The organism is Pseudoflavitalea sp. G-6-1-2, assembly GCF_012927185.1.
GTDB lineage: Bacteria > Bacteroidota > Bacteroidia > Chitinophagales > Chitinophagaceae > Pseudobacter.
Genome location: NZ_JABBGB010000002.1, coordinates 1,038,085 through 1,268,770, shown reverse-complemented (window position 1 = coordinate 1,268,770; position 230,686 = coordinate 1,038,085). Strand labels below are relative to the sequence as shown.

General features: G+C 46.0%; 181 protein-coding genes, 6 tRNA genes and 1 other RNA gene (1 of these 188 cut by a window edge). 94 read left to right on the top strand and 94 right to left on the bottom strand.

The annotated features are described in order from the left end of the window. Positions 1-326: 326 nt before the first annotated feature. Entirely contained in the window at positions 327-2,630 is a 2,304-nt protein-coding gene (locus tag HHL16_RS14795; protein ID WP_169425961.1) for a TonB-dependent receptor, read from the top strand. 35 nt (positions 2,631-2,665) lie between these two features. After that, complete coding sequence (locus tag HHL16_RS14790) at positions 2,666-3,259, top strand: hypothetical protein (RefSeq protein WP_169425960.1); 594 nt, start codon at positions 2,666-2,668, stop codon at positions 3,257-3,259. 299 nt (positions 3,260-3,558) lie between these two features. Here the strand turns inward: HHL16_RS14790 and HHL16_RS14785 are convergent, their stop codons facing one another. The 3 genes from HHL16_RS14785 to HHL16_RS14775 all read right to left on the bottom strand — a co-directional run bounded on the left by HHL16_RS14785 (position 3,559) and on the right by HHL16_RS14775 (position 6,501). Continuing rightward, complete coding sequence (locus HHL16_RS14785; RefSeq protein ID WP_169425959.1) at positions 3,559-4,752, bottom strand: hypothetical protein; 1,194 nt, start codon at positions 4,750-4,752, stop codon at positions 3,559-3,561. Positions 4,753-4,812: 60 nt separating this feature from the next. After that, a complete protein-coding gene (locus HHL16_RS14780; RefSeq protein ID WP_169425958.1) occupies positions 4,813-5,658 on the bottom strand; it encodes a GMP synthase in 846 nt (281 codons plus the stop codon). A gap of 174 nt (positions 5,659-5,832) precedes the next feature. Continuing rightward, entirely contained in the window at positions 5,833-6,501 is a 669-nt protein-coding gene (locus tag HHL16_RS14775; protein ID WP_169425957.1) for an SGNH/GDSL hydrolase family protein, read from the bottom strand. 182 nt (positions 6,502-6,683) lie between these two features. On the opposite strand from HHL16_RS14775, the gene HHL16_RS14770 reads away from it, so the two are divergent. Beyond that, the gene (locus tag HHL16_RS14770; protein WP_169425956.1) at positions 6,684-7,994 is read left to right on the top strand and encodes an ectonucleotide pyrophosphatase/phosphodiesterase; all 1,311 of its coding nucleotides are present in this window, start codon (positions 6,684-6,686) and stop codon (positions 7,992-7,994) included. A 79-nt stretch (positions 7,995-8,073) separates the two neighbouring features. Here HHL16_RS14770 and HHL16_RS14765 read toward each other — a convergent pair whose 3' ends face one another. Then, positions 8,074-9,705, bottom strand: a complete 1,632-nt coding sequence (locus HHL16_RS14765; protein ID WP_169425955.1) for an amidohydrolase — start codon at positions 9,703-9,705, stop codon at positions 8,074-8,076. A gap of 122 nt (positions 9,706-9,827) precedes the next feature. On the opposite strand from HHL16_RS14765, the gene HHL16_RS14760 reads away from it, so the two are divergent. Next, positions 9,828-10,856 (top strand): proline iminopeptidase-family hydrolase, encoded by a 1,029-nt coding sequence (locus tag HHL16_RS14760; RefSeq protein ID WP_169425954.1) that lies wholly within the window; start codon positions 9,828-9,830, stop codon positions 10,854-10,856. On the opposite strand, the gene HHL16_RS14755 is transcribed toward HHL16_RS14760, so the two are convergent. Continuing rightward, the gene (locus HHL16_RS14755) at positions 10,842-11,954 is read right to left on the bottom strand and encodes a carboxylate-amine ligase (protein WP_169425953.1); all 1,113 of its coding nucleotides are present in this window, start codon (positions 11,952-11,954) and stop codon (positions 10,842-10,844) included. The genes HHL16_RS14760 and HHL16_RS14755 overlap by 15 nt on opposite strands. A gap of 6 nt (positions 11,955-11,960) precedes the next feature. Beyond that, entirely contained in the window at positions 11,961-12,917 is a 957-nt protein-coding gene (locus HHL16_RS14750) for a hypothetical protein (RefSeq protein WP_169425952.1), read from the bottom strand. Between the two features lie 102 nt (positions 12,918-13,019). On the opposite strand from HHL16_RS14750, the gene HHL16_RS14745 reads away from it, so the two are divergent. Beyond that, on the top strand, positions 13,020-13,835 hold the full coding sequence (locus HHL16_RS14745; protein WP_169425951.1) for an alpha/beta hydrolase-fold protein: 816 nt from the start codon (positions 13,020-13,022) through the stop codon (positions 13,833-13,835). A 140-nt stretch (positions 13,836-13,975) separates the two neighbouring features. On the opposite strand, the gene HHL16_RS14740 is transcribed toward HHL16_RS14745, so the two are convergent. From HHL16_RS14740 to HHL16_RS14725, 4 genes are read right to left on the bottom strand one after another with little or no spacing between them, the layout of a single operon-like run. Next, positions 13,976-17,152: an efflux RND transporter permease subunit gene (locus HHL16_RS14740; protein ID WP_169425950.1), complete on the bottom strand. Its 3,177-nt coding sequence runs from the start codon at positions 17,150-17,152 to the stop codon at positions 13,976-13,978. 36 nt (positions 17,153-17,188) lie between these two features. Continuing rightward, positions 17,189-18,256 carry an efflux RND transporter periplasmic adaptor subunit gene (locus tag HHL16_RS14735; protein WP_169425949.1) on the bottom strand — a complete coding sequence of 356 codons (1,068 nt, stop codon included), beginning with the start codon at positions 18,254-18,256 and terminating at the stop codon, positions 17,189-17,191. 4 nt (positions 18,257-18,260) lie between these two features. Next, on the bottom strand, positions 18,261-19,637 hold the full coding sequence (locus tag HHL16_RS14730; protein ID WP_169425948.1) for a TolC family protein: 1,377 nt from the start codon (positions 19,635-19,637) through the stop codon (positions 18,261-18,263). Positions 19,638-19,674: 37 nt separating this feature from the next. Next, complete coding sequence (locus HHL16_RS14725; protein WP_169425947.1) at positions 19,675-20,313, bottom strand: TetR/AcrR family transcriptional regulator; 639 nt, start codon at positions 20,311-20,313, stop codon at positions 19,675-19,677. 279 nt (positions 20,314-20,592) lie between these two features. Between HHL16_RS14725 and HHL16_RS14720 the strand changes: the two genes are divergently transcribed. After that, complete coding sequence (locus tag HHL16_RS14720; RefSeq protein WP_169425946.1) at positions 20,593-21,195, top strand: TetR/AcrR family transcriptional regulator; 603 nt, start codon at positions 20,593-20,595, stop codon at positions 21,193-21,195. 46 nt (positions 21,196-21,241) lie between these two features. Here the strand turns inward: HHL16_RS14720 and HHL16_RS14715 are convergent, their stop codons facing one another. Together HHL16_RS14715 and HHL16_RS14710 are read right to left on the bottom strand one after the other, a co-directional pair. After that, positions 21,242-22,186 carry a hypothetical protein gene (locus HHL16_RS14715; RefSeq protein ID WP_169425945.1) on the bottom strand — a complete coding sequence of 315 codons (945 nt, stop codon included), beginning with the start codon at positions 22,184-22,186 and terminating at the stop codon, positions 21,242-21,244. Between the two features lie 123 nt (positions 22,187-22,309). Then, positions 22,310-25,606, bottom strand: a complete 3,297-nt coding sequence (locus HHL16_RS14710; protein WP_169425944.1) for a carboxypeptidase regulatory-like domain-containing protein — start codon at positions 25,604-25,606, stop codon at positions 22,310-22,312. A gap of 491 nt (positions 25,607-26,097) precedes the next feature. On the opposite strand from HHL16_RS14710, the gene HHL16_RS14705 reads away from it, so the two are divergent. Next, entirely contained in the window at positions 26,098-27,306 is a 1,209-nt protein-coding gene (locus HHL16_RS14705) for a bifunctional 3,4-dihydroxy-2-butanone-4-phosphate synthase/GTP cyclohydrolase II (RefSeq protein WP_169425943.1), read from the top strand. Between the two features lie 41 nt (positions 27,307-27,347). On the opposite strand, the gene HHL16_RS14700 is transcribed toward HHL16_RS14705, so the two are convergent. After that, complete coding sequence (locus tag HHL16_RS14700) at positions 27,348-32,147, bottom strand: translocation/assembly module TamB domain-containing protein (RefSeq protein ID WP_169425942.1); 4,800 nt, start codon at positions 32,145-32,147, stop codon at positions 27,348-27,350. Positions 32,148-32,324: 177 nt separating this feature from the next. On the opposite strand from HHL16_RS14700, the gene HHL16_RS14695 reads away from it, so the two are divergent. Continuing rightward, entirely contained in the window at positions 32,325-33,422 is a 1,098-nt protein-coding gene (locus tag HHL16_RS14695) for an isoaspartyl peptidase/L-asparaginase (protein WP_169425941.1), read from the top strand. Positions 33,423-33,945: 523 nt separating this feature from the next. On the opposite strand, the gene HHL16_RS14690 is transcribed toward HHL16_RS14695, so the two are convergent. Both HHL16_RS14690 and ggt read right to left on the bottom strand, forming a co-directional pair. Beyond that, positions 33,946-34,497 (bottom strand): DUF1572 family protein, encoded by a 552-nt coding sequence (locus tag HHL16_RS14690; RefSeq protein ID WP_169425940.1) that lies wholly within the window; start codon positions 34,495-34,497, stop codon positions 33,946-33,948. Between the two features lie 62 nt (positions 34,498-34,559). Next, on the bottom strand, positions 34,560-36,152 hold the full coding sequence (gene ggt / locus HHL16_RS14685; RefSeq protein ID WP_240966171.1) for a gamma-glutamyltransferase: 1,593 nt from the start codon (positions 36,150-36,152) through the stop codon (positions 34,560-34,562). A 377-nt stretch (positions 36,153-36,529) separates the two neighbouring features. Here ggt and HHL16_RS14680 point away from each other — a divergent pair, with 377 nt between their 5' ends. Genes HHL16_RS14680 through HHL16_RS14660 form a run of 5 tightly spaced genes read left to right on the top strand, consistent with a single transcriptional unit; the run spans position 36,530 to position 43,692 of the window. Then, on the top strand, positions 36,530-39,064 hold the full coding sequence (locus tag HHL16_RS14680; RefSeq protein WP_169425938.1) for a M14 metallopeptidase family protein: 2,535 nt from the start codon (positions 36,530-36,532) through the stop codon (positions 39,062-39,064). 57 nt (positions 39,065-39,121) lie between these two features. Beyond that, the gene (locus HHL16_RS14675; protein ID WP_169425937.1) at positions 39,122-41,653 is read left to right on the top strand and encodes a PIG-L family deacetylase; all 2,532 of its coding nucleotides are present in this window, start codon (positions 39,122-39,124) and stop codon (positions 41,651-41,653) included. Then, a complete protein-coding gene (locus HHL16_RS14670) occupies positions 41,650-41,814 on the top strand; it encodes a hypothetical protein (protein WP_169425936.1) in 165 nt (54 codons plus the stop codon). The genes HHL16_RS14675 and HHL16_RS14670 overlap by 4 nt, the downstream gene beginning before the upstream one ends. Before the next feature lies 1 nt (position 41,815). After that, positions 41,816-41,953 carry a hypothetical protein gene (locus HHL16_RS14665; RefSeq protein ID WP_169425935.1) on the top strand — a complete coding sequence of 46 codons (138 nt, stop codon included), beginning with the start codon at positions 41,816-41,818 and terminating at the stop codon, positions 41,951-41,953. Then, the gene (locus HHL16_RS14660) at positions 41,950-43,692 is read left to right on the top strand and encodes a sodium:solute symporter (RefSeq protein WP_169425934.1); all 1,743 of its coding nucleotides are present in this window, start codon (positions 41,950-41,952) and stop codon (positions 43,690-43,692) included. Before HHL16_RS14665 ends, HHL16_RS14660 begins: the two co-directional genes overlap by 4 nt. A 41-nt stretch (positions 43,693-43,733) precedes the next feature. Here the strand turns inward: HHL16_RS14660 and HHL16_RS14655 are convergent, their stop codons facing one another. The 10 genes from HHL16_RS14655 to HHL16_RS14610 all read right to left on the bottom strand — a co-directional run bounded on the left by HHL16_RS14655 (position 43,734) and on the right by HHL16_RS14610 (position 56,516). After that, complete coding sequence (locus HHL16_RS14655) at positions 43,734-44,579, bottom strand: DUF2911 domain-containing protein (RefSeq protein WP_169425933.1); 846 nt, start codon at positions 44,577-44,579, stop codon at positions 43,734-43,736. Between the two features lie 61 nt (positions 44,580-44,640). Next, on the bottom strand, positions 44,641-46,119 hold the full coding sequence (locus HHL16_RS14650; RefSeq protein WP_169425932.1) for a hypothetical protein: 1,479 nt from the start codon (positions 46,117-46,119) through the stop codon (positions 44,641-44,643). Positions 46,120-46,134: 15 nt separating this feature from the next. Continuing rightward, positions 46,135-46,725 carry a sigma-70 family RNA polymerase sigma factor gene (locus HHL16_RS14645; protein ID WP_169425931.1) on the bottom strand — a complete coding sequence of 197 codons (591 nt, stop codon included), beginning with the start codon at positions 46,723-46,725 and terminating at the stop codon, positions 46,135-46,137. Positions 46,726-47,040: 315 nt separating this feature from the next. Continuing rightward, entirely contained in the window at positions 47,041-47,769 is a 729-nt protein-coding gene (locus HHL16_RS14640; protein ID WP_169425930.1) for a hypothetical protein, read from the bottom strand. 102 nt (positions 47,770-47,871) lie between these two features. Next, positions 47,872-50,988 carry a CusA/CzcA family heavy metal efflux RND transporter gene (locus HHL16_RS14635; protein WP_169425929.1) on the bottom strand — a complete coding sequence of 1,039 codons (3,117 nt, stop codon included), beginning with the start codon at positions 50,986-50,988 and terminating at the stop codon, positions 47,872-47,874. A gap of 16 nt (positions 50,989-51,004) precedes the next feature. Beyond that, entirely contained in the window at positions 51,005-52,090 is a 1,086-nt protein-coding gene (locus HHL16_RS14630) for an efflux RND transporter periplasmic adaptor subunit (protein ID WP_169425928.1), read from the bottom strand. Between the two features lie 9 nt (positions 52,091-52,099). Then, positions 52,100-53,383 (bottom strand): TolC family protein, encoded by a 1,284-nt coding sequence (locus HHL16_RS14625; protein ID WP_169425927.1) that lies wholly within the window; start codon positions 53,381-53,383, stop codon positions 52,100-52,102. A gap of 75 nt (positions 53,384-53,458) precedes the next feature. After that, a complete protein-coding gene (locus HHL16_RS14620; RefSeq protein WP_169425926.1) occupies positions 53,459-54,817 on the bottom strand; it encodes a HAMP domain-containing sensor histidine kinase in 1,359 nt (452 codons plus the stop codon). 3 nt (positions 54,818-54,820) lie between these two features. After that, positions 54,821-55,510 (bottom strand): response regulator transcription factor, encoded by a 690-nt coding sequence (locus HHL16_RS14615; RefSeq protein WP_169425925.1) that lies wholly within the window; start codon positions 55,508-55,510, stop codon positions 54,821-54,823. A 64-nt stretch (positions 55,511-55,574) separates the two neighbouring features. Beyond that, the gene (locus HHL16_RS14610) at positions 55,575-56,516 is read right to left on the bottom strand and encodes a site-specific tyrosine recombinase (RefSeq protein ID WP_169425924.1); all 942 of its coding nucleotides are present in this window, start codon (positions 56,514-56,516) and stop codon (positions 55,575-55,577) included. A 108-nt stretch (positions 56,517-56,624) separates the two neighbouring features. Between HHL16_RS14610 and HHL16_RS14605 the strand changes: the two genes are divergently transcribed. After that, positions 56,625-57,140 (top strand): YkgJ family cysteine cluster protein, encoded by a 516-nt coding sequence (locus HHL16_RS14605; protein WP_169425923.1) that lies wholly within the window; start codon positions 56,625-56,627, stop codon positions 57,138-57,140. Here HHL16_RS14605 and HHL16_RS14600 read toward each other — a convergent pair whose 3' ends face one another. Next, a complete protein-coding gene (locus tag HHL16_RS14600; RefSeq protein ID WP_169425922.1) occupies positions 57,141-57,497 on the bottom strand; it encodes a YraN family protein in 357 nt (118 codons plus the stop codon). Positions 57,498-57,536: 39 nt separating this feature from the next. On the opposite strand from HHL16_RS14600, the gene manA reads away from it, so the two are divergent. Further along, positions 57,537-58,760, top strand: coding sequence for a mannose-6-phosphate isomerase, class I (gene manA / locus HHL16_RS14595; protein ID WP_169425921.1), 1,224 nt, complete (start codon positions 57,537-57,539; stop codon positions 58,758-58,760). Between the two features lie 72 nt (positions 58,761-58,832). On the opposite strand, the gene HHL16_RS14590 is transcribed toward manA, so the two are convergent. Next, positions 58,833-59,432 (bottom strand): carboxymuconolactone decarboxylase family protein, encoded by a 600-nt coding sequence (locus HHL16_RS14590; RefSeq protein ID WP_169425920.1) that lies wholly within the window; start codon positions 59,430-59,432, stop codon positions 58,833-58,835. Positions 59,433-59,447: 15 nt separating this feature from the next. Continuing rightward, positions 59,448-60,017 (bottom strand): peroxiredoxin, encoded by a 570-nt coding sequence (locus tag HHL16_RS14585; RefSeq protein ID WP_130539356.1) that lies wholly within the window; start codon positions 60,015-60,017, stop codon positions 59,448-59,450. Between the two features lie 205 nt (positions 60,018-60,222). On the opposite strand from HHL16_RS14585, the gene HHL16_RS14580 reads away from it, so the two are divergent. Both HHL16_RS14580 and HHL16_RS14575 read left to right on the top strand, forming a co-directional pair. Beyond that, entirely contained in the window at positions 60,223-60,786 is a 564-nt protein-coding gene (locus tag HHL16_RS14580; protein WP_169425919.1) for a DUF6580 family putative transport protein, read from the top strand. Positions 60,787-61,019: 233 nt separating this feature from the next. Further along, on the top strand, positions 61,020-61,508 hold the full coding sequence (locus HHL16_RS14575) for an ORF6N domain-containing protein (protein ID WP_169425918.1): 489 nt from the start codon (positions 61,020-61,022) through the stop codon (positions 61,506-61,508). Positions 61,509-61,590: 82 nt separating this feature from the next. On the opposite strand, the gene rnhA is transcribed toward HHL16_RS14575, so the two are convergent. After that, entirely contained in the window at positions 61,591-62,058 is a 468-nt protein-coding gene (gene rnhA / locus HHL16_RS14570) for a ribonuclease HI (RefSeq protein ID WP_169425917.1), read from the bottom strand. Between the two features lie 108 nt (positions 62,059-62,166). Further along, complete coding sequence (locus HHL16_RS14565) at positions 62,167-63,798, bottom strand: acyl-CoA carboxylase subunit beta (protein WP_206022426.1); 1,632 nt, start codon at positions 63,796-63,798, stop codon at positions 62,167-62,169. Positions 63,799-63,896: 98 nt separating this feature from the next. Between HHL16_RS14565 and HHL16_RS14560 the strand changes: the two genes are divergently transcribed. After that, positions 63,897-64,997 (top strand): DUF3810 domain-containing protein, encoded by a 1,101-nt coding sequence (locus HHL16_RS14560; protein ID WP_240966169.1) that lies wholly within the window; start codon positions 63,897-63,899, stop codon positions 64,995-64,997. Between the two features lie 5 nt (positions 64,998-65,002). On the opposite strand, the gene dcd is transcribed toward HHL16_RS14560, so the two are convergent. Further along, positions 65,003-65,539 carry a dCTP deaminase gene (dcd, locus tag HHL16_RS14555; RefSeq protein WP_169425915.1) on the bottom strand — a complete coding sequence of 179 codons (537 nt, stop codon included), beginning with the start codon at positions 65,537-65,539 and terminating at the stop codon, positions 65,003-65,005. A gap of 68 nt (positions 65,540-65,607) precedes the next feature. Here dcd and HHL16_RS14550 point away from each other — a divergent pair, with 68 nt between their 5' ends. Beyond that, positions 65,608-66,264, top strand: a complete 657-nt coding sequence (locus HHL16_RS14550) for a 4'-phosphopantetheinyl transferase superfamily protein (RefSeq protein WP_169425914.1) — start codon at positions 65,608-65,610, stop codon at positions 66,262-66,264. Between the two features lie 8 nt (positions 66,265-66,272). On the opposite strand, the gene HHL16_RS14545 is transcribed toward HHL16_RS14550, so the two are convergent. Continuing rightward, positions 66,273-67,580: a DUF2130 domain-containing protein gene (locus HHL16_RS14545; protein WP_169425913.1), complete on the bottom strand. Its 1,308-nt coding sequence runs from the start codon at positions 67,578-67,580 to the stop codon at positions 66,273-66,275. A gap of 235 nt (positions 67,581-67,815) precedes the next feature. Here HHL16_RS14545 and HHL16_RS14540 point away from each other — a divergent pair, with 235 nt between their 5' ends. The 10 genes from HHL16_RS14540 to HHL16_RS14495 all read left to right on the top strand — a co-directional run bounded on the left by HHL16_RS14540 (position 67,816) and on the right by HHL16_RS14495 (position 81,663). Then, positions 67,816-68,361: a tail fiber protein gene (locus tag HHL16_RS14540; RefSeq protein ID WP_169425912.1), complete on the top strand. Its 546-nt coding sequence runs from the start codon at positions 67,816-67,818 to the stop codon at positions 68,359-68,361. 10 nt (positions 68,362-68,371) lie between these two features. Beyond that, positions 68,372-68,920 (top strand): tail fiber protein, encoded by a 549-nt coding sequence (locus HHL16_RS14535; protein ID WP_169425911.1) that lies wholly within the window; start codon positions 68,372-68,374, stop codon positions 68,918-68,920. Positions 68,921-68,951: 31 nt separating this feature from the next. Then, complete coding sequence (locus tag HHL16_RS14530; RefSeq protein WP_169425910.1) at positions 68,952-69,497, top strand: tail fiber protein; 546 nt, start codon at positions 68,952-68,954, stop codon at positions 69,495-69,497. Between the two features lie 5 nt (positions 69,498-69,502). Next, positions 69,503-70,627, top strand: coding sequence for an ABC transporter substrate-binding protein (locus HHL16_RS14525; protein ID WP_169425909.1), 1,125 nt, complete (start codon positions 69,503-69,505; stop codon positions 70,625-70,627). Continuing rightward, positions 70,628-71,629 (top strand): formyltransferase family protein, encoded by a 1,002-nt coding sequence (locus tag HHL16_RS14520; protein ID WP_169425908.1) that lies wholly within the window; start codon positions 70,628-70,630, stop codon positions 71,627-71,629. Positions 71,630-71,639: 10 nt separating this feature from the next. Continuing rightward, complete coding sequence (locus HHL16_RS14515; RefSeq protein WP_169425907.1) at positions 71,640-74,378, top strand: T9SS type A sorting domain-containing protein; 2,739 nt, start codon at positions 71,640-71,642, stop codon at positions 74,376-74,378. 190 nt (positions 74,379-74,568) lie between these two features. Next, complete coding sequence (locus tag HHL16_RS14510; RefSeq protein WP_169425906.1) at positions 74,569-75,162, top strand: RNA polymerase sigma-70 factor; 594 nt, start codon at positions 74,569-74,571, stop codon at positions 75,160-75,162. Between the two features lie 120 nt (positions 75,163-75,282). Continuing rightward, positions 75,283-76,512 carry a FecR family protein gene (locus HHL16_RS14505; RefSeq protein ID WP_169425905.1) on the top strand — a complete coding sequence of 410 codons (1,230 nt, stop codon included), beginning with the start codon at positions 75,283-75,285 and terminating at the stop codon, positions 76,510-76,512. Positions 76,513-76,790: 278 nt separating this feature from the next. Then, positions 76,791-80,255 carry a SusC/RagA family TonB-linked outer membrane protein gene (locus tag HHL16_RS14500; protein WP_169425904.1) on the top strand — a complete coding sequence of 1,155 codons (3,465 nt, stop codon included), beginning with the start codon at positions 76,791-76,793 and terminating at the stop codon, positions 80,253-80,255. A gap of 58 nt (positions 80,256-80,313) precedes the next feature. Next, positions 80,314-81,663: a RagB/SusD family nutrient uptake outer membrane protein gene (locus HHL16_RS14495; RefSeq protein ID WP_169425903.1), complete on the top strand. Its 1,350-nt coding sequence runs from the start codon at positions 80,314-80,316 to the stop codon at positions 81,661-81,663. 680 nt (positions 81,664-82,343) lie between these two features. Here the strand turns inward: HHL16_RS14495 and HHL16_RS14490 are convergent. Both HHL16_RS14490 and HHL16_RS14485 read right to left on the bottom strand, forming a co-directional pair. Beyond that, positions 82,344-82,607 carry a DUF6520 family protein gene (locus HHL16_RS14490; RefSeq protein WP_169425902.1) on the bottom strand — a complete coding sequence of 88 codons (264 nt, stop codon included), beginning with the start codon at positions 82,605-82,607 and terminating at the stop codon, positions 82,344-82,346. A 429-nt stretch (positions 82,608-83,036) separates the two neighbouring features. After that, positions 83,037-83,486 carry a MauE/DoxX family redox-associated membrane protein gene (locus tag HHL16_RS14485; protein ID WP_169425901.1) on the bottom strand — a complete coding sequence of 150 codons (450 nt, stop codon included), beginning with the start codon at positions 83,484-83,486 and terminating at the stop codon, positions 83,037-83,039. 1,083 nt (positions 83,487-84,569) lie between these two features. On the opposite strand from HHL16_RS14485, the gene HHL16_RS14480 reads away from it, so the two are divergent. The 4 genes from HHL16_RS14480 (at position 84,570) to HHL16_RS14465 (ending at position 89,030) form a co-directional block, all read left to right on the top strand. Next, positions 84,570-86,741: a TonB-dependent receptor gene (locus tag HHL16_RS14480; RefSeq protein WP_169425900.1), complete on the top strand. Its 2,172-nt coding sequence runs from the start codon at positions 84,570-84,572 to the stop codon at positions 86,739-86,741. A 17-nt stretch (positions 86,742-86,758) separates the two neighbouring features. After that, entirely contained in the window at positions 86,759-87,403 is a 645-nt protein-coding gene (locus tag HHL16_RS14475) for a hypothetical protein (protein WP_169425899.1), read from the top strand. Between the two features lie 33 nt (positions 87,404-87,436). Next, the gene (locus tag HHL16_RS14470) at positions 87,437-88,255 is read left to right on the top strand and encodes an alpha/beta hydrolase fold domain-containing protein (RefSeq protein WP_169425898.1); all 819 of its coding nucleotides are present in this window, start codon (positions 87,437-87,439) and stop codon (positions 88,253-88,255) included. Positions 88,256-88,349: 94 nt separating this feature from the next. Next, entirely contained in the window at positions 88,350-89,030 is a 681-nt protein-coding gene (locus HHL16_RS14465; protein ID WP_169425897.1) for a hypothetical protein, read from the top strand. 95 nt (positions 89,031-89,125) lie between these two features. Here the strand turns inward: HHL16_RS14465 and HHL16_RS14460 are convergent, their stop codons facing one another. The 3 genes from HHL16_RS14460 to HHL16_RS14450 all read right to left on the bottom strand — a co-directional run bounded on the left by HHL16_RS14460 (position 89,126) and on the right by HHL16_RS14450 (position 91,786). Then, positions 89,126-90,142 (bottom strand): alpha/beta hydrolase, encoded by a 1,017-nt coding sequence (locus HHL16_RS14460; protein ID WP_169425896.1) that lies wholly within the window; start codon positions 90,140-90,142, stop codon positions 89,126-89,128. 178 nt (positions 90,143-90,320) lie between these two features. Beyond that, a tRNA-Leu gene (locus tag HHL16_RS14455) sits at positions 90,321-90,404 on the bottom strand. A 215-nt stretch (positions 90,405-90,619) separates the two neighbouring features. Further along, positions 90,620-91,786: a HAMP domain-containing sensor histidine kinase gene (locus HHL16_RS14450; RefSeq protein ID WP_169425895.1), complete on the bottom strand. Its 1,167-nt coding sequence runs from the start codon at positions 91,784-91,786 to the stop codon at positions 90,620-90,622. Between the two features lie 118 nt (positions 91,787-91,904). Between HHL16_RS14450 and HHL16_RS14445 the strand changes: the two genes are divergently transcribed. From HHL16_RS14445 to HHL16_RS14430, 4 genes are all read left to right on the top strand, one after another. Then, positions 91,905-92,933 carry a glycosyltransferase family 2 protein gene (locus HHL16_RS14445; protein ID WP_169425894.1) on the top strand — a complete coding sequence of 343 codons (1,029 nt, stop codon included), beginning with the start codon at positions 91,905-91,907 and terminating at the stop codon, positions 92,931-92,933. Positions 92,934-92,977: 44 nt separating this feature from the next. After that, positions 92,978-93,184 (top strand): hypothetical protein, encoded by a 207-nt coding sequence (locus HHL16_RS14440; RefSeq protein WP_169425893.1) that lies wholly within the window; start codon positions 92,978-92,980, stop codon positions 93,182-93,184. 127 nt (positions 93,185-93,311) lie between these two features. Further along, a tRNA-Gly gene (locus HHL16_RS14435) sits at positions 93,312-93,384 on the top strand. Positions 93,385-93,451: 67 nt separating this feature from the next. After that, positions 93,452-93,537 (top strand) — tRNA-Leu (locus tag HHL16_RS14430). A gap of 416 nt (positions 93,538-93,953) precedes the next feature. Here the strand turns inward: HHL16_RS14430 and HHL16_RS14425 are convergent. The 7 genes from HHL16_RS14425 to HHL16_RS14395 form a co-directional block, all read right to left on the bottom strand. Then, the gene (locus tag HHL16_RS14425) at positions 93,954-94,289 is read right to left on the bottom strand and encodes a DUF2752 domain-containing protein (protein ID WP_169425892.1); all 336 of its coding nucleotides are present in this window, start codon (positions 94,287-94,289) and stop codon (positions 93,954-93,956) included. A gap of 76 nt (positions 94,290-94,365) precedes the next feature. Further along, positions 94,366-94,827, bottom strand: a complete 462-nt coding sequence (locus HHL16_RS14420; RefSeq protein WP_240966166.1) for a TM2 domain-containing protein — start codon at positions 94,825-94,827, stop codon at positions 94,366-94,368. Between the two features lie 584 nt (positions 94,828-95,411). After that, a complete protein-coding gene (locus HHL16_RS14415) occupies positions 95,412-96,551 on the bottom strand; it encodes an ABC transporter permease (protein WP_169425891.1) in 1,140 nt (379 codons plus the stop codon). 7 nt (positions 96,552-96,558) lie between these two features. Continuing rightward, the gene (locus HHL16_RS14410; protein WP_169425890.1) at positions 96,559-97,746 is read right to left on the bottom strand and encodes an ABC transporter permease; all 1,188 of its coding nucleotides are present in this window, start codon (positions 97,744-97,746) and stop codon (positions 96,559-96,561) included. A 5-nt stretch (positions 97,747-97,751) separates the two neighbouring features. Then, on the bottom strand, positions 97,752-98,714 hold the full coding sequence (locus HHL16_RS14405) for a biotin/lipoyl-binding protein (RefSeq protein WP_169425889.1): 963 nt from the start codon (positions 98,712-98,714) through the stop codon (positions 97,752-97,754). A gap of 13 nt (positions 98,715-98,727) precedes the next feature. Continuing rightward, complete coding sequence (locus HHL16_RS14400) at positions 98,728-100,122, bottom strand: TolC family protein (protein WP_169425888.1); 1,395 nt, start codon at positions 100,120-100,122, stop codon at positions 98,728-98,730. A 407-nt stretch (positions 100,123-100,529) separates the two neighbouring features. Next, on the bottom strand, positions 100,530-101,072 hold the full coding sequence (locus HHL16_RS14395) for a hypothetical protein (protein ID WP_169425887.1): 543 nt from the start codon (positions 101,070-101,072) through the stop codon (positions 100,530-100,532). 187 nt (positions 101,073-101,259) lie between these two features. Here HHL16_RS14395 and HHL16_RS14390 point away from each other — a divergent pair, with 187 nt between their 5' ends. Together HHL16_RS14390 and HHL16_RS14385 are read left to right on the top strand one after the other, a co-directional pair. Next, on the top strand, positions 101,260-101,883 hold the full coding sequence (locus HHL16_RS14390) for a class I SAM-dependent methyltransferase (RefSeq protein ID WP_169425886.1): 624 nt from the start codon (positions 101,260-101,262) through the stop codon (positions 101,881-101,883). An 82-nt stretch (positions 101,884-101,965) separates the two neighbouring features. Beyond that, entirely contained in the window at positions 101,966-103,012 is a 1,047-nt protein-coding gene (locus HHL16_RS14385) for a methylated-DNA--[protein]-cysteine S-methyltransferase (RefSeq protein ID WP_169425885.1), read from the top strand. A gap of 64 nt (positions 103,013-103,076) precedes the next feature. Here the strand turns inward: HHL16_RS14385 and HHL16_RS14380 are convergent, their stop codons facing one another. The 3 genes from HHL16_RS14380 to HHL16_RS14370 form a co-directional block, all read right to left on the bottom strand. Continuing rightward, positions 103,077-103,607: an META domain-containing protein gene (locus HHL16_RS14380; RefSeq protein ID WP_169425884.1), complete on the bottom strand. Its 531-nt coding sequence runs from the start codon at positions 103,605-103,607 to the stop codon at positions 103,077-103,079. A gap of 237 nt (positions 103,608-103,844) precedes the next feature. Continuing rightward, the gene (locus tag HHL16_RS14375) at positions 103,845-104,687 is read right to left on the bottom strand and encodes an OmpA family protein (protein ID WP_169425883.1); all 843 of its coding nucleotides are present in this window, start codon (positions 104,685-104,687) and stop codon (positions 103,845-103,847) included. A 108-nt stretch (positions 104,688-104,795) separates the two neighbouring features. Then, positions 104,796-105,269 (bottom strand): heme-binding domain-containing protein, encoded by a 474-nt coding sequence (locus HHL16_RS14370; protein WP_169425882.1) that lies wholly within the window; start codon positions 105,267-105,269, stop codon positions 104,796-104,798. A gap of 78 nt (positions 105,270-105,347) precedes the next feature. Here HHL16_RS14370 and HHL16_RS14365 point away from each other — a divergent pair, with 78 nt between their 5' ends. Further along, a complete protein-coding gene (locus HHL16_RS14365; RefSeq protein WP_169425881.1) occupies positions 105,348-106,016 on the top strand; it encodes an FAD-binding oxidoreductase in 669 nt (222 codons plus the stop codon). Positions 106,017-106,321: 305 nt separating this feature from the next. Here HHL16_RS14365 and HHL16_RS14360 read toward each other — a convergent pair whose 3' ends face one another. Continuing rightward, positions 106,322-107,680 carry a hypothetical protein gene (locus HHL16_RS14360; RefSeq protein WP_169425880.1) on the bottom strand — a complete coding sequence of 453 codons (1,359 nt, stop codon included), beginning with the start codon at positions 107,678-107,680 and terminating at the stop codon, positions 106,322-106,324. A gap of 96 nt (positions 107,681-107,776) precedes the next feature. Further along, a complete protein-coding gene (locus tag HHL16_RS14355; protein ID WP_169425879.1) occupies positions 107,777-108,604 on the bottom strand; it encodes a hypothetical protein in 828 nt (275 codons plus the stop codon). A gap of 100 nt (positions 108,605-108,704) precedes the next feature. Here HHL16_RS14355 and HHL16_RS14350 point away from each other — a divergent pair, with 100 nt between their 5' ends. Genes HHL16_RS14350 through HHL16_RS14340 form a run of 3 tightly spaced genes read left to right on the top strand, consistent with a single transcriptional unit; the run spans position 108,705 to position 114,368 of the window. After that, the gene (locus tag HHL16_RS14350) at positions 108,705-109,817 is read left to right on the top strand and encodes a DUF3667 domain-containing protein (protein ID WP_169425878.1); all 1,113 of its coding nucleotides are present in this window, start codon (positions 108,705-108,707) and stop codon (positions 109,815-109,817) included. A 13-nt stretch (positions 109,818-109,830) separates the two neighbouring features. Beyond that, positions 109,831-110,613, top strand: a complete 783-nt coding sequence (gene mazG, locus HHL16_RS14345; protein WP_169425877.1) for a nucleoside triphosphate pyrophosphohydrolase — start codon at positions 109,831-109,833, stop codon at positions 110,611-110,613. Continuing rightward, the gene (locus HHL16_RS14340; RefSeq protein ID WP_169425876.1) at positions 110,610-114,368 is read left to right on the top strand and encodes a HAMP domain-containing sensor histidine kinase; all 3,759 of its coding nucleotides are present in this window, start codon (positions 110,610-110,612) and stop codon (positions 114,366-114,368) included. The genes mazG and HHL16_RS14340 overlap by 4 nt, the downstream gene beginning before the upstream one ends. Positions 114,369-114,437: 69 nt before the next feature. On the opposite strand, the gene HHL16_RS14335 is transcribed toward HHL16_RS14340, so the two are convergent. The 5 genes from HHL16_RS14335 to rplU form a co-directional block, all read right to left on the bottom strand. Further along, entirely contained in the window at positions 114,438-116,120 is a 1,683-nt protein-coding gene (locus tag HHL16_RS14335; RefSeq protein WP_169425875.1) for a DNA polymerase/3'-5' exonuclease PolX, read from the bottom strand. After that, the gene (locus HHL16_RS14330; RefSeq protein ID WP_169425874.1) at positions 116,117-116,995 is read right to left on the bottom strand and encodes a type II CAAX endopeptidase family protein; all 879 of its coding nucleotides are present in this window, start codon (positions 116,993-116,995) and stop codon (positions 116,117-116,119) included. The genes HHL16_RS14335 and HHL16_RS14330 overlap by 4 nt, the downstream gene beginning before the upstream one ends. 692 nt (positions 116,996-117,687) lie before the next feature. Further along, entirely contained in the window at positions 117,688-117,873 is a 186-nt protein-coding gene (locus HHL16_RS14325) for a hypothetical protein (RefSeq protein WP_169425873.1), read from the bottom strand. A 128-nt stretch (positions 117,874-118,001) separates the two neighbouring features. Next, on the bottom strand, positions 118,002-118,259 hold the full coding sequence (gene rpmA, locus HHL16_RS14320; protein WP_169425872.1) for a 50S ribosomal protein L27: 258 nt from the start codon (positions 118,257-118,259) through the stop codon (positions 118,002-118,004). 111 nt (positions 118,260-118,370) lie between these two features. Beyond that, positions 118,371-118,673, bottom strand: coding sequence for a 50S ribosomal protein L21 (gene rplU / locus HHL16_RS14315; protein ID WP_169425871.1), 303 nt, complete (start codon positions 118,671-118,673; stop codon positions 118,371-118,373). Positions 118,674-119,075: 402 nt separating this feature from the next. On the opposite strand from rplU, the gene HHL16_RS14310 reads away from it, so the two are divergent. The 5 genes from HHL16_RS14310 (at position 119,076) to HHL16_RS14290 (ending at position 124,516) form a co-directional block, all read left to right on the top strand. Then, on the top strand, positions 119,076-120,506 hold the full coding sequence (locus HHL16_RS14310; protein WP_240966164.1) for a GH3 auxin-responsive promoter family protein: 1,431 nt from the start codon (positions 119,076-119,078) through the stop codon (positions 120,504-120,506). Positions 120,507-120,554: 48 nt separating this feature from the next. Further along, a complete protein-coding gene (locus HHL16_RS14305) occupies positions 120,555-121,724 on the top strand; it encodes a 1-deoxy-D-xylulose-5-phosphate reductoisomerase (RefSeq protein WP_169425869.1) in 1,170 nt (389 codons plus the stop codon). A 225-nt stretch (positions 121,725-121,949) separates the two neighbouring features. Then, on the top strand, positions 121,950-123,242 hold the full coding sequence (gene rseP, locus HHL16_RS14300) for an RIP metalloprotease RseP (RefSeq protein ID WP_240966163.1): 1,293 nt from the start codon (positions 121,950-121,952) through the stop codon (positions 123,240-123,242). Positions 123,243-123,314: 72 nt separating this feature from the next. Then, positions 123,315-123,715: a transfer-messenger RNA gene (gene ssrA / locus HHL16_RS14295) on the top strand. 129 nt (positions 123,716-123,844) lie between these two features. Next, positions 123,845-124,516 (top strand): GNAT family N-acetyltransferase, encoded by a 672-nt coding sequence (locus HHL16_RS14290; protein ID WP_169425867.1) that lies wholly within the window; start codon positions 123,845-123,847, stop codon positions 124,514-124,516. A gap of 195 nt (positions 124,517-124,711) precedes the next feature. Here HHL16_RS14290 and HHL16_RS14285 read toward each other — a convergent pair whose 3' ends face one another. Continuing rightward, the gene (locus tag HHL16_RS14285; RefSeq protein ID WP_169425866.1) at positions 124,712-125,815 is read right to left on the bottom strand and encodes an epoxide hydrolase family protein; all 1,104 of its coding nucleotides are present in this window, start codon (positions 125,813-125,815) and stop codon (positions 124,712-124,714) included. Positions 125,816-126,335: 520 nt separating this feature from the next. Between HHL16_RS14285 and HHL16_RS14280 the strand changes: the two genes are divergently transcribed. Then, positions 126,336-126,860, top strand: coding sequence for an SMI1/KNR4 family protein (locus HHL16_RS14280; RefSeq protein ID WP_169425865.1), 525 nt, complete (start codon positions 126,336-126,338; stop codon positions 126,858-126,860). Here HHL16_RS14280 and HHL16_RS14275 read toward each other — a convergent pair whose 3' ends face one another. The 3 genes from HHL16_RS14275 to HHL16_RS14265 all read right to left on the bottom strand — a co-directional run bounded on the left by HHL16_RS14275 (position 126,861) and on the right by HHL16_RS14265 (position 129,455). After that, on the bottom strand, positions 126,861-127,202 hold the full coding sequence (locus tag HHL16_RS14275; RefSeq protein WP_169425864.1) for a HopJ type III effector protein: 342 nt from the start codon (positions 127,200-127,202) through the stop codon (positions 126,861-126,863). 129 nt (positions 127,203-127,331) lie between these two features. Beyond that, entirely contained in the window at positions 127,332-128,585 is a 1,254-nt protein-coding gene (locus HHL16_RS14270) for a Na+/H+ antiporter (RefSeq protein WP_169425863.1), read from the bottom strand. Positions 128,586-128,690: 105 nt separating this feature from the next. After that, positions 128,691-129,455 carry a MerR family transcriptional regulator gene (locus tag HHL16_RS14265; protein ID WP_169425862.1) on the bottom strand — a complete coding sequence of 255 codons (765 nt, stop codon included), beginning with the start codon at positions 129,453-129,455 and terminating at the stop codon, positions 128,691-128,693. Between the two features lie 111 nt (positions 129,456-129,566). Between HHL16_RS14265 and HHL16_RS14260 the strand changes: the two genes are divergently transcribed. Next, entirely contained in the window at positions 129,567-130,412 is an 846-nt protein-coding gene (locus HHL16_RS14260; RefSeq protein WP_169425861.1) for an isocitrate lyase/phosphoenolpyruvate mutase family protein, read from the top strand. On the opposite strand, the gene HHL16_RS14255 is transcribed toward HHL16_RS14260, so the two are convergent. From HHL16_RS14255 to HHL16_RS14235, 5 genes are all read right to left on the bottom strand, one after another. Beyond that, the gene (locus HHL16_RS14255; protein WP_169425860.1) at positions 130,409-130,906 is read right to left on the bottom strand and encodes an isoprenylcysteine carboxylmethyltransferase family protein; all 498 of its coding nucleotides are present in this window, start codon (positions 130,904-130,906) and stop codon (positions 130,409-130,411) included. The two genes, HHL16_RS14260 and HHL16_RS14255, sit on opposite strands and share 4 nt — an antisense overlap. Positions 130,907-131,115: 209 nt before the next feature. Then, a complete protein-coding gene (locus tag HHL16_RS14250) occupies positions 131,116-132,606 on the bottom strand; it encodes a RagB/SusD family nutrient uptake outer membrane protein (protein ID WP_169425859.1) in 1,491 nt (496 codons plus the stop codon). Positions 132,607-132,625: 19 nt separating this feature from the next. Continuing rightward, positions 132,626-135,757 (bottom strand): SusC/RagA family TonB-linked outer membrane protein, encoded by a 3,132-nt coding sequence (locus tag HHL16_RS14245; protein ID WP_169425858.1) that lies wholly within the window; start codon positions 135,755-135,757, stop codon positions 132,626-132,628. 105 nt (positions 135,758-135,862) lie between these two features. After that, positions 135,863-136,738: an AraC family transcriptional regulator gene (locus tag HHL16_RS14240; protein ID WP_169425857.1), complete on the bottom strand. Its 876-nt coding sequence runs from the start codon at positions 136,736-136,738 to the stop codon at positions 135,863-135,865. Positions 136,739-136,926: 188 nt separating this feature from the next. Further along, positions 136,927-137,742 carry a serine hydrolase gene (locus HHL16_RS14235; protein ID WP_240966157.1) on the bottom strand — a complete coding sequence of 272 codons (816 nt, stop codon included), beginning with the start codon at positions 137,740-137,742 and terminating at the stop codon, positions 136,927-136,929. 256 nt (positions 137,743-137,998) lie between these two features. Between HHL16_RS14235 and HHL16_RS14230 the strand changes: the two genes are divergently transcribed. Continuing rightward, a complete protein-coding gene (locus tag HHL16_RS14230) occupies positions 137,999-141,040 on the top strand; it encodes an ATP-binding protein (protein ID WP_169425855.1) in 3,042 nt (1,013 codons plus the stop codon). Here HHL16_RS14230 and HHL16_RS14225 read toward each other — a convergent pair whose 3' ends face one another. Beyond that, complete coding sequence (locus HHL16_RS14225; protein ID WP_169425854.1) at positions 141,041-141,682, bottom strand: response regulator transcription factor; 642 nt, start codon at positions 141,680-141,682, stop codon at positions 141,041-141,043. It abuts the gene before it with no gap. A 695-nt stretch (positions 141,683-142,377) separates the two neighbouring features. Between HHL16_RS14225 and HHL16_RS14220 the strand changes: the two genes are divergently transcribed. Further along, positions 142,378-143,715, top strand: a complete 1,338-nt coding sequence (locus HHL16_RS14220) for an OmpA family protein (RefSeq protein WP_169425853.1) — start codon at positions 142,378-142,380, stop codon at positions 143,713-143,715. A 483-nt stretch (positions 143,716-144,198) separates the two neighbouring features. Here HHL16_RS14220 and HHL16_RS14215 read toward each other — a convergent pair whose 3' ends face one another. After that, positions 144,199-144,759, bottom strand: coding sequence for a hypothetical protein (locus HHL16_RS14215; RefSeq protein ID WP_169425852.1), 561 nt, complete (start codon positions 144,757-144,759; stop codon positions 144,199-144,201). Positions 144,760-145,869: 1,110 nt separating this feature from the next. On the opposite strand from HHL16_RS14215, the gene HHL16_RS14210 reads away from it, so the two are divergent. The 3 genes from HHL16_RS14210 to HHL16_RS14200 all read left to right on the top strand — a co-directional run bounded on the left by HHL16_RS14210 (position 145,870) and on the right by HHL16_RS14200 (position 150,021). Next, positions 145,870-147,225, top strand: a complete 1,356-nt coding sequence (locus HHL16_RS14210; RefSeq protein ID WP_169425851.1) for a Gfo/Idh/MocA family oxidoreductase — start codon at positions 145,870-145,872, stop codon at positions 147,223-147,225. Positions 147,226-147,242: 17 nt separating this feature from the next. Further along, positions 147,243-148,277 (top strand): PmoA family protein, encoded by a 1,035-nt coding sequence (locus tag HHL16_RS14205; RefSeq protein WP_169425850.1) that lies wholly within the window; start codon positions 147,243-147,245, stop codon positions 148,275-148,277. A gap of 211 nt (positions 148,278-148,488) precedes the next feature. Next, positions 148,489-150,021, top strand: a complete 1,533-nt coding sequence (locus tag HHL16_RS14200) for an MFS transporter (protein WP_169425849.1) — start codon at positions 148,489-148,491, stop codon at positions 150,019-150,021. Positions 150,022-150,067: 46 nt separating this feature from the next. Here HHL16_RS14200 and HHL16_RS14195 read toward each other — a convergent pair whose 3' ends face one another. From HHL16_RS14195 to HHL16_RS25335, 3 genes are all read right to left on the bottom strand, one after another. Further along, the gene (locus HHL16_RS14195) at positions 150,068-150,727 is read right to left on the bottom strand and encodes a ferritin-like domain-containing protein (RefSeq protein ID WP_240966155.1); all 660 of its coding nucleotides are present in this window, start codon (positions 150,725-150,727) and stop codon (positions 150,068-150,070) included. Positions 150,728-150,758: 31 nt separating this feature from the next. Next, positions 150,759-151,694 carry a KGG domain-containing protein gene (locus HHL16_RS14190; RefSeq protein WP_169425848.1) on the bottom strand — a complete coding sequence of 312 codons (936 nt, stop codon included), beginning with the start codon at positions 151,692-151,694 and terminating at the stop codon, positions 150,759-150,761. Between the two features lie 135 nt (positions 151,695-151,829). Beyond that, complete coding sequence (locus HHL16_RS25335; protein ID WP_346766847.1) at positions 151,830-152,162, bottom strand: DUF6766 family protein; 333 nt, start codon at positions 152,160-152,162, stop codon at positions 151,830-151,832. A 32-nt stretch (positions 152,163-152,194) separates the two neighbouring features. On the opposite strand from HHL16_RS25335, the gene HHL16_RS14180 reads away from it, so the two are divergent. The 7 genes from HHL16_RS14180 to katG all read left to right on the top strand — a co-directional run bounded on the left by HHL16_RS14180 (position 152,195) and on the right by katG (position 160,097). After that, positions 152,195-152,548, top strand: a complete 354-nt coding sequence (locus HHL16_RS14180) for a DUF1801 domain-containing protein (protein WP_206022422.1) — start codon at positions 152,195-152,197, stop codon at positions 152,546-152,548. Positions 152,549-152,587: 39 nt separating this feature from the next. Beyond that, positions 152,588-153,406 (top strand): helix-turn-helix domain-containing protein, encoded by an 819-nt coding sequence (locus HHL16_RS14175; RefSeq protein ID WP_169425847.1) that lies wholly within the window; start codon positions 152,588-152,590, stop codon positions 153,404-153,406. Positions 153,407-153,480: 74 nt separating this feature from the next. Beyond that, the gene (locus HHL16_RS14170; RefSeq protein ID WP_169425846.1) at positions 153,481-154,917 is read left to right on the top strand and encodes an alpha/beta fold hydrolase; all 1,437 of its coding nucleotides are present in this window, start codon (positions 153,481-153,483) and stop codon (positions 154,915-154,917) included. Positions 154,918-155,086: 169 nt separating this feature from the next. After that, positions 155,087-155,836 (top strand): SDR family oxidoreductase, encoded by a 750-nt coding sequence (locus HHL16_RS14165; protein ID WP_169425845.1) that lies wholly within the window; start codon positions 155,087-155,089, stop codon positions 155,834-155,836. A gap of 83 nt (positions 155,837-155,919) precedes the next feature. Beyond that, complete coding sequence (locus HHL16_RS14160; protein ID WP_169425844.1) at positions 155,920-156,759, top strand: hypothetical protein; 840 nt, start codon at positions 155,920-155,922, stop codon at positions 156,757-156,759. A gap of 135 nt (positions 156,760-156,894) precedes the next feature. Then, positions 156,895-157,560, top strand: a complete 666-nt coding sequence (locus tag HHL16_RS14155) for a hypothetical protein (protein ID WP_169425843.1) — start codon at positions 156,895-156,897, stop codon at positions 157,558-157,560. A 257-nt stretch (positions 157,561-157,817) separates the two neighbouring features. Then, a complete protein-coding gene (gene katG / locus HHL16_RS14150; protein ID WP_169425842.1) occupies positions 157,818-160,097 on the top strand; it encodes a catalase/peroxidase HPI in 2,280 nt (759 codons plus the stop codon). Positions 160,098-160,155: 58 nt separating this feature from the next. Here katG and HHL16_RS14145 read toward each other — a convergent pair whose 3' ends face one another. Beyond that, positions 160,156-160,701, bottom strand: coding sequence for an N-acetyltransferase (locus HHL16_RS14145; RefSeq protein WP_206022421.1), 546 nt, complete (start codon positions 160,699-160,701; stop codon positions 160,156-160,158). A 229-nt stretch (positions 160,702-160,930) separates the two neighbouring features. Here HHL16_RS14145 and HHL16_RS14140 point away from each other — a divergent pair, with 229 nt between their 5' ends. Together HHL16_RS14140 and HHL16_RS14135 are read left to right on the top strand one after the other, a co-directional pair. After that, positions 160,931-161,392, top strand: a complete 462-nt coding sequence (locus HHL16_RS14140; RefSeq protein WP_169425841.1) for an NIPSNAP family protein — start codon at positions 160,931-160,933, stop codon at positions 161,390-161,392. 13 nt (positions 161,393-161,405) lie between these two features. Then, positions 161,406-162,749, top strand: a complete 1,344-nt coding sequence (locus tag HHL16_RS14135; protein WP_240966151.1) for a glycoside hydrolase — start codon at positions 161,406-161,408, stop codon at positions 162,747-162,749. 136 nt (positions 162,750-162,885) lie between these two features. Here HHL16_RS14135 and HHL16_RS14130 read toward each other — a convergent pair whose 3' ends face one another. Beyond that, entirely contained in the window at positions 162,886-163,266 is a 381-nt protein-coding gene (locus HHL16_RS14130; RefSeq protein WP_169425840.1) for a helix-turn-helix domain-containing protein, read from the bottom strand. Positions 163,267-163,370: 104 nt separating this feature from the next. Here HHL16_RS14130 and HHL16_RS14125 point away from each other — a divergent pair, with 104 nt between their 5' ends. Next, complete coding sequence (locus HHL16_RS14125; protein ID WP_169425839.1) at positions 163,371-164,348, top strand: NmrA/HSCARG family protein; 978 nt, start codon at positions 163,371-163,373, stop codon at positions 164,346-164,348. Positions 164,349-164,668: 320 nt separating this feature from the next. Beyond that, positions 164,669-165,097, top strand: coding sequence for an EthD family reductase (locus HHL16_RS14120; RefSeq protein WP_169425838.1), 429 nt, complete (start codon positions 164,669-164,671; stop codon positions 165,095-165,097). 200 nt (positions 165,098-165,297) lie between these two features. Here HHL16_RS14120 and HHL16_RS14115 read toward each other — a convergent pair. Continuing rightward, positions 165,298-165,370, bottom strand: a tRNA-Lys gene (locus HHL16_RS14115). Positions 165,371-165,529: 159 nt separating this feature from the next. On the opposite strand from HHL16_RS14115, the gene HHL16_RS14110 reads away from it, so the two are divergent. Next, positions 165,530-166,036 (top strand): YdeI/OmpD-associated family protein, encoded by a 507-nt coding sequence (locus HHL16_RS14110; protein WP_169425837.1) that lies wholly within the window; start codon positions 165,530-165,532, stop codon positions 166,034-166,036. Positions 166,037-166,047: 11 nt separating this feature from the next. Here HHL16_RS14110 and HHL16_RS14105 read toward each other — a convergent pair whose 3' ends face one another. Continuing rightward, positions 166,048-167,475, bottom strand: a complete 1,428-nt coding sequence (locus HHL16_RS14105) for an MFS transporter (RefSeq protein ID WP_169425836.1) — start codon at positions 167,473-167,475, stop codon at positions 166,048-166,050. A 198-nt stretch (positions 167,476-167,673) separates the two neighbouring features. On the opposite strand from HHL16_RS14105, the gene HHL16_RS14100 reads away from it, so the two are divergent. Further along, the gene (locus tag HHL16_RS14100) at positions 167,674-168,405 is read left to right on the top strand and encodes a class I SAM-dependent methyltransferase (RefSeq protein WP_169425835.1); all 732 of its coding nucleotides are present in this window, start codon (positions 167,674-167,676) and stop codon (positions 168,403-168,405) included. 73 nt (positions 168,406-168,478) lie between these two features. On the opposite strand, the gene HHL16_RS14095 is transcribed toward HHL16_RS14100, so the two are convergent. Then, positions 168,479-168,552: transfer RNA gene (locus HHL16_RS14095), tRNA-Lys, on the bottom strand. A gap of 270 nt (positions 168,553-168,822) precedes the next feature. On the opposite strand from HHL16_RS14095, the gene HHL16_RS14090 reads away from it, so the two are divergent. The 3 genes from HHL16_RS14090 (at position 168,823) to HHL16_RS14080 (ending at position 170,952) form a co-directional block, all read left to right on the top strand. Then, complete coding sequence (locus tag HHL16_RS14090) at positions 168,823-169,200, top strand: 5-carboxymethyl-2-hydroxymuconate Delta-isomerase (protein WP_169425834.1); 378 nt, start codon at positions 168,823-168,825, stop codon at positions 169,198-169,200. Positions 169,201-169,333: 133 nt separating this feature from the next. Beyond that, positions 169,334-170,455 (top strand): NADH:flavin oxidoreductase, encoded by a 1,122-nt coding sequence (locus HHL16_RS14085; protein WP_169425833.1) that lies wholly within the window; start codon positions 169,334-169,336, stop codon positions 170,453-170,455. Next, the gene (locus HHL16_RS14080) at positions 170,452-170,952 is read left to right on the top strand and encodes a RidA family protein (RefSeq protein ID WP_169425832.1); all 501 of its coding nucleotides are present in this window, start codon (positions 170,452-170,454) and stop codon (positions 170,950-170,952) included. Before HHL16_RS14085 ends, HHL16_RS14080 begins: the two co-directional genes overlap by 4 nt. Before the next feature lie 15 nt (positions 170,953-170,967). On the opposite strand, the gene HHL16_RS14075 is transcribed toward HHL16_RS14080, so the two are convergent. After that, complete coding sequence (locus tag HHL16_RS14075) at positions 170,968-171,318, bottom strand: hypothetical protein (RefSeq protein WP_169425831.1); 351 nt, start codon at positions 171,316-171,318, stop codon at positions 170,968-170,970. A 160-nt stretch (positions 171,319-171,478) separates the two neighbouring features. Between HHL16_RS14075 and HHL16_RS14070 the strand changes: the two genes are divergently transcribed. Further along, positions 171,479-172,216: a hypothetical protein gene (locus HHL16_RS14070; protein ID WP_169425830.1), complete on the top strand. Its 738-nt coding sequence runs from the start codon at positions 171,479-171,481 to the stop codon at positions 172,214-172,216. 75 nt (positions 172,217-172,291) lie between these two features. Here HHL16_RS14070 and HHL16_RS14065 read toward each other — a convergent pair whose 3' ends face one another. Then, on the bottom strand, positions 172,292-173,188 hold the full coding sequence (locus tag HHL16_RS14065) for an NAD(P)H-binding protein (RefSeq protein ID WP_169425829.1): 897 nt from the start codon (positions 173,186-173,188) through the stop codon (positions 172,292-172,294). A 76-nt stretch (positions 173,189-173,264) separates the two neighbouring features. Here HHL16_RS14065 and HHL16_RS14060 point away from each other — a divergent pair, with 76 nt between their 5' ends. Further along, positions 173,265-173,663 carry a helix-turn-helix domain-containing protein gene (locus HHL16_RS14060; RefSeq protein WP_169425828.1) on the top strand — a complete coding sequence of 133 codons (399 nt, stop codon included), beginning with the start codon at positions 173,265-173,267 and terminating at the stop codon, positions 173,661-173,663. A 117-nt stretch (positions 173,664-173,780) separates the two neighbouring features. Here HHL16_RS14060 and HHL16_RS14055 read toward each other — a convergent pair whose 3' ends face one another. Together HHL16_RS14055 and HHL16_RS14050 are read right to left on the bottom strand one after the other, a co-directional pair. Then, complete coding sequence (locus HHL16_RS14055) at positions 173,781-174,230, bottom strand: SRPBCC family protein (protein WP_169425827.1); 450 nt, start codon at positions 174,228-174,230, stop codon at positions 173,781-173,783. 112 nt (positions 174,231-174,342) lie between these two features. Next, positions 174,343-174,708 (bottom strand): helix-turn-helix domain-containing protein, encoded by a 366-nt coding sequence (locus tag HHL16_RS14050; RefSeq protein WP_169425826.1) that lies wholly within the window; start codon positions 174,706-174,708, stop codon positions 174,343-174,345. 239 nt (positions 174,709-174,947) lie between these two features. Here HHL16_RS14050 and HHL16_RS14045 point away from each other — a divergent pair, with 239 nt between their 5' ends. Both HHL16_RS14045 and HHL16_RS14040 read left to right on the top strand, forming a co-directional pair. Next, the gene (locus HHL16_RS14045) at positions 174,948-175,505 is read left to right on the top strand and encodes a DUF2306 domain-containing protein (protein WP_240966149.1); all 558 of its coding nucleotides are present in this window, start codon (positions 174,948-174,950) and stop codon (positions 175,503-175,505) included. A gap of 87 nt (positions 175,506-175,592) precedes the next feature. Further along, positions 175,593-176,033, top strand: coding sequence for an SRPBCC domain-containing protein (locus tag HHL16_RS14040; RefSeq protein ID WP_169425824.1), 441 nt, complete (start codon positions 175,593-175,595; stop codon positions 176,031-176,033). 154 nt (positions 176,034-176,187) lie between these two features. On the opposite strand, the gene HHL16_RS14035 is transcribed toward HHL16_RS14040, so the two are convergent. Next, positions 176,188-177,639 carry an ATP-binding cassette domain-containing protein gene (locus HHL16_RS14035; RefSeq protein ID WP_169425823.1) on the bottom strand — a complete coding sequence of 484 codons (1,452 nt, stop codon included), beginning with the start codon at positions 177,637-177,639 and terminating at the stop codon, positions 176,188-176,190. 121 nt (positions 177,640-177,760) lie between these two features. Next, positions 177,761-178,078 carry a carboxypeptidase-like regulatory domain-containing protein gene (locus HHL16_RS14030; RefSeq protein WP_169425822.1) on the bottom strand — a complete coding sequence of 106 codons (318 nt, stop codon included), beginning with the start codon at positions 178,076-178,078 and terminating at the stop codon, positions 177,761-177,763. Positions 178,079-178,411: 333 nt separating this feature from the next. On the opposite strand from HHL16_RS14030, the gene HHL16_RS14025 reads away from it, so the two are divergent. The 4 genes from HHL16_RS14025 to HHL16_RS14010 all read left to right on the top strand — a co-directional run bounded on the left by HHL16_RS14025 (position 178,412) and on the right by HHL16_RS14010 (position 184,432). Then, positions 178,412-178,819 (top strand): hypothetical protein, encoded by a 408-nt coding sequence (locus tag HHL16_RS14025; protein ID WP_169425821.1) that lies wholly within the window; start codon positions 178,412-178,414, stop codon positions 178,817-178,819. A gap of 301 nt (positions 178,820-179,120) precedes the next feature. After that, a complete protein-coding gene (locus HHL16_RS14020) occupies positions 179,121-181,022 on the top strand; it encodes a DNA topoisomerase IV subunit B (RefSeq protein WP_169425820.1) in 1,902 nt (633 codons plus the stop codon). 17 nt (positions 181,023-181,039) lie between these two features. Beyond that, a complete protein-coding gene (locus HHL16_RS14015) occupies positions 181,040-181,876 on the top strand; it encodes a DUF1835 domain-containing protein (RefSeq protein WP_169425819.1) in 837 nt (278 codons plus the stop codon). 36 nt (positions 181,877-181,912) lie between these two features. Beyond that, complete coding sequence (locus HHL16_RS14010; protein WP_169425818.1) at positions 181,913-184,432, top strand: DNA gyrase/topoisomerase IV subunit A; 2,520 nt, start codon at positions 181,913-181,915, stop codon at positions 184,430-184,432. Positions 184,433-184,483: 51 nt separating this feature from the next. Here HHL16_RS14010 and HHL16_RS14005 read toward each other — a convergent pair whose 3' ends face one another. Further along, positions 184,484-184,654: a phosphatidate cytidylyltransferase gene (locus HHL16_RS14005; protein ID WP_169425817.1), complete on the bottom strand. Its 171-nt coding sequence runs from the start codon at positions 184,652-184,654 to the stop codon at positions 184,484-184,486. A gap of 26 nt (positions 184,655-184,680) precedes the next feature. Here HHL16_RS14005 and HHL16_RS14000 point away from each other — a divergent pair, with 26 nt between their 5' ends. The 5 genes from HHL16_RS14000 (at position 184,681) to HHL16_RS13980 (ending at position 193,058) form a co-directional block, all read left to right on the top strand. After that, complete coding sequence (locus tag HHL16_RS14000; protein ID WP_346766840.1) at positions 184,681-186,009, top strand: PepSY-associated TM helix domain-containing protein; 1,329 nt, start codon at positions 184,681-184,683, stop codon at positions 186,007-186,009. A gap of 149 nt (positions 186,010-186,158) precedes the next feature. After that, positions 186,159-187,412, top strand: a complete 1,254-nt coding sequence (locus tag HHL16_RS13995) for a PQQ-dependent sugar dehydrogenase (protein ID WP_169425815.1) — start codon at positions 186,159-186,161, stop codon at positions 187,410-187,412. An 86-nt stretch (positions 187,413-187,498) separates the two neighbouring features. Beyond that, a tRNA-Val gene (locus HHL16_RS13990) sits at positions 187,499-187,573 on the top strand. A gap of 574 nt (positions 187,574-188,147) precedes the next feature. Further along, the gene (locus tag HHL16_RS13985; RefSeq protein ID WP_169425814.1) at positions 188,148-192,368 is read left to right on the top strand and encodes an MBG domain-containing protein; all 4,221 of its coding nucleotides are present in this window, start codon (positions 188,148-188,150) and stop codon (positions 192,366-192,368) included. 303 nt (positions 192,369-192,671) lie between these two features. After that, positions 192,672-193,058 (top strand): hypothetical protein, encoded by a 387-nt coding sequence (locus tag HHL16_RS13980; RefSeq protein WP_169425813.1) that lies wholly within the window; start codon positions 192,672-192,674, stop codon positions 193,056-193,058. Between the two features lie 129 nt (positions 193,059-193,187). On the opposite strand, the gene HHL16_RS13975 is transcribed toward HHL16_RS13980, so the two are convergent. The 4 genes from HHL16_RS13975 to HHL16_RS13960 all read right to left on the bottom strand — a co-directional run bounded on the left by HHL16_RS13975 (position 193,188) and on the right by HHL16_RS13960 (position 196,808). Continuing rightward, positions 193,188-194,189 carry a tetratricopeptide repeat protein gene (locus HHL16_RS13975; RefSeq protein ID WP_169425812.1) on the bottom strand — a complete coding sequence of 334 codons (1,002 nt, stop codon included), beginning with the start codon at positions 194,187-194,189 and terminating at the stop codon, positions 193,188-193,190. 359 nt (positions 194,190-194,548) lie between these two features. After that, positions 194,549-194,896 (bottom strand): hypothetical protein, encoded by a 348-nt coding sequence (locus HHL16_RS13970; RefSeq protein ID WP_169425811.1) that lies wholly within the window; start codon positions 194,894-194,896, stop codon positions 194,549-194,551. Between the two features lie 366 nt (positions 194,897-195,262). Next, positions 195,263-195,721, bottom strand: a complete 459-nt coding sequence (locus tag HHL16_RS13965; protein ID WP_169425810.1) for an FKBP-type peptidyl-prolyl cis-trans isomerase — start codon at positions 195,719-195,721, stop codon at positions 195,263-195,265. Positions 195,722-195,764: 43 nt separating this feature from the next. Then, a complete protein-coding gene (locus HHL16_RS13960; protein WP_169425809.1) occupies positions 195,765-196,808 on the bottom strand; it encodes a serine hydrolase domain-containing protein in 1,044 nt (347 codons plus the stop codon). Between the two features lie 153 nt (positions 196,809-196,961). On the opposite strand from HHL16_RS13960, the gene HHL16_RS13955 reads away from it, so the two are divergent. Beyond that, the gene (locus HHL16_RS13955; protein WP_169425808.1) at positions 196,962-197,552 is read left to right on the top strand and encodes a DUF937 domain-containing protein; all 591 of its coding nucleotides are present in this window, start codon (positions 196,962-196,964) and stop codon (positions 197,550-197,552) included. 154 nt (positions 197,553-197,706) lie between these two features. Beyond that, the gene (locus HHL16_RS13950; protein WP_169425807.1) at positions 197,707-198,594 is read left to right on the top strand and encodes a bestrophin family ion channel; all 888 of its coding nucleotides are present in this window, start codon (positions 197,707-197,709) and stop codon (positions 198,592-198,594) included. Positions 198,595-198,666: 72 nt separating this feature from the next. Here the strand turns inward: HHL16_RS13950 and HHL16_RS13945 are convergent, their stop codons facing one another. The 9 genes from HHL16_RS13945 to HHL16_RS13905 form a co-directional block, all read right to left on the bottom strand. Next, positions 198,667-199,656: a DUF5007 domain-containing protein gene (locus HHL16_RS13945; protein ID WP_169425806.1), complete on the bottom strand. Its 990-nt coding sequence runs from the start codon at positions 199,654-199,656 to the stop codon at positions 198,667-198,669. A 7-nt stretch (positions 199,657-199,663) separates the two neighbouring features. Beyond that, positions 199,664-200,344 carry a fasciclin domain-containing protein gene (locus HHL16_RS13940; RefSeq protein ID WP_169425805.1) on the bottom strand — a complete coding sequence of 227 codons (681 nt, stop codon included), beginning with the start codon at positions 200,342-200,344 and terminating at the stop codon, positions 199,664-199,666. A gap of 25 nt (positions 200,345-200,369) precedes the next feature. Further along, a complete protein-coding gene (locus HHL16_RS13935; RefSeq protein ID WP_169425804.1) occupies positions 200,370-201,896 on the bottom strand; it encodes a RagB/SusD family nutrient uptake outer membrane protein in 1,527 nt (508 codons plus the stop codon). Positions 201,897-201,914: 18 nt separating this feature from the next. After that, a complete protein-coding gene (locus tag HHL16_RS13930) occupies positions 201,915-205,115 on the bottom strand; it encodes a SusC/RagA family TonB-linked outer membrane protein (RefSeq protein ID WP_169425803.1) in 3,201 nt (1,066 codons plus the stop codon). A 361-nt stretch (positions 205,116-205,476) separates the two neighbouring features. Next, on the bottom strand, positions 205,477-206,274 hold the full coding sequence (locus tag HHL16_RS13925; RefSeq protein WP_169425802.1) for a hypothetical protein: 798 nt from the start codon (positions 206,272-206,274) through the stop codon (positions 205,477-205,479). Positions 206,275-206,280: 6 nt separating this feature from the next. Then, complete coding sequence (locus tag HHL16_RS13920) at positions 206,281-207,069, bottom strand: hypothetical protein (RefSeq protein ID WP_169425801.1); 789 nt, start codon at positions 207,067-207,069, stop codon at positions 206,281-206,283. Positions 207,070-207,092: 23 nt separating this feature from the next. Further along, on the bottom strand, positions 207,093-210,485 hold the full coding sequence (locus tag HHL16_RS13915) for a TonB-dependent receptor (RefSeq protein ID WP_169425800.1): 3,393 nt from the start codon (positions 210,483-210,485) through the stop codon (positions 207,093-207,095). A 192-nt stretch (positions 210,486-210,677) separates the two neighbouring features. Then, complete coding sequence (locus HHL16_RS13910) at positions 210,678-211,646, bottom strand: FecR domain-containing protein (protein WP_169425799.1); 969 nt, start codon at positions 211,644-211,646, stop codon at positions 210,678-210,680. 172 nt (positions 211,647-211,818) lie between these two features. Continuing rightward, a complete protein-coding gene (locus tag HHL16_RS13905) occupies positions 211,819-212,367 on the bottom strand; it encodes an RNA polymerase sigma-70 factor (RefSeq protein ID WP_169425798.1) in 549 nt (182 codons plus the stop codon). Between the two features lie 238 nt (positions 212,368-212,605). On the opposite strand from HHL16_RS13905, the gene HHL16_RS13900 reads away from it, so the two are divergent. After that, positions 212,606-213,601, top strand: a complete 996-nt coding sequence (locus tag HHL16_RS13900; protein ID WP_169425797.1) for an NADP-dependent oxidoreductase — start codon at positions 212,606-212,608, stop codon at positions 213,599-213,601. An 85-nt stretch (positions 213,602-213,686) separates the two neighbouring features. On the opposite strand, the gene HHL16_RS13895 is transcribed toward HHL16_RS13900, so the two are convergent. After that, positions 213,687-214,805, bottom strand: coding sequence for a YARHG domain-containing protein (locus HHL16_RS13895; RefSeq protein WP_169425796.1), 1,119 nt, complete (start codon positions 214,803-214,805; stop codon positions 213,687-213,689). Between the two features lie 187 nt (positions 214,806-214,992). Between HHL16_RS13895 and HHL16_RS13890 the strand changes: the two genes are divergently transcribed. From HHL16_RS13890 to HHL16_RS13860, 7 genes are all read left to right on the top strand, one after another. After that, positions 214,993-215,598, top strand: a complete 606-nt coding sequence (locus HHL16_RS13890) for an RNA polymerase sigma-70 factor (RefSeq protein ID WP_169425795.1) — start codon at positions 214,993-214,995, stop codon at positions 215,596-215,598. Between the two features lie 85 nt (positions 215,599-215,683). Then, on the top strand, positions 215,684-216,865 hold the full coding sequence (locus tag HHL16_RS13885; protein WP_169425794.1) for a FecR family protein: 1,182 nt from the start codon (positions 215,684-215,686) through the stop codon (positions 216,863-216,865). A 49-nt stretch (positions 216,866-216,914) separates the two neighbouring features. Then, entirely contained in the window at positions 216,915-220,289 is a 3,375-nt protein-coding gene (locus tag HHL16_RS13880) for a SusC/RagA family TonB-linked outer membrane protein (protein ID WP_169425793.1), read from the top strand. A gap of 110 nt (positions 220,290-220,399) precedes the next feature. Further along, a complete protein-coding gene (locus tag HHL16_RS13875) occupies positions 220,400-223,504 on the top strand; it encodes a SusC/RagA family TonB-linked outer membrane protein (RefSeq protein ID WP_169425792.1) in 3,105 nt (1,034 codons plus the stop codon). 31 nt (positions 223,505-223,535) lie between these two features. Then, positions 223,536-225,173, top strand: coding sequence for a SusD/RagB family nutrient-binding outer membrane lipoprotein (locus HHL16_RS13870; protein ID WP_169425791.1), 1,638 nt, complete (start codon positions 223,536-223,538; stop codon positions 225,171-225,173). Between the two features lie 162 nt (positions 225,174-225,335). Then, positions 225,336-227,963: a glycosyl hydrolase gene (locus tag HHL16_RS13865; protein ID WP_169425790.1), complete on the top strand. Its 2,628-nt coding sequence runs from the start codon at positions 225,336-225,338 to the stop codon at positions 227,961-227,963. A 108-nt stretch (positions 227,964-228,071) separates the two neighbouring features. After that, positions 228,072-230,686 carry the 5' portion of an FG-GAP-like repeat-containing protein gene (locus HHL16_RS13860; RefSeq protein ID WP_169425789.1) on the top strand. It continues 562 nt past the right edge of the window, so only the first 2,615 of its 3,177 coding nucleotides appear in the window; its start codon is at positions 228,072-228,074; the stop codon falls past the right edge of the window.

Sequence of the window (230,686 nt, the reverse complement as noted above, 5' to 3'; positions counted from 1 at the left end):
GATTCGGGGCATACCGTGTTAATGTATGTTCGGAATTGCTTCGCAAGTGCCCGAATAGATTGGAGGCATGCTGTGTTGCTGAATGTACGGGCTTACTTCGCGAGCGACTGGGCACCCCCGAAGTACAGGGGACTCCCCATGAAATAAGTCTTGTTTTGCATTCATTTCTAACTCATTCAGTTAGCTTTCATTCACCAGACTTTAATCAATCTCTTTCCTTTTCTTACCTAAATATTTTTTGCTCCTTGAACTATTTAATTATATTTATCTAAATAGAAATTTAGACAAGACTAAAAATAAGTTTAAAGGAAACAAGAAGTTTAACCATGAAATATTGCATAAATCTGCTGCTGGGTTGTATTCTGAGTATTCACGCAATGGCTCAACATAGCAGCGTTTCAGGAACAGTAAAAGATAAAACCACCGGCGAACCACTGCCCGGTGCTGTGATCAGTTTCAACGGAAAGAAATCGCTCGCAGGAAATGACGGCAGGTTTCTCATCAATCTGAATTCGCCTGCCAGTTCCCAAACACTCATCATTTCAAGGATCGGATATAAATCTGATACTACCACTTACGAAGGTTCACATATCACCATATTACTCGAAGCAAGTTCTCAAACACTTACCGACGTGGTTGTTACCGGAACCATGAAAGCTGTCTCCAAAACCGCCAGTCCGGTTCCCGTAGAAGTTTACACACCGCAATTCTTCCGCAGAAATCCTACACCCACCATTTTCGATGCACTGCAACAGGTAAATGGGGTGAGACCACAACTCAACTGCAACGTCTGCAATACAGGTGATATCCATATCAACGGACTTGAAGGTCCTTATACGATGGTGCTCATCGATGGCATGCCCATTGTGAGCGCACTTGGCTCTGTTTACGGATTGAGCGGCATTCCCAACTCTCTCGTAGATCGCATCGAAGTGGTGAAAGGCCCTGCATCATCTCTGTATGGCTCCGAAGCCATTGGCGGCCTTATCAACGTGATCACCAAAAATCCATTGAAAGCACCGCTGCTATCTGCCGATGTAATGGCCACTTCCTGGAAAGAATACAATTTCGATCTCGGCCTCAAATACAAACCATGGAAAAAAACAACCGGCCTTCTCGGCGTGAACTACTTCCTTTTCAACAATCGAATCGATAAGAACCACGATCAGTTCACAGATGTAACCCAGCAAAACAGAATTGCCATCTTCAACAAATACAATTTCGAGCGGCAGCAGAACCGGCAGGCCAGCCTTGCGGTGCGCTATGTGTACGAAGACAGATGGGGAGGGGATACCCGCTGGACCAAACCCTTCCGCGGCGGTGATTCGCTCTACGCAGAAAGCATCTATACATCTCGCATAGAACTCATTGGTAACTATCAATTACCAACAACCGAAAAGTTATTATTCTCCGGGTCATTCAATTCTCATATCCAGCGATCTGCCTACGGCAACAATATTTTCAATGCCTCGCAGCAAGTTGCATTCGGGCAGCTCACCTGGGATAAAAGTCTCGGCAGTCACGACCTGCTTGCCGGCGCCGTATTCCGTTACACTGCCTACGACGACAATACCACCGCCACCCGCGATACACTCACAGGCCGCAACAAACCTCAGCACACACCTTTGCCCGGAATATTTTTGCAGGATGAAATCAGCATTGCCGACAAGCAGAAATTACTGCTCGGCGCGCGATGGGATCATCATCCGGTACACGGTCATATCTTCACTCCACGAATCGCATGGAAGTGGAATCCTACCAACGATGATGTGATCAGAATCAATGCCGGTACCGGCTTTCGGGTTGTGAACATCTTCACGGAAGATCATGCCGCCCTCACAGGCGCAAGAGATGTGCTGATCCCCGAAGAACTCGAACCCGAACGCAGTTACAACGTAAACCTCAACTACGTAAAAAAACTCTACACAAAATTTTTCTGGGTCAACTTTGATGCCTCTGCATGGTACACGCATTTCACCAATCGCATCATTCCCGATTACACTACCAACACCGAACAGATCATCTATCGCAATCTTACCGGCTACTCTGTCTCAAAAGGTGTTAGTCTCAACACAGAATTCGGTTTCACCAATGGGCTGAAAGGCCATATAGGCGGCACTTTTCAGGATGTAAGCATCGTAAGCAAGAATGCGGGCATCAAAACCACCAGTCGTCAGATGCTCACAGAAAAGTGGAGCGCCAACTGGTCGCTTTCCTACACATTCAAAAAAGGAGAGTGGACGATCGATTACACCGGCAATATGTACGGTCCGATGGACCTGCCCTTGCTTTCTGAAGAAGATCCGCGCAAACCAACATCCCCCGTGTGGAGCATTCAGAATATTCAGGTCACCAAAAAACTGCCACATAGCATCGAAGTATACTGTGGAATAAAAAATCTGCTTAACTGGACGCCTGCAAAAGGCAATCCATTCATCATCGCACGCTCTCACGATCCCTTCGATAAACTTGTTGCAAAAGATGCCAACGGTGTAATTCAGAAAGTTGGTGTGAATGGTGATCCAAATCCTTACCGTCTCACCTTCGATCCGAACTATGTATTCGCTCCCAATCAGGGTATCAGGGCATTCGTAGGTTTACGGTGGACAATTACGGGTGATAAGTTGTGAATAAGTGATAAACTTGCACAGCAAAATCTAACCCAATGAAAAAAATCTCTACCCTAACGGTAGCCCTTTTGGCTATCGGAACCGCTCATGCGCAATTGAATCTGTTCAAAAAAGATCCTGCGAATCCGGGCTTTTCAAAAGCCGTTGAAGCGATCCTCGGTGACTTCCCTTACAACTACAAACACCTTACCGGAGATCTGGTATTGCAGGAAGGAGAACTGCAGCATTACGCATCCACCGTGAATCTGCCCGGCGCTGAAACCTGCATCATCGCTCATTACAACTCTGGTCTCGATACAACTGCCAGCTGGGCTGCGCTGATGTATCATACCGAAGAATTCGAAGATGCGAGCAAAGAATACCGCCGCCTTTTCAATCAGCTCAACAAATGCAAACTCAAAATGGTAGATGGATCTGCATACTACCTCGAAGGTGATTTCGATGAGCCTGCTACTGAAAAAGATTTCGTGATCAGCGAATTCAAAATCCAGACTGCTGACGAACGGTATAAATTATTCAAAGTGGAACTGGAGATGTTGTATAAGATCGATCACTTTGTGGTGAATATAAATTTCGTTACAAGAAAAAAAGATGCGGATCAGCGGCCGGACTGGTGGAGTGGAAGATAAGGTTTCGTGGCTATCGTGCGCATGGTGTTGTGTTCAGGGGCGCGAAATGTGCCGGGCAGTATTGTGGCTCCGATGATCTTTTGTCAAGTAGGATAGGACAGTAGAATATAGCCGGACTTTTGTGCAACACATTCCAAGGCCCTGAACACAACACCATGCGCACTTCAGCACGCTGCGGGGGCAAGGGGATCGAATGAGGTAAACTTCGAAATAGCTGAGAGTTGGCTTGTTTTTCTGAGAATACCTGCTGAAAACTTGCTTGTTGTTTTCTTTCTGAAATTATTGGGTTGGTGGATTTTCTAACGCTCGAAAAATGATACAGTTCCGCCAACCCATTCTTTGTCTTTGTTGTAGCGTACTCCAATCATCTTGCCCTTGCTGAGGCGGGCGAGATTGATGGCGGGTTGCGGCCTGCTTTCGCCGTCTTCCCAGAGATACATGATGCGGATCTCTACTTTGGCAGGTATGTCTGGTGTGGGAATGATATCGGCATACTTTACTTTCTTCTGCAATATCCAGTTTTCGGGATCTTTTACTGCGTCGATGTCTTCGGGTGTTACATCGATCACTACGCCTTGTCCGGCAAAGGAGAAGAGTGGTTTCAGTACGAAGTCGCCGAGGTTGCCCGGTATTTGTTTCAGTTCGTTGAGGAAATAACTTTCGGGTACGTAGGGATGCTGAATGAAAGGCATCGTGAATTTGCTGATGCGGTAAAACCAGTTGGGGTGTGTGATCCACTCTACATCGAGGTCCTGCGTGATGTCGGGGAATTGACCGAGGGCAGCACGTTGTGCCTGTAAGTCGTCGAAAATTACCCGGTTGTATATGCGAAGTATGCGTGTTTTTTGTCCGTTGAGGATGTAGTAGAGCTCACGGCCTTCCTGAATGAGGTCGGTAATGCAGACTGGCTGAATGCCCAGATAGTCGCGGGTGCAGTAGAAATCAATTCTCGTTTTTTGCTCGTCGGGTTTGATCTCCAGCAGAATTACGTTCTCCGGATTGAGGTCTCCGACAATCACTTCTTTGAGCACCTGTATGTAAGATTCTTTGGTATGTCCGTTGAGGAAAGGAGAGTAGTTCTCTGGCATAACGAAGTTCTTTTTGAAACTATCAGCCATGTATACCTGAAAACCGTAAAGAGATGGAAAGCCCTGCATTTCGATCAGCTGTGGTTCTGCTTCACCTTGGTCGTTGAGACAAACGCCGAAGTCGAAGGCGATCATGTGGGGATGATTAGTTTCGCGGGGAACCCGTTCTGCGTCTGGTATGGCGCGTTCGGTGAGTTCTGTGAATCCTGGTTCCAGCACAACGTCGATAATGCTTTCGCAGGCATCGATCATTTTAGCAGCAAATGTTTTGTCTACAAATACCGGTGTTTCTGCTACGCGGAATTCGATGGCACCCGGATAACCGTTGTCCAGATCCTTCAGAAACTGCTGATAAAGCGCTGGTGTAAACTGCTGATTGTATAACTCACGGAGGCCGGGGACCATAGAAATGATTTTACGGAAAGTTACGGCACACAAAGCAAAATGCAAGTGGGTGCTTCCGTATCAGGCAGTAACGCCTACCAGTTCTTCGGTGGCCAGACTTAAAAAATTGGGCAGTACATGCGCGTAGGTGTAGCGGATCTTGTCGGGATCGTTGAGCTGCTCAATCATGGAGCTCCATTTGGCCTCGCCATGGTTGGCGATCACGGTTTGTTTCTTATCCTCACGCAACAGATACATGGTCATGCCTGCAGCATCAGCTTCAGGATGGAACTGTGTTCCAACCATATATTCGTTGAAGCGGAAAGCCATGATGGCACGTTCGAGCGGAACATGCGGCCTTTCTTTTTCTATGGCGAGTATGGAGGCGCCGAGCTGACGGATACGCTGGTGATTGGGCTGCACCACCTGGTAATCGCGGCTGTCCACCGCATAGAAAGGATCCTGCAGATTGGCGAACAGCGCTTCCTGATGGCCTTCATCCAGCATATGAACAGGAAACACGCCAAAGGCAGTTGACTTCCTGCGTTTTACTTCCGCCACTTCAAAGTAACGGCAGGCCAGCTGAAATGAATGACAGATGAAGAGTACATGCTTCTTAGGAGAATTGCCGGGAAGCTGATTGTATTGCTCCACAGTATGGATCCAATCGAAATATTTGTTTTCCCATTCAGTGCCGGCGCTGTCTACAGGAGAACCGGGACCACCACTGGAAATATACAGGTCGTAACTGAGATCGGGAAGCTGCTGCTTTATGCGCACTTCATATTCGTCCCAAACGAGTTCAAGTTGATGCAGACGGCTGTATTGTTGCAGGATATCGCGGATACAGCGCATCCCTTCATTGGCCTGAGCCTCATAGAGATCAAGTATTGCAATGCGGATTTGTTTGTGATCACTCCTGTACATGGCTGCAAACATACATTTTTTTGAAATTCAGGTAAAGCTGTAATGCCCGTATCGGATAGCCGCAATGGCCGCTTCGGGTTCCTGTCGGCAATTACCGGTACTTCCATAAATAACAAAGCAGGTCCGGGATTGTTGTTGGAACAAAACCCGGCCTGCATGTTAAGTAGTTGTGCCTTATTTAATTAAGTGCTTATACATTTGTTCGGCAACCACCTGATTGCCTGTATCTGTGAGGTGAACGCGGTCTGTTGTGAGGATGCCTTTTTCTTCGTTATTCTTATTATTAATCAAATTATAATCGAGAAAAACCTTCCGCATATCGATGAGTGAACAGTTGTTATTGGCCGCAATCTTTCTAACGATGGCTGCATATTTATTGAGATCCCCATCCTGTTCATTGGTGAAATCGGTCTTCTCTCCGATAGCGCCCGGTGTTACCAGCACCACTTTGATATTTTTCGCCTGCAGCTTTTTGATGATGGCATTGTAGAATTTCTCGAACTTGTCGGGATCGGTACCAGTGCCCGGATTGGTTTTGTGCCAAACATCATTGGTGCCTATGAAAATCACAACTGTATTGGGATTCTTTGCCAGCACATCGTCTTCGAGACGGAGGTAGAGATCGGTTACTTTGTTGCCGCCTATGCCGGCGCCGATCAGTTCATAATTCTTATCGAGACCTTTTGCTTTCAGCATCTCCTGCATGTTGGTGATATAACCTTTAGGTCTTACACCCTGCTGTGTAATGCTGTCTCCAAAAAATACAATGCGTTCCGGTGTCTGAAATGTGGTGAATGACATGAGAATGGTGAGTAAGAGCAAACTGCTCAGTAACTTCTTCATTACGTGGGTTTAAAAAAGATGATTAAATAATCGGTAATCTTTCTTTTCGGAAGGTAATTTACGATAATCCGGTTGGGATGGCAAAGCTGATTATGCAGGGTTAATTTTTAGCTGTTTTAGTGGCAAGCACTCCTGTTTCCCGATCCTTTTTTGAATATTTGCTGATCAATAAAATCAGGAGCATGAGAAATCTTTTAGCCGGAAGTCTGATCGCAATAGGTTTGCTGACATCGGCAGCATCGGTAAATGCACAGGAAAAGAAGTGGAAGCAGGATACAACGCAGCAGATAGAACCGGGTAGGAGCAATGCTGTATCGCAGCAACAAAAGCCTTACGTGATCATGATCTCCGCCGATGGTTTCCGGTACGATTACATGGATAAGTACAATGCCGCCAATCTCAAAAGACTGAGCAGTGGCGGCGTTCGTGCAGAGTCGATGTGGCCGTCGTTCCCTTCGGTTACATTCCCCAATCACTATACGCTGGCAACAGGATTGTATCCCGCACATCACGGATTGGTGGACAATCATTTTATCGATACCGCCCGTCAGCGCCGATACTCCATGAGCATCATCAAAGAAGTGACCGACAGCAGCTGGTATGGCGGCGAACCACTCTGGGTGCTGGCCGAAAAACAGCAGATGCTTTCTGCGAGTTTTTATTGGGTAGGGTCTGAAGCTGCGATCCAGGGCATTCGTCCGAGCTACTGGTATCATTTCGGAAATGATATCACCATCCCCGAACGCATCGCTGCAGTGAAGAACTGGTTAACACTTCCTGAAGAAAAACGTCCGCATATGATCACCTTGTATTTTCCTCAGGTGGATCATGCAGGGCATGAATACGGTCCGGATGATCCTGAAACAGGAAAAGCGGTGCAGCTCATCGACAATGCAGTTGGTCAGTTGCAAAACATGCTCGATTCTCTGAAGCTTCCGGTGAATACGATCTTTGTTTCCGATCACGGAATGACGAAGATCGATACAACTCGAATGCTCAAACTTCCTGCCGTAGACACCACCAACTTTACACTACTTCCTACAGATATGCTGGTGCACATCTATGCGAAAGATGCATCGAAAGTACCTGCATTGTATCGTGAACTGAAAGCCAATGCAGACGGTTACGATGTTTATCTGCTCAATGAAACACCTAAGCGCTGGAACTACAGTACTGCCGACGATCGTTACCATCGTCTTGGTGATATTGTGCTGGTGCCACAGCTTCCACGCGTATTCAAGTTCCGCGACAAAAAAGAAAATCCCGGACGACATGGATTTGATCCCTATCAGTACAAAGAAATGCACGCCACTTTTTTAGCCTGGGGGCCATCGATCAAAACCGGAAAGATCATCCCAACCTTCCAGAATGTAGATGTATACGCGCTTGCAGCAAAATTGCTCGGCCTGAAGATCACCGAACCTACAGACAGCAATAGCAGGTTTCCGAAAAAAGTGATGAGAAAGAAGATCGGGTTCGACTGGAATTTCTAGGATCGTTTCCAACGAAACCGCTTACAATAAAAAACGGCTGCGTCTCTTGATGCAGCCGTTTTTATTGCATGATGAAATGCTATTTGCGATGGAATACTTTCTCTCCGTTGAGATACGTGCGCTGTACATTGATGTGCAGCAATTGTGCTTCTTCCGCTTTCATGAGATCTTTATCGAGCAGGATGAAGTCGGCGAGTTTACCGCGTTCGAGACTCCCTTTCTCCTGTTCTTCAAAGTTCGATTTAGCTGCCCAGATGGTCATGCCACGCAGGGTGGCTTCGCGCGTGAGCGCGTTCTCCGTCTGGTATCCGTTGGCAGGCCATCCTTTGGCATCTTTGCGAACAACTGCGGCATAGAATGTTTTGAACGGTGAAATATCTTCAACGGGGAAGTCGGTGCCAAGTGCAATCCAGCCGTTTTGTTTAAGCAGATCATTGAATGCGTAGGCTCCGCGGATGCGTTCTGGTCCGAGGCGTTGCTCTGCCCAGTACATATCGCTGGTGGCATGTGTTGGCTGAACTGATGGGATGATGCTGTATTTTCCGAAGAGCGCGAAGTCTTCTTTATTCACCACCTGTGCGTGCTCGATGCGCCAGCGGCGATCGTTCTTCTCTTTGAGGTATTTTCCGTAAGTGTGCAGAATAGTTCTGTTGCCCGAATCTCCGATGGCATGTGTGCACATCTGAAATCCTTTTTCGTAGATGATATTGGCAACAGAGTCGAAGTGTGCCGGATCGCTGAGCAAGAATCCATGCGTATGCGGTTTATCTGTGTAAGGCTGCAACAGGCAGGCGCCGCGGGATCCTAGTGCACCATCACCATATACTTTGAAGCCCTGGATATGCAGTCGATCTGTTTTGATCTTTCCTTTGCTGAAGAGATAATCGTAATTGCGTTTGGCATCGCTGAGCAATACGTAAAGCCGCATTTTCAGTTCGCCGCTTTGCTGCAATTTGTAGATGGTTTCTACATCGGTATAATCGAGTCCGCAATCGTCGATGGTGGTGAGGCCCATGGCGAAACAGTTCTGTTGTGCATCGAGCAATCCTTTTTTGCTTTGCTCTTCGGTAGCGCCTGGAATTTTTCTGTTTACCAGATCGATGGCATTGTCGAGCAGAATGCCGGTGAGTTTACCATTGACTACTTCGATACTTCCTCCCGTGATTTTCATGCCGGGCTTTATGCCGGCGAGATCGAGCGCTGCTTTGTTTGCAATAGCGGCATGCCCGTCAACGCGGGCGAGGATCACGGGTCTGTCGGGGAAGAGTTGGTTTAGCTCTTCGTTGTTGGGGAATTCTTTGCTGGTCCAGTCGTTCTGATCCCATCCGCGGCCAATCAGCCAGCCGGTATTGTGCGATTGAGCGAAGGAGGTCAATGTATCGAGAATGGATTTCCAGCTGTCGGTGCCATTGAGATTGGCGGTTTGAAGGCTGAGTCCATATCCATAAAAATGTGCATGCGCATCGATGAAACCGGGGTAGATGAATTGTCCGTTTGCATCGAGCGTGTCTTTGGCTTCATACTTCTTCAGCAAGGCTTCGTTGCTGCCGGTTTCAAGGATCTTACCGTCTTTGATGGCCATGGCTTCGGCAGTGCTGAAGCTGCTGTCTACGGTGTAGATGGTGGCATGATGCACCAGCAGATCGGCCTTTTCTTTCTGAGCCGCACAGCTGGCGAATAGCATTAAGGGCAATGCATAGAGAATTCTCATGATGCGTAATTTTTGTATGATGCAAATATCAGATAAACCGATGGTATGCTGAATGTACTCTTTTTTGAGGGACGGCGAAAGTCCTTGCAATGAATTGAGTAAATTCGACGAAACAAAAACGCATGAGAAACGCTTTCCTGCTCACGATGCTGATGGCATTTACCGGCTGGTTATTGTCCGGTTGCAACGATCAGGCTGCAACATCATCCTCCGATAATTATTTCAATACCGGTGATACAGGTGTACAGGTGGCAGGCATCAGAATGATCCCCATCCAAACACCCAAAGGAACTTTCAAAGTGTGGACGAAACGTTTCGGCAATAACCCGAAAATAAAAGTACTGCTGCTTCACGGCGGACCAGCCATGACACACGAATACATGGAAGCATTCGAAAGTTTCTTCCCCAAAGAAGGAATCGAATTCTACGAATACGATCAGCTGGGATCTTACTACTCCGATCAGCCGACTGACAGCAGTCTCTGGACCATCGATCGTTTTGTAGATGAAGTAGAGCAGGTGCGTACTGCGCTGAAACTCGACAGCAGCAATTTCTTTTTGCTCGGCAACTCATGGGGAGGAATACTGGCGATGGAATATGCACTGAAACATCAGCAGCACCTGAAGGGATTGATCATCTGCAACATGATGGCCAGCTGCCCCGATTACGGAGCCTACGCAAATAATGTGCTCGCCAAACAAATGGACCCCAAAATTCTCGATACCATTCGTCGTCTCGAAGCGGCCAATGATTTCCAGAATCCGAAATACTTCGAATTGCTGATGCCTAATTTCTACAAGCAGCATGTTTGCCGCCTGGAAGAATGGCCGGAACCATTACTGCGTTCATTCAAACATGCTAACAATGCTGTGTATACGCTGATGCAGGGGCCTTCGGAGTTCGGTATCGGCGGGCGTTTAGCCAACTGGGACCGCAAAGCCGATCTTCCGAAGATTATCGTTCCCACACTCACGGTAGGCGCGAAGTTCGATACCATGGATCCCGAACATATGCGCTGGATGAGCACGCAGGTAAAGAACGGGCAATACCTTTTCTGTCCCAACGGAAGCCATCTCAGCATGTGGGACGATCAGCAGGTTTTCATGAACGGCGTTATCAATTTCATCAAAAACACCTCAGCAGCCCACTAGGAACTGGGAGTGGATATGATCCACCACGCTCACCAGATTCTTGGTCTGATCAAAAACGGCCAACTGGCGGTCGGCGCCGGTGCCGTTGTCCATAATCTGGCTCACGTAGTTCACGGCATGGCGGCTTCCCAGCGGATCCACCACATCGTCGATGAAATCGAGCAGCTCATTGAGCAGCACGCGCGTATTCACTTCTTCTTCTTTTCCGAAATCGATGAGACGGCCATCCAGTCCGTACCGGCTGGCCCTCCATTTGTTTTCGTTGATGAGTGAGCGGGAATACTGAATGAAGTTGAGGTTCTGCATGCGCAGTTTGTAGATCTTGGCACATACTCCCTGAAAGAGTGCGGCGATGGCGATGGTTTCGGAAACCGTCATCGGTACATCGCAGATGCGGAACTCTACCGTGTTGAAGAATGGATGCACACGGAGATCCCACCAGATCTTCTTCGCATTGTCGATGCAGTTTGTTTTTACCAGCAGTTTGATGTAGTTGTCGTAATCTTCGATAGTGTCGAAGGTTTCGGGAATGCCGGTTCGTGGGAATTTATCGAAAACCCTTGTGCGGAAACTCTTGTAGCCGGTTTGTCTTCCTTCCCAGAATGGAGAGTTCACGCTCAGCGCGTAAATATGGGGGAGGAAGTAACGGGTTGAGTTGGCAATATGATTGGCCATTTCGCGGCTTTCCATGCCAACGTGCACATGGAGGCCGAATATGAGGTTGCTGCGGGCAGCTTCCTGCAATTCGTTCACCAGCTCGCTGTAGCGCACGTGATCGGTGATCAGCTGACTTTCCCAGTGACTGAAAGGATGTGTGCCTGAGGCGCCGATATGGTATCCGAGATCGCCTGCAATGCCGGCGATGGTTTTGCGGAGTTGTGCTACATCTTTATAGGCTTCATCTACATTGGCGCAGATATCGGTGCCTACTTCCACAACGGCCTGGTGCATTTCGGCCTTCACTTTGTCTTTGATCACCTTCTGGCCTTCTGTTACGATCTTCTGTTCGTGGCTCTTGAGTTCACGTGTTACAGGATCCAGCACCATATATTCTTCTTCGATGCCGAGGGTGAATTGATTGTATGAGATGTTTGACATGCTGTGCTAGTGTGATAATAACTGTTTCGTTATACTGCGTTTCAAATATTCTCCCCAGGTGAGATTGTCTCTTCCGGGTTGATGGCTCAAAGCTCTTTCGATGGCATAAGTGGCGGCGGTTTCCACCACCCAGTTGAAGTTTTCTTCTCCAACACTCGGCCGATCCGCATCCGGAGCCGGATTGCAGAAATCGATGGCATAAGGTATACCGTCTCTTACAGCCAGTTCAACGGTATTGAAATCATATCCGAGGAATTGATTGATGCGAAGCACGATGTCTTCCATCAGCTTTAATCGCTCTGCAGAAGGAGTGAAGTTACTTACATATCTCAAATGATGCGGATTTCTTGGTTCATACGGCATGATGCGTACATATTTGCCGCCAATGCAGTAACAACGGTAATACTCTTCAAAAATTATTTCTTCCTGCAGCAGCATCACCAGTTGTCCGGTTTCGTTGTGCTTGCGGTAAAAATCATCCTTGTCGTGCACCTGATAAACATTCTTCCAGCCCCCGCCCGCAAAGGGTTTCATGTATGCCGGAAAACCTATATAGTCGAAGATGCCCTGCCAGTCCATCGGATAGGCCAGGTTGCTGAAACTCTCGTTGCTGGTATCTGCCGGCAACTCAAATGATGGCAGGATCACTGTTTTGGGAACAGGTACGCCGATTTTTGTAGCCAGACAGTTGTTGAAGAATTTTTCGTCAGCACTCCACCAGAATGGATTGTTGATAACGGCCGTTCCGCAGATGGCGGCATTTTTGAGAAAGGCACGATAGAAGGGAACATCCTGAGAGATGCGATCGATGATAACGGAGTACTCGTCACAATCGCCCTGAATCACTTTATCTATCTGCACCGGCTCGGCAATTACGTCGTTTACCTGCCTCTTGTTTACCTCTTCGATGAATGCCATGGGGAAAGTCCGTTCTTTCCCGAAGAGAATTCCGATCTTTTTCATAAGCGAGCTGGGTTTAATAATGGTTGCAAAAGGCAGAGTGGTAACCAAATTTATCGGAACCGGCCCATAAAAACAAATCGGAATGCGTATTTTTGGCGCGTTATGGATACAGCTATAAGCAATGGGGTAACTGTTGAAACGATTGCACTGCCATCAGATGCCCTGGAAAGAACGGTTAAGCTCAATATTTATCTTCCTCCCGTTACATCGCCGCAAGGCACGGTTCCCGTGCTCTTCCTCAACGATGGACAGGATATGGAAGCAATCGGTCTCGAAACCATCCTCAATAAATTATACGAAGCCAATGTGATCAGGCCCGTTATCATTGTGGCCATTCATTGCGGTGAAGACAGAATCAATGAATACGGCATGATCTCCTCTCCGGATTTCAAAGGCCGTGGTTCAAAAGCTCCACAATACCAGCAATTCATACTCGAAGATCTGCTTCCTTATTGTTGCGGGCACTATCCGATGATGATCCGCGGAGAGAAAGCCTTTGCTGGTTTTTCCCTCGGTGCACTGAGTGCGTTGGATATTGTATGGAACAATCCACGCGTGTTTTCTCTGGCAGGAGTTTTCAGCGGATCGCTGTGGTGGAGAAGCAAAGATAAATCGGATCGCGATTACAATGAGCGCCGCGACAGACTGATGCATCGCCAGATACGCGAAGGGGTGTATCATCCCGGACAGAAATTCTTCTTTGAAGTAGGCGCTCAGGATGAGAAAGAAGACCGCAACAGAAATGGTGTGATCGATACCATCGATGATACGATAGATCTGATGCGTGAGTTGCTGCACAAAGGATATCTCGAAGGAAAGGATATGAAGTACCTGCAATTACCCGATGGAAAGCATGATGTGGAGACATGGGGTAAGGCGATGCCGGCGTTTTTGAAGTGGGCGTATCCAGCTATATGAGTTTCTTTATTACAGGAGGGTAACAGTTACATTAAAGAAAGCATCTTCATAAAAAATGGCCGTTTCCACCCCTGGAAACGGCCTTCAACTATAACCCCTAAACAACAACCGAAATTGATCCTAACGGTTGTACATTCTTCCTACACTACATGCACCGGAGTGAATCCGTCTTCTGTCTCCGTAGCCACATACTCTTCATTCATCAATTCTTCTATAGTGCGTTGTTCTTTTTTCTTCTTCTTCCCTTTATCGATCCAATGATCGAAAATGGCGTAGATCACAGGTACAATAATCAGCGTAAGGAACAATGAACTCACCAATCCTCCGATGATCACCCATGCCAGTCCGTTCTTCCATTCTGCACCGGGGCCGGATGCTATCGCAATCGGCAACATCCCGAACACCATCGCAATCGTAGTCATCAGAATCGGACGCAACCTGGCATGGTTGGCCTGAATCAGTGCATTGAACGTAGTCTCACCTGCCTGCTTGCGATGATTCGCAAAATCCACAATCATGATCGCATTCTTACAAACCAGACCAATCAGCATGATAACGCCTAAGATGGTGAAGATGTTCAAAGAATTATTGGTCAATCCTAATGCAAGCAATGCCCCGATGAACGATAACGGCACAGAAAACAATACCACAAAGGGATACACGAAACTGTCGTACAAAGAAACCATCACCAGATACACCAGCAGTATCGCTGCGAGCAGGGCAATGCCGAGCGTACCGAAACCTTCCGTCTGGTTTTCCATGTCGCCACCCCAAACCCAGTTCACACCAATCGGTTTGGGAAGTTTCTCGAATGCTTTCTGCCATTCAGCTGCCACGGTACCTGTAGGGCGACCAACGGTTTGTCCTTCCACCGTTACTGACGGACTCTTATCTCTACGCTCCAGCTGACTTGGGCCGGATGCTTCTTTCACATCAGCAAACTGAGACAGTTTGATATGTTGTCCTTTATCGTTGGTGAACTCCAGATTCTTTACATCATCGATGCTGCTTCGGTTGAAGCTTCCGTAACGGATATTGATATCGTACTCATATTCACCTGCACGGTACTTGCCATCGGTGTTTCCGTTAAACGCTGTCTGCATGGTGAGACCAACGGTTTGCAATGTAAGTCCGAGTGCAGACATCTTATCTCTGTCTACCTGCACATTGATTTCCGGATTGCCAGATTCAACGGTGAGTTTGATCTCTGTAGCGCCTTTGATCTTCTTCAGTTCGGCCATTGCTGCATTGGCGTACACCATAGCACTGTCGAGATCGGATGCACTCACCACCAATGCCAGCGGCGCTTTATCAGCTGTACCCAACATACCAACAGGCATGGTCTTTACTTTTGCTCCAACGAGTATGGGTTGCAGCTCGCGTTTTATTTTAGCAGCGTAGATGTAAGAATCATCTGCGCGGAATTTCTTATCTACCAGTTTTACATCGATCTCCGATTTGTACGGTGTGCTTTGGCTTGCACCGAGACCTTCACTTGTCTGACCAACAGTAGTGATCAGATCCACTACTTCAGGTTTCTTGCGGAGATATTCTTCGGCGCGTTGCGTCATCAGGTTGGTCTGCTCAACAGCAGCGTCCTTGGGCATTTCGATCTGCACCAGAAACTCGCCACGATCACTCTTTGCAAAGAATTCCGATCCGATGAAACCACCCCCTACCATGTACAGCGATCCTACAAATAGCACCAGTACCAGCGCAAGTGTTACGCGTTTGTGATGAAGGCTCCATTTGAGAATGCCGGTGATCCAGTGCGTGAACTTCGTGAGTCCTGCTTCAAAACGAAGGATGATCTTCCCGAAAATATTCTTGCCGGTGATATGCTCCAGCTTACCGAACCTTGAGCTAAGCCATGGTACGATGGTGAACGAAGAAAGCAGCGAGAGCATGGTTGAAATGATCACCACCACACAGAATTGTTTGATGATATTCGATACCAGCCCGGTACTCAATGCAATCGGAAGGAACACCACTACAATCACCAGTGTGATGGCTGTTACGGTAAATCCGATCTCTTTGGTTCCGTCGATCGAAGCGCGAACGCGGTTCTTGCCCATCTCCATGTGACGATAGATATTCTCCAGTACCACAATGGCGTCATCCACCAGAATACCTACTACGAGAGAAAGACCGAGCAAACTCATCAGGTTGAGCGTATATCCGAAAAGCGCCATTCCAATGAAAGTGGCGATCAGCGATGCAGGGATCGATACCATCACAATAATGGCGTTACGCAAACTGTGGAGGAAGAACAGCATCACAAAAGCCACGAGCAGTACGGCAATCAGGAGGTCATGCACAACAGAGTCCGCTGCTTCGAGCGTGAACACCGAGCTGTCGTTGGCGATGCCGAGTTTCAATCCTACAGAGGCATAATCTTTTTCGAGCTTAGCAATCTGCTTTTGCACTTCTTCACTCACTGCCACGGCATTCGCATCGGATTGTTTGATGATCTGGATGGCGATGGAGTTCTGCTGATTCACACGCGAGATCTTCTTCACTTCTTTCTGTGCATCCTGTACATCTGCTACATCTGAAAGCCTTACCTGTATGCCGTTTGCGGAAGTGAGCACCAGATTGCGGAGTTCATCGACGGTTTTGTATTTGCCGGATAACCTCACCAGAATGCTTTGCTCTCTTGTCTGCACGTTACCGGTAGGGAAATCTAGGTTCGACGACAGTATCATCTGCTGTGCCTGCGGAACAGAGATGCCATATCCTTTCAGTTTGTCTGCATCGAGGCTCACCTGAATTTCTCTTTCAGATCCGCCGATAAGGTTCACCTGCGCTACACCTGTTAGACGGCTGAGAATAGGACTCACCCTTTTATCGATGAGGTCGTAGAATGCTTTCTCTTCCATTTTTGCAGAAGAGGAGAGCGTAACCACAGGGAGATCGTCGAGCGAGAATTTGCTGAGCGAAGGCGGATCAACATCTTTCGGAAGATCTTTGAGGATCTTGTTGATCTTGCGTTGCGCATCGTTCAGCGCGTAATCCGCATCGGCTGTGGGTTGCAGCTGGATGGTAACCAGCGAAACACTCTCCAGCGATTTCGATTCCAGCTTCTTGATATTTTCGAGCGATGCTACCGCATCTTCAATTTTTTTGGTAACGGTGTTCTCTACTTCACCGGGCGATGCACCGGGGTAGGTGGTAACAATGGTAATGGCCTTGGTATCGAACTTGGGAATCAGTTCGTAGCCCAGCATCTTGTAGCTGAACAGACCGCCCAGCGTGAGTATCGTAAAGAGTACTATCACCAGGGATGGCCGTTTTATGGATATTTCTGCGAGTTTCATTCAATCAAATATTTAACTCAAACAATGGGTTAACGGTTATTGCAGTACAGTGATCTTGCTGCCATCGGCAAGGTTGATCTGTCCGCTGATGATCACCTGATCTGCTTCCTGCAGTCCGCTTATCACTTCCACTTTGTCGCCGAATACGCGGCCGGCTGTTACCTTCTTCAGCTTGGCTTCGCCATTGCTTGCTACGAAAACCTCACCGCTGCTAACACTTCCTACGAATGCAGTTCTCGGTACAATGATGGTAGCTGCCTGATCAGGAAAATCAAATACGGCTGTTCCGTACATGCCTGCTTTTAGCTGCTGGCCTGCATTGTTGGTGATGGTGATCTCTACCGGAAAGTTGAGCGATGCATCTGCTTTCGGAGCAATGAAAGTGATATTGCCGGTGAATTCTTTACCGGGATACACACTGGCTCTTACATTCACTTTTTTGCCCAGTTGCAGATTGGCAACCTGTGCTTCGTTTACGGTCACCATCAGCTTGAGCGTGCTCACGTTTACGATATCGAAGAGTTTGGTACCTGCTGCTACCACAGAACCGGGCTCAATGTATTTCGCATTCACAATACCATTGATGCTTGCGCGGATATTGGCATCGCCGAGATTGATGCGTGTTTGTTCGAGACGTGCTTTGGCATTGCTGAGATTCAGCTTCGAATTGTCGAGCTGCTGTTGTGTTACGCCACCTGTTCTAAAGGCGTTGGTGTAACGGTCGTAGTCTGTTAATGCAGTCTGGTAGGCCGCTTCGGCGCTCGCCACATCTACATGCAGTTGCTCGGTGCGGATGGTGGCAAGGGTTTGTCCTTTTGAAACATAACTTCCTTCTTTCACCAATACATTCACTACGCGACCTGCTTTCTCGGCAGAGAAACTCAGTTCCTGCGATGGTGCAAAATTCCCGTTGGCCACCACATCGAGTTCGGGTGTGGATTTGATAACAGCGCTCACCCGCACGGCAACTGTTGCATTGGTCTGTGATACGAGCTGCGTTTTCTCTTCTGACTTCTTCTTGTTCTTGTTCAGCACGCTTGCGATCAGCGCCAGAGAGCCGCCAATAAGCACTACCGCCACAAGGATCTTTACTATCTTTTTCATGTTGTTAGTTTATGAGTGATTTTAAATTTCCCTGCGCTTTGATCAGTTGGATCTCTGCGAGACGGTAATCGAGCAGGGCTGATGAATAGTTGTTTTGTGATGTGGTAAGACTGTTCTCTGCATCGAGCAGATCGGTGAGTGGCGCTAATCCCTGATTGTAATTGTTGCGGGTATTATCGTACACTTCCTGTGCCAGTGCAGTATTTTCTTTCTGATTGTTGAGTGTGATGATGCTGTTGGTGAGCTGCGCTTTTGCATTCTCGTAAGCGAGATCGAGGCCGAGCTCGGTATTGTCCATGTCTTCTTTCAATTTCTTCAGCTCGATGTCTGCCTGACGCACACGGCTTCTGGTAGCAAATCCGTTGAAGATGGGGATCTTCAGGTTCAGGCCGATAGTTGCATAATCGAACCAGTTAACGGCGGGCTTGCTGCCTCCGATGGGGAATTTGCTGCCAACGCCCTGATAGCCGTAACTTCCGGATAAGGAGAGCGTAGGATAATATTCAGCTTTGTAGGCATCTTTCTGAAAATGCAGCAACTCCTGCTGTTTGCGAAGCAGCTGATAGTCGGTAAGATTTTTTACGTCGGGTTTGGAAGAGGCGAGTTGCATCGAAGGTTGGATCTCGTCGAATGTGGCAGAAGGGATATCGAGTGGTGTGGCGATATTCATGCCCATGTAAAACTTCAGTGTATTCTCCTGGATCTGTACGGCATTCAGCAATTGCTGGCGTTGTGCCTGCAGGTTGGAGATGTTCACACGTGTTCTGTCGAGGTCGATCTTTTTGGCCAGTCCGTTTTTGTATTGCCCTTCAATTACATTCTTCACACGGGTGGCAGTAGCGATATTGCTATCGATGATCAGCAGTTTCTGACGCTGCACCAGTACCTGATAATAGTTGCTCGCAACCTGTTCGATGGTTTGCTCATCGGTGAGCCGGGCCATGATCTGGTAATATTGTTGCGTGGTTTTAGCCGCTTTCAGTCCGGTAAAAACCGACTGATCGAAAAGGTTCTGCGATACGGCGATAGCGGCGCTGCTGTTCCATTTCTGACCGAAAGGGATCAGCAGGGTTTTTCCGGGTTGACCAGCCAGATCACCGGGAACGGCCGTCAGCTGCAGAATCGGATTGTAGTTGAGACTACCGTTGCCGGTTACCTGCGGAAGCGCGCGGCTTCTCACTTCCTGAATTTTGTATTCACTGTTCTCTTCGTCCAGTTTCGCTTTTTTGACGTTCGATTTGTGCTCCAGTGCAAATTCCAGAGCATGCTTCAATGTAAAAGGAGAGGGGAGCTGTTGAGCCTGTGTTGCCGGTGCAGTTACCAGCAGTACCAGCGCAATGAGCCAGGGTCTCCTGAAGGCCAGCGTGTGTAAGCGTTTCATGTTTTTGATTGTAGTATGAAAGTGTTAGTGAGGCAGTTTACCTGATGGAAAGCTGCGGCTGTTCTGTATCGTTGGGATTGAATTGACTGATGGCTTCTTCCAGCGCAGGAATAGCAGCAGGTGCTACCACACCATAGAGGAAGAGGTACATAGCCTGACGGAATACTTCATCCTTCGAATAATCATTGGTGAGTTGCGATGCAAATTCAAAATCAGTGGCCACGTGTTGTTGCCAGAGCGCGATGGCCAGCTGCGGATGAAGATTGCCTCTGAAGGTTCCTTCCTGAATGCCCGCTTCCAATACGCGCACGATGCGGGCTCCAAGGCTTTTGTCCATGGTGCGTTGCAGGTCTACATATTGAATGGGGTAATGTCTGCGGAGGTCTGCAAAGAAAATAGGGTTGACCTTCTTGCAATATTTGAGAACGGAAGAAATATAACCGAGGAGTTTTTGTAAGCTGTCGATGGGTTGCTGGTCCACTGCATCCATGGATGCTTCATAATCGTCAGCGAGTCTTTTTGCTACCAGCTCTACCAGTTCCTGGCGCGATACGAAGTAACGGTACAATGTTTTCTTCGACATGCCGAGGCGGGATGCAATATCATCCATGGTAAATGCCTGGACCCCCTGAGCCGTGAACCACTGATAGGTTGTATCCAGAATAAGTTGTTCCATGAACTTTTGACTATTTTAGTTTAAAAGTCAAAAGTAGTAATTGAATTCGACTAATCAACTCAAATAGTCAAATAGTTTGTTAGAGAAAAGTGAAAAGGAGGGTGGATGCGGGTGAAGGAATTCTTCCTTCCCTATCTGATAAATGTCTTACTAATTGATTATCATTAAAATATGGTCAATTCGCAATGGAAACACAGAATATCTTCCAGGTTTCCGTGATCGGATGATACTCTGGATGGAGTTTTCGGTATTTTTGTATAGATACCAATCTGACTAAATATGTCGAATAGTCAAATTACCAAAGATCCCGTCAGGGACGATATTCTGATCAAGGCGAGGGACCTCTTCGGCCATTTTGGTTTTCGCAAAACCACTATGGAAGATATTGCCAAAGCCATTGGCAAAACCAAGAGCGCCCTGTACTATTATTATAAGACGAAGGAGGAAATCTTCGAAGCGGTGGTGTTGCGTGATATCGATCACCAGCGAACGCTTTCCGAAGAGATGATCGCTTCCGTGGATTCTTCGGTTGAGAAGGTCCGTTTATTGTATACCACCATTCTAGGTTCTATCAGAGAGAAGGCTGATAAGTTTTCTATTTTCCGTGCAGACCTTGCCGAAAATCCTTTGTTGCTGGAGAACATTGCGAAGCAGCGCGACAGCTATATCGAAAACATCCTGAAGGAAATTCTCCGTTATGGAATAGGGAGGAAAGAAATAAGACCCATGAGTGAGGATGAAATGATGGTTTGGGCGAAGACCACCAATCTGGCGATGCGCGCGGTCGGCAGCAGAATGTTTCTTGAAGATGATTATGCGTTCATCGAAAAGCATCTTGCTTTTCTGGCAGATACCTTGCTGCATGGAATTACGCAAAAATAAAAATGCCTGCCGCTGAAAAACAGGCACGTGATATTCTTACACTCCTCTACAATTTGAGCGTTTTGGCAATTTTTACGAAATCGTCATACACCTGTAATTCCTTGTCAAAAGCTTTCCCTGTGAAACAAATTGTTTTATTCTTATTGCCGGTGAGCAGTTGATATACTTTCACTTTGATACCAGCTTTAGTGGCATCGTAAGTGATTTCGTAGGCGGGCAGGCCATTGAGTTCGAAGCTTCTTTCTTTTCTGTTGGACATATCGCTTTGCGCACTGCTAAACTTAATGATCATTGAATCGGCAGTGGTCTTCAAATTCGTTACAGCATCCATCTTCTGGATCCTGAGATCTGTATTCATGGGGTCGAAATATGTGTCGCCCTTTCCATCGGGTGAATAATAAAAACTACTATCCGAATAACAGTCGAACCGGAGAGCGGTACCCGTGAGATCGATGGTGAAATCTGCAAATGCGCTGAAGTCTGCTTTGGCGGTAGTATCTACATACATGGAGAGCATGGCGTCGATTATCTTCTTTCTTAGTTTCAGATTACCGGCAGGCATTTGGGCAAATGCCAGTACCATATATTGCTTGTTTCCGAATTTCATATGTATGTATTCCGTCTCCCATGTTTCGCCTTTTCGAATGTGGATGAGGGCTTTGTCGTTCCCGATTTTGAAATCCTTTTCGAGATAGTAAGGAATTTTTTTCGTCTTATTCTTTTCTGCATCTTCCTTCATCATTTCCAGATACTCCTTAAAGTTGAGACGGTCAGTTTCATAGATGTTGATGTATGTCTGCTTATCCTTAAATAACCTTAGCTCTCGTGGATGGCTGGTGAAATCGTCCGGTATTTCCATGAAAATGCGGGTACCGGGTATCTGCTGGTGCTTTGCTGTTTTTTTTATTTTAACCTTATTGGGAACGCCTGAAGAATCACATGAAGCGATCAGTGCTGTAAAGCTGAGAAGCAGTAGGGTGAAAAATTTCATGGGTATGGATTTAGGGCTTCGCTAAACTACTCAAATATTTTTCAGTTCAAAACAGTGCAATAAAAAAGCGCCCCGAATAATCGGGACGCTCTTACTTTTTTGTATTACGCTATTGCTAAACTATTAGTTGAAGATGTAGCGCAGACCGAGCTGAATACCCCAGGTGCTTCCTGTGTTGTAAGCAGGCTGGTAAGCTTTCTTCGGCGCTTCAGGATCGAAAGTGAACAATGGGTTGGCTTGTGAATAAACCAGTTTGCCAGTGTTGTTGCTGCTTGAAGCGATACCAACAATGCCCATATCCTGGAAGGTTCCGAAAGTGTATTGGTAGCGGTAGCCCCAATCTTTGTTCACCAGGTTAAGCAGGTTGATCACATCGATGCTGAATTGAATAGTGTGTTTTTTCTCTCCGGTTTTGAATCGGAAATCCTGCAGAATACGCATATCCAGTGAATGGAACCATGGCAGCAGAGCGCCATATTTTTCCATGGTCTGACCTTTGTGTTTACGCAGGTATTTATCGCTTTCGATGAATTTGAAGAATGCCTCACTTTGCTGTGCAGCACTGTAAGTGTTGCCGTTGCTGTTTTTGAAGCCTTCTACGAATTTGATCTCAGAGGCATCTTTCGGAATGTACAGGATGTCGTTGCTTGCGCCGTCTCCATTGATGTTGGAAGAGTAGCGGAAGCTGTAGCGTTCCTGCGGTGCAGCAGAGTAGAAGAGGCCGATCGTTGTAGCCAATTTCTTCTGACTGCCATATTCAACTCTGTATGAGCCATTGGCTACGATACGGTGAGGAACAGAGAAGTTAGACTGACCCAGTTCAGGAATGTTTGGGTTACGTGCAATGTTGTTGGTAGTCCATCCGGAACCAGACTGATCTGAGCTACCGATTGAAACTTCCTGTGCCAGTGTGTAGGTATAAGCGATACCAGCCTCCCAGTTGTTGGAGAATGATTTCTGAACACCTGCAGTCAGCGCAAGGCTGTAACCTTTATTGGTATTGTCCAGCACCGCCATTTGGTTGATGTCTGTATTCAGGTTCGCTGAATTGTTAACCGGATTGTTGTAGTATGGACGTTTGTCGATACCATTGATCACACCAGACTGATCAGCCAGGTTGGCGTTGCGGAAGAATGGGTTGTTGATGAATTTGGTGTACAGCGCTTCCAGAGTGAAAGTATAGTTGCCACCAAACTTTCTGTCAACCGCCAGGTTGGTTCTCCAAACCTGTGGCATTTTGAAATTCTTGTCGATAGCGCTGAAGCTTGATCCTGACAGAATGCTTGTTCCAACCGGATCAGGATTAGCAGGGATATAGGTAGTTCTGTCTGCGTTGTAATCGTAACCTGCAGGAGTTTTAGTCTGGAAGAGTGCGCGAACGATACCGTTGTCACCTACCTGATTAACCATCCAGATGAAAGGAATACGACCGGTGAACAAGCCTGTTCCACCACGTACAATGGTTTTCTTATCTCCGTCTACATCATACACAAATCCAACACGTGGAGAAACCAGAATTCTGGATTTAGGCCATTTGCTTACGTCGAAGTGCTCGATATTTCCGTCAACATCTTTAAAGCTGCGTGCTTCAAGAGCTGGGTTCTTTGGAGGATCGTAAGGGTAGAATGGTTTATCCAGACGCACACCATAAGTGAGTTTGAATTTGTTTGAAACAGTCCATGCATCCTGCAGATACACGCCGAGCTGAGCAAACTTAGCTTCAGGTACTTTGATACCCAATCTGTTGTTGGGGTCGAAAGCAACTGCAAAGTGAATCGGATCATCACCGGCAATGAACGCATCTACTGAAGAGTAGCGGTAGTAGGCAGGGCCACCGGCACCTGTAAATGAGTTGGCGAACTTCATGTACTCATAGCTAACACCAGCTGTAAGGGTATGTCTTCCCAGATTGATGGTGAGGTTATCAGCAATGTTCAGCGCCTTGTCGGAGATAGAGTTCTTGTAAGAGAACAGATCAGTACCAAATGAAATATACACTTGTGTCTTATCTGATTTGTTCATGATGTCAACGAAAGGCATGTTTGAATTAGGAACACGTTCCAGTTCGTTGTCAGTATAAGAAGCGATCAGTTGGTTAGAGAAGGTGTTGCTGAAATTAGAGTTCAGTTCAGCTACTCCCGACCATACTTTCACATTGTTCTTGAAGTTAGAGCTGTTGAAAGCCATACCGCCGGTTTTACCACCACGACGGCTGTTGTTGATACGATCTGCAGTCAAACCAGTAGTGCTCGCTGCATTGACCTGATCATCATCATTGGTTTCTGACTGCGTATAACGAAGTGTCAGACGATGTCTGCTGCTGATATTCCAGTCCAGACGAGCAAGGAGCTTCTTGTTGTCTGTATCGAAATCATATCCTTCATATTTACCTGGGTTGAACTTGAAGTTGTTAACCAGATAATCCGAAACCAGTTTCAGATCTGATTCCAGCACTGAAGTTGCATTAGGGTTTTTGTCGTCAGCTGATTTCTTTGAAACAAAAGTCTGACCAGGCTGCGTTCTGTTCTCCATTTCGTAGTTCACGAAGAAGAACAATTTGTCTTTGATGATTGGTCCACCTACGCTTGCACCAAAAGTTTTGTTGGAGCGTTTGGGATTATCAACTTTTCTGTCAAGTACTTTCTTGCCGGTAAATTCCTGATTACGGTAGAATCCGTAAACAGTAGCGTACATATTATTGGTACCTCTTCTTGTTACGGCATTGATGCCGCTACCAACGAAACCTGCCTGACGTACATCGAAAGGAGCGATGTTCACCTGAACCTGATCGATGGCATCGATAGAGATGGCAGATACTGCACCACCGGGGATCATGCCATCACCACCTCTTCCGAAGTTGTTGTTGAACAGTGAACCGTCGATAGTGAGGTTATTATACCTGTTGTTCATACCGGCAAAGCTATTGCCGTTAGACTGGGGAGTAATACGTGTAAGGTTAGCAAGGCTACGTGTTACGTTTGGCAGGTTTTGGATCAGCCTGTTGCTGATATTGGTGCTGGCGCCGGTTTTTTCAGTTGCACCTCTGCGGGCAGCTGTTACCGTTACCACCTGCAGTTCTGAATTGGACGGCAGCAGTGTTGTCTGCAGGTCATATCTCTCACCGAGGGGAATATTGATGTCTTCTTTAGTGTAATCGGAAAAACCGATGTAAGATACTTTTACAGAATAAGGGCCGCCGGGGGGGATGTTGTTGATGTCGAATACACCACCATTTCTGGTAGATACATTGAAAGATGCTCCGGTTGGTATGTGCTTCAGGGTAATGGTAGCACCTACCAGGGCTTCGCCTTTGTCGTTTTTCACAACTCCGGACATACTGCTGGTAGTAACCTGGGCCAGACCTTCAAAGCCCAAACCTACCAGAAGCAGGGTTAACAATAACAGAGTAGTTCTTCTCATATTAAGACGTGTTTATTAATTGGGTGCAAAGAAACAATCACTGCTTAACCTCATCGGCAAGCGTTATATTATGTTTAAATTAATTCCGACTCTTAACTGCATGATTATCTAGTGGAAATTTGCTACCAACCCGCCGCGAAGGGCATTTGCTTTTTGGTTGGCCTTAACCATTTTCAATGATTCTAAGGTTTCTGGATAAGGATCCGGGGTCTTTTCGGCGACAAAAGTAAAAGAAAAAATTATCAAGTGTTAAAAAGCCATTAACACATTATGCACACCCCTCTGCGGTTACGAAAAACTACCCAAACACCATTAAATACAAGTACTTATACAATCCCCGCACTGGCTTATCCGTAATAAAAGACAGGCAATCATGGCAATTTGCTGCCTCCATCCAACCATTGCGGTCAACGATTTATCCTTATCAGCGCATCCTGCGAACCTTCTTCTGTGTAGGATGTTTTATTAGTAACTTTGCAAAAATTTAGGGTATGCTTGATTCTATTGAAAGTGCCATAGAAGATATAAAGAACGGTAAACTGGTAGTTGTAGTGGACGATGAAGATCGTGAGAATGAAGGCGACTTTATCACGGCTGCTCACAATATCACCCCCGAACTCATCAATTTCATGGCCACTCACGGCCGTGGTCTCATCTGCGCACCCCTCGACGAAGAGCGTTGCGATGAGCTGGAACTGGGTCTGATGGTGAACAACAATACCGCCTTGCACGAAACAGCTTTCACCGTATCGGTAGACCTGCTTGGCGACGGATGTACCACCGGTATCTCCGCACACGACAGGGCCAAAACCTTTCAGTCGCTGGTGAATCCAAAAACCAAACCTTCCGATCTCGCCCGTCCCGGACATATCTTCCCGCTCCGTTCCAAAAAAGGCGGTGTGCTCAGAAGAGCCGGCCATACAGAAGCTACCACCGATCTTACCCGTCTCGCCGGATTCCCTCCACCTTATGGCGGAGCGCTCGTTGAGATCTGTAACGAAGATGGTTCCATGGCCCGACTCCCCGAACTGATGGAGATCGCTAAAAAATTCAATCTCAAAATCATCTCCATAAAAGACCTGATCGAGTATCGCCTCAAAACCGATTCGCTGATCGAAGAAGTGGTGCGTGTAGACATGCCTACCAAATATGGTCATTTCAAACTGGTGGCGTATCGCGACAAAAGCAGCAATGCCGAGCACCTGGCCCTCATCAAGGGAACATGGGAGAAAGACGAACCCGTGCTGGTGCGTGTGCACTCATCCTGCTTTACCGGCGATATCCTCGGATCGTTCCGTTGCGATTGCGGCGAACAACTGCATGTTGCCATGTCGATGGTAGAGAAAGAAGGAAAAGGTGCCATCCTCTACATGAACCAGGAGGGCAGAGGCATCGGTCTGATGAATAAACTCAAAGCCTACAAGTTGCAGGAAAACGGCATGGACACCGTTGAAGCCAATCTCCACCTCGGTTTCCCGATGGACAAACGCGATTACGGCATCGGTGCACAAATGCTTCGCTCACTCGGCATCACCAAGCTGAAACTGATGAGCAACAACCCACGCAAACGCGCAGGACTGCTGGGTTATGGCCTCGAAGTAGTAGAAGCTGTACCCATCGAAGTTGAGCCTAACGTGCACAACGAAAAATACCTGCAAACAAAACGGGATAAACTCGGACATGAAATCTTGAAAGGATAACATCCTCCCATATACTTCAACAAGTAATTGCCGCGCCGGTGCTAATTAGCTCCGGCGCTGTCTTTTTGGGGAGGAACTACCGGAGGCGCAGCCGCTGCCTTTGGTTTCTTTTTCCGCTCACCTCTGAAGAGTTCATCGATCTTGTCGAAGTCGCGGCGGTAACTGATGCTCGCACCCGAACGGTTCTGCCTTGCACCTACGCCCGAACCAGTTAGATAATTATAGGAATCGCGGTAGAAGAAAGTGAGCACCAGTTTTCCATCCTGCCTGATCTTCCACTCTGCAGTGATATCAGGAAGGAACTGCAGGTTCTTAGTGGCCTGCGCCTGCTCACTGCTCAATCCGAAATCGAGGGCGCTGCCAAATGTAAAGGTGAGCCGCTCATTAAGGAAGCTCTTACCGATATTGAGGTTGAGATTACTTCGGTCGTAGTTGATGCGGTTCCGGTCCGAACCATCCACCAGATTGTACCCGCTGTACAACTGGGCATTGAAGTTTACCTTGATGCTCTTATCGTTGAATATCTTCTGGAAGATATTGGAGCTCCATTTGCTGAGTGCTCCAGACACCATTCCGGAGATGCTTCCGATCACCACACCTTCAAACGCGATATTGCCCAACCCGCTCTGGCTGCCGGTTTGCAGGGGGCCGAAGCTGTTGAACACAATGAGGAAAGCTACCTGTTTGTTCAATTCGTTCTCGTCGTTCTGTATGCGCTGCAGAATGGCCAGTGCATCCGGATCGTTCTTCAGCGCGCTTCCCTGCGGCAGCTCGATGGTGAATTTGATCTTCGGACGCATGAGCTTCTCCGTGAGGTTGGCCACCACTATCACTTCGCCACGATATTTCTTCACGGCGTTGTTCACGCCCGTGCTTCCCTGTGCCAGCGAAAACTGATCGAGACCGAGATCGCTGAAACGCACGTTCTCCGCATGATACTCCGCATCGATCTTGCAATCCGCATCATAGGGATCGCCCTTCCATTGAATATAGTTGCCCACACCTTCGCGCAGTTTGAATGGTTTGCGCAGGAAGCTCTGGAAACTGAAATTGTAATTTCCTCTGTCGATATCGAAGCGGCCAAGGATGGTGAAATCGCCACTGGTACCCGCCTTTATTTTCAGGTTGCCATGTCCGTTAGCCTGGATGATATCGCCGGTAAGCTCATCCATTATCACGTACATATTGGCCAGGTTATTGGCGGTGATATCGAGCGATACCGTGAGGTTACTCTCCTGAAACTGTTTCTCCGGCTGCATTTCACGACCGTAGACTTTCCATACGATGAAGTCTGCCTGTCCGCTTTCGCGTGAGGATGTAGAACGGATATACACTTTGGAACTGTCAGCGGGTTCGCCTTTGATGTCCATTTTCATATCAGCCAGCGGGCCCTTCAGCGTCATATTCGCTTTGGCGAATACGTTCCCGAAATAAGCGTCTTTACCGGTGCCGTTGGTGTTGAGTACCTGCAGCTTATTGGTGTTCATCCCGAAATCGAATTCGAGATTGTCCCATGCCTGGTGTTTGAGTATGCCTTTGGTGATATGGCCTGTATTGCCGTATTCGTCTTTGATGGGGAATGCGCCGAAGTCAACAAATCCATCTCTGAAATCGAAAGTGGCCTGCGGAATTTTGTACAGCACGTTGGTGTACTTCACGCGCAGCTGTCCTTCTTTCAGCGTTACCGTACCAGTATATTTCAGGTTGTCGGGAGCGCCGGAGATGCGCAGATCGCCGGTGGCATATCCGTTGAGATCGGTGAATACGCCATCGAGGTATTGCTGCAGCAACCTGATACGCATATCATTGAACTCGCCGGTTATATCCAGCGGTAAGCTGTTGACGGTATCGATGGTGTTGTAGCTTCCGGCGATATCGAAATTGTAATGCGGGTTCTTGCTCAGCGCACCGAAGTTTACGGTTCCTGTACGCGAGCTGTAATTGCCTTTCAGCGCCACTCTTCCGATGCTGTCGTCGTCGAGCCTGAATTGTTCGGCTTCGCCCGACATATCTGCCTGGAACTTTTTGAATGGATCTGATATGTCGACCGTTCCGGTGAACAATCCTTCAATTCTGTTCTTCTTCACAAAGTAGGGTGTGAAGTCGCCGATATTGATGCGTTTCATTTCCACCCTTACATCATTGGTGTTGCCTATATCGGAAGGGTGGGTGGTTACCAGTATTTCCTGATCGCCGCTGTAGATGCGTACGCCGTCGGCAGATACAAGATCCTCACTGAACACCAGCTCTCCGTCTTTTTCGATGAGCCAGTTCTTTCCATTCACATCGAAATTGCTTTTGTCGAAGAGTATGCGCACACCGCGAGGCATGGTCTGCACTTTGGCGGCAATACTGGCTGCATTGATGGTTTGGCTGGCGCTGGTTTTCACCATCACATGCGATAAGTCGTTGGACGAACTCATGCGGATGGTGGTTCCCGGAAAGTGAAGGCTGTCGTTCACATACACATCGGCGATGCTGCTTTCGAGTGAAAGGCTGTCCATATTCCCGATGCCTTTCAAACTCACATTGTACACGGTGAGATTCTTATAATTGAACTGCGGCACTTCGGCATTGAGATCGAGCAGGTTCTCTTTACTGTTGATGCGCCCCGCAATGGTACTGAAGTTGAAGCCGCCCAGATTCTTATCTACGAAGTCGAGATAGTCCTCCACTTTCTTAGTGGTGATCACAAAACTGAAGTTCTCGTTCTTCAGTGTCTGTGCCGGCTTGATATAACTGGGATAATATTTATTGAGGAAACTCTGAAAGGCAGCAGGCAGCTCCATGATGGAGAAATCGCCCACCAGCGCTGCATCGAACTCATTGCTGAGTACGGTGATCACTTTGTTGTTGCCCATCACTTTCGATTCCACACTCAGCGAATCGAAGGAGATCCTTCTTCCGTTCTTGAATACTGAAGCATCGTAAATGCGTGCTGTTCCTAAGAAGTTATCGATATTGTTTCCGGTGAAATCGAATTTGAATTTGCCGTATCCATCGATGCTGTCTTTGGTGAGCTTGAGGTTCTTCAGACTCGCCTTAGAAATGTCTGCATCGAAATTGAATTCAGGCACAGCCTTGCTGAAGTCTACCAGACCATTCAGTTTGGCAGTTAGATTCGAGTCGGCTACATTCAGTTCTCCGTTGAAGAGGCGTTTGGCTACGGTTCCTTTTACTATGATATCGTGATAGACATATCCGTATGCATCGAATGATGCTATGTTGCCGTCGAGTTTGGCGTTGAGGTTGCCGGTGCGAAGGCCCTGTCCGTTTACCTTCCCCTTGAAGCTGATCTTCCCGATCTGCGGCACATTGATGAATTCTCCGAGCTGGAAATTGCTGGTGTTGAGGTTCCCTACATAACTGGTATGGCCTTTATCCGGGAACTTCATATTTACGTCACTCACAATTGTACCGAGATTGGTTTCGATGGTTCCGTAGGTTACGAAGTCTTTTACGAATCCCGTGAAGTTGCCCCGGAAGCGCAGGAACTCGATGCGATCGAGCCTTGGTTGCGTAATTGTTCGCAGTTGGGGTATGATGGCTATCGCATCTTTGTAAGTGGTTCTGAAATCGGTGGCTTCAAAGTCGATGAAGGTCTTATCTATATCGGGCAGTCCTTTAAGACTGATATTTCCGTTGAGGTAAGCGTTTTGTCCTGCTTCGATGGTGATCTTTCTGGCCACCAGGTTTTCAATAGGGCCTTTGATCTTCCCATTGATGCGCACTTTCTTTTTCCATTCTTTCAGCTCCGGAGCGAAGTAAGCGATATCGTCACTTTCGAGATACGCTTCATCGAAGTCGCCTTCCATGCGCACTTTGGAGATGAAGTCGCTCATATCGTCGAAAGTGTTGTAACGCATGGCGAAGTAGCGGTGGAGGTGACTGCGGTTGGTCTCCAGATCCAGATTATTGAACTCCATGGCTTCGGGATGAGCCTTGAAGTTGGCTTTGAGATGTTTCACTACCAGTCCGCTTCTTTCTTTGGTGCTGAGGTTCATCACGGCAGTAATGGAATCCTGCTGAAAGCGCACGTTCTTGAAATTGGCTTCGATATCGCTGAACTGAATATGCGCGCCATCGAAATAATCGTAGGGCTTACGCTCCGTATTCACATCACTTTTGAAAGTGCCGTTATTGAGATTCAGTTGAGCAATGCGTATATCCCAGTTGCCGGCATTCCAGCGGAGCTTATTGGGATCATTCACTATAATGGTGTCCACACTTTTGGGACGAAGTGAGTCCGGGCGGTTGCCAACATAATTGTAAATGGCGAAGAGTGGTTTATCGATATTCACGCTTCTCAGCCAGAGTTGTTTTTTGGCGAGGCTCACCATTTCGGCATCTATATCGAGGCTGCTGAAGCGGATCAGCTGATCTTCACCACGCCATGCATCGCGCTGATTGAGCATTACATTATCGAGATCGATCTTTTTGAGATCGAGATTGATGCCGCTCTTTTTGGAACTCGTATCTGCCGGACCTGAAAAATATTCGAGAATGAACCGGTAGTTCCAGATGGAGTCCGTTCGGTTGAGATTGATCTCTGCATCCTGGAGGCCGAGGTATTTGAGTTCGATCTTGTCTTTGAAGAAGAACCAGTCGGTGATATTTACTTTGAGTGCACCGGCATAAAGGAGGGTATCGTTCTTTCTGTCTTTGATCAGCGTTTGTTCGAGGCTCATCTTATTGAACAACGCAAAATCTACATGCTTGATGGAAACGGTGGTCTTGAGATCTTTCGATAATCTGGCGGTTGCCTGTTGTACCAGCCAGTTTTGAACCGGCGTAGTTTGCAATGCAAGCCATGCCAGTATGATCAGTGCGATCAGGACCAATAATATGGTCCGGGATATTTTCCAAAACTTTCTCAGGTTCTGAGTATTGGGTGCAAAATTAGGTGTTCGGGGTGTTTGTGCAAATTCAATACCAATGAATCCGTCAAAATACCTTGCGAACGGTACCACAACCCCTCAAAAAACATATATTGCAGTAGCAGCCTAAACGATACACGTATGAGAAAACTGATACCTTTTTTTCTGGCGCTTGTTTTTAACAGCGCCTTAGCACAGGCACAATCCTTGTCGCAGTCACTCGAAAATGCCCGGATGAAACAACAACCTGCCTCCAACGCTCCCCGCACGGCAATCAAACCAGTACTGGTGATCCATGGCGGAGCCGGCACCATCCTCAAAAAGAATATGTCTCCCGAAAAGGAGCGCGCATACATGGAAGCTCTTAAAGCCGCACTGGAAAAGGGTTACAGCATCCTGAAAAATGGCGGTTCCTCGCTGGATGCAGTAGAGGCGGCCGTAAATGTAATGGAAGATGATCCGCTCTTCAATGCCGGAAAGGGTGCCGTATTCACCCACGAAGGAAAGAATGAGCTCGATGCCAGCATCATGAATGGCCGCACCCTCGCTGCCGGAGCTGTAGCCGGAGTAACCACCATCCGCAATCCCATCACGGCCGCCCGTGCCGTAATGGAAAAGAGTTCTCACGTAATGATGACCGGCAGAGGCGCCGAAGAATTCGCCAAACAGCAAGGTCTCACCATCGTAGATCCTTCCTATTTCTACACCGAAGACAGATGGCAGGGGCTGCAACGCGTGAAAAAGCAAGATTCCATGAAGACCGAACTCGATCACGGCAACAAGCCCACGTCCGGACTTCGTCAACCCGAAAACCGCGACTCCAAATACGGAACCGTTGGTGCCGTAGCGCTCGATGCCCAGGGCAATCTCGCCGCTGCCACCAGCACCGGAGGCATGACCAACAAAAGATTCGGCAGAGTAGGGGACTCACCCATCATCGGTGCCGGAACCTATGCCGATAACAACACCTGCGCCGTAAGCTGTACTGGCTGGGGCGAATATTTCATTCTTCTGGTAATGGCCAAAACCGTTAGCGACATGATGGAGTTCGGCCACTTCAGTCTCGAAAAAGCCACCAACGAAATGGTGATGAAGCGTCTCGGTGCTCTCGGCGGTGATGGCGGACTGATCGCCGTCGACAAAGACGGCCACATCGCCATGCCCTTCAATACCGAAGGCATGTACCGCGGCTATATAGACAAAGACGGAAAAGTTACCATCAAGATCTACAAAGACTAATGCCACAAGCTGCAAATGCAGCGACCGGTTTACCATAATCAAAGGCCAGCTGAAAGTTATTAGCTGGCCTTTGCTATTATTTTATATAAAAAAGTGTGTGCTTATTTTATTACCGCACGGCCGCGGGATATCCCGAAAACATGGTTGACAAATGTGCCGGGCAGTATTGAATCTCCGATGATCAGCAATCAAGTAGGATTGAACAATAGAATAAGGCCAAACTTTCGTGCAACACATTTGAAGACCAGTTTACGGGATATCCGCAACCGTGCTGCCTGCTAAGTAAGACAATTTCCATACTCATGTATTTGCTTTTGAACATCTACCCATTCAGCGATATGCATCAAAGGGCTATGTAACGCGGCCTTTGAAATATAAGCGAAGAAGCTGAAATACATCCTACAGTCCCATCTTTCCTCAAAGTTGCTTAATGGATATTCTCCCGCGGCGGTTTATTTCATCGCCCGCGTTCCATAGCCCTTTGAGAAATCAGATCAAAACTAAACCCAATAAGTGAGCGTTTCTATTTCATCAGCTTAGCCGGATCTTTCACACCGTCCGAATTATTATACGCCTGCGACTGTCCTTTTTCGATCGACAAACTCTTCCACGCATCGCCTTTGATAATCTTTCCGATGTACATTATCTGTCCCACATGGCTCGGATAATGCGCCAGCTGACGCAGTATCGCATCCGTTACCGTCAACGGTTCTTTGCGGATATAGATGGTAGTGAGCAGGTCTTCTTCTTTCAGACTTTGCAATGTATCGAGCAGGCATTTCCATCCATCCTCCCACATCTGAATCAATTGCTCGCGGGTATGATTGTGAATCTCAAACTCTTCATCGCGCTGGCGCCATTCTTTCTCTCCGTCTTCCGTAAGCAGGTTGGTCCAGCGGCTGCGCATATTGCCATTCAAATGCTGAATGATAGTAGCAATGCTGTTGCTCACTTCATTAGGTCTGAAATGGAAATCCGCTTCGCCCAGCTGATCGAAGGTTTTATCTCCCAGCTGTTTGTAAGATTTGTATCTTCTGATGGCCGACTGCAAAAACTCGTTGCCTAATGTATTCATGATCGTGGCTATTTAGAAAATAAAGGTACTTAATGCAGTAATGCCTGCATGTTAAAAGCGGCTTAGAATCCGGCAGCGGCATCATCTCCGCGATGATCGCCCACGGCTTCGATGCTGCCATTTGCATTGATGCGGATCACTTCGGTTCTTCCGATCTGTCCACGCTCCGTTACTTTGTAACCCATCTTTTTCAACTGCTGGCGCACTGCTTCGGGGAAACTTTTTTCAACAAAGATTTCATCGGGCAACCACTGGTGATGGAATTTCGGTTTGTTCACAGCATCATCAGCAGAGAGATTGAATTCGAGAATATTCATCAGTGTCTGAAATACCGAAGTAGTGATGGTAGTACCTCCGGGAGTTCCGATTACGAGGAAGGGTTTGTTGTTTTGCAGAACAATGGTGGGCGTCATGGAACTGAGCATCCTTTTGTTGGGAGCGATGGCGTTGGCATCGGCGCCCACTGCGCCGTACATATTGGGCACTCCGGGCTTTACACTGAAGTCGTCCATTTCGTTGTTGAGGATAAACCCTGCTCCGGTTACCGCAGTGCTGCTGCCATAACCTCCGTTGAGGGTGGTGGTAACGGCTACTGCATTGCCTGCATTATCGTATACGCTGAGGTGCGTGGTTTCTTCGCTTTCGGGAATGAGGCCTGCCCCAATAGCTGTGCTGGTGCCGGCTTTGGAAGGATCGTAATCTTTCATGCGCTCTTTGATATATGCCTCGCTGGTGAGAGTGCGAACAGGCACTTTGTAGAAGTCGGCATCACCGAGAAATTTAGCACGGTCGGCATAAGCACGGCGCTCCACTTCCGTCATCAGTTGAACAGAGGCAGTGGTCTGGAAGCCCATCTGCTGAATGTTTTTGTCCTCCACCATCTTCATCATCTGTGGCAGCAATATGCCACCACTGGAGGGGAGAGGCATGGTGAGAATAGTGTAGCCTTTGTATGGGAAGGATACTATTTCACGTTCGCTGGCTTCGTAGTTTTTGAGATCTTCATAACTGATGATGCCTTTGCCGCGGTTCATTTCTTCCACTATGAGTTTTGCAGTGACGCCTTCATAGAATCCTTTGCGGCCTTCATCGCGGATGCGTTTGAGGGTATTGGCCAGATCGGTCTGAATGAGCGTATCGCCTGCTTTCCAGGGCTGACTTCTTACAAAAACCGGAGCGGTGGAATTGTATTGAAGGAACTCTTCTTTGTGTGAATTGAGTGCACGGGCTTCGGCAGCTGTAATTGCAAATCCTTTTTCTGCCAGTTCGATGGCGGGTTGCACCAGCTCTCCGAATGGAAGCTTCGCGTATTTGGCTGAAGTGATCAGTCCGGCTACAGTACCCGGCACACCTGCTGCCAGATGGCCGTTCTGACTGAGCTTTGTCTGTGCATTCCCATTGGCATCGAGATACATATCGCGTGATGCCTTACCCGGCGCTTTCTCTCTGTAATCGATGGCGAGGTTTTTGCCATCGGCAAGATGCCCCACCAGAAAGCCACCTCCGCCAATATTTCCGGCGGCAGGATATACAACCGCCAGTGCCAGCTGAGTGGCAATTGCCGCATCAACCGCATTGCCGCCCTTCTTCAAAACAGCTATACCCACTTCACTCGCCAACGGATGTGCACTTACTACTGCACCATTCCTGCACAATACTTTTTTTTGTATGCTGTACGAATAGGGGTTAAGGGCAACTGAACTGTTTTTCTTACTTACCGAGCACGCGAAAAGCAATGCTGAGACTGAAAAGCAGCAAATTATCCGACGTATCATAATTATCAATTATTTGAATATGTGTAAACACTTACATAAATATTGAACCTCTACTAAAATTATGTAAGATTCACCTCAAATGGCGATTGATAACGTGGAAAATTAATTTTCTTTTCATACTTTCATTGCACACTAGTAATTCCTGGTTAGACACCAAAGAACTACGAACACATGAGAAAAAGAATATCCCCGCCATGAGCGGGGATGTTCTTTTTCAGGAAGTTATTTTATATTCACATCCTTATTTTGATGTCAATATGAAGAAGATCTACGTTACCTGGCTGCTGCTGCTCATTTCCACGATGCTCTTCGCCCAGGTTCAATCCCCTGAACAGTTCCTTGGTTACAAAATCGGTAGCCGTTACACTCCCCACTTCAATGTTGTGAATTACTGCAAGTACCTCGGTACAGCCGCACCCAATATGGTGAAGGTAGAGCAGTATGGAACCACCAATGAAGGCAGGCCCTTGCTGCTGGTGTTTGTAGCTTCTCCCGAAAATGCACAACGCCTCGATGCTATCAGATTGAACAACCTGAGACTGGCAGGCGCTACCAGGGACAAAGCTGCATCTGATGAAAATGCACCCGCTATCGTATGGCTCAGCTATAATGTGCATGGCAACGAAACTTCTTCTTCCGAAGCAGCGATGCTCACCCTCTTCGAACTGGTGAACCCTGCCAACAGCAAAACAAAAGAATACCTGAAAAATACAGTGGTGGTGGTTGATCCCTGCATGAACCCGGATGGCCGTGACCGTTATGTGAACTGGTTCAACAGCGTAGTAGGCAAAAATGCCAATCCCGTGAACTTCACCCGCGAGCACAGTGAGCCATGGCCCGGCGGCAGACCCAATCATTACTACTTCGATCTCAACCGCGACTGGGCCTGGCAAACGCAGGTGGAATCGCAGCAGCGCATGGCCCGCTACAACCAGTGGCTGCCGCAGGTGCATGTAGACTTCCACGAACAGGGCGTGAATGAACCTTACTATTTCGCTCCCGCTGCCGAACCATTTCACGAAGTGATCACTCCATGGCAGCGCGATTTTCAGGTGATGATCGGAAGAAGCAACGCCAAATATTTCGATCAGAACGGATGGCTCTTCTTCACCAAAGAAAGATTCGATCTCTTCTATCCAAGTTACGGTGATACCTATCCTATTTATAAAGGAGCCATCGGCATGACCTACGAACAAGGAGGCCATAGCCGCGGAGGCGCTGCCGTGATCAATGAAGATGGCGATACGCTTACATTGTACGATCGACTGATACACCACTTCACCACCGGCATGAGCACCATCGAAACCAGTGCCTCCAATGCATCGAGACTGGTGAAGGAATTCAAAAAATATTACGACAAAGCCCGCACCGCACCTCCCGGCGAATTCAAAGCATGGCTGATAAAAGCCGATGGGGGCGATCGCTTAAAAAGACTCACACAACTGCTCGACAAGAACAATATCGAATACAGTTATCTCAGCAGCGGTTCTGCAAACGGACTCAACTATTTCACCAACAAAAACGAATCGGTGAAAATAACTCCGGGTGATGTGGTGATCAATGCCGGACAAACCAATGCCAACCTGCTGAAAGTATTGTTCGAGAGAACATCCAAATTATCAGATTCTGCAACTTACGATATCACTGCATGGAGCATGCCTTATGCATACGGCCTCACTACTTATGGGCTAAATGCCACGCTGGGCGGCGGTTCTGCTGAACCACCTGTTCCACTGAAAACAACCGTAGCTCCGGGTTCAACCATCACAGCTTATGCCATTAAATGGACCGGCCTCGGAAGTGTTCGTTTCCTTGCGGAGCTGATCAAAAGGAAAGTGAAAGTGCGTTACGCAGAGCAACCATTTGTTACCGGTGGTGAACAATTCGAAAAAGGAACACTCATTGTTACCAAAACCAGCAATACCAATGTGCAGGCGCCGCTGGAATCCATCATTCAGGAAGTATCGAAAACAACTGGTGAAGCTTATTATCCGGTTGCTTCAGGATATGTAGACAGAGGTTACGATTTCGGATCAGACAAAGTACGCATCATCCGCGCGCCGCGCGTAACGCTTCTCGCAGGCGATGGCATATCATCACTCGGTATGGGCGAAGTATGGCATTACTTCGATCACGTGATCAACTATCCACTCAATGTGGTTTGGATCAAAGACTTTGGCAAAGATGTACTGAAAGAAACCGATGTACTCATCATGCCCGATGGCAACTACCGCAGCTTCGATAAGAACATGCACGATGCCCTCAAAGACTGGGTAAGCAATGGTGGACGCATCGTAGCAATTGAAGGAGGTGTAGGTACACTCGCCCGCAACGAGTGGGGCATCAAACTCAAAGAAAGCGACGATAAGAAAGATGATAAGAAGGAGGATAAGAAAGACGATTACACTTTGCTGCGCAAATACGAGAACCGCGAACGCGACTATCTGCCCAGCTTCATCCCCGGCGCCATTTACAAGGTAGATCTTGACAATTCACATCCGCTGGCTTTCGGTTACGACAGCACTTACTATACGCTCAAACAAGACGATAATATTTATGATTTCTTTAAGGAGGGTATGGGCTGGAATGTAGGAGTGATCAAAAAGAGCAGTCAGATATCCGGCTTCGTTGGCTCCAAACTCAAAGACAGACTGAAAGACGGCCTTCTCTTCGGTGTACAGAATCAGGGCGATGGTACCATTGTTTACTTTACCGATAACCCTGTTTTCCGCAGTTTCTGGGAAAATGGAAAGCTCCTTTTTGCCAATGCTGTATTTATGGTAGGTCAATAAGGGCTGGCCCTATATCTTTGGCCGGTTATTATTCCTATTCCAAAATCTATTAACTGAATGAGATCATTTAGACCCCTTCAGCTGATCCTCGGTTGCATTGCATTCACTCAGGTGTCTACGTCTGTGGCGCAGACACCAGCTTCTTACAGCAGTTCGGATCTTTACCAGCAGGTGAAGAAACTCAAAGTACTGGGCTCCGTGTTGTACATGGCAGCACACCCCGACGATGAGAATACCCGATTGCTCGCCTGGCTCTCCAAAGACAGATTGTATCGAACTGGTTATCTCTCGCTCACGCGTGGTGATGGTGGACAAAACCTCATCGGAGACGAGCAGGGCATCGAGCTTGGCATGATCCGCACACAGGAGCTGCTGGCCGCCCGCCGCATCGACGGTGCAGAACAGTTCTTCAGTCGCGCTTACGACTTTGGTTTCAGCAAACGTACTGAAGAAGCGCTCTCTACCTGGAATCAGGAAAAGATACTCGCAGACGCCGTTTGGGTGATCCGCAAGTTCCAACCGGATGTGATCATCACACGTTTCCCGCCCGATAGCAGGGCAGGGCACGGGCATCACTCCGCATCTGCTGTGATCGCTCAACTCGCATTCGAAGCAGCAGCAGATCCCAATCGTTTCCCCGAACAATTCACTCATGGCGTAAAACCCTGGAAAGTGAAACGCGTTCTCTGGAATACTTTCAGCTTTGGTTCTGTGAACACTACCAGCGACGATCAGTTGAAGATCGACGTAGGTGTGTACAATGCCGCACTGGGACAGGGTTACGGAGAGATCTCCGCCGAAAGCCGCAGCCAGCATAAGAGTCAGGGCTTCGGCGTACCCGCCGGAAGAGGTTCATCCCTCGAATATTTCCAGCTCCTGAAAGGAGACGCAGCTAAAAGCGATATCCTCGACGATGTGAACACCAGCTGGAACAGGATCCCCGGTGCGGAATCCATCGCCTCCAAAATCGACGCTATTCTCAGCAATTATAAACTCGATCAGCCTTCGGCAATTGTTCCGCAATTGGTTGCGCTCTACAAAGACATAGCTGCATTGCCCGATCATTACTGGAAAACAAAGAAGCTGCAGGAACTGCAGGATCTCATCGCCAACTGCAGCGGGCTCTGGCTCGAAGCCACTGCAAATACAGAGTTTGCGGTACAGGGAGATTCCATCAGACTGAACTTCTTTGCCAATAACAGGCTCGGCACCAACAGTACGCTCAACAATATTAAAGTAGATGTGATCGATGCCGAACTGAATCAGCCACTCGAAAAGAACCGCAATTTCACACTCAATAAACCACTCTACGTTTTTGCTACCAAGCCATTGTCTCAACCATACTGGCTGGAGAAACAAATGAACACCGGTTCTTTTGAAGTTGCTGATCAGAAACTGATCGGCCGTCCGGAAAGTCTGCCTGCTTATGCGGTAGATTTCGATATCACTATCGAAGGACAGCGGTTCACATTCACCCGCCCTGTGATGTACAAATTCACTGATCCTGTGAAAGGAGAATTGTATCGTCCACTGGTGATTGTTCCGCCTGCTACGCTCACTACTGGTCCGGATATATTCGTATTCCACAAAGGCCAGAAAGAGTCCGCGCAGCTCAGCGTGAAAGTTACTGCCAATAAGGATTTGCAGAAATACAGAGCCAATGTGATGCTCGACGCCGGCAAACGTCAGGAAACAAAAGATACAGGGTTTACCATGGCGAAAGGTATGAGCAGAAATTACGAGTTCACCATCTCCAATGAGCATCTATATGATGCAAAGAAAGGGAAGACCGACTATGCGCAGGTATTCGTAGAACTGAAGAACGGAAAAGAAGAACAACCAGCCTGGCTGAATCTCATCAGCATCAACTACGATCATATTCCTCCGATCCATTACTACATGCAGGATAAAGCGAAGCTTCTCGATCTGGACCTCAAAACCGTAGGTCATAAGATTGGGTATATCGATGGTGCCGGCGACAAAGTAGCATTCACGCTCGGGCAAATGGGTTACGAAGTAACCATCCTCAAAGAAAACGATCTCACATCCGCCAACCTGAAACAATTCGATGCGGTGATAACAGGAGTTCGCGCTTACAATGTGCACGACTTCCTCAAAACCAAATACGATGCGCTGATGGAGTATGTGAAAAATGGCGGGAACCTCATTGTACAATACAATACCAACAATAACCTGAGCAGTGCACGTGGTTCAGGCATCGGGCCTTATGGGTTCAATATTTCGCGCAACCGCGTTACCGATGAAAATGCAAAAGTGAACTTTCTGCTTCCATCGCATCCGGTACTGAATTATCCGAACAAGATCACTGAAAAGGATTTTGAAGGATGGGTACAGGAGCGGGGCATCTATTTTGCAGAGCAGACGGATGCTGCTTATCAGACTCCGCTGTCTATGGCAGATCCGGATGAGCCAGATCAGAAAGGAAGTCTTATCATTGCAGATTATGGCAAAGGAAAGTTTGTGTATACCGGGCTGGTATTCTTCCGTGAACTGCCCGCAGGTGTACCAGGCGCTTACCGGATCATTGCCAATATCATCGCACTGAATAAAAGCAACACAAAGAAATGAGTCAGACCACATCAGGTATAGACAAGAGCAGGGTTTTATTTATCATCGCAATGATCGTGGGCTTCCTTATCGGGAAGATGATCAAGAAAGTGGGAGTGGGCTTGCTGATCGGACTGATCCTGGGTCTCATACTGATGATGGCATTCTCTAAAAAAAGATAGTATGCAACAGCACAGTCAAAACCGTGAGCAGGAAAAAGTACCGCTATTCCCTAAGTGGAGTTACTGGTACTGGCTGGTGATCGGATTTCTGGGTCTGCTGATTGTGTTGTTTTATTTCTTTACCAAACATTTCGCATGAATTTTTCCGGCCTGGACTGGATGGTACTGGTGACCACACTGGTGTGCATCATCCTTTACGGCATTTACAAAGGGCGCAGCTCAAAGAAAAATCTCGAAGGTTATTTTCTGAGCGACCGTCAGATGCCATGGTGGGTGGTGCTGCTCAGCATCATGGGCACACAGGCAAGTGCTGTTACTTTTTTATCTGCACCCGGACAGGCATTTACAGATGGAATGCGGTTTGTTCAGTACTACTTCGGTCTGCCGATTGCCATGGTGATCATCGCATTTGCCTTTGTTCCTGTATTCAGGCGAATGAAGATCTTCACGGCTTACGAATACCTCGAACAACGTTTCGATATCAAAACAAGATTGCTTACCAGTTTTCTCTTCATGCTCTCGCGTGGACTGAGCACGGGCATCAGCATTCTTGCTCCATCTCTTGTGTTGCATAGCATGATGGGATGGGATATCACCATTACCAATCTTGTAATGGGTGGCGTACTGATGATCTACACCGCAACCGGTGGCGCCAAGGCCGTAGGTTACACGCAGCAATTGCAGTTCGTGATCATCTACATCGCCATGTTCGTAGCAGCATGGTGGGCAGTAAAAAGTTTACCCGAAGGCGTTGGATTTACAGACGCACTCCATATCGGCGGCAAAGCCGGAAAGCTCAATGTATTCACTACAGGTGTAACCGAAAATGGCTTCGACTGGAAAGATCGCTTCAATATCTGGAGCGGCATTTTCGGCGGATTATTCCTTGCACTCAGTTATTTCGGAACCGATCAAAGTCAGGTAGGACGCTATCTTACAGCCCGCACCGAAGGTGAAAGCAAACTCGGCCTGCTGATGAACGGACTGGCAAAAGTGCCACTGCAGTTCTTTATTCTGCTGATTGGCGTACTGGTATTCTCCTTCTATCAGTTCTATAAAGCGCCTGCTTTCTTCAATCTGGCGCTGGAAGAAAAAGTAAAGAGCAGCGAACATTCGCCTGCATACACAGAAGCAGTTGCGAAGTATGATGTAATACAGGAAGAAAAAAGACAAACAGCCATCTCACTGGCGCAGGCACTGCACAATGATGATGAGGCAACTATCGATAAACTGCGAACAACCATCAAAGAGCAGGAGACCGCCAGCAATCAGTCGAGAGAAGCCATCAAGGAAATTGTAAAGAAGGCCGTGCCTGGTGCAGACAGCAACGACACCAATTATGTGTTCCTTCGTTTCGTAGGAGATTTTTTTCCGAAAGGATTGGTGGGATTGATCATTGCCATCATCTTCCTCGCTGCATGGGGCAGTGTGGCAGCAGCCCTCAATTCTCTGGCTTCCTGCACCATGGTGGATTTTCATAAACGGCTTTCCAAAAAAGAACTGAGTGCCGAAAAAGAATACAAATGGAGCAGGTACTATACGCTGCTCTGGGGAGTGTTCTGCATTATCGTAGCACAGTTTGCATATAGTCTCGGCAACAGTCTTATCGAGGCTGTGAATATAATCGGCAGCTGGTTCTATGGCGCCATTCTCGGCATCTTCCTCGTTGCTTTCTATCTCAAAAAAGTGAAAGGGTCGGCAGTGTTCTATGCAGCCCTGCTTACAGAACTGATTGTAATTATCATCTACAAACTGGATATGTTCTCCTGGCTTTGGCTGAACGTAATCGGAGCCGTGCTGGTAGTGGTTTTGAGCCTGGTGATTCAAATGATATTGCCGCGTAAGAACGGAGAACAAAAAGAAAAGGCTTTATCATAACGATAAAGCCTTTTCAGTATTTGAGGAAAACTGTAATCTGATTATTTACCAGCCAGTGTCTTCAGCAGTTTCTCGTTCAGTGCAACATAGTCAGGGTTTTTAGCTTCCTGAGCCAGTTTCATTGATTGAGTAGCTGAAGCGATCGCTTCTTTTTTCAATCCCAGTTTAGCTTCTGCATTGGCTTTTTGGTGCCATACCCAGAAGAAATTAGGATTGAGTTCAGTTGCTTTGGTAAGCCACTCACGCGCCTGCTTGATGTCTTTACCAGTTTCCATGTAGTACATGGCAGCATTGAAGTAAGGAGGTTTCTCAGACTTCATAGCTTCGCTGATCTGTGCCATTACTTTACCATCGATGTCGGTTTTGATGGGGAGAGCAACAGCTGTTTTGTCCCACATGATCCAGAGATTGCACTCTGTGCCTTTGATCTCATCGAATTGCATGAGGAAGGTCTCCACTTTGTAAGGGAGTGCGATGGTTTTTACGTTCACGCGAACCACATCCTGATCTTCTTTGTAGGCAGATGGAGAAGTTACATCCAGTTGTTTGGTGATGATAACTGTCCATGAACCCTGAGCAGGGATGGTAAGCAGACCGTATTTTCCGGCAGGGATAGTTTTTCCGCCGATAATTACGTCATCGCTGAAATTGAGTGTAGTGGCTCCATTTGCACCGGTACGCCATACTTTGTTGAAAGGCACCAGGTCACCAAAGATCTTACGTCCTTTAGTGCTGGGGCGGGAGTAGCTGAGTTCAACGTTTCCCAGTCCGAATTCCTGCTTAATGGTCTGGCCGGTAGAAGGAGCGGGAACTTTCAAGCCCTGAGCCTGGAGAGCGCCACAAGTTAATGTGATGCTGCAGGCAATCGCGATTGCTGTTTTGATCATTGCAAACAAGTTTAATGCTCACAAAGGTAGAAGTTACAATCATTATTCCTTCTCATTCATCCTAAAAATGTACGGTTACGGTAGCAGTGGCTTTCCGGCCTTTGCTGATCTTCCAGCCGGGACCGTCTTTGATGAGGCGGATGGCTTCGTTGTCTGCCGCTTCGGTGAGCGAGCGGAGAATGGTGAATTCAGAGAGTTCGCCCTTGCGGTTTACGGAGAACGAAACAAGCACATCGCCGCTGGTTGAGCCTGCAACTGATTTTCTTACGTTATCCTGCAGATATTTATTGTAGGTGATCCAGCCATAAGCCGGTTCTGCATTTTGTTTGATAATTGAACTGGCTTCGGAAGCCACTTTCCGGATCTTGCTGCTTCTTCTGCGTGCCATCCCCGTTACTACCACTTCGTTGAGGTCGATATTCTGAGATTGCAGCTGCAGCATATTCGACTGGCTGTTCTTAGCCAGGTCGAAATTTTTAGTGCTGTATCCCACAGCACCTACTGATACTTTCAATGCAGTATCGAGTTCATTGGTAGGTATAGTGAAATATCCATCTTTGTCGGTGAGATAAGATGATATCTGCGATGGCTGATTCTGGAAAATAGCCGAAGGCGACTGCTGCGCCTGAAGATAGGCGTTAGCGATCGGTTGATTGAACTGATCGAACACGCGGCCACGGATAACGTTCTGCAGCTTTGCTTTTTCTTTAGGATTCACATTAGTGGTAACAAGGCCTTTGGCATGTCCCTGTAAGGCGCCCTGTATCACTTCCGTTTCCGTGATGCGATTGAGTGTATCTGAAAAATTCAGTTCTAATTTTTTGTTGAGTATCTGATTGGTGAGTGCCAGTTTATTTTCCGGCGCCGCTACGATGGCGGGCATATTGGAATCTGGCTTAATGGGCTCTGCTGTTACTGCCTGATCGCTGAAAGTACTAAAGGTGTAGGCTCTTGCTGTCTCAGCAGCCGGTAGCTTGCGGGCTACAGCTTTATTCGCTGAATGCGGGAGTGCGTCTTTCACGATCTGCGATTCCTCTGTGCGTGCGAGCTGTTGCTTGTCGATGCCCGCATCAGCAGTTTTTAAATCTGAAGGCAATTCATTGTTCTGTGCGGGTTGTGTTGCCTGTGGTGCGGGAACAACTGTATCGGGAGCAGCTTCTTTTTGTTTAACTGCCAATGTTTTTTCACTGGAGCCATCACCCTCTGGTTTGAAGAAGCTATTCCACACAAAGAGTCCGCCGGCAATTATCACTACAGCAGCGGCGGCCATTCTCCACCACACCATCTTTCTCACTTTTCCTCCTTCCGGATGTATTCGTGCTTCCACTGCCTGGCCGATCTCCTGCAGTTTGGTCTGAATGATGGCTTCGCCATGCGACTGTATGGTTGCTTCCATTCCTTCAATTGCATCTGAGAGGAAGGGATCATCCAATGCGGCCAGCTCCATGGCGTGCATTTCTGCTGCTGACATGGAGCCATTCAGATATCGCCGGATATCTGCTGCTGTGTAATGGGTGATATGTTGTGATTGATCATTCATGGTGAATGCTCATTGCTAAAATTCCGGTGTTTGAATGGCGGCCTGTTTTTCCATGCATAGTTTCAGATTTCGTCTTCCGTTCTGAATATGGCTTCTTACCTTATTCCAATCTATACCGGTTTCGGCTGATATTTCTTTATAACATTTGTTTTGCAGATAGAACAGTTCAACGGTGGTTTTCTGCTCTCCGGAAAGCGTCTGCAGGCAGTTTTCGAGCCTTTGCAGATTCTCCTCTTTTTGCAATACGCCATTCAGATGCGTTTCGTTTTCCGATTGCATAATCTCTGGGTTAAATTCTGTGGTCCGGAAATTACGGGGAGAGCGGAGTTGCATCAGGCAGTAGTTCTTGGCCAGCGTGTAGATCCAGCTTTTAACATTTTCTACCTGATGATGGCTGAGTTTTTTGCCTAATTCTTCAAAGAGCTGCATTACAGCATCTTTGGCGGTTTCGGGGTCTTTGAGGTATTTCAGGCACACACCATACATCATATCCATGTACCGTTGAAACAGCTGGCCCAAAAGTTCCATATTGCCGGTTTCGCGGTACAGGTCGGCCAGCTCTTTGTCTGACTGCTGGTGATCTTGTATGTTTTTCAGAAATCCCACCGGTTGTAAAAGTAGCTATTTTTTATGGGTTGCGGTAGTGGCCGGACGATGAAATAATGGCGCAGTTACTGCCCTGAACCCCTGAAAGCGAGTGAAGTAGGTATCATCCTGTTAAATGCGGTTCATACAGAATTCGACGAACGACTGGGGTTCAGATCTGCACTGGCTGCAATCGGGCACGGCAATAGGCGCAAAAGTGCTGCAGAAGGGATGCAGAAGTGCTCTGGAAGGGCTGCCTTTCCGTTTAAAAGCGCTGAATTACTGCTGAAAAAGCGCTGTGAAAGCGCTGTCGCATGTAAGTAGAACGCATTTCGGCTACAGAGTGCCTCCTTCCGGCCAGTTGCTCCAATGGGTATTGGGAGAGGTTTTTGGTTTGAAGATGCTCAGATCGCCGGTTTCGAGCGCATCGGCCAGCATTACGAAGGTTTCATTCTTGCCCGGACGTTCTTCATTTGCCAGATCGGGATGATGCCATTCTTCGAGGCGCAGAAATAATGGAAGATCCTGCGGAACGCGCTCTTTCAGTTCTGTACTGGTTGCGAAGAAATCATTGCGATGCTCAGGTTCCAGCCCGCGAAGCAATTCCCAGATGGTGACCCTGCCTGCTCCTTCGGATCTGATGCCCTGCGCGGCATAGAACTGCGGATCGGAACTGATGCTGATCTCACGATCGCGGAGCAGCATGGAGTTTACATATGGGTTCAGAAACTCTTCTGCATTGGTGTCGAAAGTAGGTCCCGATGTACTGTCGGCCGTGAAGTTGAGAAAGTTGTTGTTATTGAGCCCCGGCTTATACGTAAGCTCATTGCCATAAACGTACAGGCAATTGTTGATGCCGTTATGTCCACCACCGCGATAATTGAAACCAACCGTTTCTATGATGATCATCCATCTGCTTTCGTCACGGTACGCCGATAACCGGTTGGTAACCGGGTATACATAGGCGTTATCCAGCATGGGGAATTCGAAATTTGCTGCACTCTGATCCAGTTGTTCAAGGATATCCTTTGCTGTATAGGCTTCTCTGCTATTGTTGTGGGACATTGCTCAATGCTTTTTCGTTTCGCAATGTACTGTTTTGCTTTTGTAGAATTTCACAATGTCCCACCGATCCGGAGAAATATTTTTTGTTGTTAGCACATCAAGCTATGCAGTGGCTTTAATGGTTTTTCGGTAAGCCCAGTACACCACTACGGGAAATACGAAGAGCTTGAAAATGGTATCTGTAATGAGCCCACCGATCACTACGCGCGCGAGTGGTCTCGCAGTTTCCGATCCGATGCCGGTGCTGATAGCCGCAGGCAAAAGGCCGATAGCCGCCATCAGTGCCGTCATCAAAACCGGACGTATCCTCGATTCCACGCCTTTTGTGATGGCCGACACCAGATCCTGCTCTGTTGCCACTTTCATGATGCGCATATTCGATTTGAATGTAGACAACAATATCACACCATTCTGAATGCATATGCCGAACAGGGCAATGAAACCAATACCTGCAGAGATACTGAAGTTGATGCCTGTGAACAGCATCGCGAATATTCCACCCGTGATGGCGAACAACACCGTATGCAGCACCAGCGCCGAATCTTTGATGTTGCCAAAGAGAATGAATAGTATGAAGAAGATCAGCAGCAGACTGATCGGCACCACTTTGGTTAAACGATCTGTAGCGCGTTGCTGGTTCTCGAAATCACCCGACCATTGCAATGTGTATCCATCTGGAATACTAACTGCCGCACCTACTTTCTGCTGCGCTTCTGCAATGGTGCTTCCCATATCGCGCCCGCGAACAGAAAATTTGATGGCGCCGTATCGGGTGTGATCATCACGGTAAATGATGCTTGGCCCTGTGATGCGTTTGATGTCTGCAATCTCCTTGATGGGAATTTTTGTTCCGCGGATAGTAGGCACCAGCAGGTTGCCGATCTGCTGCTCACTCTGCCGGAAATCTTCGGGATAGCGGATCCGCAGATCGAAGATCTTTTCTCCTTCATAAATGCTGGTGGCGGCTTTCCCGCCGATAGCCATTTCAATCACGGCATTCGCATTGTCTGTTGTGATGCCATAGAGCGCCATCTTCTGCTGGTTGAGATTGATCTGCAATTCGGGCTGGCCGAGATTCCGGAGGATCGCCAGATCTTCAATTCCCTGCACTGTTTTCAGTACATTGAATATGGAGTCTTCCGTTTTTTCTATCACCTGGTAATTGTTGCCATACATCTTTACTACCAGCGATCCTTTTACACCAGACACTGCTTCTTCCACATTGTCCATGATAGGTTGTGAGAAGTTCAGACTGATGCCCGGAATCACCTCCAGCTTCTGATTCATCGCCTCTATAAGCTGTTCACGCGTGAGTTTGGATTTCCATTCCTTCTGCGGATAAATATCAATATGACACTCTACGTTGTAAAAACCTGTTGCGTCGGTGCCGTCGTTGGGCCTTCCCGTCTGGCTCATCACCTGACGCACTTCGGGGAATTGCAGAAACACTTTGCGCATCTGATTGGCCACTTTCACCGACTGATCGAGCGAAGTAGACAATGGCCCGGTTGCACGTACATAAATGCTGCCTTCGTTCAGTTGCGGTAAAAATTCGGTGCCTACAAATTTGAAGCTCAGAAATCCTCCAACAAGAATCACAATGGCTATGCTGAAACTCACGAGCTTTCTCCTGAACGATGCTCGGAATATCCGCATCACATTCCGGTTGAGGAATTCGAGGAAGAAGTTGTGTTTCTCTTTCACATTCTTTTTCAGCAGCACACTGCTCAGTACCGGTACGAGCGTGAAAGTGAGAATGAGCGCACCAAGCAGCGCAAAACCAAGTGTCCAGGCGAGGGGAGAGAACATCTTGCCTTCCACTTTCTCGAACGTGAATATGGGCAGCAGCCCTGCAATGATGATGAGCTTGGCGAAGAAAATGCTCTTGCCGCTTTCCATGCATGCTTTGCGGATGAGACCAAGTTTGCTCTGTCGGTTGAACTTGTCCATGCCCACGAGATGCGCGCGTTTGTCGAGCATCACAAATATCCCTTCCACAATCACCACAGCTCCGTCGATGATGATGCCGAAATCTACGGCACCCATCGACAACAGATTTGCCGACATGCCTTTCAGCTTCAGGCAAACAAATGCAAACAGCAATGCCAGCGGAATCACTATGGATACGATCAGCGTAGTTCGCCAGTCGGCCATGAAAATGAATACCACTACCGTTACGAGAATGATGCCTTCCATCATGTTGTGCAACACGGTGCCGGTGGCGAAGTCTACAAGGTTCTGACGGTTGTAGAACGGCTTGATCTGCACATCGGCAGGCAATACATTCTTATTGAGATGATCGATCTTCTTTTGCAGCGCCTCTATCACTTCTGTGGCATTCTCTCCTTTGCGCATTACTACAATTCCCTGCACCACATCCGGATCTTTATCGCGCCCTACCTGCCCAAGTCTCGGCAACGAAGAAACGGTAACATCGGCTACATGGCTCACCAGTACCGGCGTTCCGTTGATATTGTCTACGATGATATTTCTGATCTCATCCACATCGTTCAGAATACCGATGCCGCGTACCACATAGGCTTGCCCGTTTTCCACGATGATGTCTCCACCCACATTGATATTGCTTCTCGATACAGCGCTGTACAGCTCTACCGGCGTGATGCCATATTGCGCAGCTTTGCCGGGATCCACCGTTATCTCATAGGTTTTCACCTCACCTCCGAAACTCACAATGTCTGCCACGCCGGGCACAGCGAGGATATTCTTTTCGATGGTCCAGTCCTGAATGGTCTTGAGATCGCGCACAGATTTGGTGCTGCTTTCGAGCGTGTAACGATAGATCTCGCCGGTTGGCCCATAGGGCGGTTGTATGTCCGGATCTACACCCTCCGGCAATCTGGCCTTGCCGATATTGTTGTTCACCTGCACGCGCGCGAAGGCATCATCTACATTGTCTTCGAAAATGATCTTCACCACAGACAGTCCAAAGAGGGATGATGAACGGATAGCAGTTTTCTTCTGCGCCGTATTCATCGCAATCTCCAGCGGACGCGTTACAAAACGTTCTACTTCTTCGGCACTTCGTCCTGGCCATTGTGTGATCACCGTTACGGATGTATTGGTCACGTCCGGAAACGCTTCGATGCCGATACTCTTGAAGCTGAGGTATCCTGCAATGGCCAACAGACCTGCTGCAAAAAAGATGAAAAATTTATTCCTGAGAGAGAAGCTTACCACTCTCCTGATGAGTTTATTCATGGAACGGCATTAAAGGTTATTGTTTGAGGGCCTCGTAGAAATACAGCTGCCTGCTGGAAACCACTACCTCATTGTCTTGCAGGCCATTGCTGATATAGGCGCGGCCTCCCATTTTCTCTGCTACTTCTACCTCCTGAATGCGTGGTTTGTTGCCCTCTTTCACTATCACATAGTAGCGGTCGTTGTCGAAGATCAGGGCTTTGGATGCGATGCTTACACGACTGTTCTGCTGCACTACTTTTACTTTTCCCGACACGAACATTTCTGGTTTCAGCAACAGATCGGGGTTATGGATATTGATGCGTGCACGCATGGTCTTGGTCTCCGGATCGAGCACCTGATAGATCTTTTCAATGCTGCCGGAGAAAATTTTTCCGGGATAGGAGAGGGAAGTAAGATGAACACTGTCTCCCTGATGAATGAAAGAAATGTCGGACTCATAGATATTCACCATGGCCCAAACCTTGCTGATATCCGCCACCACAAAAACCGGGTCGGCATTATCCGGACGCAGATGCGAGTGATCAGTAACTTTCTTTTCAATCACAAATCCGTTGATGGGAGTAGTGATGCGATAGCCTGCCTGGCGATTGCCGCCATTCAGCTGCAATACTTTTTCCGATTTATGCACTTCGCTGCTGGCACGTTTGAATTCACTCTCTGCTTCCTCCACATCGCGCGCAGATGCCAGGCCGCTGGCATAGAGATCTTTCTTAACGGAAAGGTTGCGTTTTGCATTGGCCATGCTGGCTTCTGCGGAAGAAAGCTCGTTGCTGAAAGTGGCCATCTCGCTGCTTTCCAGCTCTGCCAGTACCTGTCCGGCTTTCACATACCAGCCTGAGTGTACGTTGATCTTTTTTACAATCCCACTCACCATCGGATAGATCCTGATCTGGCTATCTTCATCGGGAACTATTTTTCCCGTCACAAGAATTTCATCTTTCACTGAATGGGTGGAGGCTGTATCGGTATTTACTTTGCTGAGCACTTCTTCCATTTCCTTCACAGGATCTTTTGCAGGAGCGGGTTCTGGTTTTTGTGAACAGGCTGCCAGTAGCAAACCCAGCAGGCACAAGTAGAGTATGTAATGTTTGTTTGGCATCGTAAGAGTTTACAGGTGAATAAGCTGGATTCCGCTCACGTAGTTGATGTTCTCCAGTGCGCGGTAGCGGTTGTATCTGATCTGATTGAGGTTGATGATGGTTTCTTTGTACGAATCGTAGAAGTCGATGAATTCGAGCAGACTGATATTTCGTCTTACAAAATTCTTCTGCACTTCTTCTATGAGGTGTTTGAACTGTGCATCGAATTCATGATCGATCCCATCGTACAGAGATTCGGCCTGAAAGGCGTCGGTGTATCGTAACATCACTTCGTGCGCGAGTGCATTTTCGTTATCGAGCAATTGTATTTTGCTTTGCTCAACACGGCTTGCAGCCTGCTTTACATTGCCCTGATTGCGGTTGAAAATGGCAAGCGGAAGCCCCACTTTCAGGCCGGTGTAATCGCGCGTAAAACTTCCCTGTTTGTCGTAGGTGAGGCCAACAGTAAGGTCGGGAACGGCTAATGCCTTTTGCAGTTTCTGATTCAGCTCCTGCGTACGTACGTTCTCTTTGGCAGCCAGCAGATCGTGACGGTTTGTTTTGGCTGAATCGAGCAACTGCTCATAAGTGAGTTGCTGCAATGGATGAAAGGTGAATGCGGGTTCTGTCCATTCAGGCAGTATCGGTGTGGCGGGATCGATGCGGGTAAGTTGTTTCAGTTCCGTACTAACCGTATTGATCTCCTGCTGCAATTCTTTTTTGGTGGCCTGCAAACTGTACAGCAAAGATTGAATGCGCAGCAGTTCTTTCTGCGCGATATTTCCCTTTGCCAGCTGCTCCTTAAAACCAGTAACGATGCGGTTCAGCGACAATATCTGCGCATCGTACAAACCCATGGAACGCTGCAGGAAATTGAGGTGATAGAAATTGTCGCGAAGTGTGAAAGTGAGGGTACGGATCAAATCGTAGAATTCGTGCTCGCTCAATTTAACCTGACTTTCCGCAACTTTCACTGCCTTGTTCCTTTTGCCTGCGAGCATAATTACCTGCGATAACTCTGCTGCATTGGTTCCTGACTTTGAGAGATCGAAGAATCTTTTGTTGTCGGGATTGTACAACACATTCTCGAAGCTGAGCTCCGGGTTGTTGTACAGTCCGGCAGTGATCACTTCCGTTTTTGCAATATCAATGTTGTATCGCGCGGCCAGCAGAGTAAGATTGCTGTCGATAAAACGTTGCTCCGCCAGTTGCAGGCTGAGATGAAGTGTGTCTGTTCGCAGTTGCGCCTGCGCGATACCCGTAGCGGTGATCAGCAAAGCCAATGCGAGAAAATATCGTTTCAATTGTTGCATCCGGTCTGTTTTTATTCCGGATGCAAAATTTGAAAACGATCATTAGACGATCCTTACAGGAAGATTAGAGCGGGATTAGAAAGGCGTATTTATCGGTAAATTAATGTGAAAACATGCGCCTTTGGGTGTTAGCGCAACTGCCTGAACTGTACCCTTGTGCATCTGAATGATCTTCTGCGTAATGCTCAGCCCTACGCCACTTCCGGGGAACTGTCTGGCATTGTTGCCACGCACAAATGGCTGAAAAAGACTTTCTGCTTCTGATGCCTCGAAGCCAATGCCGGAATCTGAAATGCTGATCTGAAACATATTTCCGTTGGTGATGAGATCGATGCCAACAGTTTGATTATTGGAGTACTTGAAAGCGTTTCTGATCACGTTGTTGATGGCAGTTTCGAGCAGTACGCGATTGCCCGTGATCCATGGCGCTACCTGTACATCCGCCTTGAATTGGAATTTGTATTCCGGTCCTTTATCGAACCAGAACTGCATGATGTCGGTGATCAGCTCGTAAACATCCACTGCTTCGAAATGCTGCAAAGGTTTTGCCGCATCGTAGTTGCTGAGTTCGAAGAGCCTGTTGATGATAACGGTGAGCTTTTCCGATTCAGCCAGCACGGAGCGCATGGTGCTGATATATTCTTCCTGCGAGCGGGGCTTGTTCAGCATCACTTCGAGTTCTCCGATAATGCTGGTGAGAGGTGTTCTCAATTCATGCGAAGCATTGCTCACAAAAGAACGCTGCAGATCGAAAGCATGTTCGAGGTGTTCGAGCAGGGTATTGAAATTATTGGCCAGTTCGTTGATCTCGTCTTTATTGTCGGGAACAATCACCCGTTCATTGAGGTTGCCCGAACGGATCTGCCGGATGGTGTTGTTGATATGAATGATCGGCTTCAAAGCCTTGCCGGCAAAGCGTTTGCTGAAGATGAACAATACAAGCAATCCGAAGAAGTAGGTGATGCAGAGCATCGCCAGCAGGTTGTTTATATGTTGCCTGCCTGTTACGTTCTTAGCGGTTACGATGATCACGAAATTACCCTGGTTATCGTTGTAGGCAATCCCCGCGGCCGGCAGATCGCCCAGCATGAAGAATTGCTGACTGTTGTTCCGCACTTTTTCGATAATGCCCGGATCTATTGCGATGGTAGAATCGTTGGTGAAGCTCTGGGTATTCTGTTCGTTGAAGATAAGTGAACGCTCATCGGTGAGGCTCTGCATGTATTTCTGCTGAATTTCGAGAAAGCTTTTTTTGGTGAGCTCGTCTTTTTCGAGGAATACCTGTGCAGTGATGAGGGCCCTGTCGCGCAGGCGATGGAAGAATACCTGCTTTACGTAATCCGCAAACAGCCCGTAAATCAGCACCATCACCAGCAGCATGATGCCTGCGGTGAGCAGCGTGAATTCCATCGAGAGCCTGTTGCGGATCTTCATTATTTAGTCTTGTTTGGATGGTTTCAGTACATAACCCATGCCGGTGAGGGTATGAATGAGTTTGTCGCCGTGGAAAGGTTTTTCGATTTTGTTCCGGAGATAATTTACGTACACATCTACCACATTGGCGTTCGATTGCCGGTCGATACCCCACACTGCATCGGAGATGAAAGCGCGGCTCAGTACTTTGTTGGGATGGCGCATGAAGAGCTCCAGCAGTTTGTATTCGCGGGCGGTGAGCACAATCTGAATGCCGCTGCGGCTGGCGCTTTTGGCGGCTGTATCGAGTATGAGATCCTGGAACTGCAGGCGTTCCTGCCCGATCATATCCTGATGATGTCTGCGATGCAGTGCCTGAATGCGGGCCAGCAGTTCCTTGAAATGAAAAGGCTTGCGCAGATAATCGTCGGCGCCATGATCGAGGCCTGTTACAATATCATCGGTTGTCTGCAAAGCAGAGAGCATCAGCACGGGCGTCCATACCTGGTTCTGACGAAGCCGGCGGCAGATCTCGCGTCCATTGATGCCGGGCAACAGAATGTCGAGTATGATGCAGTCGAAATCCTTTTCCAGAGCGGTTTGCAGGCCGCGCTCTCCATCGTTTTCCACTTCCACGGTGAACTGCTGTTCTTCGAGCCCTTTTTTGATGAAGCTCGCTACTTTCTGCTCGTCTTCAATGATCAGAATGGTCATAGGCGCGCGTTTTGTGATGCGGGCAAAGATGAAAAAAAATTACGGTGAAAGATGTAAGGGCGTGTTAAAACCTTCGGTGGAATGCCGGATGAAACTGCTCCAGTGTCTTCTGCAGAAAGGTTTTATCGAGGTGCGTATAGATCTCGGTGGTAGTGATGCTTACATGGCCCAGCATCTCCTGAACAGCACGCAGATTGGCGCCATGCTCTACCAGATGCGTTGCAAATGAATGCCTGAATGTGTGTGGCGAAATGTTCTTTCGGATGCCCGCTTTTTCCGCAAGGTCTTTGATGATGAGGAATATCATTACCCTGCTGAGTGATTTGCCGCGGCGATTGAGAAAAAGATGATCCTCATAACCCCTCACTGCTTTTTGCAGGTTGCGGTAGTTCTGGCGATAAACGGTGATGTTGTCGATGGCCACTGTGCCGATTGGCACCAGTCTTTCTTTATTGCCTTTTCCCACTACGCGGATAAATCGTTCATCGAGATAAAGCTGCGAGATCTTCAGCTCTGTAATCTCGCTTACGCGCAGCCCCGAACTGTACAGGGTTTCGAGGATGGCTTTGTTGCGATGGCCTTCGGGTTTGCTGAGATCTATCTGATTGATGATGGACTCGATTTCCTTTGCAGACAATACTTCGGGCAGATACCTGGGCAGGCTCGGCGTTTCGAGCAGTACTGTAGGATCGTTGTCAAGTATTCTTTCTATGGTACAGTACTTGAAAAATGAGCGAAGACCCGATACGATGCGCGATTGCGAAGAAGGAGCGAGGTCGGTGATGGCTGCGAGAAAGTCCCTGATATCGTTGAGGGTGATCTCCGAAAGCTTTTTGCGTACCTGATCGGCATCTGCATGAACCCTTGTATTGCCGGTACCTGTTTTGGGATTGAAGTATTCATCGAGCATGGTGATATCATGCAGGTAGGCGTCCACCGAATTCTCCGAAAGGTTGCGCTCCAGTTGAAGGTAGTCTTTAAAGCCTTTTATCTCTATCTCCCACATCTGTACAAAGAATGATTGAAAATGCTGATATAAACAAACTATCTGTTATATTCGCTCATCAAATGTACCGATAAGGTATTTACAACAATAAAATTCCTTAATTCACAGATGGAACAGTTCAATCTGCGTTCGTTCAAAAAGAAGATGGTTCTCAATCGTCCCGCTTTCAGAAGGTTTTTAAGCCGTATTGAAAAAAATAAGCAACGCGGTCTGGACAAGATCATGCAGCAGGAAGATGTGGAAGTGTGGAAAGAAACAGATTGCCTGGCCTGTGCCAATTGTTGTAAAACCATGAGCCCAACTTTCACAACAGAAGATGTAAAGCGCATCTCAAAGCATGTGGGCATGTCGCAGGAGAAATTCCGTGAGAAGTATCTCTATCTCGATCGTGCAGATAAAGACTGGATGAACAAATCACAGCCCTGTCAGTTCCTCAATCTGAAAGACAACAAGTGCAGCATCTATGAAGTGCGTCCGCTCGACTGCGCTACATTCCCGCATCATAATAAAACAAAACCGCTGGATTATATTCACGTGTACAAGCAGAACGTGGAGTATTGTCCTGCTACCTACAAGCTGGTAGAACGTATGATGATTCGTCTCGAAGGCGAGGCTCCTAAATGATCAGCAATAAATATCTTCAATCAGCAGAAATTCAGGCGCGGCATTCTTTGAAATGCTGATGCTGAGAATATCGTACTGGATGCGTTTCCAGCGGGTATCGGTTTGCTGATACCGGTCGGCGCATTTCATCATGTTTTCCATTTTCTTCTTTGAAACCGCTTCTTCGGGGTAACCGAACTGATGGCTGGTTCTGGTTTTCACTTCGATGAAGTGAAGCATTTCTTCTTTTGATGCAATCACATCGATTTCGTAACGGCGGTATTTCCAGTTGCGGTGGAGTATGCTAAAACCGTTTAGCTGAAGCCATTCCGCAGCGATGGCTTCTCCATAGTGTCCTGTTAAATTGTGTTCAGCCATGCGATGCTTTTAGTATTATTGTAGCCGAAAAAAAGGCATATGCACAATAATACTAAAATATTCAGGCTCGAAGGCAGGGTTCAGCATTACGCATGGGGAGGCAATCAGTACATTCCTGCATTATTATCGGTTACCAACTCCGATAATCAGCCATTTGCAGAATACTGGATGGGTGCGCACGATAACGTACCGTCTTATGTAATTACAGCAAATGGGAAAGTGGCGTTGAACGAATTTGTAGCAGCACAACCCGAAGTAATATTGGGAAAGAAAGTAAAAGACGCATTCGGCAGATTGCCTTATCTGTTCAAAGTGCTCGATGTGAAAGATATGCTGAGCATTCAGGTGCATCCCACCAAAGCAGCGGCAGCAGCGGAGTTTGCAGCGGAGAATAAAAAAGGCACAGCGCTCAATGCTCCCAACCGCAATTATAAAGACGATAACCATAAGCCGGAACTGATGCTGGCGCTCTCTGATTTCTGGTTGCTGCATGGATTTAAACCGGCAGACCAGCTGAAAGCTACATTGCAGCAGGTTCCTGAGCTGAACTTTCTGTTGCCTATCTTTGAGAAGGATGGATATGCTGGTGTGTACAAAACCGTAATGACCATGCCTCAGCAAGAAGTGAATGCATCGCTTCAGCCCTTGCTCGACCGCATCATTCCCCAATACCAGCAGAATGCATTGGAGAAAACGGATGCAGCATTCTGGGCAGCGAGAGCAGCGCTAACCTACAACGAAGCGGGTAAAATAGACCGAGGCATATTCTCCGTGTATCTTTTCAATCTCGTGCATATAGAACCAGATTTTGCCATCTACCAGGATGCAGGAGTACCGCATGCTTACCTCGAAGGGCAAAACATGGAGATCATGGCCAATTCCGATAACGTACTGCGCGGAGGCCTCACCAATAAACACGTAGATGTAGATGAGCTGATGAAGCATGTAAAATTCGAAGCGGTGGAACCAAACGTATTTGCAGGCTCGCTGGACGAAGCCTATGCAGAATCGCGCTTTATCACACCTGCACCTGATTTTGAACTGCGGCAGATATGGTTGCCCGAAGGAGAGAAAACAACGGTGCCTGTTTCAACAGCAGACATATTCATAGTGCTGGGAGGCAAAGCATCTTTCAAAAGCGGATCAGACAAGCTCGAACTGAAGAGGGGAGAAGTGTTGCTGGCCATAGCCGGAGCATCAGTAGAAATAGAAGCATTGGGCGATGAAGTAACCGTATTCAGGGCTACATCTGGCATGCAATAACTGCCTAAGCATAAAAAAATAAACGGGGCTGCGTTGTAAAAAACACAGCCCCGTTTTGTATCTGGGGAACATTTACGCTAAGATGGTGATCAATCCTTTGATCACTGCGCCCAGCTTTACAGCTTCCAGCACTTTGGCTTCGCTGCTGCCATGCTGCAGTACGGATTGTTCATGCGATGTTACGCACATCTCGCATCCATTTACAGAAGAAATCACCAGACTCGCCAGTTCAAAGAATTCCTTGCCGAGCACGGGATTCATCATAATGCTCATCTTGATGCCGGCAGGAGTGGCGGTGTAATATTCTTTCTGCATAAAATGGCGGAACCTGTAGAATACGTTGTTGGTAGCCATCAGTGAGGTGCAGGCGATCATTTCAGCGATCTCGGCTTCAGTAGCTCCGGCTTCAACGGCCAATGCAGTGAAGGCTTCCTGTAAAAATACCACACGTTCATTCACGGCTATGCCCAGTGCCAGCAACACTGCCTCTTTGCGGCTCAGGTGCTGATTATTGCTGAGCACATTGCTGGTGTTGATTTTGAGATCTTTGATGTATCTCGCATTTACGTTCAGCAATGCCTGTGCATTGGCAGAAGGAACATAGTTGGGTATGTTCAGTTCCGCCAGGAGGTTCACAAAAGTTTCGTTCTGAATAGTTGCTTCAACACTCATGGTTACTCGTTTAGATTAGTTCATGTTCAGCTGAGTGGTAAGTGTTTCCTGACCCTTGTTCCAGTTACATGGGCAGAGCTCATCTGTTTGGAGAGCGTCCAGTACGCGTAGAACTTCCTGTACGTTGCGGCCTACATTGAGGTCGTATACGCTCACCCAGCGAACGATGCCTTGTGGATCGATGATGAAGGTAGCGCGGTAAGCGATCTTCTCTTCGTTGTCGAGGATACCGAGTTCCTCAGCAAGTGATTTTGAAGTATCAGCGAGCATAGGGAATTTCAGGTCTTTCAGGTCTGCGTGATCTTTTCTCCATGCGAGGTGAACGAATTCAGAATCGGTAGATGCTCCGATCAGAACAGTGTCGCGATCAGAGAAATCGGATGCTTTCTTGTTGAATTCAGCGATCTCTGTAGGGCATACGAAAGTGAAATCTTTTGGCCACCAGAACATCACCATCCACTGACCCTGGCTGCTTGCATGGTCTTGTGTGAGGTCTGCAAACTCTTTTCCTTTCTCTGTTGATACAACTGCTTTCTTCTTAAATGCAGGGAACTGGCTCCCAATAGACAAAATTCTGTTGGACATATATTGTTGTTTAAATAAATTAACGTGATTCAGTGAATTCTCTCAGGTGGGCAATCGTAAGGTGGCGCAAAAGTAAGGGTGTAACAGATAGATAATCATAAACATTATCTATTGATCGATAGGTTTTATCTATAAATCGGGCCGAATCTGCATACGGCGCCAATAAACCGAAAAAATTGTACTTTTGAGGCCTATTACTTCTATTATGAAACTGAATCACAAACTGATCTGGACGCTGATACTGATGGTAATCGTTGGAGCTGTATACCGCGTAATACCAGACAGACCTATGGGATTTGCTCCCCAGCTTGCCATAGCACTCTTTGCAGGTGCCATGATCAAAGACAAAAAACTGGCTTTCCTGTTCCCTGTGCTATCCATGCTGATATCCGATCTGCTCTACGAAGTACTGTATGTATATGATCTGAGCCCATACGGAGGTTTCTACAGAGGCATGTGGATCAACTATGTGCTGTTCACATCTGTAACCTTGTTCGGCCTAATGATCAGAAAGATAAACGTGAAGAATGTACTGTTCGCCTCACTGGCAGCACCTACTTATTTCTTCCTGGTATCGAATTTCCTTACATGGGCGGGTGTAGGCTCTTACGTTGAGTATCCTGCAACATGGGAAGGACTGATGGCTTCTTACACAGCTGGTATTCCTTTCTACAAAGGAAGCCTGATGGCCACTGTAGCATTCAGCGCCCTGTTCTTCGGAACCTGGTACATGCTCAATAAAAAAGAACTGAAAGAAGCTACCGCTTAATTCAAAATAGTGTAATTGAAAATATGCAGGCCGCTACGGATCTCCGTAGCGGCTTTTCTTTTGATACTTATCCGTTGTGCGTCACCGTTAGGGTGTTAGATTTTCGTATTGGCCTTTTCGTTATATTTGAGATCCCCACTTCAGCAGGGTTTCTTTGTGTCTCCCGCTCTGAATCAGCAGTTGCTTCTATGGCAGCGAACTCTTCTTAACTCATAAATAATCAAAAGCATTCCATGGAAATTATGCAGAACATTCCTGCCCGTATCTATGAGATCAGGGGCGAAAGGGTGATGATAGACAGAGATCTGGCTATACTTTATGAAACAGAATCCAGAATGCTCAATCAGGCAGTAAAACGGAACCTGAAGCGGTTTCCCCCAGATTTTATGTTTCAACTCACTAAAGATGAAGTAGATGCATTGAGGTTTCAAATTGAAACCTCAAACAAACTTCAACCCGAAGCTTTGAGATCACAATTTGTGATCTCAAAAGGAGGTAACCGCTATCTGCCATATGCCTTCACCGAACAAGGCGTAGCCATGCTCAGCGGTATCCTTAATTCAGACAAAGCCATCAACATGAATATTGCCATCATGCGTGCCTTTGTGGAAGTGCGGAAATTGATGGCCACCAGAAATGAATTGAGCTTTCAACTGGAAGAACTTCGCAGTCGCATTGGCGATCACGATCTCCAGTTGAATCAGATTTACGAAGCGATGTAAAATCTGCTGGATAAGAACTCAGAAAAAAACAATTGGGAGAACAGAGAACGGATAGGTTACAAAAAATAATCCCCGTGAGTAATTAGTTTTCGCCACTCTCAAACCCATTGTCAGGAGGGAGGTTCTTCTGATCTGCTGCCGATGTAGCCAGTTCATCGCAACGATTATTGTATGGATTGTCTGCGTGGCCCTTTACCCAAACGAACTTAACCTGATGTTGTTTAGCGAGGGCATCGTATTTCAGCCAGAGATCTTTATTCTTTTTGCCTCCTTTGAAGTTGGTGGCGATCCAGTTGCGGAGCCAGCCTTCTTTCACGGCTTTTACTACGTACTGGCTGTCGGAATAGACCGTGATGCTCAGCCCGGGTCTGTTGAGTGCCTGCAAGGCAGCAATCACTGCCATCAGTTCCATGCGGTTATTGGTGGTTTTGCGGAATCCGCCGGAGAGCTCTTTTGCCTTTCCTCCCCACATCAGAATTGCACCATACCCACCGGGACCGGGATTGCCACGGGATGAGCCATCAGTATAAACGATCAGTTCTTGCGCCATAATGTATGTTCCGACATTCTTTTTACCGCCTGAAAAGCGCAGCGGATAAGCATAGCTGTTTAACCGCTGCTACCTTTCGGGATTTTCAAATGGCGGCAAATGTAATCATTAAACCTGTATCACTCCGGTTCGGAATGGTTCTATATGAGGATTATGATTCGCGGCGGCAATGCCTTCGGAAATTATTTTTCTTGTATCGATCGGATCGATCACATCATCTACCAGCAGTCTTGCTGCTGCATAGGTTGGTGTGCTTTGCTCTTCGATATCGGCGCGGATCTTATCCAGCAGCTCTTTTTCTTCCTGCGGCGTAAATTCCTTGCCTTTCGATTTGAGACTGTTGATGCGGCTCTGCAATACGGTCTTAGCCGCCTGCTCTCCACCCATTACAGCAATGCGCGCATTGGGCCATGCATAGATGAATCGCGGATCATAGGCCTTTCCGCACATGGCGTAATTGCCTGCACCGTACGAATTGCCTACGTATATGGTGATCTTTGGAACAACGGAATTGGCTACGGCATTCACCATTTTCGCACCGTCTTTGATGATGCCTGCATGCTCGCTGCGGCTGCCTACCATAAAGCCGGTTACATCCTGCAGAAACACCAGCGGTATTTTTTTCTGGTTGCAGTTCATTACAAAGCGGGCTACCTTATCGGCACTGTCGTTGTAGATAACGCCACCCATCTGAATCTCACCTTTGGCGGTCTTCACCACTTTGCGCTGATTGGCTACGATACCAACAGCCCATCCTTCAACACGCGCATAACCGCAAAGGATAGTTTTACCGTAATCTGCTTTATACTGTTCAAACGATGAATTGTCTACAATCCTTTCGATGATGTCTGCCATATCATACGGTTTGGTAGCATCGGAAGGCATCAGACCATATAATTCTTTCGGATCTTTTGTTGGAGGAGCTGGTGCAATACGGTCGAACCCTGCTTTTTCGCCATGTCCCAGTTTGCTCATGAGGCTTCTGATATAATCGAGACAGGCTTCTTCCGATTCGAAGCGGTAATCCGCATTGCCACTGATGGCGGTATGCGTTACCGATCCGCCGAGTGTGAGGATGTCTACATCTTCTCCGATGGCGGCTTTTACGAGATATGGTCCGGCAAGTGCAATGGAAGAGTTGTTGTCTACCATCAGAATTTCGTCGCTCATGAGTGGCAGATAAGCGCCGCCAGCTACGCAGGAGCCCATCACGGCCGCAATCTGTGTGATGCCCATGGCACTCATCTTCGCATTGTTGCGGAATATGCGGCCGAAATGTTCTTTGTCGGGAAAAATATCTTTCTGCAAGGGAAGGTAAACTCCGGCACTGTCTACCAGGTAAATGATGGGAAGATTGTTCTCCATCGAAATCTCCTGCATGCGCAGATTCTTCTTGCCGGTGATAGGAAACCAGGCGCCGGCTTTCACTGTCTGGTCATTGGCAACGATCACGCACTGGCGACCGCTTACATAACCCACACCAGCAACCGTTCCGCCCGAAGGGCATCCCCCTTCATCTTTATACATCTCCCATCCGCAGAATGCGCCGATCTCTACAAATGGCGTGTCTTTGTCGCGAAGGTATTCGATCCTTTCGCGGGCGGTAAGCTTTTTCTTTTCATGCTGCTTTTCAATGGCTTTTTTCCCTCCGCCCAGGGATACCTGTTCCCAGCGTTGCCGCAGCTGACTCACGGCCAGCTTCATGGCATCTTCGTTTTTATTAAATTCCAGGTTTATCATAATTGACAATCGTTATAGACGAGGATAATATATTAGTGCAAAATAAGCCTTATTACTGATAGCCGGAATACCGTTTTACCGTACAATTTTCTGGCATTTTGTTCCTATTTTTATTGGGTATGCTGAGCAAGAATAAATGGTTGACCGGATTTATCGTACTGGCAGTGGGTATCAGGATCTTCTCCCTGTTTCCGGAAGCAGTTGAACGTTATTACTCCAATGGCATTTACCCCGTTACTGCCGGGCTGCAACGCATTTTATTCGGGTGGATACCTTTCAGCATTGGTGATATCTACTATGCAGTACTCATTCTGCTGCTGCTTAACAAATTGATCATACTGGTAAAAAAGCTCCGACGCAAACAGGCAGACAAACAATACTGGCTACGCGGTGGCAAACAATTCGTTTGGGTAGTTGTGCTGGTGTATGTTGGGTTCAATGGGTTGTGGGGCCTCAATTACAACCGTACCGGCATTGCAGAGCAACTGGGATTGAAAGTAGAAAAATATTCGAAGGATGATCTGGTGGCCGTAATGGAAACCATCCGAGAAAGACTGCAGCAAACAGACAGTGCTGCTATGCTAACCCGGCAGGACATACGAAAAAAGCGCTGGCTGTTCAGTCAGGCAAAGCAGAGTTATGATAGTCTCGCCATACATCAGCCGGAATTGAATTACTCTTTCAGATCTGTAAAACCTTCGCTCTACAGTTATCTGGGAAACTATCTCGGTTTTACGGGTTACTACAATCCATTTTCAGGAGAAGCGCAGGTGAACACAACGGTGCCATTATTTATTCAGCCTTTCACAACCTGTCATGAGATAGGTCACCAGTTGGGATATGCGAAGGAGAACGAAGCAAATTTTGCAGGATATCTCGCTGCGAAATCATCGGGCGATGCGGCTTTCAGGTACTCGGTGTATTTCGATCTCTATACGTACTCCTGGTACTATCTCTACAATATCGATTCGTCGATGGCGCGCGATTTCAGCAAACAGCTGCCACAGCAGGTAAAAGATGATTTCAAAGAAATGAAAGAGTTCAACCTCAGGCACGGCAATCCGGTGGAGCAGGTAATAGATAAATTGTATGGAGAATACCTGAAAGCCAATCAGCAGCCCTCAGGTAAACTGGCCTACAATGAAGTGATCGCCTGGTTGGTGGCGTACTACAAAAAGAATGGAAAAGAAGCGATTTAGAAAGATCAGAATTTGTTCTTCCACATCATGCTCTCTACAGGGCGGTCTGGCTGACCACTGTATTTGGCATTCTTCTTCTGGTTGTATGAGATCTCAATTTCTCCTTCAACAGGGAAATAGATGAGCTGACCGATAGGCATTCCCTTGTATATTTTCACGGGTTGCTTAACGGAGATTTCGAGCGTCCAGTTTCCGCAGAAACCAACATCTCCCTTACCTGCAGTGGCGTGTATATCGATACCCAGTCTACCTGTGGAAGATTTTCCTTCAAGAAAGGGAACATGCGCATGCGTTTCTGTGTATTCGGCAGTAACACCGAGGTAGAATACATGCGGATACAAAACAAATCCGTCTTCGGGGATCTCGAAAACCTCTATCTCATTGTGCTTTTTGGCATCGAGAATATGATCTTTGTAAGTAGCCAGGTATTTGCCGAGGTGAACATCATAAGAGTTGCTGCCCAGGCACTGCCTGTTATAAGGTTCGATCTTAATAGTGCCTTTTTCGATTTCCTCCAGTATTCTCTTATCCGACAGGATCATATTGGTATTTGTTTTGATGAATCAGCAAATAAATCTTATATCTGCAATCTAAATTCTTAATTCTTACTGTGGGTCTGTTTTATCAACATAATATCAACGGGGGCACAAAAGTAGCAATTTGGCGCATTGAAGAGGATGAAAGTTTTTTTCTCAACAAAGTGCCGCTGAAAAGCAATGTTTCCCATCCCTATAAGCGTCTCCAGCACCTCGCCGGGCGTTACCTGCTTCCGGAACTGTACACCGATTTTCCGCTCGAAGAGATACAGATTGCCGATACACGCAAGCCATTTCTTCAGAATGAGCAATACCATTTCTCCATCTCGCATTGCGGCAATTACGCTGCAGCTATCGTAAGCGGCGAAGAGCGGGTGGGGGTGGACATAGAGCTGGTTACCCCCCGCATGTACACCATCATGCATAAGTTCCTCCATGAGTCGGAGCAGGATTATCTGGCCGAATGGGAATACATGAGCAAAGTGCATCTGGAACTCCTCACCATATTATGGAGTGCCAAAGAAGCCATCTATAAATGGTATGGCCTCGGCCAGCTGAGTTTTCGGGATGATATGCGCCTCTGCGGCCCGGTTGTATTCGGCAGCAGTGACTGGATCACTCTTCCTTTTGAATTCAGGAAGCATGAACCCGTAAAGCTTACCGTTCACGCACGGATCTTCGATCCGTTGGTGATGGCTTACGTTACTTCCGATGCTGCATTGAAAGTGTAATTGCTGATTTACTCTGCTGTTTCTTCTTCTTCCACATCATCGAGCAGGTTTATCTGAATGTCTTCGCTGCCGGCAATGCCTTCGATAGACCCTTTGATGCCATTGGCATTGATCAGCACTTTTTCCAGTTGCTTTTCGCGGGCTTTCCAGAGTTTTTCCATGGCATCGCGTTCGCGCTGGATGCTCATTTTCATGGAGAAGAATCCTTCACGTATAGCTTTCCATTGTTCGCCGAACTCATGGCTGGTGAGATAGTCGTAGAGCAGGTGCATCTTGTCGCCCCGGTTCTGTTGCGATTTAACCATGGCGAAGAGTTTGAGGATGCCGTCGCGGAGCACCTGTGCCAATGCTGTTACCTCTGAATAGGAACAAACCCAGATGCCGTCTATTTGTCCGAATACATCCATCTGATCTGGCTTTGCCTGTGTTACGAGTACGGCTACATCTGCTGTGGTGGAGCGCATATCGGCTTTGAGTTTTTCGATCCAGGCCTTATCGAAGTGTTTGGTGCGTTTGCTTTCGTAGATGATCTTTCCGCATTCCTGTCCGAAGCTGTTGCGAACGGTCTGCATGCAGTCTGCTCCCCGGATGCCTTTGCCTACTTCGCTGATGATGTCGAAGGGGAAAGTGGCGCGAAGTTGTTCTTCCAGCGCCAGTTCCAGCACTTCGCCCTGTAATTGCATGGAGCCCTGTTCGGCTTTGCGTCTCATTTCGTCGGCCAGTTTCTTCTGGTCTTCGAGTTGCTTTTCGAGTTCTTTCAGTTTGAGCTGGAATTCGGACTCCTTGTTGGCGGTGCGGGCTTCTTCTATTTTGCGGATGTCTTCTGTGAGCTGGGTTTTGGCTTCCATCAGCTGACGCTGGAGGGTGAGTTCCAGTTCTGCTTCCTTGTTTTTCAGCTCCTGTTCCTGTTTGAGAAAGTTGATCTCGCGGTCGCGGGCGGCTTTTAGTTTTTCTTCGTTGTCTTTATTGTTTGCTTCGAGGAGCCTGAGTTTGTGTTCGAAGTCGGCGCTGATATTTTTGCGGAGATCCTGTTCGATGGCTTGCTGTATCTGCTTCTTCTGCGATTCAAAACCTTGCTGTATCTGTAGTTTCTCTGCTTCAAAGATTCTGGCAATCTCCTGTTCGCGCAACTGAGACTGCTGTTGCAGCTCTTTTTCTTTGCGTGCAAATTCACTTTTTTCCTTCGCGACTTCTTCGTCTTTCTTTTTCTTGTAATCCATCATCTGCTCTCTCAGTTCTTTCTTCACATCTTCAGACAATGCTTCTGAAATTGCGAACTCATGCGAGCAGGCAGGGCACTTGATCTCTGCAGCCATCAAACCAAAATTTATGCAAGTTTACAAAGAACCCTCCGTTTGAAAATAAAAGGGTATAAACACTGTGTGGAAACATCGGATATTTTAATTACTTTTAATTCGTTAAGTTTACAAGATTCCCGAACTCCTAATTTCTCTTCCCCGATTTAGCATTATTTAGTCCCTGTTAAGCACCATGCGATAAGTACTTCATCCGTACCTGTCAACCTTATTGTTTAATTAAACCCTCCACATTATGGACGGAGTATTAGCAGTAATAACCTGCTTTGCGGCTAACTATGCTCCAAAGTATTTTGCATTATGCAATGGGCAGATATTGTCTATTGCCCAAAATCAGGCATTGTTCTCGCTGCTTGGTACAACCTACGGGGGCAATGGCACTACAACATTTGCCTTGCCCGATCTTCGGGGGCGTGCGCCGATAGGAACCGGGCAGGGACCAGGGCTTTCAAACATCAACCTTGGCGAGGTCGGAGGTAGTACCACTACCACACTCACCATAAACAATCTGCCTCAGCATGCACACCTCAATGGCACTGTTTCCGTAAGTTATGAATGTGATTCAACGCCTGCATCGGAGCCGCTGCCCGATGGATTTTACATCGCAGGCTTCAACAATTCTTTCGCAGCAAACGGAGTGGCAGGCAATTTTTTGCAGACACCGGCTTATACAGGCGTGATCGCCAATGCAGGAAATAATCAGCCTGTTTCCATTATGCCTCCTTATCTGGCCATCAATTACATTATCTGCCTCAGCGGCATTTATCCTTCAAGGAATTAAATCAACGAATATGTTTACTCAACCTTACATAGGATTTGTAACGGTGTTTGCAGGCAATTTCGCCCCTGTAGGATGGATGTTCTGCAACGGCGCCTTACTTGCCATATCGGAGTATGATGTGCTGTACAATCTCATCGGCACTACTTACGGAGGCGATGGCGTAAATACGTTTGCACTTCCGAATCTGCAAAGCAGAATAGCGATCCATGCAGGAACTTCGGGTGGCAATACGTATGTAATCGGACAAACATCCGGTACCGAAACCACCACAGTTACCGTAAATCAGATGCCTGCGCATAATCACAGTGTAACGGGCATCACAGGAGCACCACTGGTTGCCACCAGTGCAGGCAATCTCAATACGCCCAATGGCAATGTGCCAGCAATAGCATCACAAAATGTATTCAATGCATCGGCCGACGGACTGGGACTGGCACCTACAACGGGTACCGGCAGTACAAGCCCGGCGGGCAGCAATATTCCCATGGAGATCTTGCCGCCCTACCTCGCCATGAATTACATCATTGCTGTATTCGGCATTTATCCGCCACCAAACTGATAAATTTTCTTCACCCCAGAAACAATTCAATATGGATGGAGTAATTGCATATGTAACACCTTTCGCAGGAAATTTCGCACCCCGCAACTGGGCCATCTGTGCAGGACAATTAATGCCCATCGCCCAGAATACTGCACTCTTCTCATTGCTGGGAACTAATTATGGAGGAAACGGACAAACTACATTTGCCCTTCCTGATCTTCAGGGCAGAGCAATTATCGGCGCAGGGCAGGGGCCCGGACTTTCACAATACGACGTAGGGCAACAAGGGGGAACGGAAACCGTAACCATGCTTACGACCAATATGCCTGCGCATACGCATCAGGTAAGTATTGGCATAACGCCCGGCTGTGCGAGTTCCAACGGAAATTCAAACAACCCCAAGAATAATGTGTATGCACCGCTGAGCAGCGGCGGCAATGCATTCGGAAGCGCCCCCAATTCAAGAATGAAACCATATAATGTAACTGTCAATACCGGGTTCACCGGCAACACACAGCCATTCAGCAACCGCAGTCCATACCTTGGTATGACCATGGTGATCTGTTTGTTTGGAGTATTCCCTGCAAGACCATAACCAATATGAATAAAACTATAGGAATATTATTGCCGCGCTCCGGCGAGTATCCTGCAATGGGTTTCGATATTCTGGCAGGATTGAAAGCAGGTCTGGCAGCTGCCGGCCTCAATGCTTACAACCTTGAAACAGCCAACATAGGATTCGGCGAAGACCCCGCAGTGAACTATGCATGCGCAGAAAAAATACTTCTTCAGCACGATGTGCAGGCCATCATCTGCTACAGCAATTTCTTCAATGCAGAACCGCTCTATGCGCTGGCCACTGCTACCGGCAAGCCATTCATCTTTCTCGATGCCGGCATGCAACTGATGACGGCTCCCAAAAACGACTATTGTTTTCATATTTCCCTGCAGGGTGTTCATGCCTGCTCCATCGCAGGCGCAAGAGCTGCAACCGGTAACAGACGCGTATTGATGGCAACCTCATTTTATGACGGCGGATACCGTGGTCCATGGGGTTACCATGTAAGCATTGAAGAAGCAGGCGGAAGCATCTGCGGCAATTATGTAAGCACCTACAAAAAAGCAGATTTTACTATTCAACCGTATATGGAATTGCTGCAGCAGACAAGTCCGGAAGGAATTGCTGCCTGCTTCAGTTCTTACCTCGCGGAATTATTTTTCGATGCACTTAAACAGGCAGGCGAGAAGGCCACTTCCATTCCATTTTATTGTTCACCCTTCATGGCCGAGGAGGCGTTGTTGGGAAAATGCACTTTTCCGGGAGGGACATTCCATGCATTTGTACCCTGGTATTCGTCCATTGAAAACGAGCAGCAGCAAGCGTTTGCAGCTGCCATAAAAAATGGGGCGGATAAGAATCCGAACCTGTTTTCATTGCTGGGGTGGGAAGCTGCTACCGTATTGCAGCAACTGAACCAGGAAGGAAGGGCATCGTTGAGCGGCTTCAGTTATCAGAGTCCGAGAGGAGCAGTAACCATACATGCCGATACTAACCACACGTATGCACCGGTATATTATGGAATGATCGTTCCCGACCAGCATGGCAAATGCAGCTGGCAATATCACGAAACCATTCCGATCGATTCAACTATGCATCTACGTTATCTCATTGCCGGAGAAGATCATATGATCACCGGCTGGAAGAATAATTATTTCTGCATCTGAATGAACATCAGGGTAGCCATATTGTGCAACGACCGTCTCTGTCTTCCTGCGGTTGGCTGGTTGCTTGGATCTGGCATCACAGCAGCAGTAGCCATGCCTGCGGGCATGCACGAAACACAGATGATGGTGCAGCAGCAGTGCCGTCAGTTCAATATTCCTTTCCGCTTTTTTGAAAAAGAAATGCTGGAAGAAGCACTGGGTGCATGGCTGAATCAGTATCAGCCTGATGTGGTGCTGGTGAAAACTTTTCCATGGCGCATCCCTGCCTCATTGCTACATATCCCGAAACATGGGTTTATCAATTTCCATTATGCACCGCTGCCTGCATTCCGCGGACCGAATCCTTTGTTCTGGATGTTGCGCCGGCAGGAAAAAACTGGCGGTGTAACAGTGCATGTAATGGATAAACTGTTCGATCATGGTCCGGTTTTATTGCAACAATCCATCCCCATATCTCCCGATCTTACCTATGGCTGGTTCTGCACCCAGCTTGCATATTCGGGCCTTCAGCTAACCTGGAATCTTTTAAAAGGACTGCAGGAAGGTACACTCCATCCTATACCTCAGGATAATTCGCTGATAGCGTGGTATCCGAGGCCAACCGCTGCCGATGTGCAGATCCTTTGGAACAGCATGACGGCTGCGGAGATCCGCGCATTGACGCTGGCCTGCAATCCCTGGAACAAAGGCGCAGCCACCAGCTGGAATAACTGGATGTTCGGCGTAACAGATGCAACTGTGTTAGATGCATCTGTTCACTCAAACGAACAACCGAAAATGCCCGGCACTGTTCTCGCTTCCGGTGAACAAACCGGTTTGCTGGTTTCCTGCCTGCATGGCGAAGTACTCAGAATAAATATCGTTTACTGCGAAGAAGGTTTCTTTCCCGGATTTCGCCTGCATTCGTTCGGCATCAGGCCGGGATGCGTATTGGGCAGTCACCCCTTTCTACAAACAAACTCCCCCTCCAACCCGCCATCAGTTAATCAACATTCATCATAAAAAAAGTGCAATGAAAAACCATTTACCTATTAAGTCACTTGCCCGTAAAACATTGCTGGCCGCGATGTGTATGGTAGCAACAGTGATGAGTTCCTATGCTCAGAAATGGACAAACGTAGCCGTTATCGGGCAGGGGGGAGGAAGTGAATTTGGCCGCGGATCCTGCACAGATGCCAGCGGCAACGTATATACGATCGGTACTTATTCTGCTGCTGGTACCGACTTCGATGGTAGCGGCGCTGTGAGCACGCTGCCACTGGCAGGTGTTACAGATGTATTTATCACCAAATACAATTCCAGCGGTGCTTTTCAATGGGCCGCCACATGCGGGGGGCCAAGTCAGGATCAGGGTTTCGGCATAACAACTGACGGTACCAATGTTTTTATAACCGGCAGATATGCCGGTACAGGTGTGTTCGGTGCAACCAGTTTGCCCACCACCGGAGGAACGGATATTTTCATTGCCAGCCTGAATGCCGGAACCGGTGCATTTCAGTGGGCGAAGAATTTCGGATCAACCTCCTCGGATGTTGGTCAGGCGCTTTGTCTCGATGGCGGGAATGGTTTGTATTTCTCCGGCACTTTCAATACATCCATGACTTTCGGAACTTTTCCCTTGAGTGCGCAGGGCGGATCCGGCAACGATATGGTAATTGCCAAACTCGATAAAAACAACGGGAATGTTACGTGGGCAGTGAGTGGCGGATCGAGCGGCAATTTCGATAATGGCGGAGGTTCATCCATCTGTTATCATCCCGGTCTTAATGAAGTGATTGTTACCGGAGCATACTTCGGCGCCAATGCAGTATACGGAGGATTCAATCTCTCCAATTCAGGCGGTAACGAAATGGTATTGCTGGAAGTGAATGCGTCTACCGGCGCATTTTTGCAGGCATACGGATTCGGAGGAAGTAGTGGCGCAGATGATGAAATGCTCGGTGTTTGTTATGATCCGGTAACGCAGGATGTTTTTGCAACGGGTTACTTCGAGGGTAATATCACTTTCCCCGGAAATGCGCAACTGACGGGCTCCGGAGGCAATGACCTGTTTGTGCTCAGGTATGCACCTGCAACCAATACTTTTGTTTGGTCAGTCAATGGAGGCAGCACGGATGCAGACAGGGGGAATGCTATTTGCAGCAATAATGCCGGCTCAGTGTATGTGGCAGGATATTACAGTGGCGCACTCAGTTTTGGTTCAGTAAATCTGCCGGCAACAGTTGCGGCAGGTATTCTGGTAGGTGGATTGTCGGTGACGGATGGTACCAGGCAATGGGCTATCAGTGCTGATGGAAATGATCCGTTGCGAACTGATCAGGCTTATAGCATATCCACCGGAGGACCGGCCGGAAAAATTGCTGTATGCGGTCAATTTGGTGGCTCCTCCAATTTTGGATCCATACCCGGCACCTCGGCGGGTAATGTAGATATTTTTATTGCACAGCTGGCTGCGGGATTGGTTGTAACAGCAAGCGCCACAGATCCTTCCTGTGATAACGGATGTAATGGAACGGCTACTGCTGCTGTATCAGGCGGCGTTCCTCCATATAACTATTCATGGTCGCCAAGTGGAGGTGCAGCTGCTACGGCAACGGGTTTATGTCCTGGTAATTACACGGTAACAGTAACCGATGCTGTATCACAGTCTGTAATGAAGTCTGCCACCGTCAATCCACCTGTTGTGAGCATCGCCAATGAGGATGCAGCCAATACAGGCGTGAACATCTCCGCAACCAATACCATCATTGCAAGCGCAAGCTGTAAACTGATAGCCAAAGTGGTGCCCAACGGAGCAAATCCGATCAGTGGCAATACGGTGGCGTTTGTGAAAGTGGCGCTGACAGTACCGGTATTCCCGGCTGTAAACGGAAAACCATATGTACAGCGTCACTTCCAGATCACACCATCAACCGGGGCTGCAACTGCTACCGGAAGAGTAACGCTCTACTTCAAACAAAGTGAGTTCGATGCCTTCAATGCACATGCAGGAGCTACACTGAAACTGCCAATGAACAGTGGTGATGCAGGCGGAAAAGCAAATGTGCGCATCGGCAAGTATCCTGGCTCATCCAGCGATGGAAGCGGATTACCGGGAACTTATACTGGTGCGGCTACCGTAATCGACCCGAATGATGCGGATATCGTTTTCAATCTCACTGAAAACCGCTGGGAGATCAGTTTCGATGCAGTCGGATTCAGCGGATTTGTGTTGCAGACTGCTATTACGGTGCTTCCGGTAACCTGGTTGAATGTAACAGCGCTTACAGATCCACAGGGAAGGGCTCAGATCAGATGGGAAGTGGAAGAATCGAATGTGGCCGCTTATGTGGTAGAAAGATCATCCAACGGATCAACATTTGCTGCGGCAAATACGCAGGCATCGAAAGGTGATGGAAGAAATAATTACACCTTCACGGAAGCAGCTGCAGTAACCGGAAGAACTTACTATCGTATACGCCAGACCGATAAGGATGGAAGAACCACCTTTAGTCAGGTACTGATAGTGAACAATGTTCAGGGGGGTACCGTTACCGCCTATCCGAACCCAACAGACGGAAACATTACACTGAACATCACAGACAGAAGCCTGATGAATACGGTGGCGAAGCTGTACAACAGCGATGGACGCGAGTTACAGCAGATCTATATCAGTCAGACCGCTACCACGGTTTCACTCGCCCGATATGTAAAAGGAGCTTACCTGATACGGCTATCGAACGGGGAAACCATCAGAATAATCAGGAAATAACCTAAAAAGAATGATGCAAAGTCGCGGTATTGTTTTACATTCAATACCGCGACTTTTTTATTTTATAAATGTTTCCATTTATAACTGCGGTTTATACAATTCTGATATGAATAAAAAAGGATATTTTTATAGCTCCTTTAGCCTCATCCTTGTTGATTATTAACCTAAATTTTTATTTCATCCTTTCTCAATGGAAAACCTTTTAAATGAGCAGGTGATATTGAACCGGGTGGCGGCAGATGACAGGGATGCGTTCAGACAGGTGTACAACCATTACTACGGCGCTGTGCAGCAGTACGTTCTGCTGTTCTCGTTCGACTCTTCCAAACTGGATGAATTAACTCAGGATGTTTTTGTAAGGATCTGGGAAAAGCGTCATAAGCTTACGAATGTTGAATCTTTTCAGAATTATCTCTTCAAGATCACCAAGAATCAGGTATTGAACTATATCCGCGGATGCAGGGTGCAGCAGCGGATCAAGGAAGCGCAGCAGCTTACAGACGAACCGTTTACCGAAGATACCGATCATAAGCTGGTGCTGAACCAGTATTACCAGATGGCGGCCGAAGCGATCGAACAATTGCCTGCCGGTCGTAAACAGGTATTGAAAATGAGTATCGACGAGGGCCTCACCCTCGATGAAATAGCCGAAAAGCTCGGCATCTCCAAGTCGGGCGTAAAAAATCAACTTTATGCGGGCATCGCACACGTAAGGCAATACCTTGAGCGGAATGCCGGCATCACTACTTTATTATATGTATTCCTTTCCCTCTTAGATCAGTAAATATTTTTATTATTTAAAAGTGAGGCTGGGACTGAGTTTCAGGTTTTTCTCAAAAAAATCTCAAAAAAAATCAGTGTCGGAGGTGTCCTTTCTTTCCGGGCGTGTGTCTTTATATATGTTATGAATATCCAGGAGGCACGGACATTTGTTGCCAGGTTTGTTCAAGGCAAATACACGCAGGAAGAGCATGAATCTTTTCTGCAGTGGGTGAATGGGGCCCCTATGGATCATATCGAAGCAATTGCCGGCGAGTTTGAAACACTTCAGCAACAGGCTGTTATTTCCGGGAAGCCGTCCTCTAATTGGATTGGTCAGCTGGAAAGTCGTCTGGATGCAATAAGTGGTGGAGCAGTGATTCCGATGCGCCCCCGCAGAAATCTGGTAAAAGTGATCAGCTGGGCTGCAGCCGCAGTGCTTGTAATCGGCACAGGAGCATATTTTCTGATGAACAAAAAAGCTGCCCAACAGCAGCAGATAATTGCAGAAACAGATAAAGCGATACTCCCCGGTACAGACAAAGCCGAACTGATTCTGGCAGATGGATCCACTGTACAGCTGAATGAAGCTGCCAATGGAATACTCACAGAACAGGGCAACTCAACCATTAAGAAAGTAAATGACCGTGTTCTTGTTTACGAGTCAAAAGCCGCAGGCGGGAACGGAACGGAAGTATACAATACCATTAAAACTCCCCGTGGCGGACAGTATCAGCTGATACTGCCCGATCAGACCAAGGTTTGGCTCAATGCGGGATCATCCATTCGTTTCCCGGTAGCCTTCAACGGCAGGGAAAGAAGGGTAGCGATCAACGGTGAAGTATACTTTGAAGTGGCTAAGAATCCCAGTCAGCCATTCAAAGCAGTGATAGCCGCTGACCTTACACCCGAAGGAGTCAGCAAAGGGATCGGAGAGGTAGAAGTGGTAGGAACACATTTTAATATCATGGCTTATTCCAATGAGCCGGCCATTCAGACCACCTTGCTGAAAGGATCCGTAAAAGTTGTCAGCGGAAATCTTTCCAAAGTGCTGAAACCCGGTCAACAGGCGAAGATCATCAATTTCGCGGTAGCCAATGATAAGCTCACTGTGCAGGATATACCCGCAGCAGAAGAGCTGGTTTCATGGAAAGACGGATTTTTCCCCGGTACAAGCGCTGATGTACTCATGCGTCAGATCGCCAGATGGTACGATGTAGGGCTGGAGTTCCAGGGAAGCATTCCCGAAATGAAATTCGAGGGTAAGTTGCCCCGTGAAGCCGGAATAGAAGATGTACTCAAAATTTTAAACGCAAACGGAATACATACATACTTAGATAAACCTAATAGGAAAATAGTTGTAAAACAGTTATAATCAAGCACTTGAGCATCACGTTTGATTCATTGTTTCTGTAAAACCTGATTTTCCATTAATCATTAAGCCCATCCTAGTGCTGCTTTTTTCGGAAAATAAGAAGCGGCGGAAGCTACTTACTGCGACCTTAGGCTATATTTGCTGAAAGGTTCGCAGTTTGTAGCTTTTATACTATCTGAAGGAAAACGTAGAATTGCAATGGAGCGGTCTTTTCTGCGTAGTAGTGTAAAATCAATATTCCTTTCATTCAGTTACACTAAAAGTAACCTTCTATCAGGATGTGGAAAACCTTTAAGACAACTGCATTATTACTGATCGTTTGCTTGCTCATCAGCCTACATACGTATGCGCAGATCACGCTATCGTATAACAATGCTCCCGCCAGGGAAGTAATTGAATCTGTAAAAAATCAGACAAAGTATAATTTCTTCTATCAGACCAATACGTTTCTGGAAACTGATCGGATAACCATCTATGTTCAGAATGCCTCCATTCAGGAAGTGCTGAATATCTTCAAAGCACAATTACCCATTACATATGAGTTCGCCAGCAATATGGTAACCATAGTGCGGGACAATCCTAAGCCTGCACCGAAGCCAGCGCCACCTCCGGTTGTACATATCCGTGGAACAGTAATGAACGAACAGGATGATCCGTTGAACGGCGCCACGGTATATCTGAAAGGAGCACCCGGCAGCAGGGGCGTAGCAACGAATATCCAGGGAACCTTCGATCTGCAGGTACAACGATTGAAGAAAGGAGATACAATTGTTATTTCAAATGTTGGATATGATCCGCAAGAGATAGCAGTGGAAGAAGGAGTGAAGGTTGTGGTGAAGTTGGTAGGCAGACCGAATGAGTTGAATGATGTTTCGATAACGTCGGGGATAGATAAGCAGGTGGCAAGGCGCACAACGGGTGCGTATAATGTGATAGATAATAAAACGTATAACAGGAATTTTGCCTCTGCAAGTATTGTAGAAAGATTGGATGGAATTACCAGTGGATTATTGCTTAACAAGAATATTACTCCTGGTTTGAATCAATCTGAAATAAGTATCCGGGGAAGGTCAACGATTTTTTCTAATGCAGATCCCTTAATCATTATTGATAATTTTCCTTACAATGGAACATTGAGTAGCATAAACCCAAATGATATAGAAAAGATTACTGTTCTGAAAGATCCTGCGGTGGCGGCAATATGGGGTGCGCTTTCTGGAAATGGTGTAATTGTAATTACTACGAAAAAGGGTAAGTATAATCAACCATTGAAGGTATCATTTACTAGCTCGATGACTGTAGTTGAGAAGCCAGATTTGTTCTATATTCCCTATATGAACGCCGAATCAAGAGTTGAGTTAGAACAAATTCTTTTTTCGAGAGGTTTTTATGGAGGGATTGAATTGGGATCATCAAAAGCAGCAGCCCCGCCAGTTGTTGAACTATTGATCAAGAGAAAGAAAGGACTTATAAGTGAAGATGAGTTAAACCAGAAGCTTGAACAACTCCGCAGAAACGATCAGAGAAGTGATATTGACAGGTTATTGTTAAACAGTAGCTTTCTGCAACAATATAGTCTTAACCTAAGAGGTGGTACTAAAATAAACCACTATTATCTGTCATTAGGGTACGACAAACAAAATGTAGATATTACAGCTCCCAATTCAGAGAGGTTTACAATCAATGGTAGCAATACATTACTGTTACTAAAGAAGAAATTAGAACTTACCACGGGGATAATGGTTACCTCAACTAAGCAAATGAATAACCGGCAATGGTTCCTGGGAATTAATAATCCATATGTAAGTCTGGTTGATGAGAATGGTAATGCGGCGGTTGTTCCTAGTGATGTAAGACAGGTTATAAAAGATACTGCTGGGAAAGGCAGCCTGCTTGATTGGAATCTGCGACCGCTGGAGGAGGCCAAAATTCGAAATGGCAGTATAAAAACTGAAGGGTATAAGTTCGATTTCAGTATAAAGCATAAAATACTAAAAGGATGGGATGTTATATTGTCCTATCAGTATTATCATGAATTGGGTAAGAATAGGGAATATAATAGTCCAACTTCTTATTATACAAGGAATCTAATCAATAGTTTTACTCAAAGAGTTTCTGACAATAAGATTAGTCGAATTATTCCACTTGGTGGTATTCTTGATAATATTGACGTTACCAGAAATAATCATTACGGCAGAGCCCAGACCGAATATAAGTTTGCAAAAGGAGATCACGAGTTTTCAGCACTTGGAGGAACAGAGATCCGTAGTATACGAAGCGATTTTAGTTCAAAAAGACTGTACGGCTTGGATGATGATCATCCCATGGGGCAGGAGGTTGATTACCTCTCTAATTACAGTTATTATTATGACCCAAATTCATTTGTAAGAATTCCTAATCCGTTTGTTCGTCCTTTTGTCAGAACAACAGCCAATTTCTTTTCTGTTTATTCAAACGCGTTATATTCTTACAAAGGCCGCTACAATTTATCGATTAATATTAGAAAGGATGAGTCAAATATTTTTGGAGTCAAAGCCAATCAAAAAGGAGTTCCTCTTTGGGCGGCAGGCGTAAGCTGGATAATAAGTAAAGAAAATTTCTATACTTCAGAAGCTATTCCATATTTGAAAGTTCGATTTACTAATGGATATAGCGGAAATGTTGGCAGGGATGTTTCAGCTTACACAACGGCTTTTATTGATGGATTGAATTTCTTCAACAATGTAACTGCATCAATTTCAAATCCACCTAATCCGTCATTAAGGTGGGAGAGAGTGCATATGATAAATCTAGGATTGGATTTTTCTATCAAAAATGATTGCCTCTCAGGAAGCTTTGATTATTACTTCAGAAAAGCAAAGGATCTGATAGGAGTGACACCTGTTGATCCTACAACGGGTGTTGAAACTTTCAAAGGTAATACAAGTTCTATGAAGGGGCAAGGTTTTGAACTTACCTTGAATTCAAAGGTTACTGGTGGGATAGTAAAATGGCATACCAATTTCCTTGCAAGTTATTCTCTGGATAAGGTAGATGAGTATAAAGATGTAAAAGGTGGAATTGGTAGCTATCTGAACAAATTTTCATTGACTCCCTTAGCCGGTAAGCCGCTATATTCTATACTCGCTTTACAATGGGGTGGTCTGGATCCGCAGAATGGAAGCCCTATTGGTTATCTGAATGGCCACCCAAGTACCGATTATCCGCAAATTGTAAACTCTACTAATTTTGATGATATTATTTATAAAGGATCTGCAGTGCCAACGCATTATGGCAATTGGATAAATACATTTTCCTATAAAGAATTTGAATTGTCTTTTAACATTAGCTGGAAACTCGGATATTATTTTAGAAGATCATCCATCAACTATATAGAATTGATTGCAGGCATTTCACCTGGTCATCCAGATTTTGCAAATAGATGGCGCAAACCAGGTGATGAGCTAATCACTGATGTTCCTTCTTTTGTTTATCCACCAGATAACAATAGAGATGCATTTTATAACATGTCAACAATCTTGGTTGAGAAAGGCGATCATGTTAGATTAAAAGATATCAGGTGCTCCTATATCTTAGCTAAAAGCAAATACAAGAAAACTCCTTTTCAACAGGCTGAGATCTACGCCTATGTTAATAATGTAGGTATTTTATGGAAAGCAAATAAATATGGTCTAGATCCCGATTACCTGGACACATATCCGGCAAAGAGAAGTTATTCAATTGGTATAAAGTTGGATTTTTAACTTTCAAAACAGTATAATAATGAATTTACTCCTCCGATGTTCTAATATACTGTGTCTGTTGACCGCTCTACTTGGTGCCAGCTGCGGTGCAAAAAAAGATTTTTTAGATGAAAAACCAAGCTCAGATGTTTTTCTTCCAAAATCAAAAGTTGAGTTACAGTCCTTAATGGATAAGTCCTTTTTTCTTAATGTTATGCCAGAGTTAGGCACCCTATCAGCTGATGAATATTATTTTGAACCAGGGTATTGGGAAACTCTGGATTCTAAGGAAAGGAATTCTTATATATGGGCCAAGGATATTTTTCAAGGTCAGCCGAATATTGGTGATTGGAATATGCCTTACAAGCAAGTATTGCAATGTAATGTTGTTTTAGATGCTTTAGAAAAAAATACTATTGAGGACGCAACAGAAGTTGAACTTAATTATTTAAAGGGGGCTGCATTTTTTGTGCGGGGTTTAGCGTTTTATAATGTGGCTGTATTATTTTCCGACATTTTTGACGACCCATCTGCCTCTGCAAAGCCAGGTATACCTATACGTCTAAGGCCTGAAGTGGATGAACAATCACATCGCTCCAATTTGGGTGACACCTACAAACAAATTTTTTCTGATTTACAGCAGGCTTCTTTATTATTACCAGATACTATTCCTGTTAAAGCTAGAAACAGACCTAGTAAACCCGCAATTTTTGCAGTACTGGCGCGTATACATTTAAGTAATCGTTCGTATGAAATTGCGCATCAGTATGCCGATAGTTGCTTGAAATATTACAATAAACTGATCGACTATAATAAGGTTGATAAGAACGCTTTTTATCCATTCAAAGCTCAAAATGACGAATCAATCTATTTTGCAACCATGCCTGTTGAATCAAAGGTTCTGAATGGAATTCTTCAGCCATTGACAGTAGTTGATTCTAATCTCTATAATTCTTATGATGTAAATGATTTGCGAAAGAATATTTTCTTTTTGATGAATGGGGCTAATCACCCCAACTTCAAAGGAGGATATTCTGGTAGTGCTTTTTCATATGCTGGAGTAGCTACTGATGAAGTTGTATTAATAAAAGCCGAGTGCTTAGCAAGAGAGAGGAAAACCGAAGATGCTATTGATATGCTGAATCTCTTATTAAAAAATCGCATTGATAAGAATAAGTTCAAACCTTTGCAAGCAAACACGCCAGAAGATGCTTTACAGCTGATATTGAATGAAAGAAAAAAGGAATTGGTGATGCGCGGTCTTCGTTGGACTGATCTTAAGCGTTACAATAAGGAAAATAGAAATTCAGTTCTTACACGAAAGCTAAATGGGCTTACATATTATTTAGCACCTAATGATTCCAAATATTTATTACCGATCCCACCTGATGTTATTGCTCTTAGTGGAATCCCTCAGAATGAACGTTAAAGCTGTTTGATAAATTCTATGGAATTTGTTGTTCACCTTATACAAAATGCAAGTCCCCCCGAAGAAGCGGGGGGACTGTACTAATCAAATACCATTAACCATTAAACCTTATCCTATGAAAACATGAATTTAGGATATTTTGCCATAACCTAAAAAAAATTGTAATGGCAGATATTTTAATATTGGTTGTTCATGAAGAGAACGTTTAGTTTCCCGGACAGGCAGGAAAAAATTGTCCCTCCTTACATGTGAAGAAATAGTCTGTACCTTGGATTCGATAATAGGTGCAGGTAGTAAAAGGTGAATAAAGGCAAATGTAGTCTTCGCCTAGTGTTCCGGCAGGGATAAAGTAATACCCCCAGGGTGTGTTCATTTTGTAATACTGGGTTTCTTGCATACAAAATGGGTCAGAAACCTTGGCAAATGAAGCCGAAACAGAAATAATGATTGTGACAATCATTAAGACCGATTTCAATTTTTTCATTTTGAGATAAAGTTATTGATGAGGCGCCAAGGTACTTATTTTGAGTGCGAAGTGTTCCTTGTTTGATGTGGCAATCTATTGACATTGGGGATTGCTATCGAATATTTTATATTTGGAGTAAAGAAAATGCCACTTTCGTTAAGTTGAAGTGGCATTCTAAAGGCTGAAAGTATTAATAAGATATGAAAGGTTGAAATTAGCGTGTGGGGTTGATAGGTGCATAATGCCCTGTTCTGCACATTGTATACACGAACGGAGCAGTCATAATATATGAACATGCACTCGTGGGTTGGGAAATACAATACCAGTTTACTCCAAATATTCCAGCATATTTATACACGCCATTGTCTAAATAATATTGAGCTTGATCATAGCAATCAAATTTCTTCTTCGCTGCAAAAGCCCCACTCACCGCTGCTATCACAACGATAACCATAAGTATCACTTTCATTTTTTTCATAAAATTGTTTTTGAGTGTTAAAAAGAGTTTTGTCTGCTCGTATCTCATAAAATGCAAGGCAGCAGACATTTGCCATGCAGGTACCTGGCCAGGTTATCTTAACTGCACGCAAAGCAAGGCCTTTCCTTACCTTGCGGCAGGACTAAGCAATTGATTATCTGCCTTCACCCCAACTGTCGTTTCCGACAATTCCTGAAGACCAATAATTTTCCCGTAAAGTTTTTTGTAATAATGTGTGAAGTGATTAGGTCGTAACCAGTTCCCAAGATGTAATCAGAAGCCATGCTTAACCAGAGATTATGTTAGTAGAACACCTCCATGAAATGATCAGGAGGAAATGAATTAGATTTCAAGGAACCAAGGATTTTGTGAAGGTTGGTTTGCTACAACAACCAATAGAAGTGTAATGAAAATTCAAATGGGAAATGATTAGTTAACCACCATTTGCGCATTCACTGTTGTATCAGGAATACGTCTTTTCATCATCAGGATGGCAATGACATTGAGAATAATGAAGAAGAGGTTGAACATGAGATGTTGTGGCCAGGTAAAAGAACTGATCACCCCGCCACAAGAGCATGGTACTCTTGCAAGCATATTCAGAATAATCATTACAATATATACTGTGAAAATTGATAACAATATTAGTGAGGCCCATAAAGCTTTGAGCCTTGTTCTTTCAAACAGAAGTCCGGCAACAATCAGTAATTGTGCGCCTGGAACTGCATACACCAGAATGGGTTTGCTCCATTGAAAGATCGGTTGATTGTAAATATTTCCGTGGAAGTATTTGTAGGCCAACAATTGTGTCAGTCCTGTGTAGAGAAATAACAATATCAGCAGGGATATTATACCTTCCAAAGCAATTTTCCTTTTCATAAACTGGCGAATATCTTTTTCTGGTTGAATAATTTGGGCGCCTCGCCTGTTTCAACATACACAATTCAAATACATGGAATGTGTACAGGACTTATCGGCATATTCAAACTGCCCAGAGTCAGGTATTCCCAATTTTGTACTTTTTGGAGAGTACTCCTAAGAGATTGATTATCCCAGAGATAGAATAAGGGTGGAAAATGCTGAGCCTTTAGCTAACCATAATAACCTGTAACCTTCCTAAGTGTTTTCACTTAGCGTTGAAAAATTACCCTAATTTATTTTTTTAACTATCCGAAATGGAAAATAATATAGAAAAGTTGATTGGAATCAAGAAAATAGCGATGGTTAAACATTTTTTCCGGAATCTGATTTTGTCCTTTTTAGTGGCATCGGGGCAATTACGGATGTAAATTTGATCCGGAATAATGGAAGTTTTCTTCTTCGCAGGTTTTATGAGAAATTGATGCTTCTGAGGTCGGATAATTATCCTCGTTAGACGACTGAAATTGTTACCCGACAAACAGCTCCCCCGAATTTATCCTGAGAATGCGATGTTATCTTTTTGATAACTATTCTCCTGTTTCCCATGCAAAAGAGAAATCCAAAATACATTTTTGCAAAAGCAGACTCAACCCATAACCATGCTTTTCTTACCGGTCATAATCTGAAATGCTACCTTAAAGAATTAATACTGCAATATAGTTTGTATTGCAAACTAAAGTTTATATTTGCTCCTGATAAGTCAATTGTTGGCCAAGAGTAGAGCCATCAGAAATTTTACAGAGGATAAAACTGTGGAATACGAGAAGTTTAGGAGTTGATGGCAATGTGAGCAGTTTTGTGAATTTGAAGTTGATCAAACTCCTGACCATGTTCCGGTAATTTGAAATCGATGCATTACGGAATTGCTGGAATGAGTAAGTACGAGGCAGGTATGACCTATGTCTTTCCTGCTATAGGAAGTTTCAAAACATTGCAGGTTATTGCAGAATCTCAAATACCAGTAACTTCTCATAAAAGCAATCCGTTCACTATAGACAGCAGAACTCACAAGTTCTGTTTTTTTTGAAAATAAGGTTTATAATGCAAACTAAATTAGCGAAACAAAGTATAATTGCGGCGATATTCCTGCTGTTGTTTATGAGCCTCCGGGCGCAGGCACAAAACACTATCAAAGGAAGAGTGCTCGACGAAAAGAAACGCCCTGTTCTGTATGCTTCAGTCTCTCTGAAATCATCCACCGACGGCAGCCTTACCGACAGCCTCGGCCGCTTTTCTTTTACTACCAATGCCAGCGGCAATCTGGTTTTGATAGTATCCGCTGTCGGTTTTCAGGAGCTGCAGCATCCTCTTGAGATCACATCTCAAACACCCGATCTTCAACTCATTCTCAAAACCAATGCAAAACAGCTCGGAGAAGTGGTTGTTACTGCAGGTACCATCGATGCTACTGATGATAGAATTCTTACTATTATCAAACCTGTTGATATTCTCAGTAATGCCAGTTCACAAGGAGACATTGTTGGCGCTATTCAGAACCTGCCCGGCGTTCAGCGCAACGGCGGCGATGAGACAGGTTTGTTCGTGCGCGGAGGAGACGCTTCAGAAACCGTAATGATCATCGACGGAACAACTGTTCAGAATGCTTTCTTCAGTGCTGTGCCAGGCATCGGACAGCGAAGCCGTTTCAATCCTTTTCAGATAAAAGGTACTTCATTCAGCTCCGGAGGATATTCTGCAAAATACGGCCAGGCACTTTCTTCTGTGTTAAGTCTTCAAACTACCGATCTGCCTCAGCATTCAACCATTTCAGCCGGACTCAACCTCTCCGGCGCCATGGTCATTGGCGCTGAAAAAATGGAAAACAATGCTATCGAATACGCCGCTAATTACACCAACTTCGGCGCTTATTACGGCCTCGCCAAAACCAATTATGAGTTCTTCAGAAAACCTGTATCGGGTGGAGGTTCTCTTCGCTGGATTTCCAAAGATTCCAAAGGTGGCATCTTCAAAACCAGTATCAGCTTCAATTCCAGCGGTAGTGGCACTTTCATTTCCAATCCGAATGCCCCTGGCTCAATCATTTCGTTCGATCTGAAAAATGAAAACACCAATGTGAACAGCTCTTACAGAACCAGGCTTTCAGACAAATGGAAATTGCTGCTGGCTGCCGGCATCAGCAGCAATCACGATAATATCCTTTGGTCCGATACTGCATTCACCCGTTCTGACAGGCGCTCGCAACTCCGTACCGAATTCACCTTCTCTTCAAAGCTGTTAAAATTCACTGCAGGTGCAGAGTTGCAACACTTCAGTTTTGAGCAGCAATTCGATTCGATTAAAGGAAAGTTCGACGAAACAATGGCTGCTGCTTTTGGCGAAGCTGAATTCAGGATAACGCGGAACATCGCTCTGAAACCCGGACTGAGAGCTGAATACAGCGATCTGCTCCGGAAAGGAAATATAGCGCCAAGGTTTGCCCTGGCGCTGAAAGCCGGACCGTTCAGTCAGTTCGGACTGGCAACCGGATTATTCTATCAGTCTGCCCCCAATCTCTATTTGTTGAATGGATTGCGCCCGGGATATCAGCATGCCATTCATTATCTCGCCAACTACGAATGGATTCAAAACAACCGCTCATTCAGGCTGGAAGCCTATTACAAAGATTATGCAAACCTCGTGAGAGAACAGGGCGTTCCTTATCTTCCCAGACCCTTCAGAACCGAACTTGGGAGTGTAGACAACAGTGGATCGGGCTATGCCAAAGGATTCGACATATTCTGGCGGGATAAAGCCTCCATCAAAAATATCGATTACTGGATCACTTACAGCTTTATCGATACACGCAGACTTTACCAGAATTATTCAGCAAAGGCAAGTCCTGATTTCATCTCAGAAAATAATCTCAACGTCATCGTAAAATACTATTCCGAAAAACTGCATACCGCTTTGTCGGCGGGATACAATTATTCCAGTGGAAGACCCTACTACAATCCAATGGCATCGGGGTTTCTGGCTGATAAAGCGCCTGCTTATCATAACCTCTCGTTCAAAGCAAGCTACCTTACAAATATCAGAAGAGTTTTTGCTGCCTTCTATGTGAACTTCGACAATCTCACCAATCAAAAGAATGTATTGGGATATCGGTATTCGAATGATGGTCAGTTGAGAACACCGGTTTTACCTCCACAATATTTCGCCGTTTTTTTCGGCGTGCATCTTTCTATCTCTCAATTCAAAAAAGACGATTTATAAAAACAAAAATTGATGTTATGAAAAAGATCATCCGGGCAGCCAGTGTATTGTTGGTCTTAGCCCTCCTTTCATTTCAACTGTCGGCCCAGCAATTGGAATCTGGTCTGAGTGAAGCCTGGAAAGCCTTGCAGGAAGCCGGCGACATGCCCGCACTCATGAATGCAGGCAACAAATTCAATCTCATCGCTGCAAAATGGCCCGAAGACCGTAATGCGAATTACTATGCTGCTTATGCGAGGATCCAGATTGCTGCCAAAGAAACTGATGCAAAAAGAAAAGATCAGTTGTTGGATGAAGCCGACAAATATGTTGCAGTGATGAATTCTATCGATGCTGCAAACGATGAAAGCCTTGTTCTTACTGCCTATGCTGCATTCGCGCGTTTTCAGGTAGACCCTGCCAATCGCTGGAGAAAATATCTGGAGATCATGAACGAAAATCTCGAAAAAGCGAAGAAGGCCAACGCCGATAATCCAAGGATCTACTACCTCGAAGGAATTCCGGTTTTCAACAAACCAGTGCTGTATGGCGGTGGTAAGAAAAAAGCGAAACCATATTTCGAGAAAGCAAAAACACTTTTTGCCAAACAAACCGCTGGCTCCATCCTGAAACCCTACTGGGGTGAAAAGGAGAACGAAGAGTATCTGGTGAAATGTGATTGATTACTCAGCTGCCATTTCAAATAAACGAATCAAATGGATAATTTTTTGACTGAAATAAAGCACTTCAGAGAATTCTACAACGGACTGGGAAAATGTTATGATGCAGACTATTCCGTAACTGTACAGCAGGAAACCATCAATGGAGTCAGCTGTTACTGGTTTCTGCCTCAATTGCTGCTTGATGAGGATATTGTGATCTCTCTGCATGGCGGATCGTATGCAATGGGATCTATCCATTCTCACAAAGCAATGCTCACGCATTTTGCTTCGAAGCTGAACAGAAAAATATTGTATATAGATTATGCGCTGGCACCGGAACTTCCTTATCCTGCAGGAGTAAATGATTTTCTGGCAGTGTACCAATTCATCATTTCCCATTCTCCGAAAACGAATATGTGGCTGCTGGCAGACAGTGCAGGTGGTGGTATTTTATTGAGTGGACTTCATCGGCTGCAAATGCTTGGATTATCCGAACCGGCAGGAGTTGTTATGATCTCACCGTGGATCGACCTTCGTTGCATAAATGAATCTTACGATGAAAGGAAGGAGCTAGATCCGATCCTTTCCCGCGAAGAACTGCTCAGGTTTGCCGGATACTATGCAGGAGAAGCAGGGGAGGATGCAGATCCTTCTACATTGAATTTTACTCATTTCCCCAAAGCCCTGATCATGACCGGTACGAGGGAAGTGTTATATGATGATGCCGGAAATTTCTATGAAAAACTGCTGCAAATGGGCGCTGACGCCACTTTCGCAGCTTTTGAATCACAGACGCATGTATGGCCGTTAACCAATATTCAGTCTGATGCTGCACAGCAGATGCTGGATATGATCTGTGATTTCATGAATTAATCACCGGCCTTTTTAGTGGCAAGCCGCTCCCCGAGAGCGGCTTTTTTTATTCTCCGGAGGATCGTTTTGTTTTCTGGATACTGTAATTTGTATTATGCAAACCAACCGAATTTATTTCCGGAACAATCCCTGGCCAGATGGGCATGCTTTGAACAAGTTTACATGGAGTGGCAGACTTGATCCCGAAGATGGCCTGTACTTTGATTTCTATCTCAAAACAGACAACTACAATGCTGGCGAAACCAGCAATGAAGAAGAGGAGGACGAAGTTCTTTCCGACTGGGAATCCAAAATAGTCTGGAATAACTATCATGCCTGTACGATAGCTTCAAAAGAAAAGGGACAACCGGGAATATTGGTGGCACAACGCGGCAGTAAGTTTTCCTTCTCTGAATTTCAGTCGCAAACATTCACTGCAGACCCACTTCCAGTGATGGAGGATTTTGAATTGGATGATCTGGCTTTCGGCATTTATCTGTTAGGGCATGATGCTTCTGCTGATCATTATATTGCAATCGAAAGGCAAGAAAATAATTTGTTCAGCATTCACTGGACCGGAAAGATCGCGCTCTTCTATGCGGGAGAGGATAGCTTCGATCATGCATTTGAAACGCAGATCACTGACGTTGCATTTGATGGCATTCATTATCCTCAATCCTTTTCACATGAAGAGGCGATGCGTTTGCTGTCTGATGTAATGGTGGATGCTGATATGTTTCGTTTTGAGGACCTGAATCCCAAAAGCTTCAAACGCGAATACAAACTTGTGCTGTAGCGGGCAGAATAATGGAAATACAATCTTAAATAGAAAGGTCTGCAAATCTATCAACTTGCAGACCTTCTTAATATCGCTGAAACTCTTTCTGTATCTTACTTTCCGGCATTCATTTTGTCTAAAATTCCGATGATTGCATTTTGAAAATTTTCAGGCTCATCTTTATGTATCTGATGTCCGGATTTTTCAAACAAGATCAAGTCTTTCTTTGGCGCTTTTACTTTTTCGAAGTAGGCTTTTGTAATGCTGGTAGATGTTTGAATATCGTTTTTCCCAACGAAAAAATATACCGGGCACTTAACCTTCTTTAGTGTTTTGGGTAAATCAATTGCCATTACTTCATTCCAGGCAGGTGACCGGGTTTTTGACCATTCGAGAAATCCTTTTTTGAAATCATCGGTTGTTACAAACTTTTTCCCTTCGGTATAGAAAAGCCATTTTCTTAGATAGAACAGGTCTTCGTCAACTTTAAAAGGAATGTTTACCATCGCCAGTTCTTTACTGGCAACAGAATCTGCTTTAAAATGAATCTTCAATGTGTCGAGCAATTCTTTTTCACTCGCCAATTGACTGATAACGGGGTTTGCAGCAAAATATGCGTGTAATAATTCCGGATGATTTCTTACGATATAAAAACCCAGAGCATTTCCCCATGAGCTGCCGAGCAGGTATATTTTGGGTTGCTTCAATTCTTTTATCAGAAAGTTGATCACTTCGTAAGTGTCCCTGCCCATTAAGTCAACGGAAGGAGTAACCGGCGATGGATTTAGTTGAAGGGTTTTTCCTGCGTCTCTTTGATCCCATTGAACAATGGTGAATCTGGTTTTTAGAATGTTTGTGAAGTTATCTGCATTTTTCATCATTGAACTTCCCGGGCCTCCGGATAAAAAGAGCAATACAGGTTTATTGGAGTCGTCTGTTTTGATTTCTATTACTTGTTTGATTCCGCCAATTTCAATTGTCAGCAGCGAATCGATCTTTGTTGCAGGTAATTGCCCCGAAGGTTTTGATGGGGTAAGCGTGTCGCTGTTTGCCTGCAATGACGTCTGAGAGAAGCACAGGATGGACAACAGTAACAGAATGATAAAATTCTTTGTGATCACAATTCTCATGTTTTGGTTTTGTTCAATATTCAGAAGAGGAATATTGAAAAGGGGTTATGATAAAGCTGGCTTCCTTATGGAATCTTCAAGCCAGGGAAAGTAAGGTACGTTGAAACCACAGCATTCAATGCAGCATCACAAAAGAAAAAGGTCTGTAAATCTTTCGACTTACAGACCTTTTTGAAAGTGCCCAGGACAAGATTCGAACTTGCACGTCCTTTCGAACACCACCACCTCAAAGTGGCTTGTCTACCAGTTTCAACACCTGGGCGCCAATCCCGTAGGGGTTGCAAATGTAAAACACTTTTTCTAAAAAACTAAAATCTTTGAAGAAAAACGTAAAAACTTTATTCAGAATCTTTTAGAGATGAACGCTCTCTGGTTTTCCTGATCCGCTGCAAGCTTGTTTAGGCCTGAGTTTGAGGCGCATGAGCTGGTTTGAGTGCTATTGAAATTTATCTGAAAAAAAATCAGAAATATTGTTGTCTAAGCAGGTATGTTTCTGTTTTTCAGTACAATTCTGAAGGTAGTACCCTTTCCTGGCTCAGAATGTTTTACGAAAAGTTCTCCGCGATGATATTGTTCAATGATTCTCTTGCTCAGGCTTAGTCCAAGACCCCAACCACGTTTCTTGGTGGTGAATCCGGGTTTGAACACTTTCGACAGATATTGGCTGCTGATGCCTTTGCCTGTATCGGAAACATCGATAAAGATTTCATCGGGTTGCTGCTGAATATTGATGCTGATCTGTCCTTTTCCTTCCATTGCATCCAGTGCATTCTTGAGCAGGTTTTCAATCACCCAGTCGAACAGGGGAGGAGATATGAGTGCCGGGATATGCTTTTCGTCGTTTGTTTCGAGCGCGAACTGCACTTTGCCGGTGGCGCGTTTGCGGATGTATTCAATCATGCTGTCTACCTGCGCTATCAGATCGTGTTCTTCGAGTTTTGGTGCGCTGCCTATTTTGCTGAAGCGGTCCGAAACGAGTTTGAGTCTGTCGATATCTTTTGCGAGTTCCTGAACAATTTTGTCGTTTGCTTTTTCCTCGCGCAGCATTTCCACCCAGCCCTGCAATGAGGTGAGGGGAGTTCCCAGCTGATGTGCGGTTTCCTTGGCCATGCCCGCCCAGACCTGATTCTGTGAGCTTTTGAAACTGGTGGTGAGTGCGGTAAGTGTTATGATGATGAAGAGGCTTACAATCAGCAACTGCACCAGCGGATAGTATCTGATCTGATTGAGCAGTGAAGTATGTCCATAATAATAGTGATTCACGCGATTGCTGTCGATCGGGTCGGTCCAGATAATGGCTTCATTCTGACTTTTGAACTCCTGCAGCCTTTTATTCAGGTAACTGCTGTCTGAGGCAATGGAGGCGGAATCGAGGTTTACATATTGAGTGATCACGTCTTTTTCATCCGTTTCGATTATGGGGATGGTTTTGTTTTCGGTGATGATCATTCCGGCGAGCTGATCGCTGATGCCGGAAGTATCTTTCATCAGCAGTTTTCCTGCTTCCACCCATAGCTCTACTTTGGATCTTTCTTCGCGTGAAATTTTCCTGGCGAGGAACTGCGAATAAAAGATGGTGCCGCTGACGATGGCAATTGCAATAATGGCGAGACCTGTTCTCCAGTTGAAAAGCGGCTGAATCATGCAACTAATATACGTAAAGTTAAATTGCAGAGCGGCCCTCATGGCCGGTTTGAACGAATCCCTAAAATAACGTTCCTTTGCATCCGTTATTACAGCTATCAACCCAGTCAACAAATCAATGAAGCAACCACTGGTATCTATTGTTATTCTCAACTGGAATGGCCGCCGCTTTCTGGAGCAGTTTCTGCCTTCGGTAATGGCTACTACCTATAATAATAAAGAAGTGGTGGTGGTAGACAATGCTTCAACAGATGATTCTGTGGACTTTCTCAAAAAGGAATATCCTGCCGTTAAGATAGTGGTGAATGCAGCAAACTACGGATTTACCAAAGGGTATAATGAAGGGTTGAAGCATGTAACGGCAGATTATTATGTGCTGCTCAATTCCGATGTGGAGGTAGATAAGGGTTGGGTGGAACCGATCATCAGTTTGATGGAAGCCGATAAAACCATTGGAGCCTGTCAGCCCAAGTTATTGCAACATGCAGATCATAATCTTTTTGAATATGCCGGAGCAGCAGGTGGCTGGATAGATTATCTCGGTTATCCCTTTGCGAGAGGAAGGGTTTTTGATTATTGTGAGAAGGACGAAGGGCAGTACGATCAGCCTATGCCGATATTCTGGGCAAGCGGAGCTGCTATGTTCATCAGACCTGAATTGTTCCATCGCCTCGGCGGATTCGATGAATTTTTCTTTGCTCATCAGGAAGAGATCGATCTCTGCTGGAGAATACAGCTTGCGGGATATCAGGTGTATGCCTGTCCTCAATCGGTAGTGTATCATGTAGGAGGAGGAACGCTTCCTAAGGGCAATGCAAGAAAAGTATTTCTGAATTTCCGCAATAATCTGATAATGATGGCCAAGAATCTTCCCCTGGGATCGGCCATCTGGAAGATCTTTTACCGTTTCTGGCTCGATGCAATCTCAGCAGTGAAGTCGTTGCTTGCAGGAGAGGGTACTTATTTTATTGCTGTGGTGAAAGCACACTTTGCATTCCTTTATTGGCTGCTGATACATAAAAAAACAAAGAGAGAAGGGGTGGATAAGCGTCGGAAGCTGAATGGATTTTTTCATAAAAGCGTGGTCTGGAGCTACTTTGTGCGAGGTAAAAAAACTTTTGTAGAAATTGTTGGTGCAAAATGCTGATTTTTAAGTTCTGAATTATTACTTTTGCATCGCAATTCACTCATATGGAGCAACATCTGGAAAAAGATTATCGCGACAAAGACTTTAAACGCAACTGGGTTAATTCCTCTGTGTTTTTATTTTATCTGCAGGTTTTTTGTGTAATGGCATTTGTACTGGGCGGTTGCTACAGTTTGTACAAACATCGTTATAAAGGAAAGCCTGAGGTGACGATCCAACCCAGCACTTTGTACACTCCTGAGTACAAATAAAAAAAAGGAGAAAAAAAAGGGAGAAAAATTTTGACCGAATAAAAAAATCCCTATCTTTGCACTCCCAATAACGATTGATACTCAGTTCTTTATAAAATATTCGCTGCTAATTTAACAGCAGCAAAATGCGGAAGTAGCTCAGCTGGTAGAGCATCACCTTGCCAAGGTGAGGGTCGCGGGTTCGAATCTCGTCTTCCGCTCTAAAGAATTCCATTCTACTGAAAATGTGGGATGGAATTTTTTGTTTAGATTCACTTTGGATCTGACACCCCGGTGGCGGAATCGGTAGACGCGAAGGACTTAAAATCCTTTTCCCAGCAATGGGAGTGCAGGTTCAATTCCTGTCCGGGGTACTTGAAAATCAAATAGTTAGAATGGCTGCCAATCGGCGGCCATTTCTATTTTGGGCCATTTTAGCCATATTTTCAAACAATTTTCAAACAAACCGCCTGAAATGGGCGTCCAAATTGAAGTATGGAGAATGGAAGTAGATGATCAAAATGTTTGATCAGACCAGGGTTGCAACCATAGTCTTATTCACTGGCCTGTCTGCTCCAGTGTCATTTCTTTTTCCCGGTTGGGACATATGTAATTTCTTAAAACTTCAGCCCAGGGAGGATTGCTGCTTAATCAGCATAGAAGATGTGCTGATAGCTTACACTGAAATGCATTGAAAATCGTAGAGCAGCATTCAATGCAGCAGCCGTTATCAATAGAAGGGAAGTGCGCTAAAACTTATTAAGACAATGGAAGCAGGCATCTTTTCGCACTAGTGTTGTACTACAGTGGCTGCCTGTAGATCTTTTCTCATCTTCAAAAACTTCCTGTACTCTTTTATACCCCAGCCAATCCAGAATATCCCCAAAACAGGAAGCGCAATAAAGCATCCCATATTATAAGCAAATGCTTCTTCAAACTCCAGATGTATCAGGTGCATGCAGGCTCTTGTTAATCCGCATCCATGACATTCCACATCGAATAGCAGTCTCGAAAAGCAAACTGTTTTTCCGTTATCAAAAAAATCGGCAGGAAGAATAAGGAGAACAACCGGCAGTAACACAATTATCGCCAGTTTAGTAATAGTGTAGTAATAACGGAATTTCATAAAAAGCGGGAGAGGTTAATTCTTTAAAAAGCAAGGAGGGCGTACCATTAGACACGCCCTCCTTTTGGCAACCAGATTACAAAGTAGTTTCGTAGTCTTCGTTTTTCGGTTGGAGGTCGCCGGTAATGATGCGGATCAGATCGATCAGCGCCCAGATACCGCAACCACCCAGGGTAAGCAATTGAACAACACCCTGCCAGGTGTAACCCAGGTAAAATCTGTGAATTCCCAATCCACCTAATAAGGCGCAGAGAATCAAAGCAATCACCTGGCTTTTACCAGCACCTTGAAAAGGAGCATCGGTTTTAGAGGTGATCTTCTTGCCAAATAATTTAAGGCCGATTCTTTCTTTCAAAGTCAGCTTAGCACCTTTTGCTTCAGTAGCAATAGTCTTAAGCTCTTTGTAAGAAATTGTACCATCAGCAGAGGCTGTTTTCAGCGCTGCCATAGCTTTTTCCAGGTTCTCGGGCTTAATGGGTTCTGGTTTGCTAACAGGCATTGCTGCAGTCAGCAAAACAACAAACAAAGCAGATAACATCAGCAACGATGCATTCTTTACTCGTTTCATGCAAAAATGGGTTGGGGTTAATTCGAAAGCTTACTCTTTAGGATTTTCAGCATCCTCCGCCTGACTTTTGTGGATTTCGGCGTTATCCGTTGATTGAAAAATTGAAAATCATTTGCGCCTGATAAGCCCACGCAATGGACACAAGTCTTAACTAACACAGGGATGTATAACAGGAGGGAATTAATCGGTATAGGGTGATACCGTTATGTAAGCGAGTATAGTTATTTCATTTATAAGATTTAGGTTAAAGCGGGCTGGCTTTAAGAAAATTTACGGGTTAAATATAATATAAAAACATGAAGCTCCTAAAACTGTCCAATTTATTTTGATGAGTTCTAACGGACGAAAGTCCGTTTTTATTATACCAAACCGGGCTGAAAAATGGAAGCCAGAGCGTAGAAAATGGAGACTGATTCAATATTTCAATGGTCTGAAAAGCACATCCAAACTGACATACATCAATTGTATAAAAGCTATTTACACTTTATGATTTTTACAAAAATTACCCAGTTGCCGGGAGGCTGTTCATGAGTTTTTCAATGTGTGCCGACTTTCTATTTGTAGAACCTGCGGAGATTGAATCTATCACCTGTATGCCACCAGAGCATTGCGCAGGCGATCAGAAAATAAACCAGCAGTTGTATCAGTTGTATGTTCAGATAATCTTTGATATCGGTCAATGTCCCATGCTCTATCAGCAGTATGCGCAATCCGTTTACAAAAGGCATGAAGGGGAAAATAAAACTGAACAGCTGCGCTGCCCATCCTCCCTGTTCAAATGGCCAGCTGAACCCGGACGAAATGTAAACAGGCATCGACAATATTATCAGAAACTGCAACGATTTCAACTGCGACTTAAAAAGCAGGCCAGCACTCATTCCTATGAATGCATTCGAGGCGATGAAAATGAAACTCACCAGCAATACAGGGAACAATGTACCCGGAAATGGCTGCTTGAACACCTTGAAATAAATTCCAAAAATACCCAACAGCAATGCTGATAGCAACAAATAGGGAAGCAGTTTTCCAAACATCGTCAACAATACGGAATGGCCGCCTCTTTCGTACACTGTACGGAGTGTTTTGTTCTGCTGTTCCGCGGAAAAGCTCAATGCCAGTACAACCATTACTACCGACTGAAGAATAATAGCGAGATAAGAAGGCCATATGAAATAGAAATAATTCGATCCCGGATTGTATACTTTGAACAAATTCAGATGAAAAGCTTCGTTCTTCTTTCCCGACATCCTTGTTTTGATCACATTCAGCGTACCTGCTGCAGTCATTACTGCACGGGCCACATAGTTGGATGGAATCAGGTTCGAATTGTTGATGTATGTGTTGAGTTCCGGATAATCGCCACGCATTAACGACGCTTCGAACCGGTAAGGAATATTCACCACTGCATAGGCTCCCTGATTGAGAAAGTAGGATTCAGTTCCGTCCTTCTGATACCTCACTACCTTCAGTTCGAGCATATCCGTTTCGCTCAGCATGTCTATCAGTTTGGCGCTGGTGGGTGAGTTGTCGTTATCGACGATCACTATCGGAAGATCGGTGAGCTTTCCTTTATCGTACACATAACCGAAGAGAAATCCATACAGTACCGGCGCGCCGAGATACAGCATCAGCATTATTCTGTCTGCGAAGAACAGTTTGAATTCCCTTTTTACTATCGACAAAAAATTTCTCATAGTTCAATTATGCGGGCGCCGTAGCCGGCAGGTTGTTGCTTTCTGATTTCAATACTTTCCTGATCCTGAAAAACAATAAGAGCCAGGTGAGAAAAAGGAATACTGCAATTAAGATGAGCATATGTTTCAGTTGCGGCCAAACATCCATCCAGTCTGCATTCTGAAAGAGCGTCATGCGCATCAGTTGCAGGTAGGGGGTAAGCGGAATGGCCATGCTGATGGTTTGCAATACCGAGGGTACCTGCGGCCAGGTGAATCCCGAAATGGTGAATGCCGGCGATGCTATCGACATCAGTAATTCCGATGCTTTCAGTGGCGAAGGGAATACCACGCTGTACAAGGTGCCCAGCAGGGAAGATCCGATTACCAGCAATACCTGTGCTGCCAGCAATACTCCGGGATGCCAGGGCATCGGCACTTTGAAGTAAATGCTCAGCAGATAAAATACGCCGATGTTCATCATGCCCAGTACTGAATAGGGGAGTATCTTGGCGAGGATCAATACCAATGGAGAACGGCTGTAAGACAATAATCCATCTTTACTGAACGTGCCATTGGCGATCTCCTGCGAAAAGCTCACCCCCAATGCAAGCAATAGCAATTGCTGAATGATGCTGAAAATAAGTCCTGGCCAGAGAAAATACAGATAGTTGCCAGCTGGATTGTATTCGTAAAAAACATTGTGTTTGAAAGATTCGTATTGTTTGGAAGCAATGGAAGCGGGCATGCCTCTTTTCTGATAGGAAGAAATAAGTATGCCTGCATTCATGGTGCCTGCAACAACCGATACTGCTGTACCTGCTGAACCTGCAGTGAGTGTGTTGCTCATGTTGAGGTAGCAATTTATTTCGGGCATGCGTTGCGCAAGCAGATTGGCTTCGAAGCGATCGGGTATCACAATTACGGCCACAGCGCGGTACGTGAGCATCATTTGCTGCACATCACCCAGTTCGAAATCCTGATGCACTATTTTCAGTTGCTGGTGATCTTCGATCATAGTGCCGAATTTGTCGCTGGCTGGTGTTTGATCGTTATCGATCAGCACAACAGGCAGGTCGGTCACTTTTCCTTTTTTGTATACGTTGCCCAATACAAAGGCAAGTACAAATGGCATGAAAAGAAATGCCACTACAAACACTTTGTTGCTCCAGAAGAGCCGCAGCTCCCTCGTGATTAATCGTCCGAAATTCCTCATACTTTTTATGGCTTGTCGAGCGATACTGTGGCATTGAATAAAAGTGCTTCTGCTGTGGCGGAGTTGTCCGGAACTATTTTCAGTTCGTACACTGCGTCGTCGATGGAGTAATCGGGATATGCTGTGGTGATGTCGGCATAACGTGGCATCTGTTTGATGGTTACGATCTTTCCTTTAAGATCTGTTTTGTTGTAGGGAACCCGCACTGTTACTGCATCTCCGGCCTTGTACGACTGGATCTTGCTTTCCGGAACAGTGAATCTGAACCAGGTGCTCGCGGGAAGATATCCATTGAAGATGGGATAACCTGCTGTGGCCAGTTCTCCTTCTTTCAATGCAATGGTTTCGAGTGTTGCGTAGTTGGTGGCAAGGATGTATCGTTCAGAGTAGGCCACTTCTGCTTCCTGCAAAACACCTTTGGCTTGCGCCTGCTGGCCAGCGGCTGCTTCTCTGGTTTCGATGCGCGGACCTTTTTCCGCTTCGTTGAGTTCGGCTGTAACAGCATCGAGCTGGGCTTTTGCGCCCTGGTATTTTGCGAATGCTTCGTCGTAAGCCTGTGGCGCCATCATGCTGTCGTTGAACATCGCTTTTGCACGATCGAAAGATTTCTGTGCAAAATTGAACTGCTCTTTTGTTGCACGATACTTCGCCTGTATCTGTTTCATCTGATTAGGTGTTGCTCCGTTATGTGCCATCTGCCGTTGTGCTGTTGCAGCTTCCACCACACCTTTGGCCTGCGCTATCTTGGCACTCACTTCGGGTACATCCAGCATGGCCAGTGTGTCGCCGGGTTTTACGGTGGCACCTTCCTGCACATAGAGTTTCAGAATGCGGCCCGTTACCTTTGGAACGAAACTGATGGTTTCGCGCTTCACCTTTCCCAGCATCTTTGGTACTTTTTCTTCTTTGCAGCTTGCTATCAGTATAACAGGAGCTGTCAGTATTGTTACGATGGATCGCAATTTCATATCGGGTAATATTTTAAGGAATAGCTTGAATAGTGAGGTTTCCGGTAGCCATCATCAGTGCGAAGGCTGCGCGCCGCTGATCGAATATGCTTTGCGCAACACCGAGTGCAGCCGCTACGTAATCGTTCTCTGCATCGATGAGCTGCAGGGTTTTTATCAGTCCTGTTCTGTATTCTTTGGTAGCCTGTGTAAGTGCGTTCTGCGCTGTTTGCTGCTGTGCCTGTTTCAGTGCGATCTGCCCTTGTGCAATGGTGTAATCGCTTTTGCATTTCGCAAGATTGAGCCCCAGCTTTTCTGTGGCATCCTGTTTTTCGTTCTCTGTTTTTTTGAGGTCGATCTTTGCTGCTTTCACGGCTTCGCTTCCTTCGTGCCCGTCGAACAGATCCCATTTCAGCCCAACTCCGATATTGAACATGGGAATGATGTTGAGGTTGGGAAGATTGGCCCGCAACTTCGGGCTGTTCACGCCGGTAAGCAATGGGCGTGAACTGTTGATGCGGCCTGCCAGCAATCCGATATAACCTACCGATGCTGCGGCCTGTATCTTAGGTACAAACCATGTTTTCTCTGCATTGATCTTGTATTGGCTTGCTGCGAGTTTGGCGTCGAGGGCTTTGAGCTCAGCACGGTTTGTGATGCTTCCGGCCTCTGTTGAAACTGCTACCAGCTCCATGCTGGCATCTATCTGTCTGAGACGTTCTTTATCGATATGAGTGTACATGGCGAGTTGCTCTATCACCAGTTCCTGTTTGCCTTCGTACTCCTGGATCTTTGCTGCGAGTTGCGCCTGCGCCACTTCTATCTTCTGGTGTTCGTATTTGGTGATGAGCCCGTAGGTGAAAGCTTTGTCGGCAGTTCGCTTGTTTTCTGCGAGGCGTTTTTCGCTTTCATCCAGCACTTTTCTTACCTGCTTCAACAGTGCCAGCTGATCATAGGCGGTGATCACATTGCTGATGATCTGCTGGCGATCGCTTTCCATAATTATCTGCTGCGCCGACGATTTGGATGCAAGCGCCCGTTTCAGCTGCGGCACTTTGCCTCCGGAGTAAAGCAGCATCGATGCGCCTACATCCGCCGTGAGCAGGTTGCCGCTGGTGGTGAAGCGGTTGCTCCCGGTTTTGATATCTATGTTCAATTGCGGAATGTTGATGAGATCTCTGCTTTTGACGCCAAAGGAAGAAAGTATGAAGGCGTCTTTCACTGTGAGATCGACATGCGGCAGGTAAACATTTTTCAGTTTTTCCTGATCGAGTGCCGTGAGCTCAACATCAAGCTGTTTGTTGGCGAGTATATGATCGTTGCGGATAGCGCTGTCTGCCAGTTCACGAAGCGAAGGCGCACCGGTTTGTGCGGCCGTTCGTCCGGCAATCAGCACCATGAAAATAAGACATGCGTTGGTATACTTCATTTCATCAATGATTCTGATAGTTAGTGATAGCATGTAAGGGTTGAGGCTACGCCGGATACAACAATCGGGCGAAAGACTGATATCGACTGACAAATTACCTGTTGTGGATTGGCGGATTGTTGCATAGTCCGGATTTTCGATTAATAAGATTCCTCGCTAATATTTAACAACCTCAGGTAAACCAAATATATAAAAAAAACAGGTTATTTTCTGTCTGTTTGAAGGTAGGCCGGTAATTTGTATAGCAGGCATGAATATACGTACCGATACCGGACAATTCCACGAAAAACGTTTACCGGTACCTCCCGGCATCTGAAAGTTCGGTTAAAACAAAAGCGCCCCGTAACCGGAGCGCTTTCTGTAAGCAGCACTTTGTCGTGAATACTTTTTTGTCTCAGGCGCGGGCATTACAATTTGCTGAACCGGGTTGTATGCATGTAATCGTCATCAGCTCTTGTGGGATCGTCCTTTTTATACAGATAGATCTTTCCATCGAGGTTCATCACTTTGTAAAAAAATTGTTCTGTCCCGTTTGGTGAAGGATAGAGCTCATCTGCATTGAGGTTTCTCTTGGTTCCGTTCTTCTGATAAAATCCACCGGTAGTATGAAAGCTGATCTGCTTTTTGGTTACATCAATTTCGTAAGTGCCTTCGTGGTAAATATTGTATTTGTCAGTTTCTGATCCGATGTAGTAGAAAACGGAGCCGGTTCCATTGGCATTGAGTGAGAATTTCTGCGCCATTCCGATAGCCGGACCCTGATAGACGCCTGTATTGGGATCGAAGAGACCCGTGCTTCCTCCGTCGGCCCAGATCCAGTTGCCCTGCAGTTCCGCAGGTACTTCGGTACGGGGAGCTGTTGAATTGTTCTGTTGCTGACTTTTGCTCTTTTTGCAACTTGTTAATGCGATTGCTGTCATGGCTATTGCAGCAAATAAATACTTTGTCATGCGAAAAATTTTATTTGTTGAAGATTCTGACGCAAAGCTATTTTGACTAACCGCAGGCAAATAGTGAATGCTGTATGAACCGTTGATGGAGATGCATGGAATGCACAGGCGGCATACCGGAAAGAAATCACTGATTTGTAACTAAAGTCACCGCACCGATCCCCCTGAATGCTGTAACTTGCCAGCCATGAACAACGATCAGAGAGTACAGCACTGGCAACGAATCTACACCGAGAAACAGCCTGAAGAAGTAAGCTGGACGCAGATCCGGCCGGATACTTCCATCAACTCCATCGAATGGTTCGGTGTTCCTAAAGATGCTGCCATCATCGATATTGGCGGAGGAGATAGCAGGCTGGTTGATTTTCTGTTGCAACTCGGTTACACCAATCTCACCGTACTGGATATTTCTGCGGCGGCACTGGATCGCGCGAAAGCAAGGCTGGGAGAGGATACTGCCAAAGTGAAATGGATCGTTTCTGATATTCTCGATTTCTCACCAACAGAACAATATGCCGTGTGGCACGACAGAGCCGCTTTTCATTTCCTCACAGAGCCCATGGGTATTCAGCGGTACGCCGCCCTCGTAAAGCAAGCTGTGAATGGCTATCTGATCATCGGAACCTTTTCTGAAAATGGTCCGTTGAAATGCAGTGGACTGCCCATTTCGCAATACAGCGAATCGACCATGACGCATGTATTTGAAGCCGGGTTTACGAAGATGAAATGTTTTACGGAAGATCATACCACACCTTTCAATACCACGCAGAATTTTCTGTTCTGCAGTTTTAAATCGAAGGAGCCGGAGTAACGAATGCAGCCGGAAAAATACTTGTAAAGTTTCCGGTTGTGACCGCATAGCAGCCATTCTACCTTTGAAAAAATGAAGCAAGATGCTAACGAAAGAAAGAATGTACAAGGCTATAGTTGAGAAGGATGCTGAGTTTGAAGGGCATTTCATCACCGCCGTGAAAACCACGGGCATTTTCTGCCGGCCTACCTGCACTGCCCGGAAGCCTAAGATCGAGAATGTAGAATTTCTTTCAGATACGGCGGAAGCCATCCGCAAAGGGTATCGTCCGTGCAAGGTTTGTCAACCCCTCGATCTGCCGGGTGAAACGCCTGCACCCATCAAAGCTATCATTGAAGAGCTGCATGGCAATCCATCACTCAAACTCAAAGACTGGGATCTGGTACAACGTGGCATCGAGCCCAATACTATCCGCAGATGGTTTCTGAAAAATCATGGCATCACTTTTCATGCGTATCAGCGGATGTTCAGGCTCAATGCGGCTTTCAAAAGAATTCAGAATGGAGAGCCTGTAACCTCGGTTGCGTATGAGGCAGGATATGAATCGCTCAGTGGTTTTGGTGATTCTTTCAAATCGGTATTTGGTGTATCGCCCAATAACAGCAAGAACAAGCAGGTGGTGAATATCACGCGGATCGAAACGCCACTGGGCAGCATGTTTGCCTGTGCTTCGGAACAGGGCATCTGTCTGCTGGAATTCACTGACCGTAAAATGCTGGAGACGGAACTGAAAGCGATTGCAAGATTGCTGAATGCGAATATCATTCAGGGAGCCAATGTGCATTTCGATCAGTTGCGAAGTGAGCTGGAAGAATATTTTTCCGGAAAGCGAACGCAGTTCACTGTTCCGTTGCATGCGCCGGGTACGGCGTTTCAGCAATCGGTGTGGGACGAACTGATCACTATTCCTTTTGGTACCACGAGGTCGTACAAGCAGCAGGCCATTCATCTCAACAGGCCGGAGGCGATCCGGGCGGTGGCTGGTGCAAATGGCATGAACAGAATTTCGATTCTCATTCCCTGTCACAGGGTAATTGGTGAAGACGGACATCTTACCGGTTACGGCGGAGGGATCTACCGCAAGAAATGGTTACTCGATTTTGAGAAAGCCAATCAGCAGCAGCCATAACATCCTCCCAAAAAAAATCCCTGGGATGATGCCACCCCAGGGAATACTGCAAAAATAAAATCACTTATTTGGTTTCTGAAGGAGCTGCAGACGCAACAAGTCTCGCCAGAGGGGCCATTTTGGCTTTGTTGAGGCTCAGTGTGTCGCCATTCAGCGTGTAGTTGTCTGCTTCGAGCAGCGCCTTGGTGAACTGGTTTTCTGTTTCCAGTGCAGGGCAGGCCATCTGCGTAGAGATCAGGTTGGTGATAGCAATGCCATTGCCATCTTTCAGTTGGTATTCGGCGCCGAAGCCGTTGCAACCGCCGTTTCCTGCAACTTGTTTGCCATCTTCTTTGAAGGTTACGTGTGATTCTTTGAAGAAGGTAGAATCTTTCACCACAGGTTTACCATAGATCTCGATCAGTTTGTAATACTTTCCTGCAATGGCAGCTTTGCCTGCAGTTGAATCAAGTGGAGCGCTGGTTGGCGCGGCAGATGGAGCATTGTTGGTTGCTGAATCGCCTGTTGGTGTTGGGTTAGAATTGTCTGCTGAATTGCAGGCTACAAATCCGATGATGCACAGAGATGATAAAACCGGGAAAAGAAGGCTTCTCATGATACTAATTTTTATGATTACGAAAATAGGTGCAGGCAAGGGTCAATTACACAATATGTTCGTTTCGGTTCTCAGAGCTGAAAGTAGCGAAGCTATCGGTTGCGGGCAAAGGTATGGGTTTTGCCCAATTCTTTGTGAGGCCTTTTGATTCGCTCGCAGGAGCTGTTCCGGAATGATTGTTTTTCGTGTATTGCTGCATGTTGCCCTATTGATTGCTTCCGACAACGGATCGTTGCATCACTTCAATACAATTTCAACACGGCGGTTCTTCGATTTGCCTTCTTCAGATTTATTGCTTGCCACCGGGCTCAATGAACCTACTCCCTGTGCTGTTACCTGAGCCTTGTTCACCGCATATTTGGTGGTGAGCTCATTGGCTACCGAAGCTGCGCGCTCTTTGCTCAGTGCGAGGTTGTGATCGAAGCTGCCTGTATTGTCTGTATGGCCAACTATGAACACGTTTACCGGGTTTGCTTTGAGGTATCCTGCAATGGCTTTGAGTGTTTCTGCCGATTCTGGTTTGATGGTGGCTTTGTCCGTATCGAAATAGATGCCGTAGAAGAGCACTTTGCCTTCTGCATCGAGGCTGTTTTTGATATCGTCGATGGTCATCACCACATCCTGTTTCATGGCCTGCTCTTTCACGCTGGTGATGGTGTAATTGCCGATGCCATCCGCTGTAACCAGTATCCAGTAAGTGTTTCCGCCTTGCTTCAGTTTGAAATAAACTTTGTCTTTGTAGAAGTCGTCGTAATAAACCTGTTCGCCTCCTTTCTGTTTTACGGCGTTCTTGAAATTATTCAGAATCTGAAGGTTGCCGGGCTTGGCATCCCATGTGCCCAGCCATTTGAAAGTCATTTTTTCAAGGGCACCTTCCTTGTCTTCGTACCTTACTTTGTCTGCTTTGGTTTTGTCGGCAAAGATCACTTTGAGCTGATCGAATTCTTTCTGCTCAACAGAATATTTGTCTACTTCGTAATTGGGAAGGGTGGTGAACAGGGAATGACTGGTTACCGAATTTTGCGCATTCAGTTTGCACAGGAATAGGGTAAGCAGAAACAGGAGAAGGCTTTGTTTCATGTTGGCTTGTTTAATGGTTTGATTCAATATACCGGAGGGTGTCCGGTGATTTTTAGGCAGTTCTTACCACATTGAATGTACTGGGGACAAAAATTGTTGTTTAAACATTTACTTTAATGCCGGCAGGGTAGTATCCTTTCTTATTTCGGTACGTACGGCGGTAACCCAGCTGGCGAGTAGTTTTTTATCTGCCTCACTGAGTTTGGCTTCGGCATGCATGCTGGTGTAGGAGGGCAGGGGCATTTCGTGTTTTTCGATGCTTTCGGTCACTTCTTCGAGTTTATGATCCTGCCTTTTGTAAGAGTAGGCGGTGAAATTGGAGAAGTTGAGGTGGCGCTTGCCATCTTTGATATGATCGTTCAGCCACCAGGTGAGGGGCTGGATATTGCTGTACCATGGATAGTTGGTGTTATTGGAATGGCAGTCGTTGCAACTCCGCTTGAGTACTGCGGCTACCTCTGCCGGAACGGTGTACTTGTTAGCAATATCCGTAGGGGAAACTGTTGTAGAAATATTTTTTTCGGGGCGGATGAACTGAATGGCAATCAGCGCAATCAGCAGTAACAGCAACAGCTTTCTCATTTGCAGATTTTGTTTTACAATATAACCAATATTGTGGGTGATGGAATCAAAAAAATCAGTAGCTTGCTACTAGTCTCTATGGAAAAGCATATCGTTGAGATATTGTCCATCAAAGAGGTGACCCATGATGTGAAGAGCTTCCGTTTCAGGAAACCACAGGGTTACCGCTTCAATCCGGGGCAGGCCACAGAAGTATCTGTGAACAAGCCGGGATGGGAGGATGAGCGGCGGCCATTCACCTTCACTTCGCTGAATGATGAGCCAACACTTGAATTCACCATCAAGCGGTATTCCGATCACAAAGGGGTTACAGATAAGATTCATCAGCTGGTACCCGGCGATCAACTGATCATCCGGGATGTGTGGGGAGCAATCGAGTACAACGGACCAGGGTATTTCATTGCAGGAGGAGCAGGCATCACGCCATTCATCGCTATTCTGCGGCAACTGAAACGGGATGGACAAACAGCAGGCAATGTGTTGTTCTTTTCCAACAAAACGGCTTTCGATGTGATTCTTGAAAAAGAATTGTACGATATTCTGGGAAGTGATGCCCATTTTATTCTGACCAAGAACGATACGCCGGGATATGAGCATGGCTACATCAACAAAGCTTTTCTCGATTCCAATGCTACGAATCTCAGCAAACGTTTTTATGTTTGCGGTCCGGATAAAATGATCAAAGATGTAACTGGCGCACTGGAGCAAATGGGTGTTGAGCCCGATGCTGTAGTGTTTGAAAAATAAAAAGCCGCTCTTTCTTGAGCGGCTTTTGCCTTTATGGAAGTTTTCTTAGCTATACTCTCCAACCCGCAGGCAGCTCCGCCCACTCATGGTTAGAATGAATCAGGTTAAATAATCAGTTTTTTACGAATGCTGTGAAGAATGATAGTACATTCTTCCGAAGGGGTGTTCGACTGGAACTTACAGGCAGTTAAATAACATACAGGATAACCAAGGTAGTCAGGTTTTTTCAGTTCCGGTAGCGCCGGCACCGGCATTTTAGTGAATGATGCGTTAAATCAAATTGCCTGCCTTTCGGAGCGCAGCCATCACAGGAACATCAGTCGCCTGTACCGGTTCCGGTCTTTGTGGATCATATAACCCAGCGTCCATTCGAACATATCTGCCGAGCCTCCGTGGGCTTTTACGGTAATGCCCACCAGATAATGCTTTGCAATCCTTGTTCTGATCCCCACCCGCAGGTAGTATTTCTGGTTTTCGTCGTTGAACGGGTTTCTCTTGAGATAGAACCCGATGCCCATGGGCACGTAGAGATTGGAACGTAGTATCCAGTCCCAGTTAACGGTCAGACCCATACTGAACTGTTTGCTGAAATCCGATTTGCCTGGGGTGCTGTCGCGCTGCTCGCCTCCGGCGGCATAAAAGAGATCGGCCCCGATGCCCGCCCTGTACTTGTAATTGAACTGATACATGGCCTGTGCCGAGAACGTGCTTTTCACATACCTGGTTCCTCCGATCATATATTGTTTTTCTCCTGCCGCCAGCAACAGATTGCCCACAAAGAATGGCTTGAAGGGAGCGATGGAATCCTGCGTGGTTCTGATCTGCACTTTATTTACCCGATACGCTACGGATATGGTTACCGGCAACATATTGATACCCGCATTGGGCAGCGTGAATGAGCTGTTGGAAAAATGCCGGAAGCCAGCGGCACCAATTATTATCCAGTTCCTGCTCAGCATGTAACTCGCATTTGCGAACATCGCCACATAGCAGTTATTGCGCGATCCGATATACTTGTTGTTGGGATTGTTCTCTTCGTCGAATGGGTTAAATCCGAACGAAATGCCGAATGCTCCATAATAACCAAACCGCCAGCGGCTCTGCTGATTGTAGCTCCTGAATGGAATATTGAACCATCCGTAGAGTCCCATCGGCTTGCCGAAATTCTTGTTGTGGAAATTGGAGTAGTAAAATCCAAGTCCCAGCATCTGGTGCCTGTACAGTTGCGAATAAGTATCCGGTGAGGGTATCTGCCAGCCAACACGGAGATTGAAGGCATCGTACACAGAGCTGTCTATGAGCGCCTTTCCGGTGGAAGTTCCATTGCTGAGCACATAGGCAATCTCAGGACTGAAAATCAGCCAAAGTGCCTTTCTGCTGTGAATAATGGAATCCTCTGCTGCATTTGCCGAATCGCCGGGCAGTATGGGGATGCGATGCAAAGGAACCGTAGAATCGGTTGATGTATTCTTTGAATTCGCTTGTCCCAACCGGTATCTGGCAACAGTGGCAGAGAAGTCTCTTTCAATTGAGCGTTGATCCGGTGACGTAAGTTCCGGGCTGATAAGATTAAGTGATGGCTTCGCTGTCTGGGCCGGCAATGAAATTCCGGTAAGGCAGCACAATGCAATTGCAAGCAGTGTTTTGAACGAATTGACAATCATCCGGCATCGATTTGGTTAACCTGTAAAATGCAGTTCCTGGCCAGGAGTTCTCCGGTGATCAGGGGTTGGGCATTCAGAAGCTAAACCATGGTGATGCTACTTGTACTGATACTCGATCTTACCGATCAGTACTTTTGTTTTGGAGAAACATTCGTCTTTTATCTTCAGTCCTTTTTCGTTGTAGGTGTAATACCATTTCTGGTAGTCGCCGGTGCCTTCGGTGGTTACCAGCATGCTGGATACGCGGCCCTGTGCATCGTATTCGAAGATGTAATCGGGCAGCAGGCGTCTGGCTTTTTCGTTGTAACGCACAATATCTGTGAGTCGGTGCTGATCATCGTAATAATAGTAAACAGCGGGCAGTTCCTTTCCGTTGCTGATGCTTTTTTCTTCTGCAATATTGCCCTGTTCGTCTGTTACGAAGCTGACATAGGTAGTGTCTTTCCCGTTTTTGATCTTCAGCATTTTTTCGGGGCGGTTATTGTTCCAGATAAAGATATGCTGCTCTTCCATGGAAAATCCGCCTGCGGATGTGCTCACGCTGATCAGTCTGCTCAGTTTGCCCGCCGGGTTGTAATAATATTTCACCTGCGATTTGTTGCCGTCGGTGGTATCAGTGGTGCTGATCAGGTTTCCTTTTGCATCGAAATCAGAACTGCTCTGGGTATTGCCGTTGAGCGTGGTTTTGGTGGTGGTAACAATGCTGCTGCCATTGCCGAAAACCGATTGCTCGCTGCTGAATCCATCGATCGGCTGGCCGTTTCCATCCAAACTTACGAACTGCACATGATTAATTTTCTGCTGTACCAGCAGCTTCCTGCGGTTCATGGTTTCGCCGGTTACAATGATGTCATTGTAGAAATACTGGCTGAAACCCGTGTGGATACTGAAGATTCCCAAAACGATCAGAATGAGTGCTTTCATATACGGTTATTAACGCAGGCTGACCCGGTTATGGTGCAGTTGTGCAAAATTTTCTGTAAAATAGTGTGTTTCCTTATTTTTAGCCAAAAATAACCCACAAGTGTCCCACGCCAAAGAACGTCACGAGAAAATCTGCCTTAACTGTAACGCTGACCTTATCGGGAGATTCTGCCAGAACTGCGGGCAGGAAAACATCGAGCCACACGAAACGGTATTTAGTCTGGTGCATCACTTTTTTGCCGATATTACGCATTTCGACGGCAAATTCTTCAGCACACTCAAATACCTGATCATTAAGCCTGGTTTTCTGTCCAAAGAATATATTTCAGGAAGGAGAGCACGCTACCTGCATCCCATCAGGATGTACGTATTCACTTCCGCACTGTTCTTTCTGGTATTCTTTTCCATTGTAAACCTTGAGAAAAACAATAAAAAGGATAACAAGATCACGGAGGTGATGAATGTTACCCAGCAAAGGATCTGGGAAGAATCCAAAGAACAGATTCTGAAAAACAGAAAACTGGATGCTGCGGATTCAGCGGAAGTGGAAGCTGCCTACAACGCCATCATGCGGGTACAGAGGATCGTAAAAGATTCAACCAAAACAAAAGAAAAGAAACACGGACTGGAAATTGAAGACGATGATGGCTGGGGATTTTTCAGCGACAGGTACTTTGCCAGCAGAGCAGTCTACGATTCCGTGCAGGCCAGTCTTCCGGCCAATGAAAGAGATGGCTGGATGGCAAGGCAGGTGGCATACCGCAATATCCATATTCACGAAAAATTTGCCGATAAGAAAGAATTCTGGATTGCTGTGATCAACAAGTTCATCCACACACTTCCTTATCTGCTCTTCGTTTCATTGCCGCTCTATGCGCTGTTTCTGAAACTGCTTTATATCAGAAGAAAGAATTTTCTGTATGTAGATCACGCGATGTTTCTGATTCATTTGTACATCTTTACCTTTATTTTCATTCTGGTGGCGATAGGATTGAATGAATTGTCCGACCTGAAGTATCTGGATTGGCTGGAAACCGTGGTAGGGCTGCTTTTCCTCGCAGGCTTCTACTACGCTTACAAAGCGATGCGGGTATTTTACGGACAGGGTCGGTTAAAGACCATTTTGAAATTCCTGACACTGAATTTGCTTTGCATCATATCACTGGCGTTCTTATTTGCCATATTTTTATTCTTTGCAATTTTCCGCATTTAATTAATTGTACGATATGGAAAACTCACCTGTTGCCAATGCATTTATGAGGCTGGTGCGCATAATGGATGATCTGAGAGAAAAATGTCCCTGGGACAGGAAACAAACGGAGCAAACCCTTCGTCAACTCACCATCGAAGAAACTTACGAACTGGCCGATGCCATCACCGACAAAGACTGGAAGGGTATCAAAGAAGAGATCGGCGATCTGATGCTGCACATGATCTTCTATGCGAAGATCGGCGCCGAGCAGAACCAGTTCACACTCGAAGAGGCGCTCAACAGCATCAGCGAAAAACTGATCCACCGCCATCCGCATATTTACGGAGACATCACTGTGAAAGACGAAGAAGAAGTGAAGCAGAACTGGGAGAAGCTGAAGCTGAAAGAAGGCAAGAAATCTGTATTCAGCGGCGTGCCTGCTGCATTGCCAGCGTTGGTGAAAGCCATCCGCATTCAGGAAAAAGCCAAACAGGTAGGCTTCGAATGGGATACCAGAGAACAGGTCTGGGAAAAGGTGGAAGAAGAAACCAATGAGCTGAAAGAAGCCATCGGTCTGAATGATCATGCAAAGATGGAGGAGGAATTTGGCGATCTGATGTTCAGTCTGGTCAATTATGCACGGTTTTTGCAGCTCGATGCCGAAAATGCGCTTGAAAAGACCAATAAGAAATTCATATCGCGTTTTACCAGAATGGAAGCAGTAGCCATGGAACAAGGCAAAAGCCTGAATGATATGACACTGGCCGAAATGGATGCCATCTGGGATCACATTAAAAAACAAAACCGCGGCATTTGAAGCATCTGGTAAAACAATGGCTGATTAAGAATGTCTATTTGCTGTTGGCTATTGCATTGTTTGCTGTTGCCTTCATTCTCAATAAATATGTGATCGATACCACGGCCGCACAATATTATGCGCGCGCCATCGAAAAGCGGATAATCGAAAAGGAGCGCGATTTCATGAAGCTCTCCTACAACAGTACGTTGATCAATTCGCTTGCATCAGGCCGTTATTCCGAATCAACATTGCAGGAAGTGCTGGACTCCAAAAGAGGTTATGGCATCTTCATGTTCCGCCGCCCGGCATACAGCCAACCTATTCTCGAATTCTGGAATTCGCAGGTGGCAACGCCTCCGGCCATTCCGCAACATAAGGATACCACGCAGGTGCTTCGCCTCAATAACGGGGTGTATATCCATCATGTTCATTTGGTGAAACTGGAAAACGGACAGGCATGGTCTATTGAAGCGCTGATACCTATCCTGTCGAATTACTTCGTGGAAATCGAAAATCTGCCGCGTGAGTTTGTAGGAGTGCCCGATGCCGGCAGGCGTGTGGACTTCTCCACTTCCGTAACCGATTTCCCTGTTCGTGATGCAGACGGCGATATTCTCTTCTACCTGAAACGAACCAGCGATCAGCAACAGCAACACAGTATCTGGACCATCATACTGGTGGTGGTAGGAGTGGTGCTGTTATTCTTCTATCTGCATCAGGTGGCAGACCGAATCCGCGAACATTACGGACTTTGGTATGGCGTACTCTTTCTGGCCGGCACCATCGTACTGCTGCGCCTGGGTACTTACTATTTTCCCGGAGTGCTCGATCTGCGGCAGTTTGAGCTATTCGATCCATCGATCTACGGATCGAGTTTCGTGCTTAGTTCACTCGGCGATCTGCTGCTCAATTCGCTGCTCTTTACCTGGATAATCATGTTCATCAACCGAAGGTTCGATGTATCGCAGATAAGAGCTTATCAGGAATCCTGGAAGAACTGGCTGCTGCTCTGCCTCGTATTGGCCGGACAGGTGATCTTCACTTTCACAATCGCGGGCATTATCCAGAGCCTGATTGCAGATGCGCAGATATCATTCAACGTTACCAATTTCTTCAGCCTTACTCAATACAGTTTCATCGGCTTTATAATTCTGGCCACACTGGCACTGAGTTATTTCTTTTTGTCGCAGATACTGCTTACGCTCGCTGGCATACTGGTGGGCGACAGAAACTATATCACTTTCATCATCACCGGATTTATCGGCCTGTTGCTGCTCTCTTTCAATCGCAACAACAATATGGTTGAACTGAATCTTTTTGTATTGCCCTGGCTGGTGGTGTTTGTGTGGCTGATGCAACTGAATATTTTCTCCGGTCTCAATCTCAGACTGAATATTTCGGAAGTGCTTTTCTGGCTGGCGATCTTTTCTGCCAGCATCACGGCCGTGATTGTTTATGAGAACAGAAAGATTGAATTCGATCAGCGACAGCGATTTGCGGAGCGGCTGATTTCGCAGGCAGATCCATCGAGTGAACGATTGCTGAGCATCGCCATGGCCTATCTCGATAACAATTTCCTGGCGCCGAACTTCCGGCGCTTCGAAGATCAGCAGACCAATGCCATGCTGAAAGACAGTATCGTAAAAACCAATTTCACAGCTTATCTCAACAAGTACGATACCAAGGTATTTACATTCAACGCACTCACGGAACCGCTGTACAATTCCGATGCGGGATCTTTCGATACACTCAATACCATTTTCAAAAACCAGGGAAAGTCTACGAGCATTCCTGATCTGCATTATTTCGAGCGTTCGTTCGATAAGTTCTCCTACATCTTCCGGAAAGAGGTGGTGGATGCGAATGACAGCACTGTCGGGTATTTCTTTGTGCTCTCCGATCCCAAGCGATACAAATCCGATGCATTGATTCCTGAGCTGTTCAAGCAAACGCGGGAGTTGCTGCCGGAGTACAGCAATCTGTATTCTTATGCGATCTACGACAGCCTGCGGCTGATCAGTCATTATAACGATTATGCATTCCCTACACAGCTGTCTTCGCGCGATATTCCGCGGGAAGAATACAAAGTGATCAGTCGGGGGGATTATGAAGAACTTTGGTTTCATAACCGCCCCGATAAAGTGGTGGTGATAGCTGTGCGCAACAGCTCTTTCATGGAAGCGATCACTTTGTTCGCTTACCTGTTCAGTACCTTCCTGTTTCTGCTGGCGGTGTACCGGATCACGAGCATACTGATCAGGAGCCGGCTGCAATGGTCGGAATTGCGGAAGTCGTGGGAGCTGAGTATCCGTTCGCAGATACACAGCACCATCATCAGTGTGAGCCTGCTTTCTTTTGTGGTGATCGGTATTGCAACCATTTTGTATTTCGTTAACCGTTATCACAGAAATAATCAGGACAGGCTTACGCGGGCCATACAGATCATGGGCAATGAGGTGAAGAAGAAGATCATCAACCACAGCGTGTTCAATGATGGGGTGATGCTCTATGAGCCGGGATTCAACGATGAAATGAAAGACCTCATGTCTGAGATCTCCGAAATTCATGGTACGGACGTGAATCTCTACGATACGCTCGGCGATCTTAAAGTGAGTTCCAATGCGGATATCTACTATCGGGGAGTATTGAGTGAGAAGATGAATCCGCTGGCATTCTTCCGGCTGCACACATTGCATCAGGTGCAGACAGTAACGGATGAGCAGGTGGGCAAGATCAATTATCTCAGCATCTACAGCCCGGTACGCGATGAGAATGGTAATGCGGTGGCTTATCTCAATATTCCATCGTACAGTACGCAGGGTGAACTGAAGCAGGAGATCTCCAACTTCCTTGTGACCATCATTACACTGAATGCATTCATCTTTCTGATAGCAGGTGCGATAGCGGTATTCATCACAAACCGCATCACATCGAGCTTTACCATCATTACACAAAAGATGCGCGACATCAATCTCCGCCAGGTGAATCAGGAGATCGAGTGGAAGCGCAATGATGAGATAGGCGTACTGGTGAAGGAGTACAACAAAATGGTGCAGAAACTCGAAGAGGGTGCCGATACACTTGCCAAGAGCGAACGCGAAGGCGCCTGGAGGCAGATGGCACGTCAGGTTGCGCATGAGATCAAGAATCCGCTCACGCCGATGAAGCTGAGCATTCAGTATCTGCAGAAAGCCATCGACAATAATTCTCCCGATGTAAAAACCATGACGGCCAATGTGGCCCGTACACTGGTTGAGCAGATAGATCACCTTTCAAAGATCGCTTCGGACTTTTCTCAGTTCGCCAATATCGGCAATCCGCGGAATGAAGTGTTCGATCTGCATGAGTTGCTGTATTCGCTTTCTTCTTTGTATCAGGCAACAGAAAACCTCGATTTCAGCTGGGATCAGGTGCCGGCGAAAGTGATGGTGTTCGCAGACAAAACGCAGTTGAACCGGCTCTTCACCAATCTGATGCAGAACGCGCTGGAAGCGAGTGCAGACAGGGAGTTGCGCGTGATACGAATGGATGAGAGACTGGAAGACGATCATATCATCATCAGTGTAAAAGACAATGGAGAGGGCATACCTGAACAAACAAGATCGAAGATCTTCACACCAAACTTCACTACAAAATCATCCGGCACGGGGCTTGGACTGGCCATGAGCAAGGGCATTGTGGAACAGGCTCGCGGCGATATCTGGTTTACGACAGTGGAAGGCGAGGGGACAGTTTTCTGTGTGAAGCTGCCGCTGCTGCGTACTGCTGACTAATGGCCGCAAAAAAAATGCAACCAGCATTATTGACTGGTTGCATGTAAGTGTTACCTCAAAAATTTATTGCTATAAGTTGAATTTCTTCCTGCGGTCTGCGAGATACTGCTCCAGTTCTGCGCGTGAGAAGCTGCTCAGGTTCATTGCTTTTATGAGCCCGCCTTTCTGTGCGGCGAGTACGCCGTATCTGCAATCGGCATAACCTTCGATAGTGTGTGCGTCCGGATCTACGGAGAGCAGCACGTTTGCCTTCATGGCGGCATCGATGTAACGCCAGTCGATATCGAGGCGGCGTGGGTGCGCATTGATCTCTATCACCACCTGATGCGCTGCACATGCATCGATTATCTGCTGATGATCTACCGGGTAACCGGGGCGGCTGAGCAGCAGTCTTCCCGTCATATGTCCGAGAATAGTGGTGTAAGGATTTTTGATGGCGTTGAGCAATCGCATCATGGCTTTCTCTTCCGTCATTTTGAGATTGGAGTGAACGGATGCGATCACGAGATCGAATGTGGCCAGCACATCGTCGGTGTAATCGAGCGAACCATCGTTGAGGATATCGCACTCGATGCTCTTGAATATTTTGAATGGCGCGAGTTTGGCATTCAGTTCATCGATCTCACGGTGTTGTTCGCGGATGCGTTCTTCATTGAGACCATTGGCGTAGAAGGCGCTTTTGCTGTGATCGCTGATCACAAGGTATTCATGGCCGAGTGCAATGCAGGCTTTCGCCATTTCTTCGAGCGAGTTGGAACCGTCGCTCCATTTGCTGTGGCTGTGAATGATGCCTTTGATATCACCGGGCTGAATGAGTTCTGCAGAGACCGTCGATTGCAATATGGCCGCTGATTCGCGGAGTGCAGGCTCGATGAAAGGCAGGTCCACTCCTTCGAATATCGCTTCTTCGGATTCGAAAGGATATGTTGCGTTTTCCAATACACCGGGAATCGCCTGCCATGCCTGACTGAATTCTTCACTGCTGCTGGTGCTGAACAATGTGCTGTAGAAATTTTCCGATTCTGCGAGATAGAATTTTAAGGGCACATTCTCCGCTCCTTTTACGATCAGTGTATTATCTGTACTTTCTGACGTAGAAAAGTTATTAGCCTCGAAAAACGGCTGTAATGCGCTGTGGCTGGCAGTGGTTACCCAGGCAAGCTCATCGATGATCTCCAGTTGACGGCGGAATGATCCTGTATGCGCAAACTGCTCGTCCGGAAACTGTTTGGTAAGTGTTTGCTGAATGCTCAGTGCATATGCTTCGATCTCTCCGAAAAGATGGCTGCCCTGATTGCGGAAATAAAACTCGATGGCATCCTGTACATTCTTCTGCGTTTTCTCACCGAAGCCTTTGTAGAGTGTAAGTCTGTTTTCGTTGCAGGCGTAAAGCAACTCACCAAGTGTTTCAACGCCCATCTCTTTCCATACGGTAGAAATCTTTTTAGGACCGAGACCTTTGATGTTCAGCATTTCGATAACACCCGGAGGGGTTTTGCCGACGATCTCCTGCAATGCAGCAAGGCTGCCGGTTTGCAGGATCTCTATGATCTTCTTCGCTGCAGAATCTCCGATACCCTTGATGCTACTGAGTTTGTCGGCGGGTACATCTGCCAGTTGCTGCGGCAGTTTTTCGATAGTGAATGCAGCGGAAGAGTAGCTTTTCGATTTGAAGCTGTTCTCGCCATGAATGTCCATGATTTTGGAAAGCAGCGAGAACTGATCGGCAATGAAATAGTTATCGATTGTCATGATGCAGCAAAAATAGGCAGTTCTTTTCTTTTCAACCAGCATATCACAGCAACGATTACAGTAATGGCTGGAAGAATAGCGCCGAATTCATCGATGTAATATTTTGTGTCGCCGGTATCGACAGTCAACGGTGTGAAAATCCACTGAATGAAAAGATTGTGGCTGGCGTGCAACAGGGCGCCAGTCCATAAACTGCCCGACTTCATTCTGAACCAGGTGAAAATAAAACAGCTGGCGAAGATCATTACAGTGAAGCAGGTGAGCGAGTACCAGGCCGGTGCGCCATTGTTGTAATTGGCGAAGATCATCAGCGGGTAGTGGTAAAGCGACCATACTACACCCATGATCAAAGAGGTAGTGGTATAGGAACTGATCTTTGCGAGTTGCGGTGTGAGAAATCCTCTCCAGCCGATCTCTTCACCGAGCGCGGAAGATAATGATCTGGCCATACCGAATGCACCGAGCAACACTAAGTATAAAAAAATTACGAGCCCGTCGGGTAAGTTGTGCCAGCCGAAGCCTTTCGCGATTTTGTCAACGGTTTCTTTGTTGTAGAATCCGCCCTTGCCGCTGATCCAGATGATGAGATAAGCCACCAGTGCATAGAGAAAGGGCAGGAGGTACGACCACCAGAGATATTTTTTCGGTCCCCATTTCCAACCGAGCGTGGAGAGTTTTATTTTCAGCAACCAGCAGGTGAGGATGGCGGCGAGGGCGGGGCACCACATGATCATCAGCGTGTAAGTTACGCCGGGAGCACCGGAAGCCATGTTGCCGGTTTGGGCTATCAGATAATAAATGGGAGTACAAAGTAATGCGGTGAAGAACAGGTAAACGGCAATGTTTTTCCTTACCTGGCTTTTTGTTTCGCTCATATGGATAAGATTTTGGTGTACTGAATTTACAGGCAATAAGTCTGAAAGGCAAACCGCTGAAATAAACCATGAAAAAAATGGGCGTTCAGGAATAAAAAACTGCTTCCGGAGGGGTGAAAAAGTATATTTTGGACCAGAAGGGCAGAGTTGGGACCGGAGAAAACCGGCGTTTGTATGGAGCAGTTGTTCATCTGATATCCTGTATCAGTTACTTACGTATGATGTTTTGATGCGAGCGCTTTTGCATGTTTTGATCCGGAGTTTTTTGCAGTTGCTGGTTGATTAATTCTGCCGGAATTTCACCCTCTGGACCTGTATGCATCTTTTTTACGAACTGCATATGCGCGGCATAAACAGGGAGGAGGGTGATGAATTATTTTTTATCGCACTCCTGAGGCTTTGCAGGTTTCTGATCTGAAGAACCGAATGTACAATCGCCTGTCTTTTAGATGTTCGCGAATAAACCTGTAAGCTGAGGTGATATTGTTGAAATTGTTGCCGGTGAATTCGATAAAAACGCTGAAACCCTTATCTGGTAAGGGTTTGGTGGTATTGAAGTTGCGAATGAGTCAATTGAAAGGAGAAGTGTGGATCGATGATTGACCGCATGGGCGATCAACGTTCTCTGGAGTAGGGGCATAAAAAAAGTCCTGGTAAAACCAGGACTTGATATTTTCTGTGTTCCAAAGAAACTACTTAGCAGCTTTCTTTGCAGCTTTCTTAGCGGCTTTTTTAGGAGCAGCTTTTTTAGCGGCTTTTTTAGGAGCGGCTTTCTTTGCAGCTTTTTTAGGAGCAGCTTTCTTTGCAGCTTTTTTAGGAGCAGCTTTTTTAGCGGCTTTCTTTGGAGCGGCTTTTTTTGCAGCTTTTTTAGTTGCCATGTTTTGTGAATTTAACGGTTAGTAAATAGAAACTTTCGAAGGTAAAAGTATAAACTAATTTCAAACCGCCAAAAAAAATTTCACAAAATGTCAGAAGAACCTAATGACACCATGGCGTGTTCAGCGAATTAAGACATTGGAACTACGCTAACGATAGTCTTGTCTTCTTTCGTTTTTCTGAACTCAACAACACCATCAGCCAGTGCAAACAGGGTGAAGTCTTTTCCTACACCGATGTTTTTTCCGGGGTGATATTGTGTACCACGCTGACGAACGATAATGTTACCGGAGATAGCAGGCTGACCACCGAAGATCTTAACGCCAAGGCGTTTGCTTTGTGAGTCACGACCGTTCTTTACGCTACCTTCCCCTTTCTTATGTGCCATGATAAAGAGTTTGAGAATTTGTAATTGTTGAATTGAATGGGATCACAGTCAGCCGATAGGATAAATCATTTTCAGATCATACCCCTTCACGCATCACTGCCCGTTCAATGCTTATGCGATTTCAGTTACTTTGATCTTGGTATACTGAGTGCGGTGACCGTGCTTCTTGCGGAAGCCTTTCCTTCTCTTCATTTTGAAGGCAATCACTTTATCACCCTGTACCTGACCCAGGATCTCGGCTTTTACGGTAGCCTTTACATCACCGCCCACGGATAATTTTCCATCGGTATCTGTCAGCAATACTTCTCCAAAAGATACGTTGTCTCCGGCTGCACCTTCAACACGTGGAACGTACAAAGTCTGGTCCTTTTGAACTCTGAATTGCTGTCCTGCTATTTTAACTACTGCGAACATAAATTTCCAAAAATTAGGAGTGCAAAGGTAAGGGATTGCAACTGATTGTAATTGATTTAACCAGAGTTTTTTAAAAATAAAACGGGCCTGATTGTTAATAAACATACAATAATCTGATTATCAGGCCCGTTTCAGTATAGTTTTGATTCCGGTTTTTGGGAGGAGAAAAAAAGGGACGGCCATTGCAATCGCCGCATTTCAAAGATGTTCGGCGTACACATAAAGTTGCATCAACACCTTTTCTTCCCCCTCTTAAATTGATCCAAACCATTCAAATCTTACCTTGGTTCGTTTCATGAATTGACGTAGGTTTGTTATTTAAGTTTCAAAGGGACTATGCAGATCAAATCTTTACTGGCAAAACCGTTTGCCCACTACATATATAAAGGAGTCAGGAAGGGAATGAATACCGCAGTGGAAGATCAGGAAAATATCCTGAAAGAACTGCTCAAAACCGCTAAGGTCACCGAATTTGGAAAAGACCATAACCTTCAGCAGGTTTCCCTTTACGAAGAATTCATTCAGGCAGTTCCCATCCGCGACTACGAACAGTATAAACCTTATATCGAAAAGATCAAGGAAGGCAAACACAATGTGCTCTGGAAAGGCAAGCCCATCTATCTTGCCAAAACCTCCGGAACCACCAGCGGTGTAAAGTATATCCCCATTTCCAAAGAATCTATTTCCAATCATATCAATACCGCGCGGAATGCACTGCTCTGCTATGTGGCAGAAAGCGGCAATACCCGCTTCACCAACGGTAAAATGATCTTCCTCAGCGGCTCTCCCGAACTCGAAAGAGTAGGAGGCATCCCCACAGGAAGGCTCAGCGGTATCGTTAATCACCATATCCCCAGCTACCTCCGCAGAAACCAGCTGCCCAGCTACGAAACCAATTGTATCGAAGACTGGGAAACCAAGCTCGATAAAATCGTAGAGGAAACCATCAAACAGGATATGACGCTCATCAGCGGCATCCCGCCATGGATGCAGATGTACTTCGATCGCCTGCAGGAAAAAACCGGCGGCAAAAAAATCAAGGACATCTTCCCCAACTTCTCCGTACTCGTGCATGGAGGTGTGAACTTCGAACCCTATCGCCAGAAATTATTCGAAACCATCGGGCATAAGATCGCTTCTGTTGAAACATTCCCGGCTTCTGAAGGCTTTTTTGCATTTCAGGACAGCCAGGATGCAGAAGGATTGCTGCTCAACACCAATAGTGGTATCTTTTTTGAGTTCATTCCCGCAGGCGAGATCTTCTCCGGCAATCCCACCAGGCTCAGCCTGAAAGATGTGAAAGTAGGAGAGAACTATGCGCTGATCGTTAACAGCAACGCAGGCCTCTGGGGATACAATATCGGAGATACCGTGAAGTTCGTTTCCACCAACCCTTATCGCATAGTGGTTACCGGAAGAACCAAACATTTCATTTCCGCCTTCGGCGAACACGTTATCGGTGAAGAAGTGGAATACAGCCTCATCAAGGCTGCCGAAGAAGAAGGTGTGCACATCACCGAGTTCACTGTAGCTCCTTTTGTGCATCAGGGGAAAGGGAAATCTTATCACGAATGGTTCATCGAATTCGAGAACCGTCCGGCCGATATCAGCAGATTTGCAGACAGGGTAGACAACTACCTTCGCCAGAAGAATATTTACTACAATGATCTGATCACCGGCAATATTCTGTTGCCACTGCATATTCGTTCTGTGAAGAAGAATGGTTTTATCGATTACATGAAGTCGATCGGTAAGCTGGGAGGACAGAACAAAGTACCCCGATTAAGCAACGACCGTAAGCTCGCGACTGCCCTCGAACCTTATATTGAATAGCCAGGGCTTCCAATATTTTATTCAGACGACTATTACTATTTAAAACGCATGCAGAACAGTTCTCCTCAGAAACGTATTGCTTTATTCGGATCAACAGGTTCCATCGGAACGCAGGCACTGGAAGTAATTGCTTCTAACCCTGATAAGTTCTCGGCGGAAGTGCTCACTGCGCACAGCAACGATGAATTGCTGATAAAACAGGCGCTGCAGTTCCAGCCTAATATTGTTGTTATTGGCGACGATAAAAAATATGCGCGTGTAAAAGCTGCACTCGCATCTACAGATATAAAAGTATTTGCCGGAGAGCAGGCGCTAGAAGAAGTAGCAGCCATGGATTGCTACGATATGATGCTGGCGGCCATTGTAGGTTTCGCCGGCCTTCGTCCTACCCTCAAAGCGCTCGAAAACAGCAAGGCAGTAGCCCTTGCCAATAAAGAAACGCTGGTAGTGGCGGGAGACATTGTGATGCAGAAAGCAGTGGAGTATCGTGCCCCCGTGATCCCTGTGGATTCTGAGCACTCCGCCATCTTCCAATGCCTCGTGGGAGAAACCCGCAACCGCATCGAGAAGATCGTACTCACGGCTTCCGGCGGTCCATTCCTCGGTAAGAAACCTAACTATCTGGTGAATGTAAAGCGCGACCATGCGCTGCAGCATCCCAACTGGAATATGGGCGCCAAGATCACCATCGATTCTGCCACCCTCATGAACAAGGGACTGGAAATGATCGAAGCGAAATGGCTTTTCAATCTTCGTCCGGATCAGATCGAAGTACTGGTGCATCCGCAGAGCATCATCCACAGCATGGTGCAGTTCGAAGATGGAAGCATCAAAGCGCAGATGGGCCTGCCCGATATGAAACTGCCCATTCAGTACGCGATGGCTTTCCCGCACAGGATCGCCAATAATTTCCCGCGTTACGATTTCCGCAAACCATCGCAGCTCACATTCGAGGAGCCGGATGTAAAAACATTCCGCAATCTCACCCTCGCAACGGATGCACTCTTCAAGGGAGGCAATCTGCCCTGCATTCTGAATGCGGCCAATGAGATCGCTGTGTACGCTTTCCTTCGCAACCGCATCGGTTTTCTCGACATGACTGATCTTATCGAGAAAACAATGGAAGCCGTTCCCTTCATCGAACATCCAACGCTGGAGGAATATTTTGACAGCGATGCAGAGGCGCGTAATTTCGCGGCTTCAACAATTAAGCTTTGATTTTCAGGCTGTGAGTAAATGGGGGCGGTTTAGTTTCCGTTAATTTTGCGATTTGGCAAACCGATCGTACCGATTAATAAATGATTTCCCCATATTTAATCGTACATTGAAAACCTGTGAATCACAACCATCAAAAATTTACAACAGGATTCAGAATTTATGATAACATTGTTAGCAATTGATTGGGCAACGGTAGGAATTAAGGCGGTACAGTTATTATTGTGTTTGTCCATCCTCGTAGTGCTGCATGAAATGGGCCACTTCCTTCCGGCCAAATGGTTTAAATGTCGTGTTGAGAAATTCTACCTCTTCTTCGATCCCTGGTTTTCCATCGTTAAAAAGAAAATAGGAGATACCGTGTACGGAATCGGCTGGCTGCCACTCGGCGGTTATGTGAAAATTTCCGGCATGATCGACGAAAGCATGGACAAGGAGACGATGAAACAACCTCCTCAGCCATGGGAATTCCGCAGCAAACCAGCCTGGCAGCGCCTTATCATCATGATTGGCGGTGTTACCGTAAACGTGATCCTCGGATTTCTCCTCTTCTCCATGATCCTCTTCGTTTGGGGAGAAAGAAGACTGCCCGTTCAGAATCTGAAATACGGCATTGCAGTAAACCCGATCTCAGAAAAAGCAGGCCTCAAAAATGGCGACAATATCGTTAGCGTGGATGGCCGCCCGATAGAAGATTATTTCACGCTCACCAAGAATATCATTATCGATGAAGGCAAAACCGTTCAGGTGATGCGCGATGGCCAGCAAGTGGATATCGCTCTCCCCAAAGGAACGATCCGCAGCCTCATCAAAGGGAAAGCACAGTTCGTTGATCCCCGCGTATTGACCATTGTAGACACTGTTTACAAAGACAAAGCGAACTTTACGCAGGATAGCCTCGTTAAAGGCGACCGCATCGTTTCCATCAACGAAACACCTGTTACTTTCTTCGACGAATACCTGAAAGAAAGACTGAAATATAAGAATCAGGAAATAGCCCTGAACGTTCTTCGTGGTTCCGATACCGTACAGATCAAAGCAAAAGTAGACAGCAATGGTTCTGTTGGATTTCTGGTAGATGCATATACGCTCGCGGGCGCTTACGATCAGAAATACGGATTCTTCGCCTGTATCCCTGCCGGCGTTCGCAAAGGATGGGAAACGATGGTGATGAACGTTAAGAACTTCAAACTCCTCTTTACTTCCGACGAAGTGAAAGCGAAAGAATCGCTCGGCAGCTTCATCAGCATCGGCAATATGTTTGGCGACCGCTGGGACTGGGAACGCTTCTGGACGATGACTGCATTGCTCAGCATGGTACTGGCATTCATGAACATCCTGCCGATCCCTGCACTCGATGGCGGACACGTAATGTTCACGCTCTATGAAATGATCACCGGAAGAAAACCGGGCGAGAAGTTCCTGGAGTATGCACAAATGGTGGGTATGGTGTTGCTGCTGGCATTGATGGCATATGCATTCGGACTGGATATCTGGCGGAACGTATTCAATAAGGGATAGTTGCTGCAGTTTTGGCAGCTATTCCAATTAGCATTAAATTTGCAGATTCAATTATATTCAATCCTTGCAAAAGGGGCTGTATTGGTTTCGACAGCGTAGATCTTTGAAGGTGTAAGCATGCAGTGCGTTGGATAATTAGCACTTTAATCTGAATATTCAAACTTTTATATGGCAATACTCAGTATGCCATGGCCGCTTAATCAGTGATTAAGTAGTCATTAGGGCCGCGTCCGAAAGGGGCTCCTTCGGGACCCGAGCAGGTTGTTCTGTTACCACGCTCCGCCGCCGACTAACAAACTAAAACAGGATGCTTCTGCAGGGTGTTGTGACTGCAGATTAAGACTATCGCAACTAAGGAGCAGATTGGTTTGCCGGTTTCCTGCCTGTTCCCGACAATTAATAATTGGATAAGCATGTAGAAAGCTTTTGGAGGATATGTTTGGACGCGGGTTCGAGTCCCGCCAGCTCCACGAAAAAAGGGACCCATTGGGTCCCTTTTTTATTTTCTATAATACCGCACTTTATTTCATATTGTAAATTAATTAACTTCGTCAGCCCCAAGTCAATTGTCATTGTTTGATAATAAAAATAATAATTGCCATATGGAAGACGATTTCTTATCTCTTAATCTGGAGTACAAGTTCTCCTCATTTCTGGGTAGTCGCGGTGTAGATGACTGTATTAAAGAATTTAAAGCCGTTTTATATTCAGGTCCATTCGCAGAGAATTCCGAAAATGAATATGTCGGAGAGATGATATTTAAGATTCTCTGTCTCGATCAAGCTAAGGACGAAGGCATGGATCTTTATGAGTTATTTGATAATGATGAATATACTTTTCGACATGCTCAGAGTTACTATAATTTCAGTAAGAGGAATTTTGCTACTCCACTTTTGAAAGCATATCCTGAACTCGAATGGGATGGAGGAAAAATTTGCATCATCGAAACTATTGCCATTATTCCTAAATACAGAGGGAAGGGCATTGGATCAAAAGCATTTAAGGATTTGGTCTGGAATTTTGGAGATAATTGCTCGCTGTTTATGCTGCAACCATATCCTCTTCAATTTGAGCTTGAAGAGAATAGACGAGAGTTTAAGCAAAAATTGGATCTGGAAAACTTTGAGAAAAACGAAAAAAAAGCTACTGCTTCCTTAACCAAATATTACCATAGTTGGGGTTTTGAGAAGATTAAGGGATTGAGCGATTTGCTTTTTTATTGTTCGCTGTATAAAAATGATACGTTTGATAGCATTGATATGGATGATTATTAATTTTTTATGATAGAGATTGTTTTCTCGCCATAGGTGTGAAAAGCGCATCTAAATTTCATCAACACTTCTACATTAAAGTCAGCAAAAGATAAATAATTAAGAAAAGCAAATGAATCTGGAAGATACAAATTATGAATGGGGCTCACATGATGATTGAGCTCTTTCATAATTTGTATCTTAATTTATAGTGATAAATTACTTTGCTAAGCTTTTAAAAAACGCATCCACTTCTCCCGCCCACAGCTCCGGTGCTTCCAGCGCAGCAAAATGCCCGCCTTTCTCCATCTGCGTAAACCTTTTCAGATTCACTCTTCTTTCTGCCCATTCTTTGGGTGTAGGTGCATCTCCCGGAAATATCGCCACTCCCGTAGGGGTACTCACTTTTTTAGAAGATGCCAGTTGCACTGAATAATCCACCACATAAGTTCTCATCGAAGAATTGATCGTCTGCGTTATCCAGTAGATCATAATATTCGTCAGCAATTCATCATTGGTGAATTTGCTTTCTATGCTGCTGCCCGGTGTGCTCCATGTATTGAACTTCTCGATGATCCACGAAGCAAGCCCAACAGGCGAATCGTTCAGGCCATAGGCCTGCGTTTGCGGCTTGGTAGCATGCAGCATCGCATATGCACCTTCCTGATACCACCATCTCTGAATGAATTGTCCGAATTCCTGTTCTGCTTTCGACATGGTACTCCAGTCCTCTGTTCCGTTCGGATAGCCAACATCAGAAAGATGGATCGCCGCCACATTATCCGGATAAAGATTCGCGATGGATTTCGCTATGCCTTGTCCAACGTCCCCACCTGCAATGAGGTAATTGTTGTAGCCGAGCACATCGTGCATCAGTGTAGCGAACACTTTTGCCGATCCATCATCATTCATCGCCGTGTGGCTGGAGAATCCGAATCCGGGAATACTCGGTATGATCAGATCATACTCATTCGTGAGATAAGGGATCACTTTATGAAAGCGGTAAAAGTTATCCGGCCATCCATGGATCAGCAGCAATGGTCTTGCATGGGCATTCTTGCTTTTGATATGGATGAAATGAATGGTGTTGCCATCGATCTCCGTGGTGAACTGGGGGAGTTTATTGAGAGCAGCTTCCTGCTTGCGCCAGTCGTATCCATTCTGCCAGTAGGCAACCAGTTTTTGCAAAAACACAGGATCTGTGCCGTATTTCCAGCCAATATTTTCAGGTGCATCAGGCCAGCGGGTTTGCTTCAGGCGGTTTTGAAGATCGTCCAGCACTGATTGTTTTACATCGATCTTGAAAGGCTTTACTGTTGACATATGGTTGGTTTTTGAAGATTGCGCATTTGCTGCAAAGGATAAAACGATGATAGTCAAAAGCAGAATGGTCTGTCTCATGGTTTTGATTGTTTGATAAAACAAAATTGCATACAGATAGTGACAGCAGTATGTCAGCAGCAAAACAACTGCCACTAAAAAATATTCCTGACAATGAAAAGCAAGCGGGATGGAGATATTGGTGCTTCTACGGAAACGGTTCCGGTGGTCCTGGGGGGCAGGAAGGGGATAAAACCCTGTCGCATTGGAGTAAAAAAGATACATATTATTTCCCTTTTGGAAAGTCGGCGCGGAAGATTTTTCAGAAGATAATCTGGTGTTCAGACTTCAGTGGCGGCGCCTCCTTTTTCCGGATCTCAGCTTGCAATAAGCGCGGGACTGAGACTTGTAGACGGATTGTAGTCGGTACAATGTATTCCTGTAGACGCTCTGTATTACCGCCAATTTGGAGGGCATATGTTTACACTTCATCTTTGCCGGACACTCTAACAGCAAACAATCGATGAATTTGATTTTCCACAACTTCGACTTCAGCCAATTCTGGGATGATATCGATTATTACAAAGAAGAATACACCGGGACATATCCTGATGATAAAATGATCGCTGAAGCGGAACAGGAACTGGGCTTTAAATTGCCTGCTTCCTATATCGAGTTGATCAGAAACCGAAATGGCGGAGCTCCTGTCAACAAATGTCATTTCAGCGCAGCGCCAACTTCATGGTCGGGCGACCATGTTGCAATCACTGGTATATTCGGGATCGATCCTGAGAAAGATTCCTCTGTGTATGAAAATGAATTCTGGATCGAAGAATGGGGCTACCCTGCAGATGGAATTTATATCTGCGACTGCCCGTCTGCAGGCCATGATATGATATTGCTCGACTATTCGCAATGCGGTCCACAGGGCGAGCCGATGGTAGTACACGTTGATCAGGAGAACGATTACCAAAAAACATTTCTCGCCCCAAACTTCGAATCTTTCATTCGGGGTCTAAAGCATGAAGACTTTTTCCACGAAGACTGATCACTTCGCCTGCAAGGCCTCGCCTTCGAACTGAATGCCACTCCATCCATGCTTCATGAACTGCCGGATGTTCTGATGATCCGCAGCATCAGGCGTATTCAGCACAGACTGGTAATGCTCTGCAAAAAGCGACAGTGTTTCCGCCTCTGATAATTTGTTCAGTTGTGCAAACGCAAATACGCGCGCGCTTCCCTGATTCTGAGATGCTTCATTGAACGTATCTCCGTTTTTGAAAGCTGTAGGCTGATGCTGATAATGCGTATCGATAAATTCAATCACTTCTTTGAAGGGAATGGCCTGTTCCTTTGTTTTTCCAAGCAGTATGCTGAGTTGTTCTTTCATGCAAAATCCTCTGTGGTTGGGAATGAAGTAATGCTTCAAAAATAAGGAATTAACAGCGAGCCCAATCCACCTGCTTATTTGATTTCACTCAGCACTTTCTTTGCATTTTCGTTATTCGGATGAATTTTTTCATGCTGCCGGCTTCCCGAACTTCTTCACTATCCATGGCAATGTTAATCCCTGACCGATCAGTGAAATGATCACCACCGCAATGGAGAGAAATATGATTTCGTTGCGCATAGGAAACGGCTCTCCGTTCTTCAGTGTAGCGGGTATACCGAGTGCGATGGCCAGCGAAACGATGCCCCGCATACCACTCCAGGTAATAATGAGACTTGTACGCGAATCGAACAGCGCATCTTCACTGATCCGCCTCCGGTGTTTGCCCTGAAATGCCCGTTGCAGATTGAATTGCTGCAGATACACTCTCATCATTCTGATACCAAGCGCAACCAGTGTAATGATCACTGCATACCCGATGTACAGCCAGAAATGATCTGGATGCATATTCCTTACCACCTGCGGAAACTGCAATCCTATCAGCAGAAAGATCAATCCATTCAGCAGGAAGATGATCACATCCCAGAAGTTCCGCGACTGCTCTCTGATTTTGGTAGGGAATTTCTCTCTGCTCAGCCTTGCCATGCTCAGGCCTAGTATCACCACTGCAATTACGCCCGATACATGAAAATGTTCCGCAATCAGATATGTTACAAACGGCATCAGCAACATGAGGCTGATCACTACCATATTATTTGTTCTGAAGAACCGCAATGCGAATGCCAGCAGTTTTGCCATCACTACTCCCGTTAGAAAACCTCCGCCGAGCACCAGCAGAAACTGCAGGGATGCCTGCCACCACACGAATGCGATGCCTGTAACAGCGGCAATGGCAAACCGGTAAGCGATCAGTGCAGATGCATCGTTCACCAGACTTTCCCCTTCGAGGATGGTGATGGTTTTGTGCGGAAGCCCCAGACCTTTTGTGAGGCCGATGGCAGCTACGGCATCGGTTGCTGAAAGGATGGCGCCTAACACAAAAGACAATGGCCAGCTCATGCCCGGAATCATGAAATGTACAATCACTGCAATGCCTCCGGTGGTGATGAACACCAAACCAATGGCAAGCGTACCAATTGTATTTAAGTTTACCCTGAAATCTTTGAAAGAAATATTGAAGGCTGCATCGTACAGCAGGGGAGGAAGAAATAACAACATCACAATTTCCGGGTTCAGTTCTATTGCCGGCATTTCGGGCGCGAAGCCGATCGACAATCCTGCTACCAGCAGCAGCACCGGAACCGGAAGTTTCAATTTTTCTGCAATGCCCGATACGCCGATCATCAGGGCAAGGATCAACAGTATGATGCTGTAGTTTTCCATCCGGATTATTTGATTGGTTATGGCCTCTTCCTATAAAAATAGCAAGAAAATCAAAACCGGCATGTAAAGAAGAAGGGCCGGCTGAATGGCCAGCCCCCTGGTCTTCTATTTTTTCGATGCGAGATAATAAGATGTTGCTTCGCGTATGAAGGCGGCCTGCTCTGCATCCGGCAGAATATAGTCTGTTGTATCTGCATTAGTTGCTTTGTACAACTGTCCCAGATTTCTGAGATACTCCATTTTTTCTGACGATACCTTACCGCCGGTAAGCTGATGGACCAGCTGCATTCTTTTGGCGATATGCTGCTGCACCGTTTTGTCAGCTGCTCCTTTGGGTATGAGTACAGTGAGTTGCGCACAGATATCGTTCAACTCGTTTGCGATAGAATGCATCTCTTCTTTACTGAACGATTTGATGGTTGCTTCTGTTTCTGCAATCAATTCCTGTCCCCATTTGCTGATGGCTTCTTTTCTGTAGGCAGCCATCTTTTCATTGGGCATGCCTTCGTATAAATCTTCTGCCTGTAACATAGAATGTTGTTTTAGTGTTGCCAATGTTTTTTCTATGGTACCAACCAATGTGTTTATTCTTTCCTTCTTAGCCAACAGCGCAACTTTATGTCCTTCGAGGGCCTGCTCCAGATCAAATGCAGGATCGTCGAGTATGGTCATGATATCTTTCAGTGGAAAATCGAGTTCCCTGTAAAAGAGTATCTGCTGCAATCGCAGCAACTCTTTGTTGCCGTACAGCCTGTACCTGGCCTCGGTACGTATGGAAGGTTTCAGTAATCCCATTTTATCGTACAGATGTAAGGTGCGCACCGTTACTCCTGCAAGCCTGGCGAGTTTCTTTACAGAATAATTGTCCATCGTTTGGGTTTAACCTGTTGCAGCAAATATAGGGTATCACCTAAGGGGAGAGTCAAGAGAAATTGTCGATATTTTTTATACCCGCCATAAAAAAATGCAGAACTTTAATGCATGCAAACCAATCATTCCACCCAGAAACAGAAAGGAGAGGCACTTAAAGCACTCCATGAGCGCGATGGCATTTTGATTGTTCCCAACCCATGGGATGCAGGATCGGCTAAAATGCTGACTGCAATGGGCTTTGAAGCGTTGGCTACCAGCAGTGGAGGACTTGCTTTCTCACTCGGCAAACCCGATGCAAGAGCAGCCGTTACGCGCGATGAAACCCTCAACAATATTGTGGGTATCGTTGCAGCAACACATCTTCCCGTAACGGCAGATCTTGAAAACGGATTTGGTGATGAACCCGAAGATTGTGCAGAAACCATTCAGCTGGCTGCATCACTCGGCCTCGCCGGTGGTTCCATCGAAGATGCAACCGGCAATCCTCAATCACCGTTCTATTCATTTGAACATGCTGTTGAACGTGTTCGCGCTGCCGCAGAAACTGCACGCAGTCTGCCGTTTCAATTTTCACTTACTGCACGCGCTGAAAACTTTTTGCATGGCAACCCTGATCTTGCTGATACCATCAAAAGGCTGGAAGCATTTGCAGAAGCAGGAGCCGATGTGCTCTTTGCACCCGGATTGAGATCCAAAGATGATATCATTGCAGTAGTGAAAGCTGTTGCTCCCAAACCAGTGAATGTACTTGTAGCCGGACCATTAACCGGCATAACGGTAAAAGAACTGGAAGATCTCGGTGTAAAAAGAATCAGTGTCGGCGCTTCATTGGCCCGTGCTGCATACACCAGTTTCATCCATGCTGCGGAAGAGATCAGGCATCAGGGAACTTTCAAATATGTTGATGCTGCAAAAACGTTCAAAGAGTTCAACGATATGATGAGCAGGCCTTAGAGCCAGCGTCTCACTTTTTTGCAATACTGGGCGTAACTGTCTCCGAAATCTTTCAGCAGTCTCGGTTCTTCATAAAAAACGATGAAGAGGTTGAAGCCTGTGAAGATGGCCGTGGTGTAAATGATCAGTCCGCTTACCGGTGCTATCATACATTCGCCTGTCAGCATCAGCATTACTCCAATGTACATGGGGTTGCGTGAGTATTTGTACAATCCTGCGATCACCAGTTTTTTGGTGGGATCAACAGGGGAGAGGGTGCCTCTTCCATCTACAGCAAAGCGGATGATGCAATGCACAGTAACCACTATGCCTGCGAGCAACAGCAATAATCCTGCGAGCTGAACTGCATTGAAAGAAGAAAGCTGAATTGTTGAAGTGTGATGCCCGGCGATCCACCAAGGAATTATGCCGGCTACCATGCCCGGCTGCAATACGGTGAAGAACAGGCTGCGCCAGAATAGGAAGTGTGGCGGCTTTTGATGTAATGTATTCATGATGTTGATTTAGTACTGTGAAAAATACTTTCATCATACAATCATTGTTTTTTACCTGAATACGGGATATAAAAGTACCAAGAAGTTTTGGAGCTGAACGCAATTGCGGCGCCGCTTGTGTAAATACGGAAACGATGGCTGGCAATGCAGTTTCGGCATAAAAAAAGCCGGTGATAATCACCGGCTTTGCTGTTTGTGTTTGAATTGTTTTAAGGATTCTGATTTTCAGGATTGATGTTCGGATTGGCATCGATCTCTGAAAGAGGTATCTGAAACAACCATCTTGCATCATCTGCAGGGATGTTCAACGGATATGGGTGATTACCATCGCGTACCAGCGGGCGTTGATAACGCTTGAGGTCGAAGTAGTAAGTTCCCAATTCGCCATAGAGTTCTTTTCTGCGTTCGAGCAGGATAGCGTTGATCACCGCATCTTTCGGAGCCAATGCCATTTTGGTTGCACTGGGATCGCGGAGGTGCTGCAACGTATAGAGCAGATCGATCGCTTCCTGCAGTTTGTTCTGCTGTGCAAGTCCTTCTGCTTCGATCAATAGCATTTCTGCAGAACGCATGAGAATGATATCGCCCGTGATAGAGCCCTGTACTCTGGTTCTGTATTTTCTTGTCTGGTATTGCAATGCAGGGTTGCTGCTCGCTGGTACCGGAATCAGCAGATTCTTTCTGGTGTCCGTGGCAGAATAGAGATCAGCAAAACTTTTGTTCACTGCAATATTCTTGTAATATCCACCCTGTGTATCCATGAAGCTGTACTGAGAATAGTACGAAAGTGTCTGATCTTCGGGTACAGGCAATCCCCAGATCCATTCGCCATTGCCTGCATCATTAAATCCGCCTGCATAGTCGGCATTGCTCATCAATGGATAGGCTGCGCGTGCGGCAGCTGCATTGTCGATAGCTTTCTGCCAGAGAGCAGCATCGCTCATGGCCAGTTCCTGATACACTTCGGCAAGAATGCCCTGTGCCACATTCTTATTGATGCGGAAAACGCCGATTCTGTCTTCTGATAATGTACTCACTGCTGCATTGAGATCTTCGAGTATCAACTTGTACACGTCTTTCAGAGATGACCTTGGGTTGCCTTTGCTGGCATTGGTTGCAGGCTCCAGATAAATGGGAACACCAGGTGCATCGGGGTTTTTGGCATAAGTGTACTGGTACACTCTTGCCAGCCAGAAATAGGCATAAGCACGGTTGGCTTTTGCTTCAGCTATGAACTGATCTTTTTCTGCCTGTCCCATCGAAGTGATGCCCGGTACATTTTTGATGATGGCATTGGAGTTGTTGATCACTTTGTAGAACACATCCCATATCTGATTGGTGCGTGAACCTGTTTGAATGCGGCCGTTGCCGTTCTCTTCCCATGCACCTTCTGTACGCCACCAGGTATTGTAGGCATCGAAGAGATCATTGCCCTTCACTTCGAAGAAGAACATGATGGTCTGCAATCCGCGACAGGTAAGGTTGGTGCTGCCGGGATTACCGCCATAACCACGGTAATTCTCCGAACGGTAGATCCAGTAGATTCCGTTCAACGCATTTTCTGCTCCGGCTTTTGAAGAGAAAATGATATTGTCTGAAAGGTCGCCGTTTTCGGGCGACAGATCGAGAAATGCTTTTTTGCAGGATGTAAGGCCACTGACAATCGCGGCTATCATCACTATCCATTTATATTTTTTCATAATAGCTTCTTTTTTCAGTTTACAATCCAACATTTAATCCAATGGCCAGTACCTTGTTAGTAGTGGTGTTGTTGAATCTTGTTTGCGCACCGATGCCAGCTTCAGGGTCAGTGCCTTTAGGACCACCAAAGAAGGTCAATGGGTTTTGAAGATCGATGAATACGCGGGCATTGCTGAGATGCACTTTGCTGAGCAGTTGCTCAGGCACACGATATCCCAGTGTGATGTTGCGTATGCGCATGAAAGACGCGTTGTACAGGAATCTTGTAGAAGCCGCAGTAGCGTTGATGGCTGCAGTGGTGAGCTTAGGTGTTTTACCATCTCCGGGGTTTGACGGGCTCTGCCATCTGCCGCGGATATCGATGCTCGAATTGGAACCCAGTGAGCCGGTATTGAATGCTCCTAACAGTCCTGCATAGTCGCCATCATACATTTTTCCTCCAATGCCGAATGATGCAAGGATGGTAAGATCGAAATTCCTGTAACGAAGATTGTTGGTGATACCACCTGTATAATCCGAAAGCTGATGACCAATATAATAACGGGTAGCCTGGTTGTAGTTCTTGGTGCTGATTCTTTTACCTGCATTTGCCGGATCATCGCGATACCACATTGGCAAACCATCTGCAGGATCAACACCGATATACTCCTGAATATACCAGTCGAACAGGCTGCCGCCCTTACGCTGATTGGATCCCGGAGCTGGTTTGGTGATCTCGTTCTTCAGTTTGGTGATGTTGATGCTGGTTCTCCATTCGAAATCTTTAGAGCGGAAGTTAACGGAGTTCAGCTCGATCTCGATACCTGAGTTTTTGATCTCTCCGGTGTTGTCATAAACATTGTTCACACCTGTTGATCCGGGAAGAGGACGTTCCGCCAGCAGATCGTGCGATGTTCTGGTGAAATACACGAGCGAACCCGATAATCTGTTGTTGAAGAAACCGAATTCCAGACCGAGATCCCATTGTTTCTGTTTCTCCCAGGTAAGATCGCCATTGGCAACGGTGTTGATGATTACACCACTGTTCGATCCCATGTTGGCTCCGGCAGAATAGGTGCCGAGATACAGAAAGTTGCCCGGTAAGAACTGGTTACCCTGAATACCATAACTGGCTTTCAGTTTCAGTTCGCTCAGCCAGGAGATATTCTGGAGGAATTTCTCTTTATCGATATTCCATGCAGTTCCTACTGCATACAGTGTTTGCCATCTCGAACTGTCTGCAAAACGTGAAGCGCCGTCTCTGCGGAGTGATACGCTCAAACGGTATTTGTCGTTCAGGTTGTAGTTCATTCTGGCGAAATAACCCACGTTTCTGTTACGATCCACAGAGCCGTTGGCAGATGGCGTGGTTCCATAATCAGGTTGAATAGGCCTGTCGAAAGTGAAACCTGTTTTCTGTGCAGAAGTGAACTCCTGCCTGAATCTCATAGACTCCATACCTACTACCATATTCAGGTTATGGATGCCTCCGAAAGTTTTATCGAATGTGAAAGTATTGGTGAATGTTTGTGCGTACCTCAATGTTACTCCGCGATAAGCTAAACCGCCGAAGGTTGTACCATCTCCATAGAAAGGATTCCAGAACTGATTTTCATCGATCTGATTATGTTCGAGTGAATACTGACTTTTGAAAGTAAGGTATTTCAGCACATCCAGTTCGGCATACACGATACCGGAACCCGTCAGAAATTCATTGGTGGTAGGATTGATGGTAGTGGTACCTGCGGGATTCTGTCCGAGATTGTATGGGCGGTTTTGTGCAGTTGGACGAAGTTCGCCCAGCACAGTGCTGTTGTTGCCGTAATCATACAATCTTTTGCCTGCTGCATCTGTAAGGTATTCTCCCGTAGTTGGATTGCGCAGGTAGATGGGGAAAATAGGTCCGATGCTTCTTGCAAAACCAAGCAGGTTCGAAGCTGCCTGTGATCCCTGCTGGGGATAGTTTTGATTGGAGTAGGCCAGGCTCACGTTAATGCCGGTACGGAACCACTTCACGGGAGTGATATCAACCTTTGCTCTGCCGGTGTACCTTTTGTAATCCGATTCGATCACCACCCCCTGATCGTGAATATAACCACCACCCATGTAATAGCGGATGGTATTGGAAGGATCGGCGCCAGATACGTTGAGGTTGAAATCATTTCTGATACCTGTTCTTGTCATTTCGTCCATCCAGTTATCATTCCACAGTTTTTTGGCGTTTGGATCGATCTTGCCGTTGGTTCCTACAGGCTGTGCAACTCCATACGGGTTGTACACCAGTTTCGGAACAAGGCGTTTGCTGGCATACGCTTCTGCATTGGGAACGCTGTATTGCGTGAGCAGTGCAGGATTGGCGAGCGCATCGTTGCGAAGGGCTTCCCAGTTGAGTTCCATCCACTCATCCATTCCTACTTTTTCATATTCTTTTACTGCTCTTGAAGAAAAGCCGCTGATGCCTGCGAAGTTCACCCTTGTTTTGCCTTTACCTCTTTTGGTAACGATGTTGATTACGCCACCACTGGCCATCGCACCGAAGATGGATGTGGCAGAAGCGTCTTTCAAAACTGTAATTGTTTCAATATCCGACGGGTTGATTGTATTGAGACTTCCTCTGTATACAACACCATCCAGTACAATCAGCGGATCGTTACTGGCAAGGCTCGAACCGATACCGCGGATGCGGATGGTAGGGCTTTGTCCTGGTTGACCTGTGGAGGTAACACTCAATACTCCACTGGCATTACCCTGCAATACGCCGGTAACAGTAGTTACCTGCAGGTCTTTGATCTGCTCGTTGGTGATGGTTGCAGCCGATCCGGTAAAAGCTTTCTTCCTGGTAACACCATAACCGGTTACAACTACTTCTTCCAGCTCTCTGGAAGATTCTTTCAAACTGATGTGGTAATCGTTGCTGGCTGTGAGAGTAAACTGATTCTGCGCATAACCTACGCTGCTGATCAATAATGTTTTTGCACCGGGTGAGAGATTGAGCGTGAATTTACCCTCTTCGTTCGTTCGGGTACTTTGGTTGGTTTCTTTTACAGTTACAGTGGCGCTGGAGACGGGATCTCCTTTACTGTTGGTGATTACGCCCGTAACAATGCGATCCTGCGCCCATGTTTGTATTGCAACAACCATGAGCAGCATTATCAATAGTGCGTGCCTCATAAAGCTTGTTTTGGTTTAGACTCCTAAAATAAATCAACCAAAAACTAATTCAAGCGCTGAGACAACAATCGTATGCGATCAGACAATTATTGCATGTTCGCTTACTCATTTCCGTTTGTAATCTGTGATGTAATTGGTAGGCGTCATGCCTGTAACTTTCTTAAATACTCTGTTGAAAGTGATGGTGTTATTGAATCCTATGGAATAGGCTATGGTAGATATGGAGTCGAATTCACCACTGATGATGCGCTTGCAGGCTTCGTTGATTCTTATCTCATTCAAAAAACTCATATATGTTTTGCGCGTATGCTTCTTGAAATACTTGCAGAATGCATGTGGCGTGATGTGCGCCACTTCCGATACTTTCTTCAGCGAGATCTCTTCTGCATAATGTTCTATCGTGTATTGATAAACATCGTTCATTCTGATGCCTTCAGAATCTGTGAATGCATATTTAAAGAATCCATTCGAAAGCGACTTCCAGTTCTTCACATCGTTAGCGAAGAAGTTCATGAGCCGGAAGAATTCAAACAGCCTGTCTACCCGTTCTGCACGGTTCACTCTTCTGATCAGTCTTGCAGCTGATGCGCAATACTGCTCCGGCAACTGAAAACCATTGGCCGTGCTTTGCATGAATTTGCGGATGCTTTCCAGTTCGTGCATCTGAAGAATGCAGTTGAGTAGTGAATCCTGATTGAAATAGATATGTATGGCATGGATGCTTTCTTCCTTCGGATCGTCGAAATAACTGGGGTCGGCTCTGAAAATATGTGGCTGATTGGCGCCGAGTACATATACTTCGCCGGGCTTGAAGGGCTGTGTATAGTTGCCGGCAATGAACGTACCTTCCCCTCTGATGATAAGGGTTATCTGGGCTTCTGTGTGTCGGTGATAATAGTTATAGAAATAAGGAAGGATGTCTTCCTGAACCGCTACAGAGCCTTTTTGAGCAATCGGAACAGTGAATTGAAGCACTTTCATTAAACCAATATTACCGATTTTAACCGCCTTGTGGAAGTATCAGGACAATTTTTGTATACTATTCGCTAACCACAGTTAGAGCTTTGATATAATTTTTTTACGCAATCGGTTGCGTTGTAAAAAATGTTCATATGAGGCTGTAAGCCGCGCGGGGTGCGGTATTGAGCGTAGGTAATACAATCAACGTGTCAGGGATGGGCCGTTACATGGCTGTACACCGCTGCTGAAATGCGGGAGAGCAATTGCTTCCCCTGTTCACTGTCGGGGAGATCTCTGGACAACAGAATAAGCACATATTGTTTTCCATTGGGCAGCATCACAATACCTCCATCGTGTTCCACTCCGTTAATGTTACCTGTCTTATGTGCCACTTTCACCTCTTTAGGCAACTGTGCGGGAAGAACGGAATTGAAATGCTGATCGAGCAAAATCTCTATCATTTGATTGGAAGCTTCGCGGCTAACCAGTTTGCCTTCGGCCATCCTGGTGAAGATCAGCAACAGATCAGCTGCTGTGGTGGTATTGTTCAGTCCCTGCTGATAGGCTTTATTGTCTTCCACTCCTCTGAGTACGTGGATGTCCATGGCGCCGATCTCGCGCATCGTTTGCATTACATTGGTTGCGCCCGCCAGTTCGATCACCATATTGGTAGCAAGATTGCTGCTTTTGATGATCATATCTCTAACCAGCTGCCGGAGGGGCAGGGGCTTGCCGATGTTGTTGTAAATGTCTTTGTCGCTGTCGTCTGTGGAATCGAGCTGATAAGGGCTTCCGTCTACGATGCTTTTGAATTGGTTCTTCACCGTAAAGCTGTCGTTCAGCGAAAAGCGGCCGGCAGCTGCCTGTTTGAAAACCTCGATCATTACCGGCGTTTTCATAGTGCTGGCTGCATGAAACGATTCGTCTGCATGGATGAATAATTCTTCTCCTGATGAGAGATCCCTGAATGCAACGGCATAATGTCCGGGCTGATTGCTCAGTATCGTTTCTATGGATTTTTTCAAAGCAGCAGGTTGTGCAGAACTGAATTGCGTTATCAGCAAAAATAGAATAAGTTGTGTAATGCGGGTCATTCTGGCGGGTTTACATATTGATTAATTGAATATAATAAATTTTGAGGATGAAGGAGCAGATTATTGTATGTTTGCGCGCAACTAAACCGCATCCTACACAGTTTTTCAGAACTGGTTACAGCAATAGCAACGATCCTTCAAATTCACCATTGCAATCTTCCCGACTTATCCCGGGCTCTGACCTATTATGAAAATATCTGTACTCACCTTCATTTCCATACTGCTGCTTCCTTTTTTGTTGCCTGCGCAGGACTCGCTGCAATACAATATCAGGCATTACACCGATGAAAATGGTCTCCCTCAGAATAGTGTAAAGTCCATCGCTCACGACAGAAGTGGTTTTCTCTGGATGTCCACCGAAAACGGATTGGTGCGATTCGACGGACTGAACTTCCGCACTTTCAACAAAAACAGGCTCGCACTGAAAAGCAGTCGCATCACCTGGCTCTTTCCCGATCTCGTTGCCAATGGCCTGTATGCCATGAACGAGAATAACGAAACCATCTACATGCAGGATGGAAGGGCCAGCAAATACGATGGGGAACCGCCCTCGAATATTGTGGTAACCAAAATGCTGACGTATTACGATGAATACCAGGCCACCGGTTTGCCCAATCTCTATGCCGAAGTTATTACAACCAAACGTTATCATGTTTCAGCAACTCCTGCTGAGCAATTCTGGATCGATAATGCTTCCGTAAAATTCTTCCGCAACAAAAAAGAGCAATACACCATTCCTTTCTTATCAGAAGATTTCTGGCATTTCTTTCTGGCCGGCAACCGCCTCTATCACCTACACAACAGAGAGCTGACGCTCTTCGAAAACGGAAAAGCCATTAACGCCGGAACATTGCAGGGGGATATCATTTCATCAAAATATCCGGTAAAAATCTACTGGAACCAAAGCGCCAATCAGCTTTTCCTTGCGTCAGGCAATGCGCTTTTTCTGGTAAAACCCGGCATAAATAATGGCCTTACCACTCAGCTGCTGCTGAACGATTTCAATTTTGAAGAGAACAGCATTCTTGCAGTGTATTACGATGAAAAATTCCGACGCCTCTTCATGGGAAGTCATACCAGAGGTTTGTTTGTGCTAACGCGTAAACCTTTCTTCACGCTCAGAGCAGGTTTCAGTAAAAAGGATGAAGTATACTATTCGCAGGCGCCTTTTTCCGATAACAGTGTTATTACGCCACAGGGTATTGTGCTTGGACTGAACCGAAAGGCTGCCATACTTCCCGAAATCAATAAAAGGAGCATCAATGATAATTTCGGGATGGTCGTCGACAGGAATAAGAATATCTGGGTAAAAGGCAGAGAGAAACTCTGGCAATTTGATGCTGCCGGAAAGAAGCTGCTCAGAGAAATGAATTTCGACAGTTATATTCTCATGATGCTGGAAGGGAAGAGTGGTGAGTTGATAATAGGCTTGCGCAATAATTCGGTGGTTAGCCTGAAAAGCACTCCTGGCGCAGATCCTGTGCCAGTAAAGTCTACCGTTCAAAATGTTCTTTATCTGCAGGAAGAAGGAGACGACAAGTTATGGATGGCAACGGAACATGGGCTTTATTGCTGCAACAGAAGAACCGGACAACTCGATTCCATCCCGGAACTATCAGGGAAGTATATCCGCAGTTTATATGTGCGTCAACCCGGAGAACTCTGGATTACCACCAATGAGGATGGCTTTTTTCTGTACGATGGAAGCAAGCTCACCAGGTTTCCGCAAGACAGATTCAATTTCCTTGCATCCACCCATTGCATTGTGGAAGATGATAACGGCTTTTTCTGGATCACCACCAATAAAGGACTTTTTCTGATGCAACGCAAAGACCTGCTCGAATATGCAGCAGGCAGACAATCCGATGCCTACTATCTTTACTTCGATAAATACTCCGGTTTCAATACGAATGAGTTCAATGGGGGATGCCAGCCCTGCGGGCTGAAACTCGGTAACGGCCTGCTTTCTTTTCCTTCCCTGAACGGACTGGTGCAAACCTGGTCTGGTAAACTTATTCCCGAAGTGCCGGAAAAAGATCTGTTCATCGACAGGGTAGAGATCGATGGAAAAGAGATCGAACCATCGGATACCATTTCGCTCGATAAACATTTCGATTTCTTCAAACTTTATGTAACTACTCCATATTTCGGCAACCCACAGAATACGCAACTGTATTTCTCACTGATGAAAGATCATCACGAAGCTGCATGGATTGCTGTAGATAACGATCGGAGCATTAAACTTTCTTCACTCACATCGGGTACGTATCAGATCCGCATACGCAAGAGCAATGGTTTTGGTGCGCAGAACCGCCGCGTAAGAGTGGTAACCCTTATAGTGCCGCTGCAGTTCTACGAAACCACCTGGTTTAAAATACTCACAGGGTTATTGGTAGTGGCGGGCTTTTTCCTCTACATGCGCATCAAGCTCGGATACATCAAAAGAAAGAATGCACAGCTCGAAGAAAAGATCGATGAAAGAACCCAGGCATTGCAAACAACCCTGAACGAGTTGCAGCAATCGGAAGAAAGCCTTCGCAAACAAACAAGAATACAGCACCGGCTGATCACTGCCATTTCGCATGATATCAAAACACCGCTGAAGTTTCTGACCGATATTGCGAGGAGGGCTTACCAGAGCAAACCCGAAGAACTGGGAGCAGACGAACTCAGGCGAAGTGCCCATCTCATCTACGACTCAGGGCATAGGATGTATCATCTTACAGACAACCTGCTGCAATTTATCCGTCTCAATTCTGAAGACAGAAAATTCAATTTCGATACCATCAGCCTTTACGATCTGGTACAGTCGAAGTTGCAGTTGTTCAGGGAGATCGCTGCCGATCAGTCTACCTCCATCGAAAACAGGATAGTGGCGCCATTCAGCATGATGAACAACCATCATCTGCTGGGGATTGTACTCCACAATCTCATCGACAATGCAGTGAAGGCTACTTACAATGGCAGCATCCGGATCGACGCAGAGCGCGATGAGCAGGAGATCATCATCCGCGTAGAAGATACCGGCTTCGGAATGAATGATGAGATGAAGCAATGGTGTAATGATGAATCAACGATAAAAGGCAATGCCAGCGCTGGTTCTACCGGGTTCGGACTGATCATCGTAAAAGATCTCGTAGAGCTGATGCATGGCATTATCAGAGTCAGCAGTCAGGAGAATAAAGGCACGCTGATCGAACTGCATTTTCCGGACCTGGAGCAGCTTTGATCATAAAGCCTTGCCGCTGTAGAGCCTTACTTTCTCAGCCAGATCGATCACATTGGCCACATCGAGCTTATCGAATATTCTTGCTTTATACGTGCTCACGGTAGATATCTGCAGGCTCAATAATGTACCAATATCGGCCACACTCGACCCTTTAATGAGCAGTTGCATTACTTCCATCTCACGGTTGGAGAGGGTCTGCAGCGGATTGCGTGAAATATCCGATTTGGTATTGAGGCCGTTCAACAGGTGTTGGCGGATTGTGGAGCTGAGGTATTTTTCGTTGTTCAGAATGGTGCGTATGGCGGTTTTCAGCTCTTCTTCCGGAGAATGTTTTACGAGATAACCATCCACACCTGCCTGAAGATAGCGCAGTGCAAACAACTGTTCGTCATAACCGGAGAAGATCAGAATCCTTATCTGAGGCTGATGAAGTCGCACCACATCTACCATCTGAAGATTATTGCCACCTGGAATATTGATGTCGAGGATCAGCAGATCGAATCGCTGCTGGTTGAGTAGTTTAAGAACCTGGTTGAAGTTCTCTGCTTCGGATACCTGAACGGTGGGTATCAGATCTTTGATGATCAGGGTGGTTCCATAACGCACGATCGCGTGATCATCCGCAATCAGGATGTTCGGCATAGGTGATGTTTCAATGGTTTCAATTCTTGAGCTGGGAGTGTTGCCAAACACGGTTACCCGTTATAACCAGGTGTTATCGCGCAGCAAGATACAACATTATTGCATCTCCCTGCTTTACCATCATATCGAAGTTTTACTACAATGCAATTCAAGAGTCACTACAAATACATAGGAAATGTTAAAATACCTTTGTTGAAGAAACACAACAAGTTCTATTGTTTCTTTCAAACCGGCCATTGATACTGAAGAGGGCCGCCACGGTTAAAAATGATCTCTGCAAGTAGCTTCACTTCCGGCATTTCTGCCAGAAACTTTACAATTAAATAATTATCGCGCTCCTTACCAACCCTATAAAAAGCCTTTATGCACCTGCATAAAATGTATCCATTATCATTTCGAAAGACAAATGCTTGCCTGGTAGCATCTCTATGCCACCCGGTTCTTTTCACACGGTTTTTTTGAAAAATACAGCACAGTATACTCAGCGTTTCTTAGCTCTGGGTTACCTGATGAAAAAAAGGTTCCGGCTTCCCGGAGCCTTTTTTTCATTGATAAATTACGTAGAAATATTACTACGATGCACTCGTAAAACGCTTACCTGCTACGTGTTTCGCTTCCGGTAATTTTGCCGCGTCAACATTTACACGGTTTTCAAACCAACGAAGCCGCTTGCCCGAATAAAACCTATAAAGCAAATGATAAGAAGATTACTTCCATTCACAGCACTCGCTGTGTTATGCGCTAATGTTTCAACAGCACAGGACAGACTCCCGAAGAAAAAAGGATCCCTGATCGGTTTCAGCGTAAACGCTACTGATTTCGCTACTCCCAATGAAATCAAAGCCACTTCTTTCAAAGATGTCTGGAAGAAAGGGGACTGGTATAAGTTCGGGAAAAAAGATCTCGGCTTCTCCCTCATGTACTGGAAAGGCATCACCAATAAGATCGACTTCTCCGGTCGTTACAATGGTGTTTTTACCGAATACTCTAAAAACGGAAGCAAGAATACGTACTCCAACGAGTTCGAAGCATCACTGCATGCACGCCCCCTCAACGATAACTACACTGTAGTGCCTTTCCTTACCGCCGGTATGGGTGTTGGGAATTATGGCAATCGCTGGAGCCCTTATGCTCCGCTTGGTCTGGGCGCTCAGGTGAACCTCGGTGGCATCACTTACCTGTTTGTGCAGGCTAACTACCGCCTTGCACTCAATCAGAAGAAACATGATGATAATCTCTTCTGGTCTGTTGGATTCACTGAAAATATCAGCAAACCTAAAAAGACTGAACCCGTTAAGACTGTTCCCATCCCAGTGGTGGAAGCTCCCAAAGATACCGATGGCGATGGCGTTGCAGATAAAGATGATGCATGTCCCGATCAGAAAGGTCTGGCTCAATTCAATGGCTGTCCGGATACAGACGGAGACGGTGTTGCCGACAAAGACGACAAATGTCCAAACGTTGCAGGCCTCGCGCGCTACAATGGTTGCCCCATCCCCGATACCGATGGTGATGGTGTAAATGATGAAGAAGACAAATGCCCCAGCGTTGCAGGTGTTGCACGTTACAACGGATGTCCCATCCCCGATACTGATGGTGATGGCGTAAACGACGAAGAAGATAAATGCCCCAATCTGCCTGGCGTAAAAGAAAACAATGGTTGCCCTGTTGTGAAAGAAGAAGTAGTGAAGAGAGTGAACGTAGCAGCCGGAAATATTTTCTTCAGCACCGGCACTGCCAAACTGCTGGCCAAATCCAACAAAGGCCTCGATCAGGTAGCTGCTGAAATGAAGAAAGATGCCGATCTCAAACTGAGCATCGAAGGGCATACCGACAATACCGGTTCTCCAAAAGTAAACCAGCCATTGAGTGAGAAACGTGCACAGGCTGTACTGGCTTACCTGAAGAGCAAAGGTGTGGAAGAAAACAGAATCACTGCCACCGGCTTTGGTTCAGACAAACCGGTTGCCGACAATAAAACTGCCAAAGGCAGAACGCTCAACAGACGCGTAGAACTTAAACTGAATTATTAAGATAGTTCTTGGATCATGGTTCAAAAACGGATGCTGTTCAGAGGTACAAAGAACAGTCATCCAAGGGTTTCTTGTAAAGGTTCCATTCTTCTCCTGGCTCCGTTTCTACGGGGCTCAGGAAAGAGTGGTTTATAGCCGAACCAACTCCAGTTATATTTTTTCTGAGTGATCCTTCACTGATTTATGATGATGTGTTTTAGACGTGCTGCTCCAACGGGCAGCATTTTTTATGCGTTCATGATGCAATTTGGCCTGTTTGCCATTGTGCATCGGGTATTGGTGTACTATCCCGGAGAAAAATCAGGAATGGATATTAATTTTAAGTAAACCGCGCTGATAAAGCTGTTGGTTTTTTCTCATGTACAGTTTGACCGGATTTTCTGCAATGAAGTCTATCTGGATGTACGGCGCAGAAAACTGGTGTGACAACCCCGTTTAAGTCACTAAAGGAAATGTATCTACATTTCCTTTTTTTATGGTCAATCATCCGCTGTAATAATTCGCAGACAGTTTGCGGAATAACTGCAACAGCACATCCTTCGAACTTCCGTCTTCTTTTGCATGATGCATCGCAAGGTATTCATGAATGGCTTTTACATCTGCTGTTATATAATTGAGCTGTTCGGTAAGCCGGCTGGTATGTTGCTTGATAAATTCGTTCTGCTCAGATTGAATGCGCAGTGCCAGTTGCATATCCTTTATGATGGTGGACATCGACTGGCTGTCGAGATGATTGTCGGAATGCAGCAGCTTTCCAACATAATAATGAGTGTCGTTCTCCTGAACGGCAGGTGAGGAGTTCATTTCAAAACCTATCTTTTCGAAGAAAGCATGGATGGACAGGATCGAGTGCCTTTTCGGTTGTGTTTTTCCTGCAAACCAGCTGTATACTTTCGACTGACTGATTTTTTCCGATTTGCAGAATGCTGGAACACCCATTTCCTGCTGATTCAATGCTCTGGCCAGTTCTCTAACCTCCGGCAGAATTTCTTTTTCAGGTTGGTCGGCGATTTTGATTTCGCGGAAAATCTTGATTCGGGTCAATTTTTATGCTTTTTCTATTGATGAATTCGGGATATGCGGAACATTGGTTGGATATTTAAGCCCTTCCTCAAACTACTCAGGAAGCGATCGTTTCCCATTTTGTAGTTTGACTGTAAGCTTCCAGTTCGATTTTCAATCATCAACTAATGATCCGTTCCCATTTTTGCCGCAAACTGCCAGCGTAAAGGAATCGCTGCACAGCTGATGCTGCATTTTCATTAAATTGAGCGGACCCAGAAAAATCTTTCTGCTCCGCAGCTAAAAAAATTAAACCCCGGAATGTAGATACAATCCGGAGTATGGGGAAAAGTTACATTACCATCCAAGGTAATCGGAAGCGATCTGGCGTCTAATCATTTCGCTCCGACTCGTGTAACACTCATCGGAGGTGCTTACCATCCGTAACCGGATGATCAGGTACCTCCGCCATTCTCCCCTGCAATTAATCACCATTCTGAAGTAACGATCCTGTTTATCCATGATCGTATTTTTTAGGGTCATGAATAGGACACTTCATAGCGGGCCATTGCTAGCGCGCATACCAACTATAATGGTACACTGCATGAGCGCGCACTTGCAGTCTTGTTAAGAACTACATCATATCCGCCACTTTGCAGCAGACATAATTATAAACAGTCACCAGGGAAAATGTCCCTGCTGATAAGTAAAAAAATTTGCATTATCTCAATGGTCAGATAATGCAGTCGCTGACATTTGAATCATTAGGATGCGCTTCGGTTGAATAGAATTGCTTCAATGAGAACCATAGGACAGAAGATAGAAGGTTTAATGGTGTTGTATCAAGAAACAGATAGGTGTGAATGCCATGTCTTAGAAGTGTTGTGCCCCCACGGACCGGTAACAATCCGAAGATACAAAATGGAATTATGACTGCTTTCAACTTCTTCGCTTTTTTTTGACGCGGATCAATACACCGCTAAAACACCCTCCAACACACAGGTTTATTCCGCTTTTTTCAGTAATTTATCCATCATTCTTTTTTTCATTTTCACGGTATCAGCCCATTACTGCCAAAATACCGGATGGGTAAGATAATATCGCTGAACTACCCTACAATCTCCATCGATACATTCACAGAAATTGCCCAATATGGAAAAGTCACGCCGAGCCTTTATCAGAAACACCGCACTGGCCGGTGCCGGTGTACTCGCCACACAAACCGGAATATCCGCATTGCACTATCGTCGTATCCTCGGTGCCAACGATCGTGTTCGTGTAGGCGTTGTAGGATTCTCCGACAGGCATAAGCAATCACATATGCCCTGCTTTCTCAATCATCATAAAGAACTCAACTTCGAAGTAGTGGCCGTCTCCGATATCTGGAACAAAAGACGCGAAGAAGGTGCCGCCGCATGGAAAGAAAAAATGATGCGCGATGTGATCGCCTGCCGCAACAACGAAGAAATGTACGGTAAGAAATTGGTGGATGCCGTATTCATCAGCACCGCCGACTTTCAACATGCACTTCATACCATCGAAGCAGTACGTGCAGGATGCGATGCTTACGTAGAAAAGCCTTTCGCAGAAACTATGGAAGACAATCGTGCCGCACTCAAAGCCGTAAAAGAAACTGGAAAGATCGTACAGATAGGATCACAACGCAGAAGCGGAACCAATTACCATGCTGCCAATGAATTCATCCGCAGCGGTAAACTCGGCCCCATCACCATGGTGGAACTCTCCTGGAATGTAAACCAGCCCGGCCGCTGGAGAAGGCCCGCTCTGCTCAATCAGATCACAGAAGCCGATACCGACTGGAAACGCTTTCTCATGAACCGCCCATACGAATCGTTCGATCCCCGGAAATACCTGGAGTATCGTTTGTTCTGGCCTTATTCGTCCGGACTTCCCGGTCAGTGGATGAGCCATCAGATAGATACCGTTCACTGGTTCTCCGGATTGCCTTATCCGCGCAGTGTGGTAGCCAACGGTGGCATCTATCAATGGAAAGATGGAAGAAAGAACTGGGATACCATCATGGCTGTATTCGATTATGGTCCGCTCAACGATCTCAGCACTGGCTTTCAGGTTACTTTCGGATCGAGGATGCACAATGGCGATGAGCGCCCGGCAGAGATCTACTATTCCAATGGCGGAGAACTGAACCTCAATACCAACAAGGTTTCTCCGAAAGGCGGCCTCACGCAGAATCATGCTGCTGCCATGAAAATGAATGCCAATCTGTTGCCGGAACAAAGTCTTTCTGCAGCAACATCAGTGGTGGCTTCTGCCAATACCGGAGGCGATGTGCTAACGAGTAATCATATACGAAACTGGATGGAATGCATCCGAAGCAGACAGCAACCCAATGCGCCGGTTGATGCAGGTTACAGCCATTCCATAGCTACCATCATGACAACCGCTGCCGCACACACCGGCGAAAAAGCCATCTTCGATGCTGCTACGCAGGAAGTGATGGCCGGAGGAAAAGTATTCAAATACTGATGCCGTAAACCTATTGTATGAAAAAGATTGCTGTTGCCGTAACAAGTGCACTGATAATGCTGAATATGCAAGCCCATGCTCAGCAGCCCGTGAAGCTTATTAAACGAACAAATCAGAACAAGATCGATATTCTCATTGGAGGGAAATTCTTCACCTCTTTTCTCTATCCCGATACACTGGAAAAACCTGTGCTCTTTCCGGTGCATGCTGCGAATGGAACCATGGTCACCAGAGGGTTTCCCATCATTCCCCAACCGGGCGATCCTACAGATCATCCGCATCATCTGGGTATCTGGTTCAATTTTGAAAATGTAAACGGACTGGATTTCTGGAATAATTCCTACGCCATCGCCGCAGCAAAAAAATCGCATTACGGCTGGATCAGAACCACCGGTACGCCAGTTACAAAAAACGGACAGACCGGTACATTGCAATACCAGGCCAACTGGACCAATCAGCAAAAGGATGTTCTGCTGAAAGAAGCCACCACACTGCGTTTCAGTGGAACAGAAGATGTACGCATCATCGACCGGGAAACTGAACTCACCGCTGTTACCGATGTGAACTTCAAAGATGCGAAAGACGGCATGCTCGGATTCCGTATGGCACATGCCCTGCAGATCCCCGAACTGAAAGACAAAGAGTACAAAGACGATAAAGGAATTGTTACCACCATCAAAGGAAAAACAGACAGCATCGCCAACGGCAATTACCTTACCAGCGAAGGCAAACAAGGCAACGATGCGTGGGGCACAAGAGGCAGCTGGTGCAAGCTCTACGGGAAAATGGGCAACGATTCAGTAACAGTATTGATAATGGATCATCCGGAAAATATCAACTATCCCACCTGGTGGCATGCGCGCGGATATGGACTGTTCGCAGCCAATCCCATCGGAGGATCGATCTTCACAAAAGGGCAGATCACAACCGATAAAACCCTCAAACCCGGGGAGCAACTGCGTTTCCGCTACCGCATCATTGTACAAAACGGGAAAGAAACACTCAGTACGCAAGCCATCGAAAAGCTGGCAAAAGAGTTCACCCGTCAATAACAGGAGATTGTAATAAGCATAGATGTTTTGGTTTTTCAGCCGTTCAGGAATGTTGACTGAGCGGCTGTTTGTTTTTCATTTCTCAATTCCGGAAAATCAGGAAAGCTGCCATGAAATTATTCGATGGCAGATGAACTAAGCCCGCTATCTTTCTGTTCGGTTACGAAAGGCACGATGATTGATATTGTTCAGGGAATCGCATACAACGCATATGAAGCTGAATCCTGCATCTAATCTGAGTGAAGCAGAAATCAAGACCGGACTTAAATATGTTATCGGAGACGGACTGGCTACGGAAGCGATGACAACCCTTACCGGCGGCGCGTTTCTGGTAGCTTTTGCGCTGCTGTTGGGCGCTACTAACTTCGAGATCGGATTGATGGCTGCTCTTCCCACACTCACCAATGTTTTTCAGCTGGCAAGCATCTGGCTGGTGAGGCGATACAACAACAGGAGAGCCATCAGTGTGATCTGTTCTTTGCTGGCAAGAGTTCCCCTCATCATTATCGGAATACTTCCGCTGGTGGCAGGCATCACTACCATCCAACCCGTAATTTTCTTTCTCTTTTTTTATTACCTCTTTGCATCTATTGCGGGTCCCAGCTGGAATGCATGGATGAAGGATCTCGTGCCCGAACAATTGCTGGGAACCTATTTCGCCAAACGCGCACGCAACATGCAATTGCTGAATGTGCTGCTCAGTATTTCGCTGGCATTTTTTATCGATCATATCAAAGATCATTTTGCATCTTATGAATTAATGGTGTATGCCGTAATGTTTGTTGTTGCAGGCTCTGTCGGCGTGATAGGTGCGCTTGTGCTTTCAAAAGCACCTGAGCCGCAATCGACGCTTACCAACGAAAATATTTTCCGGCTGCTGGCCCGTCCTCTGAAAGACGCCAATTTCAGAAGCCTGCTGGTGTTCAACTCCGCCTGGCTTTTCGCCTTCAATCTTGCAACGCCTTTCTTCAATGTGTTTATGATGAAAACACTGGGGCTGAGTTTGAGTTACATTATTGGGCTTACCATTCTCAGTCAGCTGGCGAGCATTTCCACCGTTCGCATGTGGGGCACTTTCTCAGACCGGTACAGCAATAAATCGGTGCTGGCCATTTGCACGCCACTGTACATTTTTGTGCTGATCGCCTGGTGTTTTGCGGGCATTTACTCCCGTTTCCTTCCCAATATCATTTTACTGGCCGTGATTTTTATAGTGAGCGGCATTGCTACGGCGGGCATCAATCTTTCACTGATCAACATAGGACTGAAACTGGCAAGCCGCAACGAATCGATTGTTTACTTATCTGCGAAGAATATCATCACATCGGTTTTTGCATCTGTTGCTCCGCTGGTGGGTGGATTGCTGGCGGATTATTTTACACAGCGCAGGTTGCTGATCAATATCGAATATACCGGACCAAAACTGAACAAGGTATTGCATCTTGTATCGTTGCACGAATGGAATTTCCTTTTCCTCATAGGAGCTGCACTGGCATTCATCTCCCTCGAATTTCTGGGACAGGTGAAAGAAACAGGAGAGGTGGAAAAAGATGAAGTGATCCGTGTGATGCGAAGCAGCATCAGAAACAACCTGAAAGATTATTTTCTCATTGGTCAGCTGATAGGTTTGCAGGAGCAGCTTTGGGGAATATTCAGAAGAACGCTTCATCCCGAAAAGAAGAGCAAAAAGAAAGATGCTGATGCTGAACCCGTTCAAAAAGATGATCCGGAAGATCAATTGTAATACAATCGATTTCTTCCGGACCAATATTAGTGAAATACCTGGAAAATCAGAATGCATTGCTTATCGCCTGCATTTCTTCTTTCTTCCAGGAGTAGCCCCCTTCCTGTTCTGCATTCACATTGATGAAAGACTCTGCAATATCTGTAAGTAACAGATCTGTGCCTTCTTCCTCATTGAGCGTTTTTTCCAGAATTTCGGCAGCGCGGTCCAGGTCCATTGTTATGGCTAACTGTACCAGGCCGCCATAGGTGGCAATTTCATAGTGTTCCACTTTCTGGGCGGCAATGATCAGTGCTGCATCTCTGGTAAGCGTACCTTCGGTTGTTTCGTTAATGATGGTATCAGCTTCTTTCAACAGACCATCCATGGCTTCGCATTTCTTAGCCTCCGGTTTCTTACCGATGAGTTTGAACACTTTCTCCAGACGGGTTACATGACGCTCGGTCTGCCGGCGATGTTTTTCAAATGCATCTTCCAGCTCTTCCGTACTGCAGGCGTTCTTCAGCTTTTCCAATCCTTTCAGCAGCGCCTGTTCTGCGTAATACATATCCTTCAGCTGATCTGTGAAGAATCGTTGCAGATAGGAGGGCTGTGATTGCTGTTGTTGTTGCTGTTGTTGCTGTGCAGTGGATGAAGTGCTGTCTTCCGCATGCATGGTACCGGCAGATGTTTTTCCTGGTTTACTTCCCCTGGTAGCTGTTTTCATACCTGAAGTTTATTTGATGGAAGGATTTGAATCAGCGTGCGCTGCTCTTTCTTCTTGATGTAGAGCTGCCGGATGTTTTTCTGCGGCCTCCGGAGCTATTGCTTCTGCTGCCTGTTGAATTGGTTCTGGTAGAACCGGTATTGCGGCTGCGCGATGTGGTTGATGAAGATCCGCCACGATTGCCGCCGGAAGAACGTCTGCCATTTGATGAACCATTGGATGAACTGCGGGAAGATGAACTGCGGAATGTGCCGTCGGAATTTCTGCGTTGTGAATTGTTGCCACGGCCTCCTGAACGATTGCTGCTTCCTGAACGGTTACCGTTTTGTGAACGGCTTCCACCTTGTGAGCGACCTTCATTTTGCGAACGGCTTCCATTCTGTGAACGATAATTGCTGCCGGAGCGACCATTGCTTTCCGAACGGCTATAACCTTCTGATCGACTACGCGAGCGAGTTCCGCGGCGATCATCATCCTGATTGCTTCTTCTGCCATTGCTGCGATGAGAGTTGCGGCCGCCTTTTGCTGCAATACTACGCACACGTTCTCTGCTCATGCCACCAAAGCCCTGACGACTGCGGCGGCTGCGACCCTGGTATGATCCGCGGTCTTCCTCATCGTCCTCATCCTCGTCTTCGTCATAATCGTCTTCCTCTTCGTCCTCATCGTAATAGCTCATATGCCTGTGGCCGTAGTCGTCTTCTTCGTCATCATCATCGTCGTATTCATCATCATACTCATCTTCTTCGTCTTCCTGTCCGTACCTGCCGTAAATTTGTCCTCTGTTGTTGTCGTCTTCATCTTCCTCATCGTCATAATCTTCATCATACTCGTCTTCGATGTCGATGTCCTCATCATAATCTTCGTAGCGTCCGCGGTTGCCTTGTTGATACCCTTGTTCAGATCCGCGTCCATAACCGGAGCGGCTGCTGGAACCTTGTCTTCGGTTGTCTCTCCTTGTTGCCATAATTGTAAAGTTTATAGTGTAAGTAAAAAAGCATGCGTTTTGTACTATTGCTTCAAAGCTTGTGCCTGGGGAGTTTGTGGAATGATGCAATGGCATTGCAGTAAATGAGGCGGTTGTTATGCAGTGTTGGTAGAACTATTTACTCATGGCGGTGGATGAAACTCGTCCCCCTTCCTTCGATTGGGGAGAGCCGAGAAAGAGCAGAAAAGCGAGCCCCGCTACCTGCCAGATCAATTGCAGAAATTCCGATTGCCAGTTCTCCATGGTATCGCGCATCATCAGAATAAGGTAATCGTTTACCACTATGGGCTGATGGTGTGCCTGCTGCTCTGAAACAAAGGCAAGCCATCCGAATATCCAATGAAGCGCGAGGGAGAATAAAAAGAAAAGAAGTTTTGAACTACCGGAGGTATGGTCATGGGAAGAAAATTTACATAGAGAGCCACATAAATCCTGTGCCAGTTCCAATGCCTTTTTCCGCAAAGCAGTATATTCACAGTATGACCGGAAATGCAATGGACGATTACTTTCTGAATCAGGAAGAACCTGCAAAGAGCTGCCTTCTGGCGCTGCGCAGCATTATTCTGCAACAGCACGTATCTGTTACTGCCATATGGAGTTATGGTATGCCCACCTATTGTTTCAAAGGCAAACGTTTTTGTTATCTCTGGGTGCATAAAAAACTGAAGCAGCCTTATATCGGCATCATCGATGGCAATAAAATGGAGCACCCTGCCTTGCTGCAGGAGAGCCGGTCGCGCATGAAAATACTCCTCATCGATCCGGAGAAAGACCTCCCGGTGAAGACCATCAATGCAATTCTGAAGAAAGCGATCAGTTTACTTCCTCAATAATTATGATTGCACGAAGCGCCGGCTTATCTTTAAGAACCCATGACCGAGATCTATCATGATATCCGAAAATTGTACCTGTTCCGGAGACCTTCCGATGAACTTGCCGGGTTGATAGAGTTTTTCTCTGAAACCTCGCAGGATTCCATGTTCAGGCATATCGGTACGGAAGTGTTCACTGTAAAACTCTTCCCCAGTTTTACGCCCACCATCTGGATCAATCTCGGAACTCCTTACTTATTGCAGAATGGCAATGAGCATTATGAAATACCATCCAACGGAGACATCATTCTGCTTCGCAATGAAATAGTAGAGAGAACAAATCTGCCTACCGATAATATCTTCACCATAAAATTCAATCCCGGTGGGTTCGAATCTGTTTTCGGTATCAGTCAGTCCCTGATTGGCAGCCATGTGCTGCCTGTTACCCATTTCATTCCTGCTCCGCTGATCAAAAAGCTGAAACGCAGTGCAGGTCTCGATGACAGAATAAGATTGCTGGAGCAGTACTTTGTAGATAAGATGGAAGCACAGCGATCCGGAAATCATCAATTGAAGTATGTGACTGAAGCCATCAGAATTGTTGAATCAGGCAATTGGTCTGCCGGTAATGCCGGTTTGGCAAAGCAGCTCTGCATTACCGAAAAATCGCTCTACAGGTATTTCAACGATGCAGTAGGGGTGAACCCGAAAACTTACTTCAGTTTTGCCAGAGCGAGAACTGCGCTCACTTCATGGGTGAAGGATCCGTCTGGTTTTGAAGCCACTGAATTCGGCTATTACGATCGCAGCCATTTTTATAAAGATGTGCGGAGGCTTACCGGATCAAAGCTGAATAGCGGCGTTGAACATGCTACATGAGCCAATTCATTTTGTCCGATTTTTACTTTTTGATTGCCGTACCGCCGGCTATTTTCGTATAAAATTATTGAGTCATGAAAATGGTATTGCTGACAGCCATCATTGCTTTTATAACGCAGCAGTCGATCTCACAATCCTATACAGCGAGAATAGAACCAGGCCCGTGTAAGATCAGTGCAGATTCAGGACTCATCACGCGATGTGGTTATCTGGTGGTGCCTGAGAACAGAGAGAAACCAAATGGAAAGCAGATCAAAATTGCTTTTCTGTTTGTACGGAAACCAACTGCCGATCCGGTGAGGAATGTTACGCTGATGTCTACTGGCGGCCCAGGATACAGCACTATCAATAACTTCAAACATATACCCGCCAATTCGGGATTTACAAAATATGGCGGCTTTATTTTCTTCGATCAGCGGGGCACAAAGAACTCCATTCCCTGTTTGGATTGTGAAGAAGTAACGCCTGCCATACTCCGCGCATACAAAGAACATTTGCCGATAGACAGCATGCGCATCGATGCACTCACCAAATGCAGAAAGCGGCTTGTTGCGAAGGGAATTGATTTATCATCCTACAATACAAAAGAAAGCGCTGCGGATATCAACGATCTGCGGATCGCGCTGGGACTGGATTCCCTGACCCTCGTAGGAATGTCGTACAGCGGAGGACTTATGATGACGGTAGCGAAAAATCATCCTGAAGCTGTGAAGATGCTGATACTGAATTCACCGCTTCCGCAGAATACGAACTACGAAGAGCATGGACTGAATACCATGAATACTGCGCTCGATAAAGTATTCAGCAATTGCGAAATTGATTCTGTAGCAAGTTCTGCATACAATGGACTTCGCGAAAAATTCCACAGGTATTTTTCGGACATTACCGGGAAGGAGTTTAGTATGAAGTATCAGCATGCGAACGATGCGGGCTTCACTGTGCATTATTCCAAACAGGAGTTGCTGGATGCCATCATCAACCGACTCGATGCAAGGCAGGTAAAAGATTTGCCGGCTGTTATGCTTCAAATCATCAATGGCAACCACCAGCGATACGTACAGGAAACAATCGATGAATTATACGAAGGGGACAGAGGGCTGAGTTATGGAATGCGATTGTCTGTTTACTGTGCCGGACAGATAGCTTATTCCAACCGGGCATTGGTGAAACAGCAGAGCCGGGTTCTTCCCTGGTTTGCAGGGTATGCTTTCAATAATGTAGATCATCCGATATGTGATTGCTGGAAAGTGAAGCCGGAAGCGGCTTCCGCCAAATTGCCGCTGATCTCCCAAATACCTGCATTGATAGTTGCAGGAGAGATCGATCCCATGTGTCCGCCTTTCTATAACCGGTTGATTCAACAGACCATGCCGAATGCGCAGAGCCTGATCTTCAGGAACCGGGGCCATGTGCCGGGAGTAAGATCCGGCGATACCGATTTTCTGGATATGTTTCTCACCAATCCGTACAAGAAACTTGTATCCACCGATAAGAATGTAACAGTTGAATGATTCAGACCAGCAACAAAAATAATTTGGTTTGTACTGCAAACTAGGTTTACTTTGTTGATGAGAAAATGCAGACACGCAAGTGTCTTTTCTTTTGCATATTTGGTTTGTAATGCAAACCAGATGTGCAGGCAGTAAAGCTTTCATTCATCAACGCACTAAAAATTTGCATATGTCCAATAAAGTAATGCTCATCACAGGTGGTACATCCGGATTAGGTGCCGCCGCAGCCCGTTCATTTGCTGCTGATGGCTACCAGGTAGTATTCTGCGGCAGACGTTCAGCAGAAGGCAAAGCCATTGAAACCAGCATCAGAGAAGCGGGTGGCGAGGCCTTGTACGTGCAGGCCGACGTAACGCAGGAAGATCAGATGGAATTATTGGTTCAGCAAACCATCGAACGATATGGCAGGCTCGATGCTGCTTTCAATAATGCAGGAGCCAATTTATATTTCGGTCCGCTCGAGAAAATGAGCAGTGCTCAGTTCATGGACAATATTCAGCTGAACCTCACCGGTGTATTCAATGCAATGAAGTATCAGATTCTTGCGATGCAGCAGAACGGAGGCAGCATCATCAATACCGCCAGTACAGCAGGTGTAAAAGGAGTAGGGCAGGGCATTGCAGCGTACGTGGCAGCTAAACATGGAGTGGTAGGTTTAACCAAAGCCGCTGCACTGGAGCAGGCTCGAAACGGCATCAGGGTAAATGCGCTTATCATCAGCGCCATGGCCACGGAACAATGGCTGGAGAAGATCGATAAAACGCCCGGTCTTTACGAAAAGATCGCTGCCGGCATGCCCATGGGAAAGGTATCCCGGGTGGAAGATATTCTGCCTGCTGTGGCCTTTCTCGCATCTGATGGAGCTCGTTTCATAACAGGTGCAGCCATTCCGGTGGACGGTGGTGTTACTGCCGGATAATGTTTTGGTAACAATCAGACTTATCCACTTTTACGGTGATTAACTACCAATGGGTTAAATTTGCGTACCAAAAATCAACACCCATGAACAGGAAGGTTATGAACCTAACCCTGATCACACTGCTCAGTGCATCTCCGGTTTTGCTGAATGCACAAACAGTTGGTCAGGTTGAAAACACAGCAGAGAAGGTTAGCAACACTATCGGAAAAGTAGGAGGCCTCTTCAAAAAGAAGGATAAAAAAGCGACTGATTCTGCTGCTCCGAAAGCCGGTACCGGCAATGCTCCCGCAGCTTCCGGCTCCGCTAAACTTACCATCCGTACTGTAAATGATTTTGCAGCGGGCGACTCCATCCTTTTTGCAGATAACTTCAGCAATACACCTGTCGGCAAGTTTCCTGCACAATGGAAAACCAATACCAGCGGGCAGGTAGTGTCACTGGATGAGATCCCCGGCAAATGGTTCGCTCTCTCTTCCGATGGCATGTACATCCCGAAAATTAAAGGTGGAATGCCAAAAGATTTCACCATCGAGTTCGACCTCATCATTGCCAATAACACCAGCAGCAATCACCAGTTTCACCTTGATTTTGAAGATGCCCTCAACGGAAACTTCGATATGTATCCCGGCAATCCATACGTGCAGGTGAGAGTATATGGCGGTGGTTCTGTGTATGTGGATAGCAAAGCGCAGAATCTCAGCAGCAATGTCAGCAGCAGCACATTCAATGAAGGAGGAAAAATAAATCATATCGCTATACGCAAGCGTGGTGAGCGTTTGGAGATGTTCATCGGCGACGAAAAAACGCTCGATATCAATAAGGCATTTGAAGCAAAGCGCACTTACAGCACTTTCAAGTTCTATGCAGATTTCAGTAATCCGGCAAATTACCTGGTGTCGAATTTTAAGATGACAGTATTGTAATTCAATGTTTTTATTATATGTCTGAGAAAGCAGGGGATAGTGATTCCCTGCTTTCTCTCTTTTGGCCAAATGAAAAACCTTATCGAAATTGTATGGACTCAGCCCGTTTGCTGAATCTGAGAAAAAAACAAACCTATGCGTATCCGATTATTGAATTCTGGCATACTATTCATGCTGTTCGCTTTTGCTGTCTGCATTTCCTGCAATAACCAGCAGTCCGATAAGCAAACAATATTTGCAAACAATGGATATTTCAATGTTGCATTAATCGATACTCAGCTCAATAAATCAACGGACGATGCTGAACGGGTGTATTCATCAGGCGCTCCCTTCGTTTATTTTCATGCAACACAGTCGCTCGACACAGTTCGCACGGCTTTTGTTTTCTACAACACCAACGACAGTACAGCATCGGTTCGGTGGTACAGATTTTTAAACGGTAAATGGATGTTGAAAGACAGCATCTCCAACCTGCCTGGCGGAAGCAGACCTGTTAATGCTGTATTCCAGGATTTCAATTTCGATGGGCAGCGCGATATTTACCTGCAGGAAGCCATGGTAAGCGAAAACGGATTAGGATACGGGCTGTTGTTCACCATCGATCCGAAAACAAAACAATTAACAGAGCAGCCTGTTTTTCGCGACATGGGCGATATGAGCGCCGATGCAGCTACCAAATCCATCATTTCAATTACACTGAAAGCGCTTGGGCATGACCTGCCTCCAGCCAAATGCACTGTAATCAGTCAATGGGAAAACGGACAGTTGAAAACTACTTCCAGACTCTGCGACAGCGATTAACAACCGCAAAGAATTAATGCATAAAAATGAGATTCTGCCTATATTTGAATGAGCAGGATCAACTGCTGATTGCCCTTCTCCCATCCGTATCGGACAAGCCATTTTCATAGCCTGTCCGAAAAATTCCCTGATAGGTTTTAGCTATTGAATTATAGAATTAATCGATAACGGTTATCGTTCCGAAGTCATAATTTTATTCCTCTGCAAGCATCGGCATTGCAGGCAATCATATCATTCAGTACCATAAACTCATACAAATGGAAAAAGAATCTCAGGACATCAGTAAATGCCCGTTTCATAATGGAAGTATGAAAAATACTGCAGGCGGTGGCGGAACCAGAAACCGCGACTGGTGGCCAAAACAACTGAAGCTGAACATCCTTCGTCAGTATTCTTCTCTCACCAATCCGATGGATAAAAACTTCAACTATGCCGAAGAGTTCAAGAGCCTCGACCTGGAGGCCGTGAAGAAAGATCTCCATGCACTTATGACCGATTCGCAAAGCTGGTGGCCGGCAGATTTTGGTCACTATGGACCACTGTTTGTACGCATGGCCTGGCATAGCGCCGGTACCTATCGCGTATTCGATGGCCGTGGTGGTGGCGGCTCAGGTCAGCAAAGATTTGCTCCGCTCAACAGCTGGCCCGATAACGTGAGTCTCGATAAGGCCCGCAGATTGCTGTGGCCTATCAAACAAAAATATGGTCGTAAGCTCTCCTGGGCGGACCTGCTGATATTAACCGGTAATGTAGCGCTGGAATCCATGGGCTTCAAAACCTTTGGCTTTGCCGGTGGACGTGAAGATGTATGGGAAGCCGATGAATCAGTTTACTGGGGTTCCGAAACCACCTGGCTTGGTGGCGATGTTCGCTATGCACACGGATCGCAGGGGGTAGTTGAAAATCATGGAGTGCTGGTCTCCGATGAAAAAGCAGACGGAGATGTGCATTCGCGCAATCTCGAAAAACCACTCGGGGCTGTTCAGATGGGACTGATCTATGTGAACCCCGAAGGTCCGGATGGAAATCCTGATCCCATTGCAGCTGCTAAAGATATCCGCGATACATTCGGCCGCATGGCAATGAACGATGAAGAAACTGTGGCACTGATCGCAGGTGGACATAGCTTCGGAAAAGCCCACGGCGCTGCACCTGCAACACACGTAGGGAAAGAACCTGAGGCTTCCGATCTGTCGTCGCAAGGCCTCGGATGGAGTAACAGCTTTGGCTCCGGAAAAGGTGGTGATACTATCACCAGCGGACTCGAAGTTACCTGGACAACCACTCCAACAAAATGGAGCAACAACTTCTTCGAGAACCTCTTTGCATTTGAGTGGGAGTTAACTAAAAGTCCGGCAGGAGCGCATCAGTGGGTTGCTAAGAATGCGGAAGCTATCATCCCCGATGCATTTGATCCGGCGAAGAAGCATCTGCCTACCATGCTTACCACCGATCTCTCACTGAGACTGGATCCCATCTACGAAAAAATATCAAGACGTTTTCTGGAAAACCCCGATGAGTTTGCAGATGCTTTTGCGCGCGCATGGTTTAAGCTCACGCATCGCGATATGGGACCTCGTGCCCGTTATCTCGGAAACGAAATTCCTGCTGAAGTACTGATCTGGCAGGATCCGATCCCTGAAGTGGATCATGCACTCATCGATGAAACAGATATAGAAGCACTGAAAAAAACAATACTCTTAACCGGACTGAGCGTATCGGAACTTGTTTCCACAGCATGGGCATCGGCAAGTACATTCCGTGGATCGGACAAACGTGGCGGCGCCAATGGTGCACGCATTCGTCTGGCTCCTCAGAAATACTGGGCGGTGAATAATGCCAGCCAATTGCAGAAAGTGTTGTCTGTTCTGGAGAACATTCAGAAAGAGTTCAATGGCGTTCAGAGTACCGGAAAGAAAGTTTCTATCGCCGATCTGATTGTACTGGCCGGAGCTGCAGGCATTGAGAAGGCTGCGAAAGATGCAGGTACAACCATCACCGTTCCATTTGCACCTGGTCGCATGGATGCTTCGCAAGATCAAACGGATGTTGAATCTGTGGGTTATCTGGAGCCGCTGGCCGATGGATTCCGCAACTATCGCAGAGCAAATCTCCCGGTGAGCACAGAAGAACTGTTGATTGATAAGGCACAGCTGCTCACGCTTACAGCGCCAGAATTGACAGTGCTCGTAGGTGGTATGCGAGTGCTGAATACGAATTTTGATGGATCAAAACATGGAGTGTTCACATCCCGCCCTGGTCAGCTGACCAACGATTTCTTTGTGAACCTGCTCGACATGAACATCGCATGGAAAGCAGCGAATGATAACAGAGAAGTTTATCAGGGATACGACCGTAACACCGGTGATGCAAAATTCACAGGCACCCGCGCTGATCTCGTATTCGGATCAAATGCCGAACTCAGAGCAGTGGCAGAAGTATACGGAAGTAAAGATGCACAACAGAAGTTTGTACAGGATTTTGTAGCTGCATGGAATAAGGTAATGAACCTCGATCGTTTCGATCTGCACAGATAATAAAGTGTAATCAAAAATCCGCTTCCGCCTGAATCTGGGCCGGAAGCGGATTTCTTTTTTATACAACCTCTTCAAAGAATTCTTTCGGATATTCTACCAATCCTTTCGTGTAGTCGAAAGTGTCTGCGTCGAGAATTTTGATAAGACAGTTTTCGTCCGGCGCTTCAAATGGAAGCTCTATGTCGAACCGGCTTACCGGTACATACCCAAATCTTGGGTAGTAGTCTGCATGTCCGAGCAGTATCACAGAACTGTATCCCAGGTCTTTTGCTGTGCGATGAGCGTGTTCGATCAGCGCAGCGCCGATGCCTCTGTTCTGAAACTCAGGATGAACAGCAACAGGCGCCAGGGCCAGCGATACGGAACGCTGCGCATAGTTCACTATCTCTATTTTGGTGAGCAGAATATGTCCGGCTATCTGATCGTTCACTTCGGCAACCAGCGATAGTTCCGGAATGAAAGCTGCCGAATGGCGCAGCCTTTCCACCAGATATTGTTCTTTATGATCCGAATACTGTACATTACTGAAAGCGTCTTTGATCAGTTTGAATACAGCTTTATGGTCAGAGCGTACCTCTTTGCGGATATTAATTGAATAATGCATTGCAATAAAATGTGTAACTGAAATTGGGAATTCGATAAAAAGATGAACGCCAGGTCTGAGAGTATCGACCTGATTGAGACAGCCCTGAAGCAGGGCTTTATGCTATCTCAGCAATGATGAGTATATGGGAGATGTTTTCCACGGGGCAAAGATAACGATTTCTGATCTTTTTTACGAAGTGCATAAAATTTGACGGCTGATTTGTATCTTTTAACCATCAAAACTGTACATGAAATCTACTGATAACCACACTGCATCCCTGATCCGCAGAATTCTCCCAAAGCTAGTGCTGCTGCTGCTTTTGGCCGGATTGCAAAAGGGTTTTTCGCAATCCGCGAAAGATACTTCAAAGATCCAGCAGCTCCGCATCTATGAAATATTTGAGCATAACAAAGCTGCTTTTCACGAAAGGTTCGGGAAGCATGCACACCGGATCATGAAAAAATATGGCTTCCACATCATTTCGTTCTGGGAAGCAAAGGATAGCGCCAAAACTGAATTTGTTTACCTGCTCGAATGGCCCGATGTTAAAACGCTGAAAGAAAGCTGGGCGAAGTTCATGGCCGATGAAGAATGGAAGGAGATCAAAAGGCAGACTGCGAAGTTGCATGGACAGATGGTGGGAGATATTCAGGACCGGATACTTACGCCATTGCCTTATTCGCCGGTGAAATCATTTGAAGATAAATAGACCTTATTTTACTATGCTGCAAAAGACGAAGGTTTCCATCACACTTTATCTGATGGCAATTATTACTGTATTGCTGATGATACTTACCCTGTTGTTTTTTAAGTATTCCACCAACGAAGTAGCAACATCGGGAAATTCAAAAACTATCATTACACTGAATGGACCATGGAAATTCAAAACAGGGGATGATCGGCAATGGGCGCAACCAAATTTCAATGATTTGGAGTGGGAGACCGTCGATCTTACCGCACCTCCGGGAGCGCATGATGGTGATGTAGGTCTTTCAGGTTATGTTCCGGGATGGACCGCCCGCGGATATTCAACCTATTCCGGATATGCGTGGTACCGCATGACAGTTTCAGTGGAAAGTGTAGCTGATCTGCACCTCGCGCTGGCTGGGCCACCAGCAGTCGATGATGCCTATCAGTTATTCATCGATGGCGCCTTGGCTGGCAGTGCAGGAGATTTCTCCGGTGCAGTGCCGGTTACTTACAGCATACAACCACGTATGTTCCTGTTACCGGATTCTGTAAAAAAAGATAAACAGGTTACCATTGCGTTCCGCGTTTGGATGAGTGCTGCTACATTAACGCAGGGCGCTGACCTCGGAGGAATTCACATCGCACCTGATCTGGGAGACAAGAACAGCATCGAGCGCCGATATCAATTCCAATGGAACCAAAGCATCAAAGGATATATTGTTGAAATAGTGGAGCCGGTTATTTTTCTGTTGCTGGCAATTTCCATTGTAGTGTTGTTTAGAAATATGCAGCCACGCCGTTCTCCTAAATGGTTTGTTGTGGCGTTGGTGCTGCTGGCCTTAGTTCGCGCCAATCAGGCAATTTACTTTTGGTGGCAAATAGAAAGCACACATCAATACGATATTGTCACTACTGTTTTGCTGCGGCCTTTGATATTGGGAGCCTGGCTTAGGGCATGGTATGCATGGTTCGACCTGCAAATAAAATGGATGCCGCGCGTTATTGATAGACTTACAATAGTTTACATCGGCGCACAGTTATTGGGACTGCCGTGGATGCCGGATACGATCGATCATGTGCTGTTTCAGAATATTGCTGATGCAACACGTTTCGCGTTTGTAGCATTGTTGTTGTTGATCGTCTGGAAAGGAATGCGGAAAAAGAAAGAGTGGCTCACGCTGCTGGCAATATTGCTCGTTTCAATTGGATTGTTTTCGCAGGAGTTTGCATTGCTGCACCTTATTCCCGGCATCTATTTCCCATATGGAGTAGGAGTGTCGAGAACGCAATATGTGTATGCAGGTTTTGTATTGGTGATGTACGTAGTGCTGATTCAAAAGAACAGAGAAAGTCAACCGGTAGCAGTTGCGGCTTGAGATACCCGCGATGATCTGTTGTTGAAAATAAATATAGAAGAGCTGTACAGTTCGCTGTCGTAGCGGGTTGTACAGCTCTTTGATTTTTACTTGTGATAGATTGCAGTGAAGGGAGCGTATTTCAGTTAGAGCACTGTTAACTTTCCTGAAGTGTAAGAAACTCGCCTTTTTCTTCCACAGCCTGATTGCCCCATGCTGTCATCGCTTCCAGAACAGGAACGAATGTTTTGCCGAAATCAGTAAGGCTATAGATAACTTTTATCGGAGGTTTCTTGCCATGTACTTTTCTCGAAACGAGGCCATCTTTTTCCAGTTGCTTCAATTGCAGACTCAACGTCATTTCAGTAACGGTAGGCATTTCTTTGCGAAGTTCATTGTATCTTTTGGCCTCTTCTTTCAGGTGATATAAAATAACCGCTTTCCATTTTCCTCCTACCAGATCCATTGTTAAACTTACTGTGCAGGGATAATATTTGCCGTTCATTTTTATGCGATCACCGATGCATTCTGTCTTCATACCGTAACTTTTTTCGACCTATCGGTTTTGATAGTTATTGTAAATGTAGCTCACTAAAAATAGTTTTGCAACTATAATCATTATAGTACAATAACTCTTTAACAATGATTAACAAATCAACGATAAACAGCGAAGCAATTCAGGAGGAAAGACCACTTATTACAATCGTGGGTGTATTAGGAAAACAGGGACTTAGCGCCGCCCGCACATTATTGCAATCGGGGAAGTTTCGGGTGCGTGGAATTACACGCCGCATAGATTCTCCCGAAGCAGTATTGTTGTCTCAACAGGGCGCTGAGCTGGTAAGTATACCACTCGACTTGGGGCACAAAGAAGCATTTGTGAAAGCATTCCGTGGTTCCGATGGCGTTTTTCTGATGACGCCTAACATCGCTCCACCAGCTACACACGAGTATGCGTTGGGTAAAGAATTGGCAGATGCTGCGGTAGAAGCTCAGGTGCCGCATGTTGTATTCAGCAGTCTGGAAAATGTAGATAAACTTACAGGCGGCAAAAAGTTCGCTCCGCATTTTACAGATAAGGGTAATGTGGAGGCATATATCCGAACCCTTCCAATCAAAAGTTCGTTTATCATCATGGCTTTCTTTTACACAAACCTGATGGAGTTTTACACGCCCATTGCAGATGGCGATACACTTGTGTTCCCTATCTATTTGCCTAAAGATTTTCGTGCTCCTTTTGTAGATCCGTTAACTGCAACCGGACCGGCGGTACTGGAAATATTTTCTAATCCTGATCAGTATGCGGGACAATCACTTCCTGTAATTGGCGATATCATCTCTCCACAGGAAATGGTAGAAACTTTTGTAAAAGTAACAGGAAAGAAAGCAGTGTACAGCTCTGCGTATTCACGCGAGGAATTGCTTAGTCACTTCCCTGCATTTGGAGCAAACGAAACATTGGTGCAGGAGCTTACAGGTATGGTGGAGTATGCTGTGGAGTATGGATATTACCAGCAAGATCGCGACCTCACCTGGAGCAGAAGGATAAATCCTGAAAGTCTGAACTGGGAACAGTTTCTGCGCAGCACGGGATGGGAAGGGCAGAAGCAATCCTATTAATAATGATGATTAAATAGTTTGATCACGATAACAAACGTAACCCGCTACCGTAGCGGGTTTTGTTTGTTGTCGTGATTGTGGCGTTCTCAAATTTTGTTTTGGAAAACAGTTGTTGAATTTATGCTTTGCTATTGTAATTACATTTGTTAGTCATGATGAAAAATTCTAATTGTTCAATCATTCTTTTCATGTGGATTGAATGTACTATAGCAGAAGAATTTTCTTATTAATCGCTAAATTGCGGAAGCGTAGATGAGTTAGTGAAATGAAATAAGCAGCCTTCCTGAAAATAGACCTGATAACTTAAAAACAAATGAATCATGAAGTTTAAACTGGTATTATCGTTTTTGCTCCTGACCACTTTTTTTGCAGCACATAGTCAGGAAAAGCGATCCGGGAAATCTATAAAAAAAGAAATTACTATGACTGAAAAAGGCTTATTTAAAGTAACCGTTATGTATCCTTATTCTGAAGGTAAAACCTTCAATATGGAGTATTATGAAGCTAAACACATGCCCTGGGTGGCAGGTCTTTTAGGATCGAATCTGGTTAAGTATACAATTGAAAAAGGGCTTTCAGGTGGTGCTCCCGATCAGCCATTGCCTTTTATGGCTATCGGCATATTTTATATTAAAAACTTAGATGAGTATCGGGTGGCTCTTGCTCCTCATTTAGATGAGATCCGTGCAGATTTTGTAAACTACACCAATGTAATTCCTTCTCTTTTTGTGAGTGAGATTGTAAAATAAGGCAGGATATTTTCGGGATAGTTCTCATGAGGTTTATGATATGAGTTCAGCTAAATCCCGACAAAAAAAGACAAAACCTTCGACTGATGCAGGTTTTGTCTTTTCCATAACATCAATCAATAGAGTTACTTCTGAACCCGACTAAAAACTCGACTAAAAAAGCAAAACCTGCGACTAGCGCAGGTTTTTGAATTTTTCTGTGATCCCGCTGGGACTCGAACCCAGGACCCATACATTAAAAGTGTATTGCTCTACCAACTGAGCTACGGAATCTGACCGCTGATTGCTTCGTTTGAATTAATCAGGGTGCAAATGTAAGGTTCCTGACAAAACGATGCAAAACTTATTGCAAATATTTTTTCTCTTTCTATATTTTTTTCATTTCGTATCAGAGATTTGATGCTTTATTTTCGCATTATCCATCCCCCAGCAATGAATACAAGTAAGGAAATAAGCTTCAAGGGCAAGATCGAAATCATTGGCATCAACCCCTATGTAAAGGTGCCGGAGAAGGTGCTGCAGCAAATTTTCAGACAGTCAGGGAAAGAAACAAGTCCTATCAGGATAATGGGCACCGTTAACGGAAATCCTTACAAACAGGGGCTGGTACTGTATCGCAACCTATGGCGACTGTACATCAATACCACCATGCTCAAAAAATCACCTGAGCGTATAGGCGAAGTGATAGAGATCACTATTCAGTTCGATCCCGAGGCCAAGCCCACTCACGATTGTCCGGAATTCACCAAAGCGCTCAAGGCTAATAAAAAAGCCAGTGAGGTTTTTGATTCGCTGAACAAATCCACTCAACAGGAGATCGTTCGTTACCTCACAAAACTGAAGACCCAAGAAAGCCTCGATAAGAATATCCCCAGAGCTATCGACTTCCTGCTTGGTAAAGTTCGTTTTGTTGGCAGACAATTGCCGCCGGTTGACTAGTGCCGGCATCCTCATTCAAACGAAATAACTTCTGTTGATCTATTCTGTTCGGTACTTGCCGGAAGCAACCGAAGCATCAAAACAACAATCAACAGGCAGATGAGACTTACTCCCAAACCCTTATCCAGCGCGTGTTTGTACTCCTGTTTCGTGTATTCTCCGATTGCATCGTAAAATACTCCTCCGATAATACTGATGCCAAGCGCAGACGCTATCTGCTGAAAGGTGGAAAAAATGCCAGCCGATATTCCCGCATAGCGGCCGGGAATGCTGTCCAGCACTATGTTCAGTAAAAATGGAAGTACCAATCCATTTCCCAGTCCATATACCCCGATGAGCAGCATGTTCAGCAAAGGCTGACTTTCTCCGGAAAACAATTGCATCTGAAGTATAAAACTGATGAAGATGATCAGCAATCCGGCAAGCAATACTTTCTTCCCAAACAATGGAAGCAGTTTGGATGCAATGGCAGAAGAGACCATGAACAACAATGCATGGGGGATGAAATAAAGTCCGCATTCGAGTGCAGAAATGCCTGCACCGCTTTGCAGATAAACTGCCATCATCAACAGGTAAGCAGTATGAAACATGAAATGAAAAAGCACGGCCAGCAACCCCAGCAGAAATTCCTTCCTCCTGAAAAGGGCAGTATTCATCAGCGGCTGTTTGTTCTTTGCTGTTTTTCTTTTTTGATTGAAGAAGAAGTACACAATTATTATTCCGCCTGCTGCCAAAAGCACGATACTCCAGATTGGCCAACCATATTCCCGTCCTTCGGTGATGGCGTAGATAAAGCTGCCGAGACCAGCCATCAGCAATACTGCTCCTGAGTAGTCGAACTGAATATCGCGGATCGTTTTTGTTTCTGGCAGCAGTGTGCGAATAGCCCAGAGGGAGAGAATGCCTGCCGGCACATTGATGAAGAATATAAGTCTCCACCCTGGAATGGCAGTGTTGGTTTCTGCAAGATATCCACCCAATATCTGTCCGATAATGGCTGCAATGCTCAATGTAATGCCATACCATCCGATTGCTTTTGCGCGAAGCTTCGACTCCGGAAACAATTCCTGAATCAGTGCAATGGATTGTGTAACCATGAAAGCGGAACTCACTCCCTGCAGAAACCTCGCGATATTCAATTGCAGCATAGTTTGTGCGAAGCCGCAAATGCAGGAAGTGATGGTGAAAGCGAGCATCCCCATGAAGAACACTTTTTTTCTGCCGAGAAAATCTCCAGCTCTTGCTCCGATGATGAGAAAACAGGCGCTGCCAAGAAGATATCCTGCGATTACGAGTTGCATTTCGGCCTGTGTGCCTCCGAGCGTGGATTTAATGGTAGGGATCGCAATATTGATAATGAAAATATCGATCACATAGAGCAACGGTGCAGTAAGGATCACAAGCAGCATCAGCCACCTGGAATGTTGTTTGCCAGACATAATTGTTCGGTAATTTAGTTTGATGGATTTGCTGCAGCGTTATTGAGCCATCAAAATTAGAAGGAGCTTGCCGGGCAGACAACCGGAAAATGTACAAGTATTTCCCGCGCAGTTAAAGTTGTTGCAGGACGGACATAAAAGCAGATGTCGTAAATTCGGGATGCAGTCATTTGCTGCTTTCTTACAAAATTGTACTCCATGAAAGAAAATAAATACGATGATCCGAAATTCTTTGATCAGTACAGTCAGATGAACCGGTCTGTGTATGGACTCGAAGCTGCCGGCGAATGGCATACGCTGAGAACTATGCTGCCGGAACTTGCCGGCAAAACTATTCTCGACCTGGGTTGTGGATTTGGCTGGCATTGCAGGTATGCCATTGAGCAGGGAGCAAAGATTGTAAAGGGGATCGATATTTCCAGGAAAATGCTGGAACGCGCAGCGGCTATCAATCAGCTTGAAGGAATCGAATACATCCAAAAACCGATTGAGGAAGTTACATGGCCCGATAACAGCTTCGATATAGTGCTCAGTTCGCTGGCATTTCATTATCTCGCTTCCTTTGATGCTATCTGTAACAGCGTTTACGACTGGCTAAGGCCGGGAGGTTGTTTGGTGTTTTCCGTAGAACATCCTGTTTTTACGGCTTCGCCGAAGCAGGATTGGATCTATTCCGAAAAAGGAGAGATTCAGCACTGGCCCGTTGATCAGTATTTCATGGAAGGGCGCAGGGAAGTGGTTTTCCTTGGAGAAAAAATTGCCAAGTATCATCGTACGTTAAGCACCTATCTGAATGCATTGCTGAAGCAGGGTTTTATCATCAAAGAAGTGAATGAACCTACTCCGGAAGAAAAGTTGCTGGATACAGTTGCCGGAATGAAAGATGAATTGCGGAGGCCAATGATGTTGCTGATCCGGGCAGAGAAATAGCAACTATTAATTCAGATCAGCTTTGGGATATGACAAAATAAAAACAGGCTCGCATTTGCGAACCTGTTTTATGTGACCCCCCTGGGGCTCGAACCCAGGACCTACTGATTAAGAGTCAGTAGCTCTAACCAACTGAGCTAGGGAGTCGAACAAGGGTGCAAAAATAAACAATAGAATAATATCTTCCCAGTTTTTTAAGAAGTTTTTAAGAAGCAGGACAGGACGCTGTTTCCAAAGCCTTATCCGCAACACCCTGACAATCCGCAAAGCCCCAACCACTTCGGCCCTTTATGTTGAGCATTTCGCACCATCCATTGAATTCCTTACCCTGCTCTGATGTTATTTTTCTACATTGAACCTGATTTTTGAATCACTCAATGCACTTGTCTTTCATCCATAACTTTTAATCGCAATTATATGCCTCACTTTGTAATAGAATGTTCCGGCAATGTTTTGGCTATGCAGCCGGCAGAACTTATTATGAATACCGTTTACACTGCCGCAGACTCCTCCGGACTATTTGCACCTAACGATATTAAAGTCCGAATCAGAAGTTATGATCAATATAAACTGGGAGAAGGGAAAGATAGTTTTCTTCACATTTATGCGAGTGTGATGGAAGGAAGAACCACTGAACAAAAAGCAGCGCTTACACGAAGTATCATACAATCCCTGGCGCCGTTGTTCGATGATATTTCATTTCTATCCATCAGTATCAGTGATTTTGAAGAAGCTACCTATTGCAATAAATCATTGATAGAACCACGTAATACAACCAGAAACAGACATTTCTGAAATTACTGAGTATGGTTTAGCGCGCTTCGTAAATGCCCGCTCAAAATATTAAACTAGTTTAATCCTCTTTCTTAAATTAGTTAAACTCACACCAGCTGCCTCTGGAATAGTTTTGTGTTCATAACAAATAAATATGAGCATAACAAAACACCCCATATTCCAGCCATTGCAAAGGCAGGAACTCTCACTGAAAAACAGATTGGTAATAGCGCCCATGTCGCGGGTAAGCGCAGGCGCTGATGGATCAGCTACCGCCGAGATGGCAGAATACTATGCAGCCTTTGCAAAAGGCGGTTTCAGTATGGTTATCACTGAAGGGAATTATACTGATGAAGCTGCCAGTAAAGGTTACCCTAATCAACCCGGACTCACTTCTCCCTTACATGCATTGGCCTGGAAACCGGTCGTGGACCAGGTTAAATCACACGGAGCATTGATCATCGCACAATTGATGCATGCCGGAGCGTTGTCGCAATATTCCGATGATACAAAAGCTCCTTCTGCTGTGCAGCCTGTTGGTGTGAAGATGGCTCAGTACGGAGGTACGGGCGGTTATCCTTTCCCGAAAGCCATGAGCCTGGATGATATCGATATCGTTAAGAACGGTTTTGTTAAAGCTGCAAGATTTGCATTGCAGGCGGGGTTCGATGGAGTTGAATTGCATATGGCCAACGGCTACCTGCTCGATCAGTTTCTTACACCAGAATTGAATGTACGTGAAGATCTCTACGGAGGCAGTACCAGCAATCGTTTCCGCATCGCTGCTGAAATTATTCAATCTATCAGAGAATTTGTACCTCCGCATTTTCTTGTAGGCATACGCCTCTCGGAAGGAAAAGTGAATGATCTCAAATACCGTTGGAAAGAGGGCGAAGCCATGGCTGTCGAGGTATTGGAAGAAGTAAGAAAAGCAGCACCCGACTTCATTCATATTGCTGTTCAAAGCGGAGAGTGGGAGAGGGATAGCTTTTACAGCAGCGGCACTTCTTATTCAGCGCTGGCGAAACAGATCACGGGCAAAGTGGTTATCGCCAATGGCGGCATGCATCAGTTGACAAGAGCTTCAACGGCTATCGAAGACGCGCATGCTGATCTGCTCGCCATAGGAAAAGCTGCGCTCGCCGATCCTGCCTGGCCTTTGCATACATTGAACGGCGCTCAGGCGCGTGCCTTCCATCCCGATATGCTCTGGCCCGAAGCCACTATTCAACACACCAATAAAATTATCAAATCACAACAATTAAGTATCGCATGAAAGCGCTCTTTGTAATACTTGTCAGTTTATTCAGTATTCACGCGTTTGCGCAATCAAAGAATGCCAAACCGGCATCGCAAAACAGCAAAGTGAAAATAACTCAGATAAAAATCAATCCGGATCCTTACCAGCCTTTTCGTTTGGCACAGGGTTATCGTGTGGGCAATCTCTTGTTCATATCCGGACAAACAGCTGTTGACGATAGTGCCCAGTTGATTGGAATCGGGGACTTCGACAAGCAGGCAGCCAAAGCATTTGAAAACCTTGAGAAAGTGCTGAAAGCCGGTGGCTCGGGTCTTAAGAATGTTGTAAAGGTTACCATCATGCTAAAAGATATGGGCAACTTCAAAAAGATCGTTGAGTTGAGGGGAAAATATTTTAAAGCGCCTTATCCTGCAGATACCATATTGGAGGTGTCGAGCCTTTTTTCTCCGGATGCGCTGATCGAAATCGAAGCGGTGGCAGTAACAGATGAAGCAGCTGAATGGCAGCAGTAAAATAGAAATGATTGGTTAAGCAATCAAACTAACTGATGTCAGTGAAATCCCATCGAGCAGCGCAGAATCATCCTGCCGCACAAATCCTCTGCTTTCAAAAAGTTCAATTACCGGATTATCTACGTATTCGGTTATCCAAACATTGTCGTATGATTTGCAAACTGTAAGGCATTTCTCCAGCAATGTTTCTTTAACAGCAGGATCAGAAATTTTTTTCAATCCCCCGAAGTCCACAATGCGCACGGCCCGTTTGCCTTCCAGCAAATGCGGCCTGTTGCCTTTGGAGGTGATGCAGGCATATCCTGCTGGCTCACCGTACTGGAAGAACAATACCTGATGCCTGCATTGAAAGCAGCAGCTTCCCATATCACCAGTTTTGATTCCATTCAGCCACCACATCGATCAGGATCAGCCAAAGATTATTACAGATGCTGTAAAAGAAATGATCGCTTTTTTGCGGTCAACCAATCATAGCCAGTAACTTTGCCCCGAAAATCTCTGTTAAACACGTTAAACCAAAACTATTATGCAAAGTGCTGACGCATCTCTGAAACGTAAGTTCAATTTCTTACTCTACTATACAATCATCAGCTCTTCTCTTTTTCTGTTCTTCATGCTCTCTTCTTTCAACGAAAAAGACAAAACCCTTAAACTGGACGAAATCACCGTAAAGAAAATGAGCCTCATCGGTGAAGATGGAAGCCTGCGAATGGTTATCAGCAACGAAACCAGACAACACCCCGGAAGAATGAAGGGCATCGATCTCCCTAAACGTGAAAGACCTTCAGGCATCATATTCTTCAATAATCAGGGAGATGAATGCGGAGGGATCATTGCCAAAGTAACCCCCGAAAAGAATGCTACCAATTCCGGTATGTCGTTTACCATGGATAATTATCACGACGATCAGGTGATTCAGATCTTAAACGACGAAACCTACGAAAACGGCAAAGCTGAAATTCAAAGGGGCTTATTCATCAATGAATTTCCGCTGGGCACTGATGTAATTTCGCGAGTAGCGAAATTTGAGGAGATCGAAAAAATAAAAGACCCGAAAGAGAAGAAGGAAAAGATGGATGAGCTTCGCGAGAAAGAAGGCTCCAAACGCAGATTGTTCGTAGGAAGAAAGAGCAATAACGATACAGGCATCTTCCTGTACGATTCCAAAGGAAAACCTAAGATGAAGATCTACGTAGATAAAGACGGAAGCGCAAAAATAGAAGTGATCGACGCCGAAGGAAAAGCGAAGAATATTGTTCAGTAGCTCAAATTAGCGAATTGAAAAAGGGAAAGTCTTTACAGGCTTTCCCTTTTTGTTTGAGACTAATAGCAAGGGGTATTAATTACTGTACTGATAAGCCATTGCGAACTCTTTGGAGAAATCCTGCAAAGTAGTGCCGCCGGCATAGCGGGATTTGCTCAGGTTGTAATCTTCCATAAAACTTCCATCGCGTAAAGCCTGTCCGATTTCTACCATATACACTTTGGCCATTTGTTCCGAAAACCCGTTCTGGGTGAGGGCTCCGGTGAGTTGTTCGTCGGAGAACTCCATCCAGTTGACGCCGGATTTGCCGGCTGCATCCGCTAATGCCTGCGTTACTTCAAACCCATTTTTTTCGTCACTCACAATGTATTGAACCTGCTTTCCCGAAAACAGCAATTCATGGATTGCCTTGAAAGCCGCGTCTGCAATGTCTTTGGGGTGGGTGAGGGGCAGGTTCACGGTACCGCTGAAATTGTTTCCCAGCATGTTCTGGTATTTGATCATAGGTATGGCTCCGTAGAAATTGGTGAGGAACATGCCGGGACGCAGATGCAGTACGTTCACATCCTGCAGTTCGTTCAGCTTTTGTTCAACGAAATAATTGGAGCCTGTTGGACCGAGTCCATTTTCAAGATGTGCTCCGATACTGCTGAGGTTCACAGTGAACTTCACACCTGTTTCTTTGATGGCATTGGCGTATTGTTCGCCCACCGTTCTGATATACTGCTTCAGATCTGTTGAGGCAAAATTGGGTGGTATCATCAGGTAAACGGCGTCGCTTCCTGCAAAGGATTCTTTAACGAAGGCATAATCTTCTACTGAACCAACCAGCGGAGTGGCATTCAGCTCACTGATTTCTTTGGCTCTTTCGGCGTTGGAAGTGATCACTTTTACTTCATGTCCGTGCGCTGCGAGTTTCTCAATAAGAATGCGGCTGATATTTCCCAATGATCCTGTTACTGTTACTTTCATCTTTTTTGTTTTTAATGATGATGCAAAGCTATATTTGTACTTACTTTTAGACAAGTACTTACCCCATAGTAAGCATATGACAGCAGTAAAACAATCATCGGTAATTCAGGAGAATAAGAGCAATGCATTTGCCGCATGCCCTGTAACGTTTGTAATGGAAAGGATTGGCGGATATTGGAAGCCAATCATACTATTCAATTTATTGTCGGGAACCAAACGATACAACGAGCTGAAGAAATCAATACCAGCCATCACAGAGAAAGTTTTGATACAGCAGTTGAAGCAATTGGAAACTGATGGGCTGATCATCAGAAAATCAAAACCTGTGGTTCCTCCTTACGTAACATACCAGCTTTCGCGTCAGGGGAAAGAACTGAGGCCGGTATTGCATGCGATGGCGCTCTGGGCTGTGGGCAATGGAGGGAAACAATCCAGACAGTTTTCGAAGCAGATGGAAGACTTTCCTGTGGAATAAACTTTTGTCTGCAACAACAGATCCGAAAAAAGGCAAAGCCGCATACATCTCAATGTTTATGCGGCTTTGCTATTTATTATCGTGTATTGCTGTTAGGTCTGTTGGGCTGGAATAATTTTATGCATCGGGGATTTCAGGTTCTACCAGTCTGGTCATTTTTTCAAGTGATTCCTGCCAGCCTAAATAACACATTTCAACCGGTATCATTTCCGGTATTCCTTCCTGCGTAATTTTTATTTCGGTACCAGCAATGGTTTTGCGAAGCGATACGGAAGTGGTCATTTCTCCGGGCAGATTGGGATCATCGAACTTATCGGTGTATTTCAGAAACTCATTCGGTTTGATCTCTACATAAGTTCCGCCGAATGAATGGCTGTTGCCGGTAGAGAAATTCTGAAACGACATCTTGTGCACGCCGCCCGGCTTTACATTCATTTCATGAACAGTGCAGAGGAAACCATAAGGTGGAAGCCATGATGCGATGGCTGCAGGTTCAGTAAAAGCACGGAACAGTTTTTCCGGGCTTGTCTTGATTACTCTGTGCAGAGAAACAGTATGAGTTGCCATAAGATTTGTTTTGTTTAATGATTAAGATCAACACTACAAAGATGGGAAGAACATACCATTCAGACAGAGGCTGTATCCGGCAATTCAAGGGGCTTTTTGCGGCTTTTGCTAACTATTCAGCCCCTTGCAGTTCGGTGCTCTTTTCTTTGATCAATTGTGCATTCTGCATGCCCCACTGGTCGATCTGCGACAAAATGGGCAGCAATGATTCTCCCAAACCGGTGAGGCGGTATTCCGATTTTTTGGGGAATACATCTTCCTCCGCATACTTGTCTACAACGCCGTAGGCCAGCAGCTCCGCCAATTGCATTTCTATCACGCGGGTGGATGCTTCCTGTACACTTCGTGCAATTTCACTGGGACGGGTGATGCCTTTGTTGATCGCATCGAGTATGCAGCATTTCCATTTTCCTCCCAATACTTTCATGGCCAGGTATAAGCCACAATCCTGATCTTCTTCGATTTTTCTGATATACATATGCGAAGGTTAATTGTTAAACTAGTTTAATTTCCTCAATTGTCCCATACCGAATCTTTTATCGGTTATTGTCTGCCTGCCTGCTCCTGCGGAAATTTGTGATTCAATAACAACAAATCACCACAAAGGATCAGATCATGCAAAAAGAATTGAAAATTAAAGGGCAATTTAAGATTAACTGGACGGATATTTTCCCTTTATTGATATGGATAGGGGTGTTTTTCATGACCTGGCTGTTTATGCACGCTGCTGATCATTATCTGGCCATGACACCGGAAGCATTGGGCAGATATTTTCCAAAGAGATATTTTCTGATAGCCCATATAACGGCAGGGGGCGGATCGCTGCTCTCCGGTATCATTCAGTTCTGGCCTAAGCTGCGGAATTTCAGCTGGAAACTGCATCGTGCAATAGGATACCTGTATCTGCTGGCAGTGCTCACCAGCAGTGTGAGTGCGCTGGTGCTGGCAAGTACCACATCCTACGAAGTAAGCTGGGGTTATGCCTTTACATTGCAGGTTTGGGCCAGTGTATGGATCAGTGCCACATTCATTGCATTCTACACCGCTGTTAAAAAGCAATTCAAACTGCATAAAGAATGGATGATCAGAAGTTATATTGTTACAGTAGCATTTCTGTTATCGGGCTTTGCCTACAAGATCCCTTACATTCAAAGTCTCGGCAGCTTTACAGAAGTTACAGTGCCGCTGTTCTGGATGGGATGGGCCATTCCGCTCTATACTTACGAGATCATCCGAAGCAGAGGCAGCAAAGCGAAAGCAGGCAGCAGGAGTTGAAGTCCAAATCTGCCAGTGTGAAAGTCCAATCCACACCATGTAGAAGCCATATTATGTTGATAGCTTTAATACACAAAATCATCGTATATGGCCAGTAAAGATTTTACTTACACAATAACAACCGACCGCAGCCCGGAAGAAGTATTCAAGGCTGTTCTGAATGTACGCAACTGGTGGGTGGGATATTACAACGAAGTGATCAAAGGCGGTACAGAAAAGCTCGATGATGAGTTCACCTTCCTTGCCGGAGATGGCGTTCATTACAGCAGGCAACGACTGGTAGAAGTGATTCCGAATAAAAAAGTGATCTGGCTGATCACAGACAGCAAGCTCAGTTTTATCGAGAAGACCGATGAGTGGGTTGGCTCTAAAGTGATCTTCGATATCTCCGAAAAAGCCGGGAAAACAAAACTGGTATTTACGCACGAAGGACTCACCCCCGAAGTGGAATGTTATGATAGCTGTGCACCTGCCTGGACAACCTATTTGCAGAATAAGTTAACTCCGCTGATCAATGCAGTAAGCTGATATAAGTTGTTTTTGTTGACTATCGAGAATGTTAAGAACGATGCCAGGGGTATGTTCGATGAAAGCCTGAAACAGCTTAACAGCAATGGCTTTGCAGCTCAGCTTGATCTAATCAGAACTGCTGCGGTCTAGCCGGTGAAACGGATGGCCGCGCTCAGCTGTTAGAAATAGTAGCTACTCCTTTCTGCAAATACAAATGTTTATCGATGCATTCGGGCCACTCGCTCTGGTAGTGGCTTACATAGATCAGTGTTGTGCCCGATCTGCTGCATACTTCGTCTACCAGTTGCCTGAAACGCGCAATAGTGGCCTCATCCAGCCCCTGACATGGTTCGTCGAGAATTAACAGTGGTGGGTTTTTGATCAATGCGCGTGCAAGCAGTGCGAGCCTTTGTTCTCCGGCAGAAAGCATGGTCAGCAGGCGATGTGCTTTTTTATCCAGCTCAAATAATTTCAGCCATTGTATCACCAGTTCTTCTGTGGCTGCATCCAGTTGCCTGAATAATCCAATGGTATCGAAGAGTCCACTGGCTACCGTTTGAAAAGTAGTGGCAGCTGCATCGAAATGAAGATGCAGTTCCGGTGATACATATCCAATCTTCTTCTTGATATCCCAGATGCTTTCACCGCTGCCTCTTCGTTTGTCGAAGAGATAGATTTCGTTTGCATAGGCTTTGGGATTATCGCCCGTGATAAGACTGAGCAGGGTTGATTTGCCTGCACCGTTTGGTCCGGCTACACTCCAGTGTTCTCCATGTTTCACTTCCCAGTTGATATGCTGCAATATGTTTTTGCTTTCGTAGTTCACCTGTACATTCACCATTCTTATGGCGTAGGTGAATTCCGCTGTTACAGGAACAATCAGTTGCTGCAATAATTCAGGAGAGAAACTCGCTACCTGTTTTTTCTCCGGTGCAGTATATTCGTTTTTGAGATCAACCGAAACGAGACTGCCTTTTTCAAGAGTAGCTACGTGCGTGATGCAATCCGGAATTTCGTGTGGAGTACTGATCAGCAGAAAGGGGAGACCCTGTTTGCTTAACTGATCAAGAATAGTATTGAGGATGCTGCGGCCTGTTGTATCGAGCCCCAGATAAGGATGATCGAGGATCAGGAATTTTGGTTTCTGCAACAGCGCTTTCGCCAGTTGCAGCCGTTTGTTTTCGCCATTGCTGAGTTGAATCAGCGGCTCGTCGAGCACATGCTCCAGTTGAAGCAGCTGAATGAGGGCAGCAACATCAGGGTGGGAGAGATCTTCTCCTATTGCGTCAGCGGCACGCATGGTGTCTTCTGCATCGAAGGAATTGTAGCGTTGCTGATAATAAAGATTGCTGGTATTGTTGAGTGCTTTGAATTTATGCTGTTGCTCCACCAGTACCACGTACCTGTGTGCGGTTTCCGGGTTTCCGAAAGAAGCGCTGATGGTTCCGCTGTAAAAATGTTGCCCGGCAATGGTGCGGGCGAGTACAGTTTTGCCACTGCCCGAATCGCCGGTAAGCATGTACTGCTCTCCGTTATGAATGCTTAAATTTATGTTATGCAGTATAGGTTGTGCGCCCAGTTTTACGGAAACATTCTCCAGTGTTAGGATCGGGGTTTGCGGCATGGCCATGATAATTTTGTAAAAAGAAGCAGCAATCTACAAATCATTGACATGCATAAAAAAAGAAAAACAGCGCCAGGCACTGTTTTCCTTTTTGCAAAGAGGAAAATCTTCAGGGATCCGCTTATTGCTCTAATTTGATTTCGCCGATATCAGTAGGCTGTCCGTCAGCAACTGTTACACCATCCTTCGCTGCGTTCTTGTAAGGAGGTTTTGCTTCAACGATCACTCTGTAAGTACCGGCTTTCGCACCAGACAATTCAAATGCTCCTTTATCAACGGGAGCTTTCAGGGTATCTGTTCCAGATAAGGCCCATACACGTACTGCTGCATCTGCAGGAGCAACTGTTCCTTTGATTGATCCTGTTTGGATGCCTTTGAATGCAAATAATCCAACGGTAGCAATTCCAACAGCTACCAAGCTTACCTTGATACTTTTCATAAATGATAAATTATAGGTTAATAAAAATGGTTGCCAGATCTTTTACACGGTTCACTCTCTTTCTGAGCAGGTTGGGCGGTTATGGTTTGGAAAAAATCAACTACTGTGCCATAATCCGATGAGTATGCCGGAAAACGGCTGGCACAATTATTTATAAGCACCGTTTTTTTCAAAATAATTTTCGTTGAGCAACAAAATCCACAGCGTTTCCGGAATATGGACCAAATTTTTTTTCTTAACCTATCCTTTAGCCTTTGGTCACATTGGGGTAATACTGGCATCGCAACTTTGCATCGTGATCAAAAACAAATCACATTATCAAAAACCTGGATTATGAAAACCTCAAAATGGTTGTACAACCTTCTCCTGATCAGTTCATTGTTATTTGCGTCGAATGGATTTGCAGCTGCCCAGCCAATGGCTCAGGCTACCGCAACTACTGATCCCGTTGCTCCCATGATTGAAGTGACATTTAACGGCACCGAAGGAAATTACCTGATCTTCACCGTTAAAACAGCCACGCCCTCAAAATCTTTCCTTACCATCAGAACAGATGCTGGTACGGATATCCATCGCGAAGCAAATGCTGAAGGTGCAAGCCTCCGCCGCTTCAAAATCGAGAAAGGAGAATTGAGAACCGTGCAGTTCATCCTTGCCATTAACAGAAAACAGTACGCGCGCACTTTCAAAGTGAACACTTCCTACACTGAGCAAACAGATGTGGAAGAAGCAAACCGCTAGTTCATCCCAATTGTGCAGCAACATCGCGTCAACCACCAACTAACTCCAGATTTCAACGGATAATTTGTTTGCGAAACGGCCGGCAAAGCCTCCTCCGGAATTCAAATCCCCGGAAAGAAGGCTTACCGGCCATTCTTTTTTCAGTTACCACACCGGCAAGCTGTTTTTTCCACACACCTTAATATCTCACGCAAATCCCTTCTGCGTCCCTTTTGCTATATTTGCCCGTTCTACAGCAGCCGTCTTACATTGTAACAGATTTATTTTAATATATAAGTAGCTTACGAACAGGAATTAAACTATGGCAAAAGAAAAAGAAACCACCAATCAGTTCGAGTATACCGAAGACTCGATAAGAAGCCTGGACTGGCGGGAACATATCCGCCTCCGCCCCGGTATGTATATCGGTAAGCTGGGTGACGGTTCCAGTCCCGACGATGGGATCTACGTATTGCTCAAAGAAGTGATCGACAACTGTATCGATGAACATACCATGGGTTATGGCAAACAGGTAGAGATCACCATCGAAGGCAAAAACGTTACCGTTCGCGACTATGGCCGCGGTATCCCCCTCGGAAAAGTGGTTGATGTAGTGAGTAAGATCAATACCGGAGCCAAATACGATAGCAAAGCCTTCCAGAAATCTGTCGGTCTCAACGGAGTGGGTACCAAGGCAGTGAATGCCCTCAGTACCTATTTCAAAGTAACCGCTTTCCGCGACGGAAAAGAAAAAACCGCCGAATTCGAGAAAGGCGTTCTCATCAAAGAACATAGGGAAGCGAAAACAGACGCACCAAACGGCACCGAGATTTTCTTTACGCCCGATGATACCGTTTTCAAGAACTTTCACTTCCTCCATGAATACCTCGACGGTCAGTTGTGGAACTACTGTTACCTCAACGCCGGCCTGGCCATGATCCTCAACGGAAAGAAATATGTGAGCAAGAATGGCCTGCTCGATCTGCTTCAGCGCAAAACCAACGAAGATGAGATCCGTTACCCCGTGATCCACCTCAAAGGAGAAGACATCGAAGTAGCCATCACACACGAGAATCAGTACGGCGAAGAATACTATTCATTCGTAAACGGACAATACACCACACAGGGCGGTACGCACCTCGCTGCTTTCCGCGAAGCCTTTGTGAAAACCATCCGTGAGTTCTATAAAAAAGATTACGATGCGGCAGATATCCGCGGAAGCATCTGCGCCGCCATCTCCGTGAGAGTGCAGGAGCCCGTGTTCGAAAGCCAGACAAAAACCAAACTCGGTTCGCAGGTGGTTTATGAGGATGGTCCTACGATGAAGAACTTCGTGAACGACTTCCTCTCCAAAGAACTCGACAACTTCCTGCACCGCAATCCCACTACTGCCGAAGCGCTGAAAAAACGCATCGAGCAGAGTGAGCGCGAGCGCAAGGAACTGGCAGGTATCAAGAAGCTGGCCAACGAGCGCGCCAAGAAAGCCAACCTGCACAACAAAAAACTGCGCGACTGCCGCTACCACTACAACGATGAGCCGACCGGTAAAGACAAGGCTGCCATCCTTGCAAAACAGTCAGAAAGCACCATCTTCATTACCGAAGGCGACTCTGCCAGTGGAAGCATCACCAAGAGCCGCAGCGTAGAATCGCAGGCCGTATTCAGTCTTCGCGGTAAGCCGCTGAACTGCTTCGGCCTCACCAAAAAAGTAGTATACGAAAACGAAGAATTCAACCTGCTGCAACACGCATTGAATATCGAGGAAGGATATGAAGGACTTCGTTACAACAATATCGTTATCGCAACGGATGCCGACGTGGATGGCATGCACATCCGTCTGCTGATGATGACCTTCTTCCTCCAGTTCTTCCCCGATCTGGTGAAGAACCAGCACGTGTACATTCTCGAAACGCCGCTCTTCCGCGTTCGCGATAAGAAAGAAACTTTCTATTGCTACGACGAAGCAGAGAAGCAGAAAGCGATCAAAAAACTCGGTGGAAAACCTGAGATCACGCGCTTCAAAGGACTCGGTGAGATCTCTCCCGAAGAGTTCGGCAGGTTTATTGGCCCTGAAATGCGCAAGCAGCCGGTGATCATCGAACAGGGCGAACACGTGCAGCAATTGCTGGAATATTACATGGGTAAGAACACGCAGGAACGTCAGGAATTCATCATCGGCAACCTTCGTGTAGAACTCGATCTGGCTGACGAAACAGCTTCTTAACGCAAACAACAATCATTATGATCCATATCGTATTCAATGCAGCAGATATAGATGTACTGAAGAAAGCCATCGAGCTGGATGAATCCCTGCAGGGAGAAGTAGTGCAGATCAAGGACGATTACGCAGTGGGACCCATCGAAAACATCTATGTGGGAGAAGGCATCGAAGCACGCAGGCAATGGTGGAGAGATGTGCTGGCCGGCGGCGACTACGATGGCAGTGTAGACAATGGCGAGGTAGACGATTACAAAACCGTTGCTGAGCTTGTAGGTACCATGCGCCGTAATCCCGATGAGATCATCTGGGTGTGGGCTGCACAGAACAAACATGATGTAAGCGGCTACTACTGGCTGCTCAACTATATGGCGGAGTTTCAGGGAAGGGTATTTATCCTTTATCTGAACAACCTGCCTTTCATCAATGAGAAAGGATTGATCTTCTATCCTGAATGGTTACACGTAATTCCTCCGAAGGAATTTCTGAAAGCCAAGAAACTGGCGCGTCCCATTACACTCAGCGAGTTCGAAGTAGATCCCGATGAATGGAAGAAACTGATGCAGGAAAATAAAGGCGTTCGCATACTCGAAGGAGGCAAAAAACTCGGCCATCATGGGTATGATTACTACGATGCCGATCTGAAGAAATTCATCGGATCAGACTGGCAGAAAGCCAGCAAGATCATCAATCAGTTCCTCAGCAAGAACAAGCAGACTACCGGAGATGCTTACCTGCTCTGGCGTCTGAAACAGCTCGTTGCATCGGGAGAGTACGATATTCAGGGCGAACCCAAAGGCATGAAAGAATTTGAAGTGAAAGGAAAATCTGCCGCAACGGCCGCCACAGAAGAACAGTAAACAATAACAAACAATACCTCAGGCTGAAAGAATCTTATGGCTAAATTGAAAATTTCAGAACAGGCTTTGGAGAGCAATTCGGGCGTATCGGGACAATACAAAACCTGGTTTCTCGATTATGCTTCGTACGTGATACTGGAGCGTGCAGTACCTGCAGTTGAAGACGGATTGAAACCCGTTCAGCGACGCATTCTGCATGCCATGAAAGAAATGGATGATGGCAGGTTCAACAAAGTGGCCAATATCATCGGTCAGGCTATGCAGTATCACCCGCACGGTGATGCAAGCATCGGCGATGCACTGGTGAACATGGGACAGAAAGACCTGCTGATAGATACCCAGGGTAACTGGGGTGATATCCGTACCGGCGACGATGCGGCTGCACCACGTTACATCGAGGCGCGTCTCAGCAAGTTCGCGCTGGACGTGGCTTTCAATAACAAAACTACCGACTGGGCACTCAGCTACGACGGCCGCAAGAACGAGCCCGTTACGCTTCCCATGAAGTTTCCGCTGCTGCTGGCACAGGGCGCTGAAGGCATCGCGGTTGGTCTTGCAACAAAGATCCTCCCGCACAACTTCAACGAACTGCTCGATGCAGCCATCAAATACCTCCGCGGAAAGAAATTCGAGATCTATCCCGATTTTCTTACCGGTGGAATGATCGATGTAACCAATTACAACGAAGGTAAACGCGGTGGCAAAGTGCGTGTGCGTGCGAACATCGAAGAGTTCGACAAAAAAACGCTGCTCATCAAGAATGTTCCTTACGGTGTAACAACCAGTTCGCTGATCGACAGTATCATCAAAGCCAATGATCAGGGCAAGATCAAGATCAAGAAAGTAACCGACAATACCGCGGCAGATGTAGAGATCCAGGTAGACCTGGCTCCGGGCATTTCTCCCGATATCACCATCGATGCACTCTATGCATTCACTGATTGTGAAGTGAGCATTTCGCCAAACGCCTGCGTGATTGTGGACAATAAACCGGTTTTCCTCGGCGTGAGCGACCTGCTGCGCGTTTCCGTGGACAAAACCAGCAACCTGCTGAAACGCGAGCTGGAAATAAAGCTGGCCGAGCTTCAGGAGAAATGGCACTATACTTCACTCGAAAAGATTTTCTTCGAAGAGAAGATCTACAAAGAGCTGGAGAAGCGCCACGAAACTTGGGATAAAGTGCTCGATGCCATCGACAAGGCCTTCAATCCCTTTAAGCCTCAACTGAAACGCGACATCACGCGTGAAGATCTGGTGAAGCTCACGGAGAAGCCTGTACGCCGCATCTACAAACTCGATATCGACGACCTGATCAATCAGATCAAAGCCCTCGAAAAAGAGATCAAACAAGTGAAGCACGACCTCAACAACCTGGTTGATTTCGCAGTTGCTTACTACGAGCGTCTCAAAGAGAAATACGGCAAAACACGTCAGCGCAATACCGAAATCAAACTGTTCGATACCATTCAGGCAAAACACGTGGCCATCGCCAATGCCAAGCTCTACGTGAACCGTGCAGACGGTTTCGTGGGAACGAGTTTGAAGAAAGATGAATTTGTGGCCGACTGTTCAGACCTCGATGATGTGATTGTGTTCACGCGCGCAGGAAAGATGAAGATCGTGAAAGTGAGCGACAAAACATTCATCGGCAAAGACATCATCCATATCGCCATCTTCCAGAAGAACGATGAACGCACTACCTACAATATGATCTATGTAGACGGTAAGAGCGGCATCAGCTTCGCGAAGCGATTCAATGTAACCGGCATCACGCGTGAGAAAGAATACGATCTCACCAAGGGAGCAGAGCGCAGCAAAGTGCACTACTTCACTGCCAACCCGAACGGAGAAGCAGAGTCGGTGAAAGTGATTCTGAGTCCCAATGCAGCCGCACGTATCAAAGAGTTCGATTTCTATTTTGAAGAGCTGGAGATCAAAGGACGGAGCAGCATGGGTAATCAGGTTACCAAATATCCGATCAAGAATGTGAAGTTCAAAGAAGCCGGCAAGTCTACGCTCGGTCTCCGCAAACTCTGGTTCGACGATACTTTCGGCCGCCTCAACATCGAAGAGAAAGGCGAATACCTCGGAAGTTTCCAGACAGAGGACAAACTGCTGGTGTTCTATCACGATGGTACTTACGAGATCAGGGATCAGGAACTGACGCAGCGTTTCGATGCAGAGAATATTACCGTGATCGAGAAATTCGCTCCTGAGAAAATCATTACGGCCATTTATCTCGATAACGATAAGCAACAATTCAATGTAAAGCGATTCCGTATCGAGACAACCACTGTGAACAGCAAATTCACCATGATCAAGGAAGGAGAGGGCAACTACCTCGAAGCCGTGACCACACATCCTGAACCGATCGTACTGATCAAGCAGGGACGTGGCACACAGCAGCGTACTTCCAAGATCAAGATCCACGATTTTGTGGAAGTGATGGGTTGGAAAGCGGTCGGCAACAAACTTGCAGACTTCTCAAAGAGCACCGAATTCGAGTGGGTAATGAAAGTGAAAAAAGAAGAGAACGATCAGCCCGAACTGTTTTAGTTCGGTTGTACAAATAGACCGATGCCCCGGAGGATAACCTTCGGGGCATTTTTATTTTTTCATCACACGCGCGATGATCACAATGATGAGGATCACTACGGCTGCAACGGCAAGGATGCCCGTCCATACTCCGGCTTTGAAGATCCCGCCAATCACTTCACAGGAACTGAACAGCATACTCAATACCATCAAGGCTGATATTTGCGGCAGTCTGATTTTCATAGTTTTTTTAAATATGCTTTACAATTTTGCTGCCAGCAGGGGAAAGCTGCATTTTGGGAAAGGGTGGCACAAAAAATAGTCCCAGGGAGATTGGCTATCAGCATTTTTCCGCATCGCGTAACCATATTTTCCTTTCTCATTTACGACGGAAAGCCTGCATCAATGATTTTTGCAGCAAATCTCAGTGTACTCTGGCAACAAAGCTCAAAAACATCGTTCGTTTCTGTCATCTCTGGCTCGGTCTGGTTACCGGGCTCATCGTTTTTATCATGGGCGTTACGGGCGCTATTTATTGTTTTCAGCCAGAGCTGAGCAGGCTTACGCAATCGGAGCTTTCCGTTGAAGCAAGAGCGCAATCCTTTCTTCCCATATCCCAACTCAAATCCATTGCAGAAAAACAATTACCGGGGAAGAAGCCCAGCCGCATTCTGCTGAAAGGAAAAGAGTCTGCTGCCATTGTGCAGTTCTTCAACAAGAAAAAAGGCTACAATTATTCTGTGTTCCTCGATCCCTACACCGGCGCAGTGCTGAAAACAAGGGATATGAACAGCGAATTCTTCCGTTTCATACTCAATGGTCATATGTATCTGTGGTTGCCTCCTGATATCGGTAAGCCGATCACGGGCACATCCACACTGATCTTTTTCGTAATGGTGGTAAGTGGCATCATTCTCTGGTGGCCTGCCAGTAAAGCGAGAAGAAAGAGCAGTTACAAAGTGAAGTGGAATGCTTCCGGCAAAAGACTGAACTACGATCTGCATAATGTATTCGGGTTCTATGCCAGCTGGGTGCTGATATTCGTGATCATCACCGGACTTTTCTGGAGTTTTGAATGGGTAGGCAAATCAGAATTCTTTCTGCTGAGTGGCGGAAAAAGCAGGCCTAAAAATCCAGCTCCACTCTCAGTGAAATTGGCAACAAGCGACAGCACACCTGCACTCGACAGGATCTTCAATAAGGTAACGGCGGCTTATCCGCTTGCTGCCGGTTATCAGATCGGAATGCCTCAAACCGATTCAGCTGCAATACTGGTTCGCGCCTATCCGGATAAGAATACTTTCTATCGCATGGATAATCTGTATTTCGATCAGTACAGTGCCAACGAAATTCCAGTGCATTATTACGGAAAATATGCTGATGCATCAGCAGCTGAAAAGGCCATCCGCATGAACTACGATATCCATGTAGGCGCCATTGCAGGCTTGCCGGGCAGGATCGGAATGTTCTTTGTTTCACTCATCGCAGCTTCGCTGCCGGTTACCGGCTTCCTGATCTGGTGGGGAAAGAAGAAGAAAAAAGCTGCGAAAAAACCTGCATCATTGCCTCGCAGAGCTGCTGTTCCGGAGCTGGCCTGATTTTTTTATCTCCAATTTATTAGTGATTTCCTGTATGCCTCACCATTCCCGGTGACTGCCTGTTATTTCACCCGATCCGTCGAAATACAAGGGAGGCATATGCTTTGAATGTTTTAACTTAGGTTCTATTCAAGACTAAAAAAATGGCTATGTTCAGAAATATCCTGCATATCATTTGCGGCATCAGTATCATTACGGTTGCCTGCAATAACGGAACGCCCACCAGCGAAACAAAGAAAGAATCACCTGTATCGAACCAACCAGACACAACTGGTGCACCGGTTGAAAAAGATACACCCAATACAAATTATAAACCTGCTTTTGCAGGACAAACCCGCATCGCAGGCGTACACACAACTACGCCATACGAAGGCAAAGTGCTCAGCTCCGGCCTCATGAATCCATGGGGCATTGTTCAACTGCCCGACGGCAATTTTCTTATCACGGAAAAAGGCGGCACCATGCGCATCGCAGATGCAAATGGCCAACTTAGTGACAAGATCACAGGGCTGCCTGCAGTAAATTCAGACGGACAGGGTGGTCTGCTCGGTCTTACACTGGATCCGGATTTCAGCAAAAACAAAATGGTGTACTGGGTATTCTCCGAAAAACTGAAAGAAGGAAATCTTACGGCAGTGGCCAAAGGCACGCTGTCTGCGGATAACAAAAAGATAGAGAATGCAACTGTGATCTATCATGCAACGCCTGCCCATAACAGCACATTGCATTATGGCGGCCGTATCCTTTTCGATAAGAGTGGATACATGGTTGTGAGCACAGGCGAACGTTCCGATATTGAAACGAGGCCGCTGGCACAGAGTCTGCAGGCTGCGCTGGGCAAGATCGTTCGCATCACAAAAGAAGGTAAGCCGGCTCCAGGCAATCCATTTGCCAATGATAAAAATGCAAGACCCGAAATCTGGTCTTATGGTCACCGGAATGTACAGGGACTTGCCTGGCATCCAGAAACAGGTGATTTGTGGGAAACAGAATTTGGTCCACGCGGAGGTGATGAAGTGAATAGGGTAGAACCAGGAAAGAATTACGGATGGCCTACCATTACTTACGGTATCGAGTATTCGGGAGAGAAGATTGGTGATGCTATTCAGCAGAAGGCCGGACTGGAGCAACCGGTGTATTACTGGGATCCTGTGGTATCGCCCAGCGGCATTGTGTTCTATACAGGCAATGAGATCCCTGAATGGAAGAATAATCTTTTTATTTGCGCACTCAATACACCTCACATTGCGAGACTGGTGATCACCAATAACAAAGTAACAGGAGAAGAACGTTTACTGGCTGCAGATAAAGAACGGTTCAGAGACATCACCAATGGAAAGGACGGTGCATTGTATGCAGTAACCGACAGTGGAAAATTGTATCGAATAGGAAAGAAGAAATAGGGTTAAAAAATATTTTTAAAAAAAGGTCGGCTACTTTGATGAAAAGTCGACCTCTTTATTTACTTTCGCACTCCCAACGACAAAAAGGGAGTTTAGCTCAGCTGGTTCAGAGCATCTGCCTTACAAGCAGAGGGTCGGCGGTTCGAACCCGTCAACTCCCACAAATAAAAAAAGGAAGTACTCAAAGTGCTTCCTTTTTTATTTGGCGAAATACCACGCCCGGCACCAATAATGCCTGAACGATCATATTATCGGAACTGGTGCGAACTACTCCATTTTATAAGTGAATGAAGAAAACTTGATCCGGATATTCTATCTCAGTTAAGTATCACCGGTATCGGATATGCGAATCTCTATTGTCGAACTCCTTCATCGCAGATTTGTCAAATATCAACAAATAGCGTTGACCTCTGGTACAGTTGAAGGAGAAATCAAAGAATAAGGAAAAGGATTTGTAATCAGCGTTTGCTTAACTTATTTTTATCGCATAGATACCCCCCTTGACCCCTACATTACAACTTATGAATAGGATTTTGTACTCACTTTTTTGCAGCTGCTTTGTTTTCCAGATATCAGACTATTTGCCCGGAACCCATATTTCCCCCAATACTTTACTACTCTCATTACTGTGAGCCCTGCATTTGCCGGGCGTATGGTAAACGCCTGCTAATAGTTTACTGGCTACTGCCAGTAACGATTAATATTAATTTATTCCCTACTAAGAACTTTTCTGCAATGAGACGATATATACACTTAAGCTTTATCTGTGCACTTACCATTATCAGCAGCGTTATACAGGCGCAGGATGCCAATGGTATTCTTTATGTAAAAAAAGGTGGGGCAGGTACGCTCTCCGGCAACAACTGGGCTAATGCCATTGCCGAACTGGGTACTGCTTTACAAAATGCGAGAACATTGAATGGAGCCACACCTGGCACTGTAAAAGAAATATGGGTGGCCGCTGGTACCTATGTCCCTACTACCAAAATAGGGGGCAGCTCTTCCGTCGACAATTTCAAGTCGTTTATCCTGGTGCCTGATGTAAAATTATACGGCCACTTTGCCGGCACGGAAAGCAGCATCGCAGCAAGAGATCTTACCTCTTCCAATGCTACTGTTTTAAGTGGAAATCTTGGTAGTTATAATTATGTATACCACGTTCTGTTCGGAAATAGATCGCTTGGTAGCGATCCGTTGGTAGTGGATGGTTTTACTGTTCAGGAAGGCTCCTCCAGTGGAACTACTTTAGTTGTTGATCAGGGTGACAATGTAAGTAGCGTGCATGGAGGCGGTATATATTTATTAAATGGCGCTTCGGTTAAGTTTAACAACATGGTGGTTGTAAACAACTACGCCAGTAGTTATGGCGGAGGCGTAGCGGCAATGTTCAGTAGCAATGTATCATTTCAAAATTCGTACATCGCCAGTAATGCGTCCGGTCAATTTGGAGGCGGAATAGGAGTATACGGTAATGATACAGTTACTTTAACCAATAGTACTATTCAGCAATGCGCTTCAAGCTATGGAGGGGGTGTTTATCTTAATCAGGGTAGTCCGCTTATCATAACCAATTCATTGATTCAGAATAATACAGCATACAGCTATGGTGGTGGTGTTTTTTCACAAACCGGTAGTCCTGTTACTGCCAATGGCGTACAGATAAAAGGCAATTCAGGAGGAAATAGCGGTGGCGGCATTTACGTACAGTATAGCACCGGAACTAACGTATTTAATAATGTATTGATATCCGGGAATTATGCCGGAAGCAACGGTGCTGGTATCTTTATCGCCAATGACGTTGGTCAGTTAACGAACACTACTATTGTGGGTAATTCGTCTGTTTCAGGTGGCGCTATCTATAATAGCAGTGCAGGTCTTACTATCAATAACAGCGTCATCTATAACAATCGGTCAGGGATTGCCAATATTGGCAGTGCTACCATTAAATACAGCCTGGTGCAGGGCGTGGCGGCAGACGCCAATGCGCACAATTTATCGGGTAATGATGATCCTTCTTTTACTCTTCCTGTTGACTATAATAATGGAGCAAATGCCGATGGTAATTATACACTGCAAAGTGGAAGCATATTAAAAAACGCAGGCAGCAATGCTTTGTATCCAGGGTTAAGTGCTTCCAGTACCGATCTGGCGGGTAGTGCACGCGTTTCAAACTATGCGAATGGAGGCACTATTGATATCGGTGCTTACGAATTGCAGCAAACTGCACAGTCTATTAGTGTCAGCAATATTTCCAAAACTTACGGCGTTGCCGATTTTGCACCGGGCTTTAGCGCTACTTCCGGTCTAACGGTAAGCTACACTTCGGCTGATAACAGCATTGCGGAAGCTTACCAGGATGCGAGTGATGGGAATAGATGGAAAGTGACTATTAAAAAGGCCGGTACTGTGCAAATAACTGCCTCACAGGCCGGTAATGCCAATTATGCTGATGCATCTGCAGCTTTTACCCTAACTATAGCTAAAGCTACTTTAATTATCAAGGCTAAAGATAGTACCCGGTTTTATGATGGTTCGGTTTTCTATGGTGGCAATGGTGTAACCTACACTGGGTTTGTGAATAATGAAGATTCAACAACAGCTTTAACTGGTACACTAACCTATGGTGGTGTTTCACAAGGTGCGGTAAATGCTGGTGTTTATTCTATTACCCCCGGTGGATTAGTTGCTGATAACTACAATATCAATTATCTGCAAGGTCCTTTAACTATTAAAAAAGCTCCCCTCACCATCACTGCCCGTGATTCCACTAAAGTATATAACGGTACAGCATTCAGCGGTGGCAATGGATTAAAGTATCTCGGTTTTGTAAATAATGAAGATTCTGCACAGGCATTAACCGGCGCTGTAACCTATAGCGGTACTTCGCAGGGGGCTAAAAATGCAGGTACGTATGTGATTATTCCCGGCGGCCTCACTGCTGCCAACTATACCATTACTTACGTGAGCGGTACTTTAACTACCGGCATGGCTGCCTTAACAATTACTGCAAAAGACTGGGCTAAGGTGTACAATGGTGCAGCATTCAACGGTGGTAATGGCCTTTCTTACAGCGGTTTTGTAAATAACGAAGATTCAACAGCAGCGTTAACAGGTGTTGTAACCTATAGCGGCACCTCACAAGGCGCCGTACATACAGGCAACTATGCCATAACTCCCGGTGGACTTTTGGCCACCAATTATACCATCACCTATGTTAGTGGCAGGCTTACCATTAACAAGGCAACTTTATCAATTGCTGCGGATGCGCAAACCAAAGTAGTTGGTTCAGCCGATCCGGCGCTCACTTATACTGCTGCTGGTTTTGCTGTCGGCGACAACATCAGCCTCATCACCGGCGCTTTAACCCGCGATGCCGGGGAAGGCGCAGGCGTTTATGCCATTACACAAGGTACATTGTTGGCCAATGCAGACTACACCATTACTTATTCGGGTAATAACCTTACCATTACAAAAGCAACTAATACTATAACGTTCACCACTCAAACAGCCGGTGCCACCATTTCCAAAGTATACGGAAGCGCCGGTTTTGACGCCAGTGCAACTGCCACCTCTGGCCTCACTGTTACCTACAGCAGCAATAATACGGCTGTAGCTACAATAACCGGCAGCGGACAGGTTCAAATTGTGGGTGCAGGTACTGCGAGTATCACCGCATCGCAGGCAGGCAGCGCCAACTACAATGCCGCTACTGATGTTAGCCTTATGTTGGAGGTGACACCTGCTTCACTGACCATTACTGCCAATGGCTTCAGCAAAACCTATAATGCACAAGCCTATAGCGGTGGCAACGGAATTGACTTCAGTGGCTTTGTGAATAATGAAACTGCTGCTGTATTAAAAGGTACGTTATCGTACAGCGGTACTTCACAGGGCGCTAAGGCAGCAGGCAGTTACGTTATTACTCCGGGCGGATATACTTCAGCTAATTACAGCATTACTTATGTAAACGGTACTCTTACCATTGCTCCTGCTGTACTGATCATTCAGGCCAATGCACAAACAAAAGTGTATGGCACTTCCGACCCGGCGCTTAACTTTTTAGCTACAGGTTTTGTGGGCAGTGATAACACCAGTATGCTTACAGGTACGCTTAACAGAGATGCGGGTGAGAACGCAGGCGATTATGCCATCCGTCAAAATACACTGAGTGCAGGCGGTAACTATATCATTTCTTTTACAGGCAATACATTTACGATTACCAAAGCTTCACAAAACATTACCTGGGTGCAGAACCTTACCACCGGTTGTAATGGTGAAGCTGCCATTACGTTGACCGCTACCAGTAACAGCGGATTGGCTACCACGTACTCCGTTGACAATACTGCCATTGCTACAGTGAGCGGATCAGTGCTTACGCCGGTTAGCCCGGGAAGCACCGTCGTTACTGCAACACAGGCAGGCGATGTCAATCACTTTGCAGCCACCGCTGTTACCAATACGTTTAATTACATATTGCCATCGATGGTGCGTCAACATTGGAGCGATGTTCTTTTCTTCGACAATACCGGCGGAACCTATGTACAATGGCAATGGTATAAGAACAACACCGCAGTTGCAGGTGCTAACAAAGCTTATTACAGCGAATCAGCAGCACTTAACGGAATCTATTATGCTATAGTCACAGACCGGAACGGTAAACAGGTGCAAACCTGTCCGCTTACCTTAACCGGCAGTAACACTGTTGCAGGCGGTATCAAAGCATACCCCAACCCGGCCAGCCCGGCAGGCATAGTTACCATTACCTGTAACTATACCATTACTGAGTTGCAGGGTGCCCGATTGATTCTGTCTACTGTTGGCGGCACCACATTACAGCAGTTAACATCAGTGCAAACAAGCAACCGGTTAACAATGCCAGTACAAAGCGGCATTTACATTGTTACGCTCTTACTGGACAACGGGAAAAAAGCCACGGTAAACTTATTGGTTAAATAAAACATTCAGGAGGTTCATCAATTCTCGGGAGATTCCATACAGATTAGAAGCCCCGCATCGCGGGGCTTTCTTTTTATCTTATCGTATTTCTCTCCCTTATCGAATCCGGAAACATTCTTGTATGAGAATGCGGGCAGGCAAGTGTTGGACTTCATTATTGCTTTCTATGAAAATGGCATATCTACTATCTCTGTTTAGCACGGGAATGTTCCAGGATGATATTAAGAAAACTTTACAGCGGCTATTTTTATTTTGAAATCGAATTCTTTTTAATGTTGTAATACATTAAAATCTCTTCTTTTCATGAAAAAATATCTACTTGCTTTTGTAATGACTATTTCATTTGCGGGTTTGGTAAATGCCCAGGATAAAACAGACAGTACTAAACAATTCCTGCAAATCACCACTGTTGAATCAGTGATCGGTGGTGGCATAGGTCGCTCAAAGCTTATCATTACCAATCCCGATGCTTCACAGGAAGAAGCAGACCTGGAGAACCTGTTCAGTATGGTGGGTATTAATTTTAAGAATATTAAGTCAAACGAACTGAAGATCACTCAAACCTTAAAAAATTATACTGATAAGGGTTGGAAGCTGGAACAGGTAATTCCTTTATCACTTAGCCCTGGTCAGGGTTCAAATGGTATATTCATGACAAGATACCTGTTCTCGAAGACCGGTCAAAAATAATGATACAGCCATTCAAAAAAGAAGCTCCGCAATTTGCGGGGCTTCTTTTTTGTGCCTACCGGGCAGTGAAATCATTTTAAAAAACTGTGATTGAAATAGTGGATCATTGGGGCTGATGTAATATTCTTGTCAGAATTTCTTTCGCTTTTTATTCAGTTTCTCTATGTATTCAGCAGCATCGACATTGCCTGCTTTTTCAGCTTTTCTGTACCATTCCAAAGCTGTCTCATTATTTTGGGCAACACCTTCTCCTTCTTCGTACATCCAGCCAATATTGCTCATCGAATTTGAATTGCCAAGGGCCGCTGCTTTTGAATACCATTTCATTGCTTCTGCATGATCTGTATCAACGCCTTTCCCATGCTCATAAAGCCAACCGATATTGTTCATGGCATCTGAGTAACCTTTATCAGCTGCCAGATGGTACCATTCCATCGCTTTTTTATAATTGGTGTCTACTCCTCTGCCACATTCGATCATGTAACCTATATTGAAATACGCTTCAGGAACAGCCTCCTTTGCTGCTTCTTCATACCATTTCATTGCCTGGGCATAATCAACCTTTACACCTTCGCCGTATTCATACATCCATCCAATATTATTCTTGGCTAATGCATGTCCCTTTCTGGCTGCTCTTTTGTACCATCCCATGGCCTTCTGATAATCCTGATCTACACCTTCTCCATTTTCATACATCCATCCCATATTATTGATGGCAGCGGTATTGCCTGCTTCAACCGCTTTCTTATACCAGCTCACGGCTTTTACATTATCTTCCGGAACGCCTTCTGCTTTGTCGTACATCCAGCCAATATTGCACAGCGCTGCATCGCTTCCGGCTTCGCCGCCTTTCTGGAACCATTTCATTGCTGTTTGATAATCGAGGGTAGTGCCTTCTCCCTGCTGATACATTCTGCCTACCATATTCATGGCCTCTGCATTGCCATTATTTGCTGCCTTTTGGAAGAGTTTGAACGCATCGGCAAATTCATTTTTGTTGTAGTGTTCGAAAGCGAGATTGTAAGTCTCGTTTGAATTTTCCTGTATAAGATTACAGGACGATAAAAACAAGGTTGTACCTGCGATGGCAAGTATGATGTACTGAAAGCAGTTCACTGATAATTTTTTCATATACTTTTCTTCAGATTGTGCAATCACGGATCAGTCACACTATTCCTAAAGCAAAGAACAATATTTTCCGTGAGTTTGCAAGATGCATTTCTGATGACCATAAATGTTGTACAATCAGCCACTCACTGCCGAAGGAGAAGAGGAAATGAAAAAGCTTACCAGGCAACTGATCAACGAAGCGATCAGGCTAAGAGGTACTTATTATCTGCCGTATCGAGTAAATGCAACAATGGAACAAATGCGCTCCGTCTATCCAATGACGGATAGTTTTTGGGAGTTAAAGAGGAAGTATGATCCAAATGAACTTTTTCAAAATCAGTTCTATACAATGTATAAATAATAGCAAAAAAACACATTAGCTACTCCGAATGGATACTCCATTCAATACTGTGTTGCACTTTTTCCTGTGCTGTATTCTTCGCTTCTTCAAGTGTGATACCTCCATAGGAAATAGAACCATTTATGGGAAAAAAGTTGTTCCCATGCCAGGCTATCAGATACTGCTCTCCCTGATCGTTCAAGGCTGGTTCCTCTTCTTTTTCCAATAGGCCATCTGCTTTTGCTATTTCAAAATAATGATCATAGTTTATCGCAAATATTTGCACAGGCATTTGAGTAAGATTGTCATAAAGCCACTTTCCTGCTATGATAAGTCTTGCCCGACTGTCTCCATCATTTTCTATGTGTTCTTTCTTAAAGGAAGTCATGTACTTCTATATTTAGAATAGTTATCCTGTGTGTTTTGGTAGGAAAAGGATTTGTTCAAAGCCTATCTTATTTCCTTTGGAATTCCCTCCAATCTCAAGGTCAACGGGATAATTTGAGTTTATGTATTCAATCCAGCGTTTACAGTCTTGATGTGGAACGTTCCTAATAAATATATTCCGCAGAGAAGGGTATGTATGTTCTTGCCCATAAATTTGTTATTGAGATGGCAGGCTATCAGGCCTTAAAAGTAACTGAATCTGTTACTGAAGATAATATTTCCCTCTGATCTGATTAATTGCCAATAAAAAAGGAAGCACAATTTGTACTTCCTTTTTATTGGCCGAAGCCATCAGGTCTTTATTCGTTTATCTAACTTCCAGTAACTCCACATCGAATACCAATACAGAATTGCCGGGAATGCCATTATAGTCGTCACATTCATACCCCAGGTAAGGTGGGATGATCAGTTTTATTTTTCCTCCCTGCTTGATAAGCGGGATACCTATCTGCCAACCCTTAATCACTCTATTCAGTGGAAAGCTGGCTACGTTAGCATCGAAAGATTTGTTGTCGGTGAATTTGCCGTTATAGTTCGCTTTTACTGTTGAGCTGGCGGTAGGTGTTGCGCCTGTTCCCGGATCGATGATCTGGTAATACAGTCCGCTGGCGTGTTTGGTAGCATTGATACCGTTATCGGCGATATATTTCACCATTTTGGCATCATCTTCTGCAGGCGTGGTGCATCCGCCTTTTTTGTCCTTACTGCTGCACCCCGTAAGAGCCAGGGCCATTACCATACTGAAAGCAAGAGTAAATAAACGCATGTATGTTATTAGTTTAAGGAACAAATATAAGGAGTTGGTTATTTTACTTTGCTTTTACTTTTCTTAAAATGGCAGCGGCCATTTCGTTCAGCTTCCTGCCTGCCGATTCGTTGGTCTGATTGGTCAGTAATACAATGCCTAACTGATAATCCGGATAAAAAATAAGAAAGGTTCTGAAACCGCTGGTTCCTCCATCTGCCCGGTAGTAATAATCCCAGTTCCATGTTTTGCCGTAGGTCCATTGAAAACAGGCGGCGCCTTCATCGATATTGCCATAAAGGATGCGATGGGATAGTTTTACTGCTGCATCATTTTCACTCAACTGGTATTGCATGTATTTCAACATATCCGGAAGAGTTGATCTGATGGCTCCGGCCGCCGGATAAGCAGTATCGATGGGCGTGGACTCAGTGCCTGCAGCCGTATACCCGCTGAGCATATTTTTACTGCCGCTGATTGCCGTGCCAACGGATGTGGCGTTCATCTGTAATTTCGCCGTGATGTTTTTCAATAGCTGCCCATAATTGCGGGAGTAAACATTTCGCAGCATATATCCCAGCAATTGGTAACCCAGGTTGGAGTAATGATAATTGAAAGGATGCAAAGTATCTGGCCTCAGTGCTTTCAGTTGCTGAAGAAAAGATGAGTCATTCAGTTGCCCGTCTTCAGTTCTCACAAAGGATGCGGGCAGTTGACTGGTATGTGCCAACAGATAACTGAGTTTCACAGGATCTCCATTCGGGTATTGCAAATGAGGGTAGGTGCCCGGCAGGTATTTCCGGATATCATCGTTCAGCTTCATTTTCCCTTCTGTGATTGCCTGGGCCACCAGCAATCCCGTAAAAGTTTTGGTGATGGATCCCATTTCATAGGAGCTTTCATTAGTGGGTTTTTGCTTTTTGCCTTTACTGATTGTACCGAAATGCCAGGTATAACTTTGGCCCTTCAGTATTATGCCCACCGACAGGGCTGTTCTTGATGAATCTTGCAGATAATGATCCGCAGCATCCTGTACAATATTGTCCAGTTGCTGAGATTCGGCATACATGCAGGAGCAGAGTAAAATGGACAGTAGTAGAATTTTCATAATGGAGGTTTTAACTACAAGCCTTCTTTAAGGTCGTGAGGTTTGGAGAAATGTTCCATTATTGCGCTCGTTACTCAAAATTAATCTGCTGAACAAGGTTTCTCTACATCGTTGCTTTATCAGAAACCGTACATTTACCAAAACGCCAACTATATGATAGAGCAATTAATGTCAATGGTGAAGCAATCTTCACAGGAAGTTGTAGAACAAAACCCTGATATTCCCAACGAGCAGAATGAAACCGTAAGCAATATCGCCAGTGAATCAATTATCGGTTCTATTCAGAACATGATCGGCAATGGCGGCGCTTCCGATCTTATGAGCATGTTTTCGGGAGGCGGGGCAGATGAAAATCATCCTGTAATGCAGACTGTAAACTCCGATCTTACCGGCAATCTGGCAAACAAGCTGGGTATCAGTGGGGCACAGGCGAGTGGTATCGCAAGTTCAATTCTTCCTATGATCATCAGCAAACTTTTCAATAAGTCTGGCAGCGGCGGCGGAGGTTTTGATCTCTCTTCCCTGATCGGCAGCTTTACCGGCGGACAGGGTGGCGGTGGATTCGATCTCAGCAACATCACATCCATGCTGGGTGGTGGTGCGCTCGATATCAATAAAGACGGCAAAACAGACCTCAAAGACCTCACCGATGCAATCGGTGGCGGCAAGTCTGATGATGCGAAAAAAGACACAGATGGCGGCGGCGGTATTCTGGATAACCTTTCCGGTTTATTCGGCAAATAACCTCCTCTCAGAAATATTCCTGGAAAGCCCCGCAACTGCGGGGTTTTCTTTTTCAGAGATGCCCCTCAAAGCCGCATCGTATAATAAGTATTCATAAATTTATAATGTGTTTGCGCGTACTGGTGTGAGTGGGTAAAGTCAAAAATACTTAGCTATGCTCCTTAAGAAAAGGATTTCGCTCGGTTACTTTCTCAACCTGATAAAATGGGATGCGCTGGCCATTGTTTGTTATGCCACTGTAATGGGTTTGTTTGATCACCTGCCTGTTCTGAAAAGCATCGATATTCCTTTGGGACATGCTGCATTGGTGGGCACACTGGTTTCCCTGTTGCTGGCCTTCAGAACAGCCCAGTCTTACGAACGATGGTGGGAGGCAAGGATCATCTGGGGCGCCATTGTCAACGACAGCAGAACGCTTATCAGGCAGCTGCTCGAATTCATTCCCAACGATCCTCAAAAGGCAGGCATCATCAAAAGCTTCGCCATCAGGCAATCCGCCTGGTGCTTTGCGCTTACACACTCATTGAGGAGAACTGAACCGTCGCAGAAACTGAAAGATTACTGTACCGAACACCACCTTCAAAGCGAGAACCTGCCAAATCTGTTGCTCACCAAACATGCAGAAGAACTGGCACAGGTATCGGACCAGTATCAGCTGAACGCCAATAAACAAATTCAGATCGATGCCACATTGCAACGACTTACCGATTCGATGGGCCGGTGCGAAAGAATCAAGAACACTGTATTCCCGTGGTCTTACAGCCTGCTGATCCATTTTCTGATCTATGTGTTTATGACCATTCTTCCATTTGGTCTCGAACGAAACAATAAAGTGCTGGAAGTATTTATCGTTACCGTGGTGCCGCTGTTGTTCATCGCTATAGAACGCACTGCTATTCTGATGCAGGATCCATTTGAGAACACACCTACGGATACACCGATGACTACACTGTCCGAAACCATCGAACGAAATTTGGCTGAAATGGCAGGTATGGGAACCATTTCAAAACCGCCCGCTCCGGAAACTTATTATGTGATGTAACTCAACCCAACAGAAAGGCAAAAGGGCTGAATCAAAGTTCAGCCCTTCTCTATTTTTACATTCTATTATTTTCTACCCTCCTTTTCTGGTTACGTAAGGTATTTTTACTGTTACTTCGTATGTTCCTGTCTGTAATACCCTGATCGCAAATCTCGGATTGACACTGTAGATGCTGGCAGGAGTTGTGGTAATGCCGGGATCAATTGTTACAAATTTGCTGGGGATACGATAATACATCAGGTAACCATAACCCGGAAATTCAAGCATCGGGAATGGAGTCAGTTCAAAATCACACACCATGGTGGTATCCGTGTATTGAACCGGATGAAATTTAGCATAGGTCTCAAATGTAGGCCTGTCGCCCCTTTTGATCAACTCGCCTGCTTTAGGATTGAAGGGAGTTCCTGTTTTATCTGTGATCTTCAACCTCACCTGATAACCATCATTGTTTAGCTTTTTGAAAGTGATGGTGGGTACACCTATGTCACCGCTGATAGTACTGTTATCCTGAAACCAGGCGGTACCACCTGAATTTTCAACTTTGAATGGAATGTCCTGGATCTGTATTGTTGAAATATCCTTGAATATCCTTTGGCCACTTCCATTATTCAATTGAATGTCGAAAGTGTAATTTCCGTTTGGAATATCGATGGTTCCCGTATTGAACATCAATTGTCCGGATTTTTCAATCATCTTCACAGGAGCAAGGCTCTCTGTTTTTCTTTTCTTATTCAGCAGCTCAACGGTGGTGTCGGTATTCGGATCGAACAAGGCTGTAAAGACAGTTACATCATGTTTATCTGTGAAGAAGCTCACTGGTTTGCCGGTAGCCAGATCGCGCACTTCCAGCAGTTTTACACTGATGGGGTAGCTGGATCCATCCACTTCAAAACCTCTGGCATCAGTACTGAAATTTGTGCCTTTCGGCACACGGATGGTATCACTCACATACCGTACCTGAGAGCTGATATAACCTACAGGGACTTTTTTGCAGGCAATGAAAACCAGTAGTGCTGCAACTACTACTGCGATGAGATGCCTGATATTGATTGTAGTGTTCATACAAGTATTATTTAGGTTCTTTCGCAAAAGTGAAAATATGGTTGTTGGCCAATACGTGTAACATGCCATTATTGGTAATGATGCCAGACGTTTGCGAGACTATTCTCAGATCTTTCTCTTCGTCCGGAACATCGATATTGTCAACCGGATCAACCGCGCCAATCACTTTCGAGAAATAAATGTATTGCGGAGTGATGGTGAGGCCGCCGGTAGTGTAGGTATTGCTTGGATCGTCACGAAGTGAAATATGGCGCTGCTCGCCATCTTTTGATGCATACATCTTCCCATCTTTATTGAGGTTGTCCCTCGCAATTTTCTCCTGGAATATATAAGCACGCAGTGAATCCTTCAGGGGGCCAAAGTCGAGGTCACTAAAATTGACGATCAGGTTCTCATCATTCTCTTCGAGTCTTTTTCTTTCCTGTACAACTTTTTTCACGTAATTATTGATGGCGTAATCGGTAGGAGCGAAGAAGGTATTGTTGGCTGCATTTACTTCATCCTTCAATCCTGTTTTGTCGATCAGCAGTACCAGTGTATCGAACAGCGCATTTGTTTTCAGGTATTCGTATGTGCTGCCATTGAATTTGGGATCATGCAGACTGCCGCCTTTCAGATAGTCTTTTTTGCAGGATGCAAATGAGGCAACCAGCAATAGGAGCAATGAATATTTTATGATTGGTTTCATGTTTGTCAGTTTTTTTGTTGAGCAATCAGATTCTGCCATTCCAGTAGGGTGTTTGTTTCATCAGCAGATTGTCTTTAAAAAGAATGCGGGGAATGGGCCAGTAATTCATGCCAAATTTTGGATTTCCTGGTGTTACCGATCCATTGAATGTTGGATTGAAATCTTCAATGGTTCCTGTACGCAGCTCATCCCAGAATGCATGCCCCTCTGCAAATAACTCGCGATGGCGTTCATAGATGAGGTAACGGAAGAAATTTTCACCTGTCAATGTGGGATCGGCCTCCTTGAGATGTGCGCGGCTGCGTATCTGATTCACCAGCATTCTTGCGTCTCCTTCTCTGGAAGTTTTGTACAACGCTTCGGCACGCAGCAGCATAATGTCTGAGAGGCGGAAGATGAGGATATTGTTGGAGAACCATGCGTCTTTCTGAACATCTCCATCTTTGTAGATCACGTTGGAGTACTTCTTCAGCATCAGCAGTTCTTTGTCTGAAGGATCCTGATAGAACCAGATGGATTTGCGGAGATCGCCGGAATCTTTGTACAGTTTTTTGCTTGTGGCTTCAAGTACCAGCCAGGGAACATCATCCGCTTTTTTTGCTTTTCTGAAACTCACGTAAGGGTCGAAGAGCGTTTTGTATCCGAGGCTCCATTTGTAATCGCCGGGTGTTTCCATATCCTGCCCTTCGTTCTGGTCGTAGTTTACACTGATCTCGAAGATTGCCTCCGTTGATCTGCCGATACTCATCTTTTGGTATTGCAGGGAGTCTGTGATGAAGGTGAGACCAAACTTTGCGGGATTGGCTACAATATCCCGTGTAGCTTCCTCGCATTTTACATAATCTTTCATCCATGCATAGATATGCGCTTTCAAAGCGAGTGCAGATGCGCGTGTTGCTCTTACTCCGCGATCATTGGCTGAAATGGGTTGTTCAGGTAAAATGGGTATTGCTTTATCGAGATCATCGAGGCATTGCTTCAGTACGATGGCTTGTTTTTCGCGGCCATAGTTCTTTGCTTCTGCAACGTCCTCCACGGGATCAAGCACCAGCGGCACATCGCCCCACACACGTGAAATAAAGAAGTAGATGAAGGAGCGGAGATAATATGATTCGCCCAGATAATAACCTTTGTAGCCGGGCTTGAAACTGTTATCGGGAATACCGGGGATTTTTGCAACCAGCAGATTAGTTTGTGCGATGGCTTTGTAGAACATACTCCAGTCCTGCAATTGCTCCAAACCGCCATAGTAAGATCCATCGAGTGAGCCATCGCGGAGTTGGTGAATGGCATAGTCAGAGTAGTAGGTGATCCGGAAAGTATTGGCGGGTACATCGCCATATACATAGTACCGGTTTCTGTCTAATAATGCTTCGCGGAGGAGAGAATAACCTCCCATCAGTCCGGCCCGCGCATCGCGTTCATTCTGCCAGAACTTGTTGCTGGAAGGGTTTTCCTTCGATTCAAGTTCCAGTACTTTTTTACAGGCAGTACTGCTTAGCAGCATGCAGCCCAGTAAAACAGCTGACAAGAAATATGTTAGATTTTTCATTTCGTAGTGTTTTAGTTGTTAGAGCCCAAGATCAATACCGAATGTGAATTTTTTAGGGATCGGATATCCATCTCCGGTATAAACGCCATATGCATTCACTGCTTCTGCATCGGGAATGCTGGAACGCTGGAATGTAACCAGGTTGTCCACCATTCCATAAATGCGGAGGCGCTTCAGTTTCAGTCTGCTCAATAATCTTGGATGGAAAGTATAACCAACTGTGATGTTCTTCACGCGCAGGTAGCTGCCATCTTCAATATACATGGTGGTTTTATCGAAGAACCGATAAGGTGCCCGTTGATTATTTACGAGTGTAAAAGTTGGAAAGTCCGCTTTGTCTCCGGGTTTTTTCCAGTAGTTGAGTTTGTCTATATCCATCATGGCGCGGTATGCCAGCTGGTTCTCTCCCTGATCGCCTGATTCTTCAAAGAGATAATGCAGGCGGCGGTTAAGGTAGCTGTTCATGATGTCCCTTCCGAATGTGAAGTTGAGGAATACACCGAGTGAGAAACCTTTCCAGGTAAAGGTATTCATTATCCCTCCGTAGTATTTAGGATTGGGATCGCCACCGATGATGTAATCCATCGGTTCCCTGATTTCGAAGTTACCATCCTGATCGATCAGTATGGGGTCGCCTGGATGCAGGTCCCAGCCTGCGATTCCGGTGAGTCTCTTCCCTGTGAGCAGGTTAAATGGTATATCGGATTCCTGTGAATAAATGCCTGCGTATTTGAACACATAGTATTGATTGGCGGGCAATCCTACAGAGAGCAGGTAGTCTTCTCCGAATACCGCCGAATTGGTGTTGAAGATGATATTTCTGCCTCCATTAGGCAGCGCAGTGATCACGTTTTTGTTGAACGAAAAAGTGACATCGGTGTACCACTGAAGGGCGCTTTTGGAAGGCAGGTTTCTGGTGTTCAGCGTAAGCTCGATGCCGGAGTTGCGAAGTCCGATTGCATTGGTCATCGCCTGTGTGTATCCGCTTGCAACAGGCAGCAGATAATTGAAGAAGCCTTTGCTGGTGCTGCGATTGTAAGCATCTGCGATGATCCTTATCCTTCCATCGAAAAACCCGGCTTCAATACCGATATTGCCTTGTTTGGATTCTTCCCACGACAAACTTTTCTGTGCGATACCTTCTTTGTAATCCGGTGTAATTACTGGAACGCCATTATACGAAGTTGCATCGTCGTTGCCATCGAAACGGGCTTTGTTAACGATGTAATTGTTATAGCCGAGGTAGTTTCTTTCCGGCTGAGTACCGGTAACACCATAGCTGCCTCTGAGTTTCAGGAAACTGAGCCATGGAAATCTGTTCTGCATAAATGGTTCATCGGAGATGATCCATCCTGCGGAAACAGAAGGGAAGAAGCCCCAGCGATTCTCTTTTCCGAATTTGGAAGATGCATCGAAGTTGGCTACGGCAGAAAGCAGGTAGCGGCCTTTGAAATCGTAATTGACGCGGCTAAAGATGCTCTGGAGGCCGGTTTCCTGAATGGCAGATTGAGTACGTGAATAGTTCTTGTTGGCCACTATAACCCGCCATACATAATCATTGGGAATCAGGTCTGCTTCGCCAAACACAGATTTGTATTGAGTGTACTCCACGTTCTGCCCTGCAATAACATTGAGGCGATGTTCCCCGAAATTCTGTGTAAAATCGAGGGTGTTGAACATGGTGATGTATTCTCTCTTCGATGAGAAGGACGATGCGATACCCATCTCATTGTCTCTCACCACTGATGGCTGATAATAGTCGCGGTTCGCATTGGTGGTTTCGTAATTCAGTGTGGTATTGAAATGCAGGTTCTTCAGGATGTCTACAATAAATGCAGTGCTCACCTGAAGAGAGTTGTCTATGTTTTTGTCGGTGCGGTTATTGTTGCCTAAGAGATAATCTCTGCTGTTGTCTGTGAGTGCAAAGAAGGAAGAAGGCATCTGATAAGTATCGAAGGCAAAGAATCCTCCTGTGCGTTCATTGGTGCTTCGTGGCCTGTCCTGACGTGCGATTCGGATGCGCGTCATGTTTTGCAGCCAGGGCGTAACTTTTGCACCAATGGTTGCGAGAACGCTGTATCGTTTGTAGCCGGTATTTCTAACGATGCCGTCTTCTTTGTAATGGCCAAGACTGAGTCTGTAATTGATGGCTTCGTTGGATCCGGAGATAGACAGATCGAAGTTGCTTACGATGCCTTGTTTGTAAAACATATTCTGCCAGTCGGTAGCATTGTTGAATGCAGGGTTCAGACTGTCTGTGAGCATCATGGGAAGTGATTCGTTATCATCGTATTTGTTGTACAATTGAATAACGGCCATTTTCATCCGGCGTTCTTCTGCGCCGGCCATGGTTTCCATCAATTCGGGTTTTTGAGTAATGCCGGTGTAGGCATTGAAGTTGATCTCCGGCTTTCCGGTTTTTGCGCGTTTTGTTTTGATGATGATCACACCATTCGAGCCGCGGCTTCCATAGATAGCGGCTGCGGAAGCATCTTTTAAGATATCGATTGACTCAATATCATTGGGGTTGATACCCGCTATCTGATTGGTTTGTGTGCTGTTGTTGTCGTACGCGCCAAAGTCGGTAACGGAAAGTGGAATGCCATCCACCACATACAGCGGCGTACTGAGCGCTCTTGCTTCATCGTATCCGCGCATAACGGACGTATTGCCGCGAACAACGAGTGTGTTGCGGATGCCGGGCTCTCCCGAAGAGTTCTGTACGTTTACGCCACTGACACGTCCCTGCAAAAGCATGTCTACGCTGGGAGCGGGAAGGTTGGCAATCACTTCTCCTTTTACGGTAGCGATGGCTGCCGAACTTTTGCGGCGCGATACTTCCTGATAACCGATCACCACCACATCGGTGAGGGATTTTTTGTCGGATTCCATAGTGACTATCACCGATGTTTTGCCGGCAAAATTTACTTCCTGTGTTACATAACCTACGGTAGAAAATACAAGCATTTTTGAATTCCCTTTCAGTACAAGCGTGAACATTCCGGTGTGGTCGGTAGTGGTGCCATTTGATTTTACTCCTTTCTCCAGTACAGAAACATTGGGGATAGGAGTTCCCAATGAATCTTTTACCATACCCGAAATTTTTTGCTGAGTGGCTGGCTGTGGCTCCTGTGCAATTAGAGGTGGGGAGAAAAGCAGCAGCAATAGCGTGAGTGAGTGCAAAGCATAGAATGCCCTACAGCAGTTTTTTAAACTCATGTGAATTAAGTTTTGGTTGATGAATGTGTTGCCGTTAGTTGCAAAACCGTTATAGCACAAGAAAAAATACGACAAATCCAATTGTTTAAGAAATGTTAAAGCCGGTGAGTAACATTGCACCACCGTTTTCTCAATAATCAAACGGTTGCGCAAGTTTTGCACATTTGAAGGAATATTCCGGTTCGACGCGGGTGCGGTTATATACGCAAGCGATTTGGGTTGATAACCTAACGAACAGTTGTAGATTTTGCTCAACGGGTGATAATCATGTACAGATAATATTGGGGCTGATCTTCGTTCATCAAAACAAAAAAAGCGGAGAACAATTGTCCTCCGCTTTTTTTGAACATCTATTATTAATCTACCACAATCTGTCAGGAGAGAAGAACATGCGAACTCTGCCCAATTGCTCACCGGGTACGATGAAGTAGGGGAGCACCAATCCTTTTTCACCTGCAAGCGGCAAGCTCATTCCACCAGCATCCATCTTACTGAGGTTGGCATCGTCGTTGAATGCCCACTGATCGGTTGTGCCTGTTTTGGTAAAAAGAATTTTTGAAACATTCAGCAGATCTCTTTGGTCGAAACCCGCAGCCGATACATAGTTCACGAATACCCATTTGTTTGGCTGAACGTTCCTGGCTAAATATTCTCTGTACTCCGTTTCACTGTTCGCGTCTTTGCGATAGAAGATAATGTCTACCGCTGCATCCTGTCCGGGTGTGTGAATGTAAAATCCGATTTTGTTGGTTGATGCATCAGCAGCAGGAGGATTGAGTGGCAGCTCCTTGCCATCGATCAATACAAAATTGAAAAATGCTTTTGTTCCTGCTTCCGGCAAGGGTTTGCTGAAGACAACCTTATTGGTGGTTGTATCTGTGAGCGTCAAAGTCTGATTCTTACTGCCAGACAGGAAAGAATGGGTAAAGTTCAGCTCAAGGATTGAATTGGCTTTGGTCAGGTATTTCCCATACGCTACCTCCTTGTCCAGAGCAGTAGTGTCGATAGCTGCCTGTAATACACCCTCTGATCCATTGTAGCCTGTAACCAGTACATGGATTGCTTTTTCGTAGTTGGTGTCTTTTTTATTGCAGGCTGTAAGCATTGATGAGAGCAATGCAATGCTGAACAGTCGTTGTATGATTTGTTTCGTTTTCATTTTGTTTTATAATTCCAGGTTCTTGAAAAAACGCATACTGTTTCCTACCGGAGCTTCGCTGAAAATGTAGATGGTGCTCGAAGCTGCATTTGCTGCTGGTTTGGGCGCGGTAGAAGAAGATACATGCCAGGTATACTCGGTGCCTTCTGTGTAAAATTGATTGGTGCCCGCTTTGCAGATATAGGCCAGGAAGAGAAGTGGGGTTGGTTGCCCGTTGTATGTCTGCCCTGTTAACGAAAAAGGAGTAAGACTGATGGTTTGAGAAAACTCATAAGGCTTCACATTCTTAATTCTGGTGATCTCTTCAAATACTTTGGGTATGAAATAAAACTTCCCCAGTACAATGTCTACCGGCTCTGTGTATTTGGTTACGGTAGGCATGAACATATAAGAGATCTTCAGCTTGCCATCTTCCTTTGCTTCTTTCGCTGGCATGTCTGCTACAATCCCGTTCATGTAAAAGAAACTGATCTTAGTGAGATCGTCTGTTGATTTCAGCTCTCTGTCCAGCACAGATTTTCCGCTTTCTTTTTCTGTGATGCTGAGTTTTACACTTGTTTTGCCGGGGGGGAATGTATAGGCCTCACTCAGATCGAAAGAGCCTGTAGTGAGTGGTGATACGAATTTGAAAGTATCTACTGTTACCAGCAGTTGCGACCCACTGCCATTATAGCCCTGGATGTTGATGGGAAGCATCTTGTTCTTGTACAGAAAATCGTTTGATGTCTTTTTGCAGGCAACCGAAGCCAGCAGCAGCAAGGCTATCGGAAGTGCAAATATTTTATTGAGTGTCATTGTGCTGATTTGTTTGATTGAATTTAGAACGACCATGCTACGGAGATGCTGAACGATGCACCTACTTTGCGGATGAAGGTATCCTTGTCGCCGGTACGGGTCTTTGTTTTTCCGTCGGCTGATAATTCGAATTCACCTTTTTCGTATTTCTGTGAGAAGCCTGGTTTCCACTCGTATACTTCGCTCCAATCGGTAACAGGGATTTCTGAATCACCGAGACCTTTCCATCTGTCCTGATACTTGTAGGTTGTGTAGTTGTTAATGTAGAAACGATATGGATCATTGAGGAGGTTGCTCATGTTCAGTCTTACAGTGAGTTTCTTGTCTTTCAGGAAAGCGTAGCTCAGCTGCGCATCGAGCTGATTGCGTGGACGCTCATATTCCACGATGTTCGGAGACATGCCGGTGGCGAATGTTTTGTACCCCATGTAATTGAAGGCGATATTGGCGCCGAAACGACTGCCATCATATTGCAGTCCCAGGTTGTAGAGAACCGGTACCTGTCCGTAAAGAGGTCTGTTTTCTTTGAGCTGCTTTCTGGTGCGGTATACGTACAGTCTTCCGTATTTATCATCCCCCATCGATTTGCCCACATACTGGCTTGCCTGTACGCTCGATTGTTGCAATGTGAGGTTTCCGTTGAAATAAATATTGTCCAGGAATTTCCATTCGGGTTTTATAAATCCGAGGCTTTTGCGGAGATCGAACTCCCATCCCTGAACCTTTGCCCAGTCTGAGTTCTGAGTAACAACGTAGATGCGGCCTGTGGCATCTGGCATGTTTCTGTAGATCTCAACAGGTTTGTCGAAATATTTGTAGAAGTAACCTGCAGAAATCACTTCACCGGGTTTGGGATACCATTCGAGGCGGAAATCGTAGTGATCGATCACGGTAGATAAAACACCTTCGTTCATACGATAAGCTCCGATACCCGGATCATAACGGATCATGCGCGAGTTCTCGATCAGTGCCGGCCTTACTACCGATTGTGAATAAGCTGCGCGGATATTGAAGTTTTTAAGCGGAGTAATGGTAAGGCTTGCTGAAGGCAGGTAACGCCATGTTTTTTCTTCGCTTTCAGGGCTGGCATTTGCTGTTACGATCCTGCCTGTTTCCGGATCTACAAATCTTTCCTTTTTGCTGCGCTCGATCATCTGGTTGATCACAAGATCATTGGCTCCGCTCTTCAGTCTTTCGTATTTGTAATATTCGGCACGCACTCCCCAAACCAGTCGAAGCCATTTGGTGAATCTGTTGTCGAGCATTCCGTATACTGCCTGATTGGTGTTCTTGCCATCATATCCATTCATGGAGAATTCCGCAGGGAAATAGAACAGATCTTTCAGCGGATCTTTGAAATCGAGAAACTTATTCCATTGCTGCACCGGTACAAACGGATAGATCGATCCGGTGGGTTGAAGTGTTCCGATGGGGAGGATGGTCCAGTCGTACACACCATGACGAACGAGGTACTGGTAACCTGCTTTGATCACCTGCTTTTGTCCCAGCAGATTCAGATTGTAACTGACCGAAGCTTCAGCGCTTTTGTTGGTTTCTTTATAGTAGTACTGTGCTCTGTTGAATGTGCCTGTGCCCGGTTGCGTAGCGCCACTTGGCATTACATTGTACAGTATTTCGTTCAGCGTTTTGCTTGGTCCGAGCCATGCTTCCACTGCATCTTTTTCGAGGTTCTCCAGTTTGTTGCGGGATACATTCCATTCGAAACGAAGCGCTCCGAATGTATGCTCGCCATTGATGCGGTTCTGCAACAGATCTATGAATTTTGGACGATCATATTCGCGGATCGCGGGCAGTGAGCCAAAACCAATTTCGTTGCCAAATCCAATGATGCGCGAAAACTGATTGTTGAATACTCTCGAATAGAAATTGCGTACTGTGATCTTGTGATTTTTGGCACTCCATCCCATGTTGAACAATGCACCCCAGCTGGTGCTGAAGTTGTATTGCTTTGCTGCAGCGCCGTCAATTGGTTCTTCTGTAATTGCGTCGTACGCTGCCTTTCCGGGTTTTTCCCAGTTGCCGCGTTCGAAGATCGGAATATCGTCGATGGATTGTTCGTTGCGGTAGCTGATAGATCCTACAAAACCGAAGCGGCTTTCTTTTATCTGGTAGGTGCGGCCAAGGCTGAACTGATAATTTTGTCCGGGTGCAGTGGTGTATCTGCGTGTTCCCATTCTTTCGAGACCTCCGATCTTTTTGTTCTGCGCTGCAATCATTTCGGGAGTGATGAGCGTTGTGCCTGGGTCCGGAACTGCATTGGGTTTTTGCGGATTGTAGTTTCTTCCGTTGAAGAGCAGCAGGTCTTTCGGAAAGTGATCTCTGATGCCATCGTCAAATCCGAGGTAGTCGTTTTTCCCACGGCCATAACCCAGGAAATCTTTACCGGTGCTGCCATCTACGTATTTTGTTCCGAACCCGAATGTGGTGAAATTCTGGCTGGGTATGGCGAATGTATTCACTTGTACAAGCCCTCCGCCGAAGCCAAAACTCATATCGGGAGTGGATGTTTTTGATACCACCACATTATCGATGAGGTTGCTGGGAATGATATCGAATTCGAAGTCGCGCACCTGCACATCTGTGCTGGGGAGGATGGCGCCATCCATCATGGCAACATTGTATCGTTCTGCAATGCCGCGCACTACCACTCTGCGGTTATCGTTGGTGCTCACGCCCGAAATGCGCTTCAGCGTTTCGCCCACATTCTTGTCGGGGAGCGCTGAAATCTGCTGGCGCGTGATGCCGTTGATGATGCCGGCCTCGTTCTTCTGGCGAACATAGAGTGCATTGATGCTTTCTTTTCTCGCAGATGATTTTACTACCACTCCCGTGAGTGTATTCTTTTCTCTTTTGAGTGTTACGGTCAGATCAAAATTCTGATCATCCTTTACTTCAATATCTGTGATTTGTTTGGTGCCGTAACCTACGTAAGAGATCTCGGCCTGATACGTTCCTTTTGGCATGGGAATGCTGAAAGACCCGTCTGGTCCGCTGTTGAAGCCCCTTGAACCGATGCGGATGGTTACTTCAGATAAGGGATCTCCGGTTTCTTCGTCGATCACTTTTCCGATGATGCGGCCTGGATCTTTCTGGGGAGCTGCTGGTTTTGTTTCCGTAACGGCAGATTTTGTTACTGCGATCATCGAGCCGATTGTTCTGAACTGAACTGCATATCGTTTGCTCAGATCTTTCAGTACATCTTCTGCTGGTTTGTTGTCGGCAGAGACTGAAACCGGACTGATATTCCCAACTTCAGGAGCATACGAAAAATGAAGTGTGCTCAGCTCTTCGATCTTGCCGAGAACGGCTTTGAGCGATTGTGCGTTTACATGAAGGGTAATCTTTGTTGCCTTCGCATCCTGCGCAATGGCTGCTGCCGGGAGAATCGCCAGCATTATCAGCGCCAGCAAAATACAGCTGATACGGTTCGGGTAAAGAAATAGTAATCCCTTTTTACTATTTTCAGTAAAATTGTACATTGCTTTTAATAGTCTTGTTTGATGATAAATTTTTAGAGGCTGTTAATAGGGCGGGAGTACCCCACGTACTTCCGCTTTTCTTTTTAGCTCATATATCGGTTTTAGAGATTACCTGATCCATATTTCATTACCTTGTCTGCGATATTGGATGCCACTGGTGATAGACATTACGGTGAGTACATTGTTCAACTGTTCATGTCTTTGTTTCAGTGTGATCTTTTTATTGCGCAGCGCCGGGTTTTCAAAATGAATGTTCACGCCGTATGCGCGTTCGAGCGCATGGCAGACGCTTTCGAGCGTTTCTTCGTCAAATACCATCCAGCCTGTGCTCCAGGCATTGATATCGTTGATGGCAATTGTTCTCTTTTCAAACCCGCCATTCTGTTTGTGCCAGCTGATCAAATTGCCGGGTGAAATTACCTGCTGTTGACCGGAAGCCATCACGGCTACTTTGCCGGTTGCAACTGCTACATCGATCTCACTGTCGTTTTGGTATGAGCGAACGTTGAATGATGTTCCCAGTACCTGCACGGTTAGATCTGAGGAGTGAATGCTGAATGGCAATTCCGCATTGGGCGCTACATCGAAGAACGCTTCGCCTTCGAGATAAACTTCCCGGTTCTTTGATGCATACGACGATCTGTAACTCAGTTTGCTGTTACTGTTCAGCCAGATCTTTGTGCCGTCTGGCAGGATGAGGTTCTTTTGTTGTTTGGCTTCGGTACTGATGGCTGCCAGCGTTTCTGTTGCGGGTTTATTGCCCTGCCGCAGCAGCAGCCAGCCTGCTGCTGCGATAATGATCACAGATGCTGCAGCTATGCGTTGCATATTGCGCTTAGCCATTGAAACCACGCGTGGTGAGCGATGGTCGATGGTCTCATTGATCTTTGAAAAAAGTGATGATGATTTTTCTTCGGATAAAGGTTCTTGATTGTCGGAGTGGACGTCCATTGCTGTCAGGTCGAGCGCCGCTTTCCATTCTTCTTCATGCCTGCCTCCGGCCAGTACCTTTTCTACCTGCTGCAACTCTTGTGGTGTGCAGCGGTTTTCGAGGTATCTGACCAGGAGGTCCACCATTTCTTTTTGTTGTGGAGTCTGCATTTTTTATTGCTGTAGTGTTTGAGCTTTCCATATATACCAACAGAAGATCACTTACATCTACTCCATTTCAAAAAATATTCAGGAATTGTTTTTGGGTCACGCAAATGCGCGCAGATACTGCGTTACAGAGAATAATGAAGGTGGATGATTAAAGTAACATCAACAATGAACTGAGGCTTCCTCTCACGAATTTGAGTGCCTTTACTATCTGATTGTTCACTGTGCTTTCGCTGATGCGGAGATGAGTGGCCACCTGCATGTACGACAATTCCTCTTCCTTGCAGAGCTGGAAAATATGCCTGCGTTGCGGTGGAAGCTGTTCGATGGCATCTGCAAGCCTGGCGCGGGTTTCCCTGTACTGGTAGCTGTGTTCGGTGGTGTTGGATGCCTGCTCCGCATGTTTCATCATTTCGGCAATGATGGCTTTTTCGCGGTGGTTGCGTTTGATGAAATTCAGCAAATGATTTTTCGCTATCTCAAACAGAAATGGTTGCAACGGACGATCGGCATCGATGAGATGGGATTTGTCCCAGAGCTTTACAAATACATCATGACAAACGTCTTCGGCCAGTTCCGGCGACTTCACCATTTTTAAGATAAACCGGTAAAGGGCGGGATGACTGATCGTATAGATTTCTTCAAATGCAGACCTGTCTTGTTGTTGCAGGCGCATCAGTAAAGATTTGTCTATGATCATTGCTGAGGGATTTGTACTTGGGACGCGGCGAAATTAGAGTTGTAATATTAAGTGAACGTTAAGGATTGATTATTCATAAAAAGGTGTTGATCAGAAAATTTATTCATGCTCCAAGAAAGATATTACTGTTCGAACAATTCATTATGCACTGCTGTTCTTTTGTTTACCACTGCAAATGCTGTGGAATCGATTGTGCAGGCACAGTTGATCAATCATTCAATAATTAATAGCATATAGTATGACCGTTAAACAAATAGTATTGGCTTCAAGGCCCGATGGAGCGCCGGGTCTTCAGCAATTCCGTACAGAAGAAATCGAACTTCCTGCATTGAAAGAAGGCGAAGTATTGCTCAGGCCGCTGTATGTTTCAGTAGATCCCTATATGCGCGGAAGAATGCGCGATGTTGAATCTTACATTCCTCCTTTTCAGGTAGATAAGCCGCTGGAAGGTGGTGTAGTGGCTATTGTAGAAGAAAGCAGATTCGCTGCGCTCAAACCCGGTGACAAAGTTTCCGGCATGTTGCCATGGGCAACGAAATTTATCGCAGAAGGAAGCAAGCTGCAACCCATTGGAGATGTTGATGTGCCGGATAGTTATAATCTGGGCATTCTCGGTACCACAGGGTACACTGCCTATTTTGGTGTGGTGGATATTCTCAAACCGCAGCCCGGACAAACAATAGTGATCTCCGGAGCCGCAGGTGCAGTGGGCGTTATAGCCGGACAAATAGCGAAGCTCCACGGAGCACGCATCATCGGCATTGCAGGCTCCGATGAGAAAAACGAGTTGCTTAAAAAAGAATTCGGTTTCGATGAAGTGATCAATTACAACACAGAGGATATTCCCGCAGCTCTTGCAAGAACCTGTCCTGATGGGATCGATGGTTACCTGGATAACGTGGGAGGCGATATCACCGATGCCGTAGTGGCACGAATGAATATGCAGGGAAAGATTGCCCTGATCGGACAAATAGCCTTGTATAACGCAAAAGAAGAACCGAAAGGGCCGCGCATTCTGTATCCGATTCTGATGAAAGGATTACTCGTTCAGGGCTTCCTGATCAGGCAGCATTATTCCCGCTGGCCGGAGGCAAGGCAGGCCATTGCAAAAATGATCAGCGAAGGAAAATTAAAAAGTAAGGAAACCATCGTTGAAGGTTTTGATGAACTGCCCAATGCATTCCTCGGTTTGTTCAAAGGAAGCAATATCGGAAAGATGATAGTGAAGATCTGATAAAACAATCGCTCATAAAAATAAAGAAGCCTTGCATTGCAGGGCTTCTTCTGTTAACGGAATATTCTTTCTGAATGCACATCTATTAAAGAGTGGACAGCCATTTCTTTTCTTCAGCGGTCAGGTTTTCCAACACCGGCTGATATTGTTCATTTTTTCTGTACCATGGCTGCTTCTCGAAATAGCTTTGCAGTTCGGGCGCTTTGAATATGTACCCTCTTCTTGCAAAGGGAAGATTTTTGAGTATTCTTCTGGAAAGCTCGTCCGCAGGCCTTTTTACAGCATCCTGACTTTCGATGGGATAGGGGAGCCCATCCCGTTTAGAATCGAAAAGATCATCTCCGTTGTTCCATCTGTAGTAATAACCATTATGCTCAACCAGAAGCAATTCTCCGGTAGGTTTGAAATTTTTCTTACTGAAACTAATGGAGCCTTTCTCGATAAAGAATCTGGAAACCGAGTAGTATTTACGATTCTCTCCTTCGCTTTCTACGCGTTCCTGAATGGCTTTTACGTTGCCTTTTAATTCCCACTCATTATACCTCCTGAAAAATGAATTGCTGATATTCAGATCCTGAAAGTCTCCCATATCGATATTCAGTGTAAAATCGTCTATCTGCCTGTTAGCCCATCTCCCAGCCGCAGAAAGTATATAGTTGAGATAATAGTTATCAGTGATGGAGCTCGATAATTCAACGATGTAAGTGTGAACAAGTGTATTCAATCCTTCTTTGAATGCGGCCTTGAAATGGTATACGTAGAAGAATTCGGGATAGTCTGTTTCTTCGGCCATCGCCTGTGCCTGAGCAAGTGTAAGGGATTTGAATTTCCCGTTTTTGTAATACAGGCTATCTTTTACATAAGCCAATTTGTAGGGAATTTCCAGCCCGTTAAGGTTGACGGTGAATTTGCTGATATACGGATGATGTCCGTTCACAGGTGATGGGTCTACATCTCCCGACGGTGTATATGCTTCAAACCCAACTATCAGCTCTTTGCCTTTTCCGGGATTGAAGAATTCATAATTCACTGTGATGGTTGCAAACCGCTCATTGATTCGTTTGATGGTGAGTATTTCCTTCTTCACACTGATATCGGTTTCATATACCGGAATCAGCTGATTACCATTTACGCGATAAGCGCCATCATTTGAAAAACAGGGGAGCGAAGCGAGCAGAAATAGAAAAACGATAAGAGATTTCATGGTCAGGGTTTAAAAGAGAATTGGGGTGTTCAAAATTACAATCGCTCCCGGATTATCCAAGCAGGTATTGACAGTTACTGCCTTATCTCAGTTTTTCTGCCCGAAATAAAAAAAAGCGCTTATTTTAGATTGCTTGTAACACAACCGATTATTAACCCGAAACCTTGCATGCAGCAAAAGCTGGTGAATGCATATTAGTCAACCATATCCCGACAAAGAACTACTGCTGCTGATTGCCGATGGCGATGAACTGGCCTTCAGGCAACTCTTTGAAAGTTATCTTCCAAAGCTGTATCCGCTCATCTTCAAGATCGTAAAGCAGGAAGCAGTGGCTGAAGATATCTTTCAGGAAACCTTTTTGCGGCTCTGGATCTATCGCAATAAACTGCCTGAGATAGAAAATCCCAGGGCATGGATATTCAGAATTGCCTATCATCAGGCATTCACCTGGTTGCGCAAAGATGCCATGCGGCATAAGACCACACAGGCTTTCGGGGAATCAGCTGCTGCAGCCATCAACGCGCAGGAAACAGAACAGGTGCTGAGTTTCAGAAAACTGGAAAGTCTGGTGAAGGAAGCGATCCGCAAAATGCCCGCTCAACAACGGCGGGTGTACCTGCTGAGCAGGGAACGTGGACTGAAAACCGATGAGATCGCCCGCGAAATGAACCTGTCTGTACAATCCGTCAAAAATACAATGGTAAGAGCCCTCAAAACAATCGAAGGGTATCTGAACAATGCCGGTGTGAAGCCCAAGCTGATACTGGCGCTGATGGCATTGCTGGCACAATAATAAATTTCCGGCAGCATAGGTACCAGTGCTGTTCCGGTTAGTCAGTTGTAATTTACGCAGGTACCGAAAACTCAATAGCATCATTTTGAACAAGGAAGAACGCATATCATTATTGCTGAAGAAGATGGATGAGCAGACCATTTCCGAGGCAGAACTGGAAGAGCTTACCGCCGTTCTGGGCGAAAGCGATGCCGCGGAAACGCTGATCACCAGCCAGCTGCAATCCGGCAGTGCGGATACCCCATTGCCTTCGCAGCAGCGTCAGCAGCAGATGATGGCGGAGATACTGTCGGCCGACAGATTACCTGAAGACCAAACCACTGCCACACGCGGAACGCTGATAAGCCTTTACAAAAAGATAGCCGTTGCGGCCGCCATTCTGATAATTGCAGGGGTAAGTTTCTGGCTTATGCGGAAATCCACTTCCTCTAAAAATACTACCGATATCGTTTCCGTTCAGCAACACGATAAAGAACCCGGTACCGACATCGCCACACTTACATTGGCTGATGGTACGGTGATTCCGCTCGACAGCGCCACCCAGGGCAAGATTGCATTGCAGGGAAAAACTGCCGTAACCTGCCTCAATCGCGGTGAGCTGAAATACAGCAGTGCCGGGCAGTCCGACACCGGTACTTATTTCAACACTGTTCGCGTTCCCAGAGGAGGTACCTATGTGCTGGTGCTGGCCGATGGCACGAGAGTTTGGCTCAATGCTGCTTCCTCATTGAAATATCCGGCAGACTTTACCGGCAACTTCAGAGAGGTGGAACTCACGGGCGAAGGATATTTTGAGGTCACCGAAAATGCAGCCAAACCTTTTATGGTACAATCCGGCAATCTGAAAATACAGGTGCTGGGTACAAGTTTCAATCTGAACACCTACGAAGAGGAGGCAGTCGCAAAAGCAAGCCTCATCGACGGTTCCGTGAAAGTGATTACCGGAACCGGGTCTGCCATTCTGAAACCCGGACAGCAGGCCAGCATTTCCAGATCCACTCAGAATATCTCCGTTGGCAACTTCGATACCGAAGAAGTGATCGCCTGGAAAAACGGATTCTTCCAGTTCAATAAAATTGATGAATCTTACCTGCGCCAGCTCTCCCGTTGGTACGACGTTGATCTTCAGTTCGAAGCTCCGGTGAAATCCAATGAGTTCAATGGCAGAATCACCCGCCAGACAAAACTCAGCAGCATTGTGGACGCCTTTAATATCAGCGGAATCCCATGCAGGATAGAGAAAAATAAATTGGTTATCTTACCTTAGTATCCGAACTTTTTTTCACCGGTTCATTTTTCAGTCAACTGCTTGCTGCATGCGATTTGCTGTTCCATTACTGCTGCTGATAGTATTTGTGTTTGTATGCCCCTCCTTAAAAGCGCAAAGGGTAAGTATTGCCCATTCCAATATATCGCTCAGAAAAGTATTCAATGCCGTTCAGCAACAGACCGGTTTTTCCATTCTCTACGATAACCGCCTCATCAAACGTGCGCCGGATATCAGCATCAGCATGCACGATGCAGACCTGAAAGAAGTGCTCGACTTCTGTCTCAAAGGCCTTCCGCTTACCTATGTGATCACCGACAAAATAATAGTGATCAAAGAAAAAGAACCCGAACCGGAGCAGCCTGAAAACAATTGCACCATCAAAGGATTTGTGTACGACGAAGATGGCCATCCGCTGGAAGGCGCATCGGTACTGATAAAACAAGGAAAGAAAGGAGTTGCTTCCGGCGTCGGTGGCAGTTTTGAAATAGACAGGATGGGTTGCGGAGAAGTAACCGTGGTGGCATCTGTTGTAGGATATGTTGCCGAAGAAAAGAAATTCAATGCAGCAACTGCCGGTAGTGAATTGATCTTCCGGTTGCAAAAAAACAGTAACAATCTCTCCGAGATCACCATCACTGCTCTTGGTATCAGCCGCAAGGCGAGATCACTTACCTACAGCACGCAATCTATCGGCAGGCAGGAGCTCAACACTGTAAAAAATACCAATGTCGTTAACAGTCTCAATGGTAAAGTGGCTGGAGTGCAGATCAACCGTACATCAGGCGGAGTAGGCGGTTCTGTACGTGTGGTGATCCGCGGCGATAAATCAACCCGCAACAGTCAACCGCTCTATGTGATCGATGGCATGCCGATCATCAATCCCATCGGTGGACCCGATGCCGGGTTGTACAATGCCGGTCCGGATGCAGGCGACATCATCAGTACCGTAAACCCCGATGATATTGAAAGTGTGAATGTGCTGAAAGGCGCTTCAGCTTCAGCGCTGTACGGAAGTCAGGGCAGCAACGGCGTTATTCTCATTACCACCAGAAAGGGCAAGAACGGCACCAGCCGCGTTGATTTTTCGAGCAATGCGAGTGTAGATCAGGTGTCGGTTTTGCCTAAGCTTCAGTACGATTATGCGCAGTCTACTCCTGCAACTGCCACCAGTCCGGGCAGTGAAGACAGCTGGGGTGCAAAAACAGCTACACAGCCCGGCCGCAATTATCTGAAAGATTTTTTTCAGACGGGTTTTACCTTCATCAACAGCGTTGGCATTACTTCGGGCAATGAGCGGTCTTCCAATTATTTTTCTTATTCGAATACGGAGAATAAAGGCATTCTGCCAACCAGTACATTCCGCCAGCATACACTAAGTTTCAGGCAAACCAGCAAACTGATTGGCGATAAACTTACAGTTGAAGCCAGTGCCCTCGGTTCACTTCAGCGGGCGCATAACAGACTTACGCCGGGTGTGTACTTCAATCCGTTGACGGGTCTCTATCTTTTCCCACGCGGACTCGATTTCGATAGCTACAAAAACTTTGAATATTTTTCTCCATCCCGCTACCTGAATGCGCAGCGCTGGTGGAATATCGATCACGATAAAGACCTGGTGAATGGTGGATGGGGTGGACAGGATTACCAGCAGAATCCTTACTGGGTGCTGCAAAGAAATCCGGTGGACAATCACAATCAGAATGTATACGCATCAGCTGCTTTGAAATATCAGGCCAATAGCTGGCTCTCGGTGCAGGCCAGAGGAAATCTCAACAACTTTATCGTGGAGTATGAGCGACATCTCTTTGCCACAACGCAGGCCACATTGAGCAGCCCGAACGGCATGCTCCGGAAAGTGCGCGCAGAGAATACTACCTATTACGGAGACATGATATTGCTTGGCGAAAGAGCGCTGAATAAAGATCTCACCGCAGGTTTCACGGCGGGTGCATCGATACAGCATCAGACAGGTAAATCCAGTTTCATCAACGGTTCTCCTTCTGTTGCCAATGTGTTTCTCGAATCGGCCATCGATCGCAATAACAGTGCATTCGATATCCGGAATGGAGCGGTGAGCAGACAGATACAATCCCTGTTTGCGAACGTTCAGCTGAACTATAAGAACAAGCTCTTCCTCGATCTCGCAGATCGCAACGACTGGTCGTCTACACTAGCTTTTACGCCCACTAAGCGAAAAGGATACAATTATTATTCTATAGGTGCAGGAGCGGTTTTGAGTGAACTGATAGAACTGCCTTCGCTGATCAGCTTTGCCAAACTGCGCGCATCGTATGCCATTGTAGGAAATGATATTGCGCCATTCAGTACCAAACCGCTGAACATCTTCGGCAATGGAGGAACGGTGATTCCGCCAACCAGTTCCACCATCACTATTCCGGGATACTACCTCAAACCGGAAAAGAACAGGTCCATCGAGTTGGGCGCACAGATAATGCTGCGCGACGGATGGATGAGTTTCGATTTCACCTGGTACAAGTCGAATATCATCAATCAGTATTTCAAAAGGGTAACAGTGCCGCCGGGGCTTGGAACCGGAGGGTATGCCGATATCAATGCAGGCAATATCCAGAATACAGGCTTTGAAGCGATCATGAACTGGAAACCCTTCAGCAGCAAGCGTTTCAGCTGGCAAACCACTTTCAATGTTTCTTCCAATCAAAATAAAATAGTAGAACTCTTCAACACGGGGTTTATCTCTTCTCCTGAGGATCAGTATTATATTTTGTATCAGGGAACAGACAACTTCGAGGGAGTACTGAAAAAAGGCGGCGCCTACGGCGATCTCTATGGAAGAAAGCTGCGACGCGACGAAAAAGGATCTGTTGTGGTGAATCCGGTTAACGGCGTGCCCTACACAGTGGACAATGCTTATCTCGGCAATCCCAATCCTAAACTGATTGTGGGCTGGAAGAACGTTTTTACCATGAAACGTTTTACTTTCAGCTTTCTCATCGACGGAAAATTCGGGGGCAAAGTGCTGAGTAAAACCGAAGGTTATCTCGATCAGATGGGCGTGAGCGAAAAGTCCGCTGCCAATAACCGGATGGTGATGCTGAACGATCTCGTAGACATCAATGGTGCACCTTACACAAACCCCGTGGATGCAAAAACTTTCTATCAGACAATCGGTGGCAAAGGGCCGGTTGATGAAATGTATCTGCACGATGCTACTGCCGTCCGCCTACGGGAGTGCTACTTCGCCTATGCAATTTCTCCTGACAATAAACTGCTTAAAGAACTGTCGTTCGGAGTCACCGGCAGCAATCTTCTTTTCTTTTATCTCAAAGCGCCTTACGACCCGGAACAGGTGGCTGGTGTTAACCCCAACGGAGTAGGGGTGGATACCTTCGGCATGCCTGCTTTCCGGAGTATCGGGCTGTTTTTCAAGTGTTCGTTCTGATGCTGTAAAAAAATATTTTAAGCGGGATAGGTACCAACCTGTCTGGCATGAGTCTTTTCAGTTGCCTGATTATTAACCAACACGTAATAACTGTTTAAAGACGATTGCTTATGACAAAACTATTACTGACTGTTCTTTGTGCATTTGCCAGTCTATGCGCTGCAGCACAGGGACGGACCCTCAAAGGCAGGGTTCTCAACAACGAAGGAAAGGGGATTCCTGCGGCCAGCGTTAAGATCAACAACGCTACCGGAGGCACATCAACCGACAATGATGGCCGGTTCTCTCTCCCGGTTCAGGATGGCAAGGTATCCATTACCGTTAGTGCCATCGGTTATACTCCACAAACTATTGAAGTATCGGCTACTGAAACATCCGTGGATGTGGCGCTGGTAACCGATCCCAGAAGTCTGGATGCCGTTGTGGTAACAGCGTTGGGTATCGGCAGAAAGCAGCGTACTCTTACGTACAGCACGCAAAGCGTGAACACGCAGGAGCTCACTACCGTAAAGAACACCAACGTAGTGAACAGCCTGGCCGGTAAGATCGCAGGTGTGCAGGTGAACCGCACATCAGGCGGCCCCGGTGGTTCCGTTCGTGTGGTGATCCGTGGTGATAAATCTACCCGCAACAGCCAGCCCCTCTATGTGATAGATGGTATGCCTATTCTGAATCCCATCGGTGGACCAGATCCCGGACTGTACAACAATATGCCCGATCCCGGTGATATCATGAGCTCGCTCAACCCCGAAGATATCGAGAGCATCAACGTACTGAAAGGTGCCTCCGCATCTGCGTTGTACGGAAGCCAGGGCAGTAACGGTGTGGTACTGATCACCACCAAAAAAGGAAAATCAGGAACCAGCAAAGTAGATTTCAGCAGCAGCGTAACGATGGATCGTGCATCCATTCTTCCGAAGCTGCAGACTGAATATCTTCAGAAGACTCCGGGAACGGATGTTACCACTGGTTCTGAATCGAGCTGGGGTGCCAAAGGCGATTCAAAACTGAGCAAAGATTATGTGAAAGACTTCTTTCAAACAGGGGTTACTTACATCAACAGCATCAGCCTTACTTCCGGCAACGAGCGTTCTTCCAACTATCTTTCTTATTCGAATACAACCAACAAAGGCATTCTGCCAACGAGCACATTTGGTCAGCATACACTGAGTTTCCGCCAGACCAACAAACTGCTGAACGATAAGCTTATACTCGAAGCTACCTTCCTCGGAAGCATTCAGAAAGCACATAACAGACTGAACCCAGGGGTGTATTTCAATCCGCTCACCGGTCTCTATCTGATTCCGCGCGGACAGGATTACAACTCTTTCAAGAACTTTGAATATTTCTCCGACAGCCGTTACCTGATGGCACAGCGCTGGTGGAATATCAACTGGGAAAAACAGCAATCCACCGGTGCAGATGCATGGGCCGGACAGGATTACCAGCAGAACCCTTTCTGGGTGTTGCACCGCAATCCGGTTGACAACAAAATTCAGAATGTGTATGCATCTCTTTCACTCAAGTATCTGCTGAACAGCTGGCTCAGCATTCAGGCAAGAGGGAACTACAGCAAGTTCCTCACGGATTACGAACGTGATATTTACGCTACAACGCAGGCTACGCTTGCGTATCCGAATGGTACACTCAGAACCAGAAGAGGAACCAATACAGCGCTCTATGGCGATGTGTTGTTACTCGGTGAAAGAAAAGTATCTCAGGATCTGAACATCGGTTTCACGCTGGGTACCTCCATTCAGGATCAGCGCGACCGCGTGCTCGAAATAAACGGTACACCTTCTGTGCCCAATGTATTTCTTGAATCAGCGCTCGATCGGACTCATACTTCTTTCAACATCCTGAATACGCCTGCTATCAGCCGTCAGGTACAGTCGATCTTCGGAAGTGTGCAGTTGAACTGGCAGAATAAATTCTTCCTCGATCTGAGTGATCGTAACGACTGGTCTTCAACACTCGCATTCACCTCGGCAAAGAAAAAAGGATACAACTATTATTCAGTAGGTGCAGGCGCTGTGCTGAGTGAGATCTTCAACATGCCTGCTTCGGTGAACTTCGCCAAAGTGCGCGCTTCATATGCTGTAGTGGGTAACGATATCGGAGCATTCTTTACGCAGCCGCTGTATACTTTCCAGAATGGCGGAACATCCGTTCCTCCTGTAAGTATTCCTTCTGCAAACCCAGCACTTGAACTGAAACCAGAGAAGAACAAATCGCTGGAGATTGGAACCCAGTGGAGTTTCCTCGATAACAAACTCTCCTTCGATTTCACCTGGTATCGTTCCAGAGTGTACAATCAGTTCTTCACTGCTGTATCTATTCCAGGCGAGGCGAACTCTGCTGTGGATGTGAATGCAGGCCTCATCCAGAATACCGGTTTTGAAGTTTCTGTTACTGCCAAACCTGTGAGCACCAGGGATTTCAGCTGGACAACCACCATCAATGCATCAGCCAACAAAAACAAAATTGTTGAAGTATTGCCATCGCTGGTGAAAGATGCAGCAACTGCCAAATACGGTATGCAATTCAGCGGCGGATACACCAAACTTAAACAAGGCGGCTCTTTCGGAGACCTGTATGGTCGTACTTTCAGAACCGACGGAAACGGTAATGTGGTGTACGACAAGGCAACAGGTTTACCTGATTACGCTATCGATAGCCTCATTGGAAATCCTGCCCCCAAATTCATGCTGGGATGGAGTAATAGTATTAACTTCAAAAACTTTACACTCAGTTTCCTGATCGACGGAAAATTCGGTGGAAAAGTGCTGAGCATCACAGAAGGTTATCTCGATCAGATGGGTGTTAGCCAACGCACAGCTGATGTAAGAAATGCAGGAGGCAAAGTGAAAGTAAGTGGGGTGGATCAGGAAGGAAAACCTTTCAGTGCAGATGTGGATGCTGAAAAGTACTACACATCCATTGGTGGCAAAACACCTGCCGGCGCTGCCTATTCTTACAGTGCAACAGCTATTCGCATGCGCGAGATCTCTATTTCTTACAAACTGCCTATTAAAGGAAATGTGATAAAAGATATGAGGGTTGGATTGATTGGCAATAACCTGTTCTTCTTCAAGCGCGACGCACCATTCGATCCTGAACAGGTGGCTGGTGTAAATGCAGGCGGTACAGGTATCGATGCATTTGGTTTCCCTGCTACCCGCAGCTTTGGTATCAACCTCAAATGCACCTTCTAACCCCATTCTGAAACATTACAATTGAAGCAAGATGAAAATCAATCATAAAAAATCGATCATTGCGCTTAGCTGCCTGGTGATGCTGGGCACAGGGTGCACCAAAAGATTCGATACCATCAATACCAATCCGGCTGGTGTTACAGACGATGTGTTTCTGTCCGACTTCCAGTCTGTTGTGATGCCATTGAAAAATGCACAGCGCAGCCTGGTTTGCTGGGAGCACTGGCGCTATCAGCTGCAGCAAAACCTCAATGCAGATATTTACAGCGGATATATGATGACGCCCACGCCATTCAATGGCAACAACAATAACAGCAACTATTTTATGATGGATGGCTGGAATGAGTGGGTGCTCAATATCGCTTTCGATGGTGTGATGCAATCCACCTTCGACTATTTCAAAAATGCACCGAAATATAAAACGGCCGATCTGAGCGATGCCGATGCGATGGCCAAGATTCTCAACGTTATCGAAATGCATCGTGTGTCTGATATTTTCGGTCCGGTTATCTACACGAAGTTTGCCAAACCAAATGCAGATCTCACCGTCGATTACGATTCTCAGAAAGATGCATACAATGCGTTTTTCGCAGACCTGGATTATGCAGCAGACAAACTGAAGCCTTATGTGGCAGGCACCAAAACAGCGAGCCCTGCTTTCAAAAGCGCCGACCTCGTGTATGGTGGCGATCCCAAAAAATGGAACAAGCTGGTGAATACGCTTCGCCTGAGACTGGCGCTGCGCATCAAATATGCAGATCTTGCCACTGCAAAAACGCAGGGTGAGAAAGCGCTCAATCCTGCCAATGGCGGATTGCTCACTGCGGTGGCTGACAATGCACTGGTAGATTATAAAACTGAAAGCCCCATTGGTGTAATCATCAACAGCTGGGGTGATATCAGATCGGGTGCGCCGCTGGCATCATTGATGAACGGATACAATGATCCGCGTATCGGCAACTATATGACCAAAGCAACTGATCCTGCAGTGAATGGTCAGTACATCGGTATCCGCAATGGCGTTGACATCGATGGAAAAGACAGGTACTCTGGTTATTCCAAACCACTGGGAAAATCTTCTGCTACTGATTATTTCAATCCGCAGAGCGGAAAGGCTAAACTGGCATCTGCTGCGGAAGCGGCTTTCCTGAAAGCCGAAGCTGCACTCGAAGGCTGGGCCAATGCCGGTGACATAAAAGACAATTATGAAATGGGCATCGATCTTTCTTTTGAAGAGTGGGGAGCGGGTTCTGCTGCCGCCTACAAATCGGATGATGTAAGCAAGGCAGCGCCTTATGTTGATCCCAAATCGAAAGTAGCGGGCGCCAACAACGTACCGGCGGGCAATGCCAACCTGAGCACCATTACCATCAAGTGGGATGGCGCTGCCGGTAAAGATGTTAAGCTCGAAAGGATCATTACACAAAAATGGATTGCACTCTATCCCGATGGACAGGAAGCCTGGACCGAATTCCGCAGAACAGGTTTTCCCAAACTGTTCCCTGTTGTGCTGAACAACAGTGCAGGAGCCATTCCCGGATTCATTCAACGTCTACCCATCCCTTCAAAATATGTGAGCAGCAATACAGGCGGCTATCAGCGTGCCATTGCTACTCTGGGCGGACCGGATAACGGAGGAACAAAACTTTGGTGGAACAAAAAACCATAATGATTTACGTCCCCAGTCGATAAGCAACAAGCAACAGAGGGTAGTAGTTCCCCTCTTTGGCCGGACGGAGAGGTTGTGCTCCGGTCCGGCCTTTTTAATTTTATTGGTTAATTTCATCGAAACAATGGCTGTTGAACGGCCACTTACATTTTATCCGCAATCATGAGAAAACTATTTCAGCATTGTCTGTTTTTGATGTTGTTGCTTGCATGCAACACACTCTTTTCGCAAAATCGCATTGAGTTGAATACCGGTTGGTACTGCCGCAATATCAGTGAAGTGAAAACTGATGGAGCTGCCTTATCAGATGCAGGTTTTGAGTTGAAGGAGTGGTTGCCTGCTACAGTTCCCGGAACTGTGCTCACCACATTGCTGAACAATAAGCTGGTGCCCGATCCATTCATTGGCATGAACAATCAGCGGATCCCCGATATCTATGCAACAGGCAACGCACATTACACTTACTGGTTCGTAAAAGATTTTGAAACCGATGCTGCAGCAGGGGAGCAGGTATGGCTGCAGTTCAGAGGCGTGAACTACAAATGCGAGGTCTGGCTCAATGGCAAAAAGCTGAACAGTAAAACACATGAAGGAATGCTGTTGCGGCAGCAATACAATATCACTTCTGTACTGAGATCAGGAAAAAAGAACAGGCTCGCCGTGTTGGTTTATCCTCCCGATAATGTGGGCAATCCCAACGGAGGGCAGGGCGGGGACGGAACCATTGCCCGCGATCTTACTACACCCTACACCGCAGGATGGGACTGGATCCAGCCGGTTCGTGATCGCAACACAGGCATCTGGGATAAAGTGACCATCGAGAAAACCGGGGCCGTGAATATTTCAGATCTGCATGTGATCACAACAGTTCCGGGAAAGAGAAAAGTGGATGGAAAACAAGCGCCGGCATTGATCAATATGAGTTGCCGCATTACCAATGCAGGCAATGCTTCTGTGAAAGGAATACTGCAATATCAGCTGGATGGAAATTCAATTCAGCAATCGGTTTCAGTTCGCGCAGGCGAATCTGTTGAAGTATCGATGCCCGCATTTCAGCTGAACAATCCAAAGCTCTGGTGGCCGGCTGGTTATGGCCCGCAACATCTTTACAAAACAAGTGTGCAATTCATTCAGTCGGATAAAAAAGTTTCAGACAAAGAAGAACTGCAGATTGGTGTGAGGCAGATTGAAACCGTGTGGAATGGTCACACACAAAGCATGCAGACCAATGTAAACGGACAAAAGATCTTCATCAAAGGCGGTAACTGGATCATCTCCGATGCGATGCTTCGTTTCTCGCCTGAACGTTACGATGCAGAGGTAAGATTCCATCGCGATATGAATCTCAATCTCATCCGCATCTGGGGGGGAGCGCTCACCGAGCGTCCTGAATTCTATGAGGCCTGCGACAAATACGGCATGCTGGTGTTTCAGGATTTCTGGTTCAGTGGCGACTGCAATGGACGCTGGCTCGATCCCATGAAAAAAGATGATCAGTGGACACGCAGAAAATATCCTGACAATCATAACCTCACCATCGAAACAATGGCCGATCAGATAAAGCTGATCAGAAATTATCCATCACTGGCTTTCTGGTGCGGAGGTAACGAAATTGCTCCTCCCGATGATATTCTGCATGCTCTCCGCGATTCATTGCTGCCCATGCTCGATGGCACGCGCCGTTTCTTCGATTACTCCAACAGCGACAGCATGAGCTACAACAGCCTCGGAGGCAATGGCGACGGGCCTTACACTATTCAGGACGAAAGTGTATTCTGGAACTACAGAACCTTCCCTTTCAACTCAGAAATAGGATCGGTTGGTGTAGGTGATTATGCATCTCTGCTGCGATTCATTCCTGTTGAAAACCTTGTTCCGCCTCCAATAAACGGAAAAGCAGACAGCGTATGGGAATACCACAAATACATCCCTTATCATCATCATGTGAATGCTTACGGCGCTGTTAAAGACGCCAAAGATTTTGCGATGAAAGCTCAGCTGGTGAATTATACGCAATATCGATCACTGATCGAAGGACATACCGCACATATGTGGGATTGGTACACCGGTACCATCATCTGGAAAACACAGAACCCATGGACATCACTCCGTGGGCAGATGTACGATTATTATCTCGATGTAAATGCCTGCCTTTACGGATTGCGAACCGGAAGCAAACCGCTGCACATCATGATGAATCCGACCGATAGCATGATCATGCTGGCAAACCACGGATTTGAACGGGCCACCAATCTGATGCTCGAAGCGCATGTGGTTGATGTGAAGTCGGGAAAGGATACCATGTACTCCCAGGCGTTCAGCGAAGTTGGACCAGCAACAGTGCAGAAAATATTTCCGCTGAATGGATTTCTTTCATCACTCGGTAAAAATGCAGGATCTTTTGTGTTGCTGCGTATCCGTAATGCACAGCGTAAGCTGATCGATGAGAATTTCTATTGGCTGCCCGGAGCAGATAAGCAGTTCACTGCATTACAGCAGATGCCTTCGGCAAGGCTGCAAGTGTCTGCAAAAGAAACTGCAAAAGGTATAGTACAGGTGACGCTCAGTAATGATGCAAAACAGCCTGTTGCATTTTTCAATCGTGTTGCGCTGATCGATACAAAAACCGGCAAGCGCATATTGCCTGCATTCTTCTCTGACAATTATGTAAGTGTAATGCCGGGAGAAAGCAAGGTGATTGAAGTGGAATATCCTGCAACTGATCTGTCTCCAAAAGAAGTACAGGTGTATGGTTGGAATGTAGCCGAAACCAGTGTGAAAATAAGGTGAGTACAGGCTTTTACTGACAAAAACTCCGATTCAGGGGTTTTGTTTATCTTAGCCGGGTAAATTTTAATGAACCAGCCCCTTATTGAATTTACCCGGCACAAACTCTCTATGATTTATTTATTACGCCCCGGTTTACGCACAACGATGCTCGTTCTGGTATTGTTGAGTAGTTACAATCTATGGTCCCAGTCTGCCTCGCTTCCTGTATACAAAATGCACACAGGAACCGTTACCACCTGTGCTGCCTGGTTTCTGGATGAAGGCGGTTATTCAACCGGCTATGAAGGATACCCCACACCGCAAAAAGTAATCACCTTTAATTCGGCAGATAACAGTCGTCTTCTGCTTCATTTTGATTCGTTGTTTTTTAACGATAGAACTGATGCGCTCACCATCTTCGATGGAAATTCAACTGCAGCTCCCGTATTGACCGTGATCAACAATGCTGGAGGTAATTGGGCTGTTCGAAGCAGTGGAAATTCTCTTACTATCAGGTTTTATGCTTCAGGCATGGGTGCTCAGGGGAAATATGGATGGAGAGCAAAGGTCAGCTGTCTGAATGATCCCGCTCCTGCTGCTTTTCAGACTGTAGTTAATAGTCTTTTTAGCGGCAAGATGGACAAGGGTGATTTCGATAACGACGGTGATCTCGACCTGGTGCATGGCGGAGGGATCTTTCGAAATGAATCTGTAACTGACTCCACCTTTTATTACGAGCGTAAGATCTCGCCTGTTGGCCGCTGGATCGAGCCCGCCGTTGCTGTAGCAGATTACGATAACGACAACGACATGGATGTGCTGGTTACAGGGAGGAATGCCGATACCTATTTATTTGAACCCATCCTTTATCTGAATCAGGGAAATGGAACCTTTGTTGCCTCCCCACAAAAATTCGCACCCTCTTTCAATGGGAAAGCAAAAGCAGTAGATTTCAATAATGATGGGAAAATGGATATCTCCTATATCGGCAGATCCATTGCAACAGTTTCTGCATTCAAACTCTACATCAATAACGGCGATGGCAGCTTCACCGAAAAGACCACCAGTGTGCCGGGGTTAGACAAATCTTATCTCGACTGGGCTGATTGTGATAAAGACGGCGATATGGATTTGCTCATCAATGGCAGCAGCGGCGAATTTTGTTACGCAAAACTTTTCATCAACAACAATGGGGAACTTACTGAACAGGCAGTAGGACTGAAAGGAACCATGCTCAGCAATATAAGATGGGTCGATATGAATGCCGATGGGTTACCGGAAATCATCAATACCGGCATCGATAAACCTGGCACTACCTTTTGCATTCAACCCCAGATACTGATCAATAAAGGTGGGAACAAATTTGAATCGCTCAATAACAATCTTCCTTCCCGCTGGCTGATGTATATGGATTTTGCAGATTATGATAATGATAACGACCTCGATATCATTTGCGGAAGCATGGATTACAACTCCCATTTTACCACCCTGTATAAAAATGAAGGAAATGGTGAATTTAAGAACATCGAGATACCCGGCTTGTATACACAGAATGCAGTCTTCTGGAAAGACTTCAACAAAGATGGTAAACTGGATATCTTTTGTTCATCTGCCGGTTATCCTTCCGCTATTTTGAAGAACATGGGCAATGACGTATTCACCAATGCAAGTCTTCCTATGCCTCAGACTGAATACACGGGCGATGTTGCTATTGCCGATTTCGATCATGATGGCCGTGAAGATATTCTGTATGTGGGTAAGATGGGAGAATACGATTGCATTGAAAAAGATAATTCGATGATGGTGCATAACCTGACCTGGTCGTATTTTTCCAAACCTGTATTCACAAAAGTAATAGAGCTGGCTACCGCATATAATATTGGATTCAATCTCCCAAACTGGCGTTTCGGCGACTTTGATAATGATGGTTTGTTGGATGTGATTGTTACCAACAGTCCGAATCCCTTCGGGGGAGACGAACTGATATTGCTGAGGAACAATGGCAATAATAGTTTTACTAAAATTTCAACTAACCTTTTTGGAATTCATCAGGCAGCGGTTGTTGACCTGGACAATGATGGCTCCAATGAAATATTTACAGCTACCAATGTAGTGTACAAATGGACAACCAATAAACTCGTGAAAGTTTACGCAGACGAGAAATGTCATGAAAGGAGAAGTTGTTCGCAGGAATGGCTGGAAATGGCAGACTATAATAATGATGGATTTATTGATGCAGCTGTCAGCATTGGAGGGAATCTGTATGTAATGAAAAATAATGGTAAAGGGAGGCTTGCTGAAGTGGCCTATCAGTACGGAATCAAGTATTTCAGATGGGCTGACTTTGATAACGACAATGATCTTGATCTGCTTTGTGGAAATGGCAGTATTATGGAGAATCGGGGAAACGACGTATTTGATACTAAAATCACAGGCATAAACCCGCTGAGCGCTGCTGCAGTTGCGGACTTCAATGGCGATGGTTTTAAAGATGTTTTTAGTATGCGCGGATCTGGTGCAGTTCATAGATCGGAAATGTTTTACAACCAGAATGGTGTTATGGCATTCATAGAAAAAACGCCGCCTGAGTTTCCTTACGTCACCAGTGATGAGTACTATGTAGATGCACTGGAGATGGATGTTGATAATGATGGGGATGAAGATATCGTGTATTCAGGTCAATGGTGTAATACTTTTTCAGGAATACTCATCAACAAGGCTAATTTCAATTACCCCAATCTTCA

Excerpts from the sequence above, each read along its gene's own strand:
- HHL16_RS14390 (WP_169425886.1), top strand. The coding sequence starts at position 101,260 with ATGAACAACGATCAGAGAGTACAGCACTGGCAACGAATCTACACCGAG.
- HHL16_RS14035 (WP_169425823.1), bottom strand. The coding sequence starts at position 177,639 with ATGCCGCAAACCCCGATCCTAACACTGGAGAATGTTTCCGTAAAACTG.
- HHL16_RS14090 (WP_169425834.1), top strand. The coding sequence starts at position 168,823 with ATGCCTCACTTTGTAATAGAATGTTCCGGCAATGTTTTGGCTATGCAG.
- HHL16_RS14415 (WP_169425891.1), bottom strand. The coding sequence starts at position 96,551 with ATGAGAAATTTTTTGTCGATAGTAAAAAGGGAATTCAAACTGTTCTTC.
- manA (WP_169425921.1), top strand. The coding sequence starts at position 57,537 with ATGCACAATAATACTAAAATATTCAGGCTCGAAGGCAGGGTTCAGCAT.
- HHL16_RS14395 (WP_169425887.1), bottom strand. The coding sequence starts at position 101,072 with ATGACAAAGTATTTATTTGCTGCAATAGCCATGACAGCAATCGCATTA.
- HHL16_RS14710 (WP_169425944.1), bottom strand. The coding sequence starts at position 25,606 with ATGAGAAGAACTACTCTGTTATTGTTAACCCTGCTTCTGGTAGGTTTG.
- HHL16_RS14480 (WP_169425900.1), top strand. The coding sequence starts at position 84,570 with ATGCAAACTAAATTAGCGAAACAAAGTATAATTGCGGCGATATTCCTG.
- HHL16_RS14100 (WP_169425835.1), top strand. The coding sequence starts at position 167,674 with ATGAAAGAAAATAAATACGATGATCCGAAATTCTTTGATCAGTACAGT.
- HHL16_RS14380 (WP_169425884.1), bottom strand. The coding sequence starts at position 103,607 with ATGAGAAGCCTTCTTTTCCCGGTTTTATCATCTCTGTGCATCATCGGA.
- HHL16_RS14775 (WP_169425957.1), bottom strand. The coding sequence starts at position 6,501 with ATGAAGAAGTTACTGAGCAGTTTGCTCTTACTCACCATTCTCATGTCA.
- HHL16_RS14675 (WP_169425937.1), top strand. The coding sequence starts at position 39,122 with ATGAGATCATTTAGACCCCTTCAGCTGATCCTCGGTTGCATTGCATTC.
- HHL16_RS14410 (WP_169425890.1), bottom strand. The coding sequence starts at position 97,746 with ATGAGGAATTTCGGACGATTAATCACGAGGGAGCTGCGGCTCTTCTGG.
- HHL16_RS14325 (WP_169425873.1), bottom strand. The coding sequence starts at position 117,873 with ATGGCAACTAAAAAAGCTGCAAAAAAAGCCGCTCCAAAGAAAGCCGCT.
- HHL16_RS14660 (WP_169425934.1), top strand. The coding sequence starts at position 41,950 with ATGAATTTTTCCGGCCTGGACTGGATGGTACTGGTGACCACACTGGTG.
- HHL16_RS14330 (WP_169425874.1), bottom strand. The coding sequence starts at position 116,995 with ATGAGCGAAACAAAAAGCCAGGTAAGGAAAAACATTGCCGTTTACCTG.
- HHL16_RS14180 (WP_206022422.1), top strand. The coding sequence starts at position 152,195 with ATGACCGGAAATGCAATGGACGATTACTTTCTGAATCAGGAAGAACCT.
- HHL16_RS14375 (WP_169425883.1), bottom strand. The coding sequence starts at position 104,687 with ATGAAACAAAGCCTTCTCCTGTTTCTGCTTACCCTATTCCTGTGCAAA.
- HHL16_RS13925 (WP_169425802.1), bottom strand. The coding sequence starts at position 206,274 with ATGAAAACGAAACAAATCATACAACGACTGTTCAGCATTGCATTGCTC.
- HHL16_RS13965 (WP_169425810.1), bottom strand. The coding sequence starts at position 195,721 with ATGCGTTTATTTACTCTTGCTTTCAGTATGGTAATGGCCCTGGCTCTT.
- HHL16_RS14290 (WP_169425867.1), top strand. The coding sequence starts at position 123,845 with ATGGAAGACGATTTCTTATCTCTTAATCTGGAGTACAAGTTCTCCTCA.
- HHL16_RS14250 (WP_169425859.1), bottom strand. The coding sequence starts at position 132,606 with ATGAAAAAATATAAATGGATAGTGATGATAGCCGCGATTGTCAGTGGC.
- HHL16_RS14030 (WP_169425822.1), bottom strand. The coding sequence starts at position 178,078 with ATGAAAAGTATCAAGGTAAGCTTGGTAGCTGTTGGAATTGCTACCGTT.
- HHL16_RS14105 (WP_169425836.1), bottom strand. The coding sequence starts at position 167,475 with ATGTCTGGCAAACAACATTCCAGGTGGCTGATGCTGCTTGTGATCCTT.
- HHL16_RS13905 (WP_169425798.1), bottom strand. The coding sequence starts at position 212,367 with ATGATCATAGACAAATCTTTACTGATGCGCCTGCAACAACAAGACAGG.
- HHL16_RS13945 (WP_169425806.1), bottom strand. The coding sequence starts at position 199,656 with ATGAACACTACAATCAATATCAGGCATCTCATCGCAGTAGTAGTTGCA.
- HHL16_RS14585 (WP_130539356.1), bottom strand. The coding sequence starts at position 60,017 with ATGTCCAACAGAATTTTGTCTATTGGGAGCCAGTTCCCTGCATTTAAG.
- HHL16_RS13985 (WP_169425814.1), top strand. The coding sequence starts at position 188,148 with ATGAGACGATATATACACTTAAGCTTTATCTGTGCACTTACCATTATC.
- HHL16_RS14530 (WP_169425910.1), top strand. The coding sequence starts at position 68,952 with ATGGATGGAGTAATTGCATATGTAACACCTTTCGCAGGAAATTTCGCA.
- HHL16_RS14200 (WP_169425849.1), top strand. The coding sequence starts at position 148,489 with ATGAAGCTGAATCCTGCATCTAATCTGAGTGAAGCAGAAATCAAGACC.
- HHL16_RS14220 (WP_169425853.1), top strand. The coding sequence starts at position 142,378 with ATGATAAGAAGATTACTTCCATTCACAGCACTCGCTGTGTTATGCGCT.
- HHL16_RS14210 (WP_169425851.1), top strand. The coding sequence starts at position 145,870 with ATGGAAAAGTCACGCCGAGCCTTTATCAGAAACACCGCACTGGCCGGT.
- HHL16_RS14755 (WP_169425953.1), bottom strand. The coding sequence starts at position 11,954 with ATGTCAAACATCTCATACAATCAATTCACCCTCGGCATCGAAGAAGAA.
- HHL16_RS14705 (WP_169425943.1), top strand. The coding sequence starts at position 26,098 with ATGCTTGATTCTATTGAAAGTGCCATAGAAGATATAAAGAACGGTAAA.
- HHL16_RS14260 (WP_169425861.1), top strand. The coding sequence starts at position 129,567 with ATGCAAACCAATCATTCCACCCAGAAACAGAAAGGAGAGGCACTTAAA.
- HHL16_RS14360 (WP_169425880.1), bottom strand. The coding sequence starts at position 107,680 with ATGATTGTCAATTCGTTCAAAACACTGCTTGCAATTGCATTGTGCTGC.
- HHL16_RS13975 (WP_169425812.1), bottom strand. The coding sequence starts at position 194,189 with ATGAAAAAATTATCAGTGAACTGCTTTCAGTACATCATACTTGCCATC.
- HHL16_RS14195 (WP_240966155.1), bottom strand. The coding sequence starts at position 150,727 with ATGAAAACAGCTACCAGGGGAAGTAAACCAGGAAAAACATCTGCCGGT.
- HHL16_RS14055 (WP_169425827.1), bottom strand. The coding sequence starts at position 174,230 with ATGGCAACTCATACTGTTTCTCTGCACAGAGTAATCAAGACAAGCCCG.
- HHL16_RS13910 (WP_169425799.1), bottom strand. The coding sequence starts at position 211,646 with ATGGTGGACCTCCTGGTCAGATACCTCGAAAACCGCTGCACACCACAA.
- HHL16_RS14140 (WP_169425841.1), top strand. The coding sequence starts at position 160,931 with ATGAAATCTACTGATAACCACACTGCATCCCTGATCCGCAGAATTCTC.
- HHL16_RS14245 (WP_169425858.1), bottom strand. The coding sequence starts at position 135,757 with ATGAGGCACGCACTATTGATAATGCTGCTCATGGTTGTTGCAATACAA.
- HHL16_RS14790 (WP_169425960.1), top strand. The coding sequence starts at position 2,666 with ATGAAAAAAATCTCTACCCTAACGGTAGCCCTTTTGGCTATCGGAACC.
- HHL16_RS14525 (WP_169425909.1), top strand. The coding sequence starts at position 69,503 with ATGAATAAAACTATAGGAATATTATTGCCGCGCTCCGGCGAGTATCCT.
- HHL16_RS14005 (WP_169425817.1), bottom strand. The coding sequence starts at position 184,654 with ATGAAAATCAGACTGCCGCAAATATCAGCCTTGATGGTATTGAGTATG.
- HHL16_RS14590 (WP_169425920.1), bottom strand. The coding sequence starts at position 59,432 with ATGAGTGTTGAAGCAACTATTCAGAACGAAACTTTTGTGAACCTCCTG.
- HHL16_RS13980 (WP_169425813.1), top strand. The coding sequence starts at position 192,672 with ATGAAAAAATATCTACTTGCTTTTGTAATGACTATTTCATTTGCGGGT.
- HHL16_RS14280 (WP_169425865.1), top strand. The coding sequence starts at position 126,336 with ATGAATTTGATTTTCCACAACTTCGACTTCAGCCAATTCTGGGATGAT.
- HHL16_RS14670 (WP_169425936.1), top strand. The coding sequence starts at position 41,650 with ATGAGTCAGACCACATCAGGTATAGACAAGAGCAGGGTTTTATTTATC.
- HHL16_RS13880 (WP_169425793.1), top strand. The coding sequence starts at position 216,915 with ATGCGATTTGCTGTTCCATTACTGCTGCTGATAGTATTTGTGTTTGTA.
- HHL16_RS14575 (WP_169425918.1), top strand. The coding sequence starts at position 61,020 with ATGGAAATTATGCAGAACATTCCTGCCCGTATCTATGAGATCAGGGGC.
- HHL16_RS14580 (WP_169425919.1), top strand. The coding sequence starts at position 60,223 with ATGAAACTGAATCACAAACTGATCTGGACGCTGATACTGATGGTAATC.
- HHL16_RS14110 (WP_169425837.1), top strand. The coding sequence starts at position 165,530 with ATGAATACAAGTAAGGAAATAAGCTTCAAGGGCAAGATCGAAATCATT.
- HHL16_RS14305 (WP_169425869.1), top strand. The coding sequence starts at position 120,555 with ATGCAGAACAGTTCTCCTCAGAAACGTATTGCTTTATTCGGATCAACA.
- HHL16_RS14465 (WP_169425897.1), top strand. The coding sequence starts at position 88,350 with ATGCAAACCAACCGAATTTATTTCCGGAACAATCCCTGGCCAGATGGG.
- HHL16_RS14450 (WP_169425895.1), bottom strand. The coding sequence starts at position 91,786 with ATGATTCAGCCGCTTTTCAACTGGAGAACAGGTCTCGCCATTATTGCA.
- HHL16_RS14730 (WP_169425948.1), bottom strand. The coding sequence starts at position 19,637 with ATGAAACGCTTACACACGCTGGCCTTCAGGAGACCCTGGCTCATTGCG.
- dcd (WP_169425915.1), bottom strand. The coding sequence starts at position 65,539 with ATGATCCTGTCGGATAAGAGAATACTGGAGGAAATCGAAAAAGGCACT.
- HHL16_RS14740 (WP_169425950.1), bottom strand. The coding sequence starts at position 17,152 with ATGAAACTCGCAGAAATATCCATAAAACGGCCATCCCTGGTGATAGTA.
- HHL16_RS14690 (WP_169425940.1), bottom strand. The coding sequence starts at position 34,497 with ATGAATACATTAGGCAACGAGTTTTTGCAGTCGGCCATCAGAAGATAC.
- HHL16_RS14485 (WP_169425901.1), bottom strand. The coding sequence starts at position 83,486 with ATGAAAAGGAAAATTGCTTTGGAAGGTATAATATCCCTGCTGATATTG.
- HHL16_RS14125 (WP_169425839.1), top strand. The coding sequence starts at position 163,371 with ATGATTAACAAATCAACGATAAACAGCGAAGCAATTCAGGAGGAAAGA.
- HHL16_RS14505 (WP_169425905.1), top strand. The coding sequence starts at position 75,283 with ATGAATATCCAGGAGGCACGGACATTTGTTGCCAGGTTTGTTCAAGGC.
- HHL16_RS14440 (WP_169425893.1), top strand. The coding sequence starts at position 92,978 with ATGGAGCAACATCTGGAAAAAGATTATCGCGACAAAGACTTTAAACGC.
- HHL16_RS14640 (WP_169425930.1), bottom strand. The coding sequence starts at position 47,769 with ATGTCCCACAACAATAGCAGAGAAGCCTATACAGCAAAGGATATCCTT.
- HHL16_RS14400 (WP_169425888.1), bottom strand. The coding sequence starts at position 100,122 with ATGAAGTATACCAACGCATGTCTTATTTTCATGGTGCTGATTGCCGGA.
- HHL16_RS14130 (WP_169425840.1), bottom strand. The coding sequence starts at position 163,266 with ATGAAGACAGAATGCATCGGTGATCGCATAAAAATGAACGGCAAATAT.
- HHL16_RS13890 (WP_169425795.1), top strand. The coding sequence starts at position 214,993 with ATGCATATTAGTCAACCATATCCCGACAAAGAACTACTGCTGCTGATT.
- HHL16_RS14545 (WP_169425913.1), bottom strand. The coding sequence starts at position 67,580 with ATGGCTGCAGAGATCAAGTGCCCTGCCTGCTCGCATGAGTTCGCAATT.
- HHL16_RS14170 (WP_169425846.1), top strand. The coding sequence starts at position 153,481 with ATGAAAATGGTATTGCTGACAGCCATCATTGCTTTTATAACGCAGCAG.
- HHL16_RS14565 (WP_206022426.1), bottom strand. The coding sequence starts at position 63,798 with ATGATAAACCTGGAATTTAATAAAAACGAAGATGCCATGAAGCTGGCC.
- HHL16_RS14425 (WP_169425892.1), bottom strand. The coding sequence starts at position 94,289 with ATGAAATTCCGTTATTACTACACTATTACTAAACTGGCGATAATTGTG.
- HHL16_RS14780 (WP_169425958.1), bottom strand. The coding sequence starts at position 5,658 with ATGTACAGGAGTGATCACAAACAAATCCGCATTGCAATACTTGATCTC.
- HHL16_RS14655 (WP_169425933.1), bottom strand. The coding sequence starts at position 44,579 with ATGATCAAAACAGCAATCGCGATTGCCTGCAGCATCACATTAACTTGT.
- HHL16_RS14160 (WP_169425844.1), top strand. The coding sequence starts at position 155,920 with ATGAACAGGAAGGTTATGAACCTAACCCTGATCACACTGCTCAGTGCA.
- HHL16_RS13955 (WP_169425808.1), top strand. The coding sequence starts at position 196,962 with ATGATAGAGCAATTAATGTCAATGGTGAAGCAATCTTCACAGGAAGTT.
- HHL16_RS14015 (WP_169425819.1), top strand. The coding sequence starts at position 181,040 with ATGATCCATATCGTATTCAATGCAGCAGATATAGATGTACTGAAGAAA.
- HHL16_RS14475 (WP_169425899.1), top strand. The coding sequence starts at position 86,759 with ATGAAAAAGATCATCCGGGCAGCCAGTGTATTGTTGGTCTTAGCCCTC.
- HHL16_RS14665 (WP_169425935.1), top strand. The coding sequence starts at position 41,816 with ATGCAACAGCACAGTCAAAACCGTGAGCAGGAAAAAGTACCGCTATTC.
- HHL16_RS14635 (WP_169425929.1), bottom strand. The coding sequence starts at position 50,988 with ATGAATAAACTCATCAGGAGAGTGGTAAGCTTCTCTCTCAGGAATAAA.
- HHL16_RS14625 (WP_169425927.1), bottom strand. The coding sequence starts at position 53,383 with ATGCAACAATTGAAACGATATTTTCTCGCATTGGCTTTGCTGATCACC.
- HHL16_RS14120 (WP_169425838.1), top strand. The coding sequence starts at position 164,669 with ATGAAGTTTAAACTGGTATTATCGTTTTTGCTCCTGACCACTTTTTTT.
- HHL16_RS14190 (WP_169425848.1), bottom strand. The coding sequence starts at position 151,694 with ATGGCAACAAGGAGAGACAACCGAAGACAAGGTTCCAGCAGCCGCTCC.
- HHL16_RS14310 (WP_240966164.1), top strand. The coding sequence starts at position 119,076 with ATGAATACCGCAGTGGAAGATCAGGAAAATATCCTGAAAGAACTGCTC.
- HHL16_RS14760 (WP_169425954.1), top strand. The coding sequence starts at position 9,828 with ATGAGAAACGCTTTCCTGCTCACGATGCTGATGGCATTTACCGGCTGG.
- HHL16_RS14175 (WP_169425847.1), top strand. The coding sequence starts at position 152,588 with ATGACCGAGATCTATCATGATATCCGAAAATTGTACCTGTTCCGGAGA.
- rpmA (WP_169425872.1), bottom strand. The coding sequence starts at position 118,259 with ATGGCACATAAGAAAGGGGAAGGTAGCGTAAAGAACGGTCGTGACTCA.
- HHL16_RS14370 (WP_169425882.1), bottom strand. The coding sequence starts at position 105,269 with ATGAGAAAGCTGTTGCTGTTACTGCTGATTGCGCTGATTGCCATTCAG.
- HHL16_RS14445 (WP_169425894.1), top strand. The coding sequence starts at position 91,905 with ATGAAGCAACCACTGGTATCTATTGTTATTCTCAACTGGAATGGCCGC.
- HHL16_RS13895 (WP_169425796.1), bottom strand. The coding sequence starts at position 214,805 with ATGAAATCTCTTATCGTTTTTCTATTTCTGCTCGCTTCGCTCCCCTGT.
- HHL16_RS14405 (WP_169425889.1), bottom strand. The coding sequence starts at position 98,714 with ATGAAATTGCGATCCATCGTAACAATACTGACAGCTCCTGTTATACTG.
- HHL16_RS14355 (WP_169425879.1), bottom strand. The coding sequence starts at position 108,604 with ATGAAAGCACTCATTCTGATCGTTTTGGGAATCTTCAGTATCCACACG.
- HHL16_RS14135 (WP_240966151.1), top strand. The coding sequence starts at position 161,406 with ATGCTGCAAAAGACGAAGGTTTCCATCACACTTTATCTGATGGCAATT.
- HHL16_RS14240 (WP_169425857.1), bottom strand. The coding sequence starts at position 136,738 with ATGAAAGTGCTTCAATTCACTGTTCCGATTGCTCAAAAAGGCTCTGTA.
- HHL16_RS14770 (WP_169425956.1), top strand. The coding sequence starts at position 6,684 with ATGAGAAATCTTTTAGCCGGAAGTCTGATCGCAATAGGTTTGCTGACA.
- HHL16_RS14750 (WP_169425952.1), bottom strand. The coding sequence starts at position 12,917 with ATGAAAAAGATCGGAATTCTCTTCGGGAAAGAACGGACTTTCCCCATG.
- HHL16_RS14515 (WP_169425907.1), top strand. The coding sequence starts at position 71,640 with ATGAAAAACCATTTACCTATTAAGTCACTTGCCCGTAAAACATTGCTG.
- HHL16_RS14510 (WP_169425906.1), top strand. The coding sequence starts at position 74,569 with ATGGAAAACCTTTTAAATGAGCAGGTGATATTGAACCGGGTGGCGGCA.
- HHL16_RS14075 (WP_169425831.1), bottom strand. The coding sequence starts at position 171,318 with ATGGGAAGCTGCTGCTTTCAATGCAGGCATCAGGTATTGTTCTTCCAG.
- HHL16_RS14070 (WP_169425830.1), top strand. The coding sequence starts at position 171,479 with ATGCAAAGTGCTGACGCATCTCTGAAACGTAAGTTCAATTTCTTACTC.
- HHL16_RS14610 (WP_169425924.1), bottom strand. The coding sequence starts at position 56,516 with ATGTGGGAGATAGAGATAAAAGGCTTTAAAGACTACCTTCAACTGGAG.
- HHL16_RS14470 (WP_169425898.1), top strand. The coding sequence starts at position 87,437 with ATGGATAATTTTTTGACTGAAATAAAGCACTTCAGAGAATTCTACAAC.
- HHL16_RS13900 (WP_169425797.1), top strand. The coding sequence starts at position 212,606 with ATGACCGTTAAACAAATAGTATTGGCTTCAAGGCCCGATGGAGCGCCG.
- HHL16_RS14795 (WP_169425961.1), top strand. The coding sequence starts at position 327 with ATGAAATATTGCATAAATCTGCTGCTGGGTTGTATTCTGAGTATTCAC.
- HHL16_RS13920 (WP_169425801.1), bottom strand. The coding sequence starts at position 207,069 with ATGACACTCAATAAAATATTTGCACTTCCGATAGCCTTGCTGCTGCTG.
- HHL16_RS14155 (WP_169425843.1), top strand. The coding sequence starts at position 156,895 with ATGCGTATCCGATTATTGAATTCTGGCATACTATTCATGCTGTTCGCT.
- HHL16_RS14490 (WP_169425902.1), bottom strand. The coding sequence starts at position 82,607 with ATGAAAAAAATGAAAGTGATACTTATGGTTATCGTTGTGATAGCAGCG.
- HHL16_RS14045 (WP_240966149.1), top strand. The coding sequence starts at position 174,948 with ATGCACGCTGCTGATCATTATCTGGCCATGACACCGGAAGCATTGGGC.
- HHL16_RS13935 (WP_169425804.1), bottom strand. The coding sequence starts at position 201,896 with ATGAAAAATCTAACATATTTCTTGTCAGCTGTTTTACTGGGCTGCATG.
- HHL16_RS14520 (WP_169425908.1), top strand. The coding sequence starts at position 70,628 with ATGAACATCAGGGTAGCCATATTGTGCAACGACCGTCTCTGTCTTCCT.
- HHL16_RS14540 (WP_169425912.1), top strand. The coding sequence starts at position 67,816 with ATGGACGGAGTATTAGCAGTAATAACCTGCTTTGCGGCTAACTATGCT.
- HHL16_RS14080 (WP_169425832.1), top strand. The coding sequence starts at position 170,452 with ATGAAAGCGCTCTTTGTAATACTTGTCAGTTTATTCAGTATTCACGCG.
- HHL16_RS14270 (WP_169425863.1), bottom strand. The coding sequence starts at position 128,585 with ATGGAAAACTACAGCATCATACTGTTGATCCTTGCCCTGATGATCGGC.
- HHL16_RS14335 (WP_169425875.1), bottom strand. The coding sequence starts at position 116,120 with ATGACAATCGATAACTATTTCATTGCCGATCAGTTCTCGCTGCTTTCC.
- HHL16_RS14230 (WP_169425855.1), top strand. The coding sequence starts at position 137,999 with ATGAAAATATCTGTACTCACCTTCATTTCCATACTGCTGCTTCCTTTT.
- HHL16_RS13930 (WP_169425803.1), bottom strand. The coding sequence starts at position 205,115 with ATGAGTTTAAAAAACTGCTGTAGGGCATTCTATGCTTTGCACTCACTC.
- HHL16_RS14385 (WP_169425885.1), top strand. The coding sequence starts at position 101,966 with ATGCTAACGAAAGAAAGAATGTACAAGGCTATAGTTGAGAAGGATGCT.
- HHL16_RS14680 (WP_169425938.1), top strand. The coding sequence starts at position 36,530 with ATGAAGAAGATCTACGTTACCTGGCTGCTGCTGCTCATTTCCACGATG.
- HHL16_RS14225 (WP_169425854.1), bottom strand. The coding sequence starts at position 141,682 with ATGCCGAACATCCTGATTGCGGATGATCACGCGATCGTGCGTTATGGA.
- HHL16_RS13870 (WP_169425791.1), top strand. The coding sequence starts at position 223,536 with ATGAAAATCAATCATAAAAAATCGATCATTGCGCTTAGCTGCCTGGTG.
- HHL16_RS14745 (WP_169425951.1), top strand. The coding sequence starts at position 13,020 with ATGGATACAGCTATAAGCAATGGGGTAACTGTTGAAACGATTGCACTG.
- HHL16_RS13995 (WP_169425815.1), top strand. The coding sequence starts at position 186,159 with ATGTTCAGAAATATCCTGCATATCATTTGCGGCATCAGTATCATTACG.
- rnhA (WP_169425917.1), bottom strand. The coding sequence starts at position 62,058 with ATGGCGCAAGAACTGATCGTTTATACTGATGGCTCATCCCGTGGCAAT.
- HHL16_RS14010 (WP_169425818.1), top strand. The coding sequence starts at position 181,913 with ATGGCTAAATTGAAAATTTCAGAACAGGCTTTGGAGAGCAATTCGGGC.
- HHL16_RS14255 (WP_169425860.1), bottom strand. The coding sequence starts at position 130,906 with ATGAATACATTACATCAAAAGCCGCCACACTTCCTATTCTGGCGCAGC.
- HHL16_RS14025 (WP_169425821.1), top strand. The coding sequence starts at position 178,412 with ATGAAAACCTCAAAATGGTTGTACAACCTTCTCCTGATCAGTTCATTG.
- HHL16_RS14715 (WP_169425945.1), bottom strand. The coding sequence starts at position 22,186 with ATGAAATTTTTCACCCTACTGCTTCTCAGCTTTACAGCACTGATCGCT.
- HHL16_RS14040 (WP_169425824.1), top strand. The coding sequence starts at position 175,593 with ATGGCCAGTAAAGATTTTACTTACACAATAACAACCGACCGCAGCCCG.
- HHL16_RS14765 (WP_169425955.1), bottom strand. The coding sequence starts at position 9,705 with ATGAGAATTCTCTATGCATTGCCCTTAATGCTATTCGCCAGCTGTGCG.
- HHL16_RS14605 (WP_169425923.1), top strand. The coding sequence starts at position 56,625 with ATGGAACAGTTCAATCTGCGTTCGTTCAAAAAGAAGATGGTTCTCAAT.
- HHL16_RS14065 (WP_169425829.1), bottom strand. The coding sequence starts at position 173,188 with ATGAAAGTAACAGTAACAGGATCATTGGGAAATATCAGCCGCATTCTT.
- HHL16_RS14265 (WP_169425862.1), bottom strand. The coding sequence starts at position 129,455 with ATGGACAATTATTCTGTAAAGAAACTCGCCAGGCTTGCAGGAGTAACG.
- HHL16_RS14460 (WP_169425896.1), bottom strand. The coding sequence starts at position 90,142 with ATGAGAATTGTGATCACAAAGAATTTTATCATTCTGTTACTGTTGTCC.
- HHL16_RS14535 (WP_169425911.1), top strand. The coding sequence starts at position 68,372 with ATGTTTACTCAACCTTACATAGGATTTGTAACGGTGTTTGCAGGCAAT.
- HHL16_RS13875 (WP_169425792.1), top strand. The coding sequence starts at position 220,400 with ATGACAAAACTATTACTGACTGTTCTTTGTGCATTTGCCAGTCTATGC.
- HHL16_RS14085 (WP_169425833.1), top strand. The coding sequence starts at position 169,334 with ATGAGCATAACAAAACACCCCATATTCCAGCCATTGCAAAGGCAGGAA.
- HHL16_RS14615 (WP_169425925.1), bottom strand. The coding sequence starts at position 55,510 with ATGACCATTCTGATCATTGAAGACGAGCAGAAAGTAGCGAGCTTCATC.
- HHL16_RS13970 (WP_169425811.1), bottom strand. The coding sequence starts at position 194,896 with ATGACTTCCTTTAAGAAAGAACACATAGAAAATGATGGAGACAGTCGG.
- HHL16_RS14020 (WP_169425820.1), top strand. The coding sequence starts at position 179,121 with ATGGCAAAAGAAAAAGAAACCACCAATCAGTTCGAGTATACCGAAGAC.
- HHL16_RS14500 (WP_169425904.1), top strand. The coding sequence starts at position 76,791 with ATGTGGAAAACCTTTAAGACAACTGCATTATTACTGATCGTTTGCTTG.
- HHL16_RS14650 (WP_169425932.1), bottom strand. The coding sequence starts at position 46,119 with ATGAATGATCAATCACAACATATCACCCATTACACAGCAGCAGATATC.
- HHL16_RS14725 (WP_169425947.1), bottom strand. The coding sequence starts at position 20,313 with ATGGAACAACTTATTCTGGATACAACCTATCAGTGGTTCACGGCTCAG.
- HHL16_RS14050 (WP_169425826.1), bottom strand. The coding sequence starts at position 174,708 with ATGTATATCAGAAAAATCGAAGAAGATCAGGATTGTGGCTTATACCTG.
- HHL16_RS14420 (WP_240966166.1), bottom strand. The coding sequence starts at position 94,827 with ATGTTATCTGCTTTGTTTGTTGTTTTGCTGACTGCAGCAATGCCTGTT.
- HHL16_RS14720 (WP_169425946.1), top strand. The coding sequence starts at position 20,593 with ATGTCGAATAGTCAAATTACCAAAGATCCCGTCAGGGACGATATTCTG.
- HHL16_RS14695 (WP_169425941.1), top strand. The coding sequence starts at position 32,325 with ATGAGAAAACTGATACCTTTTTTTCTGGCGCTTGTTTTTAACAGCGCC.
- katG (WP_169425842.1), top strand. The coding sequence starts at position 157,818 with ATGGAAAAAGAATCTCAGGACATCAGTAAATGCCCGTTTCATAATGGA.
- HHL16_RS14735 (WP_169425949.1), bottom strand. The coding sequence starts at position 18,256 with ATGAAAAAGATAGTAAAGATCCTTGTGGCGGTAGTGCTTATTGGCGGC.
- HHL16_RS14060 (WP_169425828.1), top strand. The coding sequence starts at position 173,265 with ATGACAGCAGTAAAACAATCATCGGTAATTCAGGAGAATAAGAGCAAT.
- HHL16_RS14785 (WP_169425959.1), bottom strand. The coding sequence starts at position 4,752 with ATGGTCCCCGGCCTCCGTGAGTTATACAATCAGCAGTTTACACCAGCG.
- mazG (WP_169425877.1), top strand. The coding sequence starts at position 109,831 with ATGGAAAACTCACCTGTTGCCAATGCATTTATGAGGCTGGTGCGCATA.
- HHL16_RS13915 (WP_169425800.1), bottom strand. The coding sequence starts at position 210,485 with ATGCTGGCGATTCTCCCGGCAGCAGCCATTGCGCAGGATGCGAAGGCA.
- HHL16_RS13960 (WP_169425809.1), bottom strand. The coding sequence starts at position 196,808 with ATGAAAATTCTACTACTGTCCATTTTACTCTGCTCCTGCATGTATGCC.
- HHL16_RS14600 (WP_169425922.1), bottom strand. The coding sequence starts at position 57,497 with ATGGCTGAACACAATTTAACAGGACACTATGGAGAAGCCATCGCTGCG.
- HHL16_RS13950 (WP_169425807.1), top strand. The coding sequence starts at position 197,707 with ATGCTCCTTAAGAAAAGGATTTCGCTCGGTTACTTTCTCAACCTGATA.
- HHL16_RS14205 (WP_169425850.1), top strand. The coding sequence starts at position 147,243 with ATGAAAAAGATTGCTGTTGCCGTAACAAGTGCACTGATAATGCTGAAT.
- HHL16_RS14275 (WP_169425864.1), bottom strand. The coding sequence starts at position 127,202 with ATGAAAGAACAACTCAGCATACTGCTTGGAAAAACAAAGGAACAGGCC.
- rplU (WP_169425871.1), bottom strand. The coding sequence starts at position 118,673 with ATGTTCGCAGTAGTTAAAATAGCAGGACAGCAATTCAGAGTTCAAAAG.
- HHL16_RS14630 (WP_169425928.1), bottom strand. The coding sequence starts at position 52,090 with ATGCCAAACAAACATTACATACTCTACTTGTGCCTGCTGGGTTTGCTA.
- HHL16_RS14620 (WP_169425926.1), bottom strand. The coding sequence starts at position 54,817 with ATGAAGATCCGCAACAGGCTCTCGATGGAATTCACGCTGCTCACCGCA.
- HHL16_RS14365 (WP_169425881.1), top strand. The coding sequence starts at position 105,348 with ATGGAAAAGCATATCGTTGAGATATTGTCCATCAAAGAGGTGACCCAT.
- HHL16_RS13865 (WP_169425790.1), top strand. The coding sequence starts at position 225,336 with ATGAGAAAACTATTTCAGCATTGTCTGTTTTTGATGTTGTTGCTTGCA.
- HHL16_RS14285 (WP_169425866.1), bottom strand. The coding sequence starts at position 125,815 with ATGTCAACAGTAAAGCCTTTCAAGATCGATGTAAAACAATCAGTGCTG.
- HHL16_RS14145 (WP_206022421.1), bottom strand. The coding sequence starts at position 160,701 with ATGCATTATTCAATTAATATCCGCAAAGAGGTACGCTCTGACCATAAA.
- HHL16_RS13940 (WP_169425805.1), bottom strand. The coding sequence starts at position 200,344 with ATGAAACCAATCATAAAATATTCATTGCTCCTATTGCTGGTTGCCTCA.
- HHL16_RS14165 (WP_169425845.1), top strand. The coding sequence starts at position 155,087 with ATGTCCAATAAAGTAATGCTCATCACAGGTGGTACATCCGGATTAGGT.